The sequence below is a fragment of the Pseudoalteromonas sp. GB43 genome (assembly GCF_054923805.1).
In genome coordinates this window covers 865,072-1,095,757 of sequence record NZ_JBPCHJ010000001.1, presented here as the reverse complement: position 1 = coordinate 1,095,757, position 230,686 = coordinate 865,072, and the positions used below count along the sequence as shown (strand labels likewise).

Annotated in this window: 188 protein-coding genes, 13 tRNA genes, 1 other RNA gene and 24 pseudogenes (2 of these 226 running past the window's edge); 139 read left to right on the top strand and 87 right to left on the bottom strand. The window is 41.3% G+C overall.

All coding sequences use genetic code 11. The features are described from left to right. Positions 1-717: pseudogene (locus tag ACRWSG_RS05175) on the bottom strand (PAS domain-containing hybrid sensor histidine kinase/response regulator) (it extends 2,722 nt beyond the left edge of the window). A 387-nt stretch (positions 718-1,104) separates the two neighbouring features. On the opposite strand from ACRWSG_RS05175, the gene ACRWSG_RS05170 reads away from it, so the two are divergent. The 12 genes and pseudogenes from ACRWSG_RS05170 to ACRWSG_RS05115 all read left to right on the top strand — a co-directional run bounded on the left by ACRWSG_RS05170 (position 1,105) and on the right by ACRWSG_RS05115 (position 14,579). Further along, entirely contained in the window at positions 1,105-1,368 is a 264-nt protein-coding gene (locus ACRWSG_RS05170; RefSeq protein ID WP_054551160.1) for a DUF4212 domain-containing protein, read from the top strand. Positions 1,369-1,378: 10 nt separating this feature from the next. Continuing rightward, on the top strand, positions 1,379-3,103 hold the full coding sequence (locus ACRWSG_RS05165; protein ID WP_462165809.1) for a sodium:solute symporter family protein: 1,725 nt from the start codon (positions 1,379-1,381) through the stop codon (positions 3,101-3,103). A 119-nt stretch (positions 3,104-3,222) separates the two neighbouring features. Beyond that, the gene (locus ACRWSG_RS05160; RefSeq protein WP_054551335.1) at positions 3,223-5,061 is read left to right on the top strand and encodes a DUF294 nucleotidyltransferase-like domain-containing protein; all 1,839 of its coding nucleotides are present in this window, start codon (positions 3,223-3,225) and stop codon (positions 5,059-5,061) included. A gap of 8 nt (positions 5,062-5,069) precedes the next feature. After that, positions 5,070-5,694: pseudogene (locus ACRWSG_RS05155) on the top strand (3'-5' exonuclease). Beyond that, complete coding sequence (locus ACRWSG_RS05150) at positions 5,691-6,152, top strand: methyltransferase family protein (RefSeq protein ID WP_462165807.1); 462 nt, start codon at positions 5,691-5,693, stop codon at positions 6,150-6,152. Before ACRWSG_RS05155 ends, ACRWSG_RS05150 begins: the two are co-directional and overlap by 4 nt. A 297-nt stretch (positions 6,153-6,449) precedes the next feature. Further along, the gene (epd, locus tag ACRWSG_RS05145; RefSeq protein ID WP_054551164.1) at positions 6,450-7,466 is read left to right on the top strand and encodes an erythrose-4-phosphate dehydrogenase; all 1,017 of its coding nucleotides are present in this window, start codon (positions 6,450-6,452) and stop codon (positions 7,464-7,466) included. Positions 7,467-7,508: 42 nt separating this feature from the next. Then, a pseudogene (locus tag ACRWSG_RS05140) lies at positions 7,509-8,683 on the top strand (phosphoglycerate kinase). Between the two features lie 196 nt (positions 8,684-8,879). Beyond that, positions 8,880-9,944, top strand: coding sequence for a class II fructose-bisphosphate aldolase (fba, locus tag ACRWSG_RS05135; protein WP_187490641.1), 1,065 nt, complete (start codon positions 8,880-8,882; stop codon positions 9,942-9,944). Between the two features lie 400 nt (positions 9,945-10,344). Then, positions 10,345-11,295: a porin gene (locus ACRWSG_RS05130; protein WP_462165805.1), complete on the top strand. Its 951-nt coding sequence runs from the start codon at positions 10,345-10,347 to the stop codon at positions 11,293-11,295. A gap of 146 nt (positions 11,296-11,441) precedes the next feature. Then, the gene (phoB, locus tag ACRWSG_RS05125; protein ID WP_054551169.1) at positions 11,442-12,131 is read left to right on the top strand and encodes a phosphate regulon transcriptional regulator PhoB; all 690 of its coding nucleotides are present in this window, start codon (positions 11,442-11,444) and stop codon (positions 12,129-12,131) included. A 56-nt stretch (positions 12,132-12,187) separates the two neighbouring features. Further along, entirely contained in the window at positions 12,188-13,519 is a 1,332-nt protein-coding gene (phoR, locus tag ACRWSG_RS05120; RefSeq protein ID WP_054551170.1) for a phosphate regulon sensor histidine kinase PhoR, read from the top strand. Positions 13,520-13,610: 91 nt separating this feature from the next. After that, on the top strand, positions 13,611-14,579 hold the full coding sequence (locus tag ACRWSG_RS05115; protein ID WP_054551171.1) for a PstS family phosphate ABC transporter substrate-binding protein: 969 nt from the start codon (positions 13,611-13,613) through the stop codon (positions 14,577-14,579). Positions 14,580-14,631: 52 nt separating this feature from the next. Here ACRWSG_RS05115 and mdoH read toward each other — a convergent pair whose 3' ends face one another. The 10 genes from mdoH to ACRWSG_RS05065 all read right to left on the bottom strand — a co-directional run bounded on the left by mdoH (position 14,632) and on the right by ACRWSG_RS05065 (position 25,310). After that, the gene (gene mdoH, locus ACRWSG_RS05110) at positions 14,632-16,614 is read right to left on the bottom strand and encodes a glucans biosynthesis glucosyltransferase MdoH (RefSeq protein ID WP_462165803.1); all 1,983 of its coding nucleotides are present in this window, start codon (positions 16,612-16,614) and stop codon (positions 14,632-14,634) included. Continuing rightward, positions 16,586-18,304: an OpgD/OpgG family glucan biosynthesis protein gene (locus ACRWSG_RS05105; protein ID WP_462165802.1), complete on the bottom strand. Its 1,719-nt coding sequence runs from the start codon at positions 18,302-18,304 to the stop codon at positions 16,586-16,588. The genes mdoH and ACRWSG_RS05105 overlap by 29 nt, the downstream gene beginning before the upstream one ends. Positions 18,305-18,656: 352 nt before the next feature. After that, positions 18,657-18,857 carry a hypothetical protein gene (locus ACRWSG_RS05100; RefSeq protein ID WP_370625252.1) on the bottom strand — a complete coding sequence of 67 codons (201 nt, stop codon included), beginning with the start codon at positions 18,855-18,857 and terminating at the stop codon, positions 18,657-18,659. A gap of 96 nt (positions 18,858-18,953) precedes the next feature. Next, entirely contained in the window at positions 18,954-19,805 is an 852-nt protein-coding gene (gene panC / locus ACRWSG_RS05095) for a pantoate--beta-alanine ligase (RefSeq protein ID WP_462165801.1), read from the bottom strand. Continuing rightward, positions 19,806-20,600 carry a 3-methyl-2-oxobutanoate hydroxymethyltransferase gene (gene panB / locus ACRWSG_RS05090; protein ID WP_054551176.1) on the bottom strand — a complete coding sequence of 265 codons (795 nt, stop codon included), beginning with the start codon at positions 20,598-20,600 and terminating at the stop codon, positions 19,806-19,808. 29 nt (positions 20,601-20,629) lie between these two features. Then, on the bottom strand, positions 20,630-21,118 hold the full coding sequence (folK, locus tag ACRWSG_RS05085; protein WP_054551177.1) for a 2-amino-4-hydroxy-6-hydroxymethyldihydropteridine diphosphokinase: 489 nt from the start codon (positions 21,116-21,118) through the stop codon (positions 20,630-20,632). Between the two features lie 2 nt (positions 21,119-21,120). Beyond that, complete coding sequence (gene pcnB / locus ACRWSG_RS05080) at positions 21,121-22,407, bottom strand: polynucleotide adenylyltransferase PcnB (RefSeq protein WP_462166900.1); 1,287 nt, start codon at positions 22,405-22,407, stop codon at positions 21,121-21,123. A 292-nt stretch (positions 22,408-22,699) separates the two neighbouring features. Further along, positions 22,700-23,644 (bottom strand): tRNA glutamyl-Q(34) synthetase GluQRS, encoded by a 945-nt coding sequence (gluQRS, locus tag ACRWSG_RS05075; protein WP_138599596.1) that lies wholly within the window; start codon positions 23,642-23,644, stop codon positions 22,700-22,702. A 20-nt stretch (positions 23,645-23,664) separates the two neighbouring features. Then, the gene (gene dksA, locus ACRWSG_RS05070; RefSeq protein ID WP_054551179.1) at positions 23,665-24,108 is read right to left on the bottom strand and encodes an RNA polymerase-binding protein DksA; all 444 of its coding nucleotides are present in this window, start codon (positions 24,106-24,108) and stop codon (positions 23,665-23,667) included. Positions 24,109-24,320: 212 nt separating this feature from the next. Beyond that, positions 24,321-25,310, bottom strand: coding sequence for an AraC family transcriptional regulator (locus tag ACRWSG_RS05065; protein ID WP_300359399.1), 990 nt, complete (start codon positions 25,308-25,310; stop codon positions 24,321-24,323). 147 nt (positions 25,311-25,457) lie between these two features. Between ACRWSG_RS05065 and ACRWSG_RS05060 the strand changes: the two genes are divergently transcribed. Next, positions 25,458-26,333, top strand: a complete 876-nt coding sequence (locus ACRWSG_RS05060; RefSeq protein WP_462165800.1) for a penicillin acylase family protein — start codon at positions 25,458-25,460, stop codon at positions 26,331-26,333. Continuing rightward, on the top strand, positions 26,309-28,003 hold the full coding sequence (locus tag ACRWSG_RS05055) for a penicillin acylase family protein (protein ID WP_462165798.1): 1,695 nt from the start codon (positions 26,309-26,311) through the stop codon (positions 28,001-28,003). The genes ACRWSG_RS05060 and ACRWSG_RS05055 overlap by 25 nt, the downstream gene beginning before the upstream one ends. Here ACRWSG_RS05055 and sfsA read toward each other — a convergent pair. Then, positions 27,993-28,712: a DNA/RNA nuclease SfsA gene (gene sfsA / locus ACRWSG_RS05050; RefSeq protein ID WP_138599599.1), complete on the bottom strand. Its 720-nt coding sequence runs from the start codon at positions 28,710-28,712 to the stop codon at positions 27,993-27,995. The genes ACRWSG_RS05055 and sfsA overlap by 11 nt on opposite strands. A gap of 149 nt (positions 28,713-28,861) precedes the next feature. Between sfsA and pepB the strand changes: the two genes are divergently transcribed. Continuing rightward, the gene (gene pepB / locus ACRWSG_RS05045; protein ID WP_054551182.1) at positions 28,862-30,157 is read left to right on the top strand and encodes an aminopeptidase PepB; all 1,296 of its coding nucleotides are present in this window, start codon (positions 28,862-28,864) and stop codon (positions 30,155-30,157) included. 209 nt (positions 30,158-30,366) lie between these two features. After that, positions 30,367-30,933, top strand: coding sequence for a phosphoribosyltransferase (locus ACRWSG_RS05040; RefSeq protein WP_054551183.1), 567 nt, complete (start codon positions 30,367-30,369; stop codon positions 30,931-30,933). 37 nt (positions 30,934-30,970) lie between these two features. Here the strand turns inward: ACRWSG_RS05040 and ACRWSG_RS05035 are convergent, their stop codons facing one another. Next, a complete protein-coding gene (locus ACRWSG_RS05035) occupies positions 30,971-31,627 on the bottom strand; it encodes a Crp/Fnr family transcriptional regulator (protein WP_054551184.1) in 657 nt (218 codons plus the stop codon). Between the two features lie 268 nt (positions 31,628-31,895). On the opposite strand from ACRWSG_RS05035, the gene ACRWSG_RS05030 reads away from it, so the two are divergent. Further along, positions 31,896-32,126: a YgjV family protein gene (locus ACRWSG_RS05030; RefSeq protein ID WP_054551185.1), complete on the top strand. Its 231-nt coding sequence runs from the start codon at positions 31,896-31,898 to the stop codon at positions 32,124-32,126. Between the two features lie 2 nt (positions 32,127-32,128). On the opposite strand, the gene ACRWSG_RS05025 is transcribed toward ACRWSG_RS05030, so the two are convergent. The 5 genes from ACRWSG_RS05025 to ACRWSG_RS05005 form a co-directional block, all read right to left on the bottom strand. Beyond that, entirely contained in the window at positions 32,129-33,769 is a 1,641-nt protein-coding gene (locus tag ACRWSG_RS05025; protein WP_462165797.1) for an amidohydrolase, read from the bottom strand. Positions 33,770-33,861: 92 nt separating this feature from the next. Next, the gene (locus ACRWSG_RS05020) at positions 33,862-34,095 is read right to left on the bottom strand and encodes an EF-hand domain-containing protein (RefSeq protein WP_462165796.1); all 234 of its coding nucleotides are present in this window, start codon (positions 34,093-34,095) and stop codon (positions 33,862-33,864) included. Positions 34,096-34,099: 4 nt separating this feature from the next. Beyond that, a complete protein-coding gene (locus ACRWSG_RS05015; RefSeq protein ID WP_054551188.1) occupies positions 34,100-34,333 on the bottom strand; it encodes an EF-hand domain-containing protein in 234 nt (77 codons plus the stop codon). A 98-nt stretch (positions 34,334-34,431) separates the two neighbouring features. Further along, positions 34,432-34,659 carry a PLC family EF-hand domain-containing protein gene (locus ACRWSG_RS05010; RefSeq protein WP_054551189.1) on the bottom strand — a complete coding sequence of 76 codons (228 nt, stop codon included), beginning with the start codon at positions 34,657-34,659 and terminating at the stop codon, positions 34,432-34,434. Positions 34,660-34,668: 9 nt separating this feature from the next. Further along, positions 34,669-34,896: an EF-hand domain-containing protein gene (locus tag ACRWSG_RS05005; RefSeq protein WP_054551190.1), complete on the bottom strand. Its 228-nt coding sequence runs from the start codon at positions 34,894-34,896 to the stop codon at positions 34,669-34,671. Between the two features lie 312 nt (positions 34,897-35,208). Here ACRWSG_RS05005 and ACRWSG_RS05000 point away from each other — a divergent pair, with 312 nt between their 5' ends. The 5 genes and pseudogenes from ACRWSG_RS05000 to ACRWSG_RS04980 all read left to right on the top strand — a co-directional run bounded on the left by ACRWSG_RS05000 (position 35,209) and on the right by ACRWSG_RS04980 (position 39,049). Beyond that, complete coding sequence (locus ACRWSG_RS05000) at positions 35,209-36,666, top strand: HAMP domain-containing sensor histidine kinase (RefSeq protein WP_462165795.1); 1,458 nt, start codon at positions 35,209-35,211, stop codon at positions 36,664-36,666. Position 36,667: 1 nt separating this feature from the next. Further along, positions 36,668-37,195: a hypothetical protein gene (locus ACRWSG_RS04995; RefSeq protein ID WP_462165794.1), complete on the top strand. Its 528-nt coding sequence runs from the start codon at positions 36,668-36,670 to the stop codon at positions 37,193-37,195. Positions 37,196-37,197: 2 nt separating this feature from the next. Next, positions 37,198-38,091 (top strand): annotated as a pseudogene (locus ACRWSG_RS04990) (sigma-54-dependent transcriptional regulator); the annotation flags it as partial. 95 nt (positions 38,092-38,186) lie between these two features. Continuing rightward, on the top strand, positions 38,187-38,540 hold the full coding sequence (locus ACRWSG_RS04985; RefSeq protein WP_462166899.1) for an AAA-type ATPase lid domain-containing protein: 354 nt from the start codon (positions 38,187-38,189) through the stop codon (positions 38,538-38,540). 8 nt (positions 38,541-38,548) lie between these two features. Continuing rightward, positions 38,549-39,049 (top strand): DUF1543 domain-containing protein, encoded by a 501-nt coding sequence (locus tag ACRWSG_RS04980; protein ID WP_054551194.1) that lies wholly within the window; start codon positions 38,549-38,551, stop codon positions 39,047-39,049. Between the two features lies 1 nt (position 39,050). On the opposite strand, the gene ACRWSG_RS04975 is transcribed toward ACRWSG_RS04980, so the two are convergent. The 4 genes and pseudogenes from ACRWSG_RS04975 to pdsR all read right to left on the bottom strand — a co-directional run bounded on the left by ACRWSG_RS04975 (position 39,051) and on the right by pdsR (position 42,409). After that, positions 39,051-39,260, bottom strand: coding sequence for a hypothetical protein (locus tag ACRWSG_RS04975; RefSeq protein WP_054551195.1), 210 nt, complete (start codon positions 39,258-39,260; stop codon positions 39,051-39,053). A 50-nt stretch (positions 39,261-39,310) separates the two neighbouring features. Continuing rightward, on the bottom strand, positions 39,311-39,481 hold the full coding sequence (locus tag ACRWSG_RS04970) for a hypothetical protein (RefSeq protein ID WP_156426462.1): 171 nt from the start codon (positions 39,479-39,481) through the stop codon (positions 39,311-39,313). Positions 39,482-39,594: 113 nt separating this feature from the next. Then, positions 39,595-41,720: pseudogene (gene pdsS, locus ACRWSG_RS04965) on the bottom strand (proteobacterial dedicated sortase system histidine kinase). After that, positions 41,720-42,409, bottom strand: a complete 690-nt coding sequence (gene pdsR / locus ACRWSG_RS04960) for a proteobacterial dedicated sortase system response regulator (RefSeq protein ID WP_209327138.1) — start codon at positions 42,407-42,409, stop codon at positions 41,720-41,722. Before pdsR ends, pdsS begins: the two are co-directional and overlap by 1 nt. Positions 42,410-42,628: 219 nt before the next feature. Between pdsR and pdsO the strand changes: the two genes are divergently transcribed. The 3 genes from pdsO to ACRWSG_RS04945 are packed head-to-tail and all read left to right on the top strand — an operon-like array spanning position 42,629 to position 45,965. Then, the gene (gene pdsO / locus ACRWSG_RS04955) at positions 42,629-43,366 is read left to right on the top strand and encodes a sortase-associated OmpA-like protein PdsO (RefSeq protein WP_462146790.1); all 738 of its coding nucleotides are present in this window, start codon (positions 42,629-42,631) and stop codon (positions 43,364-43,366) included. A gap of 26 nt (positions 43,367-43,392) precedes the next feature. After that, the gene (locus ACRWSG_RS04950; protein WP_462165793.1) at positions 43,393-45,393 is read left to right on the top strand and encodes a marine proteobacterial sortase target protein; all 2,001 of its coding nucleotides are present in this window, start codon (positions 43,393-43,395) and stop codon (positions 45,391-45,393) included. Then, entirely contained in the window at positions 45,381-45,965 is a 585-nt protein-coding gene (locus ACRWSG_RS04945) for a class GN sortase (protein WP_462165792.1), read from the top strand. Before ACRWSG_RS04950 ends, ACRWSG_RS04945 begins: the two co-directional genes overlap by 13 nt. Here ACRWSG_RS04945 and ACRWSG_RS04940 read toward each other — a convergent pair. Continuing rightward, positions 45,875-46,819, bottom strand: coding sequence for a DMT family transporter (locus tag ACRWSG_RS04940; protein WP_054551338.1), 945 nt, complete (start codon positions 46,817-46,819; stop codon positions 45,875-45,877). The genes ACRWSG_RS04945 and ACRWSG_RS04940 overlap by 91 nt on opposite strands. 125 nt (positions 46,820-46,944) lie before the next feature. Between ACRWSG_RS04940 and proB the strand changes: the two genes are divergently transcribed. The 7 genes and pseudogenes from proB (at position 46,945) to ACRWSG_RS04905 (ending at position 59,718) form a co-directional block, all read left to right on the top strand. Continuing rightward, the gene (proB, locus tag ACRWSG_RS04935; RefSeq protein ID WP_054551200.1) at positions 46,945-48,048 is read left to right on the top strand and encodes a glutamate 5-kinase; all 1,104 of its coding nucleotides are present in this window, start codon (positions 46,945-46,947) and stop codon (positions 48,046-48,048) included. A gap of 63 nt (positions 48,049-48,111) precedes the next feature. Continuing rightward, positions 48,112-49,074, top strand: a complete 963-nt coding sequence (locus ACRWSG_RS04930; RefSeq protein ID WP_054551201.1) for a GGDEF domain-containing protein — start codon at positions 48,112-48,114, stop codon at positions 49,072-49,074. Between the two features lie 67 nt (positions 49,075-49,141). After that, entirely contained in the window at positions 49,142-49,501 is a 360-nt protein-coding gene (locus ACRWSG_RS04925; protein WP_054551202.1) for a glutathione S-transferase N-terminal domain-containing protein, read from the top strand. Between the two features lie 81 nt (positions 49,502-49,582). Continuing rightward, positions 49,583-51,068: pseudogene (gltX, locus tag ACRWSG_RS04920) on the top strand (glutamate--tRNA ligase). A gap of 221 nt (positions 51,069-51,289) precedes the next feature. Beyond that, positions 51,290-52,816 (top strand): annotated as a pseudogene (locus tag ACRWSG_RS04915) (arylsulfatase). Between the two features lie 412 nt (positions 52,817-53,228). After that, the gene (locus ACRWSG_RS04910; protein ID WP_462165791.1) at positions 53,229-58,559 is read left to right on the top strand and encodes a S8 family serine peptidase; all 5,331 of its coding nucleotides are present in this window, start codon (positions 53,229-53,231) and stop codon (positions 58,557-58,559) included. Positions 58,560-58,875: 316 nt separating this feature from the next. Beyond that, on the top strand, positions 58,876-59,718 hold the full coding sequence (locus tag ACRWSG_RS04905) for a MipA/OmpV family protein (protein WP_138599612.1): 843 nt from the start codon (positions 58,876-58,878) through the stop codon (positions 59,716-59,718). Here ACRWSG_RS04905 and ACRWSG_RS04900 read toward each other — a convergent pair. The 3 genes from ACRWSG_RS04900 to ACRWSG_RS04890 are packed head-to-tail and all read right to left on the bottom strand — an operon-like array spanning position 59,702 to position 61,973. Then, positions 59,702-60,892, bottom strand: coding sequence for an ATP-binding protein (locus ACRWSG_RS04900; protein WP_462165790.1), 1,191 nt, complete (start codon positions 60,890-60,892; stop codon positions 59,702-59,704). The genes ACRWSG_RS04905 and ACRWSG_RS04900 overlap by 17 nt on opposite strands. After that, the gene (locus ACRWSG_RS04895; protein ID WP_138616348.1) at positions 60,889-61,581 is read right to left on the bottom strand and encodes a response regulator transcription factor; all 693 of its coding nucleotides are present in this window, start codon (positions 61,579-61,581) and stop codon (positions 60,889-60,891) included. Before ACRWSG_RS04895 ends, ACRWSG_RS04900 begins: the two co-directional genes overlap by 4 nt. Continuing rightward, entirely contained in the window at positions 61,578-61,973 is a 396-nt protein-coding gene (locus ACRWSG_RS04890) for a DUF3019 domain-containing protein (protein WP_054551209.1), read from the bottom strand. Before ACRWSG_RS04890 ends, ACRWSG_RS04895 begins: the two co-directional genes overlap by 4 nt. A 522-nt stretch (positions 61,974-62,495) precedes the next feature. Between ACRWSG_RS04890 and ACRWSG_RS04885 the strand changes: the two genes are divergently transcribed. From ACRWSG_RS04885 to ACRWSG_RS04875, 3 genes and pseudogenes are all read left to right on the top strand, one after another. Beyond that, positions 62,496-63,197: a DUF3581 domain-containing protein gene (locus ACRWSG_RS04885; RefSeq protein WP_138599615.1), complete on the top strand. Its 702-nt coding sequence runs from the start codon at positions 62,496-62,498 to the stop codon at positions 63,195-63,197. Between the two features lie 95 nt (positions 63,198-63,292). Further along, a pseudogene (locus ACRWSG_RS04880) lies at positions 63,293-64,533 on the top strand (DEAD/DEAH box helicase). Between the two features lie 92 nt (positions 64,534-64,625). Next, positions 64,626-65,543: a sensor domain-containing diguanylate cyclase gene (locus tag ACRWSG_RS04875; RefSeq protein ID WP_462165789.1), complete on the top strand. Its 918-nt coding sequence runs from the start codon at positions 64,626-64,628 to the stop codon at positions 65,541-65,543. Here the strand turns inward: ACRWSG_RS04875 and ACRWSG_RS04870 are convergent. Next, positions 65,540-66,496 carry a methylenetetrahydrofolate reductase gene (locus ACRWSG_RS04870; protein ID WP_138599618.1) on the bottom strand — a complete coding sequence of 319 codons (957 nt, stop codon included), beginning with the start codon at positions 66,494-66,496 and terminating at the stop codon, positions 65,540-65,542. The two genes, ACRWSG_RS04875 and ACRWSG_RS04870, sit on opposite strands and share 4 nt — an antisense overlap. 247 nt (positions 66,497-66,743) lie before the next feature. Here ACRWSG_RS04870 and ACRWSG_RS04865 point away from each other — a divergent pair, with 247 nt between their 5' ends. Next, a complete protein-coding gene (locus ACRWSG_RS04865; protein WP_462165788.1) occupies positions 66,744-69,629 on the top strand; it encodes a M16 family metallopeptidase in 2,886 nt (961 codons plus the stop codon). 35 nt (positions 69,630-69,664) lie between these two features. Here ACRWSG_RS04865 and ACRWSG_RS04860 read toward each other — a convergent pair whose 3' ends face one another. Together ACRWSG_RS04860 and ACRWSG_RS04855 are read right to left on the bottom strand one after the other, a co-directional pair. After that, positions 69,665-70,606, bottom strand: a complete 942-nt coding sequence (locus ACRWSG_RS04860) for a sensor domain-containing diguanylate cyclase (RefSeq protein WP_462165787.1) — start codon at positions 70,604-70,606, stop codon at positions 69,665-69,667. 130 nt (positions 70,607-70,736) lie between these two features. Next, a complete protein-coding gene (locus ACRWSG_RS04855; protein WP_462165786.1) occupies positions 70,737-71,348 on the bottom strand; it encodes a TetR/AcrR family transcriptional regulator in 612 nt (203 codons plus the stop codon). 115 nt (positions 71,349-71,463) lie between these two features. On the opposite strand from ACRWSG_RS04855, the gene ACRWSG_RS04850 reads away from it, so the two are divergent. Genes ACRWSG_RS04850 through ACRWSG_RS04840 form a run of 3 tightly spaced genes read left to right on the top strand, consistent with a single transcriptional unit; the run spans position 71,464 to position 73,440 of the window. Then, positions 71,464-72,363 carry a haloalkane dehalogenase gene (locus tag ACRWSG_RS04850; protein WP_462165785.1) on the top strand — a complete coding sequence of 300 codons (900 nt, stop codon included), beginning with the start codon at positions 71,464-71,466 and terminating at the stop codon, positions 72,361-72,363. A gap of 8 nt (positions 72,364-72,371) precedes the next feature. After that, positions 72,372-72,971, top strand: a complete 600-nt coding sequence (locus ACRWSG_RS04845; RefSeq protein ID WP_054551218.1) for an NAD(P)H-dependent oxidoreductase — start codon at positions 72,372-72,374, stop codon at positions 72,969-72,971. A 28-nt stretch (positions 72,972-72,999) separates the two neighbouring features. After that, positions 73,000-73,440, top strand: a complete 441-nt coding sequence (locus ACRWSG_RS04840; RefSeq protein WP_054551219.1) for a PaaI family thioesterase — start codon at positions 73,000-73,002, stop codon at positions 73,438-73,440. A 159-nt stretch (positions 73,441-73,599) separates the two neighbouring features. Here ACRWSG_RS04840 and ACRWSG_RS04835 read toward each other — a convergent pair whose 3' ends face one another. Next, positions 73,600-73,917 carry a helix-turn-helix transcriptional regulator gene (locus ACRWSG_RS04835; protein WP_462165783.1) on the bottom strand — a complete coding sequence of 106 codons (318 nt, stop codon included), beginning with the start codon at positions 73,915-73,917 and terminating at the stop codon, positions 73,600-73,602. Positions 73,918-73,920: 3 nt separating this feature from the next. Then, the gene (locus ACRWSG_RS04830; RefSeq protein ID WP_462165781.1) at positions 73,921-74,325 is read right to left on the bottom strand and encodes a hypothetical protein; all 405 of its coding nucleotides are present in this window, start codon (positions 74,323-74,325) and stop codon (positions 73,921-73,923) included. Positions 74,326-74,663: 338 nt separating this feature from the next. Between ACRWSG_RS04830 and cysE the strand changes: the two genes are divergently transcribed. Further along, on the top strand, positions 74,664-75,488 hold the full coding sequence (gene cysE / locus ACRWSG_RS04825; protein ID WP_138599624.1) for a serine O-acetyltransferase: 825 nt from the start codon (positions 74,664-74,666) through the stop codon (positions 75,486-75,488). 26 nt (positions 75,489-75,514) lie between these two features. After that, on the top strand, positions 75,515-76,165 hold the full coding sequence (locus ACRWSG_RS04820; RefSeq protein ID WP_462165779.1) for a hypothetical protein: 651 nt from the start codon (positions 75,515-75,517) through the stop codon (positions 76,163-76,165). Between the two features lie 2 nt (positions 76,166-76,167). On the opposite strand, the gene xseA is transcribed toward ACRWSG_RS04820, so the two are convergent. After that, positions 76,168-77,502: an exodeoxyribonuclease VII large subunit gene (xseA, locus tag ACRWSG_RS04815; RefSeq protein WP_462165778.1), complete on the bottom strand. Its 1,335-nt coding sequence runs from the start codon at positions 77,500-77,502 to the stop codon at positions 76,168-76,170. Positions 77,503-77,636: 134 nt separating this feature from the next. Between xseA and guaB the strand changes: the two genes are divergently transcribed. The 5 genes from guaB (at position 77,637) to rimI (ending at position 81,811) form a co-directional block, all read left to right on the top strand. Further along, a complete protein-coding gene (guaB, locus tag ACRWSG_RS04810; RefSeq protein ID WP_054551225.1) occupies positions 77,637-79,106 on the top strand; it encodes an IMP dehydrogenase in 1,470 nt (489 codons plus the stop codon). Positions 79,107-79,206: 100 nt separating this feature from the next. After that, positions 79,207-80,784 (top strand): glutamine-hydrolyzing GMP synthase, encoded by a 1,578-nt coding sequence (guaA, locus tag ACRWSG_RS04805; protein WP_462165777.1) that lies wholly within the window; start codon positions 79,207-79,209, stop codon positions 80,782-80,784. A gap of 146 nt (positions 80,785-80,930) precedes the next feature. Further along, positions 80,931-81,007: transfer RNA gene (locus ACRWSG_RS04800), tRNA-Trp, on the top strand. A 68-nt stretch (positions 81,008-81,075) separates the two neighbouring features. Further along, positions 81,076-81,378 carry a hypothetical protein gene (locus ACRWSG_RS04795; RefSeq protein ID WP_138616322.1) on the top strand — a complete coding sequence of 101 codons (303 nt, stop codon included), beginning with the start codon at positions 81,076-81,078 and terminating at the stop codon, positions 81,376-81,378. Next, positions 81,365-81,811, top strand: a complete 447-nt coding sequence (gene rimI / locus ACRWSG_RS04790; protein ID WP_054551230.1) for a ribosomal protein S18-alanine N-acetyltransferase — start codon at positions 81,365-81,367, stop codon at positions 81,809-81,811. Before ACRWSG_RS04795 ends, rimI begins: the two co-directional genes overlap by 14 nt. Here the strand turns inward: rimI and ACRWSG_RS04785 are convergent. Next, positions 81,808-84,462 carry a hybrid sensor histidine kinase/response regulator gene (locus ACRWSG_RS04785; RefSeq protein WP_462165775.1) on the bottom strand — a complete coding sequence of 885 codons (2,655 nt, stop codon included), beginning with the start codon at positions 84,460-84,462 and terminating at the stop codon, positions 81,808-81,810. The genes rimI and ACRWSG_RS04785 overlap by 4 nt on opposite strands. A gap of 251 nt (positions 84,463-84,713) precedes the next feature. On the opposite strand from ACRWSG_RS04785, the pseudogene prfC reads away from it, so the two are divergent. From prfC to ACRWSG_RS04765, 4 genes and pseudogenes are all read left to right on the top strand, one after another. Beyond that, positions 84,714-86,296: pseudogene (gene prfC, locus ACRWSG_RS04780) on the top strand (peptide chain release factor 3). Positions 86,297-86,357: 61 nt separating this feature from the next. Then, entirely contained in the window at positions 86,358-88,100 is a 1,743-nt protein-coding gene (gene argS, locus ACRWSG_RS04775) for an arginine--tRNA ligase (RefSeq protein WP_462165774.1), read from the top strand. A gap of 580 nt (positions 88,101-88,680) precedes the next feature. Continuing rightward, positions 88,681-89,319, top strand: coding sequence for a pyridoxamine 5'-phosphate oxidase (gene pdxH, locus ACRWSG_RS04770; protein ID WP_055020972.1), 639 nt, complete (start codon positions 88,681-88,683; stop codon positions 89,317-89,319). Then, positions 89,320-90,093 (top strand): TatD family hydrolase, encoded by a 774-nt coding sequence (locus ACRWSG_RS04765; protein WP_462165773.1) that lies wholly within the window; start codon positions 89,320-89,322, stop codon positions 90,091-90,093. Here the strand turns inward: ACRWSG_RS04765 and ACRWSG_RS04760 are convergent. Beyond that, on the bottom strand, positions 90,060-90,680 hold the full coding sequence (locus ACRWSG_RS04760) for an AhpA/YtjB family protein (protein ID WP_054551236.1): 621 nt from the start codon (positions 90,678-90,680) through the stop codon (positions 90,060-90,062). The genes ACRWSG_RS04765 and ACRWSG_RS04760 overlap by 34 nt on opposite strands. A 125-nt stretch (positions 90,681-90,805) precedes the next feature. On the opposite strand from ACRWSG_RS04760, the gene serB reads away from it, so the two are divergent. Next, positions 90,806-91,813 carry a phosphoserine phosphatase SerB gene (gene serB, locus ACRWSG_RS04755; protein ID WP_462165772.1) on the top strand — a complete coding sequence of 336 codons (1,008 nt, stop codon included), beginning with the start codon at positions 90,806-90,808 and terminating at the stop codon, positions 91,811-91,813. On the opposite strand, the gene ACRWSG_RS04750 is transcribed toward serB, so the two are convergent. Further along, entirely contained in the window at positions 91,810-94,290 is a 2,481-nt protein-coding gene (locus ACRWSG_RS04750; RefSeq protein ID WP_462165771.1) for a PilZ domain-containing protein, read from the bottom strand. The two genes, serB and ACRWSG_RS04750, sit on opposite strands and share 4 nt — an antisense overlap. 324 nt (positions 94,291-94,614) lie before the next feature. On the opposite strand from ACRWSG_RS04750, the gene radA reads away from it, so the two are divergent. Together radA and ACRWSG_RS04740 are read left to right on the top strand one after the other, a co-directional pair. Beyond that, positions 94,615-96,000: a DNA repair protein RadA gene (radA, locus tag ACRWSG_RS04745; protein WP_462165770.1), complete on the top strand. Its 1,386-nt coding sequence runs from the start codon at positions 94,615-94,617 to the stop codon at positions 95,998-96,000. Between the two features lie 41 nt (positions 96,001-96,041). Further along, positions 96,042-96,974 carry a hypothetical protein gene (locus tag ACRWSG_RS04740; RefSeq protein ID WP_462165769.1) on the top strand — a complete coding sequence of 311 codons (933 nt, stop codon included), beginning with the start codon at positions 96,042-96,044 and terminating at the stop codon, positions 96,972-96,974. Positions 96,975-96,995: 21 nt separating this feature from the next. Here ACRWSG_RS04740 and ACRWSG_RS04735 read toward each other — a convergent pair whose 3' ends face one another. Beyond that, positions 96,996-97,334 (bottom strand): BON domain-containing protein, encoded by a 339-nt coding sequence (locus tag ACRWSG_RS04735; RefSeq protein ID WP_054551241.1) that lies wholly within the window; start codon positions 97,332-97,334, stop codon positions 96,996-96,998. Positions 97,335-97,555: 221 nt separating this feature from the next. Continuing rightward, positions 97,556-98,787 (bottom strand): annotated as a pseudogene (srmB, locus tag ACRWSG_RS04730) (ATP-dependent RNA helicase SrmB). A gap of 76 nt (positions 98,788-98,863) precedes the next feature. Here srmB and ACRWSG_RS04725 point away from each other — a divergent pair. Continuing rightward, a complete protein-coding gene (locus tag ACRWSG_RS04725) occupies positions 98,864-99,562 on the top strand; it encodes a tRNA1(Val) (adenine(37)-N6)-methyltransferase (RefSeq protein WP_462165768.1) in 699 nt (232 codons plus the stop codon). A gap of 3 nt (positions 99,563-99,565) precedes the next feature. On the opposite strand, the gene ACRWSG_RS04720 is transcribed toward ACRWSG_RS04725, so the two are convergent. Both ACRWSG_RS04720 and ACRWSG_RS04715 read right to left on the bottom strand, forming a co-directional pair. Then, positions 99,566-100,249, bottom strand: a complete 684-nt coding sequence (locus tag ACRWSG_RS04720) for a hypothetical protein (RefSeq protein WP_462165767.1) — start codon at positions 100,247-100,249, stop codon at positions 99,566-99,568. A gap of 58 nt (positions 100,250-100,307) precedes the next feature. Next, on the bottom strand, positions 100,308-100,742 hold the full coding sequence (locus tag ACRWSG_RS04715) for a hypothetical protein (RefSeq protein ID WP_199530125.1): 435 nt from the start codon (positions 100,740-100,742) through the stop codon (positions 100,308-100,310). A 104-nt stretch (positions 100,743-100,846) separates the two neighbouring features. Between ACRWSG_RS04715 and ACRWSG_RS04710 the strand changes: the two genes are divergently transcribed. Further along, the gene (locus tag ACRWSG_RS04710) at positions 100,847-101,275 is read left to right on the top strand and encodes a DUF2147 domain-containing protein (RefSeq protein ID WP_462165766.1); all 429 of its coding nucleotides are present in this window, start codon (positions 100,847-100,849) and stop codon (positions 101,273-101,275) included. Between the two features lie 43 nt (positions 101,276-101,318). On the opposite strand, the gene fldB is transcribed toward ACRWSG_RS04710, so the two are convergent. Then, a complete protein-coding gene (gene fldB / locus ACRWSG_RS04705) occupies positions 101,319-101,840 on the bottom strand; it encodes a flavodoxin FldB (protein WP_054551247.1) in 522 nt (173 codons plus the stop codon). A 128-nt stretch (positions 101,841-101,968) separates the two neighbouring features. On the opposite strand from fldB, the gene xerD reads away from it, so the two are divergent. The 11 genes and pseudogenes from xerD to ACRWSG_RS04650 all read left to right on the top strand — a co-directional run bounded on the left by xerD (position 101,969) and on the right by ACRWSG_RS04650 (position 109,632). Next, a complete protein-coding gene (xerD, locus tag ACRWSG_RS04700) occupies positions 101,969-102,856 on the top strand; it encodes a site-specific tyrosine recombinase XerD (RefSeq protein ID WP_462166897.1) in 888 nt (295 codons plus the stop codon). 59 nt (positions 102,857-102,915) lie between these two features. Next, positions 102,916-103,650, top strand: a complete 735-nt coding sequence (gene dsbC, locus ACRWSG_RS04695) for a bifunctional protein-disulfide isomerase/oxidoreductase DsbC (protein ID WP_054551249.1) — start codon at positions 102,916-102,918, stop codon at positions 103,648-103,650. Positions 103,651-103,728: 78 nt separating this feature from the next. After that, positions 103,729-105,450, top strand: a complete 1,722-nt coding sequence (gene recJ / locus ACRWSG_RS04690) for a single-stranded-DNA-specific exonuclease RecJ (RefSeq protein WP_462165765.1) — start codon at positions 103,729-103,731, stop codon at positions 105,448-105,450. Positions 105,451-105,593: 143 nt separating this feature from the next. Beyond that, positions 105,594-106,728 (top strand): peptide chain release factor 2 gene (gene prfB, locus ACRWSG_RS04685; RefSeq protein WP_462165764.1). Its coding sequence is split into 2 segments (ribosomal slippage): positions 105,594-105,668 and positions 105,670-106,728, totalling 1,134 coding nucleotides; the frame shifts between segments, so codons are not numbered across the junction. Continuing rightward, a pseudogene (gene lysS / locus ACRWSG_RS04680) lies at positions 106,721-108,257 on the top strand (lysine--tRNA ligase). The gene prfB and the pseudogene lysS overlap by 8 nt, the downstream one beginning before the upstream one ends. A 250-nt stretch (positions 108,258-108,507) precedes the next feature. After that, complete coding sequence (locus tag ACRWSG_RS04675; protein WP_054551252.1) at positions 108,508-108,705, top strand: hypothetical protein; 198 nt, start codon at positions 108,508-108,510, stop codon at positions 108,703-108,705. Positions 108,706-108,817: 112 nt separating this feature from the next. Further along, positions 108,818-108,910 (top strand) — tRNA-Ser (locus ACRWSG_RS04670). A gap of 37 nt (positions 108,911-108,947) precedes the next feature. Next, positions 108,948-109,024, top strand: a tRNA-Arg gene (locus ACRWSG_RS04665). Between the two features lie 142 nt (positions 109,025-109,166). After that, positions 109,167-109,243, top strand: a tRNA-Arg gene (locus ACRWSG_RS04660). 140 nt (positions 109,244-109,383) lie between these two features. Next, positions 109,384-109,460 (top strand) — tRNA-Arg (locus tag ACRWSG_RS04655). Between the two features lie 95 nt (positions 109,461-109,555). Continuing rightward, positions 109,556-109,632 (top strand) — tRNA-Arg (locus ACRWSG_RS04650). A gap of 489 nt (positions 109,633-110,121) precedes the next feature. Here ACRWSG_RS04650 and ACRWSG_RS04645 read toward each other — a convergent pair. Both ACRWSG_RS04645 and ACRWSG_RS04640 read right to left on the bottom strand, forming a co-directional pair. Then, positions 110,122-110,568 carry a TonB-dependent receptor domain-containing protein gene (locus tag ACRWSG_RS04645; protein ID WP_462166895.1) on the bottom strand — a complete coding sequence of 149 codons (447 nt, stop codon included), beginning with the start codon at positions 110,566-110,568 and terminating at the stop codon, positions 110,122-110,124. After that, positions 110,565-112,136, bottom strand: coding sequence for a TonB-dependent receptor (locus ACRWSG_RS04640; RefSeq protein ID WP_462165763.1), 1,572 nt, complete (start codon positions 112,134-112,136; stop codon positions 110,565-110,567). Before ACRWSG_RS04640 ends, ACRWSG_RS04645 begins: the two co-directional genes overlap by 4 nt. A gap of 160 nt (positions 112,137-112,296) precedes the next feature. On the opposite strand from ACRWSG_RS04640, the gene ACRWSG_RS04635 reads away from it, so the two are divergent. The 11 genes and pseudogenes from ACRWSG_RS04635 (at position 112,297) to ACRWSG_RS04585 (ending at position 122,057) form a co-directional block, all read left to right on the top strand. Continuing rightward, positions 112,297-113,406: a hypothetical protein gene (locus ACRWSG_RS04635; RefSeq protein WP_462165761.1), complete on the top strand. Its 1,110-nt coding sequence runs from the start codon at positions 112,297-112,299 to the stop codon at positions 113,404-113,406. 29 nt (positions 113,407-113,435) lie between these two features. Continuing rightward, positions 113,436-113,594 carry a hypothetical protein gene (locus tag ACRWSG_RS04630; RefSeq protein WP_462165760.1) on the top strand — a complete coding sequence of 53 codons (159 nt, stop codon included), beginning with the start codon at positions 113,436-113,438 and terminating at the stop codon, positions 113,592-113,594. A gap of 21 nt (positions 113,595-113,615) precedes the next feature. Further along, positions 113,616-114,992 carry an SH3 domain-containing protein gene (locus ACRWSG_RS04625; protein ID WP_462165759.1) on the top strand — a complete coding sequence of 459 codons (1,377 nt, stop codon included), beginning with the start codon at positions 113,616-113,618 and terminating at the stop codon, positions 114,990-114,992. Between the two features lie 8 nt (positions 114,993-115,000). Then, positions 115,001-116,113 carry a dipeptide epimerase gene (locus tag ACRWSG_RS04620; RefSeq protein ID WP_462165758.1) on the top strand — a complete coding sequence of 371 codons (1,113 nt, stop codon included), beginning with the start codon at positions 115,001-115,003 and terminating at the stop codon, positions 116,111-116,113. Further along, entirely contained in the window at positions 116,110-116,859 is a 750-nt protein-coding gene (locus ACRWSG_RS04615) for a L,D-transpeptidase family protein (protein WP_082389162.1), read from the top strand. The genes ACRWSG_RS04620 and ACRWSG_RS04615 overlap by 4 nt, the downstream gene beginning before the upstream one ends. An 80-nt stretch (positions 116,860-116,939) precedes the next feature. Then, positions 116,940-118,508 (top strand): sodium:solute symporter, encoded by a 1,569-nt coding sequence (locus ACRWSG_RS04610; protein WP_462165757.1) that lies wholly within the window; start codon positions 116,940-116,942, stop codon positions 118,506-118,508. Beyond that, complete coding sequence (locus ACRWSG_RS04605; protein WP_462165756.1) at positions 118,509-119,009, top strand: glucosamine kinase nucleotide-binding domain-containing protein; 501 nt, start codon at positions 118,509-118,511, stop codon at positions 119,007-119,009. After that, on the top strand, positions 118,988-119,419 hold the full coding sequence (locus tag ACRWSG_RS04600) for a hypothetical protein (RefSeq protein ID WP_462165755.1): 432 nt from the start codon (positions 118,988-118,990) through the stop codon (positions 119,417-119,419). Before ACRWSG_RS04605 ends, ACRWSG_RS04600 begins: the two co-directional genes overlap by 22 nt. Then, positions 119,409-120,344 (top strand): N-acetylmuramic acid 6-phosphate etherase, encoded by a 936-nt coding sequence (murQ, locus tag ACRWSG_RS04595; RefSeq protein WP_138601982.1) that lies wholly within the window; start codon positions 119,409-119,411, stop codon positions 120,342-120,344. Before ACRWSG_RS04600 ends, murQ begins: the two co-directional genes overlap by 11 nt. Continuing rightward, a pseudogene (locus tag ACRWSG_RS04590) lies at positions 120,344-121,523 on the top strand (exo-beta-N-acetylmuramidase NamZ family protein). Before murQ ends, ACRWSG_RS04590 begins: the two are co-directional and overlap by 1 nt. 105 nt (positions 121,524-121,628) lie before the next feature. Continuing rightward, positions 121,629-122,057, top strand: coding sequence for an energy transducer TonB (locus tag ACRWSG_RS04585; protein WP_054551262.1), 429 nt, complete (start codon positions 121,629-121,631; stop codon positions 122,055-122,057). Between the two features lie 67 nt (positions 122,058-122,124). On the opposite strand, the gene ACRWSG_RS04580 is transcribed toward ACRWSG_RS04585, so the two are convergent. Together ACRWSG_RS04580 and ACRWSG_RS04575 are read right to left on the bottom strand one after the other, a co-directional pair. Then, the gene (locus ACRWSG_RS04580) at positions 122,125-125,163 is read right to left on the bottom strand and encodes a TonB-dependent receptor (RefSeq protein WP_462165754.1); all 3,039 of its coding nucleotides are present in this window, start codon (positions 125,161-125,163) and stop codon (positions 122,125-122,127) included. 378 nt (positions 125,164-125,541) lie between these two features. Continuing rightward, positions 125,542-126,387: a MurR/RpiR family transcriptional regulator gene (locus ACRWSG_RS04575; protein WP_054551264.1), complete on the bottom strand. Its 846-nt coding sequence runs from the start codon at positions 126,385-126,387 to the stop codon at positions 125,542-125,544. Between the two features lie 336 nt (positions 126,388-126,723). On the opposite strand from ACRWSG_RS04575, the gene pbp4b reads away from it, so the two are divergent. Together pbp4b and ACRWSG_RS04565 are read left to right on the top strand one after the other, a co-directional pair. Continuing rightward, positions 126,724-129,171: a penicillin binding protein PBP4B gene (gene pbp4b / locus ACRWSG_RS04570; RefSeq protein WP_462165752.1), complete on the top strand. Its 2,448-nt coding sequence runs from the start codon at positions 126,724-126,726 to the stop codon at positions 129,169-129,171. A 94-nt stretch (positions 129,172-129,265) separates the two neighbouring features. Beyond that, positions 129,266-130,642 carry a Na+/H+ antiporter NhaC family protein gene (locus ACRWSG_RS04565; protein WP_462165751.1) on the top strand — a complete coding sequence of 459 codons (1,377 nt, stop codon included), beginning with the start codon at positions 129,266-129,268 and terminating at the stop codon, positions 130,640-130,642. A 312-nt stretch (positions 130,643-130,954) separates the two neighbouring features. On the opposite strand, the gene ACRWSG_RS04560 is transcribed toward ACRWSG_RS04565, so the two are convergent. Further along, on the bottom strand, positions 130,955-132,088 hold the full coding sequence (locus tag ACRWSG_RS04560) for a PQQ-dependent sugar dehydrogenase (RefSeq protein ID WP_462165750.1): 1,134 nt from the start codon (positions 132,086-132,088) through the stop codon (positions 130,955-130,957). Positions 132,089-132,373: 285 nt separating this feature from the next. On the opposite strand from ACRWSG_RS04560, the gene ACRWSG_RS04555 reads away from it, so the two are divergent. After that, a complete protein-coding gene (locus ACRWSG_RS04555; RefSeq protein ID WP_462165749.1) occupies positions 132,374-133,117 on the top strand; it encodes a hypothetical protein in 744 nt (247 codons plus the stop codon). A gap of 390 nt (positions 133,118-133,507) precedes the next feature. On the opposite strand, the gene ACRWSG_RS04550 is transcribed toward ACRWSG_RS04555, so the two are convergent. The 3 genes from ACRWSG_RS04550 to ACRWSG_RS04540 are packed head-to-tail and all read right to left on the bottom strand — an operon-like array spanning position 133,508 to position 135,302. Beyond that, entirely contained in the window at positions 133,508-134,107 is a 600-nt protein-coding gene (locus ACRWSG_RS04550; protein WP_462165748.1) for a hypothetical protein, read from the bottom strand. After that, positions 134,097-134,648, bottom strand: coding sequence for an RNA polymerase sigma factor (locus ACRWSG_RS04545; protein ID WP_138617541.1), 552 nt, complete (start codon positions 134,646-134,648; stop codon positions 134,097-134,099). Before ACRWSG_RS04545 ends, ACRWSG_RS04550 begins: the two co-directional genes overlap by 11 nt. Positions 134,649-134,654: 6 nt before the next feature. After that, the gene (locus tag ACRWSG_RS04540) at positions 134,655-135,302 is read right to left on the bottom strand and encodes an energy transducer TonB (RefSeq protein WP_054551272.1); all 648 of its coding nucleotides are present in this window, start codon (positions 135,300-135,302) and stop codon (positions 134,655-134,657) included. A 105-nt stretch (positions 135,303-135,407) separates the two neighbouring features. On the opposite strand from ACRWSG_RS04540, the gene ACRWSG_RS04535 reads away from it, so the two are divergent. The 3 genes from ACRWSG_RS04535 (at position 135,408) to ACRWSG_RS04525 (ending at position 136,989) form a co-directional block, all read left to right on the top strand. Further along, positions 135,408-135,914, top strand: coding sequence for a DUF3087 domain-containing protein (locus ACRWSG_RS04535; protein WP_138617539.1), 507 nt, complete (start codon positions 135,408-135,410; stop codon positions 135,912-135,914). A gap of 65 nt (positions 135,915-135,979) precedes the next feature. Next, on the top strand, positions 135,980-136,501 hold the full coding sequence (locus ACRWSG_RS04530; RefSeq protein ID WP_054551274.1) for a hypothetical protein: 522 nt from the start codon (positions 135,980-135,982) through the stop codon (positions 136,499-136,501). 38 nt (positions 136,502-136,539) lie between these two features. Then, entirely contained in the window at positions 136,540-136,989 is a 450-nt protein-coding gene (locus ACRWSG_RS04525; protein ID WP_138601887.1) for a low molecular weight protein-tyrosine-phosphatase, read from the top strand. Positions 136,990-137,014: 25 nt separating this feature from the next. Here ACRWSG_RS04525 and ACRWSG_RS04520 read toward each other — a convergent pair whose 3' ends face one another. Next, the gene (locus ACRWSG_RS04520; protein ID WP_462165746.1) at positions 137,015-138,088 is read right to left on the bottom strand and encodes an energy transducer TonB; all 1,074 of its coding nucleotides are present in this window, start codon (positions 138,086-138,088) and stop codon (positions 137,015-137,017) included. Between the two features lie 456 nt (positions 138,089-138,544). Between ACRWSG_RS04520 and ACRWSG_RS04515 the strand changes: the two genes are divergently transcribed. The 6 genes from ACRWSG_RS04515 to csrA all read left to right on the top strand — a co-directional run bounded on the left by ACRWSG_RS04515 (position 138,545) and on the right by csrA (position 144,623). Further along, positions 138,545-139,171: a GTP cyclohydrolase II gene (locus ACRWSG_RS04515; RefSeq protein WP_054551277.1), complete on the top strand. Its 627-nt coding sequence runs from the start codon at positions 138,545-138,547 to the stop codon at positions 139,169-139,171. Between the two features lie 78 nt (positions 139,172-139,249). Continuing rightward, the gene (locus tag ACRWSG_RS04510; protein ID WP_462165745.1) at positions 139,250-140,044 is read left to right on the top strand and encodes a BPSS1780 family membrane protein; all 795 of its coding nucleotides are present in this window, start codon (positions 139,250-139,252) and stop codon (positions 140,042-140,044) included. Next, positions 140,044-140,496, top strand: a complete 453-nt coding sequence (locus ACRWSG_RS04505) for a regulatory protein RecX (protein ID WP_462165744.1) — start codon at positions 140,044-140,046, stop codon at positions 140,494-140,496. The genes ACRWSG_RS04510 and ACRWSG_RS04505 overlap by 1 nt, the downstream gene beginning before the upstream one ends. A gap of 17 nt (positions 140,497-140,513) precedes the next feature. Then, the gene (gene alaS, locus ACRWSG_RS04500; protein ID WP_138617531.1) at positions 140,514-143,114 is read left to right on the top strand and encodes an alanine--tRNA ligase; all 2,601 of its coding nucleotides are present in this window, start codon (positions 140,514-140,516) and stop codon (positions 143,112-143,114) included. Between the two features lie 6 nt (positions 143,115-143,120). Then, complete coding sequence (locus tag ACRWSG_RS04495; protein ID WP_462165743.1) at positions 143,121-144,338, top strand: aspartate kinase; 1,218 nt, start codon at positions 143,121-143,123, stop codon at positions 144,336-144,338. A gap of 93 nt (positions 144,339-144,431) precedes the next feature. Continuing rightward, a complete protein-coding gene (gene csrA, locus ACRWSG_RS04490) occupies positions 144,432-144,623 on the top strand; it encodes a carbon storage regulator CsrA (RefSeq protein ID WP_036970495.1) in 192 nt (63 codons plus the stop codon). A 26-nt stretch (positions 144,624-144,649) separates the two neighbouring features. On the opposite strand, the gene ACRWSG_RS04485 is transcribed toward csrA, so the two are convergent. Next, the gene (locus ACRWSG_RS04485; RefSeq protein WP_138617529.1) at positions 144,650-145,117 is read right to left on the bottom strand and encodes a YcxB family protein; all 468 of its coding nucleotides are present in this window, start codon (positions 145,115-145,117) and stop codon (positions 144,650-144,652) included. 124 nt (positions 145,118-145,241) lie between these two features. Here ACRWSG_RS04485 and ACRWSG_RS04480 point away from each other — a divergent pair, with 124 nt between their 5' ends. Beyond that, entirely contained in the window at positions 145,242-146,165 is a 924-nt protein-coding gene (locus ACRWSG_RS04480) for a hypothetical protein (protein WP_462165742.1), read from the top strand. Positions 146,166-146,691: 526 nt separating this feature from the next. Here ACRWSG_RS04480 and ACRWSG_RS04475 read toward each other — a convergent pair. Further along, positions 146,692-146,883, bottom strand: a complete 192-nt coding sequence (locus ACRWSG_RS04475) for a hypothetical protein (protein WP_054551284.1) — start codon at positions 146,881-146,883, stop codon at positions 146,692-146,694. 52 nt (positions 146,884-146,935) lie between these two features. Continuing rightward, positions 146,936-147,109, bottom strand: a complete 174-nt coding sequence (locus ACRWSG_RS04470) for a DUF1328 domain-containing protein (RefSeq protein WP_064485886.1) — start codon at positions 147,107-147,109, stop codon at positions 146,936-146,938. A 534-nt stretch (positions 147,110-147,643) separates the two neighbouring features. On the opposite strand from ACRWSG_RS04470, the gene ACRWSG_RS04465 reads away from it, so the two are divergent. The 3 genes and pseudogenes from ACRWSG_RS04465 to ACRWSG_RS04455 all read left to right on the top strand — a co-directional run bounded on the left by ACRWSG_RS04465 (position 147,644) and on the right by ACRWSG_RS04455 (position 150,822). Further along, positions 147,644-147,892, top strand: coding sequence for an OadG family protein (locus tag ACRWSG_RS04465; RefSeq protein WP_199530053.1), 249 nt, complete (start codon positions 147,644-147,646; stop codon positions 147,890-147,892). Between the two features lie 15 nt (positions 147,893-147,907). Beyond that, positions 147,908-149,681 (top strand): annotated as a pseudogene (oadA, locus tag ACRWSG_RS04460) (sodium-extruding oxaloacetate decarboxylase subunit alpha). A 10-nt stretch (positions 149,682-149,691) separates the two neighbouring features. Then, positions 149,692-150,822 carry a sodium ion-translocating decarboxylase subunit beta gene (locus tag ACRWSG_RS04455; RefSeq protein ID WP_462165741.1) on the top strand — a complete coding sequence of 377 codons (1,131 nt, stop codon included), beginning with the start codon at positions 149,692-149,694 and terminating at the stop codon, positions 150,820-150,822. 414 nt (positions 150,823-151,236) lie between these two features. Here the strand turns inward: ACRWSG_RS04455 and ACRWSG_RS04450 are convergent. Further along, positions 151,237-152,551 (bottom strand): annotated as a pseudogene (locus ACRWSG_RS04450) (peptidoglycan DD-metalloendopeptidase family protein). A gap of 398 nt (positions 152,552-152,949) precedes the next feature. Here ACRWSG_RS04450 and tyrS point away from each other — a divergent pair. Then, positions 152,950-154,149, top strand: a complete 1,200-nt coding sequence (gene tyrS, locus ACRWSG_RS04445) for a tyrosine--tRNA ligase (RefSeq protein ID WP_138602042.1) — start codon at positions 152,950-152,952, stop codon at positions 154,147-154,149. 50 nt (positions 154,150-154,199) lie between these two features. On the opposite strand, the pseudogene ACRWSG_RS04440 reads toward tyrS, so the two are convergent. From ACRWSG_RS04440 to folE2, 4 genes and pseudogenes are all read right to left on the bottom strand, one after another. Then, a pseudogene (locus tag ACRWSG_RS04440) lies at positions 154,200-155,149 on the bottom strand (cobalamin biosynthesis protein CobD/CbiB). 1 nt (position 155,150) lies between these two features. Then, on the bottom strand, positions 155,151-155,858 hold the full coding sequence (mtnN, locus tag ACRWSG_RS04435) for a 5'-methylthioadenosine/S-adenosylhomocysteine nucleosidase (RefSeq protein ID WP_054551291.1): 708 nt from the start codon (positions 155,856-155,858) through the stop codon (positions 155,151-155,153). 103 nt (positions 155,859-155,961) lie between these two features. Next, positions 155,962-156,558: a DUF2726 domain-containing protein gene (locus tag ACRWSG_RS04430; protein ID WP_462165740.1), complete on the bottom strand. Its 597-nt coding sequence runs from the start codon at positions 156,556-156,558 to the stop codon at positions 155,962-155,964. A gap of 81 nt (positions 156,559-156,639) precedes the next feature. After that, the gene (gene folE2 / locus ACRWSG_RS04425; protein WP_462165739.1) at positions 156,640-157,560 is read right to left on the bottom strand and encodes a GTP cyclohydrolase FolE2; all 921 of its coding nucleotides are present in this window, start codon (positions 157,558-157,560) and stop codon (positions 156,640-156,642) included. Between the two features lie 174 nt (positions 157,561-157,734). Between folE2 and arcB the strand changes: the two are divergent. Then, positions 157,735-160,064: pseudogene (gene arcB / locus ACRWSG_RS04420) on the top strand (aerobic respiration two-component sensor histidine kinase ArcB). A 6-nt stretch (positions 160,065-160,070) separates the two neighbouring features. Here arcB and arcA read toward each other — a convergent pair. From arcA to trmB, 5 genes are all read right to left on the bottom strand, one after another. Further along, positions 160,071-160,787, bottom strand: coding sequence for a two-component system response regulator ArcA (gene arcA, locus ACRWSG_RS04415; RefSeq protein WP_054551295.1), 717 nt, complete (start codon positions 160,785-160,787; stop codon positions 160,071-160,073). A 105-nt stretch (positions 160,788-160,892) separates the two neighbouring features. After that, on the bottom strand, positions 160,893-161,174 hold the full coding sequence (locus ACRWSG_RS04410) for a YfiR family protein (protein ID WP_462165738.1): 282 nt from the start codon (positions 161,172-161,174) through the stop codon (positions 160,893-160,895). A 237-nt stretch (positions 161,175-161,411) separates the two neighbouring features. Then, complete coding sequence (locus ACRWSG_RS04405; RefSeq protein ID WP_138602048.1) at positions 161,412-163,034, bottom strand: ATP-binding protein; 1,623 nt, start codon at positions 163,032-163,034, stop codon at positions 161,412-161,414. Positions 163,035-163,154: 120 nt separating this feature from the next. Next, complete coding sequence (gene rsmC, locus ACRWSG_RS04400; protein ID WP_199528345.1) at positions 163,155-164,183, bottom strand: 16S rRNA (guanine(1207)-N(2))-methyltransferase RsmC; 1,029 nt, start codon at positions 164,181-164,183, stop codon at positions 163,155-163,157. Between the two features lie 16 nt (positions 164,184-164,199). Next, entirely contained in the window at positions 164,200-164,925 is a 726-nt protein-coding gene (gene trmB, locus ACRWSG_RS04395; RefSeq protein ID WP_054551299.1) for a tRNA (guanosine(46)-N7)-methyltransferase TrmB, read from the bottom strand. Positions 164,926-165,143: 218 nt separating this feature from the next. Here trmB and mutY point away from each other — a divergent pair, with 218 nt between their 5' ends. Then, positions 165,144-166,220, top strand: coding sequence for an A/G-specific adenine glycosylase (gene mutY, locus ACRWSG_RS04390; protein WP_462165736.1), 1,077 nt, complete (start codon positions 165,144-165,146; stop codon positions 166,218-166,220). 15 nt (positions 166,221-166,235) lie between these two features. Continuing rightward, positions 166,236-166,506 (top strand): annotated as a pseudogene (locus ACRWSG_RS04385) (oxidative damage protection protein). Between the two features lie 49 nt (positions 166,507-166,555). Here ACRWSG_RS04385 and ACRWSG_RS04380 read toward each other — a convergent pair. Beyond that, on the bottom strand, positions 166,556-169,318 hold the full coding sequence (locus ACRWSG_RS04380; protein ID WP_462165734.1) for an ATP-binding protein: 2,763 nt from the start codon (positions 169,316-169,318) through the stop codon (positions 166,556-166,558). Between the two features lie 259 nt (positions 169,319-169,577). Here ACRWSG_RS04380 and ACRWSG_RS04375 point away from each other — a divergent pair. From ACRWSG_RS04375 to ACRWSG_RS04330, 10 genes and pseudogenes are all read left to right on the top strand, one after another. Next, positions 169,578-169,653: transfer RNA gene (locus ACRWSG_RS04375), tRNA-Phe, on the top strand. A gap of 70 nt (positions 169,654-169,723) precedes the next feature. Continuing rightward, positions 169,724-169,799, top strand: a tRNA-Thr gene (locus ACRWSG_RS04370). 105 nt (positions 169,800-169,904) lie between these two features. Then, positions 169,905-169,980, top strand: a tRNA-Phe gene (locus tag ACRWSG_RS04365). A gap of 57 nt (positions 169,981-170,037) precedes the next feature. Then, a tRNA-Thr gene (locus ACRWSG_RS04360) sits at positions 170,038-170,113 on the top strand. Between the two features lie 114 nt (positions 170,114-170,227). After that, a tRNA-Phe gene (locus tag ACRWSG_RS04355) sits at positions 170,228-170,303 on the top strand. A gap of 49 nt (positions 170,304-170,352) precedes the next feature. Then, positions 170,353-170,428 (top strand) — tRNA-Thr (locus ACRWSG_RS04350). A 114-nt stretch (positions 170,429-170,542) separates the two neighbouring features. Beyond that, positions 170,543-170,618 (top strand) — tRNA-Phe (locus ACRWSG_RS04345). A gap of 429 nt (positions 170,619-171,047) precedes the next feature. Continuing rightward, positions 171,048-172,454 (top strand): TolC family protein, encoded by a 1,407-nt coding sequence (locus ACRWSG_RS04340; protein ID WP_462165733.1) that lies wholly within the window; start codon positions 171,048-171,050, stop codon positions 172,452-172,454. A 2-nt stretch (positions 172,455-172,456) separates the two neighbouring features. Then, the gene (locus ACRWSG_RS04335; protein ID WP_138619926.1) at positions 172,457-173,755 is read left to right on the top strand and encodes an efflux RND transporter periplasmic adaptor subunit; all 1,299 of its coding nucleotides are present in this window, start codon (positions 172,457-172,459) and stop codon (positions 173,753-173,755) included. After that, positions 173,755-176,836: pseudogene (locus ACRWSG_RS04330) on the top strand (efflux RND transporter permease subunit). The gene ACRWSG_RS04335 and the pseudogene ACRWSG_RS04330 overlap by 1 nt, the downstream one beginning before the upstream one ends. A 492-nt stretch (positions 176,837-177,328) precedes the next feature. On the opposite strand, the gene ssrS reads toward ACRWSG_RS04330, so the two are convergent. After that, positions 177,329-177,512, bottom strand: a non-coding RNA gene (gene ssrS / locus ACRWSG_RS04325) — 6S RNA. A gap of 194 nt (positions 177,513-177,706) precedes the next feature. On the opposite strand from ssrS, the gene ACRWSG_RS04320 reads away from it, so the two are divergent. From ACRWSG_RS04320 to nagP, 5 genes and pseudogenes are all read left to right on the top strand, one after another. Beyond that, positions 177,707-178,270, top strand: coding sequence for a UPF0149 family protein (locus ACRWSG_RS04320; protein WP_054551315.1), 564 nt, complete (start codon positions 177,707-177,709; stop codon positions 178,268-178,270). Positions 178,271-178,290: 20 nt separating this feature from the next. Continuing rightward, positions 178,291-179,616, top strand: coding sequence for a Xaa-Pro aminopeptidase (pepP, locus tag ACRWSG_RS04315; protein WP_462165732.1), 1,326 nt, complete (start codon positions 178,291-178,293; stop codon positions 179,614-179,616). Between the two features lie 8 nt (positions 179,617-179,624). Then, positions 179,625-180,806, top strand: a complete 1,182-nt coding sequence (gene ubiH, locus ACRWSG_RS04310; protein WP_462165731.1) for a 2-octaprenyl-6-methoxyphenyl hydroxylase — start codon at positions 179,625-179,627, stop codon at positions 180,804-180,806. Then, on the top strand, positions 180,803-181,969 hold the full coding sequence (locus ACRWSG_RS04305; protein WP_462165729.1) for an FAD-dependent monooxygenase: 1,167 nt from the start codon (positions 180,803-180,805) through the stop codon (positions 181,967-181,969). Before ubiH ends, ACRWSG_RS04305 begins: the two co-directional genes overlap by 4 nt. A gap of 208 nt (positions 181,970-182,177) precedes the next feature. After that, positions 182,178-183,481, top strand: a pseudogene (gene nagP, locus ACRWSG_RS04300) (N-acetylglucosamine MFS transporter NagP). Between the two features lie 1,034 nt (positions 183,482-184,515). Here the strand turns inward: nagP and ACRWSG_RS04295 are convergent. Both ACRWSG_RS04295 and ACRWSG_RS04290 read right to left on the bottom strand, forming a co-directional pair. Next, positions 184,516-186,665: pseudogene (locus tag ACRWSG_RS04295) on the bottom strand (TonB-dependent receptor family protein). Positions 186,666-187,472: 807 nt separating this feature from the next. Continuing rightward, positions 187,473-188,588, bottom strand: coding sequence for an IS630 family transposase (locus ACRWSG_RS04290; protein ID WP_462165727.1), 1,116 nt, complete (start codon positions 188,586-188,588; stop codon positions 187,473-187,475). Positions 188,589-188,647: 59 nt separating this feature from the next. Between ACRWSG_RS04290 and ACRWSG_RS04285 the strand changes: the two genes are divergently transcribed. Next, on the top strand, positions 188,648-188,899 hold the full coding sequence (locus ACRWSG_RS04285; RefSeq protein ID WP_138602336.1) for a LexA family protein: 252 nt from the start codon (positions 188,648-188,650) through the stop codon (positions 188,897-188,899). A gap of 198 nt (positions 188,900-189,097) precedes the next feature. Here ACRWSG_RS04285 and ACRWSG_RS04280 read toward each other — a convergent pair whose 3' ends face one another. Continuing rightward, positions 189,098-189,943 carry a LysR family transcriptional regulator gene (locus ACRWSG_RS04280; RefSeq protein ID WP_054551321.1) on the bottom strand — a complete coding sequence of 282 codons (846 nt, stop codon included), beginning with the start codon at positions 189,941-189,943 and terminating at the stop codon, positions 189,098-189,100. Positions 189,944-190,067: 124 nt separating this feature from the next. Here ACRWSG_RS04280 and ACRWSG_RS04275 point away from each other — a divergent pair, with 124 nt between their 5' ends. The 5 genes and pseudogenes from ACRWSG_RS04275 (at position 190,068) to ACRWSG_RS04255 (ending at position 196,185) form a co-directional block, all read left to right on the top strand. Beyond that, the gene (locus ACRWSG_RS04275; protein WP_054560756.1) at positions 190,068-190,667 is read left to right on the top strand and encodes a hypothetical protein; all 600 of its coding nucleotides are present in this window, start codon (positions 190,068-190,070) and stop codon (positions 190,665-190,667) included. 180 nt (positions 190,668-190,847) lie between these two features. Then, the gene (gcvT, locus tag ACRWSG_RS04270) at positions 190,848-191,930 is read left to right on the top strand and encodes a glycine cleavage system aminomethyltransferase GcvT (protein WP_054560755.1); all 1,083 of its coding nucleotides are present in this window, start codon (positions 190,848-190,850) and stop codon (positions 191,928-191,930) included. Between the two features lie 214 nt (positions 191,931-192,144). Further along, entirely contained in the window at positions 192,145-192,534 is a 390-nt protein-coding gene (gcvH, locus tag ACRWSG_RS04265) for a glycine cleavage system protein GcvH (protein WP_054551324.1), read from the top strand. A gap of 164 nt (positions 192,535-192,698) precedes the next feature. Beyond that, positions 192,699-195,589 (top strand): annotated as a pseudogene (gene gcvP, locus ACRWSG_RS04260) (aminomethyl-transferring glycine dehydrogenase). Positions 195,590-195,975: 386 nt separating this feature from the next. After that, positions 195,976-196,185, top strand: coding sequence for a hypothetical protein (locus ACRWSG_RS04255; RefSeq protein ID WP_462165725.1), 210 nt, complete (start codon positions 195,976-195,978; stop codon positions 196,183-196,185). Between the two features lie 475 nt (positions 196,186-196,660). Here ACRWSG_RS04255 and ACRWSG_RS04250 read toward each other — a convergent pair. Next, positions 196,661-197,609: pseudogene (locus tag ACRWSG_RS04250) on the bottom strand (IS30 family transposase). Positions 197,610-197,872: 263 nt separating this feature from the next. On the opposite strand from ACRWSG_RS04250, the gene ACRWSG_RS04245 reads away from it, so the two are divergent. The 3 genes from ACRWSG_RS04245 to ACRWSG_RS04235 all read left to right on the top strand — a co-directional run bounded on the left by ACRWSG_RS04245 (position 197,873) and on the right by ACRWSG_RS04235 (position 200,554). Further along, on the top strand, positions 197,873-198,373 hold the full coding sequence (locus ACRWSG_RS04245) for a CPBP family intramembrane glutamic endopeptidase (RefSeq protein ID WP_462165724.1): 501 nt from the start codon (positions 197,873-197,875) through the stop codon (positions 198,371-198,373). Between the two features lie 95 nt (positions 198,374-198,468). Further along, the gene (locus ACRWSG_RS04240) at positions 198,469-199,191 is read left to right on the top strand and encodes a hypothetical protein (RefSeq protein ID WP_462165723.1); all 723 of its coding nucleotides are present in this window, start codon (positions 198,469-198,471) and stop codon (positions 199,189-199,191) included. Positions 199,192-199,960: 769 nt separating this feature from the next. Beyond that, on the top strand, positions 199,961-200,554 hold the full coding sequence (locus tag ACRWSG_RS04235; protein ID WP_462166894.1) for an acyl carrier protein phosphodiesterase: 594 nt from the start codon (positions 199,961-199,963) through the stop codon (positions 200,552-200,554). 371 nt (positions 200,555-200,925) lie between these two features. Here the strand turns inward: ACRWSG_RS04235 and ACRWSG_RS04230 are convergent, their stop codons facing one another. Next, positions 200,926-201,234 carry a hypothetical protein gene (locus ACRWSG_RS04230; RefSeq protein ID WP_054560743.1) on the bottom strand — a complete coding sequence of 103 codons (309 nt, stop codon included), beginning with the start codon at positions 201,232-201,234 and terminating at the stop codon, positions 200,926-200,928. A 159-nt stretch (positions 201,235-201,393) separates the two neighbouring features. On the opposite strand from ACRWSG_RS04230, the gene ACRWSG_RS04225 reads away from it, so the two are divergent. Then, on the top strand, positions 201,394-202,707 hold the full coding sequence (locus ACRWSG_RS04225; RefSeq protein ID WP_462165722.1) for a hypothetical protein: 1,314 nt from the start codon (positions 201,394-201,396) through the stop codon (positions 202,705-202,707). A 140-nt stretch (positions 202,708-202,847) separates the two neighbouring features. Here the strand turns inward: ACRWSG_RS04225 and ACRWSG_RS04220 are convergent, their stop codons facing one another. Continuing rightward, a complete protein-coding gene (locus ACRWSG_RS04220) occupies positions 202,848-203,795 on the bottom strand; it encodes a GlxA family transcriptional regulator (RefSeq protein ID WP_462165721.1) in 948 nt (315 codons plus the stop codon). Between the two features lie 119 nt (positions 203,796-203,914). Here ACRWSG_RS04220 and ACRWSG_RS04215 point away from each other — a divergent pair, with 119 nt between their 5' ends. Then, complete coding sequence (locus tag ACRWSG_RS04215; protein ID WP_462165720.1) at positions 203,915-204,451, top strand: cysteine hydrolase family protein; 537 nt, start codon at positions 203,915-203,917, stop codon at positions 204,449-204,451. Here the strand turns inward: ACRWSG_RS04215 and ACRWSG_RS04210 are convergent. Beyond that, the gene (locus ACRWSG_RS04210) at positions 204,432-205,331 is read right to left on the bottom strand and encodes a LysR family transcriptional regulator (protein WP_294411147.1); all 900 of its coding nucleotides are present in this window, start codon (positions 205,329-205,331) and stop codon (positions 204,432-204,434) included. The two genes, ACRWSG_RS04215 and ACRWSG_RS04210, sit on opposite strands and share 20 nt — an antisense overlap. Positions 205,332-205,437: 106 nt before the next feature. Between ACRWSG_RS04210 and ACRWSG_RS04205 the strand changes: the two genes are divergently transcribed. The 3 genes from ACRWSG_RS04205 (at position 205,438) to ACRWSG_RS04195 (ending at position 208,415) form a co-directional block, all read left to right on the top strand. Continuing rightward, positions 205,438-206,271 (top strand): type 1 glutamine amidotransferase domain-containing protein, encoded by an 834-nt coding sequence (locus ACRWSG_RS04205; protein WP_187489980.1) that lies wholly within the window; start codon positions 205,438-205,440, stop codon positions 206,269-206,271. Between the two features lie 43 nt (positions 206,272-206,314). Further along, a complete protein-coding gene (locus ACRWSG_RS04200) occupies positions 206,315-207,469 on the top strand; it encodes an iron-containing alcohol dehydrogenase (protein WP_462165719.1) in 1,155 nt (384 codons plus the stop codon). 118 nt (positions 207,470-207,587) lie between these two features. After that, positions 207,588-208,415: a hypothetical protein gene (locus ACRWSG_RS04195; RefSeq protein WP_462165718.1), complete on the top strand. Its 828-nt coding sequence runs from the start codon at positions 207,588-207,590 to the stop codon at positions 208,413-208,415. Positions 208,416-208,435: 20 nt separating this feature from the next. Here the strand turns inward: ACRWSG_RS04195 and ACRWSG_RS04190 are convergent, their stop codons facing one another. Beyond that, complete coding sequence (locus ACRWSG_RS04190; protein ID WP_054551913.1) at positions 208,436-208,909, bottom strand: YqhA family protein; 474 nt, start codon at positions 208,907-208,909, stop codon at positions 208,436-208,438. Between the two features lie 157 nt (positions 208,910-209,066). Here ACRWSG_RS04190 and ACRWSG_RS04185 point away from each other — a divergent pair, with 157 nt between their 5' ends. Then, positions 209,067-209,252, top strand: a complete 186-nt coding sequence (locus ACRWSG_RS04185) for a hypothetical protein (protein WP_462165717.1) — start codon at positions 209,067-209,069, stop codon at positions 209,250-209,252. Then, positions 209,249-209,824, top strand: coding sequence for a hypothetical protein (locus tag ACRWSG_RS04180; RefSeq protein WP_462165716.1), 576 nt, complete (start codon positions 209,249-209,251; stop codon positions 209,822-209,824). Before ACRWSG_RS04185 ends, ACRWSG_RS04180 begins: the two co-directional genes overlap by 4 nt. Positions 209,825-209,893: 69 nt before the next feature. On the opposite strand, the gene ACRWSG_RS04175 is transcribed toward ACRWSG_RS04180, so the two are convergent. Both ACRWSG_RS04175 and zigA read right to left on the bottom strand, forming a co-directional pair. Next, positions 209,894-210,562 carry a DUF1826 domain-containing protein gene (locus ACRWSG_RS04175; RefSeq protein ID WP_194442773.1) on the bottom strand — a complete coding sequence of 223 codons (669 nt, stop codon included), beginning with the start codon at positions 210,560-210,562 and terminating at the stop codon, positions 209,894-209,896. Then, positions 210,562-211,756: pseudogene (gene zigA / locus ACRWSG_RS04170) on the bottom strand (zinc metallochaperone GTPase ZigA). The gene ACRWSG_RS04175 and the pseudogene zigA overlap by 1 nt, the downstream one beginning before the upstream one ends. 172 nt (positions 211,757-211,928) lie before the next feature. Here zigA and ACRWSG_RS04165 point away from each other — a divergent pair. Both ACRWSG_RS04165 and ACRWSG_RS04160 read left to right on the top strand, forming a co-directional pair. Then, positions 211,929-212,924 (top strand): Kelch repeat-containing protein, encoded by a 996-nt coding sequence (locus ACRWSG_RS04165; protein WP_462165715.1) that lies wholly within the window; start codon positions 211,929-211,931, stop codon positions 212,922-212,924. Positions 212,925-213,014: 90 nt separating this feature from the next. Continuing rightward, positions 213,015-214,015, top strand: a pseudogene (locus ACRWSG_RS04160) (family 43 glycosylhydrolase). 66 nt (positions 214,016-214,081) lie between these two features. On the opposite strand, the gene ACRWSG_RS04155 reads toward ACRWSG_RS04160, so the two are convergent. Continuing rightward, positions 214,082-214,894, bottom strand: coding sequence for a DUF2306 domain-containing protein (locus ACRWSG_RS04155; protein WP_462165714.1), 813 nt, complete (start codon positions 214,892-214,894; stop codon positions 214,082-214,084). A gap of 224 nt (positions 214,895-215,118) precedes the next feature. Between ACRWSG_RS04155 and ACRWSG_RS04150 the strand changes: the two genes are divergently transcribed. Beyond that, positions 215,119-216,021, top strand: a complete 903-nt coding sequence (locus ACRWSG_RS04150) for a helix-turn-helix domain-containing protein (protein WP_462165713.1) — start codon at positions 215,119-215,121, stop codon at positions 216,019-216,021. Continuing rightward, entirely contained in the window at positions 215,981-216,256 is a 276-nt protein-coding gene (locus ACRWSG_RS04145) for a helix-turn-helix domain-containing protein (protein ID WP_462166893.1), read from the top strand. The genes ACRWSG_RS04150 and ACRWSG_RS04145 overlap by 41 nt, the downstream gene beginning before the upstream one ends. Before the next feature lie 3 nt (positions 216,257-216,259). On the opposite strand, the gene ACRWSG_RS04140 is transcribed toward ACRWSG_RS04145, so the two are convergent. Genes ACRWSG_RS04140 through ACRWSG_RS04130 form a run of 3 tightly spaced genes read right to left on the bottom strand, consistent with a single transcriptional unit; the run spans position 216,260 to position 218,529 of the window. Further along, positions 216,260-217,000 carry a response regulator gene (locus ACRWSG_RS04140; RefSeq protein ID WP_462165712.1) on the bottom strand — a complete coding sequence of 247 codons (741 nt, stop codon included), beginning with the start codon at positions 216,998-217,000 and terminating at the stop codon, positions 216,260-216,262. Positions 217,001-217,016: 16 nt separating this feature from the next. Further along, complete coding sequence (locus ACRWSG_RS04135) at positions 217,017-217,988, bottom strand: ATP-binding protein (RefSeq protein ID WP_462165711.1); 972 nt, start codon at positions 217,986-217,988, stop codon at positions 217,017-217,019. Position 217,989: 1 nt separating this feature from the next. Beyond that, positions 217,990-218,529 carry a heme NO-binding domain-containing protein gene (locus ACRWSG_RS04130; RefSeq protein ID WP_194442769.1) on the bottom strand — a complete coding sequence of 180 codons (540 nt, stop codon included), beginning with the start codon at positions 218,527-218,529 and terminating at the stop codon, positions 217,990-217,992. A 276-nt stretch (positions 218,530-218,805) separates the two neighbouring features. On the opposite strand from ACRWSG_RS04130, the gene ACRWSG_RS04125 reads away from it, so the two are divergent. Further along, positions 218,806-220,392 carry an RICIN domain-containing protein gene (locus ACRWSG_RS04125; protein ID WP_462165710.1) on the top strand — a complete coding sequence of 529 codons (1,587 nt, stop codon included), beginning with the start codon at positions 218,806-218,808 and terminating at the stop codon, positions 220,390-220,392. A gap of 57 nt (positions 220,393-220,449) precedes the next feature. On the opposite strand, the gene ACRWSG_RS04120 is transcribed toward ACRWSG_RS04125, so the two are convergent. Then, positions 220,450-221,598, bottom strand: coding sequence for a hypothetical protein (locus ACRWSG_RS04120; RefSeq protein WP_462165709.1), 1,149 nt, complete (start codon positions 221,596-221,598; stop codon positions 220,450-220,452). A 264-nt stretch (positions 221,599-221,862) separates the two neighbouring features. Between ACRWSG_RS04120 and ACRWSG_RS04115 the strand changes: the two genes are divergently transcribed. The 3 genes from ACRWSG_RS04115 to ACRWSG_RS04105 are packed head-to-tail and all read left to right on the top strand — an operon-like array spanning position 221,863 to position 223,477. Further along, the gene (locus ACRWSG_RS04115) at positions 221,863-222,717 is read left to right on the top strand and encodes an alpha/beta hydrolase (RefSeq protein WP_462165708.1); all 855 of its coding nucleotides are present in this window, start codon (positions 221,863-221,865) and stop codon (positions 222,715-222,717) included. Beyond that, entirely contained in the window at positions 222,714-223,271 is a 558-nt protein-coding gene (locus tag ACRWSG_RS04110; RefSeq protein ID WP_462165707.1) for a DUF2975 domain-containing protein, read from the top strand. The genes ACRWSG_RS04115 and ACRWSG_RS04110 overlap by 4 nt, the downstream gene beginning before the upstream one ends. After that, positions 223,271-223,477, top strand: a complete 207-nt coding sequence (locus ACRWSG_RS04105; protein WP_054551900.1) for a helix-turn-helix domain-containing protein — start codon at positions 223,271-223,273, stop codon at positions 223,475-223,477. Before ACRWSG_RS04110 ends, ACRWSG_RS04105 begins: the two co-directional genes overlap by 1 nt. Here the strand turns inward: ACRWSG_RS04105 and ACRWSG_RS04100 are convergent. Further along, a complete protein-coding gene (locus ACRWSG_RS04100) occupies positions 223,474-224,244 on the bottom strand; it encodes an AraC family transcriptional regulator (protein ID WP_054551899.1) in 771 nt (256 codons plus the stop codon). The two genes, ACRWSG_RS04105 and ACRWSG_RS04100, sit on opposite strands and share 4 nt — an antisense overlap. Then, positions 224,237-224,683, bottom strand: coding sequence for a carboxymuconolactone decarboxylase family protein (locus ACRWSG_RS04095; protein WP_138599883.1), 447 nt, complete (start codon positions 224,681-224,683; stop codon positions 224,237-224,239). Before ACRWSG_RS04095 ends, ACRWSG_RS04100 begins: the two co-directional genes overlap by 8 nt. 157 nt (positions 224,684-224,840) lie before the next feature. On the opposite strand from ACRWSG_RS04095, the gene ACRWSG_RS04090 reads away from it, so the two are divergent. Both ACRWSG_RS04090 and ACRWSG_RS04085 read left to right on the top strand, forming a co-directional pair. Next, a complete protein-coding gene (locus tag ACRWSG_RS04090; RefSeq protein WP_054551897.1) occupies positions 224,841-225,089 on the top strand; it encodes a hypothetical protein in 249 nt (82 codons plus the stop codon). Positions 225,090-225,180: 91 nt separating this feature from the next. Continuing rightward, entirely contained in the window at positions 225,181-225,408 is a 228-nt protein-coding gene (locus ACRWSG_RS04085; protein ID WP_054551896.1) for a hypothetical protein, read from the top strand. Between the two features lie 204 nt (positions 225,409-225,612). Here the strand turns inward: ACRWSG_RS04085 and ACRWSG_RS04080 are convergent, their stop codons facing one another. The 6 genes from ACRWSG_RS04080 to ACRWSG_RS04055 all read right to left on the bottom strand — a co-directional run bounded on the left by ACRWSG_RS04080 (position 225,613) and on the right by ACRWSG_RS04055 (position 230,309). Further along, positions 225,613-226,263 (bottom strand): tellurite resistance TerB family protein, encoded by a 651-nt coding sequence (locus tag ACRWSG_RS04080; RefSeq protein ID WP_166339189.1) that lies wholly within the window; start codon positions 226,261-226,263, stop codon positions 225,613-225,615. A 216-nt stretch (positions 226,264-226,479) separates the two neighbouring features. Further along, complete coding sequence (gene azu, locus ACRWSG_RS04075; RefSeq protein ID WP_462165705.1) at positions 226,480-226,920, bottom strand: azurin; 441 nt, start codon at positions 226,918-226,920, stop codon at positions 226,480-226,482. Positions 226,921-226,944: 24 nt separating this feature from the next. Next, positions 226,945-227,667, bottom strand: a complete 723-nt coding sequence (locus ACRWSG_RS04070) for a HugZ family pyridoxamine 5'-phosphate oxidase (RefSeq protein WP_462165704.1) — start codon at positions 227,665-227,667, stop codon at positions 226,945-226,947. Then, positions 227,664-228,452 (bottom strand): heme ABC transporter ATP-binding protein, encoded by a 789-nt coding sequence (locus ACRWSG_RS04065; protein WP_462165702.1) that lies wholly within the window; start codon positions 228,450-228,452, stop codon positions 227,664-227,666. Before ACRWSG_RS04065 ends, ACRWSG_RS04070 begins: the two co-directional genes overlap by 4 nt. Next, on the bottom strand, positions 228,445-229,503 hold the full coding sequence (locus ACRWSG_RS04060) for a FecCD family ABC transporter permease (protein ID WP_138599887.1): 1,059 nt from the start codon (positions 229,501-229,503) through the stop codon (positions 228,445-228,447). Before ACRWSG_RS04060 ends, ACRWSG_RS04065 begins: the two co-directional genes overlap by 8 nt. Continuing rightward, entirely contained in the window at positions 229,500-230,309 is an 810-nt protein-coding gene (locus tag ACRWSG_RS04055) for a heme/hemin ABC transporter substrate-binding protein (RefSeq protein ID WP_054551890.1), read from the bottom strand. The genes ACRWSG_RS04060 and ACRWSG_RS04055 overlap by 4 nt, the downstream gene beginning before the upstream one ends. A gap of 181 nt (positions 230,310-230,490) precedes the next feature. Between ACRWSG_RS04055 and ACRWSG_RS04050 the strand changes: the two genes are divergently transcribed. Then, positions 230,491-230,686, top strand: partial view of a GGDEF domain-containing protein gene (locus tag ACRWSG_RS04050; protein WP_138599888.1) — the beginning only. It continues 578 nt past the right edge of the window; the window shows 196 of its 774 coding nt (coding positions 1-196); the start codon lies at positions 230,491-230,493; the stop codon falls past the right edge of the window.

Genomic DNA, 230,686 nt, shown 5'->3' with positions numbered 1-230,686 from the left:
TAAAGTTAAAGCTAAAAAAGTCGAAGTTATGCCAGTGCTGCCAAATAGAGCCCTTTAGTTGCTCGGTTTGCACCGTAGTTAAATTAAATAATGTGTATAAAGCAAGCCCAGCAACGGCCACTAAAGCCAGTAATTTAATCATCGATTCAAAGGCAACAGCCAGCATCAGCCCCGAGCGATATTCGGTTACATCCACCTTACGAGTACCAAAGAATATCGCAAACATTGCCATGATAAGTGTTGCTGAAAGGGCCAGCATAGATCCCGAAATACGATCGTCGTTTTGCAGCAGTAAGAAGCTGCTACTCAGTGCTTTTAATTGCAGTGCGATATACGGAATAGTCGCTAATAAAGCGATAATCGTTACCATAATCGCGGTGGTTTGCCGTTTACCATAGCGAGCAGAAATAAAGTCGGCGATAGTGGTGATATTTTGCTTTTTACTGACCAGTACTAATTTACGTAAAAACCCTTAACCAAGAAAAATAGCAGCGCAGGGCCAATTAAAATAGGTAAGTAGTTCCAACTGCTGGTGGCTGCTGTACCAACCGAACCATAGTAGGTCCAAGACGTACAGTAAATCCCTAGTGAAAAAGAATAGACAAATGGGTGGTGACTAATTCTTTTTGCAAGAGGAGTGGTTTTGTCTCCCCAATTTGCCAACCAAAACAACACGCCAATATAGGCGAGTGCAACAAATAAAAGCGCAGCTGTCATGTTTAAATTCAGTAATTATTGTAATAACACTACCTTACCAGAATTATGCGCGATTTCGATGGCTAGATTTTTTGCAATAAAAATTAATAAAAAGCAAGTTGTTGATATTTAAAAGATAGTACTGTTTTATGCGCTGTTATTAGACTAATGTCGCAGATCATTCGTTTTTACTATTTTCGCTATTTCGCAAATTTATCTTTATAGGTTAAGTTGTTGTTAAATATTGTTTTTTACCATTCGTTAACAAATGGTGTTTTGCAGTTTACGTAAACGTAAACTAACTGTTACGACTATGGTCTCAATTCCATAAATCAGAACCCTTGCTAACTTAGTTAATGACAACTAATACCACTCATTACTTTCTTGTAATGCATAAGGGGATAAAAAATGGCTTTTAAAGATGAAGAACAAGCAAAAGCTTATTGGGCGGAAAACCTCGCACTGCTATTTAAATTATTAGCAATTTGGTTTGTCGTGTCATTTGGCTTCGGCATTTTACTGGTAGACGTACTTAACGAGATACGTTTCTTTGGGTTTAAACTCGGCTTCTGGTTCTCCCAGCAAGGCGCTATTTACACCTTTGTTGCTTTGATTTTTGTTTACGTTTTCAAAATGAATACGTTAGATAAAAAATACGGCGTAGACGAATAGGAGCTAAGCAATGGATGTTCAAACACTCACGTTTATTATCGTCGGTTTAAGCTTCGCGCTTTATATCGGCATCGCAATCTGGGCTCGTGCTGGGTCAACAAATGAATTCTACGTTGCAGGGGGCGGTGTACCGCCGCTAGCAAATGGTATGGCAACCGCTGCTGACTGGATGAGTGCGGCATCGTTTATCTCAATGGCGGGTATTATCTCGTTTGCGGGTTATGACGGTGGTGTATATCTAATGGGTTGGACAGGTGGTTATGTACTACTTGCACTTTGTTTAGCTCCTTACCTACGTAAGTTTGGTAAGTTCACGGTACCTGATTTCATCGGTGACCGTTATTACTCACAAGCTGCACGTGTTGTTGCAATTTTATGTGCTATTTTTATCTGTTTCACATATATCGCAGGTCAAATGCGTGGTGTAGGTGTGGTTTTCTCTCGCTTCTTAGAAGTAGATATTGAGACCGGTGTTTACATTGGTATGGTGATTGTATTCTTCTACGCTGTATTAGGCGGTATGAAGGGGATTACATATACGCAAGTAGCTCAGTACTGTGTACTCGTATTTGCTTACCTTGTTCCAGCAATCTTCATTTCAATGATGATGACAGGTCACTTCTTCCCACAAACCGGTTTCGGTGCAACCCTTAGCGATGGCTCAGGACAGTTTGTACTTGATAAACTAGATGGACTCAGTACCGAGCTTGGCTTTGCGCAGTACACCGAAGGCTCGAAGAGCATGATTGATGTATTCGCAATCACAGGCGCGCTAATGGTTGGTACAGCAGGTTTACCGCACGTAATCGTTCGTTTCTTCACTGTTCCACGTGTTAAAGACACGCGTATCTCAGCTGCATGGACACTTGTTTTCATTGCAGTTGTTTATACAACAGCACCTGCTGTAGCGTCATTCGCTCGTGTAAACATGATTGATACAATTAACGGTAAAGACGGTAGCGGTACAGAGTACGCAGAGGCACCAGCATGGGTTAAAAACTGGGAAAGAACAGGCCTAATCACCTTTAACGATAAAAATGGTGACGGCAAAATGTTCTACTCAGCAGGTAAGATTGATGATCCAAACAGCGCAAACGAAGTTAAAGTTGACCGCGACATAATGGTACTTGCAAACCCTGAGATCGCAGACTTACCAGCATGGGTGATTGCATTAGTCGCAGCAGGTGGTATCGCAGCAGCGCTATCAACAACAGCAGGCTTACTATTGGTGATCTCGACCTCGGTATCCCATGACTTATTAAAACGTACCTTAAAACCAGATATAAGTGACAAACAAGAGCTACTTGCAGCACGCTTAGCTGCGATGATAGCGATTGTGATTTCAGCTTACTTTGGTATTAACCCGCCAGGGTTCGTGACCTCGGTTGTTGCCTTCGCCTTCGGCTTAGCAGCGGCGAGCTTCTTCCCAGCCATCATTATGGGTATCTTCTCTAAGAAGATGAATAAAGAAGGTGCGATTGCGGGTATGGTGACAGGTATTACATTCACAGCGGCTTATATTATCTACTTCAAGTTCGTAAGCCCTGAGTTGAATACACCGGCAAACTGGTTATTTGGTATTTCACCTGAAGGTATCGGTCTTATTGGTATGATTGTTAACTTTGTAGTTGCAGCTATCGTACTTAAACTAACGGCTGAAACACCAGTTGAAATCCAAGAAATGGTTGAAGGTATCCGTAACCCTAAAGGTTCGAGCGCAGCACACGCGCACTAATAAAACCATTTTATAAGAACACACTCTTGACGTTTAAAAGCCCGACTTAAGTCGGGCTTTTTATTTATTTCAAACAGGGGTAGTGTAGATATTGTCTCTATTATATAGCGAGAATGACCATGAATACCGAGCAACAGGAAGTCGCCCAATTTGTGATGCAGCAAACGCCATTTAATCAGCTTGATGGCGCTGCCAGTGAGTATTTTGTAAACCATCTCGATATTATTTATTTGACCCGTGAGAATCAAAATCAGTGGTTAAGTTCGGATAATCTAAGATTATTTTTAATTCGCTCTGGCGATTATGATTTAGTTGACCCAAAAGGCGATGTGATCACTAAGTTATCAAGTGGCGATTACTTTGGTTTTCCTTCACTGTTAACTGGCGAAGCAATTCAAAATAGCATTTCAGTGCAAAAGGAAGGCATTGTTTACATGCTGAACCAAGCGGCATTTGATTACTTACGCCGTGAGTATAAAGTGTTTGAGCAATACTTTGTTCGTGCCCATAAAAACCGTTTATTGTCGTCTCATTATAAAAGTCAAAACGACAGTTGGTCGGAGAAAAAAATTTGCGAGTTGATGAATCGCAAGGCCGTCACCTTGGCGCCAGATGCAAGTATTCGTCAAGCCGCTAAAAAAATGAAACAACAGGGTGTTTCATCGATTATGTTGACTGAACATGAGCGTCTTGTAGGAGTCGTGACCGACCGAGATTTACGCAACCGCGTATTAGCCGATGAGGTTGACCCACAAGAGTCAGTGAGTAGCATCATGACGTGTAAGCCCAAGTTTATTTTTGAAAATAACCGCGTGTTTTCGGCGCTACACTTAATGCTTAAGCACAATATTCACCATTTACCTGTGCTTGATGAACATCACAAACCGCTTGGTATGCTCACCAGTACTGATTTACTGCGTCAGCAAAAAAGCGACCCAGTACAATTGATTGGACGAATTTACAAAGCGCACAGCGTGGTTGATTTAAAGCGTTATTCGCAAGAGATACCCGGTTTATTAAAAGGTTTTTCAAACAATATTGATGACATCTCCTTGATTGGTAAATTATTAAGTGGCTTAACTGATGCGTTGACTTCGCGGTTAATTCGTTTGTTCCAAGAAGATAATGGTGCGGCACCAACCAGCTTTAGTTTTATTTGTTTTGGTTCACAAGCACGAGAAGAACAAACACTGCATTCTGACCAAGATAATGGCCTGTTGCTACCTGATGATTTAACAGAAGAACAACACGATTACTTTAAGCGCATGGGCGAGTATGTCTGTGAGCATTTAATTGAGTGCGGTATAAAACGTTGCCCTGGCAATATTATGGCGAGCAATGCACAGTGCCGTATGGGCATTAATGCTTGGACAGAAAAGTTTCATAAGTGGATCACCTCACCTACACCAGAGGCGATGCTCAATTGTAAGATATTTTTTGACCTACGTTTTATTGAAGGTTCCACTACCTTATATGCGCGCTTTTGTGAGCAGCTAAAACGCATTTCTAAAAATGACTTATTCTATGCGGCTATGGCCAGCGACATTAAAAATACGCCAGTGCCCATTGGTTTGTTTAATCAATTTAAATTAGAGAAAGACGAAAAGCAGCATAAGTACCTCGACTTAAAAAAACGCGGTGTGGTGATCATCAACGACATAGTACGTTTATATTCCCTCAAAGCGGGTATTCAGCGTGCTAATACGCAAGAGCGTATTGATGCGTTAATGAAATTTTCGTTACTCAATAAAGATGACTTGTATAACCTAAAAGACTGTTGGCGTTTTTTAACTCAACTGCGTTTAGGCACGCAAATTAACGAAGAGGGATTGCCTAGCAACTGTATTAACCCAAATGCGTTGAATTCATTAGAGCGACATCAATTAAAAGAAGCATTTTATTTGGTTAAACAAGCACAGCAAGCCGCCGCCTTTAAGTTTGCTCGCGGTAGTTTATAGGAGAGAGTATGGTTAAACGCTGGTTAAGTCGGTATTTAGCGCGCAAGCAACTCTTGGCAGCTGATGCCTATAAAGAACGCTACATAGTGATAGACATGGAATTAACGGGCCTAGATCCTCGCCAGCACGAAATTGTTTCGGTGGCGTGGGTAATGATAGAAGATCAATGCATTAAACTCAGCGGTGCGCAGCACTTAATAAATAAAGACGTGCAAAGCTTAGAGCAAAGCCCGATTTATCACGGTATTGCAAAACAAGACATAGATACAGGTGAAAGCCTCGAAAGCATTCTTGGCAAGCTGCATCAGCATTTTGGTGAGTGCATTTTAGTGTTTCATAACGCGGCACTTGATTGGGGGTTTTTAAAACAAATTATGCAGAACGCTTGGCTTAGATGCAAAAGCGCGTTTAATTCTTGATACCTTTGTTATTGAAAAAAAACGCCTGCACCAGCAAGGCCACGAAATTGGCCACGATGATTTAACACTTAGCGAATGCCGTAAGCGCTACAACTTACCGCATTACAGCTCGCACCATGCCCTGACTGATGCCATGGCAACGGCGGAGTTATTCTTAGCCCAGTGTCATCAAATTAGTCGTGGTAAGGCATTGAAAGTAGGGGAGCTTGTGTGAATCAGTTAGAATTAAAAGTGCCCCCAGTTGTGCTGCTGTTGATCATTGCGTTGATGATGTGGGGCATAGCAGAGTTGTTTACGAGTTTTAGCTTCTCGTTTTTCGTATCATCTTTTGTAGCACTACTCATTGCATTTTTAGGTGTGGTGTTTGCTTTATTAGGTGTTTATCAATTTCGTAAGCAAGGTACGACTGTTGACCCTCGAATTCCAGAAAAGTCGGCGAGCCTTGTTACAAGTGGTGTTTATCATTTTAGCCGTAACCCAATGTATGTTGGTATGTTATTAATGCTAGTTGGTTGGGGAATTTATCTTGGTAATATTGCGAGTTTTATAATGCTGCCGGTATTTATTCTCTATATGAATCGATTTCAAATTATGCCAGAAGAAACGTTTATGGCTGAGAAGTTTGGGTCAGCATACCAGCAATACCAAAAATCTGTTCGTCGCTGGCTATAAAGGAAAAAAGTAAGATTGAGGTTGCTAACGCAGTTTTATTTACCTTGCCCTCTTATAAAAATGTCTAAGGTCGATTACCAAAACTGCGCCATCTAAAACATGCTAAGCAATTTTTATTTTGGCTGACCTCTTATAAAAACTTCAAAGGTCGATTACCAAAACTGCGCCATCTAAAACATACTAAGCAACTTTTATTTCACCTGACCTCTTATAAAAACTCTTCAGGTCGATTACAATACCGCCATCTAAAAGGCAGCTGCCTTTATCTGCAAGCAAATAGAGTGGATTTTCTTCTTCATGGCAATCAAACTTGCAATTAATGGTTTTGGTCGAATCGGGCGCAACATCGTCCGTGCTCTGTATGAGTCTGGGCTTGAAGATCAAATCAAAATTGTCGCTATTAACGAATTAGCCGACCCTAAGGGCATTGCCCATCTCCTTAAATACGATACATCTCATGGCCGCTTTTCATTTCCAGTTAATCTTGGCGAAGATACTTTAACGGTTGCTAACGACTCTATAGCCTTATTTGCAGAAGAAAACCCTGCAGAACTGCCATGGCAAACGCTTGATGTTGATGTGGTTCTTGAATGTACTGGGGTGTATCACTCTCGTGAACATGCAGAACTACACTTAGCTGCTGGTGCAAAAAAAGTATTGTTTTCGCAGCCTGCAGATGCTGATGTCGATGCCACAATTGTGTATGGTATTAATGATGATGAGCTAAAAGCTGAACATACGATTGTTTCAAACGGTTCATGTACCACAAACTGTATTGTGCCAGTGATTAAAGTGCTGGATGACGCATTTTCGATTGAATCTGGGGCTATTACAACGATTCATGCCTCGATGCATGATCAGCAAGTGATTGATGCGTATCATCATGATTTACGCCGCACTCGTGCTGCAAGCCAATCTATTATTCCGGTAGATACAAAGCTTGCTCGTGGTATTGAGCGTATATTGCCTAAGTTTCATAGTCGCTTTGAAGCCATTGCTGTTAGGGTACCCACTATCAACGTGACGGCGATGGATTTAAGTGTAACAGTGAATACTGATGTGAATTTAGCGACTGTCAATCAAGCACTTAAGTTAGCTGCAAAAGACCGCCTTGACGGTATTTTAAGTTACACTGAAGAGCCATTGGTATCGGTAGATTTTAATCATGACCCACATTCTTGTATCATAGATGGCACTCAGACACGTGTTAGTCATAAACGACTGATAAAGTTGTTAGTGTGGTGCGATAATGAGTGGGGCTTTGCGAATCGTATGCTCGACACTGCGCGTGCGATGATGGCTGTAAGCCAATAATTTATAAATATAATATTAGTATCGTTAACTAAGGAGAAGTCCATGTCGGTCATTAAAATGGCAGATTTAGATTTAAACGGCAAACGCGTGTTAATTCGTGAAGATTTAAATGTGCCTGTAAAAGAAGGTAAAGTGACCTCTGATGCGCGTATTCGTGCAGCATTACCAACTATCAAATTAGCGTTAGAAAAAGGCGCTAAAGTAATGGTGATGTCACACCTTGTCGCCCTACGGAAGGGGAATATGATGAAGCGTTTTCACTTGCCCCTGTGGTTAATTATTTAAATGATGCCCTTGAGCAAACAGTTCGTCTAGAAAAAGACTACCTAGAAGGCGTAGACGTTGCTGATAACGAAGTGGTTGTTTTCGAAAACGTGCGTTTTAACGCTGGCGAAAAGAAAAACGACGAAGCATTGTCTAAAAAACTAGCTGCATTATGTGATGTTTACGTAATGGACGCATTTGGTACGGCTCACCGTGCACAAGCATCGACTCACGGTGTGGGTTTATTTGCTGATGTTGCATGTGCAGGTCCACTACTTGCGGCAGAGTTAGATGCACTAGGTAAAGCGCTTGATAACCCAGCTCGTCCTTTAGTTGCTATCGTTGGTGGCTCTAAAGTATCGACTAAGTTAACTGTACTTGATTCACTTTCTAAAGTGGTTGACCAACTTGTAACAGGTGGTGGTATCGCTAATACCTTCATCGCAGCAGCAGGTCACTCAGTAGGTAAGTCTTTATTTGAAGCTGATTTAATTGATGAAGCAAATAAATTAAGTGCGGCAGCAAAAGCTAATAACGGTGAAATCCCGGTACCAACTGATGTTGTTGTAGGTAATGAGTTCTCAGAATCTGCAGTGGCAACACTAAAAGATGTGAATGAAGTAACAGACGAAGACATGATCTTCGATATTGGTCCTGATACAGCAAACCAATTAGCAAAAATTATTGCTAATGCTGGCACCGTTGTATGGAATGGTCCAGTAGGTGTATTTGAATTTGACCAATTTGGCAACGGCACACGTGCTATTGCTGATGCGATTGCTAACTCAAGTGCATTCTCGATTGCTGGTGGCGGTGATACGCTTGCAGCGATTGATAAATACGGCATTGCCGATAAAGTTTCTTACATTTCAACCGGTGGTGGTGCTTTCCTTGAATTTTTAGAAGGGAAAAAATTACCAGCAGTTGCTATGCTTGAAGAACGTGCTAAGTAATTAGTGCGTATGCCAGCGTAGTTATTAGGTAATTACGCTGGTTTAGCTGTTAATAAAATACCTCTCACCCTCGTTTTATTTACAGCTGTTACGGTAGGCGCGAGCTTTTCGTGATGCAGTGATGCATCAAAAAATAACTTATCCGTTCAAACTAGATAGTAGGAAACTACTGTCGATACAATTTGGAGAATACCAAATGGCTTTAATCAGTATGCGACAACTTCTTGATCATGCAGCTGAAAATGGTTACGGCGTACCTGCTTTTAACGTTAATAACCAAGAGCAAATGCGCGCAATTATGGAAGCGGCTGACAAAACAAACAGCCCGGTAATTGTACAAGGTTCAGCAGGCGCACGTGCCTATGCTGGTGCCCCTTTTATTCGTCATATGATTTTAGCTGCCGTTGAAGAATGGCCACATATTCCAGTCGTAATGCACCAAGACCACGGTACTTCACCAGGTGTATGTCAGCGTTCAATCCAGTTAGGCTTTTCATCAGTTATGATGGATGGCTCATTAATGTCTGATGGTAAAACTCCTTCAAGTTATGAATACAATGTTGATGTTACTCGTCAAACTGTTGAAATGGCACATGCTTGTGGTGTGTCTGTAGAAGGCGAGTTAGGTGTTTTAGGTTCACTTGAAACAGGTGAAGCAGGTGAAGAGGACGGCGTGGGTGCAGAAGGTAAATTATCTACTGATCAAATGCTAACAGATCCTGAAGAAGCCGCTGATTTCGTTCGTAAAACTAAAGTTGATGCACTTGCTATTGCTTGTGGTACATCACATGGTGCGTACAAATTCACGCGTCCACCAACAGACGATATCTTAGCGATTGATCGCATCAAAGAGATCCACGCGCGTATTCCTAACACACACTTGGTGATGCATGGTTCGTCTTCAGTGCCACAAGAGTGGTTAGAAGTGATCAACCAATACGGTGGTGAAATCCCTGAAACCTATGGTGTGCCAGTAGAGCAAATCATCGAAGGTATTAAATACGGTGTTCGTAAAGTAAATATCGATACCGATCTTCGTTTAGCATCTACAGGTGCAATTCGTCGCCACTTAGCTTTAAACCCAGCTAACTTCGATCCACGTAAATACTTAGCTGAAGCAACGAAAGCAATGACTGAGATCTGTGTTGCTCGCTACGAAGCCTTTGGTACGGCAGGTCAAGCTGGTAAGATCAAGCCTATCTCTTTAGATGATATGCACCTTAAATACTTATCAGGTGAACTTGATCCACAAATCAAGTAATTGATAATAAGTTGAAAAAGCCGGCTTGCATGCCGGTTTTTTATTGCCTTGATCAAGACGGATCAGCGATTTACTTACTCGTGTTTTTCCGGATCAGTGTTTTACTAACCTTCGCTTTCACGGATCATTATTTTACTAGTTACGCACTGATCATCGGCTTTTCTTTGCTCAGCTTTTAAACTAAATACTGATCCCCTTAACATTAAATCAACAAGTTATCTTATTCTCTAAGTAAAATACTGATCTCGGGCTGATCAACTTAGTAAAAACCTGATCTTGATCTGATAGGGTTAGTAGATCAGTGATCCGTGATTTTTGTGTGAAATATAGCCACCTTGCCTTGACCAAAAGCCCTTTATGTTCGATTTTTAAGTTACTGCTTAAATTAAGGATCGCTACCATGAACAAACCTGCCATGATGTTGTCGAGCTTTGCAATGTGCTTTATTTCTTTTCATAGTGTTGCCGAAGCTGTAGATGTGTATGGTCGGATCCATTTAGGGGTTGCTAATAGCGACACTGGCGATGGCAGCGAAACGTCTATTGAGAGCTACAGTTCACGTATGGGTATCAAAGGCAGTGGTGAAATAAGTGATGGATTAAAAGCTGTATATAAGTTTGAATTTGCAGTAAATGCGGCTGATCAAGATAGCGATGGTAAAACAGAAGAGAATATTACCGCTCGCAACCAATATGTTGGTCTTCAAGGCAGTTATGGGCAGGTAGTGCTTGGTCGACATGATACAGCGTTAAAAGTATCGCAGGGTAAAATTGATTTAATGAACGACTTTAATGGTGATGTTAAAGCCTTATTTAATGGCGAAAATCGCCTTGGCGATGTGGTTCATTATAGCTCGCCAATTGTCGGCAATATGCAATTTGTGGTCACCTATATTGCTGAAGATAATTCTAAACAAGACGAAGAAACCGGTATCTCTACGGCCTTTATGTATGGTGATAGTAAATTTAAAAAAGCGCCTTACTTTGTCAGTGTTGCCCACGACAGTAAAGTAGCCGGTTATGATACAACACGGTTTACGGCGCAAGGTAAATTAGGCGATTTAACCTTAGGTGGTATGTATCAACAAAGCGAAAAAGTAGCTGGTTCTGATAAAGAGGATGGCTTTTTGGTAAGTGCATCCTACAAAATAGATAAATATAAGTTATTGGCGCAATACCAAGATACTGATGGTAACTTCGGTAAGTTAAAAGATTCGGGGAGTGGTACCTCTGTTGGCGTTGAACGAAGCCTGTCAAAACAAGCACGTATGTACATGTGGTATACGCAGTTTTCACTAGATAATAATGCTGATGAAGATCACTTGGCAGTCACTTTAAGGTATGACTTTTAATCCGAAATTTACTATTAAAGCGTAAAAAATGGCTATTTTTGCATTGATTTTTTTGCGCTTTTTGAATTACTCGTTAGACTTTCATAAAAATGTCATACTTAGTCATAATAATGAAACCAGTTCGCTAACGAAAGAGATAAATTGGAATGTCACGTAAAGTACTAGTCGTCGATGACGAAGCGCCTATCAGAGAGATGCTGGTTTTTGTTCTAGAGCAAAATGGTTTTCAAGCAATTGAAGCAGAAGATTATGACTCTGCAATTGAAGCTATGGTAGAACCATACCCAGATATGGTTTTATTAGATTGGATGTTACCAGGTGGTAGCGGTATTCAAATTGCGAAAAAATTTAAGCAAAACGAATACACTCGTCAAATTCCTATCATCATGCTAACAGCTCGCGGTGAAGAAGAAGACAAAGTACGCGGTCTTGAAGTAGGTGCTGATGATTACGTAACAAAACCATTTTCTCCTAAAGAATTAATGGCGCGCATTAAAGCGGTTATTCGCCGTGTTTCACCAACCTCATTAGAAGAAGCCATTGAAGTTCATGGTTTACGCCTTGATCCAATCTCACACCGTGTAACATCAGAAGGGAGTGAATTAGATATGGGTCCTACTGAATTTAGATTACTCCATTTCTTCATGACACATCCAGAACGTGTTTACAGCCGTGAACAATTACTTGATCATGTATGGGGAACAAATGTATATGTAGAAGACCGTACAGTTGATGTACATATTCGTCGTCTACGTAAAGCGATTGCACCATTAGGGCATGACCGTTTAGTACAAACCGTTCGCGGTGCAGGCTATCGTTTTTCAAGTAAATTATAAGTGTCATAGCAATGACCTTAACAAGCTAATTTACATACTTAAGGTAAAGTGAGTGTATGTATCGAGTAGTGAATAAACAGGCGTTAGCAAAACGCCTGTTTATGTATTTCTTACCCTTGTTATTAGTTGGCGTACTTGTAGGTGCGCCTTTTTTGCTTTTATTTTTAGGCTCTTTTGCACTGCTAATTTGGCATTATCATCAATTATATCGCCTCAGCGATTGGCTTCTTAATCAACGTAGTTTCAACCCACCCGAAGGGGAGGGAGCGTGGGAGCAAGTCTTTGAAGGGATCTATCACTTACAACATCGAAACCGTAAAAAACGTAATGAACTTGCAGACTTAATACGCCGCTTTCGTGATGGCGCCGAGGCTGTGCCTGATGCGGTAGTGGTTTTACAAAAAGATCTCAGCATCATTTGGTGTAACCAATTGGCTTTAAAGGTTTTAGGGTTACAGTGGCCTACCGATCATGGGCAACGCTTAGATAATCTTATTCGCGATCCTAAGTTTGCAAAGTACATGAATAAAGCCTGTTTCGATGAACCGCTCGAGCTTGATGGTGGCCACAGCTACGATCAAACCTTAGAGTTTCGTGTTATGCCCTATGCAAGTTCACAGTTGATGATGGTGGTGCGTGATGTTACTCGCTTAAAGCAACTTGAGCAGATGCGTAAAGATTTTGTGGCCAATGTTTCTCATGAGCTGAGAACACCACTTACAGTGGTAACCGGTTACTTAGAAATGCTTGATTCAGATAGCTTACCACCTCCTGCAATGTGGCAAAAAGCGCAAACTACCATGCTTGAACAATGTAAGCGCATGGACAGTCTGGTTAATCAATTATTGTCGTTGTCGCGTATTGAGGGAGCACGTCGTCAAGATAACGATAAGCCGGTTAATGTGCCGCAGTTACTTACCTATATTCAAACCGAAGCACAGTCATTAAACCAAGACAAAGGCCATGAGCTTATCTTTAATGTTGATGCGAGCTTAGACATTAAAGGGGCCGAAGATGAATTACGAAGTGCCTTTTCTAACCTTGTGTTTAACGCCATTCATTACACCAAGCCCGGTGGCAAGATTGTGGTTGATTGGCAGCTTAAAAATAACCAAGCCGCGTTTAGTGTGACCGATAATGGTGATGGTATTGCTGCTGAACATATTAACCGTTTAACGGAACGTTTTTATCGTGTTGATAAGGCTCGTAGCCGCACTACAGGTGGGTCTGGATTAGGTTTAGCGATTACAAAACATGTACTTACAAGGCATGACAGTCGTTTAGATATCAGCAGTAAATTAGGCCAAGGCTCGACCTTTGCGTTTGCATTTGGTAGCGAAAAAGTCGTGCGTTTAACAGATAATATTAAGAAAACTGCAAAGTCATAAAAATGTCATTTAAGGGTAATCTAACTGTCATCTAGTGTCATTAGAGTAGACCGCAGTTAGGAAATGGGACGAACAAATCGGAGTAACCCCTATGAAATTCAAAAATCTCGTTGCCGCAATGGGTGTGGCTGTAACAACATTTGTATCAGCACAAGCAGCTGCAGTTGATAAAGATATGCCTGAGTACACTAAAGTAAGTGGTATCTCTGGTAACTTCTCATCTGTAGGTTCTGACACGCTTGCAAACATGATGACGTTCTGGGCAGAAGAGTACAAGCGCTTCTATCCAAACGTAAACATTCAAATCCAAGCAGCGGGTTCTTCAACTGCTCCTCCAGCATTAACTGAAGGGACAGCAAACTTCGGCCCAATGAGCCGTCGTATGAAGTCAAAAGAAATTGAAGCATTCGAAAAGCGTTACGGCTACAAGCCAACTGAAGTACGCGTTGCAATCGATGCTCTTGCTGTATTCGTACACAAAGATAACCCAATCAAAGGTTTACGTATTGACCAAGTTGATGCGATTTTCTCTTCAACACGTAAATGTGGTGCTGATGCACAGGTTAATCGTTGGAGCGAAGTAGGTCTTGAGGGCGATTGGGCAGCAAAAGATATCCAGCTTTACGGTCGTAACTCAGTATCGGGTACTTACGGTTACTTCAAGAAGAAAGCACTTTGTAAAGGTGACTTCCGTAACAACGTAAACGAACAACCTGGTTCTGCATCTGTAGTACAGTCAATCTCTTCTTCAGTGAACGCGATTGGTTACTCAGGTATCGGTTATAAAACATCAGGTGTACGTACGGTTCCACTTTCTAAGAAAGGCGACAACTTTGTTGATGCAACATTAGAAAACGTAGCAACAGGTAAATACCCACTATCTCGTTTCTTATACGTTTACGTGAACAAGCACCCTAACAAGCCGCTTTCACCAATCGATGCAGAGTTCTTAAAAATGGTTCTTTCTGTAGACGGTCAAAAAATTGTTGAGAAAGATGGTTATGTACCACTTTCAGGTAAAATGGCAATGGCTGAACTTAAAAAGCTAGGCCTTCTGTAACAACCATACAGACATAGACGAAAAAACCGCTCAGTGAGCGGTTTTTTTTCGTTTAGCTTTTAGCAAATAATTTTGCCTTAATGCGTTGCTGAGCAAGACGTACTTGCTTACGCTTTTTACCCGAGGGAGCCTTAAAGCTTTGAATTGGCATTACCGTTGGGTATTCATTAGGTAGTGCAGGTACACTAAAGTCAGCGTGCTCATCCTTAGGTAAACCAATTTCTTGTTGATGTACACGAAGTACCGCTAAGGTATCATCGTTTTCAACTTCACTTGGACATAAGAATAAGCCCATTTTACGCATTTTCACACCTAAGCCGATGCTGCTTGAGTAACGTACAATTGGCGCTGCTAAAATAAGGCCCACTAAAATAGGTGATAACCACCAAAAGAAGGTCGGTGTGTAATAGTAAGCAACCGAGCCCCAAATAATCGCGGTAATAGTCGAAAATAACGTATAACCAATCGCTTCCTTCCACGGTACCATTCTACCTTCACGAGGCTGTGCATCCCAGCTCACTTTTTTGCCTAAAAATACGCACACGACAAAATAGCTATGAAACACCATCATTAGCGGCGCAATTACAATGGCAAAAACCGTTTCGATGAGTGAACCTGCAATTAGCTTCATCGTGCCACCAAAGGCTTTATTACGGTGTACTAAAGTCACAATAATACCCATTAATTTAGGTAGTAACAGTAATACGGCAGTAATGAATAACAACGAATCAATTAGATCCGTTTTGGCAATTTGCCAGGTTGGGAAAAGCTGATAAGCATGGTTAAAGTATACGTCGCTATTAAGAGCACGAGTCACTGCATCTAAGGTACTTAATGCCAGCATAGATAACCAAATTAACGATGAAATATACGCTGTGGCACCAAATAAAAAGTGCATTTTACTCATTAGCTTAAGGCCAGATTTAGGCAATAAACCTAAATGCTGGATATTTCCTTGCACCCATCGTCTATCTCGAATTGCGTAATCGAGAATGTTACTTGGCACTTCTTCGTAGCTACCTTCAACATCACTCAGCAGTAACACATCCCAGCCACTACGGTGTAGCAGTGAGGCTTCAACAAAGTCATGACTTAAGATTTCACCGCCAAATGGGGCATTGCCTTTTAAAACTGGCATACCGCAGCATTTTGTAAATGCTTCAACGCGAATAATTGCATTGTGACCCCAGTAGTTTGCTTGGTTTGTTTGCCAAAAAGCAGAACCAGTTGCCAACATTGGGCTATATAAAATCGATGCAAACTGTAAAAAGCGTCCAAAAAACGTGTCTTGGCGAACCGGAATAGGGATCGTCTGGATCAAACCTGATTTTGGATTGCTGATCATGCTAGAAGTCAGTTCAAGCATACATTGACCCGTCATAATGCTATCGGCATCAAGCACAATCATATGATCGTATTGGCTGCCCCAACGTTCACAAAAATCAGTTAAGTTACCTACTTTACGGTGTTTGTTGTCTTCACGGCGACGATAAAAAGTATGCGCAGCTAAATCACCTAAACGCTTAGTGAGAGCATTCCATGCTTTTAGTTCATTACGTGCGATTTCAGGGTCTTGCGTATCACTAAGTAAGTAAAAATCGTAATGTGGCATTTGTCCTGTTTTGGCCAGCGAGCGAAGGCTAACCTCAAAACCGGCAATTACACGCTCTGTATCTTCGTTGTAGATAGGCATAACAATGGCTGTTTTCGTTTGGCTCAAGGCATGCTGATTAATCTCGATTGGCTTTTGACGTTTTAAGGTCAACGGGTCAATACGAAATAATTGCAAGATAAAGCCCATACAGCCACTACAAAAGGCTGTAACAATCCACGCGAAGGTGACTGTAAATAATGCCAGTAAAGCGTACTCAAGCGGTGTCATGCCGTTAGAATTTAAAATATCGAACATGATCCACACGCCATAGGCGGTAATGCTGAGCGCTAGGCTCGAAAAAAGCCAAGCGCGGGTTTTCTTAAATGGCATTGCTGTTGCTTCTAACGCTTTACTATTGGACGTCGTTTGGATACCAGACATAGCTCCATACCTCGCTGATTTCTTTATCACGTAGTTTTAACGATAAGCGCATATCAACTGGCTTATCTCCCTCTGGCGCCACTTTAAAGGCTACGCGCCATCCTTGATTGTTTGGTAACTGCTGTACCGTTTTATCGCTTATTTGCCCAGCAGAGAGTGTAAGATCCGCTTGCATGGCAAAATTAGCTGATAGTTGATTAATGGTTTCGCCACTAAAATCAACGGTAAATTGGCGGTGGCTTTTTGGTGGTGGATTGTCTTCACCAGGTAATGCTGCACTACCAATTCGAGTTCTTAACACACTCGCTTTATCTTGAGTTGCAAGCGTGGCATTGAAAGTCGAAAGCTTGTAACTAAAGCTTAAGCTGTCACCGGCTTTCATTGGCTGCTCTGGCACCCAGTAGCTAACAATATTGTCGTTGGTTTCTGTATCTGTTGGGATCTCTACTAACTCAACACGCCCTTTACCCCAATTACCTTCTGGCTCAATCCACATACTCGGACGGTTGTGATAATGTGCTTCGGTATCAAGGTAGTTATTAAAGTCACGGTCTCGCTGTGCAAGACCAAAGCCTTTCGGGTTCTCGTAGCTAAACGAAGTGACACTTAGCTTCTTCGGGTTATTGAGTGCGCGCCAAACCCATTGACCTTGTTCTGATTGCATTAGAAGGCCGTCAGAGTCATGTACTTCAGGGCGGTAGTCGTCGAAGAACTTTGTACTGTTTTCACCGTGGTAGAACATACTTGTTAGCGGGGCAATACCAAGCTTTTTGATGTCTTTGCGGGCGAAAATTTGCATTTGAGTTTTCACTTCAGTGTTGGTCGAAGGTGTTAATTCAAAACGATAGGCGCCCGACACAGATGGGCTATCTAATAATGCGTAGAGCACGATAGTGCTATCTTCGGGTGCTGGTTTTACTAACCAGAACTCTTTGAATACAGGGAATTCTTCACCTGAACTAAGAGCAGTATCCACCGCAAGTCCACGGGCTGACAGACCATATACTTGGTGCGGACCAACTAAACGAAAATATGAAGCACCTTGGAACACAGCCACTTCATCTTTGTACTGGTTGTTGTTCAGTGGAAAATGCAAACGAAAACCTGCATGACCAAGTTGTGTATTGGCAATCGCGGTACTGATCTCTTGCTCTAACGGGGCAGCAGTTGCATCATAACGATAGTAATCTGTTTTAAAAGGTAAACTTTTTACTTCAGCGTTTTGTTCAAGAGTATTAATTGCAACCGGTGAACGATATAAAAAGCCTGGGTGGAACAACTGCACTTCATAAAGGCTTTGATCTTTCCAAATCGCTTGCTCAGTACGAAAACGGATTGCACGGTAGTCTTGGTAATTGATGCTTGTGAGCGCCTCAAGTTCAAGATCTTTCGGGGCTACATAAGGCTCTGAAGCGAGTTTTTTAGCACGCGCAGTGATAACATCAAATAGCTTTTCTTGCGGAATAGTGATCATCTCAGGCTTAAGCTCAACAGCAGCCTTTTCCTTTGAGGCCAGTTTTTCATTTTCGGCTGCTTGAACTTTAACGGCTGTTTGTTCTGTTTTAGTTACGTTTGATTGCTCTTGTTCTTCAATTGCGTATGTATGACCTGCGCTCATGGCTAATAATACGCCCAATAAGGTCTTCTTTTTAGCAGCACTGAAGAGCTTGGTTCGAGTTTCTGGTCTCATTCAATTTTCCTTTAGCCGTAAATCACGTTAATTCATTCATATCCCTTAGCAATTACTGAACCCAAAATAAAAACTAATAATCTCAATGACTTTGAGTTGGTGCAGTTAAATGCGAAGAGTAAAATTTTGAAATTAGTGAGAAACAATTACATGGTTGCAGTTGTTTATTCGTCACCAATATAGAGAAGTTTAATGAACGAAAGCTTGCCCTAATATGAATAGATTAAAGGGTAAACAAAAATATGAACAAAATTACCAGAGGCTTAATTATGGAAATGAAATTGTAATCGAGAAGAGAAGTGCAGGCACCGAACAGGTTTCAGTGCCCTAATAAGCGAGCTAAAAGTAAGTATTATTTAACTTCACCTAATTTTTCGGCATTAGCTTTACATTGATTATAAGCTTCAATGCACTTGTTACTACACACCTTATGAACTAATCCATCAGCAGTGCTTTGTTGTTCACAGCTTGCCTCGCATTGGTAGTTTTGTTGAGCGCATTGTTGCATTTCTGGGTTTTCAATTTTATTTGAGCAAGCAGACAGTAATGTCATAGCAAATAATGTTGCTGCAATTGCAGGTAGTTTTTTCATGCTTATCCCTAGTTTATGTCTTTTCTTTGCAATCCATCTTACCCAGATTATTGCTATTTAATCCAGCTCAACTTGTAAATTGTCAATTAAACGTACTGAGCCCAAATAAGCAGCAGCTAAAATAACAAGTTGTTTATCAGCCGTTGTTGCCGGCTTTAATGTTGAGCGCTCTGCTACCGCATAATAGTCAGGTTTAAGGCCTGCACTTTCAAGCTGTGCTTTTGCATCAGCCTCAAGTGTAGCAATGTCTGCATTGCCTTGCTTCAGTGCTGTTGCTGTATTATTTAACGTGGCAAACAGTACTTTTGCAGTGTCTTTTTGCTCATCAGATAAATAGCCATTACGAGAGCTCATTGCTAACCCAGAGATTTCACGGCAAGTAGGTACGCCAATTATCTCTACAGGGATAGATAAATCGCGTGTCATGGTTTTAATCACTTGCAGCTGCTGAAAGTCTTTTTCGCCAAAACAGGCAAAATCAGGCTGTACTAAATTAAATAACTTAGTAACAACGGTTGCGACGCCTTTGAAGTGACCAGGGCGCGAGCCGCCACAATAACCCATAGAAACACCCGGCACATCGACAAAGCTTTGCTCGCCTAAACCATTTGGGTAAATCGTTTCAACGGAGGGTGTAAACACGATATCAGTACCGAGTTCAGCTAAACCTTGTTTATCTTCGTTAAGTGTACGTGGGTAGCTATCAAGATCTTCGTTAGCCCCAAACTGCATTGGGTTCACAAAGATACTCACAACCACTTTATCAGCTAAGGTTTTGGCTTTTTCAACCAGTGAAAAGTGACCTTGGTGTAAATTGCCCATAGTAGGCACTAGTGCAATGCTCAGGTTCGCTTGACGCCAAGCTTTGATTTGGCTGCGTAACGATTTGATTTCAGTGATTGATTGCATTTATTTAAACTCGTGTTCGGTACTTGGGAAAGCACCACTTTTTACATCTTCACAATACTTTTGCACTGCTGCTGGCATATTGCCGGTTTCTAATAAAAAGTTCTTTGAAAACTTAGGAATATAGCCTGCCGAAATACCAACTAGGTCGTGCATTACTAAGATTTGCCCATCAGTTTGATTACCTGCACCAATACCAATGGTAGGAATGTTCAGCTCATCAGTAATACGTTTAGCAAGCTCACTTGGAATACATTCTAAAACAAGTAACTGCGCACCTGCCGCCTCAAGTGCTTTCGCATCGCTAACCATTTTATCAGCTTGAGATTGCTCACGACCTTGAATTTTAAAACCACCAAATACATGCACTGACTGAGGTGTTAAGCCTAGGTGGCCACATACTGGAATACCTTGTTGGGTCATCGCACGAATGCTGTCGTGCAGCCATTCGCCACCTTCAAGCTTGATCATGTTTGCCCCAGCACGCATCAGCTCTGCAGCATTTTTACAGGCATCAGTTGGGTTGGCATAGGTCATAAAGGGTAAGTCAGCAATTACAAATAATTCACGGCTACCTGCTCGTACGCAGCGTGTATGATAAGCAATCTCTGTGTTGGTTACTGCTAATGTGTCATCAGCACCTTGCAATACCATACCTAAAGAGTCACCAACTAAAATCACCTCGACGCCATTATCATGAAACAATTTAGCAAAACTGGCATCGTAAGCTGTTAATGCGGTGATTTTTTGTTGTTCTTGTTTCATTTTATTCAAGGTTGAAACGGTGATTTTAGACATAATTTCCTCTAAGGCTTAGCCTTGGTTGATTACTGCTGAGGGAGTTGTTGTAAATCGTTTAAAGGCAACGTTTTTGTTATATCAGCAAGTGATTGATTATTCGGTAGTACAAGTGTTGGTGCAATTTCCAACAAGGGGTAAACAACAAACTCTCGCTCTGTTAGGCCATAATGAGGCACGGTTAAGCGAGGGGTGTCTATTACGTCATTACCGAACAATAAAATATCTATATCAAGGGTACGCGGACCCCAGCGCTGTTCTTTTCTAACACGGCCATGCTCAAGCTCAATGGCTTGCGTTAAATCAAGCAACTGCTCTGGCATAAGTGCAGTTTTAACACATGCGACCGCATTTACATAATCGGGTTGATCTTGTGGCCCCATGGGTTTGCTTGCGTAATCATGGGATACACAAACAAACTCAACATCTTCTAATGCTTTTAGGGCAGCGACAGCAGCATGAATTTGTTTACGTGGCGCGTTTAAATTGGCACCTAAACCTAAATAAACGGTATGCATACTTAGTCTACTTTTTTCTTGCGTGGGCGACGACGGCGCTTGGAATCACCTTGGTGTCCTAAATTTTTAACCATCTCTTTTTGGCCGTTGATGTCTTGGCTTAGGTAGGTTGTCCACCAATCAGCAAGCTCTTTTTGCTGCTCTTCGCCAGCTTGCACACGCAAAAGTAAGAAATCATAGGCTGCCTTGAAGCGAGGCTGTTGAGTCAGCCTATAAGCACGTTGACCACCTCGTTTATCAAGACGTTGCTGAATATGCCAAATATCGCGTGCACCCAGTGTGAAGCGTTTTGGTACTGCTACATGTTGTGCGTTTTCACTCAGTACTTTGTTCATCGCTTGTGCAAATGCATCGTACTCTGAAAGTTGATCGCGTTGTTGTAATTTTTTAGCAATGCTCAGTAATGGGAACCACAAAAGGGCTGCAAAAATAAAGGCTGGAGTGACTTTTTTATCAGCATTAATACGTTTATCGGTGTTTTTAAACATTTGCAGGATAAATGTATGTTCAAAGCCTTCAGGGTTGGCATCTAAGATCTTATCAAGCGCAGGGAATAATGCTTTGAATAAACCATACTGGCGAAGCATTAAGTAGTTTTCTTCTGCTTTGCCGTTTAAGAACAACTTGAGTGATTCTTCAAACAAACGAGCTGGCGGAATATGGTCGAGTAAATTAGCAAGGCCTTTAATTGGCTTTTCGGTGCCAGGTGCAATGCTCATTCCTAGTTTGGTGGCAAAACGCACTGCGCGTAACATGCGCACAGGGTCTTCACGGTAACGTGTTTCTGGGTCGCCAATCAGCTCAATTTGTTTTGCTTTTATCGCGCTAATGCCATTGGCATAGTCATAAATACAAAAGTCGTTAATTGAGTAGTAAAGTGCATTAATCGAAAAGTCACGGCGCTCGGCATCTTCTTCGATGCTGCCATAGACATTGTCGCGCAGGAGTTGGCCGTGCTCGCTTGATTGGCTAATTTGATTTTTGCTTTCTTCGGCTTCGTGATGGCCGCGCATGGTCGCCACTTCAATAATTTCTCGACCAAACACGATATGGGCTAAACGAAAACGACGACCAATTAGACGACAGTTACGAAATAGCTTTTTGATTTGCTCAGGGGTTGCGTTTGTTACAACGTCGAAGTCTTTTGGTTGTTGGCCTAACAATATATCTCGAATACAACCACCTACAAGGTAGGCATCAAAACCACCTTCTTTAAGGCGGTACAATACTTTGATTGCATTTGGGCTAAATTGTTTGCGCGAAATACCATGTTCACTGCGCTCGATCACCAAAGGTAACTCGCTCGTTGGCAAAGCATCACTTGATGTCGTGGCATTTGGGCCAATAATCTGCCGACAAAATTGAAAAAGCTTAGAAATAATAATCTGTCTCCTACGACGCGGACTTTGCGACTCATCAAGTATAGCGTTTGTTTGATACTTCGCCGATGTGAGATTGACGTGTAATCAGTGTGTTTTAAATGGCGCTAAATTAAGGTGTTGATGATTCGCACACTTTGGGTCGCTATCATATACCAGCAGGGCTGAAAAATTAAGTTACTCGGCCTTTAAAATTGGCAATTTATTTTTCAATAGTAACAAAGTTACAAAAAGGAGAGTTAGGATCCTCGCTAACTTGTATTTCTTGCACCTTTGGTATGTGTTCAAGGCGGTAAGTTTCAACAGCCCAAGCTAACATCTGTTCGGTACTTAACGATAATAGTGAACTTTCTGGCTTTAAACCTAAAAAGCGCAAGGCATCGAACAACGCGGGCTTTGGATTTGATTTTGCTATTGCGGGGGCGTAATTTTGCTTTGATAACTTAAAACCAGGTTTAGCTACCGCTAAAGGAAGGTGGGCGTATTCTGGGGCCGGTTTATTTAGTTGCTTAAACAAACTGAGTTGTCGTGCAGTCGGCTCGAGTAAATCAGCGCCGCGAACGACTCTTGTAATACCTTGTGCGATATCATCGGCGACTACGACCAGTTGGTAAGCAAATAAACCATCGCTGCGCTTTATTAAGTAATCTTCTTTGGCAAGTTGGCTATCAACATACACTTCACCTTGAATTAAATCATGGTAGTGACTGGTTGCAAATTGCTGGGTTAAACGTAGCGCTGAATCAGTTAAAGCGTGGTTTTTATACCGGCAGTGGCCTTGGTATATTCCACCGATTGCTTTAATTTCTTTGCGCGTGCAATGACATGCATAAACAAGGTTTTGCGAAATTAACTCGTCAACAATGGCTTGGTATTGCTCATGACGCTGGGTTTGGTATATGACAGGCTCGTCCCAGTAAAGACCGTAAGCCTCTAAGGTATGTAATATATCGTCGCTAGCACCGCTTACAACACGCGTTGTGTCGATATCTTCAATGCGTACTAACCATTTTCCTTGATTTGCTTTTGCATCAAGGAAGCTACCCACAGCCGCTATAAGTGAGCCAAAATGTAATGGCCCTGAAGGGGATGGCGCAAAGCGGCCACGATATTCACGCATTGGCGTGTTAACGGCTGTGGTAGACATGGGCTAATTAAAGGATGTAATTAACCGCGTCCAGATTGCTTTTCTTTAATTTCCGCAAGCGTTTTACAGTCTACACATAAATCAGCTGTAGGACGCGCTTCTAGGCGGCGGATACCAATTTCGATACCACATGATTCACAGAAACCAAAGTCATCTTCTTTGATTAATTGAATCGTTTTTTCAATTTTCTTGATCAGTTTACGCTCACGGTCACGAGTACGAAGTTCTAATGAGAATTCTTCTTCTTGTGCTGCACGGTCTACTGGATCCGGAAAGTTAGCTGCTTCGTCTTGCATATGCGATTTAGTACGGTCTACTTCGTTACGTAAATCGTTACGCCAAGCTTCTAAAATTGTTTTGAAATGAGCACGTTGTGCTTCATTCATGTACTCTTCACCTGGCTGTTCTTGGTATGGTTCCAACCCGGCCTGAGCCAATAACCCTAGTCTTTTTTGGTCTGGCATAACTTTCTCCTAAATCCTTAATATTTTGCCCAGCGTTAGCCGGCGGCTATAAATAGCAGAATCATTAGACTGAGGCAAATTTATTTTTAATTAATCCTCTTGACCTTGTGCTAATGATTGCTCAAATAATTATGGGCGGTTTGGTAAGCCCTTAACTACTCGTCATTTTTTTAAATTTGCTAAGTTATATGGGCAAAAAAAAATAATACAACTTAAATAGTATATAAAGCTAAAAACTTTTTTGGCGTGGTTTTGTACCAACGCTTAAAGGCGCGTTGTAGAGCGCTTTGTTCAGAAAAGCCTAACTTGTTGCTAATTTCCAGTGCAGATAGGCCTTTTAGAAGCATCTCTTTTGCAAGTAGTTTTCGTTGCTGATCAATGAGTTTAGAAAAACTAAGTTGCTGATTTGAAAGGTGACGTTGTAAAGTGCGTTTTTTAATATTGAGTTGAATTGATGCTTGCTCAAGGGTCGGTATGTGAGGCAATTGGGTATTAATGAAAGTAACTAACTGCGAGGCATAATCATGCTGTGATACAGCTGTATCGACTTGAGATAATAAAATGTTTTCAAGCTCGGGGTTAGGAGATTGCAGTCGACATTTAAGAATCGATTTACTAAAAATAAGAGAGTTTGAGTTAGCTGAAAACTCAATAGGGCAATTAAAAACCTGTTTATAAACAGTTAAACTTTCTGGGGTTGGGGTGGGTCTAGTCAACTGTACTTTTTCAAGGCTAACATCGGCATGATTTTGACAACAGTGCTTAGCAAATGAAAGCCAACTGCTAAATAATTCATCTACCATGTAATGCTGTATGTTACTTTGAGCATGCCAGCTTAGACGACAAAACTCGTCTTCAGAAACGAGTTCAATGTGACCAATGTTTCGTATTGTTTTGCTTAATCTCTGTGCATGCTCCAGTGCTTTTTCTAAGTTTTTGCTCACTAATGCAACATGACCTAATAGCCCCCAATTTTGTGCTTTTAAAGAGTTGCCAAACTCCAGCCCAATATGCTCTTGTTGTAATATTTTATCGCCATAGTGCATGAGTGACTCATAGTCAGCGATAGGAAAGCGGGCGCTTACATCGTCCAAATCTTTCAGTCGTTCACCGAGCAAAGCTTCAATTTGTTTGCTACACATGCCTTGGCGTTCTAAAAAAAATACAAGTGAGCGAATTATCTGGCAACTGATATAAAACATAGGTCATTCATAGTTATTATTATTTTAATAGAGGTAACGCTGCATTAGTTGGCGCGCAAAGTCAATTTTTTGCGTGAAAGGTCAAGATTTAGCCTACTATTTAAGGCAAGCTGGGGGGTGGACATACAATCATAATAAGGATCCACAATGAAACTCAATCCCCTGCTAATCGGTATTGCTGCGGCTTTGCTCGTCGGCTGTAATTCAGATAAAGATAACAATGACACCACAGCTCCCGTTGTTACCCCTGACCCAGATCCAGTTGTAAAAGTAGATATTCCTGCATTTTCCGAAGGCAATACGTTACAAGCGAATGTGCGATGGACAACCTATGGTGTACCCCATATCACAGCAGCAAATTTAGAGAGTTTGGCGTTTGGAGCAGGGTTTGCATATGCAAAAGATTATGCTTGCTTATTAATGGACCAAATTATTAAAGTGCGAGGCGAACGCTCAAAACACTATGGCCCAGATAAGGTTGCTGGAAGTGGAGATTCACAGCACTTAATATCAGACTTTGGTTATAAAGCATTAGGAGTGAATGAGTTCGCACTGCAACATTATGATGAACTCAATGAAGACAGTCGCGCCCACTACGAGGGGTTTGTACAGGGGTTTAATAAATACGTAACAGACACCGGTGTTGAAAACCTTGCTCCAGAGTGTGCATCGCAACCTTGGGTTACCCAACTAACAGCACAAGATATGCTTGCCTATTCAATGGCTACCGTGCAGTTAGCCAGTTCAGCTAATTTTTTAGAGTTAGCTTTTTTTGCCAACCCTGGGGATAGCAATGAATATTTACCTGTACCAATGAGCGGTGCTCCTTCAGCTGTTTCTAGTATCACTAACAACATTGCTCAGCAAGCTGCGCAATTTAAACTTGAAAAAAAATATAAACATTTGGGTTCAAACGGTTGGGGCCTAGGTAAAGACATGATGGCCGCAATGGCAAAGGAGGATTACTCGCTAATCCACACTTTCCTTATGAGGGAAATTTGCGGTTTTGGCAGTCTCATTTGACCATACCTGGTGCTATGGATGTAATGGGGGGGAGCCTTCAGGGAATGCCGGGCGTTATTAATATTGGCTTTAATGAGTATGTAGCTTGGACGCATACTTTTTCGACTGCGCGTCACTTTTTAATTTATCAATTGGCTTTAAATGAAAATGATAGAATGAGTTATAGTGTTGAAGATGAGCAGTACTCAATTACTGAAAAAGTCGTTACTGTTGAAGTGGCTACTGGTGCTGGCAGCACAATTGAGTTGAGCAAGCCCTTTTATTATAGCCATCATGGATTAATGCTCGAAACACCTGTAGAAAATGGCTTAGGTTGGAGTGATACTCAAGCATTTACGATAAAAGATGCTAACGAATTTAATATGGATGTCGTTGCTCAGTGGTCGGCTTTAAACCAAGCTGTAAGCCTTGAAGATATGAAAGCAGCCTTTGCTGAGTTTGATGGTGTGTCTTTCAATAACACCATGGCAGCAGACAAAGAAGGTAATGTCTTTTATGTTGACGATAGCACGGTTTTAAAGCTTGACGATCAAGCGAACTTAGCCATTCGATTACAACCAGAGCTTGTTGCTTTGAGAGAGTCCGTCGGCTTTGACATTGTTCCTGGCAATATGAAGCTATTTGAAAGCCAAGGCAAAGTACCATTTAACGAAGCGCCGCAATTAACACGCACAGATTATGTACAAAATTCTAATGACAGCTATTGGGTTACTAATCTTAACGAGCCACTCATCGGCTTTGCGGCTCAATATGGTGATGTGCATAAACCCCTATCACTAAGAACAAGAATGGGATTGAAGCTTCTTCAGCAAGGAGGAGGCGAAGATGCTAAATTTACCTTGGATGAGTTAGAGCAGGCATTAGTTGGTAATCACTTTTACCTTGAGAGTTTAGTGTTTGAAGAGCTGGCATTACAATGTTTTGCACAAGGGGACTTACCAATTGAATTAAGTAACGGTACGCAAGTTGATATCAGCCAAGCATGTGATTTATTAGCTAATGCCGATGGTAAAATGAACTTAGATACGCAAGGTGCTGCTTTATTTCGCGAGTTTGCGCACTTATTTAACGCAAAAGAGCATCTTTATGACAATTTTGATGTGACTAACCCTGCTAATACGCCAAATACATTACGCAAAGATAAAGTTGCTTTAACTGCATTGGCACATGCTGTTTATAATTTACAAGCAAATAATGTTGCACTGGATAGTCGCTTAGATGAATTACAGTTTGTCGAAAAATCACTTGCCGGTGGCAGTGGCTCAGGTGAAAAGCTACCTTGGGCTGGTCCTATGCATGTGGAAGGTGGGTTTAACGTGTTCAGGTATGATCGCAGTAACTTAACGCGTTCAACACTAATCCCCTACACGGATTATGCTGTTCTAAATGATGCTGTGACGGGTAAACCTCTTGCATCAAACTTAACGCCGCAGGGATACCCTGTTAACTATGGCTCTAGTTGGATGTTTGTAATGAACTTTACAGAAAATGGCCCTGAGGCAAAAGGTTTGTTAACCATGTCACAAAGTTCAGACTCACATTCAGAACATTTTGATGATCAAAGTCGCTATTATTCTCAGTCGGCTAAGCTTAGACCTTTACTTTTTAAAGATGAAGATATTGAGCTTAACCTGATTGATGAAGTCGACCTGTCAATGACTAAGCAATAAAAGGTACTTTTTCAGCCAGTCTGATCTGGCTGGCTGAAATTTCTGCTTTATAAGCTATCACTTCAACCCCTTTTTTTATAGCTTCAGTCAAAAGCTGGGCATATTTCGGATCGATATGTTCTGCTGCACTTACTTGATTGATACCGTCGTGTAAAACTGCAAAAAGCAGAACGGCACGATGCCCTTGCTGTACCATTTCTACTAATTCCCTGACATGTTTTTGGCCACGTTCAGTTTTTGCATCCGGAAAATACCCTTGTCCGGAGTGTGGTTCTGTTTGTGAAAGTAATGTCACAGATTTTACTTCTACATAGCAATGGGGTTTATGTTCATCTGTTAGTAAAAAGTCGATACGGCTATTTTCTTGGCCGTATTTTACTTCTGCAGCAATGGTTTGATAGTCAACAAGTTCAGCAATCGCGCCTGTATTTAAAGCTTCTAGCACAACCTGGTTTGCAATAGCGGTATTAACACAAATTAAGTGGTCGAATTGGTTCTGAGTTAATTGCAAGGATTGAGGGTACTTACGTTTATCATTATCACTGGTTGAATAAAAAGCCTTAAACCCAGGCTCTGCGCAGCCCGTCATTTTGCCTGTATTAGCACAGTGAGCTGTAAACTCTGCACCATCGGCAGTTTTTAAGTCGGCTAAAAAGCGCTTGTAGCGCTTAATTAAGGTGGCTGATTGTAATGCAGGAGTAAACTTCATGACTTTACCTGATTGGTTTTTCTTTATTGTAAGTGATTCATTACGCGGATTAAACCACACTTCATAACGCTATTTATCGCAAGCTGTTGGGAACTGACGTTGGCTGTAGTAAACTCAATCAACATTTTTAGCGCAAAGAGTATTCTAACATGTCAGAAAAATTTCTAGTTCAACTTAGCGAGCAGGGCGCTGCCGCACATTGGGGCGAAAAAGCCGCTCTTTCTTTTACTGAACAAGGCGCAACTGTTCATTTAACTGAGCAAGATACACTTAAAAACGTACAAAAAGCAGCACGTACGTTAGCTAATCAAGGCTTAAAAAATATTGCCTTAGTAGGCGATGTTTGGTGCACAGAAACACAGTGGGCTTTTTATCAAGGTTTTGTATCACCAAAGAATTTAGACGCAATTGAGTTTGTTGAAAATGCAAAAACAGACAGCAAAGAGCTGACTTCGTTAAAGCAAGCTGCGACGTGGGCTCGTCAAATGATCAATGGCACTGCGGATGATATTTTCCCAGAGAGCCTAGCTGGTAAAGCTGCTGAGTTTATTCAGTCATTAGCGCCTGAGCACGTAAGCTACCAAATCATTAAAGGCGATGCTTTATTAGAACAACAATGGATTGGTATTCACGCGGTAGGCCGTGGTAGTGAGCGTCCACCGGTATTATTGGCATTAGATTACAACCCAACGGGCGACGAAAACGCACCTGTTGCGGCCGCTTTAGTTGGTAAAGGCATTACCTTTGACTCAGGTGGTTACTCAATCAAAGCAAGTGAAGGCATGTTAGGCATGAAGTGCGACATGGGCGGTGCTGCTACAGTAACTGCAGGCTTAGCACTTGCTATTAGCCGTGGTATCAACAAACGTATTAAATTGTTCTTATGTTGTGCTGAAAACTTAATTTCAGGTCATGCCTACAAACTTGGTGATATCTTAACGTATAAAAATGGCACTACAGTTGAAATCGTTAATACCGATGCTGAAGGCCGTTTAGTCCTAGCTGATGGCTTAATGGCTGCAGGTGAGTCTGGCGCGCCATTAATCATTGATGCGGCAACACTAACAGGCGCTGCGCTTGTTGCTGTTGGTCAAGAGTACAATGCATTGTTCGGTCTTGATAAAGAGCTTGTACGTGACGTACAAGACTTTGCAGAGCAAGAAATGGAAGCTGCATGGCCATTACCACTTGAAAAATGGCATCAACAAAATTGCCCGTCGCCATATGCAGATACCGCAAATAGCCGTCCTCAAAAAGGTGGTGGTTACGGTGGTGCTTCTAATGCGGCTGGTTTCTTATCACGCTTTGTACCAAATGAAGGCAAAGGTTGGGTGCACATTGACCTTGCTGCTGCATTTAACATGGGTAGCACAAGCGAGTGGGCTGCAGGCGCAACAACACAAGGTATGCGTACCGTTGCAAGAACTTTACTAGAAAAAGCATAAGCAATTTACTTTTTCTGTAGCTAATTAAAAGCCCCTTAACTTTATCTAAGTTAAGGGGCTTTTTTGATTTAAAGGGGAATTTTACAAACTGATACAAGCTTTTTTGAGTAAATTAGTATAAAATCCCGCCCCACATTTTCTCATCCTGTGGTTAGTTTTTATTAAATTAGCTACACTAGAATGATCATTTCACACTGGGGTCTCTATTTATGTCAGATAAGTGCTATATCACTGCGCAGCAGCTTCTTGAAGATTCATTTCGTGTTGCGGCACAAGTTTATGAAGATGGTTTCCGTCCTGATTTCATCATTGGTATTTGGCGTGGTGGTGCTCCAATTGGTATCGCAGTTCAAGAATATTACGATTATAAAGGCATCGAAACTGACCATATCGCAGTGCGTACTTCTTCGTATTACGGTATTAACCAGCAATCTAAAGAAATTAAAGTTCACGGTTTGCATTACATCATCGAAAATGCCAATGCAGATAACTCATTACTAATCGTTGATGACGTGTTCGATTCTGGCCGCAGTATTTTTGCATTAAAAGAAAAGCTTTCTGAATTAATGCGCTTAAATCTACCACGTGATATTCGCGTTGCTTGCCCATACTACAAGCCAAAGAACTCAAAAGTAGACATGGTGCCAGATTACTTCATTCATGAGTCTGAAGAGTGGCTTGTGTTCCCTCATGAGCTTTCAGGCCTAACGCCAGACGAAATTATCGAAGGTAAGTCAGATTTAGCTAATATTCATGATTTACTTGTAGAAAAGTAAGTTTGAATACCCTTGCAGTTATGAGTGTGTCCTACACTTATAACTGCGCAAAACTATCGACGTAATCACTAAGCTTGTCGATATCTACTACTTGTAAACCTTGATTACTTCTTTGCACTAAGCCTTTTTCAACTAACTCTGTAACGACGCGTCTATATGCTCTTTCGGTGGTAGCAAAGCGCTCAGCTTCAGCATTTACGGTAGGGTAGGCACGCAGTAACGTTGGGTTGCTGTTTTCAGCTCTTAATAAGCAATCTTTAGCTATGTTGTAGCTAAGTGGTAATAGCAGCTTATCTAAGTTTATTTTTTGGTTTTCTTGGAATTTAGCGGCAATTGTTTGCGCTGTGTACAAGCTTAACTCTGGCTTTTCTAACAGTAGTGCGCGCCAATGCTTGAGCTCTATTAGGTTATAGCTTACATCGCTAAAGCACGTAACTGTATAAATACACGGATAGTTATTCAGAGCTTCAATTTCACCTATCAGTGTGTTGTTACAATCAAGCTGGCCTAAAAGAAGGCGTCGACCATTACCCACGTCATAGCTGAACGACACTGTGCCGCTTCTCACTAATACGAGTTTTGACAAGGGTTGATCTTGGTGGATCAGCACTTCTTTTTTAGCTTGTTGAAAACTGCTGCCAGCAAATGTCAGTAATTGGTCAACAAGGTAGCTTGAAAAATGATATTGAAACATTAACGCCGCTCTTCGGACAATTGTCCTATTTATTACATCTTAATGACGTTAGCATTAAGATTCTAAGAATTTACGCTAACTTGCTAGTAAGGTGTTTCACGTTACTGATACCTTCATTTCCCGTGTAATGATTTTAAAGCCAAGGTTATTCTTAAGCTTTACAAGGTTTTTAGTAAGTTAGCTTTTTTATTTTATTGTCAAAATAGCACAGAGTGCGTCAAAAAAAATGACAAGCTCCAATGCTAACCTAAAGCCTAGGAGAGAACAATTGAGTTGGGAATATTTAGGCTATTTAGCGTCAGCACTGTTGGTTGCTTCTTTGACAATGAGCGATGTAGTAAAACTACGTTGGCTTAACTTAGCAGGGTGTATTGCATTTACCTTCTACGGATTAGCAATAGGAGCCGTGCCCGTTGCCTTCACTAATGGCTTACTGGCGTTTGTGAATATTTACCACATCGTTAAATTAAAGCGTCAGCAAAAAGCTGACGCCGAGTAATATTATTCCTCTTTTTTATATTTCAGCTCGCCCGCAATCCAAGTTTGCGTCACGTTTATATCGTGAATTTCAGAAATTGGCGCTTTGTAATAGTCTTTATCAATCAAAATAAAGTCAGCCCATTTACCTTGCTCTAAACTGCCTACCTTAAACTCTTGATGTGCAGCATAAGCACCACCTAAAGTAAATGCACGCAAAGCTTCATCACGCGATAGCAGCTCTTGTGGTCGCCAGCCGCCTTCTGGTAATTGATTATGATCCATTCGGGTGATGGCCGAATATAAACCATCAAATGGGTTAGCAAGCTCCACTGGAAAGTCAGAACCCGCTGCAATCACTGAGCCTTGTGCTAAAAAGGTCTTCCAAGCATACGCCCCTTCAAGTTGTTTTTCAGTCAGGCGTTGCTCAGCCATATGCATATCAGAGGTTGCATGAACAGGCTGCATTGATGGAATAATTTTTAATGTTTTAAAACGAGGAATATCTTCAGGAGTCACGATTTGTGCATGTTCAATTCGGTTACGAAGTAAAATACCACCGGTTTTTTTAAATACATTTTCATAGGCATCGAGTACTACGTGATTGGCTTTATCACCAATTGCATGAGTGTTTGCACTAAAGCCATGGGAAAAGCTTAGGTTAAATAGCTGCTCAAGCTTTTCTTGAGTTTCAAGCATTAAGCCATGATGATTTTTACGATCAGCGTACTCTTCAATGAGGGCTGCGCCTCGGCTTCCCAAAGCGCCATCCGCATACACTTTGACACTGCGAATCGACAGCATGTCATTCATGTCTTTATATTTACCCGCTTTGAGCATGGTTTCTAATTGAGGATCGGCAGCACTTAGCATGGCTACGATTCTGACAGGAAGAGTACTTTGCTCAGAGCGCTGCTTGTATACTTGCCACGTGTCGTAATCGATACCGGCATCATGGGTTGATGTGATGCCTAAACTTAGTAGATGTTTACCTGCATTATCTAAGGCTGTATTTATGCTGGCATGGCTTACTTTTGGTACATGCTGAGTAATAAGCGTTTCGGCTTTATCAATGAATACCCCTGAAGGTAAGTCAGAATCTAGCTTTAAAATTTCACCGCCAGCAGGAGAGGGAGTTTGTTTGGCAATACCTGCAAGTTCCATGGCTTTTGAGTTAACCCACACAGCATGACCATCAACGCGAGAAAGCACCACAGGTTTGTCTTTTACGTATTTGTCTAAATCAGCTGCAGTTGGAAACTCACCGCCAGGCCATTGCTCTTGGTTCCAACCGCGACCAATGATCCAACTTTGTTTATCTTTGGCAAACTCAGCCAGCATTTTGCCAACCTCATCTGCCGAGCGCGTATTCCTTACATCAAGTTGTGAAAGGTTATTTCCTAAACCAATCACATGACCATGAGCATCGACTAAGCCTGGTAACAATGTGGCTTGCTTGCCATCAATTGCGGTGGCATCAGGGAAGCTATTTTTAATTGAGTCATTGCCTGTTTTTACGATTTTACCGTCTTTAAAAACCAGTGCAGAAAAGTGTTGGGTTTCGCCTTTATAGGTAGGCGTATAGCCATTTACATTATAAATAACAGTGGTGTTGGCAAAGCAGCTAAGTGAAGCTGTTGCGAGTAAGCTGATGATGAGTTTCATAATCTTCTAATAGTTTTTATTGATTTATGAAAACAGTATCAGAGTTGCAGTAAACTGCAACTCAGCAGAGATTAATAATTAACTATAACTCTTTATTTGCTCGCATAAATCTTAAACTCACTGAGGGATAATTTATTATCTTTATCACTGTCGTAATTTTTAAATCGCGACCACAGAGCTGGGTCTCTCGCAGACTCTGAGCGAGTCAGGTAACCATCGTTATTACGATCAAGTTGTTTAAATTTTTCACCAATACTATCTGCAGCAAAACTCATTGTGCTAAATGCACAACTTAAAACTAGGCTGGCAAAGGTTAATTTTGACATTACTTTAACTCTTGTTTGTTAAATAGTGTTTAAACTCAAGGAGCGAGATTTGTTGATCTTTATCTGTATCCCACTGCGCTATGCGTTTTTGCAAGTGCGGTTGCGATGACAGTTCCTGCTCAGATAAAAAGCCATTTTTATCTTTATCTAGGTGATCAAAGCGTTGTTTTACGTCCAATGCTAAGCTATTGAAGCTTATAGTAATTAAGGTGCATGGAGCAAGCCAGAAAATTCTCATAATTGCCTCCTAAATAAAAGTGCTTGCCATAATTTAACTCCCAAAATTTAAATCCGTTTACACATTCCCTCTGGGATTATGGCAAGCACTTTAAGCCGTTAAGGTTTGAATTTTTCAAACTCTTGTTCAGACAAAACCTGATCGCCGTTTTCATCCAGATCGGCAAATTGCTTAAGTAAGTTATCGTGTTTGGTTGCTTCAGTTAATGAAATCTCGCCATCGGCGTTTGTATCAAATTTAGCAAATCGAACATCCATTTGTGATGCTAAAACGGTGGCGCTGATAACTAAAAACATCAGCGAGAATGCAGCTAAAAGTTGTTTCATTACAATCTCCTATTGAATAAACGACTGAAACTCAGAAAATGAAATTTGGCCATTTTGATTACTATCAATTTGCGTAAAGTTGCCGTGCAACAAGGCATCTTCAGATGCTTCTGCTTCACTCAAAAAACCATTGCTGTCTTTATCTAGCTCATTAAATGTTGTCTGCAAATCAAGTGCGTAACTATGAACTGAGAACAGACTTATAAGCAGGGTGGCTACCGGGGCCGTTACTTTCATTTTGTGTCCTAAATAACTAATTTGCTTAGTACTAATCAAAATCAGTGCCAATATTAAAAGTTATTAATTATCAGGTGGTTATGGTTTTCGTGTGGATTTGAATGCGAAATAGTTACAGGGTGTTGTGTCTTTTTTGCAACGATTTTCAGGTGTTAAAAGTTTATCTATTTTATTTCAATGAGTTAGTTTGTTGCCAAATAGCAACTTTGTATCGGTTTTTGGGGGAAAATCAGTACTTTTTAAGGTCGGATTCAGCGAGTGTCTAAGTTTGTTCGCTAATAATCAGCATCTGCAATTATGTTGAGAGTGAATATGCAAAATACAGTAGCAATAAAAATAAAACAGTTACTCAATTGGCGACCTAGTCTTATTGGCCAGTTTGTCTGTAGCATTTTGCTGTCTTTACTACCGTTATCTTTGGTGGTGATTTTATTTTTAAATGCGCTTAATAAGCAGCTTGCGGTGACTCAAGAAATCGTTGGTGACAATTACGAGATAACTAAAGCATTTAATAACCTCAAACAAGACTTAAACAGCCTAGAAAGGGCAACTCGACAAAACTGGGTGCTTAAAAGTGAATCCCTCGATAGCTTGATTGCCAACAAGTGGCAATCGTCATTACAAAGTGTCGATGAACTCATTTTCTTAAGCCCAACCGCTGATTATGTCTCGCAGTGGCGGCAATTGGCTGAGGTATTACAGTTTGCGCATCAACATTTATTAATAGAACAAAAGCAAGATGGTGAGCTGTTTGCACCCGCTAGTAAGCTTATCAGTGAGCAAACAAATTGGCTCAAAGAGCAAAATGAATTACGCATCACAAAAAATCAGCAGCAATTAAAAGCACTTCAAGCTTCATTTATTAATTGGTTAGTTGCGTTAATTCCACTCACTTTATTAGTCGGGGGCGGGTTTCTTTGGCGGATCAGCGGACGGCTCAGGGAACTCACACATGTTATTGATAAACTTGGACAAGGCCATTGGCAGCAAAAAATTCAAGTTCGAGGCTCGTCAGAGTTAGTTGAATTAGGTAACAAACTAGAGTGGGTTCAAGCACAGCTACATATGCTTGAGCAGCAAAAAGATACGTTTTTACGCCATGTGACACATGAATTAAAAACGCCCCTAGCTTCGATGGTTGAAGGCACAGACTTACTCGCAGATGAAATTGTTGGCCCAATCAATAGTGAGCAGCAAGCTGTCCTTGGGCTAATAACGCAAAGTATGGTGCGGCTCAGAGCCATGATTGAAAGCTTATTGAGTTACAACGCTATTCGCACGAGTAAGCAAAGCCTAAGCGAGCTTAATTTTAACTTGATGATGAATAAAATTGAGCGTCATTTTGAGCACCGATTATCAGCGCGTGACTTATCCATTGTGTGGGTGAACGAGTTACCAAATAAAGCTTTGTTTATATCAATTGAGCTACTTGAAATGGTGCTCATTCAGTTGACTTCAAATGCGTTAAAGTTTTCGCCGGAACATGAGTCAGTGACAATAAAAGCAAGCTTAAAACAGGGACAGTTAATTTTGTGTGTCAGCGACTTAGGAGTAGGGATAGAGGATACTGAAAAAGCCGCTGTATTTGGGGCTTTTTACCAAGGCAAAAATGCAAAACAACATACTGAAATGGGCAGCGGACTCGGTTTAACCATAGTTAAAGAAACCGTTGAACAATTAAACGGTAAGCTCTCTATTACAGATAATGAGCCACAAGGGTGTGTATTTACAGCCATTTTACCAATTCAATTAACCCAAGGAGTTAACTGATATGGGCTTAGCGAATAAAGCCAGTTTTATGCTTGTTATAGGCACACTTTTTATAACAGGGTGCACGATCACGCAAAAGCATGTTGAGGCAGAGCAAGTAGAGCCGACAACAGAAGTGAAACCTCAAGGGCAACCTAATCCAAAGCCTCGGCCGAAAAGTGAGCCGTTATATCCGCCTGCAAGTACAGTCATTGCTTGGCATGCTGCCAAGTGCGGTGGCTTTAAGGCAAGCTCTGATAAAGCAAATTATGTTGGCGAAAATGAGCTAAAGCGTCTGTTTGAGTCGATTTGTTTACTCGGTGCTTCAGAGCCAGAAAAAGCTCTTAGTCAGCTTGAAAAAAGTGACCATGCTTTTTATTGGCCAGATGATATTAAGCAGTATCTATGGTTACAAAAGCAATATTTACAACAGAATTTAGCAGCAAAACAAGCTAAGCAGGCGCTAAGTGATGAAATGGAAAAAACCTTATCGTCGCTTGCGACTATCGAACAACAACTTCTGCTACGTGAAGAAACCAAGGAGCAGTAACCATGAATGAAGTAACAAAACCACGGGTTTTATTAGTAGATGACGATGCGAGTTTATTAAAGTTACTGGCGATTAGAATTGAGTCTAAAGGCTATTTGGTAAGCACAGTCGAAAGTGGCATTGAGGCATTACAAACGTTAAAAAACCAAACCTATGATGCGGTGATCACTGACTTAAGAATGGATGAAATGGACGGCATGGCTCTACATCGCCAGTTACAAAGTCGTTACCCTTCAATGCCGGTGATTATGATGACAGCACATGGTTCGATACCTGATGCAGTGGAAGCGACGAAGCAAGGTATTTTTGCATTTATTACCAAACCAGTTGATAAAGATGAGCTGTTCGACAGCCTTGCTAAAGCTATTGAGATCCATGGTGTACACGGTGATGAAACACCGACACAAACAAATATTGTCACCCGTAGCGGCGCGATGTTGCATTTACTTGAGCAAGTTAAATTGCTTGGTCCAACGCAAGTGAATGTGTTGATCTCCGGTGCTAGCGGCACAGGTAAAGAGTTGCTTGCACAAGCAATACATCAACATAGCCATGTTAGTGACGGCCATTTGTGGCAATTAACTGCGGCGCTGTGCCGGGGGAGCTTTTAGAGTCTGAATTGTTTGGGCATAAAAAAGGCGCGTTTACAGGCGCAGTCAAAGACCATCAAGGTTTGTTTCAACAAGCTCAAGGTGGGACCCTTTTTCTAGACGAAATTGGTGATATGCCGCTAAATTTACAGGTAAAACTACTGAGGGTTTTACAAGAGAAAACCATTCGCCCTGTGGGCTTTCAAGAAGAGATCCCAATTGATGTGCGGGTGGTGTCGGCGACTCATAAGAACCTCCCAGAGGCAATCAATAATCAGCAGTTCCGTGAAGATTTATATTACCGATTAAATGTGGTGAACTTAAAACTGCCTCCGCTTTGTGAACGCCGAGAAGATATTAGTTTGCTAGCACAGCATTTTGCAGGTCTAATTGCTAAACGTATGGGGCAAGAGCAAAAGCAGTTTGCCAATGATGCGATGCATGCTTTGGTGCGCTATGATTGGCCGGGTAATATCCGTCAATTACAAAATGTGATAGAGCAGGTAGTAGCCCTTACACCTGGTAAAGTGATAGCTGCTCAGTTAGTTGAGAGTGCATTAAATAGTAATGTTAGTATTGCTGAGCCACTTTCGTTAAATGATGCAAAAAAAGAATTTGAGCGAGATTATTTAATTAATACGCTGAAAATGTCAGCGGGTAATGTTGCCGAAGCCGCAAAGCTTGCGAAACGTAATCGCTCAGATTTTTATAAATTAATCAAAAAGCACAACATTAATGTTGAAAGCTTAATATAAGGAAAAACATGGCGCTTTTTTTAGTCTATCTGGGTGGTCGTATTCAAGGTTGCCACATTGAAATGCACGACGTTCGATTTGTCGTAGGCGATAGCATTGAGCAAACCTACTCAAAACTAAAAGCACAATGGGTGGGTGATAAAAGCAACGTACACATGGATAGCTACATGCAAATTCAGCACATTGATGGTTATCAGGTCGAAGTGGTTGATAGTGCGCATCACCAAGCCGAAAAACTGTATTTTGTGAATTTGGGTGCTTACCGAGCTGATAGCCTTGCAGAGCAGCATGATTTTGCATTGTACGTTGCCCGTAGCAGTGAAGAAGCAAAGCAACGCGCTAAAGAATCTTTACTGGCAGGGATGACACACCTTCATAAAGATGATTTACACGATGTAGACGATTGTTTTGCGATTGACTTGTTAGATAGCAACTTATCAATCAAATTAACGCCAAGCGGGCAAGCACAAGCAATGAAGCCCGATTGGTTTGGCTATCACGTGTTGTGATCTATTCTTGGTTATCGTTTTTACTGGCAACTTTAAAGGCGATAATCACCAATCCAAACAAGGCAAATGGCAGTGCAGCGAGTAAATACTCAACGGTATGGCTGTCTTGATAGTTGGGCTGGAGTAGGAAGTGACCTGCAACACAAAGTAAAATAGCCACGAATAAAACGGGCAGTAAAATCAGTTCTTTTTTAGGTGAGTGTTTTTTCATTACAAAGCGTTATATTCCAAAGGTGCGCCATTGTAATGATCTCAGCTTACTCAGGTCAAATAAGTTGCTTTGTAGTTTGCTTTATATTGCGCTGTATCAACTTTTTTAGTGTCAGCTTTTACAGGCTGCTTTTTTGGAGCCGCTGGTTTATCGGTTGCTTCATTATAGCTAAATAGCCCCATAATGAACTCAATCTCTTCACGTTGTAATCCAGATCGCATGATGACCTCCAAAGAATAATTTGCCTTTTGTATTACAAATATTACGTCCTGTAATCTGAATTATCGGTGAATATCGCGCCACTAAACTGTAATCATATGTAACGCAAATATGCTTATTTAATAGGCAGCTCCACAGTAAACACAACACCTGTGCCATCAGCTAAATTTTCTGCCAATACTTTACCGTGATGGTAATCGCAAATAAGCCTTACAATATAAAGACCTAAACCCAAGTGTGGCTGCTGCTGATGTTGCTGACTTCTCACCGAGACCATTGAGTCGAAAATGTGTTCAACTAAACCGTCAGGGAGCAAGGTCCTTGGTTGCTGATTTTTAATAATGCATGCTGCTCTTGCTTGGTTAAGCTGACTGAAATTGTGCTTTGCGGGGTTTTAAACTCAAGTGCGTTGTTGATGAGCTTATCGAGTAATTGGGCAATAAATTCTGGTGCACCACTAACATTTAACGGCTCTTTACAAAGCGACAAGGTAAATAGGCTTTCACCATAGGTTATTTGATAGCCTTGCATGCAGCCGGTGATCACTTTGGTCAGGTCAAATTCTTCTGCCTCGGCACTTTGAATACTTTGTTCAAGGCGCGTTGCTTCACTCATGGTGGTAATAATTTTACCTAACCGCTCAACCCCTTCACTGGCACGGTCGAGGTATTTTTGACTCAGTTCAGATTGCGGCTGCATTTGTAAGTTTTCAAGTGAAGAGCGCACAACAGCCACAGGCGTACGCAGTTCATGGGAGAGTCGTGATGACATATTTTCTAAGTAATCAGTATAACCACTTAAACGGCTAACAATGTTGGCAAAGCTGCGAGAAAGGTCGCCAATTTCGTCATTCGAATCGGCATAAGTAATTTTGCCGGTGATGCGCCCTTGGGCATCAATGGCTTGCTCGGCGTTGTCACGTAAGCGGCGAATACGGCTGGAAATTCTTGAAGCAAAAAAGAATAGCGTCACAGTGCCTACAAGCATCACCGCTAAAATGACATTAAAGAGCTTTTCTAACGATTTATTACGTAGGGTGCGCACGCCATTGGTGGTTTCTTCTGCGATTACTGCACCAATGACTTTATCTTGGATCCAAATAGGGTAGGCCGCCGATAAAATAACGGCTTTGTTATCTGGAGTTAAGCGCCATGATGATGCTGGTTTCCCATTTAAAGCACTGGCAATGTGAGTACCTTGCATCGCAGCGACATCATGTAAGGTATCAATGAACTCATTTTCTGGGCGAGTTAAAATTTTATAGTAAAGTGGGTGTAAGTAATCTTGCTCAAAGCGTTGCCACCATGTTGTTGCCGGCGCATCTTTTAGGCCGTCTGCCCAAACGCCATCGGCATGATGAATTGAGCCTGATTGTGCAAGTACGCGATGATGGTTATCGACGACCCAAATTCGGCTGCCACTGTGGCCCATGCCTTTCAAAATACGGTTAATTTCTGGTGAAGGCACTAAAACTGAGCCGATATCATTGGGGTTTTGTAGGTTTGAGGTCGACATTAGCTGAGGCTCAACCTTGTCTTCATCCCAATCTTCAATCGCAAAACCAAGCTTATTACCTAGCATCGAAAGCGGAAAACGCAGTTCTATGTTGTAACCCGTGTCGGTGCTTTTAAAATAACCTTGGATTTTTGTGACAGGCTCCTGTGTTGTGGCATCAAAGGCATTAACCCAACCATCTTGACGGGCGGCCACCACATAACGTTTAAACTCACCTTCAGGTGTTTTTAACATGATCTGTAAGTGATCATTACGGGTAAAGCTAAGCACATTTTTAGCACGATACACCAGCGAGCTGTCTGTGACTTTAAAAGCCGCATAAAGGTAGTTTTCGTATTTGCCTACCATGTGATCAAAACTTAGATCACTTTCTTGATGCTCATTGCTTAGCCCCTGTAGGTAGCGTTTGTCATAATGCCAAAATAAGCTTTGATACGGCTGCCATTCCGACAATTTACCATCAAGTTGAATCGGGTTATTTAGGTTGTAAGCATATAAATCTCGGCCTTTTACAACTTGATCTAAAAAGTTGGTTTGCGAGTCAAACAAAGCAGGGCGCTCATGTAATGCGGTTGCGAGTGCGCGGGTGGTGCCCACTAAGGTTTTTTCTTGCCCTTGTCTTAAGAATTTTTCCATTTCCCAAACATATTCATAGCCAAGCCAAGGCAATAAAAATAAAAAGCAGGATAAGAAAATAAACTTTGTTCTAAGCCCCAAACGCAGCATTAAGCTTGCTCCCAGCGATAACCCATACCGTAAACGGTATCAATGCAGTCAAATGCACCATCTAAAGCAATAAACTTTTTACGAATGCGTTTTACGTGTGAGGTAATAGTGCTGTCATCAACATAAATTTTCGCATCACTCATTAATTCGTTGCGGCTTTTTACATGGCCTGGACGCTGTGCAAGTGAATGTACCATCCAAAATTCTGTCACAGTTAAATCAACCAGTTGCTCTTGCCAAAAAACCTGCATGCGCTGAGTATCTAACTTTAACGGGCCGCGATGCAAAAGAGCAGTTTGATCGGCGGGTTGATCGAAGGCATCAAGGCGTCTAAACAAGGCACCTATGCGAGCAGCAAGATGCGCCATACTGATGTCTTTGGTTAAGTAATCGTCAGCACCCATGCGCAGGCCACATACGGTATCAATTTCGCTATCGCGGGCGGTTAAAAATATAATCGGTAAGGTTTTAGAAAGACTGCGTAATGTTTGGCAAAGTAAAAAACCACCATCCACTTCATGACCAAGGCCAATATCAACAATGGCTAAATCTGGTAAAGATTGACTAAATGCCACTTCAGCACTGGCTCTGTCAGCAAAGCCTACAACCTGATAGCCCTGAGCGCTGAGCATTTCTGTGTAGTTTTCGCGGATTGCTGTTTCATCTTCAACGATTGCTATTTTCTTCATTGTTAATACTTACTTAAATTCTTTCTATAGCGAACTATACCTAATTTTTTGCCTTGCGTACTGGCAAAAACGCGATTGCCATTTTTCTGCCACAATTGCTCAGCAGTTTGCCTTTTTTGATCCCCTTTATTGCCATTTCGACTTGTTTTAATAGCTCCATACCAAGTTCGCAACACCAACCAATGTTGCCAAGCAATTAAGTAGAAAAAGGATTAAACCATGAAAAAATTAATTATTGCCGCTGTTATTACGTCTGCTGTATCTGTAGCCCCTTTTGCAGACGCTGCGAGTCAAACTAAACAAGAAACACCAAAAGAAACAGCTATTGGCTTAGGTGCAGGTGCCCTTGTTGGCGGTATAGTCGGCGGCCCAGTGGGTGCATTTATTGGCGCGTTTGCAGGTGGCTTAATTGGCGAAAAAGAAGCGGCAGAAAACACCATTGATGAACAAGCTCACGCATTAGTTGTAATGAAAGAGCAAACCGCTGATTACCAACAAGTGATTGCCGATAACGCAGCCCTAAGTGAGCAGCTTGAATTATTAGCTGACGAAAAAGAGCAGTTGTTACAAGCCCAATTGAACACCCTATTGGCGATGACGGTGCAGTTTAAAACCGGCTCTAGCGAAATAGCCCCACACTTTGCTAATCAACTCGACAAAGTCGCACAGTTACTGATCGCTCAGCCAAATCTGGCTATCGACTTAAATGGCTTTGCAGACCAGCGTGGTGATGAATTGGCTAATTTAATGCTCTCAAAACAGCGTGTAAATGCAGTGCAAAGCTACTTAATTAAACAAGGTGTGCCTCATACGCGCTTAACCGCAACTGCTTTTGGTGAGCAGCAAAGTGTTGCCGATTCAAATAACTACGAAGACAACGTGTTTGACCGCCGCGTAACCTTAACGACACGCCCTGTGTCACAAAGCAGCTTACGTACAGCACAAAGTAACCACTAATTCATCGGTCGATGGAGTGACATATTATGTTGAGTAACCGTACCAAAAGGCTCCTTTTTGGGAGCCTTTTTATCCTCTTATTAGGTTATGCAGTTAACCCTGCATTTGCAGCCAATGCTAGTGCCGAACTGCGATTTTATGATGATTCAAATAGCCAAGTGTCGTCGGGCTTATTAGTGAAAAACGATGTCACTATGACGCTCACTGGGCTTATTAATCATGTTGTTGTTAAACAGCGTTATCAAAACCCGCACCCGTTTGCAGTAAATGCCCGTTATGTGTTTCCGTTACCAGATGAAAGCGCAGTTCATGCCATGCAAATGCAAATTGGTGAGCGCATTATCACCGGTAATATTGCCCTTAAGCAGCAGGCTGAACAGCAATTTGAGCAAGCCCAAAAACAGGGTAAACGCGCCGCTTTAGTACGTCAGCAACGTGCGAATATTTTCTCTACTGATGTAGCAAACCTTGGAGCAGGGGAAGAGATTGAAATTACCTTGCAATACCAAGAGATAATCGGCTTTCGAGATGGTGTGTTTTCACTGCGTTTTCCAACCACTATTACGCCGCGCTACGAACCTTTAACGGCAGAACTGCAGCAAAAAGTGAATCTAGAAACAAAAGACACAGAACAACAGAGCGACGCAACAGCTGATACAGCGCAATTGGCATCAGCGTGGCTAAAGCCTGTTTTTCATCGTGCACAAAGCCAAGAGTCTGATGCGAGCCTAAACCTTGCAATTGCGATGGATATTGGCCTTGAGCTGAGTGATATCAGCGCTAATTTAGCGGGCATGCAAATCGATAACCCAAGCTTTGGTCGGTACCAGTTATCACTTAATCGTGATGTTCCGATGGATAGAGACTTTGAGCTGACATTTAAGCCCCTTGATAAAGCCCACTCACAGGCTGCATTTTTTACCGAAACAGTAGCAGGGCAAGAATATGGTTTACTGATGTTAGTACCGCCTAGCGATCACTTTACTTCGCAAGCTCGTCTGCCTCGCGAAATGGTGTTTGTTGTAGATACCTCTGGCTCAATGCATGGTCAATCAATGGAGCAGGCTAAACAAGCCTTGTTTTATGCCCTTTCATTATTGGATGAAAATGACAGTTTTAACATCATAGGCTTTGATAATGAAGTGTCGGTATTAAGTGACACGCCAATGATTGCCAATGACTTTAACATTCGCCGTGCAGAGCGCTTTATTTATGGCTTACAAGCCGATGGCGGCACCGAAATAGCAAAAGCACTGACTCAGGTACTTGATGGTAAACACCATGATGGCTTTGTTCGCCAAGTGGTGTTTTTAACCGATGGCAGTGTGGGTAACGAAACACAGCTATTTAAACAAATTCAAACAGATTTAGGTGACAGCCGACTCTTTACCGTCGGTATTGGTAGCGCGCCTAATAGCTTTTTTATGACCAGAGCTGCGGATATTGGCCGTGGTACATTCACTTTTATAAGTAGCACCAGCCAAGTACAGCCAAAAATGCAGCTGCTATTTGATAAGCTAGCCCATCCCGCGGTTACAGAACTTGCACTTGAAGGCGACAAAGCAGCCCTTGAGTATTGGCCATCGCCATTACCTGACTTGTATTTTTCAGAGCCGGTTTTGGTTGCCGTGAAGCTTGATGGCAGTCAGCACTTAACATTAAAGGGGCAAACAAACACAGGGCCAATGACGATTAATTTAGCAACGGCCAATGCCGCAAACGGCGAAGGTATCGCTAGACTCTGGGCAAGACAAAAAATTAAGTCACTACTGCTTTATAATGAAAAGGATGCGGTACGCGCAGAAGTCGAGACATTAGCACTTCAGCATCATTTACTTAGCCCTTTTACAGCCTTTATTGCAGTTGATAACTATGCGGATAATGAGATTGCAGAGCGTTCAATGCAAGTACGCAACAAACTTCCTAACGGCATGACGCTACCGCAAACCGACGGACAAAGCCGGGTGTTTATGTTACTAGGATTGTTGCTGCTTTCATTCTCGTGGTTATGGCAATGGCGACGCTAAAAAAAGCGCTGCCAGTTTGCAGCGCCTTACTTGGCATCGCATTGTTTGTGAATGGTGGATATATGCAGGCGAAAGCTTGGCTGGCTCAGGCTCTGATTGAATCTGCTTGGCAGCAAGCTTTGCAAAGTCCTAATCAGCAAGTGAGGCCTTGGTTTTACGCCGATGGTTATGTCACTGCACACATAGAATGGCCAAGCCAGCAGCAAGAATTGACTGTACTTGCTGGTGCATCGGGGCGAAACCTCGCGTTTGCCCCCGGGCATTTTTTGCCAAGCGGTGAACTTGGCAGCACAAATGGGGTGTTGATTGCGGGTCATAACGACACCCACTTTGCATTTCTAAGACATGTCAAAGTGGGTGAGCAATTCAGTATGCAATTGCAAAATGGCCAAATTGAACACTATCAAGTTCGCAGCATTGATGTTATTCAACAAAGCGAACAAGGATTTTTAGCACAATCAGGCCTTTATTTATTAACCTGTTATCCTTTTGACTCGTTAGCTTCTGGGACTGATTTTAGATTATTGGTGTCGGCTGATAAATTATCGTCTACGTCAACTTTGAGTTCTTGATGACGTTGGCTAACAATAACACCGGCAAATACCACCGCAATACTCACCCATTGCCAAAGTGTCAGAACTTCGCCAAGTAAAATGGCAGACAAAATCAACGCAAAAATTGGAATGAGGTTTGAGTAAGCGGCAGCGGTTAATACCGACACCTTACTGATGGCGTAATTGTACATGCCATAGCCGCCTAAAGTGACACATGAGCCTAAATATAAAATGCTCAGTAGGGCACTTAAGTCGTGCTGATTTTCGCTGGGTAGTTCGATGAAAAATAAAAAAGGCGCAAAGAATAAGCTACCGCTGAACCCTTGAATTGCTATTAAGGTCAGCGGTGAGTAACGTGCGACTAAGTGTTTTACGCTCACGGTATAAAACGCGGCGCAAACCATCGCCATCAACTCTAAAAAGTTACCAAGCAGTGGGTTAGGGGCTTGCTCTGTGCTTGGTGATAATAGCGTTAATAAAATACTGCCGCCAATACATAAGGTAAAACCAACGACAATGGCTTTACTGATGTACTCTTTTAAAATTAAGAACGCCAAAATAGCGACGATAATTGGTAAACAAGAGACAATCACCCCAGCTTGCGATGCCGAAGTGTATTCAAGGGCATGCCCTTCAAATAAATAATAAAAGCAAGGCTCAGCCAGTGACATACCAATTAAGTACTTCCAGTCACCTGGTTTGAATTCAAAGCGAATTATATAGCGCCATAAACATAAGCTAATCAATAACGTGGTTAGCATTCTTAAAAAAATCACTAACACAGGATCATAAACATTGATTGCATGCTTTAAAGCAATGTAGGAGCTACCCCATAAAAAGGTCGCGATAATTAAGCATAAACTGGCTGGCATAGGCGTCGCTATTGAGTAAAAAAACGAGAGCGCGATCCTAGCATGAATTTTTTTAACTTGTTCAAAAACTGTTAGCTGGTATATATATACCCAAACTACCTCAAGATGCAGAATATAAGAATCAAATGCAAAGGCCACACGTCGTTGTTGTAAAGCTGGGCACAAGCGTGCTGACAGGCGGTACCGACAAATTAGATAAAGCACACATGGTTGAACTTGTTCGCCAATGTTGTGAATTAAAAAAACAGGGTTATCAGGTTGTTTTAGTATCAAGCGGCGCGGTTGCTGCAGGTCGCGAGCAACTCATTACCCCCTGTGGTCGCTCTTTGATTGAAAAACAAATGCTTGCCGCAATTGGGCAAGGGCAGCTTATTCATATTTGGCAGAGTCTGTTTGCTTTGTATGGTGTGAATGTAGGGCAAATGCTACTGACCCGCGCCGATGTAGAAGACCGTGAACGTTACTTAAATGCTCGCGATACTTTAAATGCACTACTCGCTCACAATGTGGTGCCAATTATCAACGAGAACGACGCTGTAGCCACCGCCGAAATTAAAGTGGGTGATAACGATAACTTATCTGCTTTAGTCGCAATATTAGCGAATGCTGAAAAGCTGTTATTGTTAACTGACCAAGAAGGCTTATTTACAGGCGATCCTCGCTCTGATGCCAATGCAACACTTATCAATGAAGTTGAGCATATTAATGATGAGCTCAGAGAGCTAGCTGGTGGCAGTGGCACCACCCTAGGTACCGGTGGTATGGCAACCAAACTGCAAGCAGCCGATATTGCACGTCGCGCCGGTGTTGAGGTAATTATTGCCAAAGGCGCAGGCAAAAATGTGATTTTAAATTGCATGGCCGACAAGCTCCCTGGTACACGCTTTTTAAAACTCACCGCACCAAAAGATGGCCGCAAAAAATGGTTACTTGCAGGGCCTAAAAGCACGGGGCAATTAGTGATTGATGATGGCGCAAGCCTTGCGCTTAGAGAACGTGGCGCAAGCTTACTGGCAAAAGGCGTAAAGACTGTGAAAGGGCAGTTTGAGCGTGGTGATGTGATTGAAGTGGTGACCTGCCAAGGGCAATGTATTGCTAAAGGCCTTGTTAACTTTAACCATCAAGAAATTGATCAAATTAAAGGCTGTCATTCATCGCAAATAACTGAGTTGCTTGTATTTGCACCAAGCAGTGAAGTCATTCACCGAGATGATATGATTTTGTTATAGTTTTTTAGTAATTCTAGCAAACTTAACTAAACTAAAGTTATGTTTTATTTTGGGGGCTTCTAAATGGCTTCTAATGCTTGCGGGCATGACTGGGTAGTCACTATAACGCAACAGGAAGAAGAGCCTGAGTTAGACAGTGCACTGATAAATGCTGTTGCTGAATTAGGTGAGTTTACACGTTTTGCAATCTATATTAATAAAACCTTTAATATTGGTCTTCCCGCACGGCTGTTAAATAAGAACACAGCCATTGAGGAGCTTAGCGAGCAAGAAGTCCTAGACTTATTGGCAAAAGTCAGTCGCAATAAAATTCGGATTAGCCGTGATTGTGGGGTGATATCGACATATGTGCCAATTTATTACACTGGCAATGTCGTCGGTATACTTGTTGTTGAATCTGATAAAGAGTTAACCGAGCGCTGCAGTATGCTAGCTATTTATATGCTGAATATCTATGCGAATCAGCTCTCTTTATTACATAAATCACAGCAGGATCCACTTACTGAACTTCTTAACAGGCAAACATTTGATAAAAAAGTGATTGAGATAGCTGCCAATACAGCGGTCGAGCATGACTCTAAGCAGTGTCATTGGTTCCTTGCTATGGTCGATATTGATCATTTTAAACGTGTTAATGATAACTATGGTCATGTAATTGGTGATGAGGTTATTTTACTTGTGGCACAGCTTTTAAAAAATAACTTTCGTATTGAAGATTACGTTTTTCGCTACGGCGGCGAAGAGTTTTCTGTGTTATTTCAAGCAAGTGACGAGTTAGATGCACGAAATGCACTTAATCGTTTTCGCTCCTGTGTTGCTCAATACCCATTTCCTCAAGTAGGCAACTTAACAGTGAGTAGTGGTTTTATGCCAATCTACGAGTTTGAAATGGTTGCCAGCCTTGTGCAAAAAGCCGATCAGGCCTTATACCATTCTAAAAACAGCGGTCGTAATTGTGTCACTGCCTATTCCGAACTAGATATTCAACAAAGCCAACCTCAAGATGATTCAATTGAGCTGTTTTAAGGTGTTGCAGCGCGCTTAGCTGTGTTAAAATTGCTCACTATTTTTTTGAACCCTATGAGAAGGTAAGATGAAGTTTGTTCGTTGGTTGTTAGGCCGCATCATTTTGTTTTTTGATTTTGTATTCACGCCACGTAGTAAAAAGCGCCCGGCAGCAGAGCAAGCCGCGCTTGATTCAGTGACATCACAATTTAAACTATATCAATTTAAAGCCTGTCCATTTTGCGTGAAAGTACGTCGTGCCATAAAACGTCAAGGCCTTTCAGTTGAAACCCGTGACGCCAAAGATAACGAGCAATTTCGCCAAGAGCTATTAGAGCAGGGCGGAAAAGTAAAAGTTCCTTGTTTACGCATTGAAGAAAACGGCCAAGTGACTTGGTTGTATGAATCAAACGATATCATTGCTTATTTAGATAAAGTCGCGGCATAAAGCGGCTTTTCACTTCGATTATAGCCCGTGCTGTGCTAGCATTTGGGCAAATTTTTTAATTGTCTTTTGAGAGATATAACCATGACAATTCGCACCCGTGTTGCTCCGTCACCGACTGGCGACCCGCACCTAGGTACTGCATATATCGCATTATTTAACTACTGTTTTGCTAAGCAGCAAGGCGGTGAGTTTGTGTTACGTATTGAAGATACAGACCAAGTTCGTAGTACGCCAGAATCAGAGCAAGCTATTATGGATAGCTTACAATGGTTAGGCTTAAACTGGGATCACGGTCCAGATGTAGGCGGTGAGTTTGGCCCATACCGTCAATCTGAGCGTAGCGATTTATATAAGAAATTCGCGCATCAGTTAGTTGAACAGGGTAAAGCTTTTTACTGTTTTGCTACGAGCGAAGAACTAGACCAAATGCGTGAAGAGCAAATGACCGAAGGTCTACGCCCTAAATACGATGGTCGTGGTTTAAATCTTTCTGAAGATGAAATTAAAGCAAACCTTGAAGCGGGTAAGCCTTACGTAATCCGTATGAAGATCCCAAGCGAAGGCACGTTTAAGTTTAACGACTACCTACGTGGCGAAATTGAGATCCCATGGGAAAATGTAGACATGCAAGTGCTACTTAAAGCAGATGGTTTCCCAACTTACTTCCTTGCCAACGTTGTTGATGATCATCACATGCAAATTAGCCACATTTTCCGTGGTGAAGAGTGGATCAAATTCAGCGCCTAAGCTATTAAAATTATATGAAGACTTCGGTTGGGAAGCGCCAGTACTAGGTCACTTACCGTTACTGCGTAACCCAGATAAGTCAAAATTATCGAAGCGTAAAAACCCAACTTCAATCAACTACTATAAAGAAATGGGTTACCTTCCAGAGGCACTATTAAACTATTTAGGCCGTATGGGTTGGTCAATGCCAGACGAGCGTGAAAAGTTCACCTTAGCAGAGATGATTGAACACTTTGATATGAAACGAGTGTCGCTTGGCGGCCCAATTTTCGATATCGATAAGCTTAGTTGGTTAAACGGTATGTGGATCCGTGAAAACTTATCTGATGCAGAGCTAATGCAGCGTTTTGTTGATTGGAAATTTAATACCGAGCTATTCGCTAAAGTATTGCCAGAAGCTAAAACACGTATTAATACGCTTTCTGACATGGTTGACCTTGCGGGCCACTTTGTAGGTGGTATTCCAAGTTATGATCCTGCGCTATTAACAGCAGGTAAAGCTGATGAAGATGTAATCCGTCAAGCATTACAGTTCTTCATCTGGCAATTAGAAGGTTTACGTAGTTGGGAAAAACCAGCGATTTTTGCTATCGCAAAAGAAGTGGCGACTTTCCATGAGTTGAAGATTAAAGACTTCCTAGAGCCAATCTTTGTGGCTATCACAGGTAAGACATCTTCAACATCAGTACTTGATGCGATGGAAATTTTAGGCTCTGACTTATCGCGTGCTCGTTTACGTGTTGCTTTAGCACATCTTGGTGTGTCTAAAAAGCAAGCGAAAAAAATTGAGCGTGCATACCGCGATTATCCGCAAGCTTAATCATCCTTTAGTTTTATAAACCGAGCTTTATGCTCGGTTTTTTTATATTTAAATCAAAGTTACCCCAGATTTAACTTGTAAATAGGGACTGCTCTAATAGTATTAAACATGCACAATTTATCACTTGTATGAATATCTTAAGAAAGCAGTATAAGGTGACTGCAAGCGAGGGATTTTTGAAGCTAAGGCAAATGCTTTAGTCAGTTTTCAAGGAGAAAGTGATGTTTAAATACATACTGGCCTGCGTGGCCATTTTAGGCTTAAGTTTACCAAGTGTCGCTGCAGAAAAACCCAATGTACTTGTTATTTGGGGCGATGATGTTGGTATGTGGAATATTAGTGCTTACCATCGAGGTATGATGGGAGGCAGTACACCTAACATTGATAGCATTGCGAATGATGGCATGATATTTATGGATCATTACGCACAGGCCTCGTGCACTGCTGGCCGCGCTGCATTTATTACTGGTCAGTATCCTATGCGTACAGGTCTCAGTACCGTAGGTCTTCCTGGCGCACCACAAGGTTTGCAAGAGAAAGATCCAACCTTAGCAACCATGCTCAAATCAAAAGGTTACGTTACAGGCCAATTCGGTAAAAATCACTTAGGTGATCGTGATGAACACTTACCTACAAATCATGGCTTTGATGAATTTTTTGGTATCTTATATCACCTCAATGCGGGTGAGTATCCAGAGCAGCAAGATTATCCTCAAGACGCTAAAACACAAGAAAAGTTAGGCTTAAAAATGCGTGGAGTCATTCATTCAAAAGCGCTTGGAAATGGCAAACAAGAGATTAAAGATCTTGGCCCATTTGGGAAAGAGCGTCAGCGTAATTTAGACCAAGAAGTACTTGTAGAGTCAAAACGCTTTATTCGTGATGCAGTAAAACAGAATAAACCTTTCTTCGTGTGGCATAACACAACTCGAATGCATTACCAAACTAACCTTAATAAAGCTTATGACGGTAAAACTGGCTTTGGTTTATATGCTGATGGTATGGCCGAAATGGATGATGATGTAGGTGAGTTACTTAACTTACTTGATGAACTTAAAGTCGCTGATAACACAATAGTGATGTTTTCTACCGACAACGGTGCCGCATCAAACTCATGACCAGATGGTGGTAATCAGCCATTTCATGGTGAAAAAGGCGTTGGTGGCTGGGAAGGTGGCTTCAGAGTACCTATGGTTGTTAAATGGCCGAACCATATTCCTAAAGGTGTGAGCACAGGTGAGTTCATGACAATGGAAGATTGGATGCCAACGATTATGTCGTGGGTTGGCGATAAAGATTTAAAAGCTAATTTATTAAAAGGTACCAAAATCAACGGTCAAAAGTATAAGGTTCATTTAGATGGTTTCGATCAAAGTGATATCTTACTGAACAATGGTAAAACAAAGCGTAAAGAGTTCTATTACTTCACCGAAACGACCTTTCATGGAATGCGTTACGGTGACTGGAAATTAATTTTTACAGAACAAAATCATTGGTTTAGGTCTACACAGCAAGCTCTTACTTCACCTTACATTATTAACTTAAAAATGGATCCATTTGAGCGTTTCATTGATGCTAGGGGGTATGATGAGTGGGCTGAAAACCGTAGTTGGATTTTAGGCCCTGCAGGTAATCAAATTGCAGAGTTTGTAAAAACCTTTAAGGCATTTCCGCCTAGTCAAGAGAGTATGTCAGTACAAGTGGGTAGTGTTGCTGAAATGATTTCACAGCAAGCGTTAAACCGCTAAAAACGATAGGCTTTACCAGAACACAATGTTGCAAAATGACAGTTTTGCTCATCGCTGGTAAAGCCTTTACTGCTTCGAATTTGAAAACCATGAGCCAGCTCAAGTTATAGTTGCATAAGAATTATGCGATTTACCACTTCATAATCATAATCAATTGATTAATAAAAAGTTTCACCTTCAATTCTTACCTAAATAAAATATGCTACTTCTATTTTGTATTCAGAGATATTGTATATAGAAACGCTATATTAGCCCACCTTTGGTAACTTTAATGTTAACAGTGTGTACAAAACGCTACACGAATGTACGTCATTTTTGATTCTCCCTGTGGTTATATTGTTACTACAAGCGTTGAAATGGAAATTCAAAAAGCTTGAATAACTATTCAAACTAACTATCCAGGGGATACTTTATGAAAGTCAAAACACTTTCGATTGCTGTTGCTGCAGCTCTCTATAGTGCTAGTTCTGCACATGCAGTCGGTGTTGAGAACAATCAAGTTAAGCACCAATTAAAAGCACCAAATATTACATTTGAAGAAGTGAAAGCATTTTCCAAAGAGTTCGAGCAAGGTAACTCTTCAAGCATGCTACAAAACGATGGTTTAAATGTTCAATTAAATAGCCAAGCAAGCAAATTTAAAGAAGAAGGTCTGGGTGGCGAACATATTTATATTATTCGTTTACGTGATAACTCTGTTGCTCTTGAAGCTAGAGACTTAACTTCGTCTTTATCAAAATCTATGCAAGCTCAAGGTATTACCAAAGTTTTTGAAAAAGGTCAGGCTGCAATTTCAGCCGTTACAGAATATCAAAACAAGCTTTATTCGAAACAACGTGCTGTTATGCAAAACGTAACGGCAGTTACAGGGCGTACAGAGATGCGCCGTCAATTCACTAAAGCGCTAAATGGTTTCTCTGTAAAAATGACAGAGCAAGAGGCATTACAGGTCGCTTCGCTTGGCTCTGTTGTATTAGTAATGCGTTCTAAAAATTATGATTTACTTTCAGATGAAGGCCCTAAGCACATCGGTGCTGATCAAATTTGGGATGGAACAAGTGTTCCAAGTGGGATCAAGGGCAAAGGTGAAGGCCAAATCATAGGTATTATTGATACAGGTATTAACTCAGATCACCCGTCATTTGCAGCTGTGGGTGCTGATGGTTATGAGCATGAAAACCCATTTGGTGCGGGCGTTTATGTTGGTGACTGTGTTGAAGAGCCAGAAGAGATTCAATGTAATAACAAACTAATTGGTGTACGTTCTTACGATGTGATCACAGATGCGTTTGATGCCATGATCCCAGGCTGGCCGGCGATTGGTGAAGATTATCAAGGTCATGGTTCGCATGTTGCGTCAACTGCGGCAGGTAACGTAGTCAAAGACGTTCCATATATGCTACCTAGTTTTGGTGAAAATACTGATGGCAATATCTTGAAAGAGGGTTTATTCCCTGAAATCTCAGGTGTTGCACCGCATGCAAATATTATTTCTTATCAAGTATGTTACCCATCAAGTGAAGAATACGCAGGTTGTCCTGGTGAAGCGCTTGTAGCTGGTATTGAAGATGCAATTTCTGATGGGGTTGATGTAATCAACTTCTCAATTGGTGGAGCCGACTCAAACGTTTGGGCCGATCCAGTACAACTTGCATTCTTAGCAGCGCGTGAAGCGGGCATCAACGTTGCCGCGGCAGCAGGTAACAGCGGTCAGGGGTGTGGCGCAGCTGAATGTTTTGGCTATTTAGATAACTCGTCGCCGTGGCTTGCGCAAGTTGCAGCAACAACACATGGCCGTACTGTTGTCGTTGAAACTGCAGTTGAATATGCGGGCTTTGCTGATGAAACGATGGGTTCTGAAGTACCAAGTTGGTCAGATATGGGGTTAGTTGGCGGTGCCATTAATAGCGAAGAAATTACCGGCGTTGTTGTCTGGGCTAAAGACTATGAAGACGTCAATGGTTTTAAAGACTCTGATGGATACTGTACTGCCGATTATCCTGAAAATACGTTTAATTTCTACAAAGATGGGACAGAAATAGCTGGTGCGGCTGATGGCAGCACGAATGTTATTGTAATCTGTCAACGTCACTCAGCTACAGATACAGCTGCCAATGCCCGTACCGCAAAAGTAGATCATGTAAAAGCCGGTGGCGCTGATGGTTTCATTATGTTCAACCGTGACAGTGATCAAGCTACAGTACCTGAGGCTTACTCATTACCAGGCGTTCATTTTACCTATGATCAATGGAATGGTGTGTGGCCCGATGACGGTTTAGAAGATTGGGTTGATAGCACATCAGAGAAAGGTCATATGATCACTATTAAGCCAACAGTGATTGAGCGCCGTGTTGATGCTGAAGATGCTGATTGGTTAGCAACCTTCTCATCGCGTGGTCCATCTTATTCGAATGCTGAAGTACTAGCTCCAACACTTGCAGCTCCTGGTGTTGATATTTATGCGGCATACTCTGATGAGCATCCTTTTGTGGCACCACATGGTCAAGATTATGCAGCGATTAGCGGCACGTCTATGGCATCACCTCATGTTGCCGGTGCAATGGCATTACTGCGTCAGATTCATCCTGAGTGGAGTGCAGCCGAGATTCAATCTGCACTATCAATGACTGCCGAAAACGTAGTTAAGTACCATCGTTTAAACAGTGAAAATGATGTTGTTGCTGATGCTAAAATTTACCGTGCTGGTGCAGGTCGAATCAATGTTGCATTAGCAGCTGAAGCAGGTTTTGTTATGGACGAAACAGCCGACAACTTCTTAGCGGCTGATCCATATAATGGCGGTACACCTCACAAACTTAACTTACCAAATTTGGTTAACTTTTCTTGTGCACCAGAGTGTCAATGGGTTCGAACTATCAAAGCAACAGAAGATGGAACCTGGACTGTAAGCCATGAAGATGTTGAAAACTGGGCATTTGATGTTAATTCACAAACCGCTCAAAATGGTGTGAATATTGATATCTTCCCGAAAACTTTCACACTGAAAAAAGGTGAAACGCAAACAATCATTGTTAAAGCATCAATCATGGATACCCAAGATTGGTTTAGTAACTCAGAAGTTGAGCTTCATACCAACCTTGTGTTCCAAGCTGAAGAAGCTGGTATCCCAGATGCACATTGGCCAGTAGCGTTTAAATATGACCGCGGTAATTTACCATCTTCATTAGAAACAACTGCTCATTCAAATGTAGGCACTTATGTTGCTAAAGGTATTGTATTACCGAGTGTTGAAGCACCTGTTGCACGCGCATATGAGCCGGTTAAAGCAGATATCACTACAGTAACTTTGCCAAAAGATGATGAGCGTACTTTCCCGTGGGCTATGAATCGAACAGAAGAAGTTGATGCTAGTGATATTCTAGATGAAGCAACATTTACTAAGTTTGTTACTGTGCCTGCGAACGCAAAACGTTTTATTGCTGAAAGCGTAGGTGTTGAATCCGAGTTAGAAGGTACTTTAAAAGTCGGTAATGCTATCGTCTATGTAGGTAAAGATTATAACGGTGATGGTATTGTTCAGCCGCAAGACGAGATCTTATGTGTATCTAACCATATCATTTACAATAACTTCTGTAATATTAACAACCCAGAAGAAGGTGAATACTGGGTTGTAATTTACAACTCAAATGAATCATCGGTTGGTGCGTTAGAAGAAACCTTTAAACTTGCCACAGCCGTTGTGTCTGACCAAGAGGCGTCAGGAATGACAGCCAGCCTTCCTAGCAGTGATGGCCAAAACACTGTTGAAATGACTGTTAATTGGGATATGGAATTTGATTCAGACAGCGTTTACTACTCTTTGCTTGATGTGGGCACATCGGCCGTAAATCATGGCAACCTAGGCTCTATTCCATTTAAGCTTAACCGTGGCAATGATGTTGCTCACCTTGATGCGCCATATACAGGTGCAAAAGTGGGCGATATGGTGCCTTACACATTTGAAGTATTAGCGAATAACTCAGGTATAGATCGTGAGTTCTCACTAGAACTTGATATTCCTGCTGGTCTTGATATCAAAGCAGGAAATGTAATGGTTTCAACAGCATCTGAAATCAACGTTGAAATTGCTGACGGTAAAGTGATTGTAACGGGCACACAAGCGGATACCCGAGATGTAGAGCCAGATTACATCGTCACTGATAACATCACTGATGAAATGTGTCGTACACCTGATTTTGGTAACTCAAACCCAGGCGGTTATGTCGACTTATCTGAGTTTGGCATTATGCCTATGCTTTCAGGCTTCGATGAAAGTAATCTATATAATTCACGAAGTGGTTATTCGTTACCAATAGCAAGCTTTTACAATGGTGCATTTGACACATTCAGTCTGTATAACAATGCTGATAATACAAATATCCAAAACTCGATAATTCAAATTCGTGGTATGGGGACAGTGAATACAGGCGGTAGTCGTTACTTCTTCCCAGTGCATAATCCGTTTCCTTATGAAACATTCCCTTATGAGAATATGGGTCCATTATGGCGTGGTTGGGAGTTTGCAGAGAGCGGCTTATTACGTTCAGTAATGTCAGTGGGTTTATCGTCTAACGAAGGGATCTCACTTGCAAGTACAACAACAGGTTGGGGTATTATTGAGTGGGATAACGCGTCAGATTACGACAACCCTGTTTATGATCGTGAAACGGGTCAATACACTTACACTAAACGTGATAACTCATTTGACTTCCAAGTGCTGTTTAATGCCAATACGCGCTTTGGTAAAGGCGAGCATGAAATTTACTATGCATACGATAATTTAGATTTTGGTACTACTCGTCCTGCTGGAAGTATCGGTTTACAAGGTTTCCGCGGTGCACAATATCAATACGGTCCTCTTGAAAGCTATCGCGGTATTCAGATTGCTTACAACAACTTAGATGAAGTAATCAGCGATGGATACGTAGTATGTATGGACTATGTTGGTCCAGAGTCATCACAATTTGAAGTCACCGCATGGGCCGAAGTTATGCCAACCGCTACAGGTCAAACACTTGAAGTTGCAGCTAAAGCAGCAATCTCGGGTCTGAATGACATGACTTCAACTGCAACACTGGCGATCCCTGGTAACATCACAGTGATTGCACTTGATGATATGGTGACAACTGAGGAAACACCGATTAGCTTCGACGTTCATCACATTGATGAAAAGAACTCGAAGAATGAAATCTCGGTAATTTCTGATGATGTAAGCTACGAAGTTGATGGCGATACAGTAACTATTACACCAAATGAAAACTTCTCTGGTGAGACAGAAGTAACTGTAATGGTGTCTGATATTGAATACCCATCAGACGCAGCTAGCACAACCTTTATGTTAACAGTCGAGGCAGTAAACGACGCACCTGTTGTGGTTGTTGAAGCAAGTTCTCAGCAAGTCACTGAAGGCAGCGTTATTACCCTAGATGCCTCAGCATCTCATGATTTAGATAACGATGAGTTAACTTTCTCATGGCAAGGCCCAGGTACTATCGCAAGTCCAACATCAGCAATCACTGAAGTATTAGGTCTAACGGCTGGTGAGCATCAGTTTACTGTATTGGTAAGTGATGGAATAGAAGCGATGGAACTAGGAGTTGCTGTGACAGTAACGGCTGAAGAAACAACGGTCGTTCCTGAAGAAGAAGCGCAATCAAGCTCTGGCTCAAGCGGCTCTTTAGCATGGATAACAGTGTTATTAGCTGGTTTTGCCGGTCTTCGTCGCCGTATGAAGCGAGACTAAACACTCCCTAAGTGTGTTATGTAGCAAAGGGATTCGGGCCCTTTTTTTGTCATTGAGTAAATTAAATAATGGAATTTAATAACTAAAACTGAAAACCTATGTAGCAAAATGTACAAGCTATTTAATATTTCTTTCAGTATGTTAGTTTGACGATAGTAGATAAAATAAGTCATTTTACTGCGTTGTGTGGCAAAAAAATTATACAAAAATGTATGCAAACGCTATGATTGCCCCAGAACAGAAAGGGCTAAAAGAGTTTTAGTTTATTAAGTTAGTATAGTAGTCGTTTATTACGGCATTAAGGTGAGTTACGTTAATGAAAAGGTTGTTTGGTTCAATGTGTTGCTTAGCTGCATCAACTGCATTTGCGCAGGATGATGTTAAGCAGCCGCAATTGATTAAAAAGTCTACTTTTCATGCAAGCGTTACGCTAGGCTACGGTGGTATTGAGAACCCAGTACTTGATGCCGATGATGTTATTTCGCCAATTCTGCCAAGCTTGGCTTATTATGGTGATAGCTGGTATTTCGATGATTTTTCTATTGGTTACAGCTTATTTGAATCTGAGAAATTTTATATTGATTTACTGGGGCGCTTTAATGATGATGGCTTCTTCTTTGAGTTAGATGGGGTAGATAAACTCTACGCGACAGGTGTGGTTCGTTCTAGTTCAGGTCGACCTACAATTCCAAGTGCTTCACCAATTAACTTAACACCGATAGAGCGCAACCTTTCTTATATGGCTGGCTTTTCATCAGCTTTAAATATTTATGACGACATTTGGTTGAGTGCGGCATACGTGCACGATATAACCAATGTTCATAATGGCTATGAAATCTTATTCAATGGCTACCAAGCATTTACACTGTTTTCCGGTATTGCTGGCATTGAGGCTGGTATAAACTACAAAAATGAAGAGTTAATTGACTATTACTACACGGTTAGCCCCACTGAGAGCAAAACTCGCTTATTAAGTTATAATTTAGAAAGTGCCACCAATTACTATTTAAAAGTAAGCTACGAGTATCCGATCAGTGATAATTTTAGTGTTGATTTCAAACTAAAGCACACTTGGCTTGATAGCAATTTAGCTAACTCACATATGATTAATAAAAATGGCTATTTCTCAGGTTTTACTGGCATTACATACCATTTTTAGGCCAACTGATTGAGATTTGAGCGCCGCCGGTTTCGAGGTTATTGGCTAAACCAATTTTACCGCCATGCCAGCTAGCAATACGATGCACGATATAAAGTCCTAATCCATAACCACTCGCCAATTTATCTCCTTCACCTTGTTTGAATGGTTCAATTAACGCATCAGCATTTATAGGCAATCCTGGTCCATCATCTGTGACGCTTATCAAGTAATTACCTGCTTTCTCTTCAGTTCTTATATAAATAGTGTGCTTTGCGTATTTTGTGGCGTTGATCAGTAAGTTTTGTACCGCGATTGCCATAAAGCTTGTTTCGCAAAAAGCAGCGTCAACCCCAAGAGTTGGAATAAATTTGAGTTCTTTGTATAAATCAAATTTAGCTATTTCCGTGTTGATCAGTTTAGTTAAGTTAACTTTCTCCTGATTAAACACACTTTGTTGATGCTCTAAACGAGCAAACGATAAATATTGTTCTAAGCGCAATTCAATCTCATCGATATCACGCTCTATTTGGCTACTTTCTAACGAATCTAGTTCTGCGATTGATAACGCAAATCGCATACGCGAGAGTGGGGTACGAATTTCATGAGAAATAATGCGGGATAAATCGCTATGAAGCTGCACAAATTTGTTGATACGCTCTGACATATCAGTAAAGGTGTTTGCAAGCGGTGCAATGGATGAATTTGGTTTTATATCGAGCTCTATTCGTTGCGGTTTTTTGCTGAAGCGGTAGGCTGCACGTTGCAATAAGCTCAAATCACGAAACACTGGGCGTATAAACAATAAAATCATCACACCAAGCAAAAAATAAAAGGCGAAAAAAGCAAACCAGTCAGTTTTTGCGTGTGAAATCAGGTTAATGGGGCCAACTTTTTGAATGCTACCATTACTGCCCTTGAGATATATAAATTGCTGATTATGCTCAGTGACACTGATAATACCGTCTTGATTAAACGTGTCGAGCAAAGAATCAGGCAATGCAATTTCACTTATGCTTAGGCTACTGATCCGCGAGTCTTTTTGCTCTGCTATTTGCGTAAGTTCAGCAACACTAATTTGTATACTCGGCACATGCTTAGAAAAAAACTCATTATAAAGCTGACCAAACGCAAGAACTAAAGCAATTAAGCTTACTGTGATAATCAGGTAAAGCTTAAAAAATTGCTGCTTCATAGTTTTGAAATATCCAAACTGTAGCCTTTGCCTCGCACCGATTTAATATCCAACGAATTTTTGTGGCTGCTTATCGTATCTTTGAGTTTTTTACGTAATCGGCTCACTTTTAAATCTATAGCGCGGTCTAGTCCGTCATACTCACGGCCAATGACATGTTTAAACAGCACTTCGCGAGAGACTGGCTGCGGCATATTCTTCGCTAGATAGGCGATAATATCAAATTCACTCTCGTTTAGGTTCAGAGCAGTATTATGAAAGTAGATATCACGCTTTTTACTGTCTATGCGTAAACAGTCGCTGTGATCTGAAAAGTTATCTTGGCTTACAGTGTGGGCGATGATTGTTTTAATTTTCGCTAATAATAGCTCAGGTTTAATGGGCTTTATTAAGTAGTCGTAAGCACCTAAGTTTAGGCCTTTAATTTGTGATTGCACTGAGTCTAAAGCTGTTAAAAAAATAACAGGACAGGTGTATTTTTCTTTTAGTTGTGAAATTAATTCAAAACCATTGCCATCAGGTAACATCACATCACAGATAATCAATGAGGGAATAAAGGTAATTTCACTACTACGGTAATCTTCAGCTGTATTAAATACATCAATGGTATAGCCGTGTTTTAATAAAAATGTTTGAATTAAATTGGCTAGTTTCACATCATCTTCAATTAAAAAAATATGCTGCATCATAAACTCCAGCCAAAGCGCCGCTTTATACGGTAATCTTTGGCTTCATAGCTAACTATTGAGAGACGCTGCTGTTTAACAACGTTGCTGCTCAAAGGGTTAATTAACTTAACGGTAAGAGGGTATTCTGTTTTGATTAAAAACTGTTTGGCTATTAATCCTGTTTGCGTGTAGCACTGAGTGTAATGAGGGCGTTGGGTTACTTCTAAACAAAGTTCTTCATAAGGAGCAACTCGAAAATGAACTTGCACATTAAACTCGCAGGCTTTTTGTTTTGCTTCTGTCACACAGACTGTTGGTGAAACTTTAAAAAAGACCTGTTCAGCTTTATCTTCAGCTTGAGAGTAGCAGCAAAAACAAAAAAGCAGAGCCGCCCAGCTTAATCGGTTTATCATTTAACCAAGTCCCTGAGCGATTGGTCGTCTAAATTTCAAAGCAATATTTACCATTAAAAACAGATGAAACCATTCAAAATCATAGTGAGTATTCATTTATTTACCGCTTATTATCATTATTATTTATGCAGTCTATATGAGTTATTTCATGATAAAAAAGCGCGCTTATCATACCTCATTTATTTCATTAGCTACAAATTGCCTTACATTAAAGCTTGTGTTTCAGAGTTTTTTGTAGTGCCTCGTTCAGATCTTTATTAGCTTGTTGTTTTAAAAGATAAAGTGAATTTATATTTGTTTTTATGTAATAATTTTTCACTATATAAATGCGCTATTAGTTTTTACTATTCACGCTTATTTGTTAATTGTTTCGTACAAATTGATACAATTTGGTGCGCGCTCTGAAAGTAATTAGTCTTTCACAAAGTTAATATAGAAAATGATACTCAACAGATTCGACCTCTGTGTGCTTTTTTTCTGATAGTATAGATAGGTTATAAGTAGTTTAAGCAGTGAACAAATATGTTAAGTCCTTATTATCAGCAGCATGCTGATTACGTTTCTATCTCACGCGAGCAAGGCTGTCGCTTTGCTAAGTTAGTGGCGGATGATTTCAATCCGTTACACGATAAAGATGCTAAAAAGTTTTGTGTGCCGGGCGATTTACTTTTTTCGCTGGTTTTAAACCGCTATGGTATTAGTGAAAAAATGGAGTTCACTTTTGCCGGTATGGTTGATGAAAATTCAAAGCTGACTTTTCCTGAAGGTGCTGATGAGTTTGCTATCACCGATGGCGAAAAAGTGATGCTAAAAGTAAAGCGTGAAGGGGCTGTTAGCCAATGTCCTGAGTTAACAAATAGCTTAATAAAAAACTATGTTGAGTTTTCTGGTACTACCTTCCCACATGTCATCATTCCATTAATGGGCAAGCAAGATGTGATGATCAACCCAGCCCGCCCAATGGTGATTTACGAATCAATGTTGATTAACCTTGACCGCCTTGATATCAGTGCACCTGAATTAGAGTTTGCTGAGCCTGATTTTGAGTTTACTGGCAAACGCGGAAAAATTACGCTTCGCTTCAACCTGTTAGAAAATGGCGAAAAAGTAGGGGCGGGTGAAAAGCACATGCTTGTATCTGGCATTCGTGATTATTGCCAAACAACGGTTGATGACCTAATTAGTTTTTATAATCACCGGAAAGAGTCACTTAAACCGGCGTAATCTTTACAATTACGACAAAGGGCGCTTATTGCGCCTTTTTTGTTGCTGATGTTCCGCGTACAATAGCGTTTTTATAGCTAAATATACTTCAGACTATGTCAGTAGCGACCTTTTCAGAGTTAAATCTTGCACCTGCATTGCTAACAGCCTTGCAAGAAGAGAATTATCACACACCCACAGCAATTCAAGCGCAAACCATCCCACTTATTTTAGCGGGTGCAGATGTAATGGGCAGCGCACAAACTGGTACGGGTAAAACCGCTGCCTTTGTTTTACCACTACTGCACAATTTGTTATCTGCTGAAGTACTCCCTGATGCTGTTAAAGTCCTAATTTTAACGCCAACCCGAGAGCTCGCACAGCAAGTCTTTGCAAGTGTAGAGCGTTATGCAGCGCATACTGAAATAAAAGCGGCATTGGCTTATGGCGGCGCTAGTATTGGTCACAAATAAAAGCGATAAAAGGGGCGCAGGTTGTTGTTGCAACTCCGGGGCGTTTACTTGATCATCTGATCAAAGGCAGTATTAAACTTTCTAGTATTAATGCTTTGGTATTTGATGAAGCTGATCGCATGCTTGATATGGGGTTTATTGACGAGATAAAACGTATCTTGCGTCATGTGCCAAAAGAACGCCAAACCTTACTTTTTTCAGCCACATTTGATGACAGTATCTTTAAGCTTAGTAAGCAGTTACTAGATGATCCTAAACTAGTTGAAGTGAATAAACGCAACTCGGCAGCGGTTGAAGTTGAGCAGCTAGTTTATGCGGTTGATGAAGACCGTAAACGTGAGCTGGTGTCACACATGATTGGCATGAAAAATTGGCAGCAAGTACTGATATTTACCCGAACTAAACAAACTGCTGATGTGCTTGCTAAAGAAATGTCTAAAGATGGCTTAAAAACCGAATCAATTCATGGTGATAAAAGCCAAGGGGCGCGAGATAAAGCATTACAAAACTTTAAATCTGGTGTAACTAGGGTATTAGTCGCGACTGATGTGGCCGCTCGCGGCCTTGATATTGCCTCTTTAAAATATGTCATTAACTATGAGCTACCTTATGTGGCTGAAGATTATGTGCATCGAATAGGTCGTACAGGTCGTGCTGGCGAAAAAGGGTTAGCGTTATCGCTAGTTAGCATTGATGAACAATGGTTATTAGATGAAATAGACATTTTGCTGGGCACCAGACTTACTCCTCAGTGGTTACCGGGGTATGAGCCAGATTTAACGAAAGAGCCTAAAAATATAAGAAAAAACACTAATAAAGCTCGTCGCTCGCGAGATAAAAAGCGTATTTTGGGTCAAAAAAGTATGAGACACCGTAAAAAGTGACGTATATTTATACTATCCACTGACTAAAATAAGTGTGTAGTATGTTAGAAGTTAATAAATGGTCATTTTGTCAGCCTGACAACCAGTTTTCTTTGCAAAAATGGCAAAAAACAGTCGATTTAATGACCGAGTTATTCTCAGCGCCTGCAGGCTTTATTGTTCATAAGACAGATGAAGCATACCGCATAATTGTTTCTAGCGAACAACGAGAAAACCCTTACCATGCTGGAATCGAGTTAGCCATTGACGACAATATCTTTTGCAAAAAGGTATTAAAAGATATGGCTCCTTTATACATTCCACAAGTTAGTCTAGATAATCAATGGGATGATTGTCCACTTACTGTCGATGGCGTTGAATCCTATTTAGGTGTGCCTATAACTTGGCCGAGCGGGGAACCGTTTGGTACTTTTTGTGTAATGGATTTTAAGAAAACTGATTATCAGCATAGTCTTTTAGAACTCATCGAACAGCTTAGGGATATGGTGGAAGATGATTTAGCTCTACTTGATAATTTCACCCAAATGCGTGAAATTGCGATGCTAGATCCCCTCACAAATATTTATAATCGCCGCGCACTCAATTTACTTTGTCAACATAAATTAAATCTTGCCGCCCGGTTGGGCTTTAATATCTGTTGTTTGTTTATCGATATAGATAACTTTAAACCACTCAATGATAAGCATGGTCACGAAGTAGGAGATAAAGCACTGATATGTCTGGCTGATACATTGAAGCAATATCTACGAGAGGCTGATATTATTAATTGCTTAGGAGGAGATGAATTTATTGCGGTTCTGCAAGTGAAAAGTAACGACTGTATCGAAGCGATTAGCTACAAACTTAATGAAGCGTTTAAAGAAAACCTTAAACATATGGCAATACCTGAACTTAATTTGAGTATAGGTTCAGGTATTGTAGCTCAACCTAAAGAAACATTTGCTGAGCTATTAAAGCGGGCTGATGAAGATATGTATGAGAAAAAGCAAGCCTCTAAACTTGCCCGCTAAGCTATTTGCTTTTCAGCTAGGTTTAATTCCATGGTTGCTTTAAGTAAACGGTAAAGGTTAATTGACGCATCAATTTCTTCTTTACGGTTAGTTAAGCTCTCAATATTTAAACCTAGCGGTACATCTAAATGCGCACAGCTTTGTAAAATTAAATCGAGATTCTCACGGCAAATACGCACTGATTCACTCAATGTATTTGCAGAATCTAACATGCGGTACTTAGTTGCTTCTGGTACTGAAATACCTAGCCACTCCATAAACTCTAAGGTTTTTTCACCACCACATGGGGTAAACGTTAGAATAATGCGTTTTGGTGCTGTGCCTTGTGCTTTACAGCTACGTGCATAGCTGGTGATCAAATCAATCGTCGCTTGCGCATTATAAACCGCTTGCGAGATGAAAAACTTACAACCTTGTGCTGTTTTTTCAACTAAGCGCTCATGTTCATTGCGTTTGCTAGCGTGACGTTCGGCAATGGTAACGCCACCTAAAAACACATCACTGCTTTGCTTTGCAAGCGTTTTATATGCATCAGGAAGGCTTAGTTTGATATCGCCATGAGATGATGGACTACCCACTAACACTAAGTTTTTTAATTCGAAGTCGTTACGTGTTTCGTTTAGCCATTCGGTAAACTCAGCTTCACCTCGTTGCGCTACGCTTTTGTATGTGATCACATCTAGTTGTGACAAGCTGCGCAGTAATTGACTGTATTCACGTGGATCCACCGTTTCTTTAAATGGAAAAGGGCGTGGCTTTGCAATACGGCTACTCTCATCTTGAATGTCGTAGATGATTACACCGTCGTATTCAATTTCGTGTAAACGACCAAGTAGCTTCTGAGCAATGGTCTCAAGCTGTGCTTTATCAGTACCTGACTTTGGTGGTGTGGTACCGATCAGGTAGACGCCTTGGTTGGTGTCTTCAATTTTCTCTTGTAATGATAAAGCCATAATCCTCATTCCAGCTCGTGCTAATGTCTATGACAAATAATATAGCAGCCATTTAGACGTCTAGATAGATTTTTTTCTTGAAAGTTTTTCAATGACTATGAATTTTACTCAAGTTTAAAGCTGAGCGTTTCGCAAAATTGACACACCTGTTTACATAAATTATTGCGCTGACCCTCATATTTTCTGGCGCTTTGATGCATAATCAAGCTGCAATGATTATGAGAAAAATAACTAACAAGGTAACATTATGAAATTTAGATTATTAGCAACCAGTGTTGCTGTAACACTGGCGCTGAGTGGCTGCGCAAGTAACTCACAGTCAACTATGGTTAAAGAAGTCGAAATTGAGCAGCGAGTCAGCCAAGATGATAACCGTGTATTTAGCCAAGATTACCTATTAGAAGAGCTTGAAAACGGCCTTCGCGTGATGGTCGTTAAAACGGATTACCCAGATGTTGTGTCACTGCAAATTCCGGTATCGGTTGGTTCACGTAATGAAGTTGAAGCAGGTAAAACCGGTTTTGCACACTTCTTTGAGCATATGATGTTTAAAGGCTCTGAAAAATTCCCGCAAGATGTGTATTCAGATATTTTAAAGAACTCGGGTGTTGATAATCGCGCGTATACGACCAACGATTACACGAACTATCACTTAAACTTCTCAAAAGAGCACTTAGATAAAGTACTTGAAATCGAAGCTGATATTTTCCAAAACCTGACATACAGCGAAGAGCAGTTCCGCACCGAAGCGCTGACTGTAAAAGGTGAGTATTTAAAGAATAATGCTAGCCCAATTCGTAAGTTACTTTCTGCAGTTCGTAACGAAGCATTCGAAAAGCATACGTATAAGCACACTACAATGGGCTTTTTCGAAGACATTGAAGCAATGCCTGATCAAATGGCGTACGGTAAAGAGTTTTTCGCTAAATTTTATAAACCAGAATATGTATCTTTAGTCATTGTTGGTGATGTTGATCCACAAGAAACCATGGCGATGGTGAAAAAGCATTGGGGTAACTGGAAAAAAGGCGATTACCAAGCAGACATTCCTGTTGAGCCAAAGCAAAAAACAGCAAAATATGTACATGAGAAAAATGATGGTTTACCAGGTCACTGGTTGCTTGTGTCATACAAAGGCACGGCATGGGATCCTACTCAAAAGGACCGTGCCGCTCTTGATTTGATCTCACAGTTGTATTTCTCTAATAATTCGGCACTTTATCAAGAACTTGTTGTTGATAAACAAATTGCCAGCCAAATGTTTACCTATAACCCAGATACTAAAGATCCAGGTTTATTACATGTTTTTGTAAAAGTAGAGAACGAAGCGGACCTTGCTAAAGCCCGTGATGCGATTAACCGTACCTATGCACAAGCGCGTACTGAGTTAGTAGATGCGCAAAAGTTAGCTGATTTAAAATCAAACCTAAAATATAGCTTTATTAATGGCTTAGATTCATCGCAGTCAATCGCTTCAACACTTGCAAGCTACATGCACTTTGAGCGCGACCCAGAGGTGATTAACCAACTTTATGCCACGGCTGATAGCATCACGCCTGAGGATATCAAAACGGTAGCAAACAAGTACTTTGTTGATTCAAGCCGTACCACGGTGACAATGTCGGCGCTTGATAAAGTGGCTGGTTTTGAGCAAGAAGTTGATTTAAATGCGGCAGTTGCCAGTATTGAGCAAGCCCCAACAGAGCGTCACTTTAAAGTACTTGATAAAACAAATAGCTCACCATTGGTTGATGTGAACTGGTTATTCAATACCGGTGCAGCGGCTGATCCCCAAGGCAAAAAAGGCTTAGCGGCATTAACAGCTGCAATGCTAGCGCAAGGTGGCTCAGAAACGATGAGCTACAAAGATATTCAAAAAGCGCTATATCCACTAGCGGGAAGCTTTGGCTATCAAATCGATAAAGAGATGATTTCTTTACGTGGTCGTGTACATAAAGATAATGCTGCGCAGTGGTATGCACTTGTTAGCGACCAGATGTTAAACCCAGGCTTTAGAGAAGATGATTTTAAACGCCTGAAAAAAGAGCTTATTGATAGCATTAAAGCAGGCCTTAAAGCATCTAATGACGAAGAGCTAGGTAAAGAAGTGCTTTATCATCAACTTTATAAAGGCCACCCGTATGAAAGCTATAACTATGGTGATTTATCAGACCTTGAAGCACTGACACTTGACGATGTAAAAGCATTTTATGCTAATCAGTTTACCCAATCTAAGTTAACAGTAGGTCTAATTGGTGCGATCCCGGGTGATGTTAAATCGACTATGCTGAAAGATTTAGCATCGCTTCCACAAGGTAAAGAAAGCCGCTTAACGATCCCTGATGCGCCAGAACTTAAAGGTCATCATGCAACGATTGTTGAAAAATCAGCGCAATCTACCGCTGTGTCATTTGGTTTCCCAATCGATACAATTCGTAGCAGTGATGACTGGACTGCGCTTTGGTTAGTGCGCTCTTACTTTGGCGAACACCGCAGCTCAAACAGCTTCTTGTATCAGCGTATTCGTCAAACCCGTGGTATGAACTATGGTGACTATGCATACATTGAGTACTTCCCGCGTGGTATGTTCCAAACTAAACCAGATGCTAACTTAGGCCGTTCCGAGCAAATTTTCCAAGTATGGTTACGTCCGCTTCGTTCTAATAACGATGCGCACTTTGCAACACGTACGGCATTATTTGAACTTGATAAGCTAATTAAAAATGGCATCAGCAAAGAAGATTTTGAAGCGACTCGTAACTTCTTAATTAACTTTGTGCCACAAATGGTTGCAAGCCAAGACCGCCAATTAGGCTATGCCCTTGATAGTGAGTTCTATAACACAGAGAGCTTTGTTGACTATGTGCGTGGCAAGCTTGAAAAGCTAACCCTTGATGATGTTAACCGTGTTATTCGCGATAACCTGCAAACAGAGAATATCCACTATGTGTTTATTACTGGTGATGGCAAAGACATGCAAAAACGCTTAGCTTCAGAGCAAACATCACCAATGGTGTATAACGCTGAAAAACCAGCAGAACTTGTTGCTGAAGATAAAGTCATTGCAGACTATAAGCTCGCAATACCAGTAAAAAATATTAAAGTACTTGATGTCGAAAAAGTATTTCAGTAATAACTGGATAAACAAGCTCTAATCAATGCCCCTAATTAGGGGCATTTTTCTAGGTTTAATGGCTCGATGTTATCAGCAACCACAAGTTGATTTCGGCCAGCTTCTTTTGCTTGATAAAGCGCGCAATCAGCCATTTCAATGAGTAACATGGCATCACTATCGCTACTAGGGTAAATAGTAGCTAAACCAATACTAACCGTTAATGGATGACCTGTAAGTTCAGCTAATTGTAATTTACTGATCATATCTATTAAGCGTGTTACTAGACTTTGTGCTTGCTTACTTTGTGTATTGCCAAGCACCAGTACAAACTCTTCACCACCGTATCTGGCGCACAAGTCACCGTATTTGCGAGTAAATTCAGGCAGTAGTTTTGCAACTTCTTTTAGACAGCTATCACCAACTAAGTGACCAAATTTATCATTTAGCGTTTTAAAATTATCAAGGTCAATCATAGCTAACGAAACAGGTAAATTTAATCTCGAGCAACGACTCCATTCTTGTAAAATAAAACTATCAAAAAATCGTCTATTAGCTATTTGTGTTAGGCCATCAATTCTAGCAAGTTGTTGGACTTGTTGTTCAGCAAGCTTTCTTTCGGTGATATTTAAGTGACTTATAACGATAAAACGCTGATTATCATAAAAAAGAGAAGCTGCTCGCATTAAAAACCAGCGCTTTTCCATGTCGCTATGGCATGGATATTCAAGATAGAACTCTTCGCACTGATGGTTAATTACTTGTTTTATTCCATTAAACGCTTTTGCTCCAAACTCATCGTTTTGGCAAGCCGCTGACCTACAAATTGCGAGGTAATTTTGTTGTTGCCATTGCTCATTGCACGCACAGTTATTTTGTTCGCCAAATGTTTGCCAGCTGCGATTTACAAATTTGATATCGCCTTCGGCGTTGATGACAACAATATGCTCAGGGAGAGTATCGAGTATTAACCTTAAAAATTCCTTTGACTCAAGCACACCAATTCCTGCTTTACACTTTTCTAAAGAGTAGCAATAAATTATTAGATTGCATGGTTAAAAGTAAAAAAGAGTGTGATTGAATAAATTTTACAGAAGATAACTTACGAAGATTTATGTGTAGTTTAATTTATTCATGCTCATCAGTAAGTAAGTTAAGTATAACTTCAGTCATTATTTTTGAAATTGAATCAATACGTTCGGGCATAGCTTGTGCAGTGATTGAGTAACCTTCTACAAATGGGATAAATATAGATACAGCTCTAGAAACGTTTGAGTCTGAGTGAGAAATAGGTCGCAATTTATCAGCTAAGATCAATGCCATTTCTTCGTAGTAAAATTTTATATGTTGATTGATAACTTCATTTCGTGTCGATATAGCCCAATACTCCCTAAATATTCTGCACATTTGGGTTAATTTCAAACCATGACTTAGAAAGCTCTCTAGCAGCGAATGGAGCTCATTGCTTGGGTTCTCTAGGTTGCTTATTGGATCCATTTGTCTCATATCGTCAAGACATGATTTGAAATAGCGATCTGCCATCGCCTTTAAAAGCTCATCTTTATTTTTGAAATAATATTGAACATTGCTCAAAGTCATACCAGCTTCGTTGGCAACTTTTCTCATTGTCACGCCATAATCACCTTCGTGTCTAAGAATATGCAAAGCCGTATCTATTATTAAATCTGTTTTGGCATTTTTCTTCATTAAAATCTCAAAGTATTTCTGCTTAGTAATCAAACCTTATCATTTTACGAGTACTCAACAGTTAAATTCAATGTTGACATTATAGGTCATCTGACCTAAATTTAAATAGGTCACTTGACCTAATGTTTTTTATTGTTGAGGAATAGGCATGATAAATAGTAAACGCACACCACAAAGTAGCTTTGATAATATTAAAGATTATCCTTTTGAAGCTAATTACTTTAGTGATTTGAAGGGATATGAAGGCTTGAGGGCTCACTACCTTGATGAAGGTAATCCTGACTCTGAAGAAGTTTTTTTATGTCTGCATGGTGAGCCTGCTTGGAGTTACCTTTACAGAAAAATGATCCCTGAATTTGTTAATGTCGGAGGCAGGGTGATAGCCCCAGATCTTTTTGGATTTGGTAAGTCAGATAAACCAATTGATGAGAAAGTTTATACGTTTGAGTTTCATCGTAACTACTTAATCGAACTTATTAAGAGGTTAGATTTAAATAATATTACTTTGGTTTGCCAAGATTGGGGAGGGCTTTTGGGTCTTACATTGCCTCAAGATATGCCAGAGCGTTTTAAAAGATTAATCATCATGAATACAGGGTTGCTGGTTGAGCCTGTGAGCAGTCCTGAATTCTTAAAATGGCATGACGATATCGTTCTGCCAAATGAATTAAATCTCGCTAGTTTTTTAAATAAGTATGCGCCAACAATTGACAGCGATGAAGCGAGTGCATATGCATCTCCATATCCAGATGCAAGTTATCAAGCTGGCGTCAAAAAGTTCCCTAAAATTGTTGCTGCGCCAGATCCTCAGTGCGTAAAAATTTCAACTCGAGCATTTCAATTTTGGAAAAGTGAGTGGCAAGGCGAATCATTCATGGCAATAGGTATGAAAGACAAAATGTTAGGACCTACAGTTATGAATTTTATGCAAAGCGTAATCAAAAATTGCCCTGAACCTCTAGAAATAAATAATGCAGGGCATTTTGTGCAGGAATTTGGAGACACCGTTGCTGTTGCAGCACTTAAACATTTTAAATTAATAAAGTAAGGATCTTTATGAAAATCTTACACTTAGTATTTCACCCCGATCTCAACGCATCACGAGTCAATAATACTTGGAAGAAGCAATTAGAGCAGTCAGGTAAAGTAGCAACAAGTAGAGATATGTATTTGGAATATCCTGACTTTAAAATCGATATCGAAAAAGAACAAGCGTTGTTGTTGTCTCATGACAGAATCGTGATTCAATTTCCTATCTATTGGTGGTCAATGACTCCTCTTCTTAAGAAGTGGCTTGATGATGTTTTACAATATCAATTTGCATACGGAAGCAAAGGAGACAAGCTTAAAGGCAAAGACTTACAAATAATTTGCTCTGCTGGAGGACAAGCAAAAAATTACAATGGCTTTCATATGTTCGCTACTGTACCTGAGGTTTTAAAACCATTTCAGCTTACAGCCAACTTAGCCAAAATGAATTATTCTCAGCCATTGTACATGTTTAATGCAGATGCTTGTGGTGAAGACGAGGTTGTTAAGTATGGGCAAAAATGGGTAGAGGTCATTGATGACCCTCGGCGCGCCGATGGGCTTGAATACGCAAACGCAAAAATACATGAAGAACTAATAGATGTATATGCGCAACTAGGCCTTTAAAATCTTAAAGAAGTAGGGGAGTGGTTAGTTGAAAACGCTAGATTTTTTATCTGAACATATCGGTATTTCTTTCCAGCAAAGCGATAGCTATGGCGATTGGCTAGGTTTTGAAATTGATTCAGTCAAAAAGGAAGAAAATAAAGTTATTACATCATTATTAATTAGACGTGATCATGTCTCACCAACAGGGGCTGTTCATGGTGGTGTTGTCTCTGGGTTTCTCGATTCAAGCTTAGGCTGTGCGATGGTAACGATTATGGATAAAGGCCAAATGTGCAGTACTGTTGAGCTTAACGTAAAGTTTTTTAAACCGCTTTCTCCAGGTGATAAAATTATTGCAGAGTCAGAAGTGATCCATAAGGGAAGAACCTTATGTACGGTTATTGCTAATGTTTATAAATCAGATGCGCCTGATATACCTGTTGCGTTAGCTACTGCAACCTTTAATCGCTATCAATTAAAGCAGTAACATAAATACAGCCCAGCCGTGATGTAGCTGGGCTCTATATTGACCTATTATCAACTAAAGTAGTGAGCTAACTTTAACAGCTAGCGCAAAGAGTATGGTTGTTATTACAAAGCCGATAAGTGTAGTGTGGCCGCGTTGTTCTTTGGTCATCTTTCACTCCTAAAAAATAACTAATACTGTTGCCATACCAAGGGCAAAACTGACAAACGAAGAAGCTGCTACGATTGCAGCGAGATTTTGCTTACTCACTGCATGTGTTGTGCTTTGTTCTGGTGCTTCGTCATCGAGCTTAATAAGCTCACCTTGGCGCACTTCAAATACTGCGCATAGGCTCATGGTGGTTTCTTTTGATGCCGCACCTTCTTTTTCAACTCGTTGAATGGTACGTAGGCTTACATCACAGGCATCGGCCAATTGCTGCTGCGTCCAATCGAATTTAAGTCTAAGTGCTTTTATTGTATTAGAGTTCAGCTGCATTACTTACTTCCCAAGAAATGGTTCAATAAAAGTAACAACTGCATAACCCGATATTGCGCCACCAATAAAACAGCCTAAGGTAACCAAAGCTACTTGTTTTGGATTATCAGTAAGTGAGGTTTGTGTGCTCTGTTTAACTAATTTGTCAGCTTTATAAAACGAACATTCAAGCTTGCCGGTAAGTATATTTTGCATCTCGAATTTGACTGCATAAGTATTACCTTGGTAGCTAAAGTCATGATGACTTTTAAAACCGAAGCTGCGTTTTTCACTTACCAATTCGTCGTTTACATATACTTTTTCTTTACCGCTCATGATGTGACCAAAGCATGCGATTTGGTTGTCACCATCTTGAAAGTAAAATTTATAACCTAGCTTGTGTGAGTTTAGTACGTCGTTTTTCATCATCGTTTCCTTGTTAAGTTGATGATGTAAATTTAATGATTATTTTTGTTTTTTACGCCGTCAGCGATATGTCAGTGCCTATTTTGGCATATGACAGACAAGATGTCATATCTGTCTTGTTATTGAAAAATAAGCACTTTAATTAATTTTCTCGGCTAGAGTTAGAATTTGCTACTGTCATATGCGGTTGGCAAAAAAGCACAGTAAAAAGAGTAAAAATAGGTGTTGTTACTCTGGTTATTAGATATAACCAGAACAAATAAACAACGGGTTAGTACATCTTGCTACAAATCCGTTAAACTTAAGGCTTAGCAGTTAGGTACAACCAGAAAGGCAATATTATGCGTCATGAAATTTGGCAAAAGCTTCGAGAAGAAGCAAACGAAGTCGTTTCCCGTGAACCGCTTTTAGCAAGTCACGTTTATTCGTGTGTGTTAAATCATGAATGCCTAGGTTCGGCGCTCAGCTTTATTGTGGCAAATAAGCTTGCTGATGCAGTAGTATCGGCGTTTACTATCCGCGAATTATTTGACCAAGCCTTTGTTAAATGTGATCTAATGCTGACGCATGTGGCTCATGACATAAAAGCAGTTAAAGATCGTGACCCTGCGGCCGATAGTTACTTAACTGTAATTCTGAATCTTAAAGGCTTCCATGCAATACAAGCACACCGACTCGCAAATTGTTTATGGCAACAAAACCGCAAAGAGCTTGCTCGCTTCATTCAGAGCAGAACCTCAGAAGTATTTGGCGTTGACATCCATCCTGCTTGTAAAGTTGGTCATGGTATTATGTTTGACCATGCAACTGGGATTGTAATTGGTGAAACAGCAGTTATTGAAGATAACGTCTCTATTTTACAGTCTGTAACCTTAGGTGGTACAGGTAATGAGCAAGGTGACCGCCATCCGAAAATTCGCGCAGGTGTATTGATTGGTGCGGGTGCTAAAGTACTGGGTAACATCGAAGTAGGAGAGGGGGCACGTATTGGTGCAAACTCTGTCGTGTTAAGTGCGGTTCCAGCGCACACAACTGTGGTTGGTGTGCCAGCTAAAGTGGTTGGCAAACCGAGCTGTCCCTGTCCTGCCGAAAGCATGAACCAAAACTTTTTAGACGATAGTACCACTACCGCTAGTAATGCCTCCCACACCAGTGCTATGTTGTAGTTTTACACTTTAAAAGAGCAATGGAATTGTCTAAATTATCCTTCGGATTAGCTGTTGCAGCGTCATTTATTTGTGGCGCTGTCACTATGTCACTTTTTCAATCAGACCCACAACAACAGCCGCAAACTTATCAGCAACAATTTGTTGAAGAACGCATAGCTCAAGCACCCGAGCAGCAAGCCACTGCTGTAGCGCCTGTTATTAACAAACAAGTCGCTGAAGTGAATTCAAATAGTTCAGCAGCTGTTAGCAAAACTGAGCTTGAGCAGCAAGTTGCAGAGTTAAAGTTACAAGTCGAAAACCAACAAGCGGTGATTGCCAGTTACCGTTCAAGTGCGATACCTCCACAGCAAATCGACTCACACCTAGATGAACTTTATACCTTGTTAGAAGAGCAATCTCGGGATGAGGCTTGGATTTACCAAGTTGAAACAGCCATGAGCGATTTTTTAATCATGGCAGATTTACCAGTGCAACCACAGCTGAGTGTCTCAACATGCAAAAGCTCTGTGTGTCAGTTTAAGCTATTGCAACCTGAGGGGAGTGATGACTTGCCAAGTCATTATTGGCGTAACATGACCGATAAGATGATGGAACAAAGCTGGTGGAAGCAATTTAAATTTACCTCCACCACCTCAAGTGACGATAGTCTAACCATTATTGCAAGCACGGAGTAATTTTATACAACTTTTGATTGCAGTTGACCATCAGCAAGCTCGGTAGTTATAAGCTCACCAGAGCTTACATCGTTAACTGATTTTACAACGCCACCTTGCTGATTTTTAGTAATGCTGTAACCACGCGCTAACACACTAAGCGGACTCACAGAATCTAAACGGTTCGCTTGTAAAGAAAGCTGGTTTCGAAAACTTGAAAGTTGCTGTTGCATCGCCTGTGTAAGCCTTGCATGTAATTGCGCCAGTTGATGCTCGCTTTTCGCTAACTGCTTTTCGGGTGAGCGTTGCATTAAGCGTGGTGTTAAGTTAGCAAGTACTCGCTCATATCGCTGGATTTTACTACTCATCGCGCCATGTAAGGCCAAACTAAGCTCATCTAACTTTTGCGCTTGTTGATTGAGTTGATTACGCGGATGGCATAGCTGCAAGCGATGCTCAAATTGAGTGGCAGTACTGCGTTTTACAGCTAAAGCGTGTTTAAAGGCATGATTTAAGTGCCTAACTAACTGCGTAACTTTGTTATATAGCTCTTCGGTATTTGGACTAACTAGCTCTGCGGCTGCAGAAGGTGTTGCGGCGCGAATATCGGCAACATAATCACTAATTGTGGTATCGACCTCATGACCAACGGCGCTAACAATAGGTAAGCGACTTTCAAAAATAGCGCGAGCTAATTGCTCATGGTTAAAACACCACAAATCTTCGAGTGAACCACCACCGCGACCTAATATAAGCACATCTACTTCGTTGCGTTGATTGGCGATGTTTATTTTTTCTATTAATTGACTGTGTGCATCTGCACCTTGCACCATCGCTGGGTAAATCACGACTTCAAGCTGCGGAGCACGGCGTTTAAGTACCGTTAGAATATCGCGTATAGCCGCACCTGTGGCTGAGGTGATCACCCCAACGCGATTAATATTGGTTGGTAATGGTTTTTTGTGGGCTGAGCTAAATAGGCCTTCGGCAGCTAAAAGCATTTTAAGCGCATCGAATTCTTGTTTTAATAAGCCTTCGCCAGCAGGGGCCATATGCTCAACAATCAGCTGATAATCACCACGAGGTTCATATAAAGATACGCGGGCACGCACGGTTACTTGTGCACCATTGCTCGGGCGAAAAGTTTGGCCGCGATTATTGCCGCGCCACATTGCTGCTTTTACCTGTGCTCGGTCGTCTTTTAACGTAAAGTACCAGTGTCCAGATGCAGGGGCTATAAAGTTAGAAATTTCACCATTTAAGATAAGCGATGAGAAGCCTTGTTCAAGAACATGGCGAATTTCCTTATTTAGGCGCGAGACCGTGTAAACAGGCTGTGTTGAGTGCGTAAAAGCCATTAAAAACCCCAGTAAAAAATTCTCTGCGTACTTTAACACAAATAAATGAATAATTTTATTTACTCATGCTCATAACGCTGATAAAATTTGGCCGCAATTCCTTATACTCAGATCCACATGTGAGAAGTTGCACTATGCTAAGAATCGCTAAAGAAGCTCTTACCTTTGACGACGTACTTTTAGTACCAGGTCATTCTACTGTTTTGCCACACACGGCAAATATTTCAACTCGCTTAACGCGTGGTATCAATCTTAACTTGCCGCTAGTTTCAGCATCTATGGATACTGTAACAGAAGCACGCTTAGCGATTGCTCTAGCGCAAGAGGGCGGTTTAGGTTTCATCCACAAAAACATGACAATCGAAGAGCAAGCTAAAAACGTTCGTAAAGTTAAAACTTACGAAGCGGGCATTGTTTCTTTCCCTGTTACTGTGACTGCGGATCTTACAATTGCTGATGCTATCGCGCTTTCAGAAGACAAAGGTTTTTCAGGTTTCCCTGTAACCGACGCTGACAATAACCTTGTTGGTATTGTGACAAGCCGTGATATGCGTTTTGAAACGAAACTTGAGCAACCTGTTTCTACAGTAATGACGAAAAAAGAATCGTTAGTGACTGTTAAAGAAGGTGCAGACCGTGATGAAATCTTAGGTCTAATGCACGAGCACCGTATCGAAAAAATTCTCGTAGTTGATGATGCATTTAAACTGAAAGGCATGATCACTGTAAAAGATTATCAAAAAGCACAAGACAAGCCGCATGCATGTAAAGACGAGCAAGGTCGTCTACGTGTAGGTGCAGCTGTTGGTGTTGGCGCGGGTACTGATGAGCGTATCGCAGCACTTGTTGAAGCAGGTGTTGACGTATTACTTATCGATACATCACATGGCCACTCACAAGGTGTTATCGACCGTGTTGCACAAACACGTCAAGCATACCCAGATCTACAAATCGTAGCAGGTAACGTTGCAACAGCTGAAGGCGCGATTGCCCTTGCTGATGCGGGTGTTGATGCTGTTAAAGTTGGTATCGGCCCTGGTTCTATCTGTACTACTCGTATCGTAACAGGTTGTGGTGTTCCACAAATTACTGCTATTTCTGACGCAGTTGAAGGCTTAAAAGGCCGTGATATTCCTGTTATTGCTGACGGTGGTATCCGTTTCTCTGGTGACATCGTAAAAGCACTTGTTGCTGGTGCATCATGTGTAATGGTGGGTTCAATGTTAGCGGGTACTGAAGAAGCACCGGGTGAAGTTGAGCTATATCAAGGTCGTTACTACAAATCATACCGTGGTATGGGTAGCCTTGGTGCTATGGACCAAAAAGAAGGTTCATCAGACCGTTACTTCCAAAAATCGAACGAAGCAGACAAGCTTGTTCCTGAAGGTATCGAAGGCCGTGTTGCTTATAAAGGTCCTATCGCGACAATCATTCACCAACAAGTGGGCGGTCTTCGCAGTGCAATGGGCTTAACAGGCTGTGCAACAATTGAAGAGTTAAATACTAAACCTCAATTTGTTCGCGTGACTTCAGCTGGTATGGGTGAGTCACACGTTCACGACGTGCAAATCACTAAAGAAGCGCCAAACTACCGCTTAGGTTAATTACCTTAAGGTATTGAAATTACATGGGCTAGCATTTGCTAGCCCTAATTTATTGATCATCTCCCTTTGGGAGAGCAGTTCCTGACTAACGAGATACTCCATGAGCAAAGACATTCACGATTCACGAATTCTCATTTTAGATTTTGGTTCGCAATACACACAGTTAATCGCACGTCGTATACGTGAGATTGGTGTTTACTGTGAGCTATGGGCATGGGATGTAACTGAAGAGCAAATCCGCGAATTTAATCCACAAGGTATTATTTTGTCGGGTGACCCTGAGTCTACAACACTTGAAAACAGCCCTCGTGCTCCTGAGTATGTATTTAACGCAGGCGTTCCAGTACTTGGTATCTGTTACGGCATGCAAACAATGGCAACGCAACTAGGTGGTAGCGTTCACAGCTCTGATAAGAAAGAGTTTGGTTATGCACAAGTTGAAAAAGTAGGTAACTGTGCGTTATTCGATGCTATCGAAGACCACATTACTGACGGCGGTGCAGGCGTACTAGACGTTTGGATGAGCCACGGCGATAAAGTGATGGAAGTACCAGAGACTTTCAAAACAACGGCTAAAACTTCAACATGTCCACATGCTGCAATGTCTTGGGAAGAAAAACGTTTTTATGGCGTACAGTTCCACCCAGAAGTAACTCATACTCACCAAGGTTTACGCTTACTTGAGCGCTTCGCGATTGATATCTGTGGCTGTGAAAAGCTATGGACACCAGCAAAAATCATCGACGATGCGATTGAGCGTATCAAGGAAACTGTAGGTGATGACGAAGTTATCTTAGGCTTATCAGGTGGTGTTGATTCATCTGTTGTTGCCATGCTTATTCACCGTGCAATCGGCGACAAGCTAACGTGTGTATTCGTTGATAACGGTCTTCTTCGTTTAAACGAAGGTCAGCAAGTTATGGATATGTTCGGCAACAAGTTTGGCCTAAACATTGTTAAAGTAGATGCTGAAGATCAATTCTTAGCAGACTTAGCAGGTAAGTCAGACCCAGAAGATAAGCGTAAAGCGATTGGTCATACCTTCATTAAAGTTTTTGACGAGCAAGCTAAAAAGCTGAAAAGTGCTAAATGGTTAGGTCAAGGTACTATCTACCCAGACGTAATCGAATCTGCTGCATCAGCAACAGGTAAAGCACATGTAATCAAGTCTCACCACAACGTAGGTGGTTTACCAGACGATATGGAAATGGGTCTTGTTGAGCCTTTACGTGAGCTATTCAAAGATGAAGTACGCAAAATTGGTCTTGAGCTTGGCCTACCATACGACATGCTTTACCGTCACCCATTCCCGGGTCCTGGTTTAGGTGTTCGTGTACTTGGTGAAATCAAGAAAGAGTACTGTGACTTACTACGTCGCGCAGATGCTATCTTCATTGAAGAGCTACACAAAGCTGAGCTTTACCACAAAGTAAGTCAAGCCTTCACGGTATTCTTACCAGTTAAATCGGTAGGTGTAATGGGTGATGCGCGTAAATACGACTGGGTTGTATCGCTACGTTGTGTAGAAACAATCGACTTTATGACAGCACGTTGGTCACACTTACCATATGAGTTCTTAGGTGTGGTTTCTAACCGTATCATCAACGAAATCGATGGTATCTCACGTGTTGTTTACGATATTTCAGGTAAGCCACCGGCAACAATCGAGTGGGAATAATTTTATTATTCTGACCTGAATTGGTACAAAAACGGCGAATTAGCTTGCTAATTCGCCGTTTTGTTTATTTAAGAAGCAGTTAAACTAAAAACTGTGTTTTTTTACTTTACCTTTGAAAAAAGCTCTATATAATTCGTCGTCATTGCAGGGGCGTAGTTCCAATTGGTAGAACAGCGGTCTCCAAAACCGACGGTTGGGAGTTCGAATCTCTCCGCCCCTGCCATTTCTTCCTTCTTTACTTTAATCGCAAATCTCCCTATATTACTTGCTCTTAATCATGATTGAGTTGTTATGAATCCAAGTTACGCTGCGATATTCTCTGTACAATCTTTAGAGTTAAATCAACACTATCGAACTGCGCCTGCTACTTCTGGCGAACAGATGCCAAACACTCAACAAGAAACACTGACACTCCCGTTACAGTTTCACCAAGACCTCGAAAAGGCATTTGCGCCGTTAGTTATTACTCAAATCGTTAAAACAGCAAATATTAGCTGGCAAGAGGGCTGCTTAGGCTTACCAAGCGATAAGCTGAATGGCGAACAGAAAAAACAACTTTGGTCTTTAATCGGTGAACAACTTGATAAGCTTTAAACCTGTAGATGCAACCTATATTAGCCAGTTAATGGCTATCGAAAACGCCTGCCATAGTCACCCTTGGACAGAGAAAACCATGCTGTCGTGTTTAGCTGGCCGTTATTTTAACCTGGCCGCTTTTCAAGGTGATGAGATGCTAGGTTTTTATATTGGTGAACAAGCGGGACCAGATTACACTTTAATGGATATTTGTGTTGCGCCGAAGTACCAAGGGCAGGGCATTGCTAAGCAGTTGTTAAATGCATTTATTGAGCACGGCGAACAGCATCAAGCTGAAAACCTATTTTTAGAAGTGCGTGAGTCGAATGCACCCGCTATTGGCTTGTATGAAAGCGCTGGTTTTTCACATATGTCGGTGCGCAAGAACTACTATCCAACCGCAACAGGCAATGAAGACGCTATTTTGATGGGTATGAGCTTTAGCCTTTAAGATGCTTCTTCAAGGGCATTGATAAGTGCATCGTAGCATTGCTCTACCTGTTCAGTTTGATTACTGCGTAGCGCATTTTCAAGCTGACCCGCAGTCTTGTGAATAGCTTCAAAACTAAAACACCCCGCACTGCCTTTTAAGCTGTGTGCTAATGAACGTAGCGCTTCCCATTCTTTAGCACGATACAACTGCACGACTTGGCTTAAATAATCAGGTAGTTTTGAGCGATAGTTGTCGTTAATTTGTTGGAACTTCTCACTTTTCAGTAAGTTTTCCCACTTGTTTTGACTGTCTTTTTCGATATGCAAGTAGCTTACAAGTACTTGCTCTAGGGCATCTTTGTCGATTGGTTTGGCGAGTGCTTCATCACAGCCCGCTTCAATATAGGTATCAACATCAGTCTTCATTACATTGGCCGTAAGCGCAATAATAGGGCCATCATAGGCTGCGTGACGTAGCATTTGCGTTGCTTCTAAGCCGCCCATGACTGGCATCTGCATATCCATGATGATCAGCTGATAATCATTAACTAATGCCATTTCTACTGCTTCTGCACCGTTTTTCGCGATGTCAGGCTCAAGTCCCCAGGTTTGTAACAATAGTTTGATCAGCAACTGGTTATCTGGGTTATCTTCGGTCACTAGTATATTGGCATCAAAGCTATTCGCTGCGAATGAAAGCTGAACGTCTTTACTTGGTGAGAGTTGCTCGTAGCTATGAATAAACGCCTCTGCTTGTAACTGCTCGGCGTTTAAATGAGCAGCAACTTGTATGGTAAAACAACTGCCGTTTCCAGGTTCACTAATAAGCTGTACATCACCGCCTAGCAACTGGGCTAAGTTCTTTGAAATACACAAACCAAGACCTGTACCGCCAAAGCGGCGAGTTGTCGTCGCATCGGCTTGTTCAAATGGTTTGAATACCCTTTCAACCTCACGCTCTGACATACCAATACCTGTGTCTTGAATCGCAAACTCTAAATGTTGTTTATTGCTGTTGTAGCTAATATCAATCGAGATGCTGCCTTTCTCAGTGAACTTAACTGCGTTGCTGGCAATATTGATCAAGATTTGTTTTAAACGTGTGGTATCGCTATTAATGGTTTTGGGTACTGGTAGTTGGTAGTTAATATTAAATGTAAGTTGTTTTTCATTAGCCAGTGGGCGAATAATTGAATCAATATCATGTATAAGCTGCACTACATTACATGGTCCGCGTTCAACGGCGAGTTTTTCAGCTTCTATTTTTGATAAATCAAGAATGTTGTTAATAAGCTCAAGCAAGTGCTTAGAGTTACGTAAAATAGTGCTTAAATGTTGCTCATCATTCACCGCATCTTTGTTGTGCAGAAGTTGCTCTGTAAAGCCCATAATTGCGGTAAGTGGAGTACGAATTTCATGACTCATATTCGCTAAAAAGCGACTTTTCAGTTGGTTTGCTTGTTCAGCTTGCGCAATGGCTACTTCTAGCTTGCTGTTCATTGCTTCGAGTGCTTTCGTTCTGCTCTCTACTTTTTCTTCTAGGTGATGTTTATATTCTTCAAGCTCGTCTTGGTAATGACGAATTTGGTTCACCATGTGATTAAAATCGTTGAAAAGCACGCCTACTTCATCGTTTGTGTGGGCTGGCAAGTACACAGATAAATCACCATCACCAACCCGATGACTTGCCGCACCTAATAGTTCAACTGGGGTCAGCAGTAAGTTGCGTACCACAATATAGATAAGAATAGGCAGCGAAATCACAGAAATAATAACTATAAGTGCTGTGATTAAACTAATGGCTTTACCTGACTGGTAAAGTAAATCTTTAGGGGTGGTTGAGATCAAATAATCGCCATCAGTCATTTCAACTGCGTAAATTATGCGCTCTTCTTTATCAATACTTGAAAGTTCGATATTGGCAAGTTTGCCGTAGTTAGCGAGTTGTTTAATTTGCTCAAGCTCATATTCACTTAAATAATTGCCGCGTAAGTCATAGTCGGAGCTAAATAAAATCTGCCCCTTAGTCGTTAAAAATAAATTTAGCGTGTTATTAAATGGTGCTTCTAGAATACTAGCATTCAATATTGATGGTTCTACATGCACAACAATAAACCCCAGTTGCTGCGGCTGTTTTAAGTAGTAATCAATATTATAAATGGGGTGCACAAAGTAGAGGCTAGTAGAGCCATCTTCTTTGGGGATCATGAATTGTTGCTGGCGTAAATTCGATTGTAGCACTTGCTCAAAAAACGGGTAACTTTTAGGTGCTGGAGTTAATTGACTTGAATAAAATGCATCGCTTTTACCGTCTGGGGCAACATAATTAATGCTAACAATATCTGGGTAAGCTTCTGAATAGCTTGCAAATACATTCATCAACTCGCCAAGACGTTCAATATATTGGTTTTTTGAGTCAGGTTCGCGGGCTAAAAAGTCTGCTAATACAGGAGAGGTTGAGAGTAGCTTAGTAATCGAATGAAATGAGTCAATGTAATTAAAGATTTTTTGTTGCTGTTGCTCAACAAAGCGACTGACAATAAGTTCAGCTTGTTTTTTTGTTGAATTGGTCACATTTGTTAATGTAAAGCCACCTAAAAACAACAAAGGTAAGATCACTAATGGTGTGATATACCACAATAATCGAATACTGAGCTTACTGGTTTTCATGACCTAAATTGACATCCCTCCGTGAAATTTATCAATAGTATGCGTTACAACTTGATTACACAAGCCTAGCAAAAAAGTGAACAACGAAAATACCTAACTAAAAGGGAGTAATTACTCGCAATCGCTGCTTTTTTGGCTAAGACAAACAAGGTATAATGCTTGGCAATTCTATTTTATTTTTACAGTGCGCACCGAGCTTTATAATTTATAAGGCAGTTAAGTGCGCTTTGTTATGACTAAAAGCAGCTTACATGTCTAATTTAACTACCGAAATTAATAAACGACGCACCTTTGCGATCATCTCGCACCCGGATGCGGGTAAAACCACGATTACAGAAAAAGTTCTGTTATTCGGACAAGCGATTCAAAAAGCGGGTACCGTAAAGGGTCGTGGCTCAAACCAGCACGCAAAATCAGACTGGATGGAAATGGAAAAAGAACGTGGTATCTCGGTAACTACGTCTGTTATGCAATTTCCTTACAATGAGCGTCTAGTTAACTTACTTGATACTCCGGGACACGAAGACTTCTCTGAAGATACTTATCGTACACTGACTGCGGTTGACTCATGCCTAATGGTCATCGACGCAGCGAAAGGTGTTGAGGATCGTACTCGTAAATTAATGGAAGTAACACGCTTACGTACCACACCTATCGTAACTTTCATGAATAAGTGTGACCGTGATATTCGTGATCCAATGGAGTTATTAGACGAAGTTGAAACTGAGCTAAACATTGCCTGTGCGCCGGTAACTTGACCATTGGTTGTGGTAAAGAGTTTAAAGGTGTGTATCACATCCACCGTGAAGAAACGATTTTGTATAGCACAGGTCAAGGCCACACAATTCAAGAAGTTCGCGTTATCAAAGGTTTAGATAATCCTGAGCTTGATACTGCGATTGGTAGCGAACTTGCTGAGCAGCTTCGTGAAGAGCTAGAGTTAGTAATTGGTGCATCACACGAGTTTGATTTAGATCTGTTCTTAGCGGGCGAACTATCACCAGTCTACTTTGGTACAGCACTTGGTAACTTTGGTGTTGACCATGTTCTTGATGGCTTAACTGAGTGGGCTCCTGCGCCATTACCACGCGAAACAGAAGACCGCCAAGTTGCTGCAACAGAAGATAACTTCTCTGGCTTCGTATTTAAAATCCAAGCGAACATGGACCCTAAACACCGTGACCGTATCGCCTTTATGCGTATTGTATCTGGCAAATATAGCCAAGGTATGAAGATGAACCATGTGCGTATTGGTAAGCAAGTGAGTATTTCTGATGCGGTAACCTTTATGGCTGGTGATCGTGAGCGAGCGCAAGATGCTTACGCAGGTGACATCATTGGTTTACATAACCACGGTACAATTCAAATTGGTGATACCTTCACGCAAGGTGAAAAAATGAAGTTTGGTGGTATTCCTAACTTCGCACCAGAATTATTCCGTCGTATTCGCTTAAAAGATCCATTAAAACAAAAGCAATTATTAAAAGGCTTAGTTCAGCTATCTGAAGAAGGTGCTGTGCAAGTATTTAGACCGCTTATTAATAACGACCTTATCGTTGGTGCGGTCGGTGTACTACAGTTTGACGTAGTTGTTGCGCGCTTAAAAGCAGAATACAACGTTGATGCGATTTACGAAGGTGTGAGTGTTAACACTGCACGTTGGGTAAGCTCAGACGATACCAAAAAGCTTGAAGAGTTTAAGCGTAAGTGCGAAAGCAACTTAGCGCTTGATGGTGGCGATAACCTTACTTATATCGCGCCAAGCCGTGTAAACCTAAACTTGTCGATGGAACGCTATCCAGACATCAAGTTTAACCACACGCGCGAAAACTAATACGCTAAGTCTGCTTCAAATTTAAGTGCCCGTACAGCGGGCCATAAAGGTAAAAATTACAATGAATATTCGTACTCTTTTAATCGACAAAGCAATTGCTGCTATGGTTGCAGCAGGGTTACCTGAAGACACTAATCCAGCGGTAACACAAAGCACACGTCCACAGTTTGGTGATTATCAAATCAATGGCGCAATGGGCGCGGCTAAAAAATTAAAATCAAACCCGCGTGAACTTGCACAAAAAATTATTGATAACCTAGACCTTGCAGATATCGCAGAAAAAACAGAAATCGCGGGTCCTGGTTTTATCAACATTCACTTAAAGCCTGAGTTCTTATCAGCTAGCTTAAAAGCAGCAAACGAAGACGAAAAGCTAGCAGTTGCGCCACATGCAACAGCACAAAAAGTAGTTGTTGATTACTCATCACCTAACCTTGCTAAAGAAATGCACGTAGGTCATTTACGTTCAACCATCATTGGTGATGCGGTTGTTCGTGCCCTTGAGTTCCGTGGTGATGAAGTTGTTCGTCAAAACCACATGGGTGACTGGGGGACTCAGTTTGGTATGTTAATCGCGCACTTAGAAGATCAAATCAACCAAGGTGTAGACTTAGAGTCTGTAGCGCTGACCAATCTTGAAACCTTCTACCGTGATGCGAAAAAACGCTTTGATGATGAAGAAGGGTTTGCCGACAAAGCCCGTAATTACGTTGTTAAATTACAAAGCGGCGACGCACACTGCGAAAAGCTGTGGAAGTTATTCATTGCCACTTCTGTAAAGCATTCTGAAGAAGTTTATAAGCGTCTAAACGTAACACTTACGCAAGATGACATCATGGCAGAAAGTGCTTACAACAGTGAACTTGCAAACATCATCGCACTATTGAAAGACAAAAATATTGCTGTTGAGTCTGATGGCGCACAAGTGGTGTTCTTAGACGAGCTTGCTAACAAAGACGGCGAGCCTTCAGTGTTTATCGTACAGAAATCAGGTGGTGGTTTCTTATATGCGACAACTGACTTAGCTGCTTGTGATTACCGTTCAAATAAATTGGGTGCTGATCGCATCTTAATCTTTGTAGATGCACGTCAAAGCTTACACTTCAATCAAGTTGAGCTAACCGCACGTAAAGCAGGTTTATTACGTGATGAAACAAGTTATGAGTTCTGCCCATTCGGCACCATGATGGGTGAAGACGGTAAGCCATTCAAAACACGTACTGGCGGTACCGTTAAGCTTGCTGATTTACTTGAAGAGTCAATCACTCGTGCCGCAGCTAAACTAGCTGAGCGTGAGTCAGACTTAAGCGACGAAGAGCGTAGCGAAATTGCCCGTAAAGTAGGTATTGGCGCAGTAAAATATGCGGATCTTTCTAAGCACCGTACTAGCGACTATATCTTCAACTGGGACACAATGCTGAGCTTTGAAGGTGCGACAGCGCCTTACTTACAATATGCATATACACGTGTTCGCAGTATCTTCCGTAAATCAGGTATTGATGCGGCGTCATTAACAGCAGACGTTGCAATCAACGAGCCGCAAGAAAAAGCGCTGGCACTTAAACTTCTTCAGCTAGAAGAAGTACTCGATCTAATGATCAGCGAAGCGACACCGCACGTATTATGTGGATACCTATACGAACTAGCAAGCCTATACATGACGTTCTACGAAGCATGCCCAGTTCTAAAAGAAGGCGTAGAGCCAAGTGTTCGTGACAGCCGTTTAGTACTTTGTAATTTGGTTGCGAAGACACTGAAGTCTGGCTTAGATCTTTTAGGCATCGAAGTAATGGAGCAAATGTAATCACCGTCGTATTTTAACCTAATACTGCGTTGTCAAACCGACTGACCCTAATCACATACAAAACACGTATGCTCATAGGGATAAGTCGGTTTTCCGCCTTGTCTTAGGCTAAACTACTTAGGTGAATTCTGCTTCGTGTAGTTCGCTTTGAAAGCACTCCTACACTTGCACAACGTTTAAGAGCTCGTAGGGATAAGTCGGTTTTCCGCCTTGTCTTAGGCTAAACTACTTAGGTGAATTCTGCTTCGTGTAGTTCGCTTTGAAAGCACTCCTACACTTGCACAACGTTTAAGAGCTCGTAGGGATAAGTCGGTTTTCCGCCTTGTCTTAGGCTAAACTACCTAGGTGAACTCTGCTTCGTAGGTTGGGTAGAGCGCAGCGAAACCCAACATAAATCGCAGACCCTAGACTCTAGGCGCCAGGGGAGTAGCTTGTAGAACCTAGCTTCGTAGGTTGGGTAGAGCGTAGCGAAACCCAACAAAATTGACAGCTCAACAACCTTGATTAATCTTTAGCTGATAGCTGATAGCTGATAGCTGATAGCTGATAGCTGATAGCTGATAGCGATAGAGGGAATTTTATGAAACTTGAAGATATTCGCCGTGAATATTTACAGGATGGTTTATCTGAAGACATGCTTGATGCATCTCCAATCAAGCAGTTTGAGAAATGGCTTGAGCAAGCTGTTGCAACTAATTTGCCTGATCCTACGGCGATGGTCGTTGCAACGGTTGATGAGCATGGTCAGCCTTCGCAGCGTATTGTGCTGTTAAAGCATCTTGATGAAAATGGCTTTGTATTTTTTACTAATACCGGCTCGCGCAAAGCGCAGGAGCTAAAAGGTAATAACAAAATTTCTCTGCATTTCCCATGGCACCACATGGAGCGACAAGTCATAGTCTACGGCGAGGCTAAACCCTTACCAACAACTGCTGTGGCTAAGTACTTTTTATCGCGTCCTAAAGAAAGCCAGTTAGCTGCATGGGCTTCTCAGCAAAGTCGTCCTGTGTCATCACGTAAGGTATTAATGGAAACATTTGCGAAAATGAAGCAAAAGTTTTCTGAGGGTGAAATTCCATTGCCTGATTTTTGGGGAGGCTATTGTGTTGAGCCTACTAAAATTGAATTTTGGCAAGGCGGAGCACACCGCTTACATGACCGCTTTATGTATCAACGCCAAGCCGATGGTAGTTGGCAGTTTGGTCGCTTAAATCCGTAAATGCGTTTTATCGATTCCCACTGTCACCTTGATTTTAGCGAATTTGATGAGATTCGCACAGAGCTCATCACAGCATGCAAGCAAGTAGGGATCGAGCATTTCATTGTGCCGGGTGTGAGCTTGGCACAATCGACAAAACTATTATCGTTTACTAAATCAGAGCCAAGTATTTCAGTGGCTTTAGGTTTACATCCTTATTTTTTATCTGATCACCAAACTCATCATCTCGCTGAACTAGAGCAATTAGCGAAAACCCATTCAGGGCGGTTTATTGCCATCGGTGAGTGCGACCTTGATCGAAGCATCGATAACCTCGATAAACAAACGCAGTTATTTGAAGGACAGATAGAGCTTGCCAACCAACTCGCTTTACCACTTATTGTGCATCACAGGCAAAGCCATGATTTAATTGCTCGCTCATTTAAGCGCTGCAAACCAAAGTTTGGCGGGGTAATTCATGCCTTTTCTGGCTCAGAACAACAAGCTCAGAGTTATATAAAACAAGGATTTAAACTTGGTGTTGGTGGTGTGATAAGTTACCCGCGTGCTGCTAAAACTCGTAAAGTTATCAGCTTAATTGAGCTGCAGCATTTAGTGCTTGAAACCGACTCGCCATCAATGCCGCTGGCAGGTTTTCAAGGGCAGGTTAATACGCCGCTAAAGGTGCGCGATGTATTTACTCATTTATGTGAGCTTAAAGGCGCGACAGGCGATGCAAAGCTGCAACTAGCTGCAGAACTCTACGATTCTTGCTCTGAACTTTTCTTGATATAACGATTTATTTGCCAAAGCTTCAAGCCTCGACCTAATTGCCAAGTGAATATACAGGTGATCACCAGCATTAATAACACTTGTCGCCCTAAGTCATGGAAATTACTGTGGCTGGTTGCAATAGAAGCCTGTGTTAAATAGGTTATCGATACAAAACCAATTGGCCTTTCATTATCACTTATCACAGGCTCTACAAATGGGGTTTTAAGCTTACTTATACCAGGGGTTGAATCGGGTAATAAACCAAAGGTGTGGTGGCTTTGCCAATTATCACTGGCAGCAATTTGAATACCTTGCTGATCGTAAATAGTTGCCGCTAACACATACTCATCTTCAGCAATGTGATTACACAACGCATTTAATTCAGGTTTATTTTTTTCTTGTAGCGGCGTTTTGGCATTCAGTGCCATAAACTTGGTTAAGCTTATCGCTGTGCTATCAGCGCTATCATAAAGTAATTGGTGGCTTTGAAAGCTACTATTCATGGCAACCCAACTTAACAGCACAAAACAGGCTGTAGCCAAGCTTAAGCGCACAACACGTTGGCGATAAGTGGCTGAAAAGGGAATTTTAAGTTGGTTATTTTTCATAGTCACCGTATACGTTACTGACAGCATTTAATTTTGATGGTACAACATGATAACTTTAACAGCCCCTTGAGTGCGAGTGCCAAAAGCACTTCCAAGGACAGACATAAGTCTAATGTGGAGCCACTATGTCACAGCTTAGCTTAGCTGCTACACCTTCAGCAAATTTAGCTGAACAAATCAGCCTAAATTGCTGGTATAAAATTGAAAATAAACACCTTATTACAACAGACTTTACGCCAAAAGCAAATCAAGGCGTGTTCAGTATTGCTTTTGGTAATGAGCTTGATGCTGAGCAATTACTCGCGATTAGTGATTTTTTAGCCGCGCAAGGGTTTAGTAATTTATCGCTTTGTTGTTATCAGCCAGTCGCAGACATGCCAGTAGCGTGGGGCTTTCATAGCGAAACAACAACAGTACTTAGTCCACTAGTATTAGTGGAATTTGCAAAGCAATTGGGTATTCAATTGGTGCAATTAACGGATCCGCCAACGGTAAATGAACCAGGCTTATTGCTGATGGATATGGACTCAACAGCTATTACTATTGAATGTATCGACGAAATTGCGCGCCTAGCCGATGTTTATGACGAAGTTGCAGCGGTGACCGCGCAAGCTATGGCTGGTCAACTAGATTTTGCACAAAGCTTAAAGCAGCGTGTTGCTAAGCTTGAAGGTATTGATGGTGACTTAATTGATGGCTTAAAAGCGCGTTTACCGCTGATGCCGGGGGTGAGTGAATTATGCCAATACCTAAAAGCGCATAATTGGCATTTAGCAATCGCATCAGGTGGCTTTGTGCCTTTTGCAGAGCAAGTGCAGTCACTGCTTGATTTAGATGAAGTGCATGCGAATACCCTTGAGTTCAAAGATAGTCGTTTAACAGGCAAGGTCATAGGCACGATAGTTGATGCTGAGGAAAAAGCCCGTGTACTTAAACGAATCGAACAAAGGCTTACCTTAAATAACCGTCAAACTGTTGCCATGGGTGATGGAGCAAACGACTTAAAAATGATGGCTGCTGCAGGACTTGGTGTTGCTGTGCACGGTAAACAGAAAGTAGTTGAGCAAGCACAAACAGCAATTAATGAAGGCTCATTACTACAAGTTGCCTACTTGCTTGGCGTTTACCATTAGATTACTCGCTTTAACCATGTTGCTTTGCGTTTACTCATTTCATTGATCAACCTTTGGTCAATATCAAAATGGGTAAGCGCTTCGTCGGTAATATCAATTATATCGCCTACGCCAGTTACTGCCCATAGCGCTTCTTCAAGATCTTTTGCTTTATGTAATGCGTACTGACTAATATATTTCAATTCATTCGCCAAATAATCAATATCAGGCCGCCCTGTGCGAGAAATGTACAGCCTGAAAATATATACTAAATCGCTTTTTAGTGCTTTTTTTACAAACAAGGTTTGTGGTTTATAGTCATCTTCACTAATACAACGACTAGTAATGGCATCGCTTATAACAGTTTTACGTGGGTCAAAGCGAACAAATAAAGTGAATGGTAACGGTGGGTCTTGGCGACTACGGTCTTTGATCAGCGGTGTGATCACTTCTGTAATTTGATCTGTCGATAAGAAACCATCGATACTAGTTGTTTCATTTAACAATCCAAAATTTTGTAATAAAACATGCAGTTGGCTTGGGTATAAGCCTTGGCCAATAGCGCCGGTTTTAAAATGCGCTGCTTCTTTATGTAAATAAAACGGAAACTGGCAAACGCTTTTAGTCACCATATTTCTTAGTGCAGTAGATAGCCCTGGAATTTTAGGGGATTCTTCACAAACACGTAGCTTGTCTTTGTTGTTATCAATTAATACCGTGAAAAACTTAATTGCCATATGCGGTAAGTCAGTAATTCGATGCACTTTTAAATTCACGGTCGTCAGTGACTTACTCACCGCCATGACTTCATAAGCAAGGTTTGTTAAATCATGCTTTTTGGTGATTTTTTGCAATTCAGGCAAGTTTAATTTAATGATATCGCCTTTTTTGAACTCAACAGGCTGGTCGAACTCAATTTGTAAGCCCATCACAGATAAGTCACGGGTATGACCTGTAATAGTTTGCTCATGGTGTTCTACACTTACAGCTGTTTTGTATAAATAGCGTTTATGAGCACGAAGGTTCACATACTCAAGCGCCACAGGCTCTAAATGAGGGGGCGTTTTATGCTTACTGTGACCAAACTGTTTAAGTTGGTTTACCGCATCTTTATTGTAATCAAGCTGTTGGTACGTTTGTTGTTCAAACTTAGTACCGATTGAGGTCAAAATAAGTAGATATTTAACATCTTTGATCAACCCTTGCACACGAGGTGTCGGTGGCTTATTTAGTTTTTCGATGTTTTTACCAGCACTGCTTGGTAGCGACAGTGGAATATACGAATCTTCCGGATGGCTTGGCATCAACTGAAGCTTAAAGCATTGCCAGCTATCTTTCTGGCTACCAAATCCTAAAAATAAATTTTTTAAGTTTGGTTGGCTATCAAGCTCAGATCGAGTTGCAGAATAATAATAAATTTTCCCGGCAACGGTATGAGTAAAAGTATATAAATACTCTTCTTTAACAGCTTCTGGAGAGCTTAGTAAGTCTCCCAATCGTTGTTGATTGATGATGCTGTACAGGCAAGATAGCTTACGCTCATCACAAAAATAGCGTTGAATAAAAATATTATTTTCTGTGGTTAGCGCAAGGCTAGGATATAGCTTATCACCCTGTAGGCTTAAAAAGGTATAAAGTGAGGTAACACGAGGAATATAGTATTGCTCGTAGCCTTTTGAAACAACAGCATCTAAGGTGTTGTCGAGATTAACCTTATAGCGACGTTTATTGCCATGGATAAAGCTTTCTAGAAACTCATCAAATTTTTCGTTATTTTCAATAAAGGTACGCTTTAGGCGTATATGGTTATATTCACGAGAAACTTTCTCTACCGCTACTATTTCATATTGAATACCGTTTTTTAAACCAAGCTCAAAATCTTGCTCTAAGCCAACTAAGCGAAGACCTATTAACTGACCTTTTTTAACTTGATAACGTGGAGCTAGTTTTATTTTAGCGCCGCTCAGAGAAATATCAGACGTTGATGCTGCAACTTTGTTGTCTTTATCGAGTTCAACGGTGATTTTAATTGAGTAATTCATCCGCTCTTCGCGGCGACTCTCGTATGATGCAAACTTAATAACCTTAGCTGGCTGCTCTGTAGCGGCACTATCGTCAGCTAAAGCTTGCTCAGCGGCTTTTTTCTGCATTACCCGGTGATTGTTTTCGGTGTTCATTACCGCTTCGTAAACAGCAAGAGTATAACCACCGTGGCGTTTTATAGCATCTTCGAACACTTCAATGGCGGTATCGTCCATAAAGTGTTGTTTGCCATCATATTCGTAGGGTTTGACTTGACCAGTTACTTGACCACGTAAATCAATAAAGCGAGCTACTGGCTGAGATAAGCGTGACATTTCCATTTTAATCAAAAACTGCTCTGGCTTCGTTAAGCTAGCTGTCTTTGATTTAAATAATTTGTCAAACTTAGGAGTGCCTAAATGCGCCTTTAGCTCTTCAACTAGGCTCTCATATTTAAGCAAAATGTCTTCAGCCATTTATAAAACCATCACCGTCTATCTAAAAAAGTAGGTATACTTGCAGGCAGTACATTATTAAAACTTGAGTAATCGCTACTTTTTTATTGTATTAGTTATTGTTATAAGTACCTGCCAAATAAATGGCAAGATTTGTAAAGTTTTATTTATAAGCAAAAAATGTGCCTTAAAGCACTTTTTATTGCGCTTATAGCTGTGTAAAAAAGCCGAACAGATTTAAGTTCAAAGGCTTCAGCTCATAAAACTACTATACATGAAATATTTAGCTAGTCAGTTTTTTAAGTTACTAATTAGTCAAAATAGAATAATTCAATAGGTAATCGAATGGCAAAATCAGCAAAAATCGAATTTGTTTGCACTGAGTGCGGCATGAACTATCAGCGCTGGCAAGGGCAGTGTAAGTGCGGTGCATGGAATACACTTGCAGAATTTAAACCATCGGCAGGGCAATCAAAGCAAGCGGCAAGTCGTGCTGCAGTGGCAGGCTATGCCGGTATCGCAAGCGGTGGCTCAAAGAAAATCAACGAAGTTGCAAGCACCGAGGCAGAAAAACGCCTTACCGAAATCGGTGAGTTAGACAGAGTATTAAGCGGTGGTGTAACGACAGGTTCCGTCAACATTATCTCAGGCGACCCTGGTGCCGGTAAAACGACTTTGTTGTCTGATTTAGTTGCACGTATGTCAAAGCTGATGCCGTCTTTATACTGTACAGCGGAAGAGTCTTTATCTCAGTTTAAAAACCGAGTGAATCGCTTGCGCTTAGATTATAACGAAGATGAGCTTTATTTGCTTTCTGAAACCAGTGTTGAAGCAATCATTGAAGAACTCGATAAAAACAAAATTAAATTTGCAGTTATCGATTCAATTCAGGCAGTGGTGACAGAAACGGCAAATGGTAGTCCAGGTTCACCGTCACAGGTAAAAAGTGCAGCTCAAGCATTAACGCAATACTGTAAGCAAAACGATGTAACTATGTTCATCATTGCCCATGTAAACAAAAATAACGAAATTGCTGGGCCGCAAACACTGGTACATATAGTTGATGCCTTACTGCATATTGATACTAACGATGGGCAAGTCAGAACATTGCGTGCCAATAAAAACCGTTTTGGTGATATCGACACAGTGGGTATTTTCAGAATGTGTGAACGCGGAATGCTGAGCGTTGATAACCCGAGCGAAATCTTTTTATCTGGTTCAAGCACAGAATCCCCAGGCTCAGCCATTACCTGTATACGTAAAGGTAACCGTAACTTACTACTCGAAATTCAATGTTTAACTACAGAAACCGAAGCTGAGTTCCCACAGCGGGTATGTGTTGGTTTGAACATGAACCGTATTAAGATGCTCACGGGAATTTTACGTAAACACACAAAGACAAAAATCTTTCACGACACCTTTTTTAATATTGTCGGTGGCTTAAAAATCGATGAGTCAGAGACTTGTATCGATTTAGCATTGGTTGCAGCGTTATTAAGCAGCTTGAACGAATTTGTTGTACCACGCACCACCTGTATTATGGGCGAACTTAGTTTAAATGGTGATGTAAGACCAATCGACAGCGGCGTACCTCGAGTGAAGGAGGCTGCGCAACACGGCTTTACAGAGATTTTTATTCCGCATCGCAATTACCATAAATCAATGGAAGGGCTCGGCGCTAAGATCACGCCAGTGAAAACCGTGCATGAACTATTGTCGTTAATCAACTAATGATACACTGCTAAAAATTTACACCAATTAAAGGAAATAAAATGAAAAAGTTAATTATAGCAGCGGTTGTTGCTGCGGCTGTTGGCGGTGCGTTTTACGCAAACTACGCAGCTACACAGGAAGTAAAAAAGGTCGTTGATCAGCAAATAAGTGCATTATCAGCGCAAAGTGGTGTAGATATTACTTACAATGATATTTCAGCAAATGTATTTGCTAGCAGCATGCAGCTTTCAGGGATTAAGGTTCAAAGCTATACTGGTGATGAGATGATTGCCACAATCGACAATATTGAAGTGACAGGATATGAAGTCGATGCAGTGCCGCCTCACACTGGATTTGTAATGAAGAGCTTTCGTTTTAGTGATGACTTTTTAGCGCAACTTCCTGAAAATGCGAACAATAAGTTAGCATCTGCAAGCTATGACGTAAATTCATCGCTAGATTATGATAAAGACACTGGTAGCAGTGATTTTGCTTTAAACGTTATTGCAAACCAAGTTGCTGATGTGCGTTTTAACTTAGGTTTTGCCAACTCAACGCCATTAATGGAAGCATCAATGGCAATAAGTAAAATGCAAAATGAAGCGCAAGGTGCAGAGCTGACTTTAGAGCAACAACTGCAACAGCAATCAAAAATGATGGCTGCAATGACTCAACTTGAGCCACGTAGCATTAATATGTCGATCGCCGACGAAGGTGAGCTTAAAGCAGTTGTTGATAGTTTCTTAGAAGCACAAGGTATGAGCCACGAGCAGTTCCAACAGACTGTTGCCATGCAGTTACAACAGGCGCCAGTAAGTGAAGAGCTAGCAGCTGCTATCACAAACTTCGTAAGTGGATTGTCTGAATTGACTGTGTCAGCAAGCTTACCTGAAGGAAAAACCATGATGGAGATAAACCAACAGATTATGGCGTTAATGGGGCAGCCAGAAGAATTAGCTAGCTACATTAATTTACAAGCAAGCGGTAAATAAACCTCTGTTAAATTATTAACCTTAAAGTGTCGGGTTGTTTAATGCGTTCACTTTAAGGTTATTTCTGATTTGGGTTACACCATGACTGTGCTCCAAAAATTTCTGCGCTAAAGCACGTTGAAATCCTGTTTCTGCAATTCCTTTTAATTCAACAGTATTGCCATCGATAATCACCTGAAGATGTTTAATCTTAAAATTCGGATTATTTGTTAACTTTTTCAGGGCCATTTGTTGTAGGCGAGGTTGTGCCGATGTGCTGGTTGTTAGCACGCTAGTATTGGCACTCACATTCGTTGCGCAAGCAAGTAAAAAAATACAGCTTAATAAAGTAATTACTATGGTTAATTTGAAGCGGCTCATACAATTCCCTCTTTGTTCTAGTCTGCTGTGAACTATTGCTGAACCAGTTACAATTATTATTCCATTTTTTAAGCTTTTGAATTTAATTGATTTTCTATTTTTGCCGGTCTGTATGGGTAAGAAAGTGTGAACTAATTACACACTAAATAAGTAAAAAGGGTAGGGTACAAAAATGCCGAGGCAAGCTCGGCATTTTTACTTTTATGATGTTAAAGTTAAAACTACTTTTTCTTCTTCGTTTTAGCTTTGGCTTTTTTCTTTGCCTTCATTTTTACTGGATCTTTTTTCTTCTTAGATGGATCTTCGCTTCTTTGTGCTGTGGCTCAAGCCCTTTAATTACGCGGCGTTTAAGCTTTTGCTCAATGTAGCGCTCAACTTTACCAACAATTGCCACATCATGAGCTTCAATAAATGAAATCGCAATGCCTTTTTTACCAGCACGGCCAGTACGTCCTATACGGTGTACATATACGTCTGCGGTGCGTGGCATATCAAAGTTGATAACATGGCTGATATCAGCAACATCAATACCACGAGCAGCAACATCTGTTGCAACTAGGATATTGTTGCGGCCAGAGTGAAAGTTTTCCATCGCTTTCATGCGCTTATCTTGTGGCATTTCACCGCGTAACCAAGCAACACGAAGACCTTCGTTATTTAGCTCGCCAACCAGTGTCTCAAGGCGTTCACGAGTTTTAACAAACACAATTGCTTTATGAATGTCGTCACCATTTAACGTTTCAACCAACATTTTTAGCTTGTGGTCGTAGTCATCCGCAAGGTGAACCCATTGATGGATTTTGCCTTTCTCTTTACGTGAAGATTCGGCTTCAAGCAGTGCCGGATCGTTTAAGATTCGCTCTGCAAATAACTCAACGCTGTCACCTTCAAGGGTGGCTGAGAATAAGAAACATTGACGGCGGTTACGTGCTTCATCACAAATGCGTAGCATTTCTTTACGAAAACCCATGTCTAGCATGCGGTCAGCTTCATCAAGAATAAGCATTTCAACGTTTTCAGCATGGAAGTTCTCTGTTTCGAGGTACTCCATTAAACGCCCTGGTGTGGCAATGAGAATATCGTTATTGCTTTCGAAAATTTCTCTGTGTGTCCCGTAGTTTATACCACCTGTCACAACCCCAATTTTAAGATGAGTTTGTGCTGCGAGTAATTCACATTGCTCATGAATTTGGTAAGCAAGCTCACGGGTTGGTGTCATGATCAATACGCGTGCAAAGCCAGGATCGCGACGCGGGAAATCAAGCAAGTATTGAATTGCAGGGATCAAAAACGCGGCTGTTTTACCCGTACCAGTAGGGGCAGATGCCAAAATATCACGACCTTGAAGTGCTTCAGGGATCGCTTGTTGTTGAATACTGGTTGGCGTATCAAAACCCATTTTATTAATGGCATTTAACAGCTTGTTATCGATATCAAATTCAGAAAATTGCATAGAGTGACATAAATAGAGGACAATTGAGCCTAATTATACGCGTTAACGCGGCTGTGGTGAATGAAAAGGTGAAAAAATGTCAGGCTTTGTGTTTAAACAATTTACGGTAACGCAAACGCGCGCAGCGATGAAAGTGTCGACCGATGGTATTTTGTTAGGGGCGTGGGCTGATGTGAGTGGTGCTAAGCACATTTTAGACATTGGTACAGGCACAGGGTTGTTGGCGTTAATGGCAAAACAAAGAGCGCCTGATGCAAAAGTAAGTGCCATTGAAATTGATTCTGATGCCTGTAATGATGCCCGAGATAACTTTGCGGCTAGCCCATGGCCTGATATAAACCTTTTCGAAGGAGCTGTGCAGTCATTTAATGCAGCAGAGCCTTTTGATGCGATCATCACCAACCCACCTTATTTTAATGCGAGCCTAAAAGGTGATAATCATGCTCGAAACACTGCCCGCCATACTGACGGCCTTAGCTTCAACGAATTAATAGCGACATGTACTAGGCTCAGTCATGGCAAAACGCGCTTGAATGTGATCTTGCCTTGCGTAGAGGCACAACAATTCATTGCTGTTGCTGAGCAAGCGGGCTGGTACTTAAACCGCCATTGCTTGGTTCGCACCACCGACAAAAAGCAAGCGAGCCGAAGCCTGATGCTATTCAGCCAAAACAACGGTGAATGCGAAACAACGTCGTTAACCATACATGCAGCTGATGGCAGCTACAGCCAAGATTATAAGGAGCTATGTAAAGCTTTTTACCTAAAGATGTAATGGTTATTCAGCAATGCTCGCTTCAAGGCCATCTTCACTTAAGAGCAAGGTATATGACTGCCCATATGATGCGTCGCAGATTGAGACGGGTTCATAGACTCGCTTATCCTCATCGTTAATTCTTGATATTTTCAAGTCATCAGCGCAGTCATCAATGTGGTACCAGTAACTTAATTGATTCTGATATAAATTAACGAGTTGTTTTTCGACTTTTAAGCGAAGGTTTTCAGTTGCGAGAATACGAATCGCAAAAAAGTCATCTTTATTATCATTGGCTTTTTTGACGAGTGTTAAACGGAGCTTTTCAGCATTTTGCCAAGCAATAAAATGATAAGGTTGATCTTGAGCTACCTGATACATCTGTGTGGCTGAGTTACTTGTGTCGCTGTGATCGACTACATAAAAGGAAATACGACTGCGTTCATTGTGAGCATGTATTACATCAACGGGAGGTGATTGCGATGCAAGCGTATCAACATAGTATTTAGAGTCTTTAACTTCTTGAGCATCACCAAATAAATCAGTGTTCGCCATGTAATAATCCACTTCTAAATCAGTGGTATTTACGAGCGTGTAATTGTTCTCATACATTTCGTCGCCAAAGTTATGAGTTTCTTCAACTTCTAATTCATCACACCCTGCGAGCAAAATGCTTGCGGCAGCTATTATTGGTAGCGCACTTTTCATTGTTATTCCTTTTACAAATGAAGGAGCTGTTTAGGCTAAACAAAAAGTCATTGTACCTTTATTGTTTGCTAAATTGTACCGGTGGTTGTAATTGCATGACTTCATCAAGCTGAATTTGCTGCACATATTCAAGCTTTAATAGGGTATCTAATACAGCTTTACTGTGCGACTTTTCTATTTCGGCGCTGCAAAAATCAATAATGCTAAAGCGACGCTTGATCAGCAGACCTTCGATGTCAGGTAAAGGATGTGTAGTTTCAATTAGTACGCGGGTTGTTGGACAAGGGTCAGCATAGCCTGAGCGTAATAATTTTTTTAAATTAAATAAGTTATCATCAAGCCGACCCAGCTCAATAGCGGCTTTGGCGCTGTCAGGAATAAATAATGGCTCAGCAAAGCGATTTATTTTTATTTCGCCCGTGGCGTTAATTGTAGCAACCTGATTACTGTCGTAACTGACAATATCACCGGTAATTAATGTGAATTGACTCATTGTGTTCCCTCGCAATGTTGTGTCGATTTCAGAGCTAAGCTAAATGGTGTGTTTGCTTAAGCCCTGATATAGTGCCAAAGTCTTAAGTTTTATACGAGTTTTTTATGTTCCGTTTATCAATTGTTTTATCTACCTTATTATTTTCTCAGTTGAGCTTTGCCGCATTGACGCCAGTGGGTCTTTGGAAAACCATTGACGAAGAAACGAATGAAGCGAAATCTTTAGTACGTATTAGTGAGCAAGATGGTGTATTGGTTGGTAGTGTTGAAAAAATCCTTAACCCAGCCAAGCAAGACGCAATCTGCGAAGAGTGCAAAGGCGATAAGAAAAATCAACCTATTCTAGGGTTACAAATTATAGAAGGTGCTAAAGATGCCAGTGATGGTAGCTGGCAAGAGGGTGAAATTCTTGACCCGAACAATGGTAAAACCTATACCCTTAAACTGACGCCACAAGAACAAGGTAAGGTGCTTGAAGTACGCGGCTATATTGCATTTTTCTATCGAAATCAATATTGGCAACGCGTTGAATAACCATTAAAAAAGCCAAGCAATGCTTGGCTTTTTTATTCATGATTTACAAGCTTTCGCTGTACTCAGTCATGACTTGTTCAACCCAGCTTGCGATACGTTCATCACTAAGCTCGTATTGGCTGTCTTCATCAAGGGCTAGGCCAACAAATTGTTTGCCATCTTCAGTGAGTGCTTTTGAAGCCTCAAATTCATAACTTGCATCGTTAGGCCATTTTCCTAGCAAGGTAATGCTTTGATCACAAATTTCATCGTGTAACATGCCAAGTGCATCTTGGAACCACTGACCATAACCTTGTTGATCGCCCATACCAAACAGAGCCACGGTTTTGCCGTTTAGGTTAACATCTTTAATGTCATCCCAGATTGATTCCCAATCTTCTTGCAACTCACCAAAATCCCAAGTTGAAATGCCGAAGATCACGAAATCAAATTGCTCTGCATTTTTTAATGGCTCATCTTTGATATTGTGAAGGCTCACGATGTCGTGACCAATAATATCGCGAATTTTCTCTGCCGCTATTTCTGTGTAGCAGGTTGTAGAACCATAAAATAAACCAATCTGCATCGTATTTATCACTGTGTATTTGCCTGATATGATAGGCGTAAGTTTACCGTAAGGTATAATCAATTGATACCTTGATAAGGATGAGAGTACGCGTGGCTGATAATAATTCACAAGCCCAAAAAGGTGTAATAACAGCAAATAACGCCGAACATTTAGAGTTATTTTTAGATACGCTGTATCTTGAGCAGGGAGTCAGCGAAAACACATTAGCCGCTTATCGCAGTGACCTTGAAAAGTTTTGCCAATTTTTAAAAGATAAAGACCTACTGGCTGTCCGCTCAGATGATATTGAAGCGTATTTAGCATACCGTGTTGATTTAGGACTGAAGTCGCGCAGTACAGCGCGAAGCATCAGTGCACTTAAGCGTTTTTATCAGTATTTTGTACGCGAAAAAGCCATTGCTGATTCGCCGATGGTCAGTATTGCTCAGCCAAAAGCAGGGCAGTCATTACCAAAAACACTGTCAGAAGCCGAAGTAGAAGCTCTGCTTGCAGCCCCAGACATAGAAGATGCAATAGGGCTTCGCGATAAAGCCATGCTTGAGCTGTTATATGCCACAGGGCTTCGTGTTACAGAGCTGGTGGGGCTCAGAATGGAGCAAATTAATTTGCGCCAAGCGGTGGTCTTTGTAAAAGGTAAGGGTAATAAAGAGCGTTTAGTTCCCTTAGGCGAAGAAGCAATGTACTGGCTTGAGCAGTTTTTAAAAGTGGGTCGTTCGCAAATGATTAAACATGCCACTGACTTTGTGTTCCCATCAAAGCGCGGGATTGGCATGACACGACAAACTTTTTGGCATCGCATCAAACACTATGCTATTTTGGCATCAGTTGAATCGCCGTTATCACCGCATACGCTCAGACACGCGTTTGCAACGCATTTGCTTAATCATGGGGCGGACCTTAGAGTCGTGCAAATGATGTTAGGTCACAGTGACTTATCAACAACACAAATTTATACCCATGTAGCGAATGAAAGATTGAAGTCGGTACACGAGCAACATCATCCACGTGCTTAGTGCAAGATTTTTAAAGATGTACCGGTCTATATAAAAAATGATCAGGATATAGGATATTTATGAAAAAGTTAGTTTTAGCCACAGCACTACTAGGCACAAGCTTAAATGTGTTTGCCAATGGCGTATCAACAACAGACGCTGCTGATGCCCCTATCATTGCTAAGTTTGCTGAATTAGGCGTAACCGTTAAGCAAATCAACCCAAGCCCAGTGGCAGGTCTTAAAGAACTAATTACTGACAAAGGTGTGTTGTACGCAAGCCCTGACGGTCAATTTCTAATGCAAGGAACACTGATTGACCTTAATAATCGAGTTAATTTAACAGAGCATGCTCTAAGTGACGTTCGTAAAGAAGGTGTTGCTGAGTACGAAGACTCAATGATCGTTTACAAAGCGAAAGACGAAAAGCATTCGATCACAGTCTTTACCGATATCACCTGTGGTTATTGTCGTAAATTACACCGTGAACTTGATGACTTCTTAGATGCGGGTATCACGGTTAAATACCTTGCTTTCCCACGTGGTGGTTTACGTGGTAAAGGTTACCAAGATTTAATGAATGTATGGTGTGCTAAAGACCCTGCTGAAGCATTAACAGAAGCAAAAGCGGGTGCAGAAGTCGCTGTCGTGCCTGGTTGTAACGCACCAATTGCAGAGCACTACCAACTAGGTCAAAGCTTTGGAATGTCGGGCACACCGGCAATTATTTTAGAAGATGGTACCATGATCCCAGGTTATCAATCAGCTGCGCAAATTAGCCAAGCGCTTGATGCTTTACCAAAAACATCTTCATAACTGATTTTTTTAACGAAAAGGCCTATTTGTCGTAGCGTTTTTTTTATTTGTCTTAAGCAAAGAAGTACCATTTCCGACATGGAAAAAATAATTCAAGCTCGTCCTCGTGTTGATGATTCGCATCTACCACACCATTTACACTCTGTAATTAAGCAAATATATGCGACTCGACAGGTGCAAAGTGCCACCGAACTCGATAACAGTGCCGCGACATTACATGACTTTAAGTTGTTTAAAGATATCGACAAAGCTGTCGTGCTATTGCAACAAGCCCTCGCGGCTCAAAGTCGCGTGTTAATCGTCGGTGACTTTGATGCCGACGGTGCAACCAGCACAGCAACCTTAATGCAAGGTCTTGCTATGTTCGGCTTAAAGAACCTTGATTACTTGGTACCAGACAGATTCAGCCTAGGTTATGGCCTAAGCCCCGCACTTGCTGAGCAAATAGTAACCATGCAACCCGAACTTGTGATCACCGTTGATAACGGTATTTCATGTATCGATGGCATTGCCATTGTAAAGCAAGCAGGTATTAAGGTGCTGGTAACTGATCATCATTTACAAGGTGAAGCCCTACCAAATGCAGATGCTATCGTGAATCCGAATCGCCATGACTGTCAGTTTCCATCGAAATCGATAGCAGGCGTTGGGGTTGCTTTTTATCTGCTGATTGCTTTACGTAGCCACTTACGTGAACAAGGGTACTTTCAGCAAAATCCAATGCCAAATTTGGCTGAGTTACTTGATATTGTAGCCCTTGGTACCGTTGCCGATGTGGTCGCGCTTGATGCCAATAACCGTACCTTAGTTCATCAAGGTTTAGCACGTATTCGCAGTGGTAAAACACGCCCAGGTATTAGTGCCCTAATCGAAGTGGCAAATCGTAATGCTGCCCGTTTAAGTGCCAGTGACTTTGGCTTTTCATTGGCACCACGCTTAAATGCAGCTGGGCGTTTAGATGATATGAGTTTAGGTATAGCTTGTTTGTTATCAAGCGATATAAACCAAGCACGCCGCATTGCCGGTGAGCTCGACAGCCTCAATCATGAGCGCCGTGAAATAGAGCAGGGCATGCAAACTGAAGCACAAGCGGTGCTTGACCGTCTAGCATTTAAAACCGAGTCAGTGCCTGATGCCATTTGTTTATACCAAGCTGATTGGCACCAAGGTGTGATTGGTATTTTGGCTGGTCGCTTAAAAGAAAAGTATCACCGCCCGACGATTATTTTTGCAGCGGGTGATAACGGCGAAATAAAAGGCTCTTGCCGCTCTATTGAAGGGCTGCATATGCGTGATTTGCTTGAGCGAGTAAATACACTCTACCCGCATTTGATCAGTAAATTTGGTGGCCATGCTATGGCAGCGGGGCTGAGTATCAAAGAGCAGTGTTTTACTGAATTTAAAACCGTGTTTGAGCAAATGGTGACAGACACACTCACTGAAGAGCATAAGCAAAGTATTTTACTTACCGATGGTGAATTGCCTAATGAGTGCTTTTCGATGGAGTTTGCAAACCAGCTAAAAAATGCCGGCCCCTGGGGGCAGCAATTTCCGGAGCCAGTGTTTGAACATGTGTTTGAAGTAATACAGCAGCGCATTGTCGGTGAAAAACACTTAAAACTGGTTTTAAAACATCAGTCTGGACGATTAGTTGATGGCATTGCATTTGGGGTTGATGTGCGTGCATGGCCAGATACCGAAGTGCGTTATGTGAAAGCTGCTTATCAACTCGATATAAATGAATTCCGTGGTAAATTCTCGTTACAGTTGATTATTCGAGAGCTACAAAAAGCGACATAAAAATATCGTTATAATCGACATAAAAGGCTAATAAAACGCTCGGTTTTTTGTTAAAATCGGGCGTTTTTAATATTTGTAGATAATTTACCGTATTTATTGTCGATAACGGTGCGCGGTAAATCAGCCATTTTGGAGTAATGTACATGTTTGAAGTGAATCCTGTGATTAATCAAATCAAGGAAATTCGCGAACGTACTGAACTGCTTCGGGGGTACCTTTGACTACCCTCTTAAGAAAGAGCGGTTAGAAGAAGTTAACGCAGAACTTGAAGATTCAGCAGTGTGGAATGAGCCAGAGCGAGCTCAAGCACTTGGCCGTGAAAAGTCGGCACTCGAAGCTATCGTTGAGACCATTGATAATCTAGTGTCTGGTACCGAAGATGTTGAAGGTTTAGTCGAGCTTGCTGTTGAAGCAGAAGATGAAGAAACCTTCGCTGAAGCTGAAGCTGAATTAGGCGATTTAAACGCACAGCTTGAAAAGCTAGAGTTCCGTCGTATGTTCTCAGGCGATCATGACCAAAACGATGCTTACCTTGATTTACAATCAGGCTCTGGCGGCACTGAAGCCCAAGACTGGTGCAACATGCTACTGCGTATGTATTTACGTTGGGGTGAAGCAAAAGGGTTTAAAGTTGAACTGGTTGAAGCAACTGATGGTGATGTGGCTGGTATCAAGGGCGCAACAGTGCGCTTTGTTGGCGAATATGCATACGGTTGGTTACGTACAGAAACAGGTGTTCACCGTTTAGTGCGAAAGAGCCCGTTCGACTCAAGTGGTCGTCGCCATACCTCGTTTGCATCGGCATTCGTTTACCCAGAAATCGACGATAATATCGAAATTGATATTAATCCGGCAGACTTACGTATTGACGTTTACCGCGCATCAGGCGCTGGGGGTCAGCACGTAAATACAACAGAGTCAGCGGTTCGTATTACTCACATACCAACTAACACTGTTGTACAGTGCCAAAATGAGCGTTCACAGCACAAGAATAAAGACCAAGCAATGAAGCAGTTAAAAGCGAAATTGTTTGAACTTGAAATTCAAAAGCAAAATGCTGAGAAACAAAGCCAAGAAGATGCTAAATCTGATATTGGCTGGGGTAGTCAAATTCGTTCATACGTACTTGATGACTCGCGCATTAAAGACTTACGTACTGGCGTTGAAAACCGTAATACACAAGCGGTTCTTGACGGCGACTTAGATAAATTTATTGAAGCCAGCCTTAAATCTGGCGTTTATAACCACCAAGCTAAAAAAGAGCTAAAAAATGACTGATCAAATCCAAGACGAAAATAAGTTAATCGCTGAGCGTCGTGGCAAATTAGACGCAATCCGCGAAAATTGCCCAGCCAACGGTCATCCAAACCAATTCCGTCGTGAACATTACACGGCTGATTTGCAAGCTGAGTTTGGTGATAAATCGAAAGAAGAATTAGTTGCTGAGCAACACGTTGTATCAGTAGCAGGTCGTATTCTTGCAAAACGTGGTCCTTTCCTTGCGTTACAAGACATGAAAGGTCAAATTCAAGCGTACGCATCAAAAGACGTACAAAAAGATTTAAAAGCAAAATACGGTCAACTTGATATCGGTGACATCATCGGTGTTAAAGGCGCACTAAATAAATCAGGTAAAGGTGACCTATACGTAGAAATGACAGAGTACGAGTTACTGACAAAGTCATTACGTCCGTTACCAGAAAAATTCCATGGTTTATCTGACCAAGAAACTAAATACCGTCAACGTTATGTTGACTTAATTACGAATGAAGCGACACGTGAAACTTTCCGTATTCGCTCAAAAGTTGTTGAAGGTATCCGTCGTTTCTTAGCTGATCGTGACTTCATGGAAGTTGAAACGCCGATGTTACAAGTGATCCCAGGTGGTGCGTCTGCACGTCCATTCGTAACACACCACAATGCACTTGATATCGACATGTACTTACGTATTGCCCCTGAACTTTACTTAAAACGTTTAGTTGTGGGTGGCTTTGAGCGTGTATTCGAAATCAACCGTAACTTCCGTAACGAAGGTTTATCAACGCGTCATAACCCAGAATTCACAATGATCGAATTCTACCAAGCATACGCTGATTACATTGACTTAATGAACATCACTGAAGACATGTTACGTACTGTTGCGACAGACGTACTTGGTTCACCAATTGTGGTAAACACAACGAAAGATGAAAATGGTGAAGTTGTAGATTCAGTAGAGTACGATTTTGGTCAACCTTTTGCGCGTTTAACGATGAGCGAGGCTATCCTTAAGTACAACCCAGACTTTGATGCTGCAGTATTTAATGACCCTGAAAACCATTTTGAAGAACTTAAAGCGTACGCGAAGCAAGTACACGTTAAGATCCCAGAAAACTGCGTATGGGGCCCAGGTAAATTCCTATGTGAAATCTTCGAAGAGACAGCTGAGCATAAGCTAATTCAACCGACTTTCATTACTGCTTACCCGTGGGAAGTATCTCCACTTGCACGTCGTAACGATGAAAACCCGTTTGTAACTGACCGCTTCGAATTCTTCGTTGGCGGTTTGTGAATTAGCAAATGGCTTCTCTGAGCTTAACGATGCACAAGACCAAGCAGAGCGTTTTGCTCGTCAAGTTGAAGAGAAAGACGCAGGTGATGATGAAGCAATGCACTACGATGAAGATTACATTCGTGCGTTAGAGTACGGCTTACCACCAACAGCGGGTGAGGGTATTGGTATCGATCGTCTAGTGATGTTATTTACTGACTCACCAACAATTAAAGACGTGATCCTATTCCCACACATGCGTCCTCAAGCTGACTAATCAGCTAAATGTTCTGAAAACGCCGCTTTTTAGCGGCGTTTTTGTTATCAGAATTTTCTGATTTTTATTGCTCTCAATTTTTATATTTAATTGTAATTAGCTGATCTAAAAGAAAATGCTGAATTATTCTTCAAACGAAGTTACTAAGTTGTAAAGTTTTCTACTAATTCTAAGTCCGATAGTATTATTTTTACACAAGATATGACATCATTACGCCATTCTCTTCAACGTTTAAACGGACTTAATAATAATGACAAAAAAGCCTTCGCAGTCTTCAGTAGAGACAACGCCAAGCGAGCATCAACGTGAAGCTTTTTATCGTGCCTGCATCGCCGAATTCCAACAATTGGGTTATCAAGACCAATACCTAGCCGAATTAACAGATGAACTAATCCCACTGACGGGTCTTGAGCCGTTGAGTGATAAAGAAAAAACGACTAAAGGGTAAACAAAAACGAGTTGTTTTTGTGCGTTGTGGATAATCTATAACCATCTGTACGATTTTCCTTGAAAAGTGTTTGACATATTTCCTGAAGTCTTTATTATACGCCCCACAAGACGGAGAGGTGGCCGAGTGGCCGAAGGCGCTCCCCTGCTAAGGGAGTATAGGGTTTGTAGCTCTATCGAGGGTTCGAATCCCTCCTTCTCCACCATTTTTCTAAAATGGCATGTCTTGAAAGTAATATGTGTGGACGCGTAGCTCAGCTGGATAGAGTACCTGGCTACGAACCAGGCGGTCGGAGGTTCGAATCCTCCCGCGTCCGCCACTTTTTACTTTGACTCTGCATCGAGTATAAGATGTTAGTAAATTTGGTCGGAGGTTCACTCTTTCAAGAGACGTCCCGCGTAAGCCAATTTTTACTTTGACTCTGCTAGGAGAATAAATTAGCAATATTCAAATGTGCGTGTGGACGCGTAGCTCAGCTGGATAGAGTACCTGGCTACGAACCAGGCGGTCGGAGGTTCGAATCCTCCCGCGTCCGCCATATTTGAAACTCACATCGAGTATAAAGATACAAATTTGGTCGGAGGTTCACTCTTTCAAGAGACGTCCCGCGTCCGCCATATTTGAAAGCTCACATCGAGTATAAAGATAAATCATTGCAAGATTATAAAATGCAACTGCGGACGCGTAGCTCAGCTGGATAGAGTACCTGGCTACGAACCAGGCGGTCGGAGGTTCGAATCCTCCCGCGTCCGCCACTTTCTCTTAGAAAGTGACATAAGCCGACAAGCTGTCGGTTTTTTTGTCTTTAAGACATGGTCAATGCGCGACTTAAACATGCGAAACATACTGCGGACGCGTAGCTCAGCTGGATAGAGTACCTGGCTACGAACCAGGCGGTCGGAGGTTCGAATCCTCCCGCGTCCGCCACTTTCTCTCATGTAGAGTTAAAGTGACATAAACCGACGAAAGTCGGTTTTTTTGTGCCTGCAATTCGCGTAGGTGTGGTTGTAGGAGCGACTTCAGTCGTGAATAAATATACCGTTTTATTGCACCTTATTATTCTTTAGGCGACTTTGAACCACGCAGCCGGAGGTTCACTGTTTCAAAATACGTCCCGCGTCCGCCACTTTCTATTTGAAAGTGGCATAAACCGACGAAAGTCGGTTTTTTTGTGCCTGCAATTCGCGTAGGTATGGTTGTAGGAGCGACTTCAGTCGTGAATAAATATACCGTTTTATTGCACCTTATTATTCTTTAGGCGACTTTGAACCACGCAGCCGGAGGTTCACTGTTTTAAAATACGTCCCGCGTCCGCCACTTTCTTCTTGAAAGTGACATAAACCGACGAAAGTCGGTTTTTTTGTGCCTGCAATTCGCGTAGGTGTGGTTGTAGGAGCGACTTCAGTCGTGAATTCTTTAAAATAAAAAACTCATGCTTAATCGAACTGTGCGTGGCTCAATGGGGTGAAAGTGATTATCTTCTACCCCTTCTGTTGGTTCGCCCGCTAGTCTTGATGAGTAGTAGTAATCAATGTCATGGTCATTACTATCAAACAAGTTAAGCAATTCAAGTTCTGCTTTCCAATGAGTTTGCTGATAACTCACTAAACCATTTACCACAGTTAAAGGCTCTGAACGTTTGCTGCCATCATCACTCAACATACGTTTACCTATATGGCGTAAACGTAATGAGCTTTGCCACTGTTGTGCAAACTGCCAGCTAATCCCGGCACTTGCAACCACTGGTACAGCTCCCTCAATACGGTTGTTGTTATTGCTAATGTCTAAACGAGAATACGTAAATGACGCTTCTGCATCTAAGCTTAATGTGTCACTAAGCCAGTAGTAGGCACTTAGTTCTATACCATAGCGCTGTGATGCATCACTGGTCCAGTGTTACCTGCATCACCAACAAACAACAATTCTGAGTCGAGTTCTAGCCACCAAAGGGCTGCAGAAAAGTTAAATTGTTGCTCATCGAAGTAGCGCAACCCTAACTCTGCACCGTTACTCTTAACGAGTAAGTCTACGGTGTTTGTTGCCTCAAATGTTACTGGGTCTTGAGCAATGGTTGCGCCACGAGCATCATTTGAATGAAAAGACTGCCCCCAGTTTGCATAACCAGCAAGGTTATCAGTAAATAAGTAAGTTAGACTCGCCTTAAAGCCGAGTAAATCATCATCTGCATCTCCAGAATTTAAACTGTTGTCGCTATCAACGTGAGCATCTAAATAATCATATCTAACACCAAGGGTTGCCTCTAACTGTTGGCTTAAATGAAGTTGTGTTTGCCAGTATGCTGTATAGCTTGTTTCCTCGACACTGTCTTGTCGTACTGTTGAAAGGTACTTTCGGGCTTGTGTATTGTATAGGCCAACTTTATTCACATTATCATGCCGAAGCTCTGTTCCAACGGTATGATTAACGGGAATATCACCTACATTAGCTGTAAATTGATAGCTTAGTGTTCCACCTGAGATAGTGCGATTATCTCGTTGGTTAAACTGATCGCCATTAATTGGATCATTAAGGAAATATGAGAAGTTAGAGTATAAATTTAGCTCGTAGTCGATGAGGTATGCACTTACTGATAAGTTTTGTCCTTGCCAATTTGTCGATAAGCTATACCGACTTGACTCTCCGCCAAGTGTTTTATCGAGTGAGCCAAGCTCTGAAATGATACCTTGCTCAATAGCCCTTTGCGGGATCTGATCTGCTGAATTCCAACTGTTGTCATAAGCCATTGCCGTAATTGATAAGTTACCTTGTTCTGAATCACGACTATAACGTAGCAATGCGTTTTTTTTATTAACGTCTTCATTAATATCCTGCCAATACCCATCATAAACTTGCCACTCTGTCGCGCCTACCAGTTTGCCACTACCGATTGAGGTACTCCCTAATGCAACACCTCTATAGAAGTTATCTTCCCCTACAGTGATACTGAGCTGATCATGTTTAGGGTTGTCAGATAAATGAAAATAAGCACTGCCAGCCGTTGAAAAGTCGCCTTGGCGCACATCATAACTGCCTTTTTGATAACTAACAGTGGCAATTGTTTCTGGAATTATAAAGTTTAAGTCAGTATAGCCTTGCCCATGACCATGACTGCGCATATTGATAGGCATACCATCAATGTTCGTGGCAAAGTCTGTTCCATGATCAAGATTAAAGCCACGAATAAAATATTGATTCGCTTTTCCAGAGCCGCTGTGTTGGGTGACAGCCATACCGGGAATTAACTCAAGCAATTCAGTAGATCGAAGCATGGGTCTATTTTCTATTTCACCCTGACCAATAATACCGCTAGAGGCGCTTATAGACTCACCGATTAATCCAGTACGGTGACCATAAACCGTTATTTTTTCTATATTAGCAAACGCGTTAAAAGAGCAGCAGAAGGTTACAACACTGATACATAGCTTATTCATTTGAAAGATCCTTATTTGAAAGGTGCTAATCAACAAACGAGTAATTGCTAATATTGGATGCAAAAAACGTTTAAAAAATTGAGTTAATTTGCTTCATGGTCAATTTGTGTTAGATTTAATAAAATATTCCAAAAATAATAACAAGTGGGAATTTTATTTTATGTATGTGAAAGGTGCATATCAAAACAGGCTGGCTATAAGTTGCACCCTGATACTCTTGGCTGGTTGTCAAACAAGCACTGAAAAAGCCCCGATAACCGACCAACAATACTTCGAGCAGGTAATGTTAGCGCCTGCTATTTTGCCAAGCGATTTAACCAATACCGGCTGTTTATCGCTTGAGAGTGAAACTAAGCTGCAAGGCTATAAATCAGCAGCTGAGGTTAATTACCAGCAGGCGGGTTGGCAAAACAGAGTGGCAGCCGACTGGCAGTATTTTTTAGCCCCAGAGCAACCGGGCAAGCTACTCCTAATCGATTATCAAGTTCAAGCAGGGCAATTAGCTTACCGGTATTTAAGTGACGGCAGCCACAATGATCTGTATGAACCTTGGAGCTCATCGAAGGTTCAAGCGTTTAGCGGTGCGCTGTCAAAAGTAAGGCAAACCCACCCAGAGCTTGGCGCAGCTTCTTTTGCTGGTGATACGGCACTCGCTGATTTGATCAGCAGTATTAATAGCTACGAAGCATTTGGTAAAGCTGATGGTAACTCAAATGCGATAGCCAGTTATTTTGTCAATGTGGCAGGGCGCGAATATTTACGTGGGCTTTTTAATGATGGCTGGCTAAAACTACAGGATCAGCGTTTGTTATTTAACGGCGCATATGGCTCAGAGCAGTTTATGCCATCAGACGAATACTGGCATAACCCTGCTAATAATGAGCTTGATGCAAAGATAAGCCGGTACAAAGCAAGCAGTGATGATCCTGGCTATTTGGGTTATCGTTGTGAGGGTTGTGGTTTAACGGGCAACAAAGCAATGACCACACTTGCTCAAGCGGAATGGTTAAAACGTCTGGTTAGTCATCAGCGTGAACCAAGTACGCAAATGCCTCATTTACAAGCAACTGATGTTGATGTGCTACTTAACGGCACAGGTCATACAGATGAACATGCTCCTGTAGGCGGCATGATGGTGGGTATCAGTCATATCGTAACAAATGCATTGGCAAATGTTATTGCACCAAATGATAGTCGCTCAGCAAAGGAAGTGCTCGATGGCGCAACGAATGGGCAGTGGCGTGTTTGGCAAAAAGTTGGTTGGGATTAAGTGAAACGCGCTCCACCACAGAAACCGTAATGTTGGCACATGTGTGTTTAGGCAATTACCAAGGTGGCCGAGAGTTTACGTTTAGTGTACAGCAGTCAACTTCGGGGGCCGACGAAGCCAATTTGCCAACAGTCGGTAAGCAAATGCAGCAAAAGTTGCAGCATGCTTTTACAAAATTATTAGATTAACGCGTTCAATAAGGTACAGCTATGCGTCGTTCAATTATCGCTTTATCAATTACTTTAGGTGTTGCTTTTAGTGCACCTATGCATGCTGAGGGTTGGCAATCAGATGTTATCGGGGTCACGCAGTCACAGCTTTCGCCCAGCTACTGGCTAGCACAAGGTGCATCGGCAAAAGTGATCATGACAGAGGCGCAAATTGCAGCCTTCAACGAGAAATTAATTAAAGATAATAAATACATTGTTGATCCTCTTTCATTTCAAAAATCGCTCACTAAAGACGAGCTAACAAGCGCCATTCATTCAGCAAGTTCAATTCCAAAAAGCCCGCGCTTTTTTACTGATGGCCGACAACTCACCGCGAAAGATTTTGCTAAATATCAGGAAAACTTAAACCTTAACAAAGTCGGAGATAACAATGAGGTACGCTTTGCTGTGGTCGTTAAGCGCACCGCATTACGCACTTTTCCAACCTGGGATCGGGTTTTAAATAGCGGCCTTGATCAAGACTTAGATCGCTTTCAAGAAAGCGGAATGTTCCCGGGCGAAGCGGTTGCTGTATTGCATCAAAGCGCAGATAAAAAATGGTTGTTAGTACGTGCTTACAACTATCTTGCGTGGACGCCTGCCGAAGATCTTGCCTTTGCTGATGCAGATAAAATTAAAGCCTATCGCGAACAAGATAACTTTTTGGTGGTAACCGGTGCAAAAGTAAATACTGCTTATGTGCCAAATGATGAAGGCCTCTCAGAAGTTCAGCTCGATATGGGAGTGCGCTTACCATTAGTTGATAGTGAGCAAGTACCGTATTTGCTAAATGGTCAAAACAGCTATGCTAGCCATGTTGTACAGCTACCAACCCGCGATGAGCAAGGCAAACTTGTAATTAAACCGGCGATGATCAGTAAAACTGCCGATGTAAACTTAGGCTACCTAGACTACAACGAACAGAATCTGATTAAACAAGGCTTTAAGTTTTTAGGCGAGCGTTATGGTTGGGGCCATGATTACAATGGTCGCGACTGTACTGGCTTTGTTGGTGAAATTTATAAGAGCTTTGGCCTACTAATGCCGCGTAATTCAGGTCAGCAAGGCAGTAGTGAATACGGGCAAAATAGTCGTTTTGATAAAAATACTGCGGCAGATGATAAGTTGCCAAAGGTTAAAAACATGGCGATTGGCGATCTAATTTATATTCCGGGTCATGTAATGATGTACTTAGGAGAGCATCATGGTGAGCCTTATGTTATTCATGACGTTAAAGGCTTAGGTTATAACAAAGGCGATGGTAGTTTTTATAATAGTGCCTTGAATGGGGTGTCGGTCACGCCATTATTGCCACTTAGATTATCTCAAGAAACCAGCTACTTAGATCGTATCTATAACATTAAGCGTATTCGCTAGAGGTCAGTATGAAAATTAAAGCTGTTCGCTTTGCAAAGCTCAAAGTGCCATTAGTTACCCCATTTAAAACAGCACTGAGAGAAGTGAGTTTTATTGAGGATTTAGTGGTTTTAATCGACACCGAATGTGGCCAAATTGGCTATGGCTCTGCGGCTTCAACTCCGGTTATTACAGGCGATACCCATCAAGGAATGATAGCGGTCATTCAGCAGTTTATTGCTCCTAAATTAGTGGGGCAAGAAATCGAAAACATTAATCAGCTTACCCACATTATTCAATCAACGGTGGTTGGTAACAGTAGTGCTAAAGCGGCTTTAGAGCTGGCGGTTTTCGACTTGTGGGGCAAGCTCTATCAAGCGCCATTGTATAAGCTACTTGGTGGTGGTAAGTCAGCGCTAAAAACCGATATCACCATTAGTGTCGATAACATAGATAAAATGCTCAGTGACTGTCAGCGAGCGGTTGAGCAAGGTTTTGATGTATTAAAGATAAAAATCGGCAATAACCTTAATCAAGATATTGAACGTGTAAAAGCAATTCATGCCGGCTTTGCCGATAAGGCTCAGCTGCGTTTAGATGTAAACCAAGGTTGGAATGCCAAACAAACTGTGTTTGCACTGCAGCAACTTGAGCAAGCCGGCGTGGTATTAGAGTTGGTTGAGCAGCCAGTAAAAAGCAGTGATATTCAAGGTCTAAAATATATTACTGAGCGAGTGAACACCCCGATTATGGCCGATGAAAGCGCCTTTTCACCGAAGCAAGTAATACAACTTTTAGAACTTGGCGCAGTTGATATCATCAATATTAAATTAATGAAAACGGGCGGTTTAAGCCGAGCAATTGAGATTGCTAATATCACAGCCCAATACCAAGCAGAGTGTATGATAGGTTGTATGCTAGAGGGCAGTATTGCCGTTGCAGGGGCTGCACATTTAGCCTCTGCCAAAGCGCAGCAAATCAGTAAAATCGATTTAGATGGCCCAGCCCTTGGTCAATATGACCCTGTGCTAGGGGGCGTTGAATTTAGCGGCCCACAAATACGCTTATCGGAAGCCCCAGGTCTTGGTATTGAATCAATAACGGGGCTTGAACTAATTACAAACGGAGTATGGCCAGCATGAAAAAACTAGTCAGTCTTATTGCAGTTATGAGTTTATCGGCTTGTGCCAGTAAAGAGTTACCTAAACCTGTTATTGATAACAGTCATCAACAGCTCGTCGTGGTGGTAGCCAATGACAGTGATGCCATTGATGCTACCTTGTATCGCTTTGAAAAAACCGCTGGTAGTTGGCAACAACAAGGCCAGCAACACGCGGTGGTACTGGGTCGTACTGGCCTTGCGTGGGGAGTGGGGCTGCATCCTGCACAGCCGGGTCAGCAAAAACAAGAAGGTGATGGTAAAGCGCCGGCAGGTATTTTTGAGCTTGGTACTGCTTTTGGCTATTTAGATTCATTACAAACGAACCTTAGTTATCAAGCAATGACAGCAAATGATTATTGTATCGATGTGAAAGGCTCACCGTTTTACAACCAATTGGTTGATAAAGCACAAGTAGGTGAAGATGCCGTAAAAGACTCTTCAGAATGGATGCGTCGTGATATTTACAGCCAAGATAACCTTTATAAAAAAGGCATTGTTGTTAAGCATAACCCAAGCAATATCAATGGCGCGGGCAGTTGTATCTTTATGCATTTATGGCGGGCGCCAAGTAAGCCTACAGCAGGTTGCACAGCAATGACAGAAAGCAATATGGATGCGTTACTTGCGTGGTTAGATGAGCGTAAAAAGCCGCTATTAGTCAGCTTAACCAAAGCGCAATATCAACAAAAGCAAAGTCAGTGGCAATTACCTAACTTAGCTAAATAAAAATAATGAAATAAAAGTATTTTAATTTTGTCATAATAATGGAATAATATATTCCATTAAGGTTTGGGTTAGGATAATAAATGAGTGCAAATTACGCTTTTCTCGATTGGCTAGTATTCGCAAGTTACGGTGCAATTTTATTGCTAAGTGGCTGGTGGTTTAATCGCAAACGCGCTAACTCAAGCCAAGATTTTTTTCTAGGCGGAAATAGCATGCCAACGTGGATGGTGGCTATTTCTGTTTTAGCGACTTCGCAATCAGCGGCAACGTTTATTGGTGGGCCAGATCAAGGCTATCAAGGGGACTTTTCTTATATTGCGACTAATATCGGTGCCTTTATTGCGGCCTTCATAGTATCGGCATTTTTAATTCCAAAGTTCTACCAGCAAAAAGTATATACCGTTTACGAGTTGCTTGAAAAACGTATCGGGCCAAAGGCCAAGCGCCGTAGCGGCATGATGTATTTATTTGGCCGTGTGTTTGCCAGTGGCGCCCGTTTATACATGGCCGCTATTGCTGTGGCGATGATTCTATATGGCAATATCGATGCCGATAGTGTGGTCATCGCGACTTTAGTATTGGCGCTTGCGGGTCTGCTTTATACCTTTTTGGGTGGCATTCGCAGCGTTATTTATTCTGATGTACTGCAAAGTATCGTTTATGTCAGTGCGGCTATTGCGGTTATTTGGTGCTTGTTGAGTGTTATTCCGGCTGATTTCTCAACCATTATTGCAACTTTGAGTGAGCCAAGTCCTGGTGCAGATTCAAAACTTGCGCTGTTTAAATTTGATTTAGATTTTGGCCCGTCAGGTGTGTTTAACATGGCCTCTGTGTTGACGGGGTTTGTGCTATTAAACATCGCTGCATTTGGTTTAGACCAAGATATGACGCAGCGCTTATTAACCTGTAAAAGTCCAAAAGAAGGCAGTAAAGCGTTATTACTATCGGTGGTGATGGTGATCCCAGTTATGGCTATTTTTATCTTTATTGGTTTGCTGCTGTATATTGTTTATCAGCAACCTGCACTAATGAATAGCGAAGCTGGGCAAACGGTCGTACAAGAATTTAATGGCGAAAAAATTACTATCTTTATGTACTACGTATTAAACGAAGTACCAGCCGGGGTTAAAGGTTTAGTCAGCGTGGGTATTATTGCTGCCGCTATTTCTACTTTGAACTCTGGGCTTAGTTCGATGTCTTCAGTCATCGTACAAGATATCTATCGCCCTTACTTGGAAAAACACAATAAACAAGTAAATGACCATCACTTTGTAAAAGCGGGTCGTGTAGGCATGGCTCTAGTAAGCCTTGCTTTAGCGCTTATGGCTATTCTTTGCTATTTCTGGCAGCAATACAGTGATATGCCATTATTAAAATTTGCGCTAAGTGTCATGGTGTTTTCGTACAGCGGTTTGTTAGGTGTGTATTTTACTACCTTGTTCACCAAACGAGGTAGTGAAGGTTCAGTGTTAGCGGCGCTAATAGCGGGCTTTATGGTGACCTTATTAATGCAGCCCTACATGATTGACTGGCTACTACCTGGGTCAATGCGCTTTTACTTAGGATTTACTTGGCAGCTATGCATAGGTACATTGCTCGCAACTATTGTATGTTGCCTAGGTAAAGCGGCACACGAGAAGAGCGCATAAATGGCCTTACGCTATATTTTAGCCATCGATGGCGGCGGCACCAAAGTGTTAGCTGAGCTAAAAGAGCAGGCAAGTGGTGCGACTTTCCGTGCCCAAGCGGGTTCGGCATCAATTTCGAATGATCTTGATTTAGCGTTAGAAAACATTGTTAAAGTGACCCGCGATGTTTGCCAGCAAAGTGGCGCAAAGCCAAGTGAAATTGTCACCGTTATGGGTGTTGCTGGTGGCTCATCGCAGAGTCTTGCTGAACAATTAACAGTGATGCTCAAGCTAGTTTACGAAATAGAATTTGCCAGTTTGCAAATTACCAGCGATGCAATTACGTCATTATATGGTGCTAATCTTGGTGACCCATGTGTGGTTATTGCCCTTGGCACCGGTGCTGTCGGTGCACGATTAAACGCCCAAAAGCAAACAAAGTTGGTGAGCGGTTGGGGCTTTTCCGTTGATGATTTTGGCGGTGGTGCCCGCATCGTTCGATGGCAGTGCAGCAATTATTAAACGATATAGATATTTATGATTTACCAAAAAGTCGATTAACGGTTCGTTTGAGTGAGCAGCTAGGATGCACTCGTCAAACAATTAGTAGTTGGCTTAAACAAGCAAAACCTGCGGATTATGCAGCATTTAGCCCATTAGTGTTTAGCTTACAAAACGACTGTGAGGCGGCAAAAACGGTATTAACAGAGCATACCCAATCGGTGGTTAGGTTAATAAATAAAAGCCGAGGTAACTCGCCGTTACCGGTGATTTTAATTGGTGGTTTAGCGAAAGTCAGCCAACCATTATTGCCACGTGCCTTACAAAACGAATTATCTCCTTGTAAAGGAGATTCATTAACTGGTGCCGCCATTTTAGCGGCAAAGCATTACCATGACATTATTGAAAAAGGACAACCCAATGAGCCCTGAGCACGTCTTTAAGCAACAACGTGAGTTACTCGAAGAGTTAAACGGTATTGTCTCCGAAGGGCAAAACCCAGACACTTTGGATATCGATCTGCTCAGCTCCACTGAGATCCTCACTAAGATCAATAATGAAGATCACAAAGTAGCGGGTGCCGTGAAACAAGTGATCCCACAAATTAGTGAAGCTGTCGATCATGTGGTTGACGCATTTCAACAAGGTGGCAGGTTAATCTACATTGGCGCTGGCACCAGTGGTCGCTTAGGTATTTTGGATGCAGTTGAATGTGCGCCTACCTATAGCGTTAGCGATCAGCAAGTGCTCGGTATTATTGCAGGTGGTGACACCGCGGTTAAAAAAGCCGTAGAAGGCGCTGAGGATAGTACAACACTTGCTGTTGAAGATTTAAAAAATGTGAGTTTAACCAGTAAAGATGTCGTGGTTGGCATAGCTGCCAGTGGCCGTACCCCCTATGTTTGCTCGGCAATTGAATACGCTAAATCGTTAGGTTGTGTCACTGTGGGTGTTACTTGTAACCCAGACTCAGCTGTGATGCGTTTACCACAAATTGGTATTTGCCCTGTAGTTGGTGCAGAAGCTGTGACTGGTTCTACACGTATGAAATCGGGCACTGCACAGAAACTGGTGTTGAATATGCTAAGTACAGCCAGCATGATCCGCACAGGTAAAGTCTATAAAAACCTGATGGTTGATGTAAATGCCAGTAACGAAAAGCTACATGCTCGTGCTATTCGTATTGTGATGCAAGCAACAGAGTGTTCGCAGCAGCAAGCCGTTGATGCATTAAAGCAAGCAGGGCAAAGCGCAAAACTGGCTATTTTAATTGTGTTGACCGGAAAACCAGCTCCTGAAGCAAAACAGTTATTGTCAAAAGCAGGTGGCTTTTTACGTAAGGCGGTTGAAGAATAATGCGTTTATTAGTTATTTTACTTCTTAGTTGTTTTGCGCTTTTAGGTTGCCAAGAAACACCTGCACAAGCGCCTAAAAATGCACAGCCTTTACAGGTTGGCGCAGCCAATTTTCAAGCTTATGTTCCTGCATTAAAAGGTAAACGTGTTGGCTTGGTCGTTAATCAAACGTCAGTGGTGAATGGTCAACATTTGGTTGATGCATTACTTGATAATGGCGTAGTGATCGGCAAAATATTTGCCCCAGAGCATGGTTTTCGCGGCGATCATGACGCCGGTGCTCACGTTAAAAGCACAGTAGATGCTAAAACCGGCATTGATGTTGTGTCGATTTATGGCAGTAATAAAAAGCCAAGCCCTGAGATGCTTGCAGATCTAGATGTCATTATTTTTGATATTCAAGATGTTGGTGTGCGTTTTTATACTTACATCAGCTCAATGCATTACGTAATGGAAGCTGCCGCTGAAAATGGTAAACAGGTTGTGGTACTCGATAGACCTAATCCGAATATTGCCTATGTTGATGGGCCTATTCTTGACCCACAATTTCGCTCATTTGTTGGCATGCACGAAATTCCTGTTCTACACGGTATGACAGTGGCTGAACTTGCTCAAATGATCAAAGGCGAAGGCTGGATAAATGACGCAGATAAGCTTGAGCTAAGTGTCGTGCCTGTTACAAACTACGACCGTGCTATGGCTTATGAGCTACCAATAAAGCCAAGCCCTAACTTACCAAATGCCCAATCAATTGCGCTTTATCCATCTTTGTGTTTCTTTGAAGCAACGCCTGTGACTATTGGTCGTGGCACTGATTTTCCGTTTCAAGTTGTCGGTTACTCGCCAGTTAAACTGGGCGAATTTAGTTTTACGCCTAGGGCGATTAAAGGCGCTTCAATGCACCCTAAATTCAAAGGGGTTGAAGTATTTGGTCAAGACTTACGAGATGCTGATATTCAAGGTTTAGATTTAAGTTTGTTTATTTCGGCTTATCAACAGTTGAGCGCGAATGATCAAACGTTTTTTGAACGAGCTGGTTTTATGGATAAACTTGCAGGAACTGATAAATTGCGTTTAGCGATTGAAGCTGGCCAAACTGAGCAACAAATCAAGCAAAAGCTGGCAAGCGGATTTGAACGCTTTTAAACGCAAGCGAAGGCCATATTTGCTGTATCAATAATAATTAGATAATTAGAGCAATAACAACGAGGCGCTTGCCTCGTTTTTTTATATTTCTAAAAATTAATTGTGGTATATTCAGGGACTTGATTTATAAGGATATACCATGAAAGTTCATTTAATTGCTGCATTTTCTTTACTCGCTGGCTGCTCACAACTCCCAAACAGTGCAACAAGTAACTCAACCGATGTGCTCGACCTTCGTGATGATAAAAACGCAGCAGAGCAGCTGTGGACACTTAAACATGCAACAAAGCCCAACTATCCTCAAGCTGCTTTAATATCTAAGCAGACAGGCTGTGCGCGCTTTATTATTACTATTGATAAACAAGGTAATACCACCGATATCCGTTTTGTAGAGAGCTTCCCAGAAGAACTATTTATCGATGTGTCGCGAGAGTCACTTAAACATTGGCTGTGGCAGGCAAGTAAAAGTAACAGCGAGTCGCGAGCGATAACCCGAACGGTGCAGCTAGACTACTTCATGATAGAAGCGGCTAATATAGATGCTGCAAAAGCATTTTGTACAATTTAAGCTTTGTCTTTTATTTTTTTGAGGCATAAAAAGGGCCGCAATAGCGGCCCCAACAGGATTGATTAACTTAGAACTTGAAGTTAACTGAAAGCTGCAAACTACGCGGGTTATAGTAACTGCGTGATTCACCAAAGTTTTCATACTGAGCGTACGGGTTTTTGTTGAACCCTGTTTGGCGGTTAAAGACATTAAATAAATCTGCGCGGAATTGTAATTCCATATCACCTGAGAACTTAAAGTCTTGGGTGTAGTTTAAGTCAAGTTGCCAGTGGCTTGCTGTTCTTCGAGACCCCGCAGGTTCTGCATAGCGACTCACATGACTTGAAGCGTATCCGTATTGTGTACCATCCCATGCTTCCCAAGCTTGACCAGATTGGAATACAAAGTAAGCACCAATGTTTGCTTCCCACGGCACAGTGTAGTAACCATACACTTTGACTTTATGCGGTTTATCTCCAGATAGTGTTCCGTAGCGGTTATCCCATGAGTAACGACCACGACCATCACCATAGTATGATGAGCCAATAAAGTTATTAGCATCATTACTTGTTGTGGTATTGTCTTGGTCGAAGTTACCGTAGTAATGACTCCAAACATAAGAAGCATTGATGTAGCTGTTTTCACCTAGGTACTCAGCTTCGATACTGGCTTCCCAATATTTAGTCTCGCCACCATCTACTTCAGCAATAACATAAGATGAACCGCCAATTTCATCGCGGATTTCGGCTAGGTTATCTACATAAAGGCCTTTGTCTGCTATGTGTTGTGGTACACCTTCTGCATCAACACCAGAGTAGTCAGTTAAGCGAGCGTCATTTGGCATATCTTCCCAAAAATGCATACCTTTACGGTGACGTACGTGAGCACGTAATACTAAATCAGAACCCACGTATTTAGTGGTACCAAGCGTGAACTCATTGATACGACGAGGTTTCATACCCTCTTGGAATGCTTTACCTGACGAGCCGCGTCGAGGTGATGCAGAAAGAATATTACCCGAGTCATCAAGTAATAATTCAATTTCTGAGCGTGTGTTACGGTCCCAAGATGCTGCACGAGCTAATGAACTTGCTTCAGGGTTATAAATAGCAAAATTCGCAAATACTGAGTCTTGTTCTGCATAATTCCAAGTTGCACCTAAACGCGGTTGAAGCATATCACTCCAATCTGTTTTATACATTTCGTACTTATGGCCCGGAGCTAACTCGTAACCCGATACTGTTCCCGATTTCTCTTTTAAGCCTTGCCCGTACCAAGTATCTTGGCTCACAAGTAGGCCAATATTATAAGTCCAATCACCATGTTCAATAGTATCGTTTATTTCGAAATTGAGGCTACGCATTTCAGAATTGATACCAGAGACTGTGCTCCCATCAGTTGCTAGACTCATTTGCTGTACATGTGCTCTATATATAGCGTCGGCAGGGTCAAAACCTTCAGTGTCTGCATCAGGATCGACTAAACCTCCTAGGTAAGAGATGCGCCCCCAACCATTTGATAAACGAGTAATCTGCTCTTCACCTTCTTCCCATTTTGCGCCTAAGTGTAGTGTGTGGTAAGTGTCACCCCAGTTAAACTCATGCTCTAAATTAATTTCAAAAGAGTCTCTGTAAAAGTTTTGGTTATCATATTGGGCGTAAGCACCAACACCACCTTCACCTTTCATCACACCATCTTCTAAGTAACCATAAGCATTGATTAATGCTGTAGCTCCCGCATTATAAGAAGCTATTTGCTCTTCTGTGAAAGCACCTTCAGAATCATATTCTCTTAGGTTTGGAACAGAAAAATAACCCATTTGAGTAAGGTTATTGATATCTACTTGGCTAGATAATGATGGAATAACGCTTAACTCAGTATCTGGTTTTGAACCTGTTTCTAATTCAAACTTACTGTATTGGAATGATAGAGTAGTTGCAGAGCCTAAAATCCAAGAGCCATCTAAAGTAAAGATATCTTGGTCAGCTTTACTACCGACAGATACACTGTCAGTTTCGTAAGCGCCAATTGAATCACCTTTAACTTCTTTGTCAGATGTACGCTGTGAAATATTAATTAAAATATCGTCAGTAGGCGCCCAAGTTAATTTACCAAAGTATTCATCGCGAATACTTTCATAGTCCTTCACATCACCGTAAGCGGTAGCTTTGTTCGCTTTAGTTTCTTCTGGGCGATAATAAGAGGTATAGAAATATAATGTATCCTCAATAAGTGGGTCGCCTAAGCTTGCTGTTAACCAGCTTTTATCAAGCTCATAGCTTTCTTCACCAACAGGTGTTGCAACAAAGCTTTTTGGTTGTACTTTGTATTCTACATTGCCGTGAAACTCGTCAGTACCTGATTTTGATACGGTGTTAATTGAGAAGCCACCTGAGCGGTTAAAACCAACCGCTTTTGCACCACCGCGGTCCATAGTAACGTAAGCAACGTCGTGAGTTGATGGCTCTGATGCTAAGTTACCAAACATTGGCATTGAAACATTTACACCGTCAAATCCATAAGAGTTATCAACCCCAGAGCCACCCGCTGACGGACCTAAAATTGTATTTGCCGAAAGCTCAACACCTGGTACAAGTTTTAATAGGTCACGATAATCTTGACCAACAGGCACGCTGTTGATTGCTTCTTCACCTAATGAGTTAGTTAGTGCAGACTTACCTTGGCGGAATAATTTACTGCCGGTAACCGTGATGACTTCAACGTTTTCGTTAGCACCACCCATAGTGACGTTTAGGCTCGAAGTTTGTTCAAGTAAAACATCCACAGTCATGGTTTGAGTTACACCGTTTTTATCGGTGAAAGTCAGTTCATAAGTACCCGGTTTTAATTGTGGTAAGTCGTAGCTGCCGTCTTCTCGTGTAACGACAGTACGTGGTTTTGGCATCACATTACTTTTTGCTGTAACGGTGATCCCCGCCAGTGACTGCTGTGCTTCTGGTGATGATACCTTACCTTTGATCCCCCCGGTTAGATTTGCAAAGGCTGGCGCGCTGGCGAGTGCCGCGGCCATAACAACACCGGTTAAGGCTGTTTTCTTTGCGCGAAGTGCATTGCTAGTCGCTTTTGCTATATAGCTCATTGCGAGTGTGGATGCATGTTGTTTCATTGTTTCCCGTCCTTATATTTATATGCTTTGCTGGACTACTTACCCAATTGAGACTTATGAACTTTAAAATTATGTTGCCCATATATTAAACAGGTGTTATTGAATGTGGTCAAGAATATTTTTTTATTTTAAGGTGTGTTTTTAGGAATAAAATATATAACCGATTTTAGGTAAAGCTTAGCAATAACTAGCCTTAGCGAGTGGCTAATTTAGTGTTAGCAAAACTTTGTAAGAAATTATGACTTTTTGGTCAGTACCTTAGCTAAACGAGTAAATGATTTAGAGGGTAAAAATGAATTGTTAATTACAAATATAAAATAGACACAAAAAAAGCAGCCTAAGCTGCTTTTTAGTATTTAAGTAACTTTAATGAAGAAATTAGTTATTCTTAAATTCGCCAACAACTTCATTAGAATGTTCTAGTAACTTACGGCCTTGACGGCTTGATTGCGTTAGGGCTATAAACAAAATATCAATGACAAAATCTTGTGCCGTTCGCGCTAAAATTGACGATAAACGTACAGACTCACCCTCAGCAACCGAGTAAAGTTTTACATCAGCTGAGTCGGCAACAAGGCTACTGCCAAATTTTGTCACTGAGATCACCGAGCTTGAATTTTTCTTGGCTTGCTTAACGACTTCGGCAATTTCGCGAGTCATACCTGATTCACTAATCGCGATGACCAAATCACCTTTCGAAAAGGTCGCAACATACGCAAGTTGTGCATGCCCATCTGGCTCTGCAATTGCAGGCATACCGAGTTTTTGTAATTTATAAGAAAAATCTTTTGCAACCAGCGCTGAGCCACCTAAACCACAAATCAGAATACGTTTTGCTGATTTTAATAGCTCTACCGCTTTTTCGACGGCAGGCGCTTCGTTGAGGTTTTTTGTTTCCGTTAATACCGCCAATTTACTGCTTAATAGTTTTTCGGCGATTTGCTCTAGCGAGTCATTAAGGGTGATCTTGCCATGTAGTTTAGGTTCGCTCGTTTCATCGTTAAGGGCATCAATTACTGCAAGTTTAAAAGCAGGGAAGCCTTTATAACCTAACTTTTGCGAAAATTTCACCACACTCGATTGGCTTACACCAACCACTTTTGCTAGTTCAACCGATGATAAATTACGAATCGCATTCGCTGAATTTAACGTAAAGTCAGCAAGCTTAGCTTCGCTGCTCGATAGAGATTGGCGTAAGGCTTTAATTTTTACAAAAGTAGACATAGGGCTCACTTTGTTTGCTTAACTTAGTCAAAACGCAAAGCATGGTTCTATTATAAACACAGGGCTTGGGCGCATTGTTTGCTTAACACGACGACTTATTTTTGTTTTAGCAGACCTAAGTTTGGAATATTTTTCTTAATTTAGATGGAATAATATAGTTTTATTCCATAATAGATACAACACTAATTATTGAGAAAGCCCTATTTTTAGTAACTTAGCGATAATGTATGCTTTTTATTCTTTAAATTTGAAATAAAATATTTTACATGTTAAGTGGGTGTTGCTACTGTATTGCTGAGAATCGTCAATGCTTAAATCATCAGGTATGAATCTGTTATGAGTTTTACCCCTTTGAAAACATTACTTAAACAGCTGTGTTATCTCAGTAGTGCGGCATTATTAGTAAGCTGTGCCAGTAATCCATATACCTACACACAATCAGCTAATTACAGCCATCGTGTTAAGTTCTTAGTGATGCATTACACCGCTATTGATTACGAAAAATCAATGCGTGCGCTCGTGGATGAAGGGGGATTGAGTTCACATTATTTATTACCCGAATCAGGCGATCCTAGTTACCCAAAAGATGATTTAGAAATTATTCAGCTAGTTGATGAAAAAGATAGGGCATGGCACGCCGGACGCAGCTTTTGGCAAGGACGAGAAGATTTAAACGATCATTCTATTGGTATTGAAATAGTGAATGTACCAAGCTGTCATATTCCTGAGCAAACAAAGCTTGCAATGGAAAACGACGCCAGCAAGTTATGTATTTTTCCAGACTATGATGCCAAACAAATTGAACTACTAATCAAGCTAAGCAAAGATATTCTTGCTCGTAATCCAGATATCGGCCCAACTCAAGTTATTGGCCATTCTGATATTGCCCCAAGCCGTAAGAACGACCCAGGCCCGCGTTTTCCTTGGTATCAACTGTATAAAGCAGGTATCGGTGCGTGGTATGACAGCAACACCGTTGATAAGTATTGGCAGCTATTTAGTGCATCAAAACCTTCTGTTGAATTAATGCAAAAAGCATTGCGCAGTTACGGCTATGAGGTGATTGCAACGGGTCAGCTTGATTCGCAAACGCTCGATGCCCTAAGTGCTTTTCAAATGCACTTTTTGCCTTGGCATGTCAGTGGCAATAGTGATGCAAGAAGTGCCGCAGTGCTATTTGCGTTATTAGATAAATACTTTCCTAAAAAGCTTGAGCGGTTATTCCAAGAATATCAGCAGCAACAGCAAGCGGTTGAGCCTGCGCCAAAAACATTGGCCAATGCACAAGTTGTAGCGCGTATTCCGGCGCTTGATCCGAGTAGCCGCGCGCTAGTGAACGACCGAGGCACTTTTATAGCCTATAAAGGCCGCGGTGAAATCATCATAGAAAATCAAGATGCAACCAGTGCTGATATTTTCATTAATGGTGAAAAAATTAATATTGCCTCACCATTAACAGCTGAAAAAATATATCAATACAGTTTAGCTAAACGCACCCGCGATGGCATTAACACTTATAAGGTAGAGAATGTGTTGCCTGAAGGGGCAAGCTTAACCTTACGTTTTCCTTACCCAACGCTTGATACAAACAACAGTCAAAAGCGTTTTAGTGCCGTTGATGAGTTAATTAATCAAGAGATTAAAGAGGGCTTTCCGGGTGCAGTACTTGCCGTTATTAAAGATGGCAAGTTGATCAAACTAAGCCATTATGGCGCGGCTAAAAAGTACCATACTGATGGCAGTGAGCTTGCAAGCCCACAAGCCATGCAAAACGATACCTTGTTTGATATAGCTTCAAATTCAAAAATGTTTGCCACTAACTTTGCACTGATGAAGCTTGTCAGCGAAGGGAAACTCGACGTAGAAAAGCCACTGTTTTATTACCTACGAGAATTTAGGGGCAGCGGCCGTGAACAGCGCTTAGTAAAAGATTTACTCACCCACAGTGCGGGTTACCCAGCCGTGGTCGATTTTCATCGTAAAGACAATAAATTTGGTGAGAGCTTTTTTTCTCAAAACAGCCTGCGTACTAAAAACCTGTTATTAACAGGCGTGCCTTTTGTGGCTGGTCGTAACGTAAAACACCTATATTCTGATATCGATTATATGTTGCTTGGTGTATTAGTTGAGCGTATCAGCGGTATGGCGCTCGATACCTATGTTGAGAGCCAAGTTTATCAGCCGCTTGGTTTAACACATACGGTTTATAATCCATTGCAAAAAGGCTTTTTAGCTTCACAGATTGCCGCTACTGAGATTAACGGCAACACCCGAGGTGGTCGCATTGAGTTTGAAAACATTCGAACCAATGTACTGCAAGGTGAAGTACATGATGAAAAAGCCTTTTATGCTTTAGGTGGTGTAGCGGGGCATGCGGGGCTATTTAGTACCGCTGGTGACTTGTCCGTACTTATGCAGGTGTTACTCAATGGTGGCGGTTACGACAACAAACAAATTTTTACGCCACAAGTACTTGAGCAATTCACAAACTCCCAAGCAAGCGATGAGACCTATGGGTTAGGGTGGCGACGCGCTGGGCATCAAGCGCGCAAATGGCATTTTGGCCCTTATGCTAGCCCGCGGGCTTTTGGTCATACGGGCTGGACAGGCACTGTAACCGTTATTGACCCCGAATACGACCTTGCTATTGTACTACTAACCAATGCGCGTCATACCCCTATTGAAGGCTCGCAAGAAAATTACCAGTTTGTCGGCAAGCGTTTCGAAACAGGTAAGTATGGCTCTATTATCTCACTGATTTATGAGAGTATATTAAATCACTAGTCGAATTAAGTTGAGTTTGGTGGCAAAGCCATTAAGCTTAGCAAGTTTTCGCATAATAAAAATAAAATGTTGTTCTTAATTTAAAAGGGTTTTTATGTCTTGGTATTCAATTTTACCACCCTTGATTGCTATCTTAATTGTGTTTTGGCGCAAAGAAGTGATCATGGCGTTATTAGTCGCTGTTGCGTCGTCTGAGTTTTTACTTGCTCTGAATGGTGAAGGTAATACCTTGTTTTTCACCTTTATCAATACCATAGAGCGAGTCATTGAAGTTGCCAGCTCCCCTGGTAATAGCCGTATCCTTATTTTTAGTGTTCTAATCGGTGCTTTACTTGCCTACATTCGTGAATCTGGTGGTGTGGCTGCGACGGTTAATTTACTGATGAACAAAGGGGTTGCAAAAAGTAAGCGCCAAGTGGGTTACTTAACCATGTTCTCAGGTATTGCGGTGTTCATTGAATCGAACTTAAGTATATTAACCTCGGGGATTTTATCGCGTGGTTTGTTTGATAAATTTAAAATGAGCCGAGCGCGCCTTGCTTACATTATCGATAGTACTAGTGCACCTGTGTGTATCTTAATCTTGCTAAATGGTTGGGGCGCTTATGTGTTGGGCTTGCTTGGCAACTACGAAATGGAAGAGTCAGCTGTATCGGTATTATGGGGCAGTATTGGTTATAACTTCTATGCCATTATCGCGCTACTTATCGTGTTTTATACGATTACTTTCGACAAGGTACATGGCCCATTAAAGCAAGCAGAAGAAAATTTTGAACAACAAGAAACGGAGCTTGCAGAAGAAGTCAAAGGCTCAAAAGCGCGTTACATGCTTGTGCCACTTATCACTTTAATTGGTAGCATGGTTGGTTTTATGTTCTGGACTGGCGATGGCGATATTGCCAGCGGCAGCGGCTCTAAATCAGTGCTGTATGCAACTATTTTAGCTTGTGTTGTGGCTTACTTTTTAATGATTAGCTCGCGTGAATTTACGCATCATAAGCTGGTTGATATTGGCTTTAAAGGAATGGGTGAGTTACTGCCATTAGTGTCTATTGTATTACTTTCACTCACTTTAGGTGCAAGCTTAAAAGACTTAGGTACGGGTGTGTTTGTAGCCGGGCTAGTCGGTGATTTCTTACCTATTTACTTGGTTGTGCCAGTGCTGTTTTTAACGGGTGCAGTAATTTCATTTACCACAGGTACCTCGTGGGGCACATTCGCAATACTTATTCCAATTGGTGTACCGCTCATTCAAGCATTAGGTTTACCACCTTCATTGGTCATTGCTGCTATTCTAGGTGGTGGTGTGTTTGGCGATCACTGCTCGCCAATTTCAGATACCAGCGCGGTATCGGCCATTGCATCAGGGTGTGATTTATTAACTCACGTAAAAACCCAAATGCCATACGCTTTATTCGGCGGTGCGCTAACTTTTATTGCTTACCTAGTGACGAGCATAATTGTTTTATAAGTAATAGCTGAAAGCTTTAAGTTATAAGTAGAAAACCACAGAGGAGTCTGTGGTTTTTTATTGCTTGTAACGTAAGTCGTATGTTCAAGTTTGATAGCCGTCAGCCGTCAGCCGTCAGCCGTCAGCCGTCAGCCGTCAGCCGTCAGTTTGAAAGCTGATGGCTCGTTGAACCATCGCGCGAAATAAAATTCACGCCTACGGTATTCCTTTACTCTTTCCCCTTGTAACTCGCTAACTCGTTTTAAATCTGATAGCTGACGGCTGAAAGCTGATAGCTCTGAGGTGTTGGGTTTCGCTTCGCTCTATCCAACCCTACGATTTAGGTACAACCTTATAAACACCGACACCATCAACACCAAGATATAAATCACCATTAGGGTGGGTGGCTAGGCTGCGCACGCGACCTACACCTTCAAATACCTTGCTGTGGCCTGTTACTTTGTCACCATCAAGTTTCACCAAAACAAGGTGACCAAACTTCATCGAACCTACGGCAATTTGACCTTGCCACTGCGGGTATTTGCTGGTGATAAATTCCATTCCAGAAGGGGCAATGGAAGGCACCCAATACCAATCAGGTTGTTCCATTCCCTCGCGACTGGTTTCGTCAGTAATTTTTGTACCAATGTAGTTGATCCCATAAGTGATCTCAGGCCAACCATAGTTAGCACCTGCTTTAACTATGTTGATTTCATCGCCGCCCCGCGGGCCATGTTCATGGCTCCAAATAACTCCCGTTTCTGGGTGCATCGCCATACCTTGAGGGTTACGGTGTCCATATGAATAAATACTTTTGTGAGTTGTTTTATGGTTATAAAACGGGTTTGATTTAGGGATAGAGCCATCGCTATTGATACGGTGAATTTTGCCAGCATCATAGTCAAGGCTTTGTGGGTGAACGTCTCTTTTGCCACGGTCGCCAATAGAGAAGTACAAGTAACCTTGTTTGTCGAACTCAATACGCGAACCATAGTGTTTTGTTGTTTCAATATTAGGCTCGCCATCAAACAATAATTGCTGATCGATAAGAGCCATATCTTTAAAGCGGGCGCGCATAATCGAGGTGTTATAACCCTCACCATCGCCTTCATAGCCCGAGTACGAAAAGTAAATCCAGCCATTGTCGGCAAAGTTCGGATCAAGCTCTATGTCTAATAAGCCCCCTTGACCTTCATCATGTACTTTAGGTGTGCCTTTAACTATTTGCTCAACGAGTTTGCCATCACGAATTAATCTAAGCTCGCCACGTCTGTCGGTAACGAGTAAGTCACGCTCGTTAAGCCAAGCCATACCCCACGGAATTTGAATTCCTTCACTTACTAATTCTAGTTTGTAGTCATTAGCGCTAGCATCCAGAGGGATCTTTTGCTCCGGCTGAGCGCACGCTTGCAAGCTCGACAAGCTAATTGAGGTAATGATTAAACTGTTAAACAAAGACCTTTTCATGGTAACTCCATAATATTTAAACACGATGTTACTAGCCTAGCTGGTTCAGCATTAAATTGTTATTAACATTAGAGCAATGTGCGATTATTGGTAGGAAAAGCGAGGTAAAGAGTGGAGTATTAGCCGTCAGCCGTCAGTTTGAAAGCTGATGGCTCGTTGAACCACCGCGCGAAATAAATTTCACGCCTACGGTACTCCTTTACTCTTTCCCCTTGTAGCTCGCTAACTTGTTTTAAATCTGCTAGCTTAGCAAGTTCTTATTCTTAAAAGGATTTAACCAGTCGTATGAAGTCAGAAAAGTTTTTTAAATGGGTGTGGAATGTTAACGGCCTAATTTTACTTATGGGCTTAATCATTGGAGCAGCAATAGGGTATAACTTTGTTGCTTACTTACTAAAGTCCGATAACCATGTTCAGCAACAAGCACTAAACTTAGCTGAAGATGAAAAGCAGCAAGAAAAGTGGAAACTGGGTTACCCCCGTAAGGTCGAGGGGAGTGATTTTTACTTTATCCCGTTGGAATCAGAAAAACTGGATATCGAGGTGAAAGCTGATGTAACAGTTTACAATAATTTTAGCGGTGGTTATAAATACAGACCTACGCGCTCAAAGAACATTTTGTTTCTTAATGACAAAACCAATCACGCCAAGTGGCTATTTAAAACAACGGATCAGTTGATCATAGAGTTTGGTGCTTTAAGCCATTACGAAGAGTTTGATACTCGAGTCTACAATGAGCAAAAAGCCAATGCTCCTAAGGCCGTTTCTTACGAAGTTATCAAAAACGATACCAACAACGACAAACTGCTCGATGGCAAAGATAAGCGCACCTTCGCGCTAAGCAAGATTGATGGCTCAAACTACAGCGAAGTTATTTCAGGTTACAACCGCATTGTAGAGTCTAACCTCAACGCTGAGGGCAATTTATTCGTTGTATTTACCAACAACGATGAAGTTTACTCTATGCTGGTAGACTTAGATACATTTGAAGTGATTAGTAAAAGCATGTTGCCGAAGGTAGGGGAGTGAGATTGATATTAGGGATCAGATGTCAGAAGAATGATCTGACATCTGAAGACTAACTACGCGGGGTAAACCAGCTGCTACCTAAAAACTTGCGACTTTACTCTTGTAACTCGCTAGGTTGTTTTAAATCTGATAGCTGAAAGCTCTGAGTGTGTTGGTTTTCACTCCGTTCTAACCAACGTCACGTAGGTCGTCATTTATGGCGACAAATTATCTTTTCATTAACGGGCTAAAGCCCGACCTACAAGAGTATGGATTGCGGCCACCGCGCGAAATAAATTTCACGCCTACGGTACTCCTTTACTCTTTCCCCTTGTAGCTCGCTAACTTTTTTAAATCTGACTGCTCTGAGTGTGTTGGGTTTCGCTACGCTCTACCCAACCTACGAGCTCGCTAACTCGTACACTTTTTCGCCTCGTGAGTTAGCTGTTTGAGTGCGATGATTTGGCCTTGTTTGTTTTGGTCTAGGGCGAGTAGGTCACCTTGGTGAATATGAGTATCTAGGGTGCCGTGTTTTTGTAGCTCTTCTAGGAGTGATTGTTTAATTTGTACTATGACATTTTGCTCGCAGTCGGCGATATACCAGTCGTTATCAGCACTGACGAGACGGTCGGTGAAGCTGGTACGGGCTTGGTGATTGGCTAATGCTTGTTGGTAGTTCGCATCTAGGTTTTGTTTTTGTTGTTTAAGATTACTCACATAGCTGCCTTTGGCGTCGAGCTCGTGTACCTCAAGCCATTGATAGTTTGATAAATCTACTGCATAAACATCGGTTAACTCGCGGTTGTTATATTGCAGCATGACAAAGCCAAGAATCGCTAAAGCAGCAAAAACTCCGGTCATTTGCAGGCCTAAAAAGCGCTGTGGTCTTGGCGTTGCCGACTGTGGCTTTTGCATATGTGAAAGCTCGTCGCTGCTTAAGCTGTGCTCTGCCTTACGTTTTTGAAAATGTGCTTTTAAATCAGTATCGAGTTGCTCGTCGTTACGCTTCATGGAGGCCTCCTAGTTGTTGTTTCAGGTTTTGACGGGCATATCGCAGCCGAGTTTTAATGGTCTCTGGGTTACTTTGTGTGATAGCTACAATATCATCGAGACTAAAGCCTTCTTGCTGTAAGGTCAGCGCTTCACGTTGTACAAAGCTAAGCGCCATAAGTGCTTTATCAAAGGCTTCATAGTCGTAGTGATAACTTGCATCCTGAGATTCAGAAAATAGTTGGTTATCTTCTAATTCAACGAACTTTTGCTGCTTACGAAATTCATCAATTAATAAATTACGAGCTAAGCGAAAAAGCCACGCTTTTGGGTTGTTCTGATCATTGTAAAAGTCGCGTTTATCAATAACTTTTAACCAGGTTTGCTGGCATATATCAAGGGCAAGATCTTTATCACTTTGTGTAACTAGATAGTGATAAAGATCGTTCCCGTATTGAGCAACGAGTTGGTTAAGGTAACGGTTGTCGCCCGTTTTGGCATACTGCGCCAAACAATCTGTGTTTGGCTTGTCAAATAACCATGTCTTGATGCTCATTAGCATAGGCAGTTATCCATCTATTTTAAAATCAAGTTGAACGCTTTGGTTTGTTTGCAATTGTGCCACACCTTCAACAACTTTAGGGCGATATTTCCAACGTTTAATGGCGCGAATTGCTTCACGGTCAAATACCCGTTTTGGCTCAGCATCAATAATAACAGGATCAATCACTTCACCAGTCGGTGAAATACTAAAGCTAATTTGCACCCAACCTTCAATGCCGTCGCGAGCTGCTACCGGAGGGTACTTAGGGTTAATACGCACAATTGGCGTTGCATCTCCTGTTGGTTGATTAATAGTTTTGCTCAGTGTGTCGCCAATGTTATCGAATGTCATTGTTGGTGTTAAATCAGCTACCACAACTGTTTCGGTCGTATCAATGGTTGGCCGCGGTGGCACTTTTGGTGGCATTTTAGCAACTGGCGGTGGCGGCAGTGTTTGCTTTACTTGCACTTTTGAGTCTTCCGGTACTTCATAAATTTCAACCGTGATGTCTGGGCCTGTTTTTACATCGGCTCTTTGCTCAGCAGAAATTAAGTACTGCATAAATGCAAATGCTGCAAAGGTCATGACACCACCACCAATAATTGCTGCGGTTGTCTTTAAAGCAGCATTGCTGTTATTCAAGCTTGCTGAGTTTAGTGGTAAAGTATGCATAGCCGTTCCTCTTTGGATAATTGCTTTCATAGCTAAAATGGCTGGCAAATAAAAAAGGGGTGAAATTTTTTCACTTTTTATTTTTCACAAGTTTTTTAGGTTGTTATGAAACTTATTCAAATAGATAAAGCCCGTTACCGTAAACATTTAAACCAAGTAATTATTGCTTGTGTAATTGCTTTAGCCGTTGGCAGTTTAGCCATTTCACAAACATTAATTGCGTTATTTCCTGATCCAAGCGGTAGCCATTTTCATTGGAACCTATTAGGTGTTGTTGTGTGTAGTTTGCTGGTGGGCTTTGTGCTTAATAAGTACCGCAATCATGATTACATGACTGAAATTGTCTATGTGTGGGAGCTTAAAAAAGCGCTGAATAAAATCACCCGTAAAATGCCAAAGTTAAAAGCAGCAGGGCGTGAGGGCAATGCCGATGCTTTATTAGCAATTCAATACAGTTATGCGGGGTCACGTTTGTTATGGCAGCTTGATGACAACACTATTACCATGGATGAGTTGGCAATTAAACAGGCTGAGCTTGATAGTGTTGCGCAGCGGTACAATTTAACTTTAGATGTTGATAAGTATGACGAAAAGATACTAAATCAATACTAAAAAGTTGTCTTTGTACCTATTTTGCTTTATTTTTTGTTGCGTCAAAATTTTAAAGATTGTGAACAATGAAAAAAATAACACATACAGTTGTCTCGTTGCTGCTACTAGGCCCCACTTTTGCTAGCGCTAATGATATTAGTTTTTCGATTGGTGGTGGCTATCCGTACTTTGTAATACCTGAAGTATCTGTTGCTAGTGCTGACTTAAGCCAGCGTTGGTATGGCAATTATAAGATAGGCCTTGATGATGGATTTGCTGTGGGTTTTGAGCAAGCTATAAGTGATAATAATAAACATGCAATCGGCTTGCTGGTTGGCGCATTAGGAAACAGAGAAGTAGATACTCAGTGCGATGAATCTCAAAATAGCGATGAACTTACAGCAGCATTTGCCAACGCAATTGGTTGTGCTCTCGCTGAAGCGTTTGATGAAGAAACCACTAATGGTATTGGGCTTAGTTACAGCTATAATTTCAGTGGCTTAAACCAAGACGGTTGGCGATTGAGGTTTGAATTAGGGTACGGTGAAGCCTCAAGCGATGATAATAAACGTGTTGATGGTGGTATCAACTTGAGTTATGAGTTTTAAGCAATTTTTTGAAGCAAATAATAAAGGTGGTTCATTTAATGAAGAAGATTTTGATTGTTTGCTTAGGCAATATTTGCCGCTCACCCACAGCTGAAGCGGTGCTTCGTAGTCGAGCAAAGTCATTAGGTATTAATGTCAAAGTTGATTCTGCTGGCACCATTGGTTATCACCAAGGTAATCCACCAGATCCTCGCTCAAAAGCAGCAGCCGAAAAGCGCGGCTATAGTTTTAAAGGAATTTATTCGCGACCTGTGACTCAAGCTGATTTTTATGAGTTTGATTTAATCCTCGCAGCCGACAAGCAAAATCTTGCTGATTTAAAAGCCCAGTGTCCAGAGCACTTACAATATAAGCTGTCGCTATTTTTAAGTCATGGTGACGCAGGGGAAAGCGAGATCCCTGATCCCTACTATGGTGGCGATCAAGGCTTCGAAAAAGTACTCGATTTAATTGAGAACGCAGCAGATAAACTACTTAACAAGATATGATAGGGTCGCACTGCGACCCTGTTATTTAGTTGTTGATTTTAAAATCTAATTGCACCCGAGAAGTCGCAGCAATAGCTTGCCCATTTTCAAACTTAGGGGCATAACGCCACTGTTTTACTGCTTTAACAGCTTCTCTTTCAAATGCAGAGCCACCCTCAGAGCCAACCACAGTAATGTTGTCTACAAAGCCTGACGGGGTTACTTCAAACTCCATTACGACACTGCCATCTTCCATACGTTGAACTTTTGATTTTGGATATTTAGGATGTACGCGGTATAACGGCTCTTGTTCTTGGCTTTCTTTCCACGGCACCATTTTCGCAATCGCTAAGCAATGTTTAGTTGCTTCGTCGCTTTTACCTGTTTTTTCGTACAGGTGAACTAGCTTTGAATGGGCGTTTAATTCGGTTTGATGATCAAAGTCTAGCTCTTGATCAAATACGCTTACCACGTGATTTAAACGCTCAATGGCGGTGCTGTATTTACGTTGATTTTCTGCAAATGCGGCAACTAAAAAGTCAGCGCTAATACGATCGACAGCGTTATTGGGTAAATTCTCTTGATAGTAATCATCGGCTTCTTCAAGATATTTCTTTGCAGTGTAATAGCGCTCACCAGTGCCTTTATATGCAAGGATACGAGCGGCGGTCATTTTTGCATCTGCAACAAGCTTGGCGGAGTTTTGTTTTTCAGTAATGGCAATGACATCATCTAAATACGTATCTGCACGCTTAGCTGAAGGTGTTGATTCTGCCATGCCGATTAATGAGTCATACACTTGTGCACTGAGTTTACCGTGATTTTGTTCTAGTATTTCGTAGGCTGTACGATATAACTCAAAGCGTTGCTCTTGCTCGCTTTTATCTAGGCTGTTTGCATAGTTAATAGCAAGGTTCGCAGTGTTGTCGGCGCTTTCGCCATAAACTTTTTTGCCTAGTTCAAACGCTTTTTTTGCAAGCTCACTACTGTCTTGCTGATTTTTTACAGCGGCGACGTAAGCGCGGTAGGTGTCGTTAAACTCTTGTGTGGTCATTTCATTAGCCATGCTTTGCTGGCTAAATAAAAGTGCCATGCATAAGGCAAGCGAGCTCTTTTTCATAATATTCCTTATTATTTTGCCCTGAGATAGAGAAGGGAATTAATACTAGTTGATGATAATCATTATCATCATTAGGTGCAAGGTAGCAAGTTACACTCGCTGTGTCACTGTTGAATATTAAGATACATAGTATGTTTTTATTAACAATTTGAACAAGGTCTGACTGTTTATCGAGATTAAACTAATCTATTTTTTCGAATATTTTGAATGTGATTTTTTAAAACGCATTACAATTCAATTAGGTAGCTGTATGGCGGCGAGTTTTCAAGTGTTTGATGAGCGCCACTAAAGCGAGGCGCAAAGCTCGTATCTTGGGGTGGTTTGAGTGTATAATACTTGAATTGCTGGTAACTGCCTCAATATTAGTTATCACTCGTCGTATGTTGCATCCTTACAACCTCAAGCTGTTGTAATCACATTTGCAGTATCGCATTTATTTTTTAATTTGGATTTGTCGTGGCGCAAGTAAGAGCAAGAGTCCAGCTGAATGTTGGCAAAAACAGTGATATCCCTGCAGAAATCGTATCTTTTAGTGGCTTAAATGATGGCCAAGAACATGTCGCTTTAGTGTTTAATCAAGCCGACACAGAGCAAGATGTTCCTTTAATTCGAATGCATTCAGAGTGTTTAACGGGCGATGTATTTCACTCTTCACGTTGTGATTGTGGTGAGCAATTAAATGAGTGTATCGAGATGATGCACCAGCAAGGTGGTATTTTACTGTATTTACGCCAAGAAGGCCGTGGTATTGGCTTATACAATAAGATTGATGCTTACGTATTACAGTCGCAAGGTATGAATACGTACGAAGCAAATAACCATTTGGGTTTTGCTGATGATTTACGTGATTTTTCAGACGCGGTATTAATGCTCGAAGCATTGAATCAAAAGCATGTTAAGTTAATGACTAACAACCCAAATAAGCTCAAAGCACTGCGTGATGCGGGTATTGAAGTTGATTCAGTGGTTGGCACTCATGCGCACATTAAAGCGGGTGTGGTAGGTAACCGAGCTTACCTTGAAACGAAAATCAAACATGGCTCGCACATGCTTGATATTAAAAAAATTAAAAAGCCTGAGTAAATTTCACAACAGGTGACTATAAACAAGCGGCGCACCCAGTTATACTCGGTGCGTTTTGTCGTTATTGAATGAGAAACTATGTCGATCGAAGTACGTATTTTTAAAGCTGATGCGGGCGTTAAATGGTTTAAAGCTGGGTGGGAAATCTTTAAGCTGCAACCTTTGACTTTTATTTTAATGCATCTGCTAATCGTGATAATTAGCTTTTTGGCATTGCTGCTACCTTTACTGCAAGTTGTTGGTGCATTTGTGACGCCATTTTTGATGGCAGGTTTTTATCAAGCTGTGCTAACAAAGCAGCAAGGCGGGACTATCAGCCAAGCTGATATTTTTAAGCCATTTAGTAATAAAGGAAACCGTATAGGTTTAGTGCGTGTGGCTGTGTATCAGATGGCGGCAGGTATTTTATTAGCCTTACTGTCTAATTTCATTTTTGCAGATGCCTACGCAGTTATTTCGAGTCAAACTTTCGACCCACAAAACCAAACACATATTGCCGATTTATTAGCAACCATTTCAATGGGGCAAGTTGCGGTATTTCTATTGGCGATCTGTGTATATTTAACTGCTTTTGCCTATGCAGTGCCTTTGGTTTATTTTCAAAAGCAAAGCAATATGTTTCAGGTTTTAAAAACCTCATTCATGGTGTTTTACCATAATATGGCGCCACTTGGTGTTTATGGCCTAATTTGCGCTGTTTTAATGGTGATCTGTATTCCTTTATCGTTTATTCCACTATTGGTTTTAATGCCAATTTGTTACATTAGCTTCTTCGTGTCTTTTCAGGCCATTTTTATGCCAGTTGTGCCAAGAGGTGATGACCAAACAAAAGCACCTGAAGCACAGTCACAATCAGGACGCTTTGACGCGTAATGGATGATAAAGAACAAAAGTTAAAGAATTACGTACTTTGGTTATTGTCCCGACAAGATTATTCGCGTCGGGATTTAACGCGAAAGTTACAGCAAAAAGAGGCGACACCTGAGTTTACAGAGCGCTTGTTAGATTGGTGTGAAGCACACAACTTTATTAACGAACAGCGCTATTGCGAAGGGTTTGTACGCCGCCATTTAGCTAAGTATCATGGTGTAAAACGCATTCAGAGCGAAGCAATGGCAAAAGGGATAGACCGAGCACTATTAGATAAGACGCTCGAGGAGTTCGAAGTCGATTGGTTCGAACTCGCAAAGGACGCATATTTAAAGAAGTTTTCAAATTCAGGTAAAGAACTCGACCAGAAAGAAAGAGCGAAACGTGTACGCTACTTGATGTATCGAGGCTTTAATTACGAACAAATTGATTTTGCAATGCAAGCACAGCAATAAACGGGTGAGATTTTCACATGCAGCATATGACTACCGCACAGATCAGGCAACAGTTCTTAGACTTTTTTGCCTCTAAACAACACCAAATTGTTCCTTCAAGCTCGCTGATCCCGGGTAACGATGCCACGTTATTATTCAATAACGCCGGTATGGTGCAATTTAAAGATGTATTTTTAGGTGCGGAAAGCCGCCCTTATTCACGTGCAACCAGCTCTCAACGTTGTGTACGCGCAGGTGGTAAACATAACGACCTTGAAAACGTAGGCTACACTGCACGTCACCATACATTCTTTGAAATGCTAGGTAACTTCAGCTTTGGCGATTACTTCAAGCAAGACGCAATCAAGTTTGCGTGGGAGTTTTTAACTGATGTTGTAAAACTACCGCAAGAAAAGCTCCTTGTTACTATTTATCATGATGATGAAGAAGCCTTCAACATTTGGCATAAAGAAGTGGGTCTAAGTGAAGATCGTATTATTCGCATTGCAACTAGCGATAACTTCTGGTCAATGGGTGATACAGGTCCTTGTGGTCCATGTTCTGAAATCTTTTACGATCACGGTGAAGAAATTTGGGGTGGTCCTCCAGGTTCACCTGAAGAAGACGGTGACCGTTTCATCGAGATCTGGAACCTAGTATTTATGCAGTATAACCGCCATGCCGACGGTACAATGGAGCCGCTTCCTAAGCAGTCTGTTGATACAGGTATGGGTCTTGAGCGTATCTCTGCAATTTTACAAGGTGTGCACTCAAACTACGAAATCGATTTATTCCAAGCGCTTATTGCAGCTGCGGCTAAAGTAACAAACGCGCAAGATTTAGATGATAAATCGTTACGCGTTGTGGCTGACCACATTCGTTCGTGTGCGTTTTTAGTGTCTGACGGCGTTATGCCATCAAACGAAGGCCGTGGTTATGTATTACGTCGTATCATTCGTCGTGCTGTTCGTCACGGTAACAAGCTAGGTGCGAAAGGTGCATTCTTCTACAAGCTAGTTGCTGCGCTAATTGAGCAAATGGGTCAAGCGTACCCAGAGCTTGCAAAGCAACAAGAAATTATTGAAAAAGTACTGCGTATTGAAGAAGAGCAGTTTGGTAAAACACTTGAGCGTGGTCTGGCTATTTTAGAAGAAAGCCTAACTGATATCGAAGGCGATGTGATCCCAGGTGACTTAGTATTCAAACTTTACGATACTTACGGTTTCCCAGCTGACTTAACGGCAGACGTGGCGCGTGAGCGTTTCATGACGATTGATGAGCACGGCTTCCAAGAGTGTATGGCTGTTCAGCGTAAGCAAGCACAGCAAGCGGGTAAGTTTGGTGCTGATTACAACCAACAACTTAAGTCTGAAAAACACACAGACTTTAAAGGTTACGATGCAGAACATTACACAGGTACTGTGGTTGAACTTTTCTCTGAAGGTCAATCGGTTTCTGTACTTGAAGATGGTCAAGAAGGTATCGCAATCTTAGACCGTACACCGTTCTACGCTGAATCAGGTGGTCAGGTTGGTGACACGGGTGTGTTAAAAGTAGCTGGTGGTGAGTTTGTAGTGACTAACACCACGAAACTTGGTAATGCATTTGCACACCATGGTCGTGTACAAGGTCGTATTGGTACAAACGATAAAGCAGAGGCAACCATTGATGCAGCACGTCGCGATAGCATCAAGAAAAACCACACTGCAACGCATATCTTGCATGAAACATTACGCCAAATTTTAGGTGAGCACGTAAGTCAAAAAGGCTCACTAGTTGACCCTGAACGTTTACGTTTTGACTTCTCTCACTTTGAAGCGGTAACAAAAGACGAATTACGTCAAATCGAGCGCGCAGTAAACGATGAAATCCGTCGTAACTTTGCGCTTGAAACTGAGCTAATGGCTATCGAAGATGCTAAATCAAAAGGTGCGATGGCATTATTCGGTGAAAAATACGATGACGAAGTGCGCGTAGTAACCATTGGTGATTACTCAATCGAGCTATGTGGTGGTACTCACGTTAAGCGCGCAGGTGATATCGGTTTATTTAAAATCGTATCAGAAAGCGGTATCGCTGCCGGTATCCGCCGTATTGAAGCGGTAACGGGTGCTGAAGCGGTTGCTTATGTAAGTGAGCAAGAACAACAGTTAAACGATGTTGCAGCACTAGTAAAAGGTGATAGCAGCACAGTACTTGAAAAAGTAACTGCGTTACTAGAGAAATCAAAAGGCCTTGAGAAGCAAATTGCACAGCTTAACGACAAGCTAGCAAGTGCGGCAGGTGCATCGTTACTTGACTCTGTTGTTGAAGTGAACGGTATTAAACTACTGGTTGCAGATGTTGCAGGTACTGAGTCTAAAGCACTACGTGGCATGGTTGATGACCTGAAAACGAAGATTGGCTCAGGTGTTATTGCCCTTGGTGTTGCTAATGGCGACAAAGTAAGCCTAATTGCTGGTGTAACTAAAGACTTAACAGGTAAAGTGAAAGCCGGTGAACTTGTAAATCACATGGCTGCACAAGTAGGCGGTAAGGGCGGTGGTCGTCCTGATATGGCGCAAGCAGGTGGTACTCAGCCAGAGAACCTTGCTGCAGCCTTAGAAAGTGTAACTGCTTGGTTAACTGAGCGTTCTTAATCACTAGTGGCACTTATCGTCCAAAAATTCGGTGGCACCTCAGTTGGCTCAATAGAGCGAATTGAGGCCGTCGCCGACCTTGTTGTAAAAACCAAGCAACAAGGCCATCAAGTTGTGGTGGTGCTCTCGGCGATGTCGGGAGAAACTAACCGTCTGATTGAACTCGCTAAACAAATCGATTCTAGACCCAGTGCTCGTGAGCTTGATGTATTGCTAACCACCGGTGAGCAAGTGTCGGTCTCTTTACTCGCTATGGCTATTATTAAACGTGGTCACTCAGCGGTAAGCTTACTTGCTGATCAGGTCAACATTCGCACCGATAACATGTTTGGTAAAGCGCGGATTGAAGAGATTGCGGCGACTCGTCTAAAGCATGAACTTGAACATAACCGGATTGCTATAATAGCGGGCTTTCAGGGCCGCGATATTGAAGGCAATATCACCACGCTTGGTCGCGGTGGTACTGATACCTCTGCGGTTGAGATTGCAGGCGCTATTAATGCCGATGAATGTCAAATTTACACCGATGTTGATGGGGTATACACCACCGACCCACGTATTGAGCCTAATGCGCGACGTATGAGCCATGTCACCTTCGAAGAAATGCTCGAAATGGCCAGTCTTGGGGCTAAGGTACTGCATATTCGTAGTGTCGAAGCGGCAGGAAAATATAATATACCGCTCAGAGTGTTATCGAGTTTTAACCCGGATCAAGGGACCTTGATCAGTTTTGAGGAGCCGGATGTGCAAGCAAACATTGTGTCGGGTATCGCCTTTAATCGTGACGAAAGCTTGATTTACGTCAATGGCGTACACCAAGGAACGGAAAACCTTGCAAAAATTTTGAAACTTTTTGCAGAATTTGGCGTCGAAATAGATATGATTAATCAAGTTAATCATAACTTTGAAAAAATAGACTATGCTTTTACTGTGCACACGAATGATTTTGAGCAAGCCCTTGAAATTTTGACCAGTAACCAAGATGGTATCAGCGCAGAATCTATTAAAGGGATCAGCAATGTTGCCAAGGTGTCTGCAGTAGGTGTAGGGATGAAATCTCACTCTGGTGTGGCAAGTTTATTTTTTAATGCCCTTGCCGATGAAAACATCAAAGTGATGCTTGTATCGACATCAGAAATAAAGATATCAGTTTTAATTGACGAAAAGTATTTAGAACTGGCTGTACGTGCGCTACACAAAGTTTTTTTAACCGAAAATGAATAAGATCTAGAGTTTTTACTTACTTTTAAGTCTAGATTTCATTAGAATGTTCTTGACGCGGAATCTTTTAATTTTTTGGAACATGGGAGCAAGAGAATGCTAATACTAACTCGTAGAGTAGGTGAAACCCTAATGATCGGTGACGAAGTAACAGTTACTGTTCTTGGTGTTAAAGGAAATCAAGTTCGCATTGGTGTAAACGCACCGAAAGATGTATCAGTACATCGTGAAGAAATCTACATGCGAATTCAAGCAGAGAAATCTAACCCAAATCCGGGCAACGTTTAATCAGCGACAGATATTTTAAGAGCCACTCACTGAGTGGCTCTTTTATTTAGTTCGGCTGTCATTTCATCATTTAGCGCTTGTTTAGAAATATATTGCATACCGCGCTGTGCCTTTAAAATATAACCTCGCTCAGTTTCAATAATCTCACTAATCTGTTGCCAGCTTAATTGGTAGCTTTTATGCGGGTTTTCGGCTTTCACCCCATTATCATCAAATACGATAGTCACTTCGCTGCCTGATGCACGGCTCATCATTTGTCTTGCGACCCACCATGGGCGCTTGTAATAAAACGATAAGCACTCAACGACGGCAAGCATAATCATAAAGCTACCAAGGTAATGATTCTCTAATTGATAAAACGCCAATAAGCCTAAGGTTATTAACAATATCAACAGCGGGTATTTAGGCTTGGCTTGAGATGAATAAGGCAAAGACTCATCAAAGCATTCGTAATAATACGGTTTATCTAGTGTGTAAGTTGTACTTAATGTCATTTGGGGACTCAATTAATCGACTGGCAGCAGTTTAACATTGATAGAAAAAAACTGCCGCAGTTGGTTTTCATTTAGTTGTCATTATGAGAGCTTAAGGTATCTGTATTTTTTAGGTGTAAGTTGTATGTTTGTTAGTTCAATGTCATTAGCACTTGCAATGACCACAAATACTTTTTTAGTTATGGGCGATATGCCATACACCCCGATTGATGAAATTAATCTCGCCAAAGATGGAAAAATTACTAAAGCAATCGCAGCAACACCCCATGGCTTTTTAATGCACCTTGGTGATATGAAATCGGGAGCACTTGCTTGCACGAACAAGCTTTTGCAAACAAATAAAGCGTTATTGACGTCGTTGACCAAACAGCCTTTTATTTATACCCCCGGTGATAATGAATGGACCGATTGTGACCGAGAGAAGCTATCGGTGCGTTTTGATGAGCTTGAGCGCCTAAGCTTTGTTAAACGCCTAATGTTCGACGATGCTTATACACAAAAAGCACAGCAACTACAGGGTTATGCCACACAAGCTGAAATGCTAGAGAATGCCCGTTGGCAGTTTGATGGTATTGAGTTTCGTACTTTGCATATACCGGGCACTTTTAATGGCCGCTCGCAAATTTTAAAAAGTGACAAAAACGCAGCACTTGATGCCGCTGACAAACGTGATAAGTACAACTTAATTTGGTTAAAACAAGCACTTGTTCAACAAGATGCTAAGGCCTATGTGTTTGGCTTTCAGGCTGATATTTACCACCCAAGCAGTAAACCCGCCTGTAGTGAATCGCAGCGCTCTAAATGTGATGCATTTAAACTATACCGAGATGCCATCAGCGACTTTGCAAAGCACACTAAGAAGCCTGTGCTTGTAATGCATGGCGATACCGGCCCATATTGCCAGCAGCAGTTAGCGAGTAACTTAACGCGTTTAAATGTCCCCGGAGATTTTGCTGTAAGCGATGTCGCAAAAGTAAGTTTTATCGACGACCAATGGCATATAGCAAGTATAACGACAAACGAGCCCCTCACTAAGGTATGTGAGTAATAACGTTGGGTAGAACGGAGACGCACTCAGAGCCGTCAGCTATCAGATTAAAACCCAACAAGTTAGCGAATTTCTAGAGGAAAGAGTAAAGTTATCGAGTTTGAGGCTCACGTAGGCGTGAAATTTATTTCGCGCGATGTTTCTTAAATCTACGTGTAAGTCGTAGGTCGGGCTTTAGCCCGTCAGGTATGAGTAATAAAACATGTGTCGCCATAAATGACGACCTACATGATGTAGGATAGAACGGAGTGAAACCCAACAAGTTAGCGAATTTCTAGAGGAAAGAGTAAAGTTATCGAGTTTGAGGCTCACGTAGGCGTGAAATTTATTTCGCGCGGTGGTTTATAAAGTCATCAGACTTTAAACCCAAGTTAAGACTTGTAGGAGGCGTTTTAACGCCGAAAAAACTCACGCTATAGCCAAAAGTTCACGGTTAAAACCATTCCTACGATTATCTCAGATCTCATGCATCATTTAAAAAACAAAAAAGCGGCACTTGGCCGCTTTTCTTAAGTAAGGTGTGCTATTAGCAGTTAGTTTCTTCTGCGTTAACACCTTCTTTTACTTCTTCACATGCATCTTCAACTGCATTTTGTGTATCAGTAATTGCTTCGTCAATACGCTCACCTGCGTCTTCAGCAGAGTTGTCTTCACAACCCATGATGAAAAGACCTGAAAATAGGGCGATAGTTGCGGCTTTTAAAGTTGAATTTTTCATAATGAAATTCCTTGTAAATTTAAAAATAAAGTAAGTGGTTATCTGCTTTTAACTACTTAGGGACGTTGCCTCTAAGTGCTCCTGATACCAGCGAAATAACAAGTAATACTAAAAATATAAAAAAGATAATCTTAGCGATGCCTGCAGCGGCTCCTGCGATACCGCCAAAACCTAACACTGCTGCGATTAACGCGATAACTAGAAAAGTAATTGTCCAGCGTAACATAGTGGTCTCCTTGGCTATTTAAATTTTCTTAAGTTCGATGTAACTAAAGCGAGTTTTATGCCAGAAGTTTTAATTTATATATTTCAATGGTTTGTGTGTTTTTGTTGTTCTTTAGAGGGTTCATCATTTGGTAACTTTTACGAGTAAGCATGTAACTTATTCATAGTGATATTTTTTCATATTGAGATGCATGAGAAAAAGAGATAATGCACCAATAAATGGTAAGACCAATTTAACTTTATTTGGGTTGGCTACCTCTAACACCTTGTTGTGTGTGGTTTTTAGCCATTTTGTTGCTATTAATTAATAGTTCAGCATATAACGACTGGCTATATTGATTATTTATATCATCTATAGCGGGGCTTTAAATGCATAAATAGTGGGGTGTTAATTATATGTACGTCATGTTATTTTAAATTTAATTGGTTTTACCAATTTACAATGATGCTATACAAATGAATTTTGTTTGTTATTATTGGTGCATAATTATTTAACAAAAATAACTTTTTATTTTAACTAAGCGAGGGGAGTCGTATGGATATAGGTGGATTACTCACCACTGCGGCCAGTTTGATGGTGACAGGCATGGTAGGCGTGTTTGTTTTTCTGACTATTTTGATTTCAGCAGTCACTTTAATGTCAAAGCTGGTGGGTCGATTTGATGATCCTGCAACTGCAGAACCTACGCGTACAGCAAAAGTTCAACCTCAACAGGGTGTGCCACAGGCACATATTGCAGCAATCAGCGCTGCAATTGCTCAATTTCGAAATAAACAAAAATAACGGGGCAGCTTAAACATGGCTAAATTAAAACTAACCGAACTAGTATTGCGCGACGCACACCAGTCTCTTTTGGCAACGCGTATGCGCTTAGACGACATGCTACCCATGGCAGAAAAACTCGATAATGCGGGTTATTGGTCAATTGAATCATGGGGTGGTGCGACGTTTGACTCGTGTATCCGTTATTTAGGTGAAGATCCTTGGCAACGTATTCGCGAGCTAAAAGCGGCAATGCCAAACACTAAGCAGCAAATGCTACTGCGTGGGCAAAACCTTTTAGGTTACCGTCATTATGCTGATGATGTAGTCGAAAAGTTTGTTGAGCGTGCCCACAAAAACGGTGTTGATGTTTTCCGTATTTTCGATGCGATGAACGATGTGCGTAACCTTGAAACTGCCATTAAAGCTGCTGTTAAAGTAGGTGCTCATGCCCAAGGTACTATTTCGTACACAGTAAGCCCAGTCCATACGCTTGATATGTGGCTTGAGCTTGCAAAACAACTAGAAGATCTTGGTTGTCATTCAATTTGTATCAAAGATATGGCAGGTTTATTAAAGCCTTATGATTGTGAACAGTTGATCAAAGGTTTAAAAGAAACTGTGTCTATTCCTATTGCGATGCAATGCCACGCAACCACAGGTTTAAGCACTGCAACTTACCAAAAAGCGATCGATGCAGGTATCGATATGCTTGATACGGCTATTTCGTCAATGAGTATGACCTATGGTCATAGCGCCACAGAAACCATCGTTTCAATTGTAGAAGGCACTGAGCGAGACACAGCACTTTGATTTAAACCAATTAGAAGAAATTGCTGCTTACTTCCGTGACGTACGCAAGAAATATGCTGCATTTGAAGGCAGCCTTAAAGGCGTTGATGGACGTATCTTATTAGCGCAAGTGCCGGGCGGCATGTTAACTAATATGGAAAATCAGCTTAAAGAGCAAGGTGCTGCTGACAAACTTGATCAAGTATTACTCGAGATCCCGCGTGTTCGCGAAGACTTAGGTTACATTCCACTCGTTACACCAACCTCACAAATTGTTGGTACTCAAGCGGTACTTAATGTTTTGACTGGCGAGCGATATAAAACCATCACTAAAGAAACTGCGGGTGTGCTCAAAGGCGAGTATGGTGCAACACCAGCACCAATGAATAAAGAGCTGCAAGAACGTGTACTAGATGGCGCTGAAGCAATCACTTGCCGTCCTGCTGATAAGCTTGAGCCTGAACTTGAGAAGCTTGAAGCAGAGTTATTAAGTGAAGCTAAAGAGCAAGGTTTAGAGCTTGCTGATGACGTGATTGATGATGTGCTTACTTACGCATTATTCCCTCAAATTGGCCTTAAGTTTATTAAAAACCGTAACAACCCTGATGCGTTTGAAGCAATTCCAACGGGTGAAGTTGCTAAGTCAGAAAGTAAACCAGCCGCTTCAAGTCCTGCAAAAGCAGAGCAATACAGCGTTAAAGTTGACGGTAAAGTTTACGATGTCGTTGTAGCGCAAGGTGGTGAACTAAAAGAAGTAACTCTAAAAGACAGTGAGTTAATTCCTCAATCTGCCTCAGCGTCTGTTAGCGAAACCTTAAACGCGCCGTTAGCAGGCAATATTTTCAAAGTGAAAGTAAAAGCTGGCCAAACAGTAAATGAAGGTGATGTGGTTATCATTATGGAAGCAATGAAAATGGAAACAGAAGTTCGCGCCGCACACTCAGGTACAATTGCAGAAGTATTAGTGGCAGAGGGCGACTCTGTTGCCACTGGCGATGCGTTAATCGCGCTAGCATAGGAGACAGAGGATGGATGGTGTTTTAAACCTCTGGCATGCGACAGGTATTGCTAACTTTACCTTTCCTGCATTAATAATGATTGCGGTAGGTTGCGGGTTATTATATCTCGCAATCGCCCGTAAATTTGAGCCATTATTGTTATTACCTATCGGCTTTGGGGCTATTTTAACTAATATTCCTGTAGCCGGGTTATCTGAACCGGGTGGTTTGCTTTATTACGTGTACGATATCGGGATTGATTCTGGGGTGTTCCCACTTTTGATCTTTATGGGCGTGGGGGCGCTTACAGACTTTAGTGCCTTAATCGCTAATCCGCGTATGTTGCTGTTAGGCGCGGCTGCGCAGTTTGGTATTTTTGCTACTTTATTTGGTGCAATTCTACTTAACTTTATTCCTGGTTTTGAGTTTACACTTCAGGATGCATCGGCCATTGCCATTATTGGTGGGGCTGATGGTCCAACGGCTATTTTTTTAGCATCTAAGTTGGCACCTGATTTACTTGGTGCAATAGCAGTAGCGGCGTATTCATACATGGCACTAGTGCCAATTATTCAGCCGCCAATTATGCGTGCATTAACAACGCAAGCAGAGCGCGAAATTCAAATGCCGCAACTTCGTACAGTATCGAAGAAAGAGAAAATTGTTTTTCCGTTAATGGTGCTTAGTTTAACCATCTTGTTTTTACCAGCAGCAACGCCGCTTGTGGGCATGTTCTGCCTAGGTAACTTGATGCGTGAATCGGGCGTGGTTGATCGTTTAAGCAATAGTGCACAAAACGAAATCATCAACATTACCACCATTTTCTTAGGCTTAGCGGTAGGCTCAAAGCTTGCGGCCGATAAGTTCTTAACCGTAGAAACAATCGGTATTTTGGTGTTAGGTGCATTGACCTTTGCAATTGGTACAGCGTCAGGGGTGTTTATGGCAAAAGGTCTGAATAAGATCTCTAAATCGCCAATCAACCCATTAGTAGGCGCAGCAGGTGTGTCAGCGGTACCAATGGCAGCACGGGTGGTTAATAAGGTCGGCCTTGAGAGCAACCCGCATAACTTCTTGTTAATGCATGCCATGGGACCAAACGTAGCAGGGGTATTAGGAAGTGCCGTTGCAGCAGGTATTCTGTTAGCGATTGTTGGCTAAGTCGATTTACTTCCAACCGACTGGCGCAGTAATTTTACTGCGCTTTTTTTTGCCTATAGACTAGGGTCACCCTAAAGAAATTGTAGTTAAATGATAGTTGTGTAAGGAAGCCGCCATGAATGTTTTTATTATCTTATTATGCCTTTTTGTTGCCTTGGTTATTCTGATACCGCTACTTGAAAAGTATCAGTCTAGAATGGGGCTTGATGGCGCGACAAAGTATGCAAAGTACATTTGGCCACTGGTGATGATTTCGCTGATTATTCAACTTATCTATGTTCTTTTAAGGTAATAGTTGTATTAAACCGCAGTGCTATCAGTACTCATTTTAGTAAAGTCTATAATAGTTTTAGCCGGGTTTATTTGGCACAAAAAAGCCGCTTCAATTGAAGCGGCTTTTTTATGTTTACTTAACTACTTATTTAGCGCCAATTGTAACTCACGGTTACGCTGTAATTGCGCCAAGAAGTTATCAGCAATTGGTTTAAACTTAGCTAACTCATCGCGCGGTAAAGGCTCTGATTTAGGTAGTTTGACCGTTTTAGGGTTACGGTGTACACCGTTAACTAAGAATTCATAGTGTAAGTGATAATGTTACACGACCTGTCGCACCAACGGTGCCAATCTTTTGGCCTTGCTTCACTTTCTGACCAGTTCTAACCATCTTTTTGTCTAAGTGTAAGTACTTAGTTACATATTGTGTGCCATGGCTAATAAATACATAGTTACCATTGTATTTACTGTAGCCTGCTCTAATCACTTTACCATTACCTGATGACACAACAGGTGTACCTGTACGCGCTGCGTAATCGATACCGTTATGTGGTTTTACCGTTTTGGTCACTGGGTGTAAACGACGCGGGTTAAAGCTCGAACTAATATACTTAAAGTTAACTGGCGCACGTAAGAAAGCTTTTTTCATGCTGCGGCCTTCAGGCGTATAGAAGTTACCATCGGTATGGCGAATAGCAGTGTAACGCTCGCCTTGGTTAATAAACTCTGCGGCAATAATTTTACCGTCGCCAATGTATTCACCATCAACATAGTGAGCTTCGTAAATAAGACCAAATTGGTCACCTTTACGAATGTCATTAGCAAAGTCGACATCCCAACCAAAGATGTCAGCAAAATTCATAATTTGACGTTCGCTTAAGCCAGCGGCAATGCCTGATGTCCAAAAGCTATTAGAGATCTCGCCGCCAGCAGATTTACTTAGCGTTTCGATTTCTTTGCTATCGATAGAAGTGTCGTAGTTACCTTCGTCATTTAATGTAACGTATAAGGTATCTGTTTTTGAGATCACATAACGAAGCTGCGCTAAAGAGCCATCTTCAGCGGTTGCAAAGCTTAAGATTTCGCCTGGGTGAATTTTTGTTAACTTACGAGTTTCAGCGTTGGTATTAACTAGTTTGTGTAATGTTTGCGCTGAGAAACCCGCACGTTTAAAGATAAGTGCTAAATTATCGCCATTACGTACTTCATGGTCGATAAGCTCGTATTCTGGAAGTTTTGCTGCTGCTTGCTCCGAATTAAGCTCAGTTAGTTTTTCGTTATCATCAACTTTAACTTGTAATTCGTAGCGTTTGCCAATTTCAAGTGCGTTTGCACTGTTGTCCTTTGATGCGGTGGCTTTTTCAGAAGGCAATAACGCCAAGCCGACAATAGCAGAAACCAAACCGAGAATAAGCAGTTTGTGTTTTTTGGGAAGTTTGTGCACTACGTGAACCATATCGTGCCTTTTCTGCTGTCAAGAAATTTAAATACTAATATCGCAGGATATACCTAAAATAGAGCAAATACCAGTGTTTTGTAGATTTAAACTGGCGCTATTTTACGCTAGAATTGGCCTGCGCGTTAAACTTTTTTGTTTAAAATTGCAGCAGATGTCTATGGTTAAACTAAATCTACATTAGTTAACTAAAGTCCCTTCATTAAATTGCAATAACGCGGTATAAAGAACAATCATGCGCGCTGCCTTCAGGGCTGTTTCTTAAACTATTTAAGTTAGGCTTTTTTCTAGTGTCGCTTTTTGGTGCTAACTAGCTAAATTTTAAAGTTTTTAGCTTTATATTTATAACCCTGACAGGCCACCACGCCCCGGTAGCTGAATTTTTGGAGTAATACACAGTGGATTTACAAACCGCTCTAGCTGAGATAAAACGCGGTGCAGAAGAGATATTAATTGAAGACGAATTAGTCGAAAAGCTAAAGTCTGGTAAGAAACTTAAGATCAAAGCGGGTTTCGATCCAACTGCGCCTGATCTGCATTTAGGTCACACAGTTCTTATCAACAAAATGAAAACCTTCCAAGACCTAGGTCATGAAGTGATTTTCTTGATCGGTGACTTCACCGGTATGATTGGTGATCCGACGGGTAAAAACGTAACGCGTAAACCGTTAACCCGTGAAGATGTATTAGCTAATGCTGAAACCTATAAAGAGCAAGTATTTAAGATTCTTGATCCTGCTAAAACTACAGTTGCATTCAACTCTACTTGGATGGAGAACTTAGGTGCAGCAGGTATGATTAAACTGGCTGCGCGTCAAACAGTAGCACGTATGCTAGAACGTGATGACTTTAAAAAGCGTTATGCCAGCGGTCAATCAATTGCTATCCACGAATTTTTATATCCACTGGTACAAGGTTGGGACTCAGTTGCATTAGAAGCTGATGTTGAGCTTGGCGGTACAGACCAACGCTTTAACCTATTAATGGGTCGTGAATTACAAAAAGACGAAGGTCAAAAGCCACAAACAGTACTTATGATGCCACTGCTTGAAGGTACTGATGGCGTTCAGAAAATGTCTAAGTCATTAGGTAATTACATTGGTATTACTGATGAGCCTAACGACATGTTTGGTAAAGTGATGTCTATTAGTGATGAGCTAATGTGGCGTTACTATGACTTATTAAGTGCATTATCTATCGAAGAGATTGCAGCGCTTAAACAACGTGTTGCAGATGGTGCAAACCCGCGCGACATTAAGATTGAGCTTGCCAAAGAAATGATTGCACGTTTCCACAGCGAAGAAGCAGCCGAAGGTGCTCATCAAGATTTCATCAAGCGTTTCCAAAAGAATGCATTACCAGATGAGATCCCTGAAGTAACAGTAACAATTGCTGAAGACACTGTGTTTATCACTAATCTATTAAAAGAAGCGAACCTTGTTGCAAGTACGTCAGAAGCAATGCGTATGATTAAACAAGGCGCTGTAAAGATTAATGGTGAAGAAAAAGTAACGGATACTAAGCTTGAAGTTGCTAAAGGCACTACACAGATTTACCAAGTAGGTAAACGTAAGTTTGCTAAAATCACCTTAGCTTAAATAAGCTAACAGAATAAAAACCAGCTGCGGCTGGTTTTTTTGTGTCTTTTTTAGTTAATAAACAGCGTAGCCACTTCAATGGCGATGATAAGTAGTAACCAAAATGCTTTCGCTTGATTTAAGCGATTCACTAAAGCGGGAATATCATCGGCATCTGGTAGGCGATCGGTACCAACACGCATTTTATTAAAGCGCTCACCTTGGTAAAGGGCAGGCCGCCTAACTGTACTTGCAAAGCAGCCGATGTAACACTTAACAGCCAACCCGTATTGGTTTGATAAAAGTGTCTGCCATAGTGCTTAATGTAATGAATGCTCTGTCTACTGGCATTGGTTGCTGCAATGGTTAATGCAACTAATCGAGTGGGTAACCACTCCAATACAAACAGTAACTTAGCAATGGTAGCCAAAAACGGGTTGTTTGGTTTTTGGTTTTTTCGCCATGCTTGATGAATTAATGTCAGTAAGCGATAAACTAAAGCAAGGATAGCGCCGCTAAGTAGATAAAAGAATATAACGGCAAAATAATGCCGCGCACTTTGTAACACCAGTGACTCCATGGTTGCTTTACAAATTCCAGAAGCCGATAAACGTGATACATCACGGGCAACAAGGCTCGAGAGTAGTTCTCTAGCAGTCGCTTTTTGGTTGAGCTTGAGCAATCTGGCAATACGTAATGATTTCTTCTCTTGCGCGCGGCTACTGAGTAACAAATATAAAATTAAGCCGCTTAATAACTCAGGATAAAAAGCAAACTCTAAAAACAGCACAACTAATGTCACTATCACTAAAATAGTGAGTGTAAAAGCCAAAGTTGAGGCTAAATATTGATAGCTTTTAGGATTCGTTGGGTTGTATAAACAATCGTTGAGGGCAGAGAAAATAACGCTTAAAAAGGTATTAGGATGATACCAACTAACCAAAGGAAAGAAGCGCTCAGCTAAGAGCGCTACAAAAAATACAATAATGTCCAAATGGTTTTGAACAATATTTGCAATCACCTTATAAACTCACCGATGTTAGCTTCTCTAAAAGAGCAACAACCATTTTAGATGAGTTGATAGATGCAGTTTCGATATACTCTTCAAATGATTGCGGCGATTCTTTGCCAGCAATGTCAGACATTGAACGAATAACAACAAATGGTGTTTCTAGCACGTGACAAGCTTGTGCAATTGCTGCACCTTCCATTTCTACTGCAAGCATAGTTGGAAATTCTGCGCGTGTTTTTTCAATTCTTACTGGGTCACACATGAATGAATCACCAGTACAAATTAGGCCAATCATGGTTTTAACATCGCTGATTTGGCTTACGCTTTGCTCTGCCGCTTCAATCAATTTAGGGTGCGCAGCAAAGCCCGCTGGCATTTGTGGTACTTGGCCGATTTCGTAACCGAATGCAGTCACGTCTACATCGTGGTGACGAACTTCTGAAGAAATAACGACATCACCTACATTTAGCGATGGCTCAAAACCACCTGCAGAACCTGTGTTGATCACACAATCTGGGCTGAAGTTGTCGATTAGTAGTGTCGTTGCTACTGCAGAAGCTACTTTACCAATACCAGATTGAACTAAAGTAACAGTGTTACCCGCTAATTCACCGGTGTAAAAGGTAAAACCAGCTTTAGTCATGATGCTTGGGTTTACCATTGCTTCGCGTAAGATTTTTACTTCTGGCTCCATCGCGCCAATAATACCAACGTGCATAATATTTGATTCCTTAGGTTGAATAGGGTGATTATACCTAAAAATGTCTAAAACAAACAAAAAAGCAGACCTTAAAGTCTGCTTTTGCCAATATTATGACGGACTATATTTCTGCAAGCGCCGTTGAGTGTGCTTTTGCTTGTGATGGTGATAGTACTGCTGGTTTAGTTACTCGATTGCGTGCAGGTCTTGCCGGTGCTGCTGCAGGTTTACCAAGTTTAAACATGATAGCGTCACGCACTTCTCTTGGTTGATAGCCTGATTTTACTTTCATACGAATATGCGGAATGCCTGCCGCTTCTAACGCGCCACTGACAAACCAGTCACGTTGTGCTTTATGGCGTTTGTCGCGGTTGGTGTTATTTACTAAATCAACAGCGGCAACAATGCTAAGTTTGTCCTTGTCGATAAGCACGTAATCTAACTGTTTGTTTTTGGCTTTAGCCATTGCAGCACGTTTAGCTTTGACAGATAAGCCTTGCTTACAGTCGATTAAATCAATCAGTTTAACACGGCTGACGATTTTGTACTGGTCACCTACAGCACGTTCTAGCAGGTGTAAAAAAGCACTCTCAACTTGCGTAAAAACAGTTTGCTTACGAGTGAAAGGGTAAGGGTTTCCGCCTTCATCGGTAAACTTTGACGCAACAACAGAGGCTACGACGACTAATACTAAAATTGATAATAAAGCGAATTCCATACGGTAACTCCACAACAACAAATTGACACTGAAAACTAATAGCAATTAGCGTGCCTAACTGTATGGAGCTACCCGAAATTTTTAAGCCGTGTATCCGCCAGCAACCCCTTTAACAGCTATTGCTACCGCGTCATGGGCATGAAGTGATTCGTAGTGGTTTATTTGTAGCCAGTAATCTGCGTAGTTATGCTGTTCAAGTAAGCCTTTAATTTTACGTGCAGCATCTTCGCAGAACATGAGGTTTTGACCATTTAAGCGGGCAAACTCTTGCTCATCTTCACGTTTAACCGCCGCTTGTACTGGCGTTTTTAGCTCAGCTTCTAAAGCATCAATTAAGCCAACCACATCAAAGCTGTCAATTTGGCTGTCGAGTTTTACTTTCACGTTGGCGATTGAACGCTGTGAGTGTGGTGTAGCTACAATCCCGTCAGTTGTGCCTAGCCATTCTAAAACAGTTTGCTTATCAACATTTTGCTCTGCAAAATTTTCGCTAAAGGCATTTTGAATTAATTGACGAGCAAGAGCCGCTGAACATGGGCAAGTTGACGAGTAAGTGACATCAACCATTAACTCAAAGCTTACAATGCCTTGGTTGATCTTAGCGATCAGATGAATCGGGTAGTTTTTCCAACCTACTTTGCCACTTAATAAAGATTTTCGGCGCAGTGGTAGCTCAAATTTGAATTCGATTTGTGCTTGGTCACTTAAATCATCATGGCTGCTAATAAAGGCATCAAGTGCTTGCTTGAGAGTTTGTGGATTAACTTGCTGCTCGGTTGATAAGGTATCAAGGGCTAAAAATAGACGCGACATATGAATGCCTTTGGCGTCTTCTTTATGCAAGTTTACAAAAGCGCGTGCCTTGGCAATTACGTTTACAGGGGCAATATTGCGAGTTTCAAAAATGAAAGGAAGTTCAATTTCGCCCATGCCAACCCAGTCTAATTTACCTGTTTGTAAGGCGGGAGCCGTATCAGCAATATCTGGCATTGTGGTTTGCATGGTAATACTCATTCTTTGCAATTATTAAAGCGCGGTATTTTACATGAAAAAATATAAAAAAGCGGCGTTGATGAAAAAATTCTATGTTTATCGCACAATATGAATATTTCTAAAGGAATAGTGATAAAATTAACTATGCTGTTTTTTTTCGATTATGTGCCTAAGCTTTAATATATGATTGATTCTTCTTTGAGTCCCTGGGCTCGCACACTCTCAAGCTTTATTTCTAAGTACGGTGAGTTTAAAACTGCCGCTGCCTGTTATGCCTTATTACTGGTCATGTCGCTGATTTTATCGTGCATGTTTTATTATGTAGCAGTCGGTACGGTAACTTTAGTTGATGTTTTAGCTGTGTTGTTTTTTACCGCAGTAGTATCGCCGATATTAATAACAGTGCTGCTCAATTCTATTCGCCAGTTAGAAGCATCTTATAGTTATCTAGATAGCGCAACCAAACAAGAAAAACTGCTCAATCAAACACTAAAAGACAATATCAGTCGCTTAAACGAAGAGATTGATGAACGTAAAATGGCGTTTCATGCTAAGCACAGAGCAATAGAAGAACTTAGACGCGAAATTGCTGAGCGTAAGAAAACTCAACAAGAACTAGCTCAACAAGGCATGCTATTACGCTCTATTGTCGACTCATCTCCCGATTTGTTTTATTACCGCGACAACAATGGTGTGTTTGCTGGCTGTAATAAAATGTTCGAACAAGTGATTGGTAAAAGCAGCGATGAGTTAATCGGCAAGAGTGTCGAAGAAATCTATCCAAGTGATTATTTACCGGAGGTACTTCGCACCGACAAAAAAGTATCTCAAACTCACCAAGCTCTTACACTTGACGTTGAATACCCTGTTAATGGTGAAAAGCGTTGGTTTGAGATGCGTAAGTTACCCTTTATTAATGAAAAAGGTGAGTACATTGGTTTACTTGCCTTTGGCCGTGATATCACCAGCCGTAAAGAGGCGGCTCAAACGTCCTTGAAGCGGCTTACAAAGATAAAGGTAAATTCATTGCGACTCTAAGTCATGAACTAAGAACACCGCTTAACGGTATAGTGGGTTTAACCCGCATGTTGCTAGATACAGAACTTGATAAACAACAACGTAGTTGGTGTAACACGGTATTCTCAAGCGCCGAAACCCTTGGCAATATATTTAACGATATTATCGACTTGGATAAAATTGATCGTGAGCAGCTTGATATTGTTGCTGACTCAGTCAATGTGGCCGACTTTATAAATGATGTGGTGAACTTTGCAGGCTTAATTGCTGAGCAAAAGGGGCTTGAGTTCAATATTAAACGCAAAGGTACGTTAGACGTTTATGCGTCACTTGATCCGACTCGTTTACGTCAAGTTGTTTGGAATCTCATCAATAATGCGGTTAAGTTCACCCAACAGGGTCATGTTGAGCTTGAATGTCGCCGTGAGAATCGCGCTGATGGGCCTTGGTTAGTGATGCGTGTAAGCGACACCGGTCAAGGCATTCCTCAAGAGCAGCTGCACCGTATTTTTGACATGTACTATAAGGCACCTGATATCAAAGGCACCAATGCAATTGGTTCAGGGATTGGTCTTGCAGTAACTAAAGCACTTGTTACTGCGATGAAAGGTGAAATCAATGTCAGCAGTACTGAAGGTGAGGGCAGTGTTTTTGTTGTCGAAATTCCCCTTAAGCTTTGTATTGCGCCAGCTGAGCAAAGTTATGCGGTACGCAGCTTAAATATTCTTTTAGTTGAAGATGTGCCGCTAAATGCTGAGATTGCTACCAACCTACTTGAGCAGCGTGGTCACGAAGTTATTTGGGCTGAAACAGGTGAAGATGCGCTGTCGTTTGTCTACACAGAAGATGACTTAGACCTCGTTTTACTTGATATGCAATTACCAGACATCAATGGTGATGAAGTTGCTCGTCAAATTCGTGATGATGAGCACTTTGATAAGCTGCCAATCGTTGCCTTGACTGCCAACGTGCGTAGTGCCGAAGAAGAACTTGCGGGTATTAATATTCAAGGTGCACTCGCTAAGCCTATCAACACCACAAAACTCGATAAAATGCTCGGCGAGCTATTTGATATCAAACAGCAACAAAATTGTCAGCCTGAGCCAATTAAAGCCGTGACGGAAAAAGACTTATCGGGTATACGTGTTGAGCTTCTCGATATAGAAACCATCGAAGACTTTGTAGGCTCAATGGGGCTGGTTATTTTTAATCGTAGCTGTGAGTTATTTAATAAGTTAAACCCTCAGTATCAAACTGAGCTAGCAGATGCGTTAGCTGAAGATGATAAAGAAGAATACAAATCGGTGGCGCATAAATTGAAAGGTGCAGCTGGCTCTGTGGGCTTAAACGATGTGCAGTTACATGCTAAGAAGATGGAACACGGCGCGCTTGAAGAAAGTAGTGAAGAGTTACAACAGTGGCTTGATGAACTTGCAGTTAAAATAAATGAAGGGCGTGACGCCCTCCAATTATTCTTACAACAGTTAGAAGATTAATTCTAATTAGCTGTCGATTTTACCAATGAAACGATAGCCTTCACCATGGATGGTGCTGATCAGCTCAGAGGTGCTGTTATCGCTTTCAAAGTGTTTTCTGATACGACGAATGGTTACGTCTACAGTGCGGTCATTTGCGCGAAGCTCACGGCCAGTCATGTGCTTAATTAATTGCTCACGGCTGAAAATACGGCCCGGTGAATCGAGCATTAAACGAAGTGCGCGGTATTCACCTTTAGGTAAACGCTTAGCGTCGCCACTTGGAGATGTTAAACAACGGCTGTTTTCATCAAGTTCCCAACCGTTAAATGTAATAACACCATTTGTTTCGATATTCGCTTCTTCGCCACCTAATGCTGTGCGCGAAATAAGGTTACGAGCACGAATAGTTAATTCGCGAGGGTTGAATGGTTTTGTGATGTAATCATCAGCACCAATTTCAAGACCTAAAATGCGATCAACGTCGTTGTCACGACCTGTTAAGAAAATTAAACCAACATTACGTTTTTGACGTAATTCACGCGCTAAAATAAGCCCGTTTTTACCTGGTAGGTTGATATCCATAACTACAAGGTTCACATCATCATTATTTGTAAGCTTGTCATGCATATCATCGCCATCAATGGCTTCAATAACTTTGTAACCTTCGGCTTCAAATAAACTAACGAGGTTTAGTCGAGTTACGTCTTCATCCTCTACGATCAGAATGACTGGCGTTTGCATTGTATATTAACCTTTTCGGAAATTTTATTTACAAAAATTCGGTATTATCAAGCAAAACCGAATACTAGAGATTATAGGATTAGATCCAATTGTTAACAAGTAAAATCAATTTGGATAAAACTTAGCCATAGCTAACAATCGAGATTGCACTTTAAAGTTATGCTGCAATACGTGCTGCTTATTGATATACAGTCGGATTTTATTTCCTTCTTGAACCAGAGAGGCTATTCCGCCTTTCTCTAAAAAGCGAATACTTTCACCTATCGTTAAAGTATTTAATGAAATTGTATCGGTCCAAAGTGGAAGTATATCATTTTCTAATGTTTCATCAATGTATGTGATATCACAAATCTGAGAAAGTTCAGAAATTTGCTGAGTTTTTTTCACTAAAATAACGTTGATAGGTTTTTTGTTAATTTGCAGTTCACTTTTGTCCTTTAGGAACGACCCGTCCTGTTTCTACATTATAAAAACAGAAAGAAATAGGTGGAGGATCCATGCTTTCAGTAAACTTAGTGAACTTAGCAATTTGATATAAAAACGCCGATTTTACTTGTTCTGGTGATTTTGCAAAACTCGGGGTGGCGTATATAACAAAAGCAAAAAGGCAACATATGATTTTCATCATGCATTACCTTCAGATAAGGGCAGAGTAATAATAAAATGAGCACCCTCGGTATTTAACTCATCGTGAATTATTGTACCGCCTAAGGCTTGGGTTACCAGGTTATAAACTAAATGCATACCTAGTCCACTTCCACCTTCGCCTCGTTTGGTTGTCACAAATGGGTCGAAAATACGTTTTCGAATCGTCTTTTCAACACCAACGCCATTATCGAAATAGTGAATAATAAAGCTGCTTTCATTGCGCTCAACGTTAAAGGTGATCTCGTTATCAAGCTCGTCGCTAAAACCATGGATCACAGAGTTACTCAATAACTGCTGTAACACCTGCTGTAATGGTCCCGATTTAGTCTCAATACTAAAGTCATTATTGCAGTTAATCGTGATTTTAGGGTTGCGATATTGTATTTCTGAGCGCATCGACATAATCACATCATTTAATAAATTATATAAGTTTACGTTAGTGGTTATTTCGACATCCTGATTAACTGCCACTTTCTTAAAGCTTGAGACTAGCTCTGCGGCTCGGTTTAAGTTGCGATAGATAAGATCTAGATTTTCAATGCCATCAGTTATAAAGCGTTTTAAATGTGCTGAGGTGAGTGTTTTTTGCTCAAACTGCGCGTTGATTTCTGCCAGCTTGTCACGCAGCAAAGTTGAACCCGTAATACCTAAGCCGATAGGTGTATTTACCTCATGGGCTACACCTGCAACCATTTGCCCTAAAGAGGCCATTTTTTCATTTTCTACTATTTGATTTTGGTATTGATGCATACGCTCAAGTGTATTGAGTAGTTCTTGGTTAGCCTCACGCAAGGCAATAGTACGTTGATTTACTTTCTCTTCAAGACTTTGGTTAAGCTGTTTTATTTCTTGTTTGTCTTTTTCGTGGCGCTCGATTTGCTTTTGGGTTCGGGCAAGCATGATATTTAAGCTGCTAGAAAGCTGATTAATTTCATCGACATTAGTTTTTTGTGCGCGAGTATCATAGTTATGGTTTTTTGACACATCTTGAAGCAAGTTACTCAGTTCATCAATTGGGTTCGCAATACGTTTTTGAATACGCAGAGCAACAAAATACACCAACACTAAAACAAATAGGGTTAGTAAAATATCAATAAAGATTTTACGGTTAATATACTGATTGAGCCTATCTAAGCCACCACGAACATAGGCATAGCCAATCACTTCTCCTTCATATTTGATTGGTTTTATTAATTCTATTACATCATCTTTAAACTTTGGCTCAGACAGATCGCTGATACTGTTTACTTTGATAGGAACTGGCGGAGTTCTATTGGCGTTAAAGCTGCTGAAAAAAACAGGCTCATTCGATAATTCGTCAATTGCGTATATGTGAATGTTTTTAATGAGCGGCACTGTCTCGAAAGATTTTAGGCGCTCTGTTTCAGTTTCGTTATCATCAAATAACACTGTGACCTGGGCGTTATATGCAATAATTTCAGATAGAATAGTTATTTTATCGACAATTAAGGCTTTTTGTTCTTTTACATCTAGGTAGGTCGAAATAGAGATAGACAAAGACAAGCACAACGCAGTAACAAGCATAACCGCATTAGTTAATGCCTTACGAATACTCGTTTGTGCCGATAAAATTGACATGCGCTATAGAAAGCCTAAATTTTTATTTTATTAGTAAGAGTTTAGTCTAGCAAAGACATTTAAAAGTAACTAAATATTTTAAAAAATATTTTTGCTACGAATAAGCTATTTACTCAACTTTTATTTAGCTGAGTAAACTGCAAATTTTGTATTTTTGAAATCGGTACTGTATTGGCCAAATTGCGCTTCTAAAATAGGTGGGTATTTTAAGAAGCTGTTTGCAACTATGGTCAGTTTACCTTGCTTACTCAAGTGTTGCTTTGCAGAGCTAAGAAATGCCTCGGCAATGGTGTAATCAGTGGCAATACCGGTGTGGAAAGGAGGGTTACTGATGATTAAGTCGAATTTACCATTAATATCAGATAAGCCATCACTTAATACCGCTTGGCCTTTAAGGTTATTTAATGCAAGTGTTTGCTCTGTGGCGTAAGTAGCAAGAGCACTTACATCGCTACATACAAACTCAAGCTCAGGCTGCTTTTTTCCTAAATAAGTAGCAATAATGCCTGCGCCACATGCAAAGTCGAGCACTTTACCCTTGCTAATACTTGGCGCATTATTTAGAAGTACCGCGGTACCTACATCAAGCGCACCGTGGTTAAATACGCCCGGCACACTAATCGCCGTAAATTCAATATCGCCGGCTTTCACTTGAAATTGCTTATGATAACGACCGATAGCAAAGTTATCGTTTAGCGTAAGCTCAGAGAATAAATACAAAATACAGTGCTTGGCACTATCGATTTTGTTACTAAAACCACAGTGATCTTTTAGTTGTTTCTCTGCTGATTTAACACCGCTTTTATTTTCACCTACCACAAATAGTTGCGCGTCTTGATGACAAACAGCACGAATGTTATCGAGGCACATTTGTGCTTCGGGCTTAGCTTTTGGGTAATAATAGATAACTAAATCGTAGTTATTATCTGGAATAGTGTGGCTAACCACAGCATGTACACCGGCAATTTTGCTAGCATACATGGCATTTGCGTGGTTATAACTGAACGCAGTAATTTTTGCGTCAGGGTTTAGCGTTTTAAGTTCGCGTAAGAAGCCATCTTGCTCAAAGTTAACCACTAAAATCGATTGTCCAACAAGTTCGTCTTCATTTCGAAGCAATAATAAACTTGGGTTGGTTAACTTACTCATGCTGCTTTACCTTTTGTTACTTAGTACGCTCAAACATTAGATCCCATACGCCGTGACCTAAACGGTGACCGCGCTGCTCAAATTTTGTCAGTGGACGTGAATCTGGGCGAGGAACGTAATCGTTAGTTTCTGACTGGTTTTTGTAACCTTCAGCAACTTGCATTACTTCAAGCATATGCTCAGCATAATTTTCCCAGTCAGTCGCCATATGGAAAACACCGCCAATTTTTAATTTGCTACGTAACTTTTGCGCAAACTCTGGTTGTACGATACGACGCTTATGGTGACGTTTTTTATGCCATGGATCAGGGAAGAATAATTGCAGCTTAGATAAGCTTTCATCGGCAATACAATCAGCTAGAACTTCAACTGCATCGTGTTCGAATACGCGTAAGTTTGTTACACCTGCCTCGTCGGCATCCATTAAACAGGCACCTACACCTGGGCGGTGAACTTCAATACCGATGAAGTTAAGCTCTGGTGCGTTTTTAGCCATTTCGACTAGCGATTTACCCATACCAAAACCGATTTCTAGTACCACATCGTTATCGTTACCAAACACTTCTTTTAGGTTTAGCATGCCATTTTTATGCTCAAGGCCCATCGTTGGCCAACACTTCTCGATGGCTGCCGCTTGGCCTTTTGTGAGGCGACCTTCGCGCTTTACGAAACTACGAATCGTGCGGATGTATTTACCCTCTTGCTTTGCTTGCTCGAGGTTTGGGTTACTTGAGTCACTCATATATTTTGGCCTGATAAAAATACTGACGATAGAAAAAGGGTGCGTATTATCCCTGACCTGCGCCTTGAGTACAATAGTCTGGGCTTGTTTATCTTATGAGATTAATATTGCAGCCATATGCTAGCTATTTAGGTAAAGTAGGGGCTGTTCGACTTGCTTGGCCTAACCAACTGCAATAGACTTGGCCGCAATGAGCTTCAGCAAGTAAAGATGTTATTTTGAATTTAAGCAATAAGGAGTCAACTTGGTTTGCAAACCAAGTGGTTGACTGGTACCACCTTCACGGCCGTAAAACTCTCCCTTGGCAGTTAAATAAAACCCCTTATAAGGTATGGATCTCTGAGGTCATGCTACAGCAGACTCAAGTGGTGACTGTTATTCCATACTTTGAAAAGTTTATGCAAAGCTTTCCTGACATTATTGCGCTTGCTAATGCCGATGAAGATCAGGTGTTACACCATTGGACTGGCCTTGGCTACTACGCCCGAGCGCGTAACTTACATAAAACGGCAAAAATAGTCCGTGATAACTACCAAGGTGAGTTTCCAACTACGCTTGAAGAAGTAATGGACTTGCCGGGTATTGGTCGTTCAACGGCAGGGGCTATCTTGTCTTTATCGCTTGGTCAACATCATCCAATTTTAGATGGCAATGTTAAACGAGTGCTAGCACGCTTTTTTATGGTTGAAGGCTGGTACGGAGTGAAAAAGGTCGAAAATCAACTTTGGTCATTATCATCGCAATTAACGCCTAAAGAGTCGGTTACTGAGTTTAATCAGGCAATGATGGATTTAGGTGCAAGCCTTTGTTCACGTAGTAAGTTTGACTGTGAGCCTTGTCCTTTGAATAGTAAATGCCTTGCTTTTAAAGAAGGTAAAGTAAAAGAGTTCCCGCATTCAAAGCCTAAAAAAGCTATACCGAAAAAGTCATGCCATCAGCTCATTCTAGCCTGCGACAATAAAGTGCTTATGGAAAAGCGCCCAAGCTCAGGGATATGGGGTGGATTGTTTGGCTTTTTTGAGTTTAGCGAATTAACTGAGTTAGAAACATTTTTATCCCAGCATGGTTTATCAAACAATACGCAAGCACTTGAAGCCTTTACCCATGTATTTTCGCATTTTGAGCTAACCATCAATCCACATGTTTTAACCTTGCCGAGCATTCCAGATCTCATTAATGAACGACAACTGGTTTGGTATCCGCTTGATGAGTCTGTTGAGGTTGGTCTTGCTGCACCAACGAAAAAGCTGGTTAAACAATTAAGCGCAATAGATTACAATAGCATCACGCAATAAGAGTAGAGAGCAATTATGGCACGTACAGTATTTTGTCAAAAGTTACAAAAAGAAGCTGAAGGCTTAGGCTTCCAACTATACCCAGGTGAGCTTGGTGAAAAGATTTTCAACAACATCAGTAAAGAAGCGTGGATAATGGCAACACAAGCAAACAATGCTGATCAACGAAAAACACCTGAACATGATGGACCCAGAGCACCGTGCTTTTTTAGAAGAGCAAATGGTGGGTTTCTTATTTGAAGGTAAAGACGTAGAAATAGAAGGCTACCGTCCACCAGAAAAATAAGCGCATAATCAAAAGTAAAAAGGGCCGTAATGGCCCTTTTTAATCTGTATTATTCAGCTTCTTGTTCGGCTTTGTTAATTTGTTCTTTTAAGAACTGAGCCACCTTAGAGTATTCAATTTCGAAACTATCTCTAAGTGCAATTAATTCGTCGCTTGTAGGCTCGCCTTCTTTGCAGGTTTGTTCAAATCCAGCGGCAAGCTCAGCAACCTTCATTGCTCCTATGGTTTTCGAAATTGACTTTAGCTGATGGCAAGAAGTGATAATTTTATCTAAATCATATTCTATAACCCCAGCGTTTACCTCTTTACTGAGTTGATTACTCTGTTCTAAATACATCTTAAAGAAACGTAGCTTCTTCGCTTCATCATTGACATATTTACCTAGCACATCCATATCAATTGGTGTTGTAAGTTTTTTACTTTCCAATTTTGCAGCTTCTGGGTTTGCTTTATAAGCACATTTATGAAGTGTTCCTTCAAGCACATTTAGCTCAACAGGTTTTGTAATGTAATCGTTCATGCCTATGCTTAAGCAACGCTCTTTTTCACCTTTAAGCGCATTAGCTGTTATAGCAATTACATAAGGCTGGGCGTTGATATCTTCAAGTTGCGATGCTTCATGGCGTATTTTTTCTACCATATCGTAACCAGACATTTTTGGCATGTGTAAATCAGTTAAGATAATAGAGTGCTTACCTTCACGCCATGCTTCTAAACCTTTCTCACCATTTTCAGCCATTTCAACACCATAGCCTAGTAGATGTAGCTGATCGGTCAGCACTTGCTGATTTAGCACGTTATCTTCAACAAGAAGTACTAACTTGTTTTCTTCACGAGCCTTATCAACACTTAGGTAGTCGTTAAATGATTTGGTAGAAGAAATTTGTTTAGGCTTATGTAATCCAGCTGCCACGAGAAGTGACATCATAAAGTTTGACTTACATAATGGTACTGCATTTAGATAAAAAATATTCTTATGATTTACGGCAGCTTCATCTAATCTACTTAAGACGATAACTTGCTGATTATTATCTTCTAAAGTGTAAAGTAAGCGACGTAAGATATAGTTAATATCTTCCATGGTTTCGATCCCATCAAGGATCCAAATCAGCTCTTTTCGGTCCTGCTCAACTTCAATTTGCTCATTGTTTTGGGCGATAACTGGTGTTGCCCCCATAAATGATAAATAACGTGTCAGTAGTTTTTTTCGACCGTCATGATTAGAGGCCACAACAACTCTTTGATCTTTCATGACTTGTTTGTGAGCATAATCAACTTTACCTTGTGTACTAAAAGGTAATTCAACGACAAACTCACTGCCAATACCTAAGTCACTGGTTACAGAAATTGAACCCAACATTAGTTCGGTTAAGCTTTTACAAATCGATAAACCTAACCCTGTGCCACCGTATTCGCGGGTTATTGACCCTTCAGCTTGAATAAATGGATTAAATATTTCGCGAAGCTGCGCTTGCGTCATCCCTTTACCGTTATCTAATACACTAAAGCGTAATGTGTAGTGATCAGTGGTGTTTTGTGCAACCTCCACCGAAATTTTTACATGACCTTTTTGCTTGTCGTCTGTGCTAGTGAACTTAATTGCATTACTACATAGATTGTAAAGTACTTGGCGAACTCGTACTGTGTCGCCAATTAGGTTTGTTGGGATATCGGGCGCAATAGCGAGCTCTAGCTCAAGGTCACGCTTTTTGGCAACCGATGATAAAACACGGGCAACTTCTTCAATCGTGTCAGATACTGAAAAAGGAATGTTATCGATATTTAATTTACCCGCTTCGATTTTCGAGAAATCGAGAATGTCATCTAATATCCCTAATAACGAAAATGCAGAATCACGAATAATTGTACTTAGTCTATGTTGCGCACCATCAAGCTCTGTTTGGCGAAGTAAATCAATTGTGCCAATAACACCGTTCATTGGGGTGCGAATCTCATGGCTCATGGTAGCCAAGAAAGTGGTTTTAGTTTCGTTTGCTTGTTCAGCTTTTAGAGTTGCTTGCTCAAGAGCGAGAGTACGATTTTGTACCTCTGTCTCTAGGCTGTTTTGTAATTTTTGCAAATCAGCTTGTGCTGCTTTGTTCTCGGTAATTGCTGATTCAACTTTTTTAAGTAATTGATTTACATGCTTTGCGACAGAGTCTAGGCCAAAGTCAAGGGTTTCAGTTACTTGCCCTTGGTAGTCCGCATTGTCAGTAATAGCTTTTAGCTCTTTATTTAACGATGAACTACTTTTACTAAAACGCTTATTGATAAAAATACTCAGGGCAAAAGATAATATAATTAAAGCTAGAAGCGTTAAGCCAGCAAGACCGATTGAAAGCACAGAAGATTGTGTAATAGGCTGCTCAATAGGGTGTTGTTTCACAATTAACTCGCCAACAGGCTGGTCATTAAATTCAAGAACAGTATGTATTAGTGTTTTTTCAGCTAGTTGTTGATTGACTTTAGTGGGTTGAATAAGCTCTTTGTTGTTTGCATAAACTAAAGAAACATCACCGTTAAACTCGTATCTATATAAATAGTAATCAAAGCCAGTATTAAGAAGTAAGCTTAAATCCAGTACTTCTTTTACTTTATCTTGCCCTGGCATTGTTAAAGCACTAACAAGGGGGGCACGCAATTGATTTGAAACTTGAATGGCCGTTAAATTTGGCTGCAACTCTTTTACTGGTGCTTCATCATTAGTTGGATAAAACGAAAAAGCAACGACCGCTAACAGGGTGATGACGAGATTCGTAATTATAAAAAGCGGTAGTAAGCCTTTTACAGGTGAATTCGATTTACTTGGCATGGTTCTTATCCAACAATTTTACAGCTAGGTACATTTCCTTGATATTTAGACAATCCTACCATCTGTGAAGAAAAATTCATCACGTTTTTAACAGAGGTAACTCTTTTATGATGAGAGTCAATTTAAAAGCATAAAAGTTGTTGGTTAAATATGCTAAAAACTATTGAAATCAGCAATCTTGATTGAAAACTGTGCAAACAGTTAGAATCCTCAAAAAAAAGTTGACTTGAGAAGGCAAAACCCGTTTAATACGCCGCACGCCCAGATAGCTCAGTCGGTAGAGCAGAGGATTGAAAATCCTCGTGTCGGTGGTTCGATTCCGCCTCTGGGCACCATTATTTAGTATATTGGTGTTTAACTTATGATTTAAACATCAATATCGTGCCAAGCACACAGATTTAGTGTGCCGACTTAGCTCAGTTGGTAGAGCAACTGACTTGTAATCAGTAGGTCATCCGTTCAACTCGGATAGTCGGCACCATTTATTTTTAAACGAAAGTTTAAAATGCCCAGATAGCTCACTCGGTAGAGCCATCGGGAATTGCATTGAAAATCCTTGTTGATTTTCTGCATAAAACTAAATTTTGCCCAGATAGCTCAGTCGGTAGAGCAGAGGATTGAAAATCCTCGTGTCGGTGGTTCGATTCCGCCTCTGGGCACCATTATTTGATAATCTCTTTTAAAGTGATTATAGTGCACAACGCACACGATTTTAGTGTGCCGACTTAGCTCAGTTGGTAGAGCAACTGACTTGTAATCAGTAGGTCATCCGTTCAACTCGGATAGTCGGCACCATTTATTTTAATAGTTAGCATTTAGCTAATTGTTTTGCCCAGATAGCTCAGTCGGTAGAGCCATCGGGAACTGCATTGAAAATCCTTGTGGATATTCTGCATAAAACTAAATTTTGCCCAGATAGCTCAGTCGGTAGAGCAGAGGATTGAAAATCCTCGTGTCGGTGGTTCGATTCCGCCTCTGGGCACCATTATTTATAATCACAACGTGATTAAGTGCATAGCACACAAATTCAGTGTGCCGACTTAGCTCAGTTGGTAGAGCAACTGACTTGTAATCAGTAGGTCATCCGTTCAACTCGGATAGTCGGCACCATTTATTTAAACATCAAGCATCTAGCTTTTTGTTATGCCCAGATAGCTCAGTCGGTAGAGCCATCGGGAATTGCATTGAAAATCCTTATGGATATTCTGCATGAAACTAAATATTGCCCAGATAGCTCAGTCGGTAGAGCAGAGGATTGAAAATCCTCGTGTCGGTGGTTCGATTCCGCCTCTGGGCACCATTAATTTAAAGCCTCGCAATCGCGAGGCTTTTTTGTTTTACCCCCTCCAAATCACGATTTTACTTCCGTAGGCGTGAACTTTAAAGAGCTATCAGCTTCCAGGCGTCAGCTATCAGATTGAAAAGTGCCTACACTCAGTTTCAGATAAATGCTCATCCGTATATGTAAATTTATTACACGCTAATAAACTCTTGGAAAAAGAGAGAAGCTAGATCAAAGTTCTGATAGCTGATAGCTGATAGCTGATAGCTGATAGCTGATAGCTGATAGCTGATAGCTGATAGCTGATAGTTTGCAACTTACCTCCATTTTCCTACCATTCATCGTCCCCAAATGTCAGGCAGTGTAATGTTATGTAAAGTCAGTTGAGCAAAACTTAACGTGGTGCTTGAATTACACTCATAAATAGATGTTTTTCAGGTTTTTAGAATGAATTGGCAATATAAGCCGAGTTTATTGGCTTTAAGTGTAATTTTGCTAAGTGCATGTGCGAGCCAGCCGACTCACAATGAACGAGTTGCTGAGCTTGAGACAGTACCAAGTGCATGGCAGCAACTCCCTTCTAGCGATAAAGCGCTTGCTGTTGAAGATAACTGGTTGCAGCAATTACACGACCCTCAAGTTTTTACTTTAGTTGAGCAAGCATTAGCCCATAACCAAGCGATTTTACAAGCGGGCTATGATGTCGCGATTAAAGAGCAGCAGCTTATTGCTGCTGGGGCTGATTTATGGCCAAGCCTTGATTTATCAAAACGTGCGAGCCGTAGTAAAGATAACCGCCCTGTTAGTTATAACAACGCCAGCTCAGCATCATTAGAATTAAGCTACGAAGTTGATTTATGGGGTAAATTATCAGCCTCAGAACGACAAGCAAATCTTGAATACCTAGCTGAAAAAGCCACATTTGAGCAAAGCAAACAACAATTAGTTGCTGATGTGGTAGCGGGTTGGTTTGATGTTATTACGAATCACAAATTACTTGAACTATACAAGCAGCGTGAGCAAAACGCAGAAAAAAATTTAGATATTATTGAGTCAGGTTATCGCCAAGGTTTAAATGAAGCGCTTGATGTTTATCTTGCTCGGAATGAGCTAAATACTGAGCGCTCAAACATTGCCGCGCAGCAAGCAACGTTAACTAAATCAATTCGTGATTTAGAGCGTTTAACAGGCCAATACCCAACTGGCGCGTTAAGCGTTAGTGCAGATTTACCTCTACTCGACAGTGCCATTCCACTTGGTTTACCTTCAGAGCTTATCACTCGCAAACCTGAGTTAATGGCAAGCTGGTATCAATTGCTTAGCACCGACGCTGGGCTTGCTTATGCGCATAAACAGCGTTTTCCGAGCTTAAATCTTTCTGCATCAATCAGTGATGGCACAGATAGAGTGAGCGACTTATTTTCGCCTTCAAGCTTAGCGTGGTCGCTGATTGGTAATATTTCGATGCCAATTTTTGAAGGTGGTCGCTTAAAAGCCAATGAAGAACAAGCAAGGTTAAACGTTAAGCGCCAAGAGCAAGCGTATCTTGCCACACTTTACGATGCCTTTAACGATGTTGAAACAGCCATCAGCCAAGAGCAAGCGCTTAAAGTACGCTACGAAAAAACCTTAGAAGCGCAAGAAAATGCCATTACCGCAGAGGCATTAGCGTTTGAACAATATCAAAGTGGTTTAGTTACCTACACCACGGTACTCGATGCACAAGACCGTTCGTTCAATGCGCAAAGTTCGGTAATCGAACTTAAAAACCAATTAATTATCAACAGAATCAACTTACATATTGCCCTTGGTGGTGATTTTAGTGAAGCAAACAGCGAAGTAGCAGAGCAATAATCATGAATAGCAAGACACGTAAAATTTTAATTCCATTGGTAGTGATCGTTGTGACGGTACTGCTTGTCATGTTTATTAAAGGCAACCCGCCTCAAGCAAACCGCTTTTCTTCACCGCCAAAAGCAAAAGTAAATGTGGCAGTTAAGAGCCTAACACCAGAAACCTATCAGGTGATGATTGATAGTTTTGGCACCGTAAAGCCACGTACGCAAAGTATGCTAGTCGCGCAGGCTTCAGGGCAAATTATCGAAATTAGTGAGCAATTTCGTGAAGGTGGCTTTTTCGAAAAAGGCGATGTGTTGTTGCAATTAGATGATAGAGATCACCGCGCCGAAGTAAAATCAGCACAAGCAGCTTTATTAACCGCTGAGCAAAGCCTACTTGAAGAGCAAGCTCGTGGTCGTCAAGCAATTACCGATTGGGAGCGATTAGGAAAGGGTGAACAAGCAAGTAGCCTGGTACTGCGTAAGCCACAACTTGCAGCAGCCGAAGCAAGTGTATTGTCTGCCCAAGCGACGCTTGAAAAAGCGAAACTTGATTTAGAGCGTACAAAAATCACTGCTCCATACGCGGGGCGAGTTTTAAGTCGCAGCGTAGATTTAGGGCAAGTGGTGAGTAATAACATGGAACTTGCCAGTATTTATGCCATTGACCGTGTTGAAATTCGCTTACCAATCAAAAATAAAGATCTGCCGTTCATTAACTTACCAGAGCAATTTCGTGATGGTGCTAAAAATAGTGCCGGTTCACTCGTTAAATTTAGCTCAGATCTTGTTGGTAAACAGCAATGGCAAGGTCAAGTTATTCGCACCGAAGGTGCCATTGATGAAAGCGCGCAGCAGCTTTATGTGGTTGCACAAATTAACGACCCTTACAAAGCCACTTCAGCTAATCAATACCCAATTAAAATTGGTCAGTACATCAAAGCGCAAATTACCGGCAAGGCGATTGAAAATGCCATTGTGATCCCAAACAGTGCTATTTACCAAGGCACCTATGTTTATGTTGAAGAGCAAGGTGTGTTGCGTCGCAAAAACATCTCACTGGCTTGGCAAAACGCGACTCAAGCTATGGTTGCCGAAGGCTTATCAGCAGGAGATCACTTAGTGATTACGCCGCTTGGTCAAGTTAGCTCAGGTACCCAAGTGACGGTAATGGGAAGCGAAGCGTATCAAGCTACGCGTGGTAAAGCACAGCGTCCAAGCCGTGAAGAGCTTGAAAAGCAAGCAAAAGAGCAAGGTATTACCGTTGAAAAATTAATTGAACAACGCCGCGCTGCTCGTAAGCAAGGAGCGCAATAATGATAGCTTGGTTTACAAAGAATCATGTTGCAGCAAACTTATTGCTGATCAGCATTTTATTAGCGGGGCTATTTAGCGTATCGACGCAAATACCACTCGAAGTGTTCCCGTCATTTGAAGCAGACCGCATTAGTGTAAGTGTTACCCTACGTGGCTCAACACCTGAAGATGTTGAAAAAGGTGTCGCTATCCGTATTGAAGAAGCGGTGCAAGATCTCGAAGGCGTAAAGCGCATAACTAGCCGCTCATCAGAAGGTTCTGCCTCGGTATCAATTGAAGTCGATACCGGCTATGACCCACGGGAGCTATTAGCCGATATTAAAAGCCGGGTTGATGCCATTAACACTTTTCCGGTTGATGCCGAAAAACCGGTTGTAGCCCTTGCACAGCGCACTCGTGAAGTAATAGCGGTAACCGTGTCGAGTGAATACGGCGAAAAAGAAACTTTAGAATATGCCGAACATGTACGTGATGACTTATTACGCTTGCCAGAAATCACTCAGGTAGAGCTAAGTGGGGTGCGAGATTACGAAATTGCTATTGAAGTAAGCCAAGATACATTACGCCAATATGATTTACGCTTATCGGACATTTCTTCAGCAATTAGTAATTCAAGTACCGATGTTTCTGCTGGTAACTTAAAAACCGAAGGGGGAGATGTACTCATTCGTTCAAAAAGGCCAAGCCTATCGTAAAGATGAGTTTGCCCAAGTTGTGGTGAAGTACCAAGCTGATGGTACCATTATTCGCCTAGGTGATATTGCCCGTATTACCGATGACTTCGAAGAAACCCCAGTCCGTACTCGCTTCAATGGTAAGCAAGCGGCATTTATTGATGTGTATCGTATTGGTCCGCAAAGTGCGATTGAAGTTGCTGATGCGGTAAAAAATTACATTACCGAGCATCAAAGTCAGCTGCCTGAAGGATTTGAGTTAAGCTTTTGGGATGACGACTCTGAAATAGTGAAAAGCCGTATTGCGACGCTAACAACCAATGCTATTCAGGGTGGCATTTTAGTTCTTGCATTACTTACCTTGTTCTTGCGTCCTGCCATTGCGTTTTGGGTGTTTATTGGTATTCCTGTGTCATTCATGGGCGCGTTTTTAGCGATGCCAATTTTTGGTATTACGCTTAATGTAATGAGTCTATTCGGCTTTATTTTGGTACTCGGTATTGTTGTTGATGATGCCATTGTGACCGGTGAAAACGTCTACACCCACCTAAAAACAGCCGAAAATGGTGAACAAGCTGCTATTCGTGGTACGCAAGAAGTTGCGACACCCGTTACCTTTGGTGTACTTACAACGGTTGCAGCATTTTTACCATTAGCCTTTATCGAAGGTAACCGTGGTGCCTTATTTGCGCAAATTCCTGTTGTCGTTATTCCGGTATTACTTTTCTCTTTAATTGAGTCTAAATTTGTTCTGCCGGCTCACTTAAAGTACTTAAAACTGCGCAGCGAAAAAAGTAATCCGTCAAAACTGCAGCAGTTTCAGCAGCGTTTTGCCGATGGCTTTGAACGCGCCATTATGAAGTACTATCAGCCGCTACTAAATGTTGCGCTAAAGAATAAATTAGCAACGGTCAGCTTGTTCGTAGGTATTTTCTTTATCATTTTGACCCTGATCACCAGCGGTTGGACAAAGTTTATATTCTTCCCGCGTATTCCAAGTGAAACCGTTCGCGCAGAGCTAACATTCCCTGCAGGAACACCGTTTGAAGTGACCAACAAATACATCATCGATATGTCAGATAAGGCCAAAGAGCTACAAGACAAGTATCGCGATGAAGATGGTCAAAGCGTGATTTTAAATATTTTGGCAACCACAGGTGGCCGTGGTGGTTCATCAAATACAGGTAGTGTGCGCTTTGAAATCACACCAGCCGAAAAACGTGAATCAGATATTGGCTCTCGAGAGCTTGCCAGTGAATGGCGTGACCTTATCGGTATTATACCGGGCGCAGAGAGTGTAACTTTCCGTGCTGAGTTTGGTCGCAGTTCAGACCCTATTGATGTGCAGCTAAGCGGCAGTTCAATCGACACCCTTGAAGCTGTAGCAGAAAAGGTAAAAGAGCGTTTAGCTACTTACCCAACTGTTTACGAAATTGCCGATAGCATGTCAGATGGTAAAGACGAGCTGCAAATTGAGCTAACAGAGCAAGGTTTGGCACTTGGTTTAAACCGTGTTGATGTATCGCAACAAGTGCGTAATTCGTTCTTTGGTGCGCAAGTTCAACGTATTCAACGTGGCCGCGATGATGTGCGTGTAATGGTGCGTTTGCCAATTGAAGAGCGTCGCTCTGTTGCTGATTTAACAGATATTTTAATTAAAACCCCAACGGGTGGCACAGTGCCATTGTCGCATGTGGCAACCTTAGTACCGGGGCAAAGTCCATCGTCTATTTATCGTATTGATCGCTATCGTACGTTGAATGTGACAGCCGATGTTGAAAAATCAAATACCAATATGACAGTACTGCAAGCAGACTTAAAAACTTACTTAGATGAGCTAATGGTGCAATACCCTGGTGTTGATTACTCGCTCGAAGGTGAAGCCAAAGAGCAGCGAGAATCATTTGGTTCACTCGCTTGGTACCTGGTGTTTGTATTCTTTATTATTTATGCGTTATTAGCGATACCGTTTAAATCATATATGCAGCCATTAATTGTGATGAGTGTTATTCCGTTTGGCATGATAGGTGCGGTAATGGGTCACTGGGTAATGGGCATGGAGTTAACCATTATGAGCCTACTTGGCATGCTAGCCTTGATAGGCGTTGTAGTGAATGACTCTCTAGTATTGGTCGATTTTATCAATAAGAAGCGTGAAGAGGGCGGTGATTTACTTGAAACTGTTAAGCTTGCAGGGGCGGCACGTTTTCGCCCAGTAATGCTAACTAGTTTAACCACCTTTATTGGTTTAATGCCGCTGTTATTTGAAAAAGCAACGCAAGCACAATTCCTTATTCCAATGGCCGTAAGCCTGGGCTTTGGGATTATCTTCGCAACGCTGATCACCTTACTATTAGTGCCAGTTAATTACCTACTAATGGAGCGCTTTCAGGGATGGTTTAAGTAGGGTTCGATAGGTTGAAAACATGTGTGTTGGGTAGAGTGAAGTGAAACCCAACGCACAGGAGCAATCAGCTTTCAGAACAAAAAAGTTAGCGAGTTAGAAAGGGGAAAGAGTAAAGTTAGATTGTGCCAGCACATTGCTATGGCTAAACCCGGTGCCGTAGGCGTGAAATTTATTTCGCGCGATATTTCTTAAATAACGGGTAAGTCGTAGGTCGGGCTTTAGCCCGTAGGTTGGGTAGAGCGAAGCGAAACCCAACGCATGGGAGATATTAGTCGTCAGAAGTCAGATAAAAATAAGTTAGCGAGTTAGCAAGGGGAAAGAGTAAAGTTAGTACCGTAGGCGTGAAATTTATTTCGCGCGAATAAGAATAATAAGCTCTTGTATAAAAGAAAAACTACATGGAAGATTTTCGATAGCTGATAGCTGATAGCTGATAGCTGATAGCTGATAGCTGATAGCTGATAGCTGATAGCTGATAGCTAATAGCTGATAGTGTTCCCCAAGTATGCGGTGCCCGGTGTCAGTCCTGAAACCTTGAGGTTTCAGGGCGGGGATCTGCGGTCTACCGTAGGCTTCTCGGTACATGCCGAGCTTGCACAATAGTAAACGAACAGAAACCCTAACATAAAATTTATCGGCTCAGGGACTTAACCAAGCTCCTGCACCCTAGGGAACACCTTCAGTATATAAGACAAGTTTCAATCCTTAAACCATAGAAGTAAAAAAAGCGGATCGTTCGCGTAGTTTTTCCCCACCTTTAACTGCTTATTTACTTTTCAGATTGCTTTTTGACCTCAATCATACAATTAATTGGAGTTGCGATTTATCGAGTGGTAGCATGGCGTTACTTAGCCGAACAAAGAAAAAGTTATGAGCACGTTACCTGATTACCAACAAGCCCAATTGTTATTAGAAAAGAATGAAATTTTTGTCGCACCAGCAGAAGCCCATGGTGTGATCAGTGGTTTATTAGCCTGTGGCATCAATATCGAAGCCGACGAATACTTAGGTTTATTAAGCGATGTATTTAACGATGGCTTAGCCTTCAATAAAGATTTAAAAGCATTTTTTGCTGATGTGTATTCTCAGGTTGTTGCCAGCTTCAGCGATGAAGAATTTCAATTTGACCTATTCTTACCAAGCGACGACGAAACACTGATCGATTTAGCCAATGGCTTAGTATCTTGGGTATCGGGTTTTATGCTTGGTTTTGGTTTAAAACAAAAAGATTACGGCAAGTTATCTGCTGATGTGAAAGAAGTGATCAGCGATTTTAGTGAAATTACCCGCCTAGACACCATGTTTGAAGAGACCGAAGAAGACAGCCAAGCACTGCACGAAGTGATTGAGTATGTGCGTGTTTCTGCGCTGTTATGTTTTGCTGAGTTAGGTAAAGAGCCAGCAGATAAAAACCCTAAGAAGACCCTTCACTAATCAAATTACAGAGGTTTAGCATGTCGTCTATTGCAATCGATAAAGCTGAATTTAAAGCCCGTCGCGAGCGCTTGCTTGCGATGATGGATAAAAATAGCGTGGCTATCATTCCTGCGGCAGGAGAAGTAACACGTAGCCGTGATACTGAATATGCATTTCGTCAAGACAGTGACTTTTTCTACCTAACAGGATTTAACGAACCGGATGCGGTTTTAGTGCTTTGCCCGTCAAGCGATACACCAAGTACCCTAATTTGCCGTAACAAAGATAAACTAGCTGAAATTTGGCATGGCCGTAGAATTGGCTTCGAAAAAGCTAAATCTGAGTACTTATTCGACGCAACTAGCCCACTTAGTGAACTAGATGAACAATTATTAGATTTGGTGAACGGCCAGCAGATTTTATTTTATGCACAAGGCACTTACGCAAATTTCGATGCAAAGGTTTGGGATTTATTAAACACCCTTCGCGGCGCACCTAAAAAAGGCTATAAAGCCCCACATACCATTAAAGATATTCGTGGTTTAGTGCATGAAATGCGTTTGTTTAAATCTGACGCAGAATTAAACATTATGCGTACAGCGTGCGAAATTAGTGCACAAGGCCATATTCGCGCTATGCAGTTTGCCAAACCTGGCGCAACTGAATACCAATTAGAAGCTGAGCTTCATCATCATTATGCAATGAATGGTGCTCGTCATCCTGCTTATGGCACGATTGTCGGCAGTGGCGATAACGCCAACATTTTGCACTACACACAAAATGATGCTGAGCTAAAAGATGGCGATTTAGTGTTAATTGACTCTGGCTGTGAACTTGAAGGTTATGCGGCAGATATCACACGTACTTTCCCAATCAATGGCAAGTTTAGCGAACCACAAGCGGCGCTTTACAATATTGTATTAGCAGCTCAAGAAGCAGCATTTAGCCAAGTAAAGCCGGGCGGTAGTTTATCGAAAGCGAATGAACTGACCTCAACGGTATTAACACAAGGGCTTATTGATTTAGGCATTTTAACCGGTGAGCTTGATGAGCTAATGGCAAACCAAGCCTGCAAAGCGTTTTACATGCATGGCCTTGGCCACTGGCTTGGGTTAGACGTACACGATGTTGGCGAATATAAGCTTGATGAAAAAGAGCGCGTATTTGAGCCGGGCATGGTGCTCACCATCGAGCCGGGTTTATATATTAGCGAAGATGCAAAAGCACCAGAGCAATATAAAGGCATCGGTATTCGTATCGAAGATAACTTACTTGTCACTCAAGATGGCCATGAAAACCTGACCATTTCGGTTCCTAAAACCATTGGTGACATTGAAGCAGTGATGCAAGCAAACAAAGGCTAGGAGCAAGCGTGGCAAAGCAGTTTGATATTGTCATTATCGGCGGTGGAATGGCGGGTGCAAGTTGTGCACTGGGCCTAAAACAGAGCAATAAGCAGTTATCAATCGCTGTAATTGAAGCAAATGAAGTAAGCGCAGACTATCACCCAAGCTTTGATGATAGAAGCATTGCGCTGGCTCAGCAGTCTGTTCAGTACTTAAAATCAATCAATGCGTTTGATTGCCAAGCGCCATTTGCGGCAGCGATTAAAAAAGTCACTGTGTCTGATCGTGGTCATTTTGGTAAAACGCATATTAATTGCCAAGAATATGGCCATGATGCCCTTGGTTATGTGGTCGAAGTGAACCCATTTGGGCGCAGCCTTCATCAGCAACTTACGCGTACTGATGTTAGTTTGTTTTGCCCTGATACGGTTGCCAAGCTTGAATACCAAAGCGATTTTGCCAATATCACGCTAAGCTCAGGCGAGCAGTTAAGCGCAAAGCTTGTGGTGATTGCCGATGGTGCTCATTCGCAAAGCCGTAAACTGGCTAATATAGAGTTTAATACTCGCGCTTATCAGCAAGCGGCGATTATTGCTAACATCGAAGTGGCTGGTGGTCATCATCATCATGCCTTTGAGCGTTTTACTGAGCACGGCCCAATGGCCCTGTTGCCAATGAGCAATAACCGATACTCACTGGTGTGGTGTATGGAGCCTGAGCAAATTGAGCACACTATGGCGCTTGAAGATGATGCCTTTTTAGCTGCGTTACAAAAAGCATTTGGTTACTGCGGCGGCGCATTTAGCAAAGTGGGTATGCGAGCAAGTTATCCGCTTGTGTATGGTAAAGCAGAATCACTGAGCAGCCACCGTACGGTATTAATTGGTAATGCAGGGCATGCTATTCACCCAATCGCAGGGCAGGGCTTTAATTTAGGCCTGCGTGATGTGCAACTACTGTGTGATATGGCAAATAGAGACGACCTTGGTGATTACGCCTTTACCCGTTATTACAGCCAAACTCGCAGTAAAGATATTACTACCGTGATGACACTCACAGACAGCCTAGTGCGTTTGTTCTCTAACTCATCACGATTGCTCGCGCTTGGTCGCAGCATTGGCCTTTTCTCAATGGATTTATTCTCCTCGTTAAAAACCCCGCTGGCAAAACAGCTTATGGGTCAGGTTAAGCAAGGTAAACGGATATGAAACAAGCACAAGTTTGTATTGTCGGTGGTGGCTGTGTTGGCCTTACGCTAGCACTTGGTTTAGCAAAAGCAGATATCAGCGTTGTGGTGATTGATGCGAGTAAAAATCAAACCTTACCGGGTGATGATTACGCACTTCGCGTGAGCGCATTGAGCCTAGCTAGTCAGGGTTTATTTGAGTCATTAAATGTATGGCCAGAGATCATTAAACAGCGTGCTACACCCTATACGTCGATGGATGTACGTGATCAAGACAGCTTTGGCAAAATTCATTTTGATCATAACGATCTCGACTTACCGCAGCTCGGTCATATCGTCGAAAACGACATTATTCGATACGCTTTAATTAGCGAACTTGAAAAGCAAAGTAATGCCACTTTATTGTTCGAAACCCGCTATCAGCAAATTCATCAAACCGACTCTGATGTGTTTATAACTCTAGAAAGCGGCGAGCCTGTGATTGCTAAATTATTAGTGGCGGCAGATGGTGCTAACTCGGCTATTCGCAAGCAGTTCAACATGCCAATTACTTTTAAAGATTATGACCATCACGCCATTGTTGCCACGGTTAAAACTGCCGATGAGCATAACAACACGGCACGCCAAGTGTTTTTACCAACCGGTACGCTGGCGTTTTTACCCTTGCCAGATAAACACACGCACTCAATTGTATGGTCAACAAGCCCAGAGCATTGCGACACACTTTTAGCACTTGATGATAGTCACTTTAATAAAGCGGTTATGGCAGCCCTCGATGGCCAATGTGGTTTATGTGAAGTTCAAAGTGAGCGCATGGCGTTTCCACTTAAGATGCGTTATGCCCAGCAGTGGGTGTCGGGCAAAGTGGTTTTAATGGGCGATGCAGCGCATACTATTCATCCATTAGCCGGTTTAGGCATGAACCTTGGCCTAAAAGACGCCGCTTATTTAATTGAGCTATTAAGTAATGAGCAAGGCGAGTTTGCAAGTGCACGCACGCTGCGTGATTATGAACGTACTCGTAAGCTTGATGCACAAAAACACATAGCTATGATGCAAGGCTTAAAAGAGCTATTTGCAGGCGCTAACCCATTGAAAAAACTTGTACGTGGTGTTGGTTTAAGCTTAGTTGATAACCTTGGCCCAATTAAACATTTGTTCGCAAAAGAAGCAATTGGTAAATAACACCTAACTAGTTGTTACTATTTAGTTTAAGCCGCAGCTAAGCAATTAGCTGCGGCTTTTTTGCACTTATATGAACGCAAAATGATAGCGCTGTCATTTTTGTTAGTGTATGATTAAATTTTTGTGATTGGTATGGAAATTAAACAGCTCTGTTGGGTTGTATACTAGTTTCCAACCAAATAAAAATAATTAAACTAAGAGAACAATTATGGAAGCAACGGTTGAGTGTGACAACAACACAAAACAAAGCATCTGGCTGCCAATGATATTGGCCGGCTCAATGTTTTTTATCTTAGGGTGTATAACGTGGCTTAATGGTGCAATTACACCATTTTTGCAGCAAATGCTTGAGCTTTCGCCGTTACAAGCTTCGTTTATCATCTCTTCTTTTTATATTGCGGTAACAGTTGCCGGTATCCCATCGGCTATGCTGATCAAGCGCGTTGGTTATAAGAATGGTATGGCGATTGGCTGTGCGATTATGGCTTTATCGGCGCTGATGTATATTCCCGCTGCGAAACTGCAAATGATCGAAATATTCTTGTTCGCACAATTAATGATAGGTGTTGGACAAACCGTACTACAAACCGCTGTTAACCCATACGTGGTTAAAATGGGCTCTGAGAAATCAGCCGCTGTGCGCGTGTGTATCATGGGCTTATTAAACAAATTTGCGGGTGTTATTGTGCCTGTTATTTTTGCGGCTGTAGTTGTAAGCGGTGTGGTTGATGGCGCAGGTAAATTATCGCAAGAACAAAAAGACATTATGGCAAATAGCCTTATCATGCCTTATGTGTTGATTGCTGCTTTAATCATGTTATTTGCTGCCTTTGCTAAATTTGCACCATTGCCTGACTTAGTGTTTGATGAAGACGAAACATCAAACGGCAAAGGGGAAATTAAAGAAACCCTAGCACACCCTCACTTAGTTTTAGGTGTGGTGGGTATTGCTTTATATGTTGCTGTTGAAGTTATTGCCGCAGACACCATTGGCTCGTACGCTTTACAAATTGGCGTTGCTGACTACTCAGTTATGACCTCTTACACCATGGCGTGTATGTTGATTGGTTACGCGATTGGTATTTTGACTATTCCACGCTTTATGAGCCAACAAACGGCATTATTAATGTCGGGTATTGCCGGTATTATCACCGTGTTGTTAGTGGTACTTGGTAGCAATGACTCGTTCATTATTTCAAACCTATTATTAGTGCCATTTGGTGGCCCACAATTACCAGACCCATTGTTATGCATTGCATTATTAGGCTTTGCTAATGCCATGGTTTGGCCTGCAATCTGGCCACTGGCTCTAGCTGGCTTAGGTCGCTTAACAGGCACTGCATCTGGCTTACTGATCATGGGTATTGCTGGTGGTGCACTCGTCCATTACTAATCGGCTTAGGAAACGTAGCAGGCCTAGGCGCACAAGGCGCTTACATTGTGATGATCCCAAGTTATGTATTCATTTTATTCTACGCCTTAAAAGGCCATAAGATGAGAAGCTGGAAGTAATCCAGCAAACTAATTTTTCAAGTTAGGCAAAGCCGCGGTACGCCCATCACCGCGGCTTTTTTGTGGGCAAACTAAAGCTAACAGCTTTCAGCCGTCAGCTATCAGATTGAAAACAAAGTAGCTGAAATGCTCACCTGTAGGCGTGAAACTTATTTCGCGCGATGCTTATCTAAACCACAGAAGTAACACGTAGGTCGGGCTTTAGCCCGTCAATGTTAGCGATTATGTGTCGCCATAAATGACGACCTACAGTGCTTGATTCATTAGCTCGTAGGTTGGCTAGAGCGGAGCGAAACCCAACTTTGGAGCAATCAGCTTTCAGCCGTCAGCTATCAGATTGAAAACAAAGGAGCTGAAATGCTCATCAGTAGGCGTGAAACTTATTTCGCGCGATGCTTATCTAAACCACAGAAGTAACACGTAGGTCGGGCTTTAGCCCGTCAATGTTAGCCATTATGTGTCGCCATAAATGACGACTTACAGTGCTTGATTCATTAGCTCGTAGGTTGGCTAGAGCGGAGCGAAACCCAGCGCTTGGAGCCATCAGCTATCAGATTGAAAAAGTTAGCGAGGTACGAGTTGTAGGAGGCGTTTTAACGCCGAATTCGTAGCAGCGCGTTTACCCCGCGTAATTTACTGTTTTTTGTGGTTCAATAATTTTTTGCACAAAGAGAAGACAATGAGAAAAGAATGAGAAAGACCATAAGATTTTGTTGTTTTTCCTCTAAAGCGCAGCGCCTCTTATCCTCTTTGTGATTATTATTTTAAATTATGTTTTCTCTATGTAGCGCGAAGCGCCTCGGTGTACTCTGTGGTTCAATTTTCGGCACAAAGGAAGACAAGGAGAAGTGAATGAGCAACCCAATAAAACTATTAGTTACTTTCCTCTAAAGCGCAGCGCCTCTTATGCTCTTTGTGAATATCCATTGAATTACGCGATATTAAATCGCGACTACTAACTTGCTAACTAACACCCACAAAAAAGCCGTGGGATTTTCATCACACGGCTTTTGATATTTCGCTAAGTCGTTTTATTAGAACGAGTAGCTGTAACCTAGTTGTAGGGTACGTGGTTTACCTGGTTGAATACCGCCATTTGCACGGTTTGCAACGTAGGTTTTGTCAAACAGGTTATCTACTGTTAGGTATACTTTTTGTTTGTCGTCGATTAGGTATTTAGCTGCTAAATCCCACACAACGCGGCTGTCGATTGCATTGCGACCTGAGTCTGTTAAGTCTGCGTGTGCATCAGACAAATAACGCATTTGCGTATCGAATACGAAGCTTGAGAACTCAGCACCCATCGAAAGCGCTAATTGGTTTTCAGGCACGTATGGCATTGCATCGCCTTTTTCTACGCTACCCCAAAGATCCGATTCAAACGCATTGTCGAACTCAGAATCAGTGTAAGTGTAAGTTAAGCGAACAGGGAATGAAGCTGCTTTAGTAGCAAATACTTTACCTGCGCTTAGCTCAAAACCAGACACAGATACTTCACCGTAGTTGTATTGATCGCCAATATTGTCATCGCTACAACCTACAGCTGCAGTACAGTTACCGTGCATGTTTGTGTAGTCAGAGTTAAAGTAAATTACTTCACCTTGAATGCCAGCGTAATCGTAACGACCACCTAGCTCAATATTAACACTCTCTTCTTCTTCTTGATCCGCATTACCTGGGGCTGCTGGAGCGTAACCTTTTTGAATACCAGCAAGAAGCGTTAGGTTGTCGCTTACTGTGTAAGTGGCACCTAGTGATGGTACTAAGATCTCAGTGTCGTTGCTGATATCTTTTGTTAAGCCATTTTCACGACTTGGATCAGACTTAGCCCATTCAACACGTTTGATTGTGATGTCTTCGTAGCGAAGACCTGCACTAATGACTAATGCATCAAGTGACCACTCATCTTGAATGAATAGGGTAGTTGCTTCAGCGCTATCTAAACGGTTGCTGTTTGAACCTGGAACGCCTTTTTCTGTAAGCGTCATTGATAGGTCTTGGTTAAGCGTGTACTTGTCTTCCCATTGGAAACGATCCATTTCATCTTCGTGGTAACGTGCACCAACTGTGATGTAGTGGTTACCCGCAGGGATATGGAATTCAGTTTGTAAGCCTTTCGCTTGGTAATCACGGTTATTCGCTTTTACGCCAATACCTTCAATACCTTCGCTCGTTGGGTTTGCTTCAAACTCGCTGTATTGCTCAAGGTAGCTGCTGCTTACTTTGCTTGCTTTATACCAGTTACGGTGGAAGTCGTTTAGGTAAGCTGTAGCAAGTAGCTCGTAACCTTTACCAAAACGATATGCATAGTTGATTTGGTATGCATTGTGTTGTGTGTTCATTTCATCGTTTTGCGATGCTGCATAACGACGGTAAGGGTTTTCTTGGTAATCAGCGTCAGTAAGACCCATGTAAGTTTCGTCAGAGCGTTCGTCTGAGTACTTTAATTTCATTTCTAGGCTGTGTGCTTCGTTATCACCAAAGTCAAAACCAAACTTTAATAAGAAATCATTCTTTTCGAAGCCAGTGTTGTCGCTACCTACTGGTAAATCTTTAAAGCCATCTGCACCGTAAGTGAATACTTCTACAAATCCGCAGCATTGTTTTTCTTTTTACCGAAGTAAGCATGACCTTTATAGAAGCCATCGCTACCAAGTTCAGCATTAAGTAAACCTTTAGACCCTTCAGTTGGTAAGCTACGAGAAACTAAGTTTAAAACACCGCCTGTTGTACGTGGGCCATACTTTACAGACGCCGCACCTTTAAGTACTTCGATAGACTCCATACGACCCATAGTAGGGAAGTAGTAAGCAGAAGGCGCTGAGTAAGGTGCTGGTGCTACAAGTACACCATCTTCCATTACAGAGATTTTGTCGTTACGACCTGTACCTGTACCACGCATACCGATGTTAGGACGAAGGCCATAGCCGTCTTCTTCTTGTACATATACACCCGGTACAGCACTTAAAACACGTGAGATATCAGTATATTCAAACTTTTCTAGTTCTTGCTCATCAATAAAAGTAGCAGAGCCAGGAATATCGTTAATTGCAGATGCAGAGCCAATTACAGTGATTTGCTCGAAGTTTTTCTCTTCTTTAGTTACATCTTTTGCAAAAGCATTAGCGCTTAAAGATAAAGCGACCGCAGTCGAAAGCGTAGAAACAATAAACTTAGGTGTCATTGTGAGTCCTGTATATGTTTAGATATTTTTAACAGGCGCAATTAAAACATGTAAAAAAATGCGAATCAATCCTATTTGTAATAAAACAGGTCTGAACTGTAAGTTCATGAATTGAAGGGGTTATAAGGAATACAGTAGTATTGTATTACGATATTGAGTTTTGGTTTGGTGTTAAGTAAAACTTAATGAGTGCAGCTGTCAGCTCGTAGGTTGGTTAGAGCGGAGCGAAACCCAACTTTGGAGCTATCAGCTTTCAGCCGTCAGCTATCAGATTGAAAAAGTTAGCGAGTTAGAAAGAGTAAAGGGGAAAGTTTGCGAGATACGAGGAACGAGATGCGAGTTGTAGGAGTTTTAACGCCGAAAAAATGGAGATATTAGATAACTGTGGTTAGAAGTTTGATTAAAACAACAGAGCTGTAAGCTTTAAGCTATAAGTCAGATCAGCCTGCACGCAGTTTCAGTGAAATGCATACCCGTAGGCGTGAAATTTATTTCGAGCGATGCTTATCTAAACCACAGAAGCAAGATGTAGGTCGGGCTTTAGCCCGTCAATGTTAGCGATTATGTGTCGCCATAAATGACGACTTACAGTGCTTAACTCATTAGCTCGTAGGTTGGTTAGAGCGGAGCGAAACCCAACGTTTGGAGCCGTCAGGTATCAGATTGAAAGTTAGCGAGATACGAGGAACGAGATGCGAGGTGTAGGAAGCGTTTTAACGCCGAAAAAAGTAAAGGGGAAGGTATTCCAACCCAAAAAAAATATTCTGTTAGCCCCTAGCCCCTAGTACTTCATCACACAAGTTCTGACTAGTTGAGGGCACCATAAGCCCTCTGAAGTTTTTCACGAGCTAATTCAACATTAAACATCCAGTTTATACTTGTTCTTTCTTTATTCCGGCTCCATTCCCAGGTCGCGAGTTCTGTCTTTAGTTCTTCCATACTTGCTATACGTCTATCTAAACATTGCTTATTCATATTGCCAATCTCTATCTCGACCATATTCAACCAACTTGCGTGTTTTGGTGTGTAATGTAATTCTAGTTTATTTAAAATCCGCCGTGCTTCCTGTGGAGAAAATGCTTTATACAACGCTCCTTCTGTATGAGTTGATAAGTTATCTAACACAACTTTTATTTTGTTCGCATGTGGATAATGAAGATCAACTAAATCCCTCATACAATTAGCAAAGTCAATTTTCGTCTTTCTTTCTGTTGCTTTAACATGCCGCCACCCTCGATGGCGATCGAAGAATACAAATAAGTTGGCCACACCTACACGTTTATATTCATAATCTAACCGCTTAGTCTGCCCCGGCTTCATTGGTTGTGCCGGTCGAGTATCATCTACAAGTTGTTTCATCGCCTCATCAAAGTTAATTATAGGGTTTAACTCGTCTGCTGGCTCAGCATACAACTCGAGCACATGTTCCATCCGCGCTATATATTCAGCATCCATTGTCGCCACACACCACATCTTTTTTTGCCATGGTTTTAGTGCATTCTCTTTAAGGCGCCTCCGTATTGTTTCATACGAGATACTATCTAAATCGGTTAACGTAACTAATCGCTCTCCAAGTAAAGATAATGTCCATCTAGCGTGACCTGTTGGTGGCTTAGTGCAAGCTGTGGCGATTAACGTTGCTTCATCTTTCGCAGAGGTTTTTCTCATAGCACCACTTCGTGCACCTTCATTCATAGCTGCCGCTAGATTCTCTTCAACGAACTGGCGTTTGACTCGAAATACGGTTGAAGAACTCACTTGAACAGCTTCACATATTTGCTCTGTTGTATATCTACAACAGTCAGCTTTTAACAAAATAGCAGCCCGCTTGTACTTTCGAACATTGACCATGCCTTTTTTGCAATAGTCTACTAATTCTTGTTTTTCTTCTTCTGATAATTCAACAATATACTTTCGGTTCATAACAATATTAAGTAAGTTTATATGAGTTAAAGGATCGTTGATTAGGGTAAAAGTTCATTATGAATAAAGAAGAGTCGCCACGGTTTACAGCAAAGCAAGGTCAGTATTTAGCATTTATTTATTACTACACAAAAGTGAATGGGATTGCGCCTGCTGAAAGTGATTTTGAGCGCTACTTTGGAACCGCATCTTCAAGTGTTCATTCAATGATTTCAGTTCTTAAGAAGAAGAAATTTATAACATCAGTTACTGGAAAAAGCAGGAGTATTGAATTATTGATTGGAAAAGATCAGTTACCTGAATTTAAGTAAGGGCAACTGATCAAAATATATGTGAAAGGGTACTAGCACCATTCCTACGCGATATAAAATCGCGGCTACAATCTTGCTAACTCGCTAACTCGCTAACTCGCTAACTCGCTAACTCGCTAACTCGCTAACTCGCTAACTCGCTAACTCGCTAACTCGCTAACTCGCTAACTCGCTAACTCGCACCTCGCTAACTCACACCTACGTCAAACGTAGGGCGATGAATTCGGCGAGTTTGTCTACGGCGGTGCCGGGGTCGTCGGTGCGTTTAATTAAACTAATACCGATTTGACCAAGCTCGGGGAGGTCTTTGGTTTGTATTTGGTAGTTAAGCTCATTCGGTACGGTGCTTTTTGCGAGTACCGTAATGCCTAAGCCTTCTTTTAACGCCGCAGTTAGGCCGGTTAAGTCGGCATTACTGTAGGCAATGCGGTATTTAATACCCGCACTTTGTAGCGCCTCGATTGCGCGGCGGCGATAAATACATCCCTCGGGGGCGGTTACAAGCGTTACCACATCGTTTTGTGCCAGGTTTAAATCACCCACCCATACTAGTTGGTCTTGCATAAAAATAGGGAACTTAGCTGATTCAAGCTCTTCGTTTAATGCCAATACTAAATCGAATTGATCTTGGCGCGAGACCGACAACAAATGCTTACTCAAACGAGAGCGCACTTCGAGCGACACGTCAGGGTAGAGGGCCACAAAGTCACCTATGATCGAAGGTAGAATACGTGCAGCAAATTCACTAGGGATCCCCAAGCGCACTTTACCGGTCACGTTTTCGCTGGTGAACTGCTGCAAAATGGCATCGTTTTGTTGCAGCATTTGCTTTGCTAATGGCATGAGCAGTTCGCCATATTGATTAAGCACTTGGCGCTGACCTTGCTTTTTAAACAGCTTATGGCCCAGCATGTCTTCAAGGCGCTTTATTTGTAAGCTCACAGCCGGTTGCGATAGCCCTAATAATTCACCCGCTTTGGCAAACCCGCCAACTTCAACAACAGTGACTAAAGTACGTAAACTATCGGTAGAAATGTTTTTCATTAAAAAATTCTATTTATAGGGCTATGTATATAAGCATTATTTATCAATTGATAAATAATTACAATTTGTTGTTGCCAGCACGGCGCAATATACTTCAAGCATTAACGATTGATAGGTGTCACATATGACTTTTACGCCAATAATGTTTGCTCGCCACAGCCAAGCTGAGACCCCAGCAGACAACGTGCTACAAGCTAATAGCGATACTGCCATTATGGATTTTAGTGGCACTGAAGCAATCCCATTTTTAACGGCTATTTTAGGTCTTGATATTAATAAGCTAACTGCCAGCGGTTTAGGCTTACGTAGTTCATTAGACGATGACCTAACAAGCAGCTACGCTTATGCCCTGTATTACTTTAACGAAACTGCATTTCGTTTTGTATTAGGTAAAGATGCCAGCGTGCAATTACAGTCGCTTATTAATGAGCAACAACTACGTTACGACATTGATTATGTAATGCGTGACGATTTAAGCGCACTAACCCTAAGTGGTGAGCAAGCGTTTGATGCTTTGGTTGACAGCTTTAAGCTAACGCCGGGACTGCGTTTATCAGACATGCGCAGCTGCTATGGTGCACAAAGCGGTGAGGTATTTATTACCGCCATAGATAACCAAGCAACACAGCAATTTCAGCTGGTGGCGCGCCAAGCAGAGCTTGATAAATGGCAAACGCACTTGCAGCAGCTCGGCTTTGATTTAGCCTTAGCCAACGTTGCTTAAAACATAAAATTTTTAAAACAGCTACTCACTTGGGTGTTTAGCTGTTTTTTAGTTACAAAATCGCAATTTGGGTGTGACAACTGTGCAACTAATGTATAATCGCCGCCCATGTTATTCCCCCTCATTAAATTGAGGCCACGCCCCACAACTTGTGGGTTAATTTAAAAGTGAAGGAATATTATGACTTCTAAAACAGTTTTACATGCTAAGCACCTTGAAGCTGGCGCAAAAATGGTTGATTTCCACGGCTGGGAAATGCCAATCAACTACGGCTCACAAATCGAAGAGCATAATGCGGTTCGCACAGATGCAGGTATGTTTGACGTATCTCACATGACTATTGTCGATATTCAAGGCGAGCAAGCACAAGCGTTCTTACGTAAGCTAGTTGCAAACGACGTTGCTAAGTTAACTGTACCAGGTAAAGCACTTTACACAGGTATGCTTAACGAAGAAGGCGGCGTAATCGACGACCTAATCATCTATTTCTTCTCAGAAACGAACTACCGTTTAGTAGTTAACTCAGCAACACGTGAAAAAGATTTAGCGCACTTAGCTAAAGTTTCGGCTGATTTCGCCGTAACGGTTACTGAGCGTCCAGAGTTTGCAATGATTGCCGTTCAAGGCCCTAACGCACGTGCTAAAACAGCAACAGTACTTAACGCAGAGCAACAAGCTGCTGTTGAAGGTATGAAGCCTTTCTTTGGTGTGCAAGCAGGTGATTTATTTATTGCGACAACAGGCTATACTGGCGAAGATGGTTATGAAATCGTAGTACCTAACGATCAAGCTGCTGATTTATGGCAACAGCTTCTAGACGCAGGTGTAGCGCCAGCAGGTCTAGGTGCACGTGATACGTTACGTCTTGAAGCGGGTATGAACCTTTACGGCCTAGATATGGACGAAAGTGTTTCTCCACTTGCTGCAAACATGGCGTGGACAATCGCATGGGAGCCAGAAGATCGTAAGTTTATCGGTCGTGAAGTATTAGAGCAGCAACGCGCTGACAAGAGCACAGACAAACTAGTTGGTTTAGTGCTTGAAGAAAAAGGCGTATTGCGTAGCGGTTTAAAAGTCATCGTTGAAGGTGGTGAAGGGGTGATTACCTCTGGTACATTCTCACCAACCCTTGGTCACAGTGTTGCGCTAGCACGCGTTCCGCGTTCAACTGGCGAAACAGCCCAAGTAGAGATGCGTAAAAAACTGGTTAACGTTAAGGTTGTTAAACCTTGCTTTGTACGTAACGGCAAATCAGTTATCTAAACTATAAAAAATTTGGTGTTATCACCTAATAATGCCAATCATGTTGAGTTGTTAGCCACTTATAGCGACAGATAAATAGAGTGATAACAAGGCATTAATTTTGATATGTAGTTGTTCTACCTGAGAAATTAATAACGCTGTTAGCGCTTTATTTAGACCGCTAGAATGGTTAAATATTTAAGTTGATTGGTATCAGAACCAAAGGAACAAAAAGATGAGCAATATCCCAAGCGAATTAAAATATGCTACTTCACACGAGTGGGTTCGCGACGAAGGTGACGGTACGTTTACTGTAGGTATCACTGAGCACGCACAAGAACTTCTTGGCGACATGGTATTCGTTGAATTACCAGAAGTTGGTGATGAAGTTGACGCGGGTGAAGACTGCGCAGTAGCTGAGTCTGTAAAAGCAGCATCAGACATCTACGCACCAATCGGCGGTGAAATCGTTGCAATCAACGAAGAGCTTGAAGATTCGCCTGAAACAGTAAATAACGACCCGTACACTGACGGTTGGTTATTCCGTATCAAAGCATCTGACACATCAGAGCTTGATAACCTGTTAGACGCTGAAGGCTACGCTAACACAATCGACGAAGACTAATTAATTAGTCACGCCGACTAAAAGCCCCTCATAAGTGGGGCTTTTATGATTTTATAGCTTACTTTTCCATACGCTGTAAGTTACTGAATCAACCTGTTTTTAAGTTATTGCCAGTTACCCATTGGCAGTAACCACTTTTTTTTGGATCATAGGAATCTGGACAAATGTCAAACGCCAAATCTCTTGAACAATTAGAGCAAAAGCAAGATTTTATTCGCCGTCACATTGGGCCAAGCCCAGCGCAAGTAAGCGACATGCTAAGCGCTCTTGGAGTATCGAGTGTTGAAGAGCTGATCGGTCAAACGGTACCTGCAAGCATTCGCTTAGAGCAAGGTTTATCAATTGGCGAAAGCCGCACTGAAGTTGAAACACTAAGCTACTTAAAATCAGTAGCAAGCAAAAATAAAGTGTTCAAATCATACATCGGTCAAGGCTACCACCCAACTCACGTACCACACGTAATTTTACGTAACGTACTTGAGAACCCAGGCTGGTACACTGCGTATACACCATACCAACCAGAGATTGCACAAGGTCGTTTAGAATCATTATTAAACTTCCAGACTATGACCCTAGACCTAACTGGTCTTGATTTAGCAAGCGCGTCATTACTTGACGAGTCAACGGCTGCTGCAGAAGCAATGGGCCTTGCAAAGCGTGTTGCTAAAGCTAAAAAAGCAAACATCTTCTTCATTGCTGATGACGTACACACGCAAACAATCGACGTTGTTGCTACACGTGCAGACCAGTTTGGTTTTGAAGTTGTTGTTGGTCCTGCAAGCGAAGCGGCTAATCATGAGATTTTTGGTGCGTTATTCCAATACCCATCAACAACCGGTGAAATCACTGACGTAACTGACCTAATCGCACAAGTACAAGACAAAAAAGCGATTGCTTGTGTTGCTGCAGACATCATGAGCTTATTAATGCTTAAAGCACCAGGTAAACTAGGTGCAGACGTAGTACTTGGTTCAGCACAGCGTTTTGGTGTACCTATGGGTTACGGTGGTCCACACGCTGCATTCTTCGCAACACGCGACAAGTACAAGCGTTCACTACCAGGTCGTATTATCGGTGTTTCTAAAGACCGTTTAGGTAACGACGCACTACGTATGGCTATGCAAACACGTGAACAACACATTCGTCGTGAAAAAGCCAACTCAAACATCTGTACAGCGCAAGTACTACTAGCGAACATGGCAGCGTTCTACGCGGTTTACCACGGTTCACAAGGCCTTAAAACTATCGCTGAGCGTATCCACCGTTTTGCAGACATCTTAGCAGCAGGCTTAAAAGCGAAAGGTGTAAACCTTAAGCACGACACATGGTTCGATACACTGACTGTTGTTGCAGATAACAAAGACGAAATCGTTGCACGTGCAGTAGAGCACGGCGTTAACTTTGCGTCTAACCGCGCAGGTGAATACTCAATTTCTGTATCAGAAACAACAACTCGTGCAGACGTAGCTGAGTTATTCGACATCATCTTAGGTGAAGGCCACGGTCTGAGCGTTGATGCACTTGCAAACGAAATCGAAGTAAACGGCAGCAACTCAATTCCTGCAAGCCTAGTACGCGATGACGAAATTTTAACGCACCCTAACTTCAACTCGTACCACAGCGAGACTGAAATGCTGCGTTACATCAAGCGCCTAGAGAACAAAGACTTAGCGCTTAACCACTCAATGATCTCATTAGGTTCATGTACAATGAAGCTTAATGCGACAGCTGAGATGATCCCAATCACTTGGCCTGAGTTTGCAAACTTACACCCATTTTGCCCACTTGATCAGGCAGCGGGTTACCAAATCATGATGACAGAGTTACATGACTGGTTAGTAAACATCACAGGTTACGATGCAGTTTCACTACAACCTAACTCAGGTGCACAAGGTGAATACGCAGGCTTAATCGCGATTCGTAAATACCACGAGTCACGCGGTGAAGGTCACCGTAACGTATGTTTGATCCCAAGTTCAGCGCACGGTACAAACCCAGCGTCTGCACAAATGGCAAGCATGAAAATCGTGGTTGTTGACTGTGATAAAAACGGTAACGTTGATATGGCAGACCTTAAAGCGAAAGCCGAAGAGGTATCTGAAAACCTATCTTGTATCATGATCACTTACCCATCTACACACGGTGTTTACGAAGAAACAATTCGTGAAATCTGTGACATCGTGCACCAGCACGGCGGTCAAGTGTACATGGACGGCGCAAACATGAACGCGCAGGTAGGTGTTACAAGCCCTGGTTCAATCGGTTCTGACGTATCGCACCTTAACCTACACAAAACATTCTGTATTCCACACGGTGGTGGTGGTCCAGGTGTTATCCTATCGGTGTTAAATCTCACCTAGCGCCATTTATGCCTAACCACAGCGTAATTAATGTTGCTGGCACAAATATCGGTAACGGTGCGGTTTCTGCTGCTCCTTACGGCTCAGCAGCTATTTTACCAATCTCGTGGGCATACATTGCCATGATGGGCTCTGAAGGCTTAAAACAAGCAACAGAAATGGCTATCGTGAACGCTAACTACTTATCTGAGAAGCTAAGCGAACACTACCCAATTTTATACCGTGGCCGTAACAACCGCGTTGCGCACGAGTGTATTGTTGACCTACGCCCAATCAAAGAGCAAACAGGCGTTACAGAAATGGACGTAGCTAAACGTCTACAAGACTACGGTTTCCATTCACCAACTATGTCATTCCCAGTAGCTGGCACTTTAATGATTGAGCCAACTGAGTCTGAGTCTAAAGTTGAGATCGATCGTTTCATCGAAGCAATGGTGTCAATCAAGTCAGAAATCGACCGTATCGCATCTGGCGAATGGTCAATTGAAAACAACCCGCTAGTATTTGCACCGCACACACAAGCAGACGTACTAGGCAATGAGTGGGATCGTGCATACGACCGTTTCTACGCAGCATTCCCAGTACCAAGCGTAGCAAAAGACAAATTCTGGCCTACAGTAACCCGTATCGATGACGTATACGGCGACCGTAACCTAGTTTGTTCATGCCCAGCGGTTGAGACATACCGTGACTAAGGTTTGATTAAATTCAAATGCCAAAAAGCCGTTGCAGCAATGCAACGGCTTTTTTGTTGGTGAAAAGCTATCAGCTTGTAGGTTGGGTAGAGCGGAGCGAAACCCAACAAGTTGGCGAGTCGCGAGGAGAAAGGGGAAAGTTACAGAGAAACGAGTTGTAGGAGGCGTTTTAACGCCGAAAAAAGAGTTATTAGATATCAGTCGTTAGAAGTTAGGTTAAAAATATCCAAGTTAGCGAGTTGCTAGGGGAAAGAGTAATGGAGCTGTAAGCCACAAGTTTTAAGTAAGATTGTGCTTGCACACAAACAAGGCTAAACCCGATGCCGTAGGCGTGAAATTTATTTCGCTCGCAATAGTTTGTTGTAGGTCGTCCTTTAGGGCGAAAAATGAATTTATTTCACCACAGAGGCGCTTCATGCTACACCGAGCTCAATATTGTTGTAGGAGTCGGCTTTAGCCCAAAAATTGTATCACCTTGGCTGATGATTACTACTGCTAACTTTTGTCGGGATAAATCCGCGACCTACATTAAAAACCTTATTCAAGGTTTTTGCCAGATTGCTGGCGGCAACCAAGGGGCGAGTTTTCCAATTTAATTCTGCTGTAAATAATTCATCCCTAAAGCAGGGTTCCTGTCAGCATCCATGCTTCCACTTCCTCGCGCTGCGAAACTTCGTTTCGGTCACTAGTCACCCAAGCATCACGCTATTTCCTTGAAAATATAATTGATGTGAACGTAAATGTGAGGTTGATGTTTGACTTAGGGGAGTGTGAATGCAGGCTCACGGGTTGTGGTCTAAGGCAGCTATGTATTTCTTAATTTCAGTATTTTATTATTGTTACGTATTGGGTACTATTAACGCAAAATAATTAAAACTTTAAAATATGATGAGATCTCTAAAAAGTACAATATTTGTTATTGCTATGCTTCTTTTATCAGCATGTTCTATGATTCAAGAAAAACATATAGATGGGCAGAGTATAAGTAATTCTGAAGGAATAGTTGTTACAAATTTAATTTCAAATACAGATGAAGCGCGAATTCAAGTCCGAAGTGCACCACTCGCTAAATTAGGCTGCTTTGCGTAATTCATCGAATATTACCGCTGGTTGCCTAAACCCTAGACATTTTCTCGAACTTCGCATTGAGCGCCTTTTCTATGTGCGCAATTTGCTTATCTGTCACCGTTCGTAAATCAGTGCCTTTGCGAATATATTGACGCAACAAGCCATTAAAGTTCTCATTTAACCCTCTTTCCCATGATGAGTAGGGGTTAGCAAAGTAGATGTCGGTTTTTAGCTTGTCTGAAACATGCTCATGTTCACAAAACTCACTCCCGTTGTCTGCGGTTATCGTATGAACATGGCGTCGATAGCGCCACAGCATACCTATCATTGCTCTGCTCACTTGCGCTGCACTTTTTGCTGGCACTTTGCGTATCAGGTAAAACTTACTTGTACGCTCGACTAAACTAACGATTGCTCCCGTACCATGCTTGCCAAGTACTGTATCCGCTTCCCAATCACCAAATCGTGTCTTAGTGTCAACAATCGCAGGTCTATGTTCAATGCCAACACGATTTGGGATGATGACACGTTTGCTTCGGCTGCCTTTACGATAACGTCTGTGCCCTTGTCGCAGATGTTTGTATAGCTTGCCACCACTCAATTTATCTTTTTGAATATAGCCATAAATCCATTCATGACTCACAGGATGCCCGATAATTTTGCTTACACCCGCAACCTGCTCAGGGCTCCATTTTTGCTCCAATCCAAACTCAACGAACGCAATTGTAAGTGCTGGCATGGAATACTTGGCAGCTAGATGTTTTCGTTTACATGCCTTTGAATGTGCAACCTCAGGCAAGTAATGACTTCGAGTACTATTGCGCCTAACTTCACGACTTATAGTGCTGTGGCTCACTTTTAGCCTTTTCCCTATCTCTCGATAGCTAAAACCCTCGCGTAAGTAGGCCTCAATCTGGTATCTTTGCCCTTCGATCAACTGCTTGTAACTCATGGTATCTACTCTTGTTTTTTGGCGATTACAGAGTACCACCAACAGGCAGTTGATTCTCTTCTCACCGTTTAACCATGAGTGGTGCACTTATTATCTGAATTCGGGTAAACTTAACTTGGCTGCTTGCTACTCTGTTAATTCTATTTTGTTATTTCTTAGCTTTATTCAAAGGTAAAGAGTTCATTTCCTTAGATTTACTTTTTACAGATCTCAAATGGAATTGGTCAGGTAAAATTGTCGCTATTACTCTTTGGGCTTTGGTTTTGGCTTTATTAGCTGCTTTTAAAAGTGACTTTAAAATCAAGGACGCTGGTTTTACTCTTAGACAAAATGAAGGCTCTATTAAGCCTGCACTCGTTGTTTTAACCCTGTTTGTTGTGTTGCAGATTGTTGTAACGCTTAGCCTTGGTAACGGACCAAATTACGATTTTGAAACGCTACTCTATCAAGCTCTTATTCCTGGATTAGATGAAGAACCAATGTTTAGAGGGGTTTTATTATTTTGTTTTTCGTTGGCTGTTGTTTCATCGCGCATTAACTTTTTTGGCTCGCCAATAAACATTGCAGGATTACTTTTAGTTTTATTATTTGGTCTAGTTCATGGGGTTATGTATATAGATGGTGAGTGGCATTTTTCTGCATTCAGAATCGTATTAACTGGGAGCTATGGATTTATTTTGCTGTGGTTAAGAGAGCGTACTGGTAGCCTTGTTTTTCCAATTGTGGCGCACAATATGGTTAACTTTGTTGGGCAGTTAGTTTAGTACATGAAGGTAAAGTAAATATACTATCAAGTACATAGGTTGGCTTAATAGGAAAGTAATGGCAAAATTGTGTTTTAAAAATGGAAACTTAGATAATGGATTATAATCAGCCACTTTCGAAGCACTCCCTAGATTTAAACCTGAGCGACCGAGTTTGGTTTAGGTATTCAACTTTCTATAAAAAGCCAGTATTGCAGGCTGATTCTAATACAAAACTAACGTCGCTACCGGGCCTAGCTGTGCTGTCGGGCGGAGCTGAATTTTTATTTTTCTTTATGACTATCGCTATTGCTGTAATGAGCCTAGTGCTTCAAGAAACGATTCAGCCTATACCTGCTTTTGTAACTTGTGTGAGCTGTTATTTTTGTGTATTTGTTATCAAGCGAATTGTGATTTATAACAAATTTGGATTTGGTCGTAAGTGGGTTATGAGTATATCTAAAGACTCACTCGAAATAGATTGGCAAGCAATAGAGGGTAAAGCTTCAAAAGTTTTGCAAATCGCTAAGGGCGATATCCAAGAAATCATTTTTAATTATACTTTTCACGGTAGAAGTGGTCATATTGTGAACGATAAAACGGCCAATTTACACGCTTGTGAAATTCATAAAAATGATGGCGAGGTTGTAACAATAGATAATATGCGAGTAGGTCTTTTTGATGTGCTGTATCTTTTAAAATTCCACGAGTACCCGCTACTATTCAGAAGTACAACTTCAGGCGGCGCAGGTAATATAGTTATTTTTATTATGCGGTTAATTTCTCTTTCTGCGATCATATCGGCTCTTGTCATGTTGGCATTTAATTTAAAGTCATAAAGGTGAGTTATTTGTATGACTATTAGCTGGTAGGTTGGTTAGAGCGGATTTAAACTCAACGTTTGGAGCCATCAGCTTTCAGCTATCTGACGAAAAAGTTAGCGAGATGCGAGGTGTAGGAGGCGTTAGAAGATATTAGATATCAGTCGTTAGAAGTCAGATTAAAACAAAAGAGCTTTAAGCTTTAAGCTATAAGTCAGATCAGCCTGCACGCAGTTTCAGTGAAATGCATACCCGTAGGCGTGAAATTTATTTCGCGCGATGCTTATCTAAACCACAGAAGCAAGATGTAGGTCGGGCTTTAGCCCGTCAATGTTAGCGATTATGTGTCGCCATAAATGACGACCTACAGTGCTTGATTCATTAGCTCGTAGGTTGGTTAGAGCGGGGTGAAACTCAACGTTTGGAGCCATCAGCTTTCAGCCGTCAGCTATCAGATTGAAAAGTTTGCGAGATGCGAGGTGTAGGAGGCGTTTTAACGCTGAACAGGTAGCAGCGGGTTTACCCCGCGTAATTTACAGTTTTCTCTGTGGTTCAATATTATTTGCACAAAGAGAAGACAATGAGAAGTGAATGAGTAACCCAACAAAACCATCAATTTTTTAATAATTCCTCTTAAGCGCAACGTCTCTTTTCCTCTTTGTGAGTATTCAGTGGATTATGCGATATAAAATCGCCGCTACACTCTTGCTAACCCGCAACTCGTGCCCCTAGACCCTTTCACCTGTATTCTTTTACAATGCATAAAATGACTTTTTTAGAGAATGCGTTGAACTACTTGGCTCACCTTTACTTAGCACAACCGACAGCTGATTCACATTTTGGAAACCTGCTTGGGGATTTTGGTGGGCGTCGGTATTCTGCGCAGTTACCTGATGCGGTTAAGAATGGCCTTGAGAATCATTATTTGGTTGATAGGTTTACTGACTCACATCCCCTTGTAAAAGAGGCTAAGCAGTACTTTTCGCCAGCACGTAAACGCTTTGCAAGTGTCGCCATTGATGTAGCGTTCGATCACTTTCTAATTCAGCATTGGCAGCGGTTTAATGACCAACCATTAGCTGAATTCAAACAGCACAGTTATGGGCTTTTAAATGCTAGGCAAGCCATGATGCCTTCGCGTATGCAGCAAGTTGTGACTAGTATGACCAACAATGATTGGTTTAAAGAGTATGAAACACTCGATGGGATCGGCCTTGCCCTTGATAACATCGCCAAGCGTATTCGCTTTGCTAATAACTTTGCAGGAGCCGCTGACGATATAGCCCGCCACTACCAACAATTAGACGCGGTGTTTTTAGCGTTTTTCCCTGAGCTGGTTGAGCATGTGAAGCAAATGGGTGTGGAAAAGCAAAAGCTTTAAGCTATAGGACGGTAGGTTGGGTAGAACGGAGTGAAACCCAACAAGTTAGCGAGTTACAAGGGTAAAGAGTAAAGGGGGAAAATTGCGAGATACGAGGTGTTCCAACGCCGAACTGGTAGCAACGGGTTTACCCCGCGTAATTTGCGGTTTATCTCTATGTAACGTGAATCGTCTAGGTGCGCTTTGTGGTTCAATATTTTTTGCACAAAGAGAAGACCATGAGAAGTGAATGAGTAACCCAATAAAACCATCAAATTTGTTTTTAATAATCCCTCTTAAGGGCAGCGTCTCTTATCCTCTTTGTGAGTATTAAGAGAACTACGCGGTATAAAATAGCGGCTACACTCTTGCTAACTCGCAACTCACCTCATTTAATCGTCTGGGCCTTTTAGGGTAAACACTAAATGCCTGCGCATGTCTTTTAAAATCACGCCTTTTTTCAGCATTGCGCCACTTAGGCGTTTTTGCCATTTTAATAGCTCTGGGGTCGCTGCATCGAGTGTTTGTTGGTTTTCAAATTGAAAACATAAAAGCAATGAGCCTGGGAATAAGTGGTATTCCACATCAAACCAGCATTGCAACATGCCTTCAAGTTCTGCGCGACCTTGCTCTTCAAGGGCGTCGGCAACATTTAATACAAGGGCTTGCTGTTTTAATTGTACTTTAGAAAGCTTTTTCATTTAAAAACCAAAATCGAGTCGAAAAACTAATTATACCTAAGCTTTGATTGCTGTAACAACTTAACGTTCATTTGCACTGAGTGAAAAATAAAACTTGCTACCGTATTACACAAATATGGATAATAAAGATTGAATATTTATATTTTAAAGGATTAATAAATGAAGCAATTTCTTAAGCTACCTCTACTCACTGCTATCGTACTTGCATTGACTGGATGTGGGGGGAGTTCATCAGACGAAAGCAGCTCTGGAAACCAAGGTTTAGGTGACGGAGGAGCTAGTGATTTACAAACAATATCTTTAAAAGCGCGCAATTATAGCTTTCGATGCTCTGATGTACCTTACCAAGCCGATATTGTCTTCCATGCTGAAAATGGTTCACCGATTGGTTTTGCTAAAACGAATGAAGAGGGAGTGTTCTCTGATACGGTTCCAAAAGGCACTAAACACATCTCAATCTTGGGGGAGACAGTAGAAGACGCTGAAAAATATACGTTTATTTCTTCTGAACTAGATATTGAAGGACGCTCAAACTTAGGTACCTTTAGTTTTTTTGACTCTAGCTTAAACTGTAGTTGTGAAGATTATCAACTTGACACTTCGCAATTAGGAAGTATTTCCTATGACTACACTTTAGGTTTGGATAATGGTACGACATTAGGTGATACTTATTCAGTGTGCCCTGAAGACAATAAACTTTATATTCAAGCTAAATCTAAATATGGCTACGATGCAAAAGCCGCGATTATTGAAATCCCTAAAAACTCAAACACGATAGAAATAAAAGAGTCTGATTTTATCCATCAAGGTGTTGAAGTTCTTGCTGATTATAACCCATATATCGACTATACCAGCACCCGAGGTTATTTTTTAGAAGAGCACCAATATCACCTTATTGATTTTTCATTTCTTAGCAACTCTGAATATCTTTATGTATTCCCATCTGCAACTGAACATAATTTTCATGTTCAAGTAAATTCTGAATCACAAAGTATAGAAAGTGGCACTATGAGAACCACTAGTTATGCTAGAAGTCGTGTGGATAATGACGGTAGCTTTGAACTAACTGCTTTGCCTGAAATTTCAAATGAAATTGGAGACAGCTTACTAAATTTCGTAAGTAGTTCTGATTTGAATTATGATTTTAGTAGTACTGACAGTCGCTTTGCTCGTGTTTATTGGTCATTTAGCTTTTTAGTTGATGATGCAGCCGCAACGCGTTTTGATTGGCAAATTTCTGGAGGGATCCGAGGTGAAATACCTGACTTATCGTTTGGGAGTGTTTTCGCGGAACCTGTAGCTGACGTTACGGCAGAGAGGGTGAACATTTTACTTTATGGTTATGCTGGTAATAATACAGATAAACAAACTTATGAGCAGCTGTTAGAAACCATTGCTGAGGGGGGGCATCTCGCAAACCCTAAATTTAGTAACTATGTGTATTTATCAATAGATGCGGCAATTAATCGATAACTTCATAAGCCACCTTAGTTAAGGTGGCTTTTTAGAAATTGGCAACATTTAATACAAGGGCTTGCTGTTTTAATTGTACTTTAGAAAGCTTTTTCATTTAAAAACCAAAATCGAGTCGAAAAACTAATTATACCTAAGCTTTAAGCTTGGCGGAATGCATTACGCCAGTCTCGCGGTGATAAACCAAACTGAGAGCGAAAATGATGACGTAAAGTAACAGATGAGCCAAAGCCGCATTGCTCGGCTAAATGTTCTAGAGGTAAATCAGTTGACTCAAGAAGTCGCTGCGCGTGGTTTAAACGTTGATTTAACAGCCACTGCCCAACGCTCTGTCCAGTAAGCGATTGAAAGTGGCGGGTAAAGGTGCGTCGGCTCATGTGCATTTGCTCTGCGAGTGTATCAATCGTATGGTTGCTAGCTAAGTTTTTTTGCATCTGTTCAAGCAAGCTTGCTAAACGCTCATCAGCAACATTTTGCGGGACGGGTAGGGCAATAAATTGTGTTTGCCCGCCAGTGCGATACGGCGCAGTTACCATCATTCTGGCAATAGCATTAGTTTGCTCGCTTCCTAAAAATTTGCGAACTAAATATAAGCAACAATCAATGGCTGCCGCTGTTCCTGCCGATGTATATAGCCGATTATGTTCAAGGTAAAGCACTTGATTGTTAAGCTTCACTTTTGCAAAGCGCGCTTTGAAGTCATCGCTGTATGCCCAGTGGGTGGTTGCTTCAATATTATCTAAAAGCCCAATGTGCGCTAACGCATAAGCGCCTAAACAAAGCCCTACAATTATAGCGCCACGGCTATGCGCGTTTAGCAAACTGGTTGCTAATTCTTTAGAGGGGGCTGTTTCAGGTGATGACCAAGACGGAATAATTATAATATCTGCTTGATCAAACTTTGTTATTGAGTGATGCGCTTGAATATCAAACCCCGCGCTTGAGGGCATTACAGCTTTACTTTCGCTGCACACTGCTAAGTTAAATTCTTTAATACCAGCTGAGCGAGCGCCTTCACCAAACACCATGCATGGTACTGCAAGGTGAAATGGACTGATATTTGGAAATGCTAATACTGCAACATTCATGGTAAAGCCTTATCAAACACTTTGGCCCAATATTATCGATAAATGGTGTTTGGGTCACTGTTTGATGCGTTAAAAATTCAGCAAACTAGGCGTCAATACAATGAAAAAGGGTTTATACAATGACAAACACAGCATTACTAATTATCGACTTACAGAATGATTACTTTGAGGATGGCGCGTTTCCTTTATGGCAGGCTAAACAAGTAAAAGATCAGCTCGTCGATGTGATAAAACAAGCCACAGAGCGCGGGGTTTTACCTATTCATATTCAGCATGTTGCTGATCCTTCTCAGGGTTTAGCGCCATTTTTTAATGAAGGTACAGAAGGTGTTGATATTCATCCTGATATTTTAAATGCAGCACCAGAAGCCCCTGTGGTTGTAAAACACTATGCAGACAGCTTTCATCAAACTAATTTAGAAGATGTTTTAAAGCAGCATGGTATTAAAAAACTATTGATCGCAGGTATGATGACGCAAAACTGTGTAACTCATACAGCTATCTCAGAGCAAGCTAAAGAGTACGATGTGGCAGTTTTAACAGATGTGTGTACCACAGTATCTGAAATGCTACATTTAATCGCACTAAATGCGCTTGCCCCACGAGTAAAACTGCTAGACGCAAAGCAAGCCTTGCTTAGTTTGCAAAGTAATTAATATTTGCAAAGGCCGAAATAACATCTTTGGCAAATGCAATACGGGGGTGTTTTAATGCCCCTTTGTTCCAAACTAAGTAAATTATGTTTTCTGGGCCTTCGGGCCCCAGTTGCACAAGCTCCCCGGCTTTTATCTGATCGCGACAAAGGTAATCGGGTAATACAGAATAACCAATACCTGAACGAATAATATTGCTAATAGCACGTATGTCCGGGCAAATAGCAATGACGTTTGAGTGGCATTTTGCGTTGAATACAGCTTCAAAGTATTGTCTTATCAAAGGCAGCTCTTCATCATAAGCAACGACATTGTAGCTTGAGAGTAAATCTGCGGTAATGGCGCTGTCTTTGATTTCTCGGCCATGTAAACGGTTCATAACCAAAATGAGCTTTTCTTTGTCGAGCACTAGGCTATCAAATAGTGCAGGATCAGGCGCTGATGCGGCAATAGCAATATCTGCAGTACCTGATTGCAAGGCATCAAAAATTCTCACTTTATTACCAATATGCAGAACAAGATTTACATTGCCAGATTGCAGTAAGTTGGCAATTTGTGGCCCCGATACACTACTAATATATTCGGCAGGTCCTGCAATATTAACAGTGCCATGCGCGGCATCAGAACGTGCCCGTATCGACATGATTTTTTGCTCTAATATATCGATATGACCAGAAACCTGCAGCGCTAAATCATGTGCAGCGGCAGTGGGGGTAACACCGCGGGCTTTGCGCTCAAATAAAGATTTACCAACGACTGACTCCATTGCTTGAATATGAGAAGTCACCGAAGGCTGAGATAAGCCTAAATTAGCCGCAGCCTTCGTAATATTTTTACAACGATAAACTTCAACAAAGGTTTTTAATTGCGTGAGATAAGACATGTAACTGTACGAGCCATAAATATTCTGATTGCTCCTCTTAATTTATCCGAATTCTACTCGCCCCGCAAACCCACTATGATGGCTTCACTTTCTAAGAGGATGAGTTATGAAAAAGATATTACAGCGACTAACGCTTGTTGCTGCATCAACTATGTCGATGTTTGCAGTGGCGGGTGAAGGCGAAGTATTGGTTATTTTATCAAGTGAAACAACCATGGACTTAGCTGACGGCCAGAGCATTGAAACAGGCTACTACCTAAATGAGTTTGGTGTGCCAGCAAAAGCATTAGTTGATGCGGGTTATGAGCTTGTACTTGCAACACCTAAAGGTAATGCGCCTCAAGTAGATAAAAAATCAGTGAGCACCGATTACTTTGATGGTGATGAAGCTAAAATGCAGAGCATTCAGCGTTTTGTAGCATCACTTCCTGATATCAATGATACCGCGAGTTTGAGCGAAATTTTAGCGGGTGACTTAAGCCAATATGAGGCTGTGTTTATCCCTGGAGGCCATGCACCTTTAATTGATTTAGCAAACAACCCAGAAGTGGGTGAGATTTTGCGTCATTTTAATAAGCAAGGTAAACCAACAGCGGCAATTTGCCATGGCCCAATTACGTTGTTGTCGGCACAAGTTCAGCCAAATTCTTATTATCAAGCAATAAAAGATGGCGAAAAGGCAGCGGCCAACAACTGGATTTATGACGGCTATAAAATGACTATTTTTTCAGACCCTGAAGAGCGTGTTTTTGAAAGCAGTTTAGAAGGTAAAAAGCTTAAGTTTTATCCAGCTATGGCAATGGAAAACGCCGGTGGAAATATGGCATTCGCTAGTGAGTGGCAGCCTAATGTGGTTGTTGACCGCGAACTCATTACGGGGCAAAACCCGTTTTCAGATAAATTATTAGCAGAAAAACTTTTAGAAATGTTAGCTAAGTAAATTAGCTAATTAGCAATTTAAACCTAATTTAAGGGGCATTTAAATGTTGAACTTTATTTATAAAAATCAAACCGAAATTTTGTTTGGTAAAGGTCAAATGAGTGAGATCACGTCACGTTTACCAGAAAACGCTAAAGTACTATTACTTTTTGGTGGTGGCTCAATAAAGAAAAACGGCGTTTACGACCAAGCAATGAGTGCGTTAGCTGATGTTGATGTTATAGAGTTTGGTGGTGTTGAACCTAACCCAACATACGAAACACTGATGCAAGCTGTGGCAAGTGCTAAAGAGCATAATGTTAACTTTATTTTAGCTGTTGGCGGTGGCAGTGTTATTGATGGCGCTAAGTTTGTTGCAGCAGCTTATAACTTTGCAGGTGAGCCGTGGGATATCCTTGTTAAAGGTGCTGAGTTTAGTAACCCGCTTCCTATTGGTGCAGTTTTAACTTTACCTGCAACTGGCTCTGAGAGTAACGGTAACTCAGTGGTTACTAAAAAAGAGACGTCGCAGAAACGTGCTTTTTCATCATCGAGTGTGCAACCAGTTTTTGCAGTACTTGATCCTGAATATACTTTTTCGTTACCAGAGCGCCAAGTAAGTAATGGTGTAGTAGATGCGTTTGTACACGTTATTGAGCAGTACTTAACTTACCCAGTAAATGCGCCATTACAAGATCGCTTTGCAGAAGGTATTTTACAAACTTTGATCAGCGAAGGACCTAAAGCGCTGAGCGAGCCGCAAAACTATGATGTAAGAGCCAATGTTATGTGGTCGGCTACAATGGCACTTAATGGTTTGATTGGTCAGGGTGTACCGCAAGATTGGTCTACACATATGATTGGTCATGAATTAACAGCCCTTTACAATCTTGATCACGCACAAACGCTGGCGATAGTTTTACCTGCGCTAATGCATGTTCAAAAAGAGCAGAAGTCTATTAAAATACAGCAACTTGGTGAGCGAGTGTTTGGTTTTAATTATAGCGATGAAGCTGAACAAATCGATAAAACGATTAAAGCAGTGCAAGACTTCTTCGAAGCAATGGCTGTGAAAACACGCCTTGCTGATTATGACCTTGATGAACAAGCAATCGACGCGGTTGTTAAAAACTTAGAAAAGAATGAGTTAACTACGCTAGGTGAACACGGTGATATTGATTTAGCGAAAGTTAAGCAAATATTAGCGCTTGCACTTTAGGGCTTAAATTTAAAGGCGTAACATAAGCTGTTACGCCTTTTTAAAAAATTGAAGACGTTTAATTCTATTGCATAAGCTAGTAAAATCTAGGCAATAAATTATCGATAAAAATCACACCATGAAACTTACCCATTTATTTTCAAGCGCTTGTTTAGCTTTATCTTGCTTTGTTTATGCAGAACCTGCAAAGTTTTATGCTAATGAAGTATTGCAAAAACAAACGCCAACAGCATACGCGCTCAGTGAATCTAATATTCCTTGGTTAGAGCAAGCACATAAGCAAAGACAACTTGATGCAGAAAAACTGGTCAACGCCTTAAAGCAAAATAAAGCGCTTTATAAAAAGTTAATGAACTGGGAAGCGCTATCGTTTGAGCAGCGAATGGCTTTACTACCAGAGGTGTTTGCAATTGAAATTAAAAGCTTTGCTATTACAGCACCAACCTTGGTGATAAATAACACCTTGTATCCGCAAAGAGCAGTTAATTTTGTGTTTGATGTACGTTACCCAGGTGCAGGATTAGTTTATTTAAACCCAGATAAGCTCAAAGAGATGGAAGTTTATGCGCCATTAGCGTTTTTATTACACGAAACCCGCCATGCATACCAATTTCAGCTAGCCTTTAAAGAGCAAAACTTATTAGCAAAAGGTTACTTAAGTGCATTTAAAACGCAGAGTAACTTATCGGGCGCATCATTTAGTGATTTTTTAACACTACTTAATGAGTACGAGGCGTTTCAATTCGGTAATCAGGTACTTGAACTGCTCACTGATGGTAAGTTTGAATCAGCAATGATGGGCACATTTGCTAGCCAATTTAATGAGCATAACCACTTAAAAATTGATTTGCTCGAACTGGCTAAAGAACCCCAAAAGGGCAGTTTACTTGAGCGGTTTAATGCCGCGATGAAAGAGCAATATAAGCTACGTTACCCTGAAAAATAAACTAGCGTAGCGAGTATTCACTATTTCATTGAGCGCCATGCAAAGGTCGAGGCGGCAACCACAATCGCAATAGAAATACCAAGGTAGAGGGTTTCTATTGTGCCGCCAAACTCAACGGCGTGTTCTAAAAACAGAATCACCAAAATCACAGATGTTACCTGCACTAAAGTAATTTTTAAGTCATGAAAATCTTCGATATGAAAGGCGGCCAAAAACTGGCTGCTTTTTGTTGTTGAGGGCGATATAAATAGCCGGTACAGACTGATGGTAATGACTTGAAGAGTAATACCGATGAGTAATAGGTCGAGAATTTTTAAAAGCTCGACAATTAACTCTTTCCCTCCTTTTGCTGAGTCAGGTAGCGCGGTGATGGTGACTTTAACAACATTGAAAACGATATTCACACAGGCAATGTAAACGAGTAACGATGAAATGGCTGTGGTGAGAATCGCGATAATAACTAAAAACCGGCTATTTTGAAAAATGCGCTCCATATCAACTCACACAAATTAATTTCTTTAATATACGTAGTTTAGCTCGTTTTTGATTAATTACTGAACATATTATATGCCAAGTTAAACCTAACTTATTAGTTCTTTGCGTATTTACTCGTAAGGTCGGGTTGTGTATAAGTTTAAGGAACATTGAAGGTTGTTCTTATTAAGCTTTATTTTAAAAGGGATATTTATGGGTTCTATGGCTAAGCACTCACTGGAACTGGATTTAAATGATAAAAAATGGTTTCGATATGCAGCCTTTAAAGGGAAATCATCACTAACCGAAGATTCATTAACAGAACTAGAATCTTTGCCAGGCTTAGCGACGTTATCAGGATGATCCAAGTGATTTTTGCGCTTATGGTATGCGCAATCTCACTATCTAGTTTTTATTTAGTAGATGCTGTTAAACCATGGTTGGCTTTTTTAATTTGCCTTACAAGCTTTTTATTGGTGTTTATTACCAAACGCATCATGACTTACAAGAAGTATGGCTTTGGTTCTAAATGGGCAATGAGCATAAGCAAGGATGAGCTTAAAGTTGATAAGTTGACGTTTAAAAAGCACCAAAATCGTCCCATCACAATTGCTAAAAATGAAATCGCAGAGGTGTTATTTCACTATACGATGGATCTAAAACGCAAACGAAAGTTTGGCGAACCCCGAGTTAGATTACCTACTTTGCATGTGTGTGAAATTCACTTAAAAAATGGTGATACCCATGAAATTGACGGGATGCGGGTAGGGCTTTTTAACGTATTATATTTAATGGTTTTTCATGGTTATCCATTAAGCTTTAAAGGCACTTTTGCTGGTGGTGCAGGGAATGTCTTAATTTTGTTACTAAGGATGTTTGCTCTATCAGCAATTGCAAGTGCGCTTAGTATGCTTTTCGTTAATTTAAAGCCATGAGCAGTTGTTGTGTATTCTTGAATGAAATAGCGCCTATTAAAATCAATAGACGCAACAGGTACGCTCGAATTAAGCAATAAAGTCAAGGGTTACAAGTAGTCGTTTTTCGCCAGCAGCGAGTGCTGGTGAGCGGTGCACAAGGCCTTTGCCTTCGTTATCTTGCCAAGTTTCGCCTTTTAATAAGGCTACATCACCCACATTTAGAGAGTGAATTTTAGCATTTGCTGTCATTAATCCTGATTCTTCATCGCTTAATCCTTGATGACCAGCGCCAAGTTTGGTGCGATCAAGTCCTGCATTTTGCAACCACTGCGAACCACTACCATAATATGTGCTGACTAACCGGCAAGGGACTTTATCAACATGAAAACGTGGGCACATGGCACGTTCAAGAACTCTTAGGCGTAATCCGGTTCGCTTTAACTCAAATAAATAACAAAACATATCAACAAGCTGAGCGAGGTCGGCTTTAAGCTCTTTTGCTTGAGGTAGTTTTTCAAGGGCTTTATCAATGTCAGCCACAATGCTGTTTTGATTGATCACAGCGTTAATGCTGAGTTCTGGGTTGGCTGTAATACTCTCAGCTACTTCTGATTGCAGCTGTTCAGCTAAGTTACGCTGCCAAATTGCAATGTTATGCTCAGGTTTATAAATTTGTGAAAACACCACAGGGCTTAACGCTGTTGCGGCCGCTGTTGGTAGGTTATCAGTGTCATGTTCTAATGCGTAGGCTGTCATTATGCTTCCTCCCAGACAGGAAATGGATCGGGCAGGGTTTGCCAAAGCGCTTTGCCTGCTAATAGTTCATCGTCGCTAAGTAAGCAGTTATCGAGAGCTTGAATGATCGCTGCTTGATTGAGGTTTTGACCAATAAAAACCAGCTCTTGGCGCATATCACCAAAGGGCTCTTGCCATACTTGGTTAATTGAATCTAAGTAGTCGCTATCTGTTGGCCACTGATCTTTCGGTAAGGCTTTCCAAAATACCCCGCCAAAACCATAGCGGGCTATGCCGCCAGCTTGATTCCATTGGCAAGCAAATTGTGGTCGAGAGGCTAACCAAAAGTAGCCTTTGGAACGAAGTAATTTGCCTTCGCGCTGATTGTTATGAATAAAGTTATAAAATTTTTCAGGGTGAAAAGGGCGGCGATCCGTAAGTAAAGCTGCTAATACCGTATTCTTCGGTTTCTGGGGTATGTTCGCCGCGCAGTTCTTTTAGCCAGCCAGGTGCTTGCTGAGCTTTTTCAAAGTTAAACAGGCCCGTGCCCAAAATTGTATTGATATCAACTTGGCCATTTTCAATGGCAATCAGTTCTGCAGAGGTATTTAATGAGTTTAAAATGGCTTTTAAACTCTCAAGTTCATCGGCACTAATTAGGTCTGTTTTACTAATTAAAATGACATCAGCAAACTCAACTTGATCAATAAGTAAGTCGGCTACGCTTCGCTCATCTTCATCACCTAAGTGTTCGTTGGTTTCTTGTAAGAATTTGGCTTCGTTAAAGTCGTTTAAAAAATTAACGGCATCAACGACCGTGACCATGGTATCAAGCCTTGCAACATCAGACAGTGACACGCCATCTTCATCGGCAAAGGTAAATGTTTCGGCAACAGGAAGGGGCTCAGAAATACCCGTTGACTCAATAACCAAATAATCAAATTGGCCTGTTTGCGCTAAAGCGCGTACTTCAATGAGTAAGTCTTCACGCAGTGTGCAGCAAATGCAACCATTGCTCATTTCTACTAGTTTTTCTTCGCCGCGGCTAAGCGAAACATCGTTTTTAACTGTTGCTGCATCGATGTTTATTTCGCTCATATCATTGACGATTACAGCCACTTTTTTGTCTTCACGGTTATTTAAAATATGGCTGAGCACAGTGGTTTTACCTGCACCTAAAAAGCCAGAGAGCACGGTGACGGGGAGTTTGCTCATAGTAGTGACCCTTAATAAGATTAAACAAAATACGCTAAATGTTTTGTTATAATATATCAATTTGATGTCATTTAGGAATAGTAATCGTTGTTCGAGTAAGACTATTTGGCAGTGTACGAATAGGTACAGCTGGCTTAGTCTTTAGCTAATCAACTGCTTATTAAGGATTTATATGCGATTAACCAAACTGTTGCCGCTTTTTATGGCGTGTTTTCCTTATACGTTATCGGCAAAAGAGCCGTTAGCACCAAAGCTCCCTGAGGCTATACAAGAAATCTACCCTACAGTCATGAATCAACAGATTTGGGTTGCAGGGGGTATCTCTACCGAGCTGCCAGCATCTGCGGATAAGATGACTGCAAAAGTTCATTTTTGGTCGCCTGAGTATGCAAGTTGGCAATCAGCCCCGAGTTTACCTGAAGGGCGTCATCACACGTATTTAATCGCAGTAGAAAACAGACTATTTGCTTTTGGAGGTTTTGTTAATAGCCAAGGCCAATGGACCAATAGCCGTGATGTGCTAATGCTAGATAAAGGCGCTAAAGCATGGCAAAAGGTGGCGAGTTTGCCTTTTGCGTTAAGTGAGACTGTGGGCGCAGTGCTTAATGGTAAAGTGCACTTAGCAGGTGGACGTAGCCCAAGCAGTGAGAAAAATGGCCAATGGCAGCATAGTTCAGATGTGAGTGCGCATTTAGTCTTTGATCCTAATAGCTTCACATTTACAGAAGCGGCTCCTTTACCTTCAGCTAGAAACAGTGCGGCGAGTGCTCAAGTAAACGGTCGTTGGTTTGTGCTAGGTGGCAGAACCGTTGGCGGTGAGCCTATCTCAGACATGCTCGAATACTTACCCGATACAAACACATGGCAAGCACATGCAGCACTCCCTAAAGCACGAGCAGGGCATGCGGCAGCGGTTATTGATAATGCTATCACTGTGTTTGGCGGTGAACATAGGAAAGGAGTTGATCGTGAGGTTTTTAGCTATGATTTGTCTAAGCAGCAATGGCGCAAATCTTTCGAGTGGCAAACGCCACGCCACGGTTTAGGAGCTGTTACGTTAAACGGCCAAATTTGGCTAGTGGGTGGCGCCACAAAGGTAGGACTTTCTGAAACGAGCCGTGAAGTGAATAATGCAAATGTGCTGCTTGAAGGTATGAAAGGTTTATGATTACTGTCTGTTAAAAATAATGTTATATTTGTATTCTTACCAAAAAGTAATAAAATAATACAAATTAAAATTTAACGATCAGGTTTCAAGATGACATTACAAACAAATAGTCCGTTAGTAGAGCAGCGTGCCGATCCATTTGTGCATAAGCACAGCGATGGTTTTTATTATTTTACCGGTTCTGTACCAACTTATGATCGCATTGAACTTCGTAGGGCTGCTACATTAGAGGGCCTAAAAGACGCTGAAACCTTTGATATTTGGTTCAAACATGACAGCGTCCGATGAGTCGTCATATCTGGGCACCTGAAATTCATTACCTCGATGGCAAATGGTATATCTATTTTGCAGCGAGTGAAGAAGATGATATTTGGGCATTACGCCCGTATGTGCTTGAGTGTAAAGGTCAAGATCCACTAAATGATGAATGGATTGAACTTGGCATGATGCAAGCGGCTGAGGGCGATGAAAAGTCGTTCACTGATTTTTCTTTAGATGCCACTATTTTTGAAAATAACGGTAAGCGCTACTTCTGCTGGGCAGAGAAAACGGGTGGTCAATTTGCGGCATCCAACTTGTATTTAGCACAGATGGAATCTCCTATTAAGCTAAAAACAGCACAGTTTATGCTGACGACACCTGATTACGATTGGGAGCGTGTCGACTTTTGGGTAAACGAAGGCCCGGCAGTACTTAAAAATAACGGTAAAATCTTCATTGCTTTCTCTGCAAGCGCAACAGGTGCATGTTACTGTATGGGCTATATGGAAGCGGATGAAAACAGCGATTTACTTGATCGTAATTCGTGGACCAAAACACGTATGCCAGTACTTGAAACAAGTGTTGATAAGAAAATTTTTGGTCCAGGTCATAACTGTTTTACAGTAGCTGAAGATGGTGAAACACCACTGTGTATTTACCATGCCCGAGACTATGAGCACGCAGTTGGTGAACCAAGTGTGGTGCCAAAAACAGACACTCGTCCACTTGAGGAAATAGTAAAAGATCCACTTTACGATCCAAACCGCCACGCTCGTGTGATGGAAGTAAAATACGACGAAAATGGTCGTCCGCTATTTGAATTGTATTAATTTACAGTGATTCAAAATTCGCTTACAAAGCCACCTACTCAGGTGGCTTTATTGTATGAGGTTTAGTTAGCTAACAATAGCTGGGTACCAGTTTGCCATAGTCACCCCAAATAAGCCGATTAAGAACACGATTGATATTAGCGTCATCAAACAGGCGGTGCCGATAGTGATAAAGGTAATATTCGTTCGAGCTGCATAGCGGACAAGTTCGGCTATTAAAAGGGGGACTAAGTAAGAGCAAAGGCTAACGGCAAGCACGGCAGGCCCTGTAAATGTAGCGGTATCGACGCCTAAGGTGCCAAATACTAAAAACCATGCAAATATTAATAATCTAAAAAACAACACACCGTTAGCGGCAAGATATAAGCGTATGATCCATACTTGATGGGCGTTGAAGTTACGAGCCCTTGCGGTTTTAACCGCAAATAGACTTGATACGATAACCACTAAGCCGCCAAACATTGTCAGCGCATGCATCAAGGTATTACCAACGGTGCCCCTTACTATCATTAAATACATGCCAGCAAATGAAATACAGCAAGCTAAAACAACAAATACACGGCCATTATAGCGATGAAATGTTCGGTATTTTGTTCTCAGTTTTTCAATCAGCTGTAAGCTTCCGCCAAGGATCATCACGACAGCAAATAATACATGCACTGCATACATCAAATTCCCCGTTGCATCATTGGCAACATAAGCGGTGTTATTAAGTCGGTTCCAACCTGATAGACCTGTAGTTAACCCTGTCATTCCATAACCAAGAATGAGGTAAATCACAAAGCAAGTTTGCGCCATTATCAGGCTACTAAACCAAAGCTTTTTACTGTATTCGAGCGCCTTTAAAGGCGTGAGTTTGCTATTTTTGTTAAACATCATCAAATCCATTATATTTTTCTAATACCTCAAATATAAAGGGCTAGAGAAGAAACTCTTCTCAAATTCGAAATTTGATCAATAAAATATTGTGATTATTTATGAGAACTCACACAGGGTTTGACACATTCACTAACAAACTCTTTTTGCTATGTTGATTTTGAAAAAGTACACTTATCTGATTGGTAAAAAATTCATCAATCCCCCAATTTAAGGCATGAAGAGTTATGCAAAATACATCCCCTTATTACTTACTCGTTTTCGTTTGTATGGGGCTCATGCTGCTAAATGGCATGAAAAAAGATAAGCAACTTATTCATTATCTGTTTGCTGTATTTTGTGGCTCGCTTTGCATGGTTGGGGTGCAAAAAATTAGTGCGCCCAGTATTGGTGTTTACAGTTATTTAATTGGCTTATTTACCTGCGCAACTTGTAATATGGCTTGGCTTATCTCACGGACTTTATTTCGAGAGCAAAAGCCTATTTCTAAGGTGCATATTGCAGTGGCAACTGTTATTGCGGGGTTAATTATGTTTAACCAGACGTGGCATTATTTGGTGAATATTGATGTAAAGCTTTTCCCTGATAGCCAATTTATGTGGCGTTTAAAGCAGGGGATGACCGAAATAACGGTGTTGCTATCGTCTAGTATTCTGGTGCTCTCTTTTTGGGAAGCATTACGGGGTTATAAAGGTAAAACAGAAACGCAAAAGTTGCAGGCAAAGATTTTTGCTAGCTGCTACTTCTTAGCTGTATTTAATGCCAGCATTTTGCCTAAATTTTTATTCAGTGAGAGCGAGTTTCGACAATTTGAGCCGCTTATAATTACCTCATCTGCATTGTTGATTGTATTTGCCATGCAGCTAGTAATGTTCTTGCAAAAACGTGCCCACAACAGCGTGCCTGAAGCTGTTGATAGCAAAGTGGTGAACTCTGAAAAGGTAGTGAAAGCTACCAATCAGGCTGAACAATCTGAAAATAATGAGGTAGAGGCTGAGCTTATTACTGGTATAGAAGCACTCATCAATAAGCAGGTTTATTTGCAAACTAATTTGAAAATTTCTGATTTTGCCCAAGCATTAGCAGTACCTGAGTATAAGAATCAGCCGGGCAATTCGTTACCACTTTAAAGCTACAAATTTTAATTTATTTATTAATCAGTACCGAATACAGCATGCGCAAGGGTTGTTACTAAAAGACGAAGCAAGTCATTGGAGTATACTCAGTATTGCAATGGAAAGTGGTTTTTCTTCGCTTGCTACCTTCAACCGTGTTTTTAAAAACATCGTTGGGGTTAACCCTAACGAGTTTCGTAAGCAGAACAACTCAATAGGTGAACAAAAAATCATAGAGCTTACTGACTAAAAGTTACAGAGGCTTTTGCGTTAAATGCTCAGCAATGACCTCAAACATGGTTTGCACTTCTATTGGCTTGGCGATGTAGCCTTGCATGCCAGATTCTTTTGCTTTAGTTAGGTCGGCTTCCATGGTGTTGGCGGTCATGGCGATGATTGGAATATGGGCAAACTTTGATTGCTGTTTAATTTTATTCGCGGCGGTATAACCATCCATTCTCGGCATTTGACAGTCCATTAAAATGCAATCGAAAGTGTTTTTCTCAACAGCTTCAATCGCTGCAATGCCGTCTTCGGCGATATCAACAATAAAGCCATTTGAACGCAATATTTGCGATGCGACTTGTTGGTTTAGCGGGTTGTCTTCAACGAGAAGTATTTTTGAGCCCGCGAGCGTTTTAAAACAGGTGTTATCTACTTTGTTTTCCTTTTTAGTAGCAATCCCCATCACATGCTCAAGGGTTTTCAACAGGTTCCCTTTTATAATCGGCTTTAAAAGTATTTCTTCAACGGTTTTATCTAGCGTACTTAGCGTGTCTTTAACTTGTTGGTTTTCAAAAGATGCGAGAATAATGGTTTTTTTAATGTCGATAGAAAGCTGTTTTTTGAGGTTTTCTAAAATGTTATTTTGTTCACAGTTTAAAACGTGCCAATCTAAAAAAATAAAGTCGTAACTATGGCTAATATCGACCTCAGAGAGTTTTTCATCCATGCAATCAATAGTTTTTACATTGATGCTTAATGTGTTGAGCATGCTTTGGAGAATAGCTTCAGGTTAGGTCGCTTTGCTCAATAATAAGAGCTCGCTTATGTTTGAAAATGTTTGTGTCGTGGCAGCTTTGCATACCCGATAGCGCAAATGACACATCAAAACTAAAGCAACTCCCTTTGTTTAATTGGCTTTTTACCTCAATGTGACCACCCATAAGCTCGATGATCTTTTTACTGATAACAAGACCTAGACCTGTACCGCCAAACTTACGTGTTGTTGAAACATCGGCTTGTGAAAAAGGCTTAAACACAGTATTTACTTGCTCTTGAGACATACCAATGCCTTGGTCAATGACCTGAAATTTAATACAAATAGAGGTATTGGTTTGTGACTCTTTTGTCATTTTTAGCGTGACATTTTGCTGGTTTGAAAACTTAATAGCATTGCTCAGTAAATTTAACAAAACTTGATTGAGCCTAAGTGCATCACCGATTAAAAATTCAGGAATATCATCGTCAATTTCAAAAATGACTTCGATGTTATTTTTCTCAATTAAGCTACTGGCTAAATTAGCTAGGTTAGCGAGAAAGTTGTTTAGATTAAAATCACTGTTTTCAAGTTCGAGCTTATTGGCTTCTATTTTAGAAAAGTCGAGAATGTCATTGATAATACCAAGCAGTGATTTGGCCGAGAGTTGGATTTTTTCAATGTAATCATATTGTTTGTCGGTTAATTCTGTATCAAGGGCGAGGTGGGCCATGCCTAGAATTGCATTCATTGGCGTACGGATTTCGTGACTCATATTCGCTAAAAACATCGATTTAGCTTGGTTGGCGGCATCGGCTAACTCTTTGGCTTTATTTAAATCCCGGGTGCGAATGATGACTTCTTGTTCTAGATTTTCGGCTGCATGTTTTAGCGTCATATTGGCTTCATATAACTCTAAGGATTTTTGTTCTAAAAGCGCTTCGGCTTCTTTTCGAGCCTGGCGCTCTCGTTCTATTCTACGTTTATAGAGTTCTTCATCCACATTAAGCTTCTTTTGTTAGAGTAAAAGTGGCAGATTGATAGTTATCCTCAATCTCGCTTTTAACGGTAATAACTTCATTGAAATGTTCGCATGCGCCCTCAATTAAGCCCTCAGCTAGACATGCAAATGGGTTACCAGAGCGATAAAACATTTGCATTTCGCTCTGGCTAATTCGTTTAGTTTCAAAGCTTGGTAATTCAGCGTCGTTGTAGAGCTTTTTAACCTCAATATGTACGTGTTGGTCAATGGTATCAAGGAATTCAAAAGTACTTTCGACACTATCAAAAAAGTGTGGAAATAAAACAAAAAAACGCTTTAACAAATACTTACCATAAGCATGAACCAGTTCATCAACGGGCTTATTTATGTGATTGCTTAATGAGCTGACCAACATTAACAGCTCTTTATTGTCGTAGTTTCCAACGCTGGTGTAAGCGCCGTTTGAAGTAAGTGAGTTTTCTTCAATGATTTTGTCTGCGACCTCATAAGAAAACTCATTTTCGACCATTTCTAAAAACTCGGTAAAGACGATACCTTTCATATAATTGGCCTAATGATTTTTCATACTTAAAGTTTAGATATAAACAAGAGTTTTACAATTTTTATGTATCAAACTTTAGTATGACTAGCGATAAAATCAGCTATTAAGTTTTTTGCTTTAAATAACACAGACTTTGTCGGGAGTTGTAGCCATGTAGTTTTCAGATGGCTTACTAGTTTCTTTACAAAAAATAAACATTAATTGTGTTTTTGGGTACATGCAGGTAGTCTATCTTTATAGGTAATTTAATATTATAAATAGTTAAGGAAGATAGTCTTGAAGATTTACAGCTCAACTAAGTTGTTAGTGAAAACATTAATAGTACTTTTGTGCTTTACTCAACATACCTTACAGGCACGAGAATGTAGTGCTATGCCAGAATCTGGCAATGTATACTCTGTAATTAATAGGGGGTCTGGCCTTGCACTTGATGTAAATACCAGTGATTCTAGCTCAGCCCCGAATATTATTAGCTACGAATACTGGGGTGGAAATAACCAAAAGTTTCAGCTTATTCAAGAAGCAGATGGCTATTGGATTATTCGCTCTAAATTTAATAATAAAGTTCTTGATGTGTTGAACTCATCGCAATCAAATGGTGCAAATATAATTGCTTATGATGATTGGCAAGGAGCAAATCAACGTTGGTTGTTAAAAGCATCTTCATCGGGCGGCTTCAATATCGTTAATAAGTTAACCGGTAAATCTTTGACAGTTGCAGGCTCAAATAATACTGCAAATGTTTATCAAAATGATGATGCTGGGATCAGTTCACAAAGATGGTTTATTAATCCAGTAAATGGCGACTGTGGGACTACAGGAACCACTCCTAGTGACTTAATAGGCTTTGCATCTCAAGCAGACCAAGATGGATTGAGCACAACGACCGGTGGTGGGAATAACACAGCCATCACAGTATATAGCTGTGATGATTTAAGTACGGCGTTGAGTTCTGGCTCTGCTGCGGTTATTCAGGTTCCAGATAACACCGTGATTGATTGTAGAACCGCCAATAGAACGGTGCCAGCTTGCCCACTTGATTGTGGCCAATGGGGTGATTACGGTAAAACTTGGTACAGAATACCTGTTGGTAATCAAAGCTGTAGTGAGTTGGGAAGTAGCTCAAACTCAACCGTGAATGTTACCCGCAATGATAGACGTATCATTGTGCAATCAAATAAAACGCTGCAAGGGTTAGGTAAAAACTCGAAAATAATTGGTGCCAGCCTCGTTATTAGCAAGCAGCGAAATATTATTATTAAGAACATTATGCTTGAGGATATTAACCCTGCGCTTGTTGAAGCTGGTGATGCTATTTCAATAGATGATAGTAGTCATGTATGGGTTGATCACATGGCATTTAATAAAATAAGTGATGGATATATTGATGTAGACAATAGTCAAAACGTTACTTTAAGTTGGAATCGTTTTTACGGGCATAACATGCAAGTTTGCGCTAACCAGCATTGGTATACTCATTTATTCAGAAACTCTCAAATAACAGCGCATCACAATTTTTGGGATACAGCAGCAGGGCGAAATCCTAAAGTCGATGGCTATAATTCACGTGTGCATATGTTTAATAATTACTGGAAGAACATTACTTACTTCTCAATTAGTGCAGGTAATGGCGCTGAGGTTTTAGTAGAAAGCAATTACTTTGAAAATTCAGCAAAACCGCACTGGAATCAAGGCTCGGGTTATTTTAGTGCTTCAGGAAATATTTACACTGGAAGATCAGCAACTGATCAATATCGTGATAGCGGAGCAGCGGTATTTGGTGATGTTCAACTTTACCCATACCGCTTGGATGATCCAAATTCTTTGGGCAGTAAAGTGAATGGCGGAACAGGCCCACAATAAATACTTATTGTGAGTTGGAAAAAGCTCAGCTATTACTAAATAGCTGAGCTTAACGTTTTAAATTGCAACTAAGCTTTGCTCCAGCATCGCTTTAATTTGCTTAACAATTTTAGCTTCTGTCTCGGGCTCAAATTGCTGAATACGTGGGGTGTGAATATGCCCTGTAGGGATGTCTGAATTAAGCTCATCACGCAGTCGAATACTACGATACGAAATTTCATTTGATAAGTAGCCGCCGCCACCGCCTTTGACAGCAATCGCACCTTCTAATTCTTTAAGAGATTGTGGCTCAAATGCTTTTTCAAGCGTAACGACTTTATGATTGTCGTTGATTGGGAATGGCCCTTTGGCTTTTTGCATCTGCTTAACGGGTAAGCTAAAAGTGACAAACTCATTGCCCGGAAGAGGGCGACCGTTAAGGCTCGAAATTTTCGGTGCAGTGGCTGTGCCGCCATACACAATATTGGCGTTATCGGGCGCCGTTACACTACGGCGTTTACCTGGAAAGCGTTCAAGATCAAAGTCTTTACTGCCCATACTAATAGTGGCAATCATATCGACATTGTTAAGTGCGTAATAGGGCGCAAGTAATGATTCGATAATACCTTGATCAAAGTCTTCGTAGCGTACTGGCACCATCACCGTATTGATCTCTGCGCTAATGCCATTGTAATTAATCACTTGGTCATCAAGTAATAATGCCGCAACACCTGATGGGTTACTTTGATTAATATTTCTATCTAAAAGGAACGGATCAAAACCTGTAATTAAAATGCGTTTATCGGTTTTTTTACTGTAATCAAGGTCGGTTCGGCCTCGGCTGCCATTTTCAAGCATGGTTAATAACGCGGTTTGTTCACTGTCGGTCATTGCAAACTGAGGTTTGCTGGTGCGAATAATCTTGCTTGAAAGTAAACGTGCCCAATACAGCTCTCGGTCGTCGAAGCTGTTGGTTTTAATTATACGCGCTTTGGCATCGCGCCATAATTGTTTGGCGTAATCATCAATAAGGTCACTTGCTTGCTGATAACTGGTGGCAGCTTGCCACTGTTTTTCAAATTGATTTACTTCATCAGAAAAAGCACTCAACACCTTTGGCATGGCTTTGCTGGCTTTTTCAATACGCAGTTCTTCAACGGTTAAATTGGCTGCAAATGCAGTAAATGACGAGGCGATTAAGCTAGTGGCAAGTAAAACTTTTTTCATGATTATCCTATTTAGTTACAGCAGGTTTTGTAGGCTTGAGTTAACTATCCTATGGATAAAAGCTGAGCGCAAATAAAATCGCTCAAAACAGAATTAGAGAAATAATGAATGAACAGAGATAGCGCTTTTGCTCAATACTTTACCTCAAAGGAAGGACTTTAAATGTTCGATATGAGTTAATTAATTATCGTTTTTCGGTAATTTTGGTTTGTTTTTTAACTTTTTCAGTGCCATAGTAGTTTTTTTACTAGAAGGATCGTGAAAATGAAATTTGGTTCTATAGCAATCGTTTCGCTGATTGTGTTGTTATTAACTGGTTGTACGACAATTAAAGTTGAGGAGTCTCACTTTTTGTATCCGGATAAAAAAATAACGATGCAGGATATACAAAATGTTGATGCGACAGCCAAAAAGCAAGAAGTAACTTTATCCACCGATGAAGGCATCACTCTTAAGGGCACCCTAATTAAAGTTGCAGATGCACGCGCAACAGTTATTTACTTTGGTGGCAACCAGTTTCGCGTTAGTGCCGCAGGTGGAGATCCTGCCAAGCTACTTTTACCTTTTCAGGTAAATATTCTAATGATGGACCATCGCGGTTATGGGCTGAGTTCTGGAGTACCCAGTGTGGCTAATCTAAAAGCTGATGCATTACTGGTGTTTGATTATGTGAAAAGCAGAGCCGATCTAAGTACTTTGCCTGTGGTGATCCATGGTCATTCTTTAGGAAGTATGATCGCAGGTTATGTTGCCAGTCAGCGCAACGTCGATGCTCTCGTACTCGAAGGCAGTGTGACAAATGTTGAGCAGATGACAGCAGCACGAATTCCGTGGTTTGCTAAACCGTTTGTTAGTGTTGAATTTAGTGAAGAGATTAATCAAGTTGATAATTTAAAAGTATTACAAGTTTACCAAGCACCGCTATTAATAATCACCGGTGAAAAAGACACACAAACGCCACCTGAGTTAGCGGAAGATTTATATCAACATGCAAAATCTCAGCAAAAGCAGCTTTACATTGCAAAAGGTAAGCATCATTCAAATGCGTTGACAGGTAAGCAGTTAGCGACTCACTATGAGCAACTTTTAAAACAAATAACACTGAGTAAATCGTCATGAAAAAAATAGTGTGGATGAGTACGCTGATCCTAAGCTTGCTACTTTTTACGCTTATTAGTTTGTTAGTAACAAGCATTATTGTCCTTTTCAGTGACAGTGATGTGTTAAGTTTTACGCAAAGTAACGGTGCGCATATGTGGATTGGTCTTGAAGTCAGTGGATCTTGGCAAGGAATCGCTCAGACATTGGGTGAGCATGGCTTTGATTGTGTTTTATGGCTGGGTCTTGTGCAATTGCTGCCGTTTTTTCTTATCAATATAATTTTGATTCGGTTATTTCTGCTTTACCGATGTGGATCTTTTTTCACTATTGAAAATATCCAATGTTTTAAATGGTTAGGTGGCGTATTATTAGCGCAATTTGCACTAGTTGTCTGCTATCCATCACTACTTATAACTCTTCTTAATTTTGCAACAGGAACTGATATGGGAAGAGTCGTGACGATACAAGATACTGATATTATAGGTTTAGTGGTGGGGTTGATTATTTATGTTATTGGTTGGATTATGGGCCAAGCACAGCAACTACAAGAAGAGCAAGAGTTAGTGATTTAATGGCGATTATTATTGATTTAGATGTTGTGTTAGCTAAGCGAAAAATGAAATCTACAGAATTAGCTGAAGCGATAGGTATTACGCCACAAAACTTATCCGTTCTTAGGGCTGGGCGAGCTAAAGCTGTACGCTTTACAACCTTAGATGCAATTTGTAAGCACTTAGGTTGTCAGCCAGGTGATATTCTGCGTTTTGAAGATGACTAACGCAAAATGAGTTTTGTTTGTTTAGTTTGAGCGTCTTTTAATAACTTGCGGTATTTTGCCGGGGTGACGTGCATTATTGCTTTGAACTCTTTGATTAAATGGGGCTGATCGGTAAAGCCACACTCTACAGCAATATCTGCAAAGCTTTGCTCAGGGTTCTCCTTAATTGCTTGTTTAGCCAGTTTTACTCGGTAAATACGTTCAAAATATTTAGGTGTGACACCACATTGCTCCTTAACCTGCCTTTCAAGCTGACGTTGACTCAGTGGGGCACGCTGATAAGCCGTTTCGAGAGGCGTTAACTCAATGAGATTACGGATTAAATGTTTTGAGTGTTTATTATGTTGATTTAATCTGTGCTGGCTAGTGAAATACGATTTGACCAAGGTCACAAACTTTTCGAGGTTGGCACTCTGTTGCAAGGTTTTTGCTATAGCATTTAATGAGCTCTTTGCGACGATAGGGTGTGCAGAGCGTTCAAGTTCAGGTAATACGGTCGGGTTAAAACGAATACCACAGAACACAGCATTTTCTGAAAAAGTAAGTTTAGAAGCATGTGTAGATGTTTGTTGGAATGCATAAGGGGGGAGCAACTGATGGTCATCAAGCAGTAGCTCACCTGCAACAGGAAATATAACACCTGTAGCTCCGTCACAAGCAAGCCATTGCTCCCCTTGAAAATTCGCCTTGGCAAACCAAATAGCTTGAATACTTTGGGCAATATCACCTTTAGGGGTCATCAGTTCTAAGGTAAGGTGGTTACTCATTAAACTCCACTTCAGGTTTAAACATTTTCACAATACGGTTCCAACTATTAATGGCATTAATAGCGATTGTGAGAGCGACTAACCCTTCGTCTGTAAATTCTTTAACTAGCGATTGGTAGAAAGTATCATCAATTGGCTGTGCTTGTGTCAATTTTTCTGACAAAGTTAGCGCAAGTTGTTCTTGGTTAGTGTAAAAGGGCATATCTTTCCAAGCACATAAACCAATAATACGGTTCGTAGTTTCACCATAGTCTTTTGCTTGTTGTGTGTGCATCGCAATACAAAAAGCACATTGATTAAGTTGCGACACTCTTAATTTAATAAGCTCCCATGTTTTTAAGCTGAAAGTCGTTTCGGCAGCCTGTTTTATAAGTTGCTCTTGTTCCATTAGGTGCTTTATTAGCAGTGGTTGTAAAGAAAAATAGTTAGCTCGTTTCATAAATAATCCTTAAATAATATTTTCAACGAGCTTAGTGCTTATGCATTGTTTAATATTGCAAAAAAACGACATTTTATAGAGTTTCTTAGACACGCCAATTAGCACCTTATTTTGAATCCTGCTATGCTACGCGCATTTGCAACACTGAGTATTTGAGATGATTAACGATAACGATGTAATTGAAACATTAGATGAGTTAGAAACGTTTTTACGCCTAGTTGAAAATGGCGGTTTAGGGCTTGAGAACGTAGCCGGAGTTGCACTTGCTACAAACAATAGTGATGGTCGCCCATTTGTTGCGGTGCTTGATGATAGTCATAAGCTGCTACTGGGTCGTTACGTAAGTAATGATGTTTATGAAAACGGTAAAGATATGATCCGTTATGGGACTAAAAAAGCACATTAGCGTTTTTCTTGTTGATAATGAATTGCTATAGTGGCGGCTCGTTTTCATGATTATCTATTAGTTTTAGTTAGTTTTAAAAGGAAGTTTGTTTATGAGGTTTTTAATGTTGGCCTTGGTTGGTTTAGTTTTATCTGGATGCGCAAACTCAGGTAAAGAACAAGCAAGTAACGATGGCTTAATTTGTAAAATGGAAAAACCGACTGGCAGCAATATTGCTACTCGCGTGTGTCGTACACCTGAACAAATTGCTGCTTTGGAAAAAGAAGGTAAGCAAGGGATTCGTGATATTCAAAGAAATAGCACTAATACAATAAAATGAATTAGTGGCTGCAATAAGCTCTATAGTATTTTAGCGTTTCAATGGCCACATGTTAATTGTGGCCATTTTTTTTGATTGTATTTTGATATTTTATTTTGTGCGATGACGCTGCTGTACGTCACTTGCAAAATATCCATATAAACAGAACTAAGTTTAATTTTTGCTGGCGTTCTTTTGTATCTAATAACTAATAATGTTAATGGTTTAGCTAATAGTGTTAAGTTCTCTATGAATACTCATTACCAGTTCGCTAGGAATGCATAACTGATTGGCCAATGTGTCTAAGTAGTGTTTAGAAACTGTTTGGTTCAAATCAATTGCACTGGCACTGGCTGCATATACTTCAATACCCATTTGTGCGTTTGGCACAGCGGCAACTAACTCTGATAGTTGCATTGGTTTTCTTAGCTCATCAAACAGCATGGCTTTTTCTTGCACTGACAATTGCATTGTTTCCACTTGTGCGAAGATTTTTTGTCTTTCGGTTTCATCAATGTGGCCATCAGCATAGGCAGCTGCAATCATAGCGCGCATGAGTAATAATTGCCCATCACTGTGATTATCGTCGATTGCATCAGTAAATGACTGCTCAGGCAGCGTGGCGGGAGTAAAATCAAAACCACGTGAACTAGTTTGCTGAACTGGGGCTGATTTTTGCTCTGAATATTGTTTATAGGCTTTCCAGGCAAGACCACCTACAGCAGCCAATGCTCCGTATTTAACGGCTTTTTTACTGCTCTTTTTACTTTTTCCGCCCATCAAGCTCGTTAGCCCACCGCCGGCAACACCACCCAAAAAGCCATTCAGCGCGCCTGATTTATTTAAATTACCCACTAATTTTTGTAAGTCTTTCATTGTTCTCTCCTTGCAGATATGTGCCCAGATTAGGTGATTTAAAATCAAAAGGAAACGAGATAAATGTTACAAAACACATCAGTTAACAATTGGTGGTATATTTTTATTGGGTATTCTATCGGCAATATTAAAACCTGCTATTGGGGTGAATAGCGATTAACTTAAGTCAAGAAAGCCAGCAAACTAGCTGGCTATCTATTGGTGAAAATATAAGGTTTAAATTAAGGTAAACGTCCCTTGCATAATTGCGTAGTGACCAGGGTATGAGCAGAAAAATGCATAATTTTCGCCCTCTTTTAAAAGGTTGCTTGCGAAGGTTACGCTGGTTTGTTCGCCACCCCCTATAATTTTAGTTGCAGCAAGTACACGGCTATCACCTTCTTTTAGGTAATTTTTGTCAAGCCCTGCGCCCATGCCATCGCTGGCGATATCTGGAATATCTGCTTGTTTAGAAAGCACCCAGTTATGATCCATGGCATTTTTTGGTAATTTGCCAGTATGTTTTAGTGTTACCGTCACTTCTTTACAGCTTTTTGGGGCAGTTAATGACTTAGTGGAAAATTGCATCATATCGTTTGATTCAATTGTTAGTTCACATTCATTAGCATTTGCTGAAGCTGCAAGAATAAACAAAATAGAGCCTAAAATTTTCTTCATGGTATTCTCCTTAAATGAACATATTTACACAGTGGCACGTGCATCTTTAGTTAGTTGAACAAGCGCTTTTCGTACTGCTTGAGGGTTATCACATACCTCATTAAAAGGGATGTAGTAGTTCTTATTATGGCTTCTGATGTAGCAGCCTTGCGGTAGCAAACCATTCATAACGGGTGCTGTGTCGTCAACGTGGTAGTGATTGTTTAGAATTAAGGACATTGCATCTTTGTGGTCTTCGTTCATATGATTGATCATATGCAGCTCTTGGTTGTCATCCCATGCTTTTTCTGATGTAAGCCATTCATCTTTTTCAATCCAAAAAATCTTGCCAAAGCCGCCTATATAGCGAATGCGAACAGGGTCTAATTGCCATAAGTTAAAGTCATGAGCGCTACGATAAGAGTCAGCTTCTGGGTATAAAGCAATATATTTGTTGAGTAATACTTCAGCATGTTCTGCTGGAACTAATGAGCCATCACCCACGATGGTTACTCGACCATGTTCGTTTTGATCGCCTGTTTGCGCTGCATCAAATATTGTTAGACTCATGCGCTTGTCGTGAACTAGGTTTTTAGTGTGTTGAGCAATATCGCTGATAAAAAAATACAGTTTTCCTTGCTCATCACACATGTAAGGAGTTACAGAGCCAAATGGATAGCCGCGTAAATTATATGAAAGGGTAGACATTACTCCGCTATTTTTTTTGTATACCAATTGCTTGGCGTCGTTGACGGCTTGTGTTCTCATGAAAACTCCTGACGTTGAGAATAAATCATTGGGGCGTCATGCAGTGGATGTGACTTAACATACAAAGGCATGGCGTAAATGTGTTTTAAATTATGTTCAGTGAGGACATCTGATGTTCTGCCAGACGCCAAAATGTGTTTTTGATGCAACATAATAATGTCGCTGGTATAAAGACTTGCTAAATTTAAGTCGTGGATTGCAATAATGGCGGCATTGCCTTGCTCAACAAACTTGTTAACACAACCCAATAAAGCATGCTGGTGGCGCATATCGAGCGCTGAAGTTGGCTCATCTAATAACATGAGCTTCGGCTGAGCATCATCACTAAATGCATCGAGTTGCGCTAAACAACGTGCCATACTCACTCGTTGTAACTCGCCGCCCGATAAAGCCGTGGCACGACAATCTCTCAAGTGTCCCAGCTCCATAAAATCAATGTATTGAGCTACTTTTTTAGCACAGTGCTGCGTTGTTTCTTTGTAAGGGTAGCGCCCCATTGCAACAAGCTCTTGCACTGTGAATGCAAAACCTAGCTGCTGAGACTGCATAACAACGGCACGTTGATGGGCCAGTTTAGCTTGGCTAAATTTTGCTAAGGGGTGGTTGTGGAGCAGTATTTCACCTTGATAAGGATGACTTCCGGCTAGAGTGTGGAGCAAGGTCGATTTTCCAGCTCCATTTTCACCAATTAAGCCCACACATTGACCTGCTTTAATCTCACCAGTTAAATCTTGCAAGATGGCTTTTTCGCCGTAATTAACACTTAAGTTATTAAAACTAAGCAATTGCGCCTCCTTGCTTACTTTTTAAAATAAGGTAGATAAACAAAGGCGCACCAAGTAGGGCGGTGATTATCCCAATAGGAAGTTCTGCTGGCATGACTAATGTGCGTGCGAGCCAATCAGAGAGTAATAAAACGATAATGCCAAGCAACATACACAAAGGCATCATAACCCGTAAATGGGGACCCACCATAAGCCTTGCAATATGCGGAACAACCAAACCAACAAACCCGATTAAGCCTGTCATTGCGACACTTGCTCCCACACCTAATGCAACTAAAATAATGATTTGAAATTTAAGAGTCTGCGTGTTTATTCCTAAATACTGAGCTTGTGATTCACCTAGCAGCAAACAATTCATAGGTTCTTTTAAATACCACAGGCCAATTGCACTGATAAGTAACAGTGGTAATGCTTGATTTAAATTAGTCCACGTAGCACCGCCAAGTGAGCCCATAGTCCAATAGTTTATTAACCTCAGCGCACTGTCATCAGCATAAAAACTTAATAACCCTATTAATGCAAAGGCAAGAGCGTTTACTGCTACACCGACCAAAATCAAGGTCGTCACATTAACTTGACCGGCCTGTTTAGCGATAAGGTAAACAAAAAGCGTGACAGCCAATGCACCTAAAAATGCGGCATAAGGTAAATATTTATCGGCTTGAAAATCAAATTTCGCACCCAGTGCGATAAATGCCACTGCAATAACTGCAGCGCCTGAACTAATACCAATAATAGATGGGTCGGCAAGTGGATTACGGCACAGGGCTTGAGTTGCCGTGCCAGTTTGAGCCAGCACTAAACCAATCATTACTGCTAACATAAAACGTGGTAAACGAATTTGCGTAACAACATTAATTTGTAACGGGTCAAACTGTGTAAAGTGCTCTGGCGCAAGCCAAGCAATAGCTAAACGCCAGTCCCAGCCGGCGGGGCCAAAACCAATACTTAGTAAAGATAAGGCGGCAATACTCAGAACGCAAAGGACTATCCATTTATTAGGAAAAAGCCTTGTTCTTAGCTCTATTGGTAAAGTAATTGAACCGTTCATAGCTTATTGCGATATTCACTAACTTGCTCAATGGCAATCGCTATTCTTGGTGTTAACCCCAATGATAATAAACTATCCATAACCAGTAACTTACAGTTTTGTGCTGCTTTTAATAAAGATAAAGCGGGCAGCTTACAAAATGCATCTTTACCACCTAATGAGTAAACGACATGAGCAGGTGCAATAATAAAATCGGGTTGCTCTACGGCAAGGATCTCTCTATTTAATGGTTTAAAGCCTGAGTGAGTCTGCGCTAAGTTTTTAATTCCAGTATATTCAAACAACATTTGCGGCACGGTATCAGTACCGGCAGCAACTAAGCCTCTATCATTGGCCGATAATAGAAAAAGTGCTTTTTTACCAGTAAGCGAAGATTTTTCAGGTAAGCTATTTTGGATTTTTTGATTTAAAGCACGTGCTTGCTCTTGCGCACCTAATTCATTACCTAAATTAGTAATTAAGCTATTTAGCTCACTGATAGAGTCTGGCTTAGGGTAGGTTTTTAACGTTACACCAGTCGAACTGATTTGTTTCAATACTTCAGGTCTGCCAGTTCCTTCAAGTGCAAAAAGTGCCGTTGGGCGTAAAGAAAGTACACCTTCCGCAGCAAGATCGCGGTAATACCCAACCTGAGGTAACTCTGTGGCCGCTTTTGGATACATACTCGATTGATCAACACCTACTAGCTCTTGCTGCTGACCTAACGCGAATATAATTTCTGTTAATGTTCCTCCGGCACTTACTATTCGTTGCTCAGCGAAGACTGAGCTTGAAAGCAGTAATAACATGACGCTTAAGTATTTCATATTTGCACTCACTTGAATGATAGTAGCCCTATTATAATTAATTAAATGCAAATGAAAATAGTTATCACAATCAATATGCGTTTGAGGGTGTAACTTCGTAGTTCAACTCTTTGTGCTAGTCTTGTTGGATGAAATTTAGATTATACTCGATCATCTATTACTTTGAGGGCGGGAGGCTTGCATGAGGCGTTTTTATGAAACAGAACGAACTTTAATGGATTATCGAGAAAGAGAAAAAAGCCGTTGGCTTAGGATGCTTTTTATTACTGTGATTAGTATTGCAATTTCTTTACTGATTACTTTCTTGATTCTTCTTGCTACAGGGACAGAAATGATGCCTATCATTTTTATTATAGCGACAATTGCTCCTGCAGTTA

Coding starts and splice junctions, on each gene's coding strand:
- ACRWSG_RS04305 (WP_462165729.1), top strand. CDS start 180,803: ATGAAACAAGCACAAGTTTGTATTGTCGGTGGTGGCTGTGTTGGCCTT.
- ACRWSG_RS04140 (WP_462165712.1), bottom strand. CDS start 217,000: ATGCTCAACACATTAAGCATCAATGTAAAAACTATTGATTGCATGGAT.
- pdxH (WP_055020972.1), top strand. CDS start 88,681: ATGAAACTTGAAGATATTCGCCGTGAATATTTACAGGATGGTTTATCT.
- ACRWSG_RS05060 (WP_462165800.1), top strand. CDS start 25,458: ATGAAACTCAATCCCCTGCTAATCGGTATTGCTGCGGCTTTGCTCGTC.
- ACRWSG_RS04470 (WP_064485886.1), bottom strand. CDS start 147,109: ATGTTACGCTGGACAATTACTTTTCTAGTTATCGCGTTAATCGCAGCA.
- ACRWSG_RS05005 (WP_054551190.1), bottom strand. CDS start 34,896: ATGAAAGTAACGGCCCCGGTAGCCACCCTGCTTATAAGTCTGTTCTCA.
- ACRWSG_RS04550 (WP_462165748.1), bottom strand. CDS start 134,107: ATGAAGCGTAACGACGAGCAACTCGATACTGATTTAAAAGCACATTTT.
- ACRWSG_RS04580 (WP_462165754.1), bottom strand. CDS start 125,163: ATGAAACAACATGCATCCACACTCGCAATGAGCTATATAGCAAAAGCG.
- ACRWSG_RS04625 (WP_462165759.1), top strand. CDS start 113,616: ATGCGTCGTTCAATTATCGCTTTATCAATTACTTTAGGTGTTGCTTTT.
- ACRWSG_RS04555 (WP_462165749.1), top strand. CDS start 132,374: ATGAAGTCAGAAAAGTTTTTTAAATGGGTGTGGAATGTTAACGGCCTA.
- pdsR (WP_209327138.1), bottom strand. CDS start 42,409: ATGAAGAAAATAGCAATCGTTGAAGATGAAACAGCAATCCGCGAAAAC.
- ACRWSG_RS04985 (WP_462166899.1), top strand. CDS start 38,187: ATGGGGCAAGAGCAAAAGCAGTTTGCCAATGATGCGATGCATGCTTTG.
- ACRWSG_RS04155 (WP_462165714.1), bottom strand. CDS start 214,894: ATGATGTTTAACAAAAATAGCAAACTCACGCCTTTAAAGGCGCTCGAA.
- azu (WP_462165705.1), bottom strand. CDS start 226,920: ATGAAGAAAATTTTAGGCTCTATTTTGTTTATTCTTGCAGCTTCAGCA.
- ACRWSG_RS05010 (WP_054551189.1), bottom strand. CDS start 34,659: ATGAAACAACTTTTAGCTGCATTCTCGCTGATGTTTTTAGTTATCAGC.
- ACRWSG_RS04165 (WP_462165715.1), top strand. CDS start 211,929: ATGCGATTAACCAAACTGTTGCCGCTTTTTATGGCGTGTTTTCCTTAT.
- ACRWSG_RS05065 (WP_300359399.1), bottom strand. CDS start 25,310: ATGTTTTATATCAGTTGCCAGATAATTCGCTCACTTGTATTTTTTTTA.
- arcA (WP_054551295.1), bottom strand. CDS start 160,787: ATGCAAACGCCAGTCATTCTGATCGTAGAGGATGAAGACGTAACTCGA.
- ACRWSG_RS04740 (WP_462165769.1), top strand. CDS start 96,042: ATGAAAAAGTTAATTATAGCAGCGGTTGTTGCTGCGGCTGTTGGCGGT.
- ACRWSG_RS04175 (WP_194442773.1), bottom strand. CDS start 210,562: ATGACAGCCTACGCATTAGAACATGACACTGATAACCTACCAACAGCG.
- ACRWSG_RS04760 (WP_054551236.1), bottom strand. CDS start 90,680: ATGAAAAATAACCAACTTAAAATTCCCTTTTCAGCCACTTATCGCCAA.
- dsbC (WP_054551249.1), top strand. CDS start 102,916: ATGAAAAAGTTAGTTTTAGCCACAGCACTACTAGGCACAAGCTTAAAT.
- ACRWSG_RS04180 (WP_462165716.1), top strand. CDS start 209,249: ATGATCCAAGTGATTTTTGCGCTTATGGTATGCGCAATCTCACTATCT.
- ACRWSG_RS04845 (WP_054551218.1), top strand. CDS start 72,372: ATGAAAATCTTACACTTAGTATTTCACCCCGATCTCAACGCATCACGA.
- ACRWSG_RS04865 (WP_462165788.1), top strand. CDS start 66,744: ATGAAATTTAGATTATTAGCAACCAGTGTTGCTGTAACACTGGCGCTG.
- ACRWSG_RS04585 (WP_054551262.1), top strand. CDS start 121,629: ATGAAAGTTCATTTAATTGCTGCATTTTCTTTACTCGCTGGCTGCTCA.
- ACRWSG_RS04090 (WP_054551897.1), top strand. CDS start 224,841: ATGATTAACGATAACGATGTAATTGAAACATTAGATGAGTTAGAAACG.
- ACRWSG_RS04120 (WP_462165709.1), bottom strand. CDS start 221,598: ATGAAAAAAGTTTTACTTGCCACTAGCTTAATCGCCTCGTCATTTACT.
- ACRWSG_RS04210 (WP_294411147.1), bottom strand. CDS start 205,331: ATGTCTTATCTCACGCAATTAAAAACCTTTGTTGAAGTTTATCGTTGT.
- ACRWSG_RS04785 (WP_462165775.1), bottom strand. CDS start 84,462: ATGAAAACCAGTAAGCTCAGTATTCGATTATTGTGGTATATCACACCA.
- ACRWSG_RS04525 (WP_138601887.1), top strand. CDS start 136,540: ATGAAGAAGATTTTGATTGTTTGCTTAGGCAATATTTGCCGCTCACCC.
- pepB (WP_054551182.1), top strand. CDS start 28,862: ATGTCAGAAAAATTTCTAGTTCAACTTAGCGAGCAGGGCGCTGCCGCA.
- xseA (WP_462165778.1), bottom strand. CDS start 77,502: ATGGCTTTTACGCACTCAACACAGCCTGTTTACACGGTCTCGCGCCTA.
- ACRWSG_RS04340 (WP_462165733.1), top strand. CDS start 171,048: ATGAATTGGCAATATAAGCCGAGTTTATTGGCTTTAAGTGTAATTTTG.
- ACRWSG_RS04100 (WP_054551899.1), bottom strand. CDS start 224,244: ATGAGTAACCACCTTACCTTAGAACTGATGACCCCTAAAGGTGATATT.
- recJ (WP_462165765.1), top strand. CDS start 103,729: ATGGAAAAAATAATTCAAGCTCGTCCTCGTGTTGATGATTCGCATCTA.
- ACRWSG_RS04255 (WP_462165725.1), top strand. CDS start 195,976: ATGAATTTATTTCACCACAGAGGCGCTTCATGCTACACCGAGCTCAAT.
- ACRWSG_RS04905 (WP_138599612.1), top strand. CDS start 58,876: ATGAAAAGGTTGTTTGGTTCAATGTGTTGCTTAGCTGCATCAACTGCA.
- ACRWSG_RS04095 (WP_138599883.1), bottom strand. CDS start 224,683: ATGAAACGAGCTAACTATTTTTCTTTACAACCACTGCTAATAAAGCAC.
- ACRWSG_RS04900 (WP_462165790.1), bottom strand. CDS start 60,892: ATGAAGCAGCAATTTTTTAAGCTTTACCTGATTATCACAGTAAGCTTA.
- ACRWSG_RS04635 (WP_462165761.1), top strand. CDS start 112,297: ATGTATGTGAAAGGTGCATATCAAAACAGGCTGGCTATAAGTTGCACC.
- ACRWSG_RS05000 (WP_462165795.1), top strand. CDS start 35,209: ATGCAAAATACAGTAGCAATAAAAATAAAACAGTTACTCAATTGGCGA.
- ACRWSG_RS04675 (WP_054551252.1), top strand. CDS start 108,508: ATGACAAAAAAGCCTTCGCAGTCTTCAGTAGAGACAACGCCAAGCGAG.
- mtnN (WP_054551291.1), bottom strand. CDS start 155,858: ATGCACGTTGGTATTATTGGCGCGATGGAGCCAGAAGTAAAAATCTTA.
- serB (WP_462165772.1), top strand. CDS start 90,806: ATGTCACAGCTTAGCTTAGCTGCTACACCTTCAGCAAATTTAGCTGAA.
- ACRWSG_RS04455 (WP_462165741.1), top strand. CDS start 149,692: ATGGATGGTGTTTTAAACCTCTGGCATGCGACAGGTATTGCTAACTTT.
- ACRWSG_RS04290 (WP_462165727.1), bottom strand. CDS start 188,588: ATGAACCGAAAGTATATTGTTGAATTATCAGAAGAAGAAAAACAAGAA.
- ACRWSG_RS04940 (WP_054551338.1), bottom strand. CDS start 46,819: ATGCCAGCCAGTTTATGCTTAATTATCGCGACCTTTTTATGGGGTAGC.
- ACRWSG_RS04150 (WP_462165713.1), top strand. CDS start 215,119: ATGCAAAATACATCCCCTTATTACTTACTCGTTTTCGTTTGTATGGGG.
- ACRWSG_RS04795 (WP_138616322.1), top strand. CDS start 81,076: ATGAATCCAAGTTACGCTGCGATATTCTCTGTACAATCTTTAGAGTTA.
- ACRWSG_RS04055 (WP_054551890.1), bottom strand. CDS start 230,309: ATGAAATACTTAAGCGTCATGTTATTACTGCTTTCAAGCTCAGTCTTC.
- ACRWSG_RS04130 (WP_194442769.1), bottom strand. CDS start 218,529: ATGAAAGGTATCGTCTTTACCGAGTTTTTAGAAATGGTCGAAAATGAG.
- ACRWSG_RS04910 (WP_462165791.1), top strand. CDS start 53,229: ATGAAAGTCAAAACACTTTCGATTGCTGTTGCTGCAGCTCTCTATAGT.
- pepP (WP_462165732.1), top strand. CDS start 178,291: ATGTCGTCTATTGCAATCGATAAAGCTGAATTTAAAGCCCGTCGCGAG.
- ACRWSG_RS04750 (WP_462165771.1), bottom strand. CDS start 94,290: ATGGCTGAAGACATTTTGCTTAAATATGAGAGCCTAGTTGAAGAGCTA.
- folE2 (WP_462165739.1), bottom strand. CDS start 157,560: ATGCAAACCACAATGCCAGATATTGCTGATACGGCTCCCGCCTTACAA.
- ACRWSG_RS04970 (WP_156426462.1), bottom strand. CDS start 39,481: ATGCGATCTGGATTACAACGTGAAGAGATTGAGTTCATTATGGGGCTA.
- ACRWSG_RS04480 (WP_462165742.1), top strand. CDS start 145,242: ATGTTTGTTAGTTCAATGTCATTAGCACTTGCAATGACCACAAATACT.
- panB (WP_054551176.1), bottom strand. CDS start 20,600: ATGTCTAAAATCACCGTTTCAACCTTGAATAAAATGAAACAAGAACAA.
- ACRWSG_RS04105 (WP_054551900.1), top strand. CDS start 223,271: ATGGCGATTATTATTGATTTAGATGTTGTGTTAGCTAAGCGAAAAATG.
- ACRWSG_RS04530 (WP_054551274.1), top strand. CDS start 135,980: ATGAAAAAAATAACACATACAGTTGTCTCGTTGCTGCTACTAGGCCCC.
- ACRWSG_RS04890 (WP_054551209.1), bottom strand. CDS start 61,973: ATGATAAACCGATTAAGCTGGGCGGCTCTGCTTTTTTGTTTTTGCTGC.
- ACRWSG_RS05160 (WP_054551335.1), top strand. CDS start 3,223: ATGAATACCGAGCAACAGGAAGTCGCCCAATTTGTGATGCAGCAAACG.
- ACRWSG_RS04215 (WP_462165720.1), top strand. CDS start 203,915: ATGACAAACACAGCATTACTAATTATCGACTTACAGAATGATTACTTT.
- phoB (WP_054551169.1), top strand. CDS start 11,442: ATGTCACGTAAAGTACTAGTCGTCGATGACGAAGCGCCTATCAGAGAG.
- ACRWSG_RS04885 (WP_138599615.1), top strand. CDS start 62,496: ATGTTAAGTCCTTATTATCAGCAGCATGCTGATTACGTTTCTATCTCA.
- trmB (WP_054551299.1), bottom strand. CDS start 164,925: ATGAGTGACTCAAGTAACCCAAACCTCGAGCAAGCAAAGCAAGAGGGT.
- gcvH (WP_054551324.1), top strand. CDS start 192,145: ATGAGCAATATCCCAAGCGAATTAAAATATGCTACTTCACACGAGTGG.
- epd (WP_054551164.1), top strand. CDS start 6,450: ATGGCAATCAAACTTGCAATTAATGGTTTTGGTCGAATCGGGCGCAAC.
- ACRWSG_RS04565 (WP_462165751.1), top strand. CDS start 129,266: ATGTCTTGGTATTCAATTTTACCACCCTTGATTGCTATCTTAATTGTG.
- ACRWSG_RS04615 (WP_082389162.1), top strand. CDS start 116,110: ATGAAAAAACTAGTCAGTCTTATTGCAGTTATGAGTTTATCGGCTTGT.
- ACRWSG_RS04430 (WP_462165740.1), bottom strand. CDS start 156,558: ATGGAATTCGCTTTATTATCAATTTTAGTATTAGTCGTCGTAGCCTCT.
- ACRWSG_RS04465 (WP_199530053.1), top strand. CDS start 147,644: ATGGATATAGGTGGATTACTCACCACTGCGGCCAGTTTGATGGTGACA.
- ACRWSG_RS04575 (WP_054551264.1), bottom strand. CDS start 126,387: ATGTCTACTTTTGTAAAAATTAAAGCCTTACGCCAATCTCTATCGAGC.
- ACRWSG_RS04240 (WP_462165723.1), top strand. CDS start 198,469: ATGGATTATAATCAGCCACTTTCGAAGCACTCCCTAGATTTAAACCTG.
- ACRWSG_RS05035 (WP_054551184.1), bottom strand. CDS start 31,627: ATGTTTCAATATCATTTTTCAAGCTACCTTGTTGACCAATTACTGACA.
- ACRWSG_RS05170 (WP_054551160.1), top strand. CDS start 1,105: ATGGCTTTTAAAGATGAAGAACAAGCAAAAGCTTATTGGGCGGAAAAC.
- ACRWSG_RS04835 (WP_462165783.1), bottom strand. CDS start 73,917: ATGCAGCTGAACTCTAATACAATAAAAGCACTTAGACTTAAATTCGAT.
- ACRWSG_RS04520 (WP_462165746.1), bottom strand. CDS start 138,088: ATGAAAAAGAGCTCGCTTGCCTTATGCATGGCACTTTTATTTAGCCAG.
- ACRWSG_RS05100 (WP_370625252.1), bottom strand. CDS start 18,857: ATGACATTACTGTCTGCTTGCTCAAATAAAATTGAAAACCCAGAAATG.
- ACRWSG_RS04070 (WP_462165704.1), bottom strand. CDS start 227,667: ATGAGAACACAAGCCGTCAACGACGCCAAGCAATTGGTATACAAAAAA.
- ACRWSG_RS05015 (WP_054551188.1), bottom strand. CDS start 34,333: ATGAGAATTTTCTGGCTTGCTCCATGCACCTTAATTACTATAAGCTTC.
- phoR (WP_054551170.1), top strand. CDS start 12,188: ATGTATCGAGTAGTGAATAAACAGGCGTTAGCAAAACGCCTGTTTATG.
- gcvT (WP_054560755.1), top strand. CDS start 190,848: ATGACTTCTAAAACAGTTTTACATGCTAAGCACCTTGAAGCTGGCGCA.
- ACRWSG_RS04600 (WP_462165755.1), top strand. CDS start 118,988: ATGGCAGTGCAGCAATTATTAAACGATATAGATATTTATGATTTACCA.
- ACRWSG_RS04380 (WP_462165734.1), bottom strand. CDS start 169,318: ATGCCAAGTAAATCGAATTCACCTGTAAAAGGCTTACTACCGCTTTTT.
- ACRWSG_RS04640 (WP_462165763.1), bottom strand. CDS start 112,136: ATGAATAAGCTATGTATCAGTGTTGTAACCTTCTGCTGCTCTTTTAAC.
- ACRWSG_RS05020 (WP_462165796.1), bottom strand. CDS start 34,095: ATGTCAAAATTAACCTTTGCCAGCCTAGTTTTAAGTTGTGCATTTAGC.
- ACRWSG_RS04285 (WP_138602336.1), top strand. CDS start 188,648: ATGAATAAAGAAGAGTCGCCACGGTTTACAGCAAAGCAAGGTCAGTAT.
- ACRWSG_RS05115 (WP_054551171.1), top strand. CDS start 13,611: ATGAAATTCAAAAATCTCGTTGCCGCAATGGGTGTGGCTGTAACAACA.
- rsmC (WP_199528345.1), bottom strand. CDS start 164,183: ATGAGTAAGTTAACCAACCCAAGTTTATTATTGCTTCGAAATGAAGAC.
- ACRWSG_RS04735 (WP_054551241.1), bottom strand. CDS start 97,334: ATGAGCCGCTTCAAATTAACCATAGTAATTACTTTATTAAGCTGTATT.
- ACRWSG_RS04830 (WP_462165781.1), bottom strand. CDS start 74,325: ATGATGAAAAACGACGTACTAAACTCACACAAGCTAGGTTATAAATTT.
- ACRWSG_RS04225 (WP_462165722.1), top strand. CDS start 201,394: ATGAAGCAATTTCTTAAGCTACCTCTACTCACTGCTATCGTACTTGCA.
- cysE (WP_138599624.1), top strand. CDS start 74,664: ATGCGTCATGAAATTTGGCAAAAGCTTCGAGAAGAAGCAAACGAAGTC.
- ACRWSG_RS04195 (WP_462165718.1), top strand. CDS start 207,588: ATGAAACTTACCCATTTATTTTCAAGCGCTTGTTTAGCTTTATCTTGC.
- guaA (WP_462165777.1), top strand. CDS start 79,207: ATGAGCAAAGACATTCACGATTCACGAATTCTCATTTTAGATTTTGGT.
- ACRWSG_RS05025 (WP_462165797.1), bottom strand. CDS start 33,769: ATGAAACTCATCATCAGCTTACTCGCAACAGCTTCACTTAGCTGCTTT.
- ACRWSG_RS04405 (WP_138602048.1), bottom strand. CDS start 163,034: ATGTCAATTTTATCGGCACAAACGAGTATTCGTAAGGCATTAACTAAT.
- ACRWSG_RS04280 (WP_054551321.1), bottom strand. CDS start 189,943: ATGAAAAACATTTCTACCGATAGTTTACGTACTTTAGTCACTGTTGTT.
- ACRWSG_RS04850 (WP_462165785.1), top strand. CDS start 71,464: ATGATAAATAGTAAACGCACACCACAAAGTAGCTTTGATAATATTAAA.
- ACRWSG_RS04060 (WP_138599887.1), bottom strand. CDS start 229,503: ATGAACGGTTCAATTACTTTACCAATAGAGCTAAGAACAAGGCTTTTT.
- proB (WP_054551200.1), top strand. CDS start 46,945: ATGCAAAGGCCACACGTCGTTGTTGTAAAGCTGGGCACAAGCGTGCTG.
- ACRWSG_RS05105 (WP_462165802.1), bottom strand. CDS start 18,304: ATGAGACCAGAAACTCGAACCAAGCTCTTCAGTGCTGCTAAAAAGAAG.
- ACRWSG_RS05040 (WP_054551183.1), top strand. CDS start 30,367: ATGTCAGATAAGTGCTATATCACTGCGCAGCAGCTTCTTGAAGATTCA.
- radA (WP_462165770.1), top strand. CDS start 94,615: ATGGCAAAATCAGCAAAAATCGAATTTGTTTGCACTGAGTGCGGCATG.
- ACRWSG_RS04925 (WP_054551202.1), top strand. CDS start 49,142: ATGAAGTTTGTTCGTTGGTTGTTAGGCCGCATCATTTTGTTTTTTGAT.
- ACRWSG_RS04945 (WP_462165792.1), top strand. CDS start 45,381: ATGGCGACGCTAAAAAAAGCGCTGCCAGTTTGCAGCGCCTTACTTGGC.
- ACRWSG_RS04540 (WP_054551272.1), bottom strand. CDS start 135,302: ATGCATACTTTACCACTAAACTCAGCAAGCTTGAATAACAGCAATGCT.
- ACRWSG_RS04230 (WP_054560743.1), bottom strand. CDS start 201,234: ATGAAAAAGCTTTCTAAAGTACAATTAAAACAGCAAGCCCTTGTATTA.
- ACRWSG_RS04115 (WP_462165708.1), top strand. CDS start 221,863: ATGAAATTTGGTTCTATAGCAATCGTTTCGCTGATTGTGTTGTTATTA.
- gluQRS (WP_138599596.1), bottom strand. CDS start 23,644: ATGTCTACCACAGCCGTTAACACGCCAATGCGTGAATATCGTGGCCGC.
- ACRWSG_RS04110 (WP_462165707.1), top strand. CDS start 222,714: ATGAAAAAAATAGTGTGGATGAGTACGCTGATCCTAAGCTTGCTACTT.
- ACRWSG_RS04715 (WP_199530125.1), bottom strand. CDS start 100,742: ATGAGTCAATTCACATTAATTACCGGTGATATTGTCAGTTACGACAGT.
- ACRWSG_RS04605 (WP_462165756.1), top strand. CDS start 118,509: ATGGCCTTACGCTATATTTTAGCCATCGATGGCGGCGGCACCAAAGTG.
- pbp4b (WP_462165752.1), top strand. CDS start 126,724: ATGAGTTTTACCCCTTTGAAAACATTACTTAAACAGCTGTGTTATCTC.
- guaB (WP_054551225.1), top strand. CDS start 77,637: ATGCTAAGAATCGCTAAAGAAGCTCTTACCTTTGACGACGTACTTTTA.
- murQ (WP_138601982.1), top strand. CDS start 119,409: ATGAGCCCTGAGCACGTCTTTAAGCAACAACGTGAGTTACTCGAAGAG.
- ACRWSG_RS04560 (WP_462165750.1), bottom strand. CDS start 132,088: ATGAAAAGGTCTTTGTTTAACAGTTTAATCATTACCTCAATTAGCTTG.
- ACRWSG_RS04335 (WP_138619926.1), top strand. CDS start 172,457: ATGAATAGCAAGACACGTAAAATTTTAATTCCATTGGTAGTGATCGTT.
- ACRWSG_RS04080 (WP_166339189.1), bottom strand. CDS start 226,263: ATGAAAGACTTACAAAAATTAGTGGGTAATTTAAATAAATCAGGCGCG.
- ACRWSG_RS04320 (WP_054551315.1), top strand. CDS start 177,707: ATGAGCACGTTACCTGATTACCAACAAGCCCAATTGTTATTAGAAAAG.
- ACRWSG_RS04630 (WP_462165760.1), top strand. CDS start 113,436: ATGTTGGCACATGTGTGTTTAGGCAATTACCAAGGTGGCCGAGAGTTT.
- ACRWSG_RS04620 (WP_462165758.1), top strand. CDS start 115,001: ATGAAAATTAAAGCTGTTCGCTTTGCAAAGCTCAAAGTGCCATTAGTT.
- ACRWSG_RS04610 (WP_462165757.1), top strand. CDS start 116,940: ATGAGTGCAAATTACGCTTTTCTCGATTGGCTAGTATTCGCAAGTTAC.
- ACRWSG_RS04085 (WP_054551896.1), top strand. CDS start 225,181: ATGAGGTTTTTAATGTTGGCCTTGGTTGGTTTAGTTTTATCTGGATGC.
- ACRWSG_RS04510 (WP_462165745.1), top strand. CDS start 139,250: ATGTCGATCGAAGTACGTATTTTTAAAGCTGATGCGGGCGTTAAATGG.
- ACRWSG_RS04535 (WP_138617539.1), top strand. CDS start 135,408: ATGAAACTTATTCAAATAGATAAAGCCCGTTACCGTAAACATTTAAAC.
- ACRWSG_RS04870 (WP_138599618.1), bottom strand. CDS start 66,496: ATGGCTTTATCATTACAAGAGAAAATTGAAGACACCAACCAAGGCGTC.
- ACRWSG_RS04975 (WP_054551195.1), bottom strand. CDS start 39,260: ATGAAAAAACACTCACCTAAAAAAGAACTGATTTTACTGCCCGTTTTA.
- ACRWSG_RS05165 (WP_462165809.1), top strand. CDS start 1,379: ATGGATGTTCAAACACTCACGTTTATTATCGTCGGTTTAAGCTTCGCG.
- csrA (WP_036970495.1), top strand. CDS start 144,432: ATGCTAATACTAACTCGTAGAGTAGGTGAAACCCTAATGATCGGTGAC.
- ACRWSG_RS04995 (WP_462165794.1), top strand. CDS start 36,668: ATGGGCTTAGCGAATAAAGCCAGTTTTATGCTTGTTATAGGCACACTT.
- fba (WP_187490641.1), top strand. CDS start 8,880: ATGGCTTTAATCAGTATGCGACAACTTCTTGATCATGCAGCTGAAAAT.
- ACRWSG_RS04720 (WP_462165767.1), bottom strand. CDS start 100,249: ATGAAAAGTGCGCTACCAATAATAGCTGCCGCAAGCATTTTGCTCGCA.
- ACRWSG_RS04190 (WP_054551913.1), bottom strand. CDS start 208,909: ATGGAGCGCATTTTTCAAAATAGCCGGTTTTTAGTTATTATCGCGATT.
- argS (WP_462165774.1), top strand. CDS start 86,358: ATGAATATTCGTACTCTTTTAATCGACAAAGCAATTGCTGCTATGGTT.
- ACRWSG_RS04980 (WP_054551194.1), top strand. CDS start 38,549: ATGGCGCTTTTTTTAGTCTATCTGGGTGGTCGTATTCAAGGTTGCCAC.
- ACRWSG_RS04895 (WP_138616348.1), bottom strand. CDS start 61,581: ATGATGCAGCATATTTTTTTAATTGAAGATGATGTGAAACTAGCCAAT.
- ACRWSG_RS04710 (WP_462165766.1), top strand. CDS start 100,847: ATGTTCCGTTTATCAATTGTTTTATCTACCTTATTATTTTCTCAGTTG.
- alaS (WP_138617531.1), top strand. CDS start 140,514: ATGCAGCATATGACTACCGCACAGATCAGGCAACAGTTCTTAGACTTT.
- ACRWSG_RS04505 (WP_462165744.1), top strand. CDS start 140,044: ATGGATGATAAAGAACAAAAGTTAAAGAATTACGTACTTTGGTTATTG.
- ACRWSG_RS04725 (WP_462165768.1), top strand. CDS start 98,864: ATGTCAGGCTTTGTGTTTAAACAATTTACGGTAACGCAAACGCGCGCA.
- folK (WP_054551177.1), bottom strand. CDS start 21,118: ATGCATACCGTTTATTTAGGTTTAGGTGCCAATTTAAACGCGCCACGT.
- sfsA (WP_138599599.1), bottom strand. CDS start 28,712: ATGAAGTTTACTCCTGCATTACAATCAGCCACCTTAATTAAGCGCTAC.
- ACRWSG_RS04220 (WP_462165721.1), bottom strand. CDS start 203,795: ATGAATGTTGCAGTATTAGCATTTCCAAATATCAGTCCATTTCACCTT.
- ACRWSG_RS04475 (WP_054551284.1), bottom strand. CDS start 146,883: ATGAAAAATTCAACTTTAAAAGCCGCAACTATCGCCCTATTTTCAGGT.
- ACRWSG_RS04930 (WP_054551201.1), top strand. CDS start 48,112: ATGGCTTCTAATGCTTGCGGGCATGACTGGGTAGTCACTATAACGCAA.
- mdoH (WP_462165803.1), bottom strand. CDS start 16,614: ATGTCTGGTATCCAAACGACGTCCAATAGTAAAGCGTTAGAAGCAACA.
- dksA (WP_054551179.1), bottom strand. CDS start 24,108: ATGCCAGACCAAAAAAGACTAGGGTTATTGGCTCAGGCCGGGTTGGAA.
- ACRWSG_RS04545 (WP_138617541.1), bottom strand. CDS start 134,648: ATGCTAATGAGCATCAAGACATGGTTATTTGACAAGCCAAACACAGAT.
- pdsO (WP_462146790.1), top strand. CDS start 42,629: ATGAAAAAATTAATTATTGCCGCTGTTATTACGTCTGCTGTATCTGTA.
- ACRWSG_RS05130 (WP_462165805.1), top strand. CDS start 10,345: ATGAACAAACCTGCCATGATGTTGTCGAGCTTTGCAATGTGCTTTATT.
- ACRWSG_RS04205 (WP_187489980.1), top strand. CDS start 205,438: ATGAAAAAGATATTACAGCGACTAACGCTTGTTGCTGCATCAACTATG.
- ACRWSG_RS04200 (WP_462165719.1), top strand. CDS start 206,315: ATGTTGAACTTTATTTATAAAAATCAAACCGAAATTTTGTTTGGTAAA.
- ACRWSG_RS04765 (WP_462165773.1), top strand. CDS start 89,320: ATGCGTTTTATCGATTCCCACTGTCACCTTGATTTTAGCGAATTTGAT.
- ACRWSG_RS04950 (WP_462165793.1), top strand. CDS start 43,393: ATGTTGAGTAACCGTACCAAAAGGCTCCTTTTTGGGAGCCTTTTTATC.
- ACRWSG_RS04275 (WP_054560756.1), top strand. CDS start 190,068: ATGACTTTTACGCCAATAATGTTTGCTCGCCACAGCCAAGCTGAGACC.
- panC (WP_462165801.1), bottom strand. CDS start 19,805: ATGCAATCAATCACTGAAATCAAATCGTTACGCAGCCAAATCAAAGCT.
- ACRWSG_RS04485 (WP_138617529.1), bottom strand. CDS start 145,117: ATGACATTAAGTACAACTTACACACTAGATAAACCGTATTATTACGAA.
- fldB (WP_054551247.1), bottom strand. CDS start 101,840: ATGCAGATTGGTTTATTTTATGGTTCTACAACCTGCTACACAGAAATA.